Source organism: Arthrobacter sp. OV608 (assembly GCA_900110595.1).
Classification (GTDB): domain Bacteria; phylum Actinomycetota; class Actinomycetes; order Actinomycetales; family Micrococcaceae; genus Arthrobacter.
The window spans coordinates 1-227,868 of sequence record FOEZ01000003.1 but is presented as its reverse complement, the minus strand read 5'-3'; the positions used below and the strand labels follow the sequence as shown (position 1 = coordinate 227,868).

The 227,868-nt window shown below is 65.3% G+C and carries 208 protein-coding genes, 2 tRNA genes, 1 rRNA gene and 4 riboswitches (1 of these 215 only partly in view); of the genes, 92 read left to right on the top strand and 119 right to left on the bottom strand.

Annotated features, from left to right (window positions below):
• The 3 genes from BMX78_RS05870 to BMX78_RS05860 form a co-directional block, all read left to right on the top strand.
• A protein-coding gene (locus tag BMX78_RS05870) for a PEP/pyruvate-binding domain-containing protein (protein ID WP_091417569.1) crosses the window boundary here: on the top strand, window positions 1-1,143 show its final stretch. 1,605 nt of this gene lie to the left of the window's left edge; 1,143 of the gene's 2,748 nt are visible here — the last part of the coding sequence; its start codon lies beyond the left edge, outside the window; the stop codon is at window positions 1,141-1,143.
• Window positions 1,140-1,739 (top strand): DM13 domain-containing protein, encoded by a 600-nt coding sequence (locus BMX78_RS05865; RefSeq protein WP_170850699.1) that lies wholly within the window; start codon window positions 1,140-1,142, stop codon window positions 1,737-1,739. Before BMX78_RS05870 ends, BMX78_RS05865 begins: the two co-directional genes overlap by 4 nt.
• Before the next feature lie 147 nt (window positions 1,740-1,886).
• Window positions 1,887-3,125 (top strand): MFS transporter, encoded by a 1,239-nt coding sequence (locus tag BMX78_RS05860; RefSeq protein ID WP_091417566.1) that lies wholly within the window; start codon window positions 1,887-1,889, stop codon window positions 3,123-3,125.
• A gap of 749 nt (window positions 3,126-3,874) precedes the next feature.
• On the opposite strand, the gene BMX78_RS05855 is transcribed toward BMX78_RS05860, so the two are convergent.
• The gene (locus BMX78_RS05855) at window positions 3,875-6,025 is read right to left on the bottom strand and encodes an amylo-alpha-1,6-glucosidase (protein ID WP_091417563.1); all 2,151 of its coding nucleotides are present in this window, start codon (window positions 6,023-6,025) and stop codon (window positions 3,875-3,877) included.
• A gap of 216 nt (window positions 6,026-6,241) precedes the next feature.
• Between BMX78_RS05855 and BMX78_RS05850 the strand changes: the two genes are divergently transcribed.
• Both BMX78_RS05850 and BMX78_RS05845 read left to right on the top strand, forming a co-directional pair.
• The gene (locus BMX78_RS05850; RefSeq protein ID WP_091417561.1) at window positions 6,242-7,171 is read left to right on the top strand and encodes an SGNH/GDSL hydrolase family protein; all 930 of its coding nucleotides are present in this window, start codon (window positions 6,242-6,244) and stop codon (window positions 7,169-7,171) included.
• 72 nt (window positions 7,172-7,243) lie between these two features.
• On the top strand, window positions 7,244-7,609 hold the full coding sequence (locus tag BMX78_RS05845; protein WP_091417558.1) for a DUF488 domain-containing protein: 366 nt from the start codon (window positions 7,244-7,246) through the stop codon (window positions 7,607-7,609).
• A 9-nt stretch (window positions 7,610-7,618) separates the two neighbouring features.
• On the opposite strand, the gene BMX78_RS05840 is transcribed toward BMX78_RS05845, so the two are convergent.
• Complete coding sequence (locus tag BMX78_RS05840; RefSeq protein WP_091417556.1) at window positions 7,619-7,954, bottom strand: cupin domain-containing protein; 336 nt, start codon at window positions 7,952-7,954, stop codon at window positions 7,619-7,621.
• A gap of 122 nt (window positions 7,955-8,076) precedes the next feature.
• A complete protein-coding gene (locus BMX78_RS05835) occupies window positions 8,077-8,946 on the bottom strand; it encodes a DUF1295 domain-containing protein (RefSeq protein WP_091417554.1) in 870 nt (289 codons plus the stop codon).
• Between the two features lie 163 nt (window positions 8,947-9,109).
• Between BMX78_RS05835 and BMX78_RS05830 the strand changes: the two genes are divergently transcribed.
• The 3 genes from BMX78_RS05830 (at window position 9,110) to BMX78_RS05820 (ending at window position 13,092) form a co-directional block, all read left to right on the top strand.
• Complete coding sequence (locus tag BMX78_RS05830) at window positions 9,110-10,015, top strand: SAM-dependent methyltransferase (protein ID WP_091417551.1); 906 nt, start codon at window positions 9,110-9,112, stop codon at window positions 10,013-10,015.
• Between the two features lie 14 nt (window positions 10,016-10,029).
• Entirely contained in the window at window positions 10,030-11,706 is a 1,677-nt protein-coding gene (locus tag BMX78_RS05825; protein WP_091417548.1) for an FAD-binding dehydrogenase, read from the top strand.
• A gap of 87 nt (window positions 11,707-11,793) precedes the next feature.
• On the top strand, window positions 11,794-13,092 hold the full coding sequence (locus tag BMX78_RS05820; RefSeq protein WP_091417545.1) for a hemolysin family protein: 1,299 nt from the start codon (window positions 11,794-11,796) through the stop codon (window positions 13,090-13,092).
• Between the two features lies 1 nt (window position 13,093).
• Here BMX78_RS05820 and BMX78_RS05815 read toward each other — a convergent pair whose 3' ends face one another.
• Complete coding sequence (locus tag BMX78_RS05815; RefSeq protein WP_091417970.1) at window positions 13,094-13,528, bottom strand: SRPBCC family protein; 435 nt, start codon at window positions 13,526-13,528, stop codon at window positions 13,094-13,096.
• A gap of 92 nt (window positions 13,529-13,620) precedes the next feature.
• On the bottom strand, window positions 13,621-14,502 hold the full coding sequence (locus BMX78_RS05810) for a MurR/RpiR family transcriptional regulator (protein WP_286138813.1): 882 nt from the start codon (window positions 14,500-14,502) through the stop codon (window positions 13,621-13,623).
• A gap of 109 nt (window positions 14,503-14,611) precedes the next feature.
• Between BMX78_RS05810 and BMX78_RS05805 the strand changes: the two genes are divergently transcribed.
• The 3 genes from BMX78_RS05805 to BMX78_RS05795 are packed head-to-tail and all read left to right on the top strand — an operon-like array spanning window position 14,612 to window position 17,748.
• On the top strand, window positions 14,612-16,006 hold the full coding sequence (locus tag BMX78_RS05805) for an MFS transporter (RefSeq protein WP_091417542.1): 1,395 nt from the start codon (window positions 14,612-14,614) through the stop codon (window positions 16,004-16,006).
• On the top strand, window positions 16,003-16,494 hold the full coding sequence (locus BMX78_RS05800; protein WP_286138812.1) for a GAF domain-containing protein: 492 nt from the start codon (window positions 16,003-16,005) through the stop codon (window positions 16,492-16,494). Before BMX78_RS05805 ends, BMX78_RS05800 begins: the two co-directional genes overlap by 4 nt.
• On the top strand, window positions 16,495-17,748 hold the full coding sequence (locus BMX78_RS05795) for a metal-dependent hydrolase family protein (RefSeq protein WP_091417538.1): 1,254 nt from the start codon (window positions 16,495-16,497) through the stop codon (window positions 17,746-17,748). It abuts the gene before it with no gap.
• A gap of 16 nt (window positions 17,749-17,764) precedes the next feature.
• On the opposite strand, the gene BMX78_RS05790 is transcribed toward BMX78_RS05795, so the two are convergent.
• A complete protein-coding gene (locus BMX78_RS05790) occupies window positions 17,765-18,802 on the bottom strand; it encodes a helix-turn-helix transcriptional regulator (RefSeq protein ID WP_091417535.1) in 1,038 nt (345 codons plus the stop codon).
• A gap of 120 nt (window positions 18,803-18,922) precedes the next feature.
• Between BMX78_RS05790 and BMX78_RS05785 the strand changes: the two genes are divergently transcribed.
• Window positions 18,923-19,321 carry a DUF1304 domain-containing protein gene (locus BMX78_RS05785; RefSeq protein WP_091417532.1) on the top strand — a complete coding sequence of 133 codons (399 nt, stop codon included), beginning with the start codon at window positions 18,923-18,925 and terminating at the stop codon, window positions 19,319-19,321.
• Between the two features lie 130 nt (window positions 19,322-19,451).
• The gene (locus BMX78_RS05780) at window positions 19,452-19,886 is read left to right on the top strand and encodes a nuclear transport factor 2 family protein (protein WP_091417530.1); all 435 of its coding nucleotides are present in this window, start codon (window positions 19,452-19,454) and stop codon (window positions 19,884-19,886) included.
• A 112-nt stretch (window positions 19,887-19,998) separates the two neighbouring features.
• Here the strand turns inward: BMX78_RS05780 and BMX78_RS05775 are convergent, their stop codons facing one another.
• From BMX78_RS05775 to BMX78_RS05760, 4 genes are all read right to left on the bottom strand, one after another.
• Complete coding sequence (locus tag BMX78_RS05775) at window positions 19,999-20,694, bottom strand: excalibur calcium-binding domain-containing protein (protein WP_286138811.1); 696 nt, start codon at window positions 20,692-20,694, stop codon at window positions 19,999-20,001.
• 62 nt (window positions 20,695-20,756) lie between these two features.
• Window positions 20,757-21,818, bottom strand: a complete 1,062-nt coding sequence (locus BMX78_RS05770) for a GmrSD restriction endonuclease domain-containing protein (protein WP_353615426.1) — start codon at window positions 21,816-21,818, stop codon at window positions 20,757-20,759.
• 373 nt (window positions 21,819-22,191) lie between these two features.
• Window positions 22,192-22,572 (bottom strand): VOC family protein, encoded by a 381-nt coding sequence (locus tag BMX78_RS05765; protein ID WP_091417525.1) that lies wholly within the window; start codon window positions 22,570-22,572, stop codon window positions 22,192-22,194.
• 221 nt (window positions 22,573-22,793) lie between these two features.
• Window positions 22,794-23,306, bottom strand: a complete 513-nt coding sequence (locus BMX78_RS05760; RefSeq protein WP_091417522.1) for a mycothiol transferase — start codon at window positions 23,304-23,306, stop codon at window positions 22,794-22,796.
• Window positions 23,307-23,679: 373 nt separating this feature from the next.
• Between BMX78_RS05760 and BMX78_RS05750 the strand changes: the two genes are divergently transcribed.
• Window positions 23,680-24,864: a metallophosphoesterase family protein gene (locus BMX78_RS05750; RefSeq protein ID WP_091417518.1), complete on the top strand. Its 1,185-nt coding sequence runs from the start codon at window positions 23,680-23,682 to the stop codon at window positions 24,862-24,864.
• Between the two features lie 4 nt (window positions 24,865-24,868).
• On the opposite strand, the gene BMX78_RS05745 is transcribed toward BMX78_RS05750, so the two are convergent.
• A complete protein-coding gene (locus BMX78_RS05745) occupies window positions 24,869-25,213 on the bottom strand; it encodes an iron chaperone (RefSeq protein WP_091417515.1) in 345 nt (114 codons plus the stop codon).
• Between the two features lie 126 nt (window positions 25,214-25,339).
• On the opposite strand from BMX78_RS05745, the gene BMX78_RS05740 reads away from it, so the two are divergent.
• Entirely contained in the window at window positions 25,340-25,741 is a 402-nt protein-coding gene (locus tag BMX78_RS05740) for a DUF1801 domain-containing protein (protein ID WP_091417512.1), read from the top strand.
• Between the two features lie 171 nt (window positions 25,742-25,912).
• On the opposite strand, the gene BMX78_RS05735 is transcribed toward BMX78_RS05740, so the two are convergent.
• Window positions 25,913-27,598, bottom strand: coding sequence for an HNH endonuclease signature motif containing protein (locus BMX78_RS05735; protein ID WP_091417511.1), 1,686 nt, complete (start codon window positions 27,596-27,598; stop codon window positions 25,913-25,915).
• 99 nt (window positions 27,599-27,697) lie between these two features.
• Window positions 27,698-28,561, bottom strand: coding sequence for an alpha/beta fold hydrolase (locus tag BMX78_RS05730; RefSeq protein ID WP_091417508.1), 864 nt, complete (start codon window positions 28,559-28,561; stop codon window positions 27,698-27,700).
• 173 nt (window positions 28,562-28,734) lie between these two features.
• Here BMX78_RS05730 and BMX78_RS05725 point away from each other — a divergent pair, with 173 nt between their 5' ends.
• Window positions 28,735-30,069, top strand: coding sequence for an amidohydrolase family protein (locus BMX78_RS05725; RefSeq protein WP_091417505.1), 1,335 nt, complete (start codon window positions 28,735-28,737; stop codon window positions 30,067-30,069).
• A gap of 35 nt (window positions 30,070-30,104) precedes the next feature.
• Here the strand turns inward: BMX78_RS05725 and BMX78_RS05720 are convergent, their stop codons facing one another.
• Window positions 30,105-30,602, bottom strand: a complete 498-nt coding sequence (locus tag BMX78_RS05720) for a GNAT family N-acetyltransferase (protein WP_091417502.1) — start codon at window positions 30,600-30,602, stop codon at window positions 30,105-30,107.
• Window positions 30,603-30,810: 208 nt separating this feature from the next.
• Between BMX78_RS05720 and BMX78_RS05715 the strand changes: the two genes are divergently transcribed.
• Window positions 30,811-31,188, top strand: coding sequence for a MarR family winged helix-turn-helix transcriptional regulator (locus BMX78_RS05715; protein ID WP_373461652.1), 378 nt, complete (start codon window positions 30,811-30,813; stop codon window positions 31,186-31,188).
• Window positions 31,185-32,444 (top strand): MFS transporter, encoded by a 1,260-nt coding sequence (locus BMX78_RS05710; RefSeq protein ID WP_091417496.1) that lies wholly within the window; start codon window positions 31,185-31,187, stop codon window positions 32,442-32,444. The genes BMX78_RS05715 and BMX78_RS05710 overlap by 4 nt, the downstream gene beginning before the upstream one ends.
• A gap of 17 nt (window positions 32,445-32,461) precedes the next feature.
• Here BMX78_RS05710 and BMX78_RS05705 read toward each other — a convergent pair whose 3' ends face one another.
• The 4 genes from BMX78_RS05705 to BMX78_RS05690 all read right to left on the bottom strand — a co-directional run bounded on the left by BMX78_RS05705 (window position 32,462) and on the right by BMX78_RS05690 (window position 35,960).
• Window positions 32,462-32,929 (bottom strand): SRPBCC family protein, encoded by a 468-nt coding sequence (locus tag BMX78_RS05705; RefSeq protein WP_091417493.1) that lies wholly within the window; start codon window positions 32,927-32,929, stop codon window positions 32,462-32,464.
• Window positions 32,930-33,021: 92 nt separating this feature from the next.
• The gene (locus tag BMX78_RS05700) at window positions 33,022-33,969 is read right to left on the bottom strand and encodes a 2-hydroxyacid dehydrogenase (protein ID WP_091417490.1); all 948 of its coding nucleotides are present in this window, start codon (window positions 33,967-33,969) and stop codon (window positions 33,022-33,024) included.
• Complete coding sequence (locus BMX78_RS05695) at window positions 33,966-34,748, bottom strand: DeoR/GlpR family DNA-binding transcription regulator (RefSeq protein ID WP_091417964.1); 783 nt, start codon at window positions 34,746-34,748, stop codon at window positions 33,966-33,968. The genes BMX78_RS05700 and BMX78_RS05695 overlap by 4 nt, the downstream gene beginning before the upstream one ends.
• Before the next feature lie 69 nt (window positions 34,749-34,817).
• On the bottom strand, window positions 34,818-35,960 hold the full coding sequence (locus BMX78_RS05690; RefSeq protein WP_091417489.1) for a Gfo/Idh/MocA family protein: 1,143 nt from the start codon (window positions 35,958-35,960) through the stop codon (window positions 34,818-34,820).
• A gap of 136 nt (window positions 35,961-36,096) precedes the next feature.
• Here BMX78_RS05690 and BMX78_RS05685 point away from each other — a divergent pair, with 136 nt between their 5' ends.
• The 16 genes from BMX78_RS05685 (at window position 36,097) to BMX78_RS05610 (ending at window position 53,359) form a co-directional block, all read left to right on the top strand.
• Window positions 36,097-37,011 carry a PfkB family carbohydrate kinase gene (locus BMX78_RS05685; protein ID WP_091417486.1) on the top strand — a complete coding sequence of 305 codons (915 nt, stop codon included), beginning with the start codon at window positions 36,097-36,099 and terminating at the stop codon, window positions 37,009-37,011.
• A 12-nt stretch (window positions 37,012-37,023) separates the two neighbouring features.
• Window positions 37,024-37,908: an aldolase gene (locus tag BMX78_RS05680; protein WP_091417483.1), complete on the top strand. Its 885-nt coding sequence runs from the start codon at window positions 37,024-37,026 to the stop codon at window positions 37,906-37,908.
• A gap of 89 nt (window positions 37,909-37,997) precedes the next feature.
• Window positions 37,998-39,284: an ABC transporter substrate-binding protein gene (locus BMX78_RS05675; protein ID WP_091417480.1), complete on the top strand. Its 1,287-nt coding sequence runs from the start codon at window positions 37,998-38,000 to the stop codon at window positions 39,282-39,284.
• Window positions 39,281-40,240, top strand: coding sequence for a carbohydrate ABC transporter permease (locus tag BMX78_RS05670; RefSeq protein WP_091417478.1), 960 nt, complete (start codon window positions 39,281-39,283; stop codon window positions 40,238-40,240). The genes BMX78_RS05675 and BMX78_RS05670 overlap by 4 nt, the downstream gene beginning before the upstream one ends.
• Before the next feature lie 4 nt (window positions 40,241-40,244).
• Window positions 40,245-41,060 (top strand): carbohydrate ABC transporter permease, encoded by an 816-nt coding sequence (locus tag BMX78_RS05665; RefSeq protein WP_091417476.1) that lies wholly within the window; start codon window positions 40,245-40,247, stop codon window positions 41,058-41,060.
• Window positions 41,061-41,112: 52 nt separating this feature from the next.
• Window positions 41,113-42,552 (top strand): NAD-dependent succinate-semialdehyde dehydrogenase, encoded by a 1,440-nt coding sequence (locus BMX78_RS05660; RefSeq protein WP_091417473.1) that lies wholly within the window; start codon window positions 41,113-41,115, stop codon window positions 42,550-42,552.
• Window positions 42,553-43,296, top strand: a complete 744-nt coding sequence (locus BMX78_RS05655; protein WP_091417472.1) for a sulfite exporter TauE/SafE family protein — start codon at window positions 42,553-42,555, stop codon at window positions 43,294-43,296.
• Between the two features lie 61 nt (window positions 43,297-43,357).
• Window positions 43,358-44,632, top strand: coding sequence for an AGE family epimerase/isomerase (locus BMX78_RS05650; protein ID WP_091417469.1), 1,275 nt, complete (start codon window positions 43,358-43,360; stop codon window positions 44,630-44,632).
• Between the two features lie 77 nt (window positions 44,633-44,709).
• The gene (locus tag BMX78_RS05645; RefSeq protein ID WP_091417463.1) at window positions 44,710-44,901 is read left to right on the top strand and encodes a hypothetical protein; all 192 of its coding nucleotides are present in this window, start codon (window positions 44,710-44,712) and stop codon (window positions 44,899-44,901) included.
• A gap of 217 nt (window positions 44,902-45,118) precedes the next feature.
• Window positions 45,119-46,354: a mechanosensitive ion channel family protein gene (locus tag BMX78_RS05640; protein ID WP_286138807.1), complete on the top strand. Its 1,236-nt coding sequence runs from the start codon at window positions 45,119-45,121 to the stop codon at window positions 46,352-46,354.
• A 42-nt stretch (window positions 46,355-46,396) separates the two neighbouring features.
• Window positions 46,397-47,149, top strand: a complete 753-nt coding sequence (locus BMX78_RS05635) for an ArsR/SmtB family transcription factor (protein ID WP_091417458.1) — start codon at window positions 46,397-46,399, stop codon at window positions 47,147-47,149.
• 189 nt (window positions 47,150-47,338) lie between these two features.
• Window positions 47,339-48,337: a LacI family DNA-binding transcriptional regulator gene (locus BMX78_RS05630; protein WP_091417456.1), complete on the top strand. Its 999-nt coding sequence runs from the start codon at window positions 47,339-47,341 to the stop codon at window positions 48,335-48,337.
• Between the two features lie 117 nt (window positions 48,338-48,454).
• Window positions 48,455-49,771 carry an ABC transporter substrate-binding protein gene (locus tag BMX78_RS05625; RefSeq protein ID WP_091417453.1) on the top strand — a complete coding sequence of 439 codons (1,317 nt, stop codon included), beginning with the start codon at window positions 48,455-48,457 and terminating at the stop codon, window positions 49,769-49,771.
• Complete coding sequence (locus tag BMX78_RS05620; protein ID WP_286138806.1) at window positions 49,768-50,808, top strand: carbohydrate ABC transporter permease; 1,041 nt, start codon at window positions 49,768-49,770, stop codon at window positions 50,806-50,808. The genes BMX78_RS05625 and BMX78_RS05620 overlap by 4 nt, the downstream gene beginning before the upstream one ends.
• Window positions 50,805-51,716 (top strand): carbohydrate ABC transporter permease, encoded by a 912-nt coding sequence (locus tag BMX78_RS05615; protein WP_091417451.1) that lies wholly within the window; start codon window positions 50,805-50,807, stop codon window positions 51,714-51,716. Before BMX78_RS05620 ends, BMX78_RS05615 begins: the two co-directional genes overlap by 4 nt.
• The gene (locus BMX78_RS05610) at window positions 51,713-53,359 is read left to right on the top strand and encodes an alpha-amylase family glycosyl hydrolase (protein ID WP_091417449.1); all 1,647 of its coding nucleotides are present in this window, start codon (window positions 51,713-51,715) and stop codon (window positions 53,357-53,359) included. The genes BMX78_RS05615 and BMX78_RS05610 overlap by 4 nt, the downstream gene beginning before the upstream one ends.
• 37 nt (window positions 53,360-53,396) lie before the next feature.
• Here the strand turns inward: BMX78_RS05610 and BMX78_RS05605 are convergent, their stop codons facing one another.
• From BMX78_RS05605 to BMX78_RS05590, 4 genes are all read right to left on the bottom strand, one after another.
• Entirely contained in the window at window positions 53,397-53,603 is a 207-nt protein-coding gene (locus tag BMX78_RS05605; protein ID WP_091417447.1) for a hypothetical protein, read from the bottom strand.
• Between the two features lie 31 nt (window positions 53,604-53,634).
• Window positions 53,635-54,996: an MFS transporter gene (locus BMX78_RS05600; RefSeq protein WP_091417444.1), complete on the bottom strand. Its 1,362-nt coding sequence runs from the start codon at window positions 54,994-54,996 to the stop codon at window positions 53,635-53,637.
• Between the two features lie 47 nt (window positions 54,997-55,043).
• Complete coding sequence (locus tag BMX78_RS05595) at window positions 55,044-55,955, bottom strand: serine hydrolase (RefSeq protein ID WP_091417442.1); 912 nt, start codon at window positions 55,953-55,955, stop codon at window positions 55,044-55,046.
• A 178-nt stretch (window positions 55,956-56,133) separates the two neighbouring features.
• Window positions 56,134-56,484, bottom strand: coding sequence for a GNAT family N-acetyltransferase (locus BMX78_RS05590; protein ID WP_091417439.1), 351 nt, complete (start codon window positions 56,482-56,484; stop codon window positions 56,134-56,136).
• A 163-nt stretch (window positions 56,485-56,647) separates the two neighbouring features.
• On the opposite strand from BMX78_RS05590, the gene BMX78_RS05585 reads away from it, so the two are divergent.
• Window positions 56,648-56,977, top strand: a complete 330-nt coding sequence (locus BMX78_RS05585; protein WP_091417436.1) for a DUF6457 domain-containing protein — start codon at window positions 56,648-56,650, stop codon at window positions 56,975-56,977.
• A 190-nt stretch (window positions 56,978-57,167) separates the two neighbouring features.
• Here the strand turns inward: BMX78_RS05585 and BMX78_RS05580 are convergent, their stop codons facing one another.
• Window positions 57,168-59,495 carry an FdhF/YdeP family oxidoreductase gene (locus tag BMX78_RS05580; RefSeq protein ID WP_091417433.1) on the bottom strand — a complete coding sequence of 776 codons (2,328 nt, stop codon included), beginning with the start codon at window positions 59,493-59,495 and terminating at the stop codon, window positions 57,168-57,170.
• Between the two features lie 245 nt (window positions 59,496-59,740).
• On the opposite strand from BMX78_RS05580, the gene BMX78_RS05575 reads away from it, so the two are divergent.
• The 3 genes from BMX78_RS05575 (at window position 59,741) to BMX78_RS05565 (ending at window position 66,525) form a co-directional block, all read left to right on the top strand.
• The gene (locus tag BMX78_RS05575; RefSeq protein WP_091417431.1) at window positions 59,741-61,468 is read left to right on the top strand and encodes a RecQ family ATP-dependent DNA helicase; all 1,728 of its coding nucleotides are present in this window, start codon (window positions 59,741-59,743) and stop codon (window positions 61,466-61,468) included.
• 53 nt (window positions 61,469-61,521) lie between these two features.
• Window positions 61,522-62,727 (top strand): TerC family protein, encoded by a 1,206-nt coding sequence (locus BMX78_RS05570; protein WP_091417428.1) that lies wholly within the window; start codon window positions 61,522-61,524, stop codon window positions 62,725-62,727.
• Window positions 62,728-62,880: 153 nt separating this feature from the next.
• The gene (locus BMX78_RS05565; RefSeq protein ID WP_091417426.1) at window positions 62,881-66,525 is read left to right on the top strand and encodes a TM0106 family RecB-like putative nuclease; all 3,645 of its coding nucleotides are present in this window, start codon (window positions 62,881-62,883) and stop codon (window positions 66,523-66,525) included.
• A 49-nt stretch (window positions 66,526-66,574) separates the two neighbouring features.
• Here the strand turns inward: BMX78_RS05565 and BMX78_RS05560 are convergent, their stop codons facing one another.
• The 3 genes from BMX78_RS05560 to BMX78_RS05550 form a co-directional block, all read right to left on the bottom strand.
• Window positions 66,575-66,904, bottom strand: coding sequence for an acylphosphatase (locus BMX78_RS05560; protein ID WP_091417423.1), 330 nt, complete (start codon window positions 66,902-66,904; stop codon window positions 66,575-66,577).
• Window positions 66,905-67,011: 107 nt separating this feature from the next.
• Complete coding sequence (locus BMX78_RS05555) at window positions 67,012-67,929, bottom strand: pullulanase X25 domain-containing protein (RefSeq protein WP_091417420.1); 918 nt, start codon at window positions 67,927-67,929, stop codon at window positions 67,012-67,014.
• Between the two features lie 265 nt (window positions 67,930-68,194).
• On the bottom strand, window positions 68,195-69,256 hold the full coding sequence (locus BMX78_RS05550) for an adenosine deaminase (protein WP_139204883.1): 1,062 nt from the start codon (window positions 69,254-69,256) through the stop codon (window positions 68,195-68,197).
• A 288-nt stretch (window positions 69,257-69,544) separates the two neighbouring features.
• Between BMX78_RS05550 and BMX78_RS05545 the strand changes: the two genes are divergently transcribed.
• Window positions 69,545-70,201, top strand: a complete 657-nt coding sequence (locus BMX78_RS05545) for a transglycosylase family protein (RefSeq protein WP_091417417.1) — start codon at window positions 69,545-69,547, stop codon at window positions 70,199-70,201.
• Window positions 70,202-70,365: 164 nt separating this feature from the next.
• On the opposite strand, the gene BMX78_RS05540 is transcribed toward BMX78_RS05545, so the two are convergent.
• The gene (locus tag BMX78_RS05540; RefSeq protein WP_091417414.1) at window positions 70,366-70,956 is read right to left on the bottom strand and encodes a hypothetical protein; all 591 of its coding nucleotides are present in this window, start codon (window positions 70,954-70,956) and stop codon (window positions 70,366-70,368) included.
• A 155-nt stretch (window positions 70,957-71,111) separates the two neighbouring features.
• Between BMX78_RS05540 and BMX78_RS05535 the strand changes: the two genes are divergently transcribed.
• The 4 genes from BMX78_RS05535 (at window position 71,112) to BMX78_RS05520 (ending at window position 74,479) form a co-directional block, all read left to right on the top strand.
• On the top strand, window positions 71,112-72,032 hold the full coding sequence (locus BMX78_RS05535; protein ID WP_091417411.1) for an MSMEG_6728 family protein: 921 nt from the start codon (window positions 71,112-71,114) through the stop codon (window positions 72,030-72,032).
• Window positions 72,033-72,035: 3 nt separating this feature from the next.
• Window positions 72,036-72,896 (top strand): SDR family oxidoreductase, encoded by an 861-nt coding sequence (locus BMX78_RS05530; protein WP_091417409.1) that lies wholly within the window; start codon window positions 72,036-72,038, stop codon window positions 72,894-72,896.
• A gap of 122 nt (window positions 72,897-73,018) precedes the next feature.
• A complete protein-coding gene (locus tag BMX78_RS05525; protein WP_091417406.1) occupies window positions 73,019-73,405 on the top strand; it encodes a DUF1622 domain-containing protein in 387 nt (128 codons plus the stop codon).
• Between the two features lie 63 nt (window positions 73,406-73,468).
• Window positions 73,469-74,479 (top strand): glycoside hydrolase family 16 protein, encoded by a 1,011-nt coding sequence (locus tag BMX78_RS05520; protein ID WP_286138805.1) that lies wholly within the window; start codon window positions 73,469-73,471, stop codon window positions 74,477-74,479.
• Between the two features lie 47 nt (window positions 74,480-74,526).
• Here the strand turns inward: BMX78_RS05520 and BMX78_RS05515 are convergent, their stop codons facing one another.
• The 11 genes from BMX78_RS05515 to BMX78_RS05465 form a co-directional block, all read right to left on the bottom strand.
• Window positions 74,527-75,579, bottom strand: a complete 1,053-nt coding sequence (locus tag BMX78_RS05515) for a metallophosphoesterase family protein (RefSeq protein ID WP_091417403.1) — start codon at window positions 75,577-75,579, stop codon at window positions 74,527-74,529.
• On the bottom strand, window positions 75,576-75,779 hold the full coding sequence (locus tag BMX78_RS05510; RefSeq protein ID WP_091417400.1) for a hypothetical protein: 204 nt from the start codon (window positions 75,777-75,779) through the stop codon (window positions 75,576-75,578). The genes BMX78_RS05515 and BMX78_RS05510 overlap by 4 nt, the downstream gene beginning before the upstream one ends.
• The gene (locus BMX78_RS05505; RefSeq protein ID WP_091417953.1) at window positions 75,776-76,111 is read right to left on the bottom strand and encodes a hypothetical protein; all 336 of its coding nucleotides are present in this window, start codon (window positions 76,109-76,111) and stop codon (window positions 75,776-75,778) included. The genes BMX78_RS05510 and BMX78_RS05505 overlap by 4 nt, the downstream gene beginning before the upstream one ends.
• Before the next feature lie 5 nt (window positions 76,112-76,116).
• Window positions 76,117-77,895, bottom strand: a complete 1,779-nt coding sequence (locus tag BMX78_RS05500) for a glycosyltransferase (protein WP_091417397.1) — start codon at window positions 77,893-77,895, stop codon at window positions 76,117-76,119.
• Window positions 77,892-79,175 (bottom strand): lipopolysaccharide biosynthesis protein, encoded by a 1,284-nt coding sequence (locus tag BMX78_RS05495; RefSeq protein ID WP_091417395.1) that lies wholly within the window; start codon window positions 79,173-79,175, stop codon window positions 77,892-77,894. The genes BMX78_RS05500 and BMX78_RS05495 overlap by 4 nt, the downstream gene beginning before the upstream one ends.
• Window positions 79,172-79,984: a glycosyltransferase gene (locus tag BMX78_RS05490; protein WP_091417392.1), complete on the bottom strand. Its 813-nt coding sequence runs from the start codon at window positions 79,982-79,984 to the stop codon at window positions 79,172-79,174. Before BMX78_RS05490 ends, BMX78_RS05495 begins: the two co-directional genes overlap by 4 nt.
• A gap of 13 nt (window positions 79,985-79,997) precedes the next feature.
• A complete protein-coding gene (locus BMX78_RS05485) occupies window positions 79,998-81,089 on the bottom strand; it encodes a hypothetical protein (protein WP_091417390.1) in 1,092 nt (363 codons plus the stop codon).
• A 140-nt stretch (window positions 81,090-81,229) separates the two neighbouring features.
• Window positions 81,230-82,225, bottom strand: a complete 996-nt coding sequence (locus BMX78_RS05480) for a glycosyltransferase family 2 protein (protein WP_091417387.1) — start codon at window positions 82,223-82,225, stop codon at window positions 81,230-81,232.
• 1 nt (window position 82,226) lies between these two features.
• The gene (locus tag BMX78_RS05475) at window positions 82,227-83,087 is read right to left on the bottom strand and encodes a glycosyltransferase family 2 protein (RefSeq protein ID WP_255470681.1); all 861 of its coding nucleotides are present in this window, start codon (window positions 83,085-83,087) and stop codon (window positions 82,227-82,229) included.
• A gap of 374 nt (window positions 83,088-83,461) precedes the next feature.
• Window positions 83,462-83,782 (bottom strand): hypothetical protein, encoded by a 321-nt coding sequence (locus BMX78_RS05470; protein WP_091417948.1) that lies wholly within the window; start codon window positions 83,780-83,782, stop codon window positions 83,462-83,464.
• Window positions 83,783-83,849: 67 nt separating this feature from the next.
• Window positions 83,850-86,285, bottom strand: coding sequence for a Tex family protein (locus BMX78_RS05465; protein ID WP_286138803.1), 2,436 nt, complete (start codon window positions 86,283-86,285; stop codon window positions 83,850-83,852).
• A 142-nt stretch (window positions 86,286-86,427) separates the two neighbouring features.
• On the opposite strand from BMX78_RS05465, the gene BMX78_RS05460 reads away from it, so the two are divergent.
• On the top strand, window positions 86,428-86,724 hold the full coding sequence (locus BMX78_RS05460) for a hypothetical protein (protein ID WP_091417945.1): 297 nt from the start codon (window positions 86,428-86,430) through the stop codon (window positions 86,722-86,724).
• A 233-nt stretch (window positions 86,725-86,957) separates the two neighbouring features.
• Here BMX78_RS05460 and BMX78_RS05455 read toward each other — a convergent pair whose 3' ends face one another.
• Together BMX78_RS05455 and BMX78_RS05450 are read right to left on the bottom strand one after the other, a co-directional pair.
• Window positions 86,958-88,028 (bottom strand): alkene reductase, encoded by a 1,071-nt coding sequence (locus tag BMX78_RS05455; protein ID WP_091417382.1) that lies wholly within the window; start codon window positions 88,026-88,028, stop codon window positions 86,958-86,960.
• Window positions 88,029-88,168: 140 nt separating this feature from the next.
• A complete protein-coding gene (locus tag BMX78_RS05450) occupies window positions 88,169-88,933 on the bottom strand; it encodes a hypothetical protein (protein WP_286138802.1) in 765 nt (254 codons plus the stop codon).
• Here BMX78_RS05450 and BMX78_RS23355 point away from each other — a divergent pair, their 5' ends adjacent.
• On the top strand, window positions 88,934-89,056 hold the full coding sequence (locus BMX78_RS23355) for a hypothetical protein (RefSeq protein ID WP_286138801.1): 123 nt from the start codon (window positions 88,934-88,936) through the stop codon (window positions 89,054-89,056).
• Between the two features lie 41 nt (window positions 89,057-89,097).
• On the opposite strand, the gene BMX78_RS22705 is transcribed toward BMX78_RS23355, so the two are convergent.
• On the bottom strand, window positions 89,098-89,613 hold the full coding sequence (locus BMX78_RS22705; RefSeq protein ID WP_286138826.1) for a DUF6318 family protein: 516 nt from the start codon (window positions 89,611-89,613) through the stop codon (window positions 89,098-89,100).
• A gap of 338 nt (window positions 89,614-89,951) precedes the next feature.
• Complete coding sequence (locus BMX78_RS05445; protein ID WP_091417379.1) at window positions 89,952-91,667, bottom strand: purine-cytosine permease family protein; 1,716 nt, start codon at window positions 91,665-91,667, stop codon at window positions 89,952-89,954.
• A gap of 176 nt (window positions 91,668-91,843) precedes the next feature.
• On the opposite strand from BMX78_RS05445, the gene BMX78_RS05440 reads away from it, so the two are divergent.
• The 3 genes from BMX78_RS05440 to BMX78_RS05430 all read left to right on the top strand — a co-directional run bounded on the left by BMX78_RS05440 (window position 91,844) and on the right by BMX78_RS05430 (window position 93,470).
• Window positions 91,844-92,272: a pyridoxamine 5'-phosphate oxidase family protein gene (locus BMX78_RS05440; RefSeq protein ID WP_091417377.1), complete on the top strand. Its 429-nt coding sequence runs from the start codon at window positions 91,844-91,846 to the stop codon at window positions 92,270-92,272.
• Between the two features lie 23 nt (window positions 92,273-92,295).
• A complete protein-coding gene (locus tag BMX78_RS05435) occupies window positions 92,296-92,760 on the top strand; it encodes a very short patch repair endonuclease (RefSeq protein ID WP_091417373.1) in 465 nt (154 codons plus the stop codon).
• 299 nt (window positions 92,761-93,059) lie between these two features.
• Window positions 93,060-93,470 (top strand): Hpt domain-containing protein, encoded by a 411-nt coding sequence (locus BMX78_RS05430; protein ID WP_091417941.1) that lies wholly within the window; start codon window positions 93,060-93,062, stop codon window positions 93,468-93,470.
• On the opposite strand, the gene BMX78_RS05425 is transcribed toward BMX78_RS05430, so the two are convergent.
• Window positions 93,443-94,210 carry a response regulator transcription factor gene (locus BMX78_RS05425; protein WP_170850697.1) on the bottom strand — a complete coding sequence of 256 codons (768 nt, stop codon included), beginning with the start codon at window positions 94,208-94,210 and terminating at the stop codon, window positions 93,443-93,445. The two genes, BMX78_RS05430 and BMX78_RS05425, sit on opposite strands and share 28 nt — an antisense overlap.
• A gap of 94 nt (window positions 94,211-94,304) precedes the next feature.
• Between BMX78_RS05425 and BMX78_RS05420 the strand changes: the two genes are divergently transcribed.
• Window positions 94,305-95,960, top strand: coding sequence for a sensor histidine kinase (locus BMX78_RS05420; RefSeq protein WP_091417369.1), 1,656 nt, complete (start codon window positions 94,305-94,307; stop codon window positions 95,958-95,960).
• A gap of 89 nt (window positions 95,961-96,049) precedes the next feature.
• Here the strand turns inward: BMX78_RS05420 and BMX78_RS05415 are convergent, their stop codons facing one another.
• The 10 genes from BMX78_RS05415 to speB all read right to left on the bottom strand — a co-directional run bounded on the left by BMX78_RS05415 (window position 96,050) and on the right by speB (window position 109,953).
• Window positions 96,050-97,294 carry a 5-methylcytosine restriction system specificity protein McrC gene (locus BMX78_RS05415; RefSeq protein WP_286138800.1) on the bottom strand — a complete coding sequence of 415 codons (1,245 nt, stop codon included), beginning with the start codon at window positions 97,292-97,294 and terminating at the stop codon, window positions 96,050-96,052.
• The gene (locus BMX78_RS05410; protein WP_091417367.1) at window positions 97,281-99,512 is read right to left on the bottom strand and encodes an McrB family protein; all 2,232 of its coding nucleotides are present in this window, start codon (window positions 99,510-99,512) and stop codon (window positions 97,281-97,283) included. Before BMX78_RS05410 ends, BMX78_RS05415 begins: the two co-directional genes overlap by 14 nt.
• 69 nt (window positions 99,513-99,581) lie before the next feature.
• A complete protein-coding gene (locus BMX78_RS05405) occupies window positions 99,582-99,839 on the bottom strand; it encodes a PLDc N-terminal domain-containing protein (RefSeq protein ID WP_091417365.1) in 258 nt (85 codons plus the stop codon).
• 94 nt (window positions 99,840-99,933) lie between these two features.
• Window positions 99,934-100,350, bottom strand: coding sequence for an acyl-CoA thioesterase (locus tag BMX78_RS05400; RefSeq protein WP_091417935.1), 417 nt, complete (start codon window positions 100,348-100,350; stop codon window positions 99,934-99,936).
• A 98-nt stretch (window positions 100,351-100,448) separates the two neighbouring features.
• Window positions 100,449-102,521, bottom strand: a complete 2,073-nt coding sequence (locus BMX78_RS05395; RefSeq protein WP_091417363.1) for an ABC transporter ATP-binding protein — start codon at window positions 102,519-102,521, stop codon at window positions 100,449-100,451.
• On the bottom strand, window positions 102,518-104,251 hold the full coding sequence (locus tag BMX78_RS05390) for an ABC transporter ATP-binding protein (protein WP_091417360.1): 1,734 nt from the start codon (window positions 104,249-104,251) through the stop codon (window positions 102,518-102,520). The genes BMX78_RS05395 and BMX78_RS05390 overlap by 4 nt, the downstream gene beginning before the upstream one ends.
• A gap of 145 nt (window positions 104,252-104,396) precedes the next feature.
• The gene (locus BMX78_RS05385; RefSeq protein WP_091417358.1) at window positions 104,397-106,520 is read right to left on the bottom strand and encodes an MDR family MFS transporter; all 2,124 of its coding nucleotides are present in this window, start codon (window positions 106,518-106,520) and stop codon (window positions 104,397-104,399) included.
• Window positions 106,513-107,010 carry a MarR family winged helix-turn-helix transcriptional regulator gene (locus tag BMX78_RS05380; RefSeq protein ID WP_091417355.1) on the bottom strand — a complete coding sequence of 166 codons (498 nt, stop codon included), beginning with the start codon at window positions 107,008-107,010 and terminating at the stop codon, window positions 106,513-106,515. The genes BMX78_RS05385 and BMX78_RS05380 overlap by 8 nt, the downstream gene beginning before the upstream one ends.
• Before the next feature lie 170 nt (window positions 107,011-107,180).
• Entirely contained in the window at window positions 107,181-108,884 is a 1,704-nt protein-coding gene (locus BMX78_RS05375; protein WP_091417352.1) for a thiamine pyrophosphate-binding protein, read from the bottom strand.
• Window positions 108,885-108,888: 4 nt separating this feature from the next.
• Window positions 108,889-109,953, bottom strand: a complete 1,065-nt coding sequence (gene speB, locus BMX78_RS05370; RefSeq protein WP_091417350.1) for an agmatinase — start codon at window positions 109,951-109,953, stop codon at window positions 108,889-108,891.
• Between the two features lie 290 nt (window positions 109,954-110,243).
• Between speB and BMX78_RS05365 the strand changes: the two genes are divergently transcribed.
• A complete protein-coding gene (locus BMX78_RS05365) occupies window positions 110,244-111,002 on the top strand; it encodes a type IV toxin-antitoxin system AbiEi family antitoxin domain-containing protein (protein WP_211482547.1) in 759 nt (252 codons plus the stop codon).
• Between the two features lie 201 nt (window positions 111,003-111,203).
• Here the strand turns inward: BMX78_RS05365 and BMX78_RS05360 are convergent, their stop codons facing one another.
• On the bottom strand, window positions 111,204-111,779 hold the full coding sequence (locus BMX78_RS05360; protein WP_050056198.1) for a helix-turn-helix domain-containing protein: 576 nt from the start codon (window positions 111,777-111,779) through the stop codon (window positions 111,204-111,206).
• A gap of 283 nt (window positions 111,780-112,062) precedes the next feature.
• On the opposite strand from BMX78_RS05360, the gene BMX78_RS05355 reads away from it, so the two are divergent.
• Complete coding sequence (locus BMX78_RS05355) at window positions 112,063-113,583, top strand: sodium:solute symporter family protein (RefSeq protein ID WP_091417347.1); 1,521 nt, start codon at window positions 112,063-112,065, stop codon at window positions 113,581-113,583.
• A gap of 121 nt (window positions 113,584-113,704) precedes the next feature.
• Here BMX78_RS05355 and BMX78_RS05350 read toward each other — a convergent pair whose 3' ends face one another.
• Window positions 113,705-113,929, bottom strand: coding sequence for a hypothetical protein (locus BMX78_RS05350; RefSeq protein WP_091417344.1), 225 nt, complete (start codon window positions 113,927-113,929; stop codon window positions 113,705-113,707).
• A gap of 217 nt (window positions 113,930-114,146) precedes the next feature.
• On the opposite strand from BMX78_RS05350, the gene BMX78_RS05345 reads away from it, so the two are divergent.
• Window positions 114,147-115,319, top strand: coding sequence for a VIT1/CCC1 transporter family protein (locus tag BMX78_RS05345; protein WP_502686273.1), 1,173 nt, complete (start codon window positions 114,147-114,149; stop codon window positions 115,317-115,319).
• Window positions 115,320-115,454: 135 nt separating this feature from the next.
• On the top strand, window positions 115,455-116,297 hold the full coding sequence (locus BMX78_RS05340; RefSeq protein WP_091417340.1) for a matrixin family metalloprotease: 843 nt from the start codon (window positions 115,455-115,457) through the stop codon (window positions 116,295-116,297).
• A 37-nt stretch (window positions 116,298-116,334) separates the two neighbouring features.
• Here BMX78_RS05340 and BMX78_RS05335 read toward each other — a convergent pair whose 3' ends face one another.
• Both BMX78_RS05335 and BMX78_RS05330 read right to left on the bottom strand, forming a co-directional pair.
• Entirely contained in the window at window positions 116,335-117,468 is a 1,134-nt protein-coding gene (locus BMX78_RS05335) for an LOG family protein (protein WP_091417337.1), read from the bottom strand.
• 114 nt (window positions 117,469-117,582) lie between these two features.
• Window positions 117,583-118,998, bottom strand: a complete 1,416-nt coding sequence (locus tag BMX78_RS05330) for a sugar porter family MFS transporter (RefSeq protein WP_091417335.1) — start codon at window positions 118,996-118,998, stop codon at window positions 117,583-117,585.
• Between the two features lie 284 nt (window positions 118,999-119,282).
• Between BMX78_RS05330 and BMX78_RS05325 the strand changes: the two genes are divergently transcribed.
• The 3 genes from BMX78_RS05325 to BMX78_RS05315 are packed head-to-tail and all read left to right on the top strand — an operon-like array spanning window position 119,283 to window position 121,990.
• The gene (locus tag BMX78_RS05325; protein WP_091417333.1) at window positions 119,283-120,023 is read left to right on the top strand and encodes a GntR family transcriptional regulator; all 741 of its coding nucleotides are present in this window, start codon (window positions 119,283-119,285) and stop codon (window positions 120,021-120,023) included.
• 17 nt (window positions 120,024-120,040) lie between these two features.
• Entirely contained in the window at window positions 120,041-120,934 is an 894-nt protein-coding gene (iolB, locus tag BMX78_RS05320) for a 5-deoxy-glucuronate isomerase (protein ID WP_091417330.1), read from the top strand.
• A gap of 45 nt (window positions 120,935-120,979) precedes the next feature.
• On the top strand, window positions 120,980-121,990 hold the full coding sequence (locus BMX78_RS05315) for a LacI family DNA-binding transcriptional regulator (RefSeq protein ID WP_091417328.1): 1,011 nt from the start codon (window positions 120,980-120,982) through the stop codon (window positions 121,988-121,990).
• Here BMX78_RS05315 and BMX78_RS05310 read toward each other — a convergent pair.
• Window positions 121,925-123,145: an MFS transporter gene (locus BMX78_RS05310; RefSeq protein WP_091417326.1), complete on the bottom strand. Its 1,221-nt coding sequence runs from the start codon at window positions 123,143-123,145 to the stop codon at window positions 121,925-121,927. The genes BMX78_RS05315 and BMX78_RS05310 overlap by 66 nt on opposite strands.
• A 175-nt stretch (window positions 123,146-123,320) precedes the next feature.
• Here BMX78_RS05310 and BMX78_RS05305 point away from each other — a divergent pair, with 175 nt between their 5' ends.
• Window positions 123,321-123,770: a MarR family winged helix-turn-helix transcriptional regulator gene (locus BMX78_RS05305; RefSeq protein WP_091417323.1), complete on the top strand. Its 450-nt coding sequence runs from the start codon at window positions 123,321-123,323 to the stop codon at window positions 123,768-123,770.
• An 11-nt stretch (window positions 123,771-123,781) separates the two neighbouring features.
• Here BMX78_RS05305 and BMX78_RS05300 read toward each other — a convergent pair whose 3' ends face one another.
• From BMX78_RS05300 to BMX78_RS05220, 17 genes are all read right to left on the bottom strand, one after another.
• Window positions 123,782-124,825 (bottom strand): Gfo/Idh/MocA family protein, encoded by a 1,044-nt coding sequence (locus BMX78_RS05300; protein ID WP_091417321.1) that lies wholly within the window; start codon window positions 124,823-124,825, stop codon window positions 123,782-123,784.
• On the bottom strand, window positions 124,822-125,607 hold the full coding sequence (locus BMX78_RS05295) for a TIM barrel protein (protein WP_091417318.1): 786 nt from the start codon (window positions 125,605-125,607) through the stop codon (window positions 124,822-124,824). Before BMX78_RS05295 ends, BMX78_RS05300 begins: the two co-directional genes overlap by 4 nt.
• Window positions 125,607-126,695, bottom strand: coding sequence for a Gfo/Idh/MocA family oxidoreductase (locus BMX78_RS05290; protein ID WP_091417316.1), 1,089 nt, complete (start codon window positions 126,693-126,695; stop codon window positions 125,607-125,609). Before BMX78_RS05290 ends, BMX78_RS05295 begins: the two co-directional genes overlap by 1 nt.
• A 38-nt stretch (window positions 126,696-126,733) precedes the next feature.
• The gene (locus BMX78_RS05285; protein WP_170850713.1) at window positions 126,734-127,756 is read right to left on the bottom strand and encodes a Gfo/Idh/MocA family protein; all 1,023 of its coding nucleotides are present in this window, start codon (window positions 127,754-127,756) and stop codon (window positions 126,734-126,736) included.
• A gap of 17 nt (window positions 127,757-127,773) precedes the next feature.
• Window positions 127,774-128,772, bottom strand: coding sequence for a Gfo/Idh/MocA family oxidoreductase (locus BMX78_RS05280; RefSeq protein ID WP_091417311.1), 999 nt, complete (start codon window positions 128,770-128,772; stop codon window positions 127,774-127,776).
• 99 nt (window positions 128,773-128,871) lie between these two features.
• Window positions 128,872-129,807 (bottom strand): ATP-binding cassette domain-containing protein, encoded by a 936-nt coding sequence (locus tag BMX78_RS05275; protein WP_091417309.1) that lies wholly within the window; start codon window positions 129,805-129,807, stop codon window positions 128,872-128,874.
• A 9-nt stretch (window positions 129,808-129,816) separates the two neighbouring features.
• Complete coding sequence (locus BMX78_RS05270) at window positions 129,817-130,860, bottom strand: ABC transporter permease (RefSeq protein WP_091417307.1); 1,044 nt, start codon at window positions 130,858-130,860, stop codon at window positions 129,817-129,819.
• Between the two features lie 62 nt (window positions 130,861-130,922).
• Window positions 130,923-131,921: a substrate-binding domain-containing protein gene (locus tag BMX78_RS05265; RefSeq protein ID WP_170850696.1), complete on the bottom strand. Its 999-nt coding sequence runs from the start codon at window positions 131,919-131,921 to the stop codon at window positions 130,923-130,925.
• 295 nt (window positions 131,922-132,216) lie between these two features.
• Window positions 132,217-133,632: a sugar porter family MFS transporter gene (locus BMX78_RS05260; protein WP_091417302.1), complete on the bottom strand. Its 1,416-nt coding sequence runs from the start codon at window positions 133,630-133,632 to the stop codon at window positions 132,217-132,219.
• Window positions 133,629-134,504 carry a sugar phosphate isomerase/epimerase family protein gene (locus BMX78_RS05255; RefSeq protein WP_091417300.1) on the bottom strand — a complete coding sequence of 292 codons (876 nt, stop codon included), beginning with the start codon at window positions 134,502-134,504 and terminating at the stop codon, window positions 133,629-133,631. The genes BMX78_RS05260 and BMX78_RS05255 overlap by 4 nt, the downstream gene beginning before the upstream one ends.
• A gap of 105 nt (window positions 134,505-134,609) precedes the next feature.
• Window positions 134,610-135,623 (bottom strand): Gfo/Idh/MocA family protein, encoded by a 1,014-nt coding sequence (locus BMX78_RS05250; RefSeq protein ID WP_091417298.1) that lies wholly within the window; start codon window positions 135,621-135,623, stop codon window positions 134,610-134,612.
• Window positions 135,624-135,654: 31 nt separating this feature from the next.
• Entirely contained in the window at window positions 135,655-136,566 is a 912-nt protein-coding gene (locus BMX78_RS05245) for a sugar phosphate isomerase/epimerase family protein (RefSeq protein WP_091417295.1), read from the bottom strand.
• Window positions 136,567-136,633: 67 nt separating this feature from the next.
• Window positions 136,634-138,148, bottom strand: coding sequence for a CoA-acylating methylmalonate-semialdehyde dehydrogenase (locus BMX78_RS05240; RefSeq protein WP_091417292.1), 1,515 nt, complete (start codon window positions 138,146-138,148; stop codon window positions 136,634-136,636).
• A gap of 35 nt (window positions 138,149-138,183) precedes the next feature.
• A complete protein-coding gene (gene iolD / locus BMX78_RS05235) occupies window positions 138,184-140,133 on the bottom strand; it encodes a 3D-(3,5/4)-trihydroxycyclohexane-1,2-dione acylhydrolase (decyclizing) (protein ID WP_091417291.1) in 1,950 nt (649 codons plus the stop codon).
• A gap of 29 nt (window positions 140,134-140,162) precedes the next feature.
• Entirely contained in the window at window positions 140,163-141,101 is a 939-nt protein-coding gene (locus tag BMX78_RS05230; RefSeq protein WP_091417288.1) for a Cgl0159 family (beta/alpha)8-fold protein, read from the bottom strand.
• Complete coding sequence (gene iolC, locus BMX78_RS05225; RefSeq protein WP_091417286.1) at window positions 141,098-142,132, bottom strand: 5-dehydro-2-deoxygluconokinase; 1,035 nt, start codon at window positions 142,130-142,132, stop codon at window positions 141,098-141,100. The genes BMX78_RS05230 and iolC overlap by 4 nt, the downstream gene beginning before the upstream one ends.
• A gap of 190 nt (window positions 142,133-142,322) precedes the next feature.
• On the bottom strand, window positions 142,323-142,727 hold the full coding sequence (locus tag BMX78_RS05220) for a tautomerase family protein (protein ID WP_091417283.1): 405 nt from the start codon (window positions 142,725-142,727) through the stop codon (window positions 142,323-142,325).
• 152 nt (window positions 142,728-142,879) lie between these two features.
• Here BMX78_RS05220 and BMX78_RS05215 point away from each other — a divergent pair, with 152 nt between their 5' ends.
• Window positions 142,880-143,239: an ArsR/SmtB family transcription factor gene (locus tag BMX78_RS05215; RefSeq protein ID WP_091417280.1), complete on the top strand. Its 360-nt coding sequence runs from the start codon at window positions 142,880-142,882 to the stop codon at window positions 143,237-143,239.
• Complete coding sequence (locus BMX78_RS05210; RefSeq protein WP_091417278.1) at window positions 143,236-143,718, top strand: SRPBCC family protein; 483 nt, start codon at window positions 143,236-143,238, stop codon at window positions 143,716-143,718. The genes BMX78_RS05215 and BMX78_RS05210 overlap by 4 nt, the downstream gene beginning before the upstream one ends.
• Window positions 143,719-143,881: 163 nt before the next feature.
• On the opposite strand, the gene sucD is transcribed toward BMX78_RS05210, so the two are convergent.
• From sucD to pcrA, 5 genes are all read right to left on the bottom strand, one after another.
• A complete protein-coding gene (sucD, locus tag BMX78_RS05205; RefSeq protein WP_091417276.1) occupies window positions 143,882-144,784 on the bottom strand; it encodes a succinate--CoA ligase subunit alpha in 903 nt (300 codons plus the stop codon).
• Between the two features lie 11 nt (window positions 144,785-144,795).
• A complete protein-coding gene (gene sucC / locus BMX78_RS05200; protein ID WP_050056227.1) occupies window positions 144,796-145,965 on the bottom strand; it encodes an ADP-forming succinate--CoA ligase subunit beta in 1,170 nt (389 codons plus the stop codon).
• 222 nt (window positions 145,966-146,187) lie between these two features.
• A complete protein-coding gene (locus BMX78_RS05195) occupies window positions 146,188-146,895 on the bottom strand; it encodes a hypothetical protein (RefSeq protein WP_091417274.1) in 708 nt (235 codons plus the stop codon).
• Between the two features lie 19 nt (window positions 146,896-146,914).
• Entirely contained in the window at window positions 146,915-148,222 is a 1,308-nt protein-coding gene (locus BMX78_RS05190; protein WP_170850694.1) for a glycosyltransferase, read from the bottom strand.
• A gap of 105 nt (window positions 148,223-148,327) precedes the next feature.
• Window positions 148,328-150,820: a DNA helicase PcrA gene (gene pcrA, locus BMX78_RS05185; RefSeq protein ID WP_091417269.1), complete on the bottom strand. Its 2,493-nt coding sequence runs from the start codon at window positions 150,818-150,820 to the stop codon at window positions 148,328-148,330.
• Between the two features lie 120 nt (window positions 150,821-150,940).
• On the opposite strand from pcrA, the gene BMX78_RS05180 reads away from it, so the two are divergent.
• On the top strand, window positions 150,941-152,377 hold the full coding sequence (locus BMX78_RS05180) for an HNH endonuclease (RefSeq protein WP_502686272.1): 1,437 nt from the start codon (window positions 150,941-150,943) through the stop codon (window positions 152,375-152,377).
• Window positions 152,378-152,395: 18 nt separating this feature from the next.
• On the opposite strand, the gene BMX78_RS05175 is transcribed toward BMX78_RS05180, so the two are convergent.
• Complete coding sequence (locus tag BMX78_RS05175; RefSeq protein ID WP_091417264.1) at window positions 152,396-153,226, bottom strand: inositol monophosphatase family protein; 831 nt, start codon at window positions 153,224-153,226, stop codon at window positions 152,396-152,398.
• Between the two features lie 32 nt (window positions 153,227-153,258).
• Between BMX78_RS05175 and BMX78_RS05170 the strand changes: the two genes are divergently transcribed.
• From BMX78_RS05170 to BMX78_RS05155, 4 genes are all read left to right on the top strand, one after another.
• On the top strand, window positions 153,259-153,891 hold the full coding sequence (locus BMX78_RS05170; protein ID WP_091417263.1) for a hypothetical protein: 633 nt from the start codon (window positions 153,259-153,261) through the stop codon (window positions 153,889-153,891).
• A 107-nt stretch (window positions 153,892-153,998) separates the two neighbouring features.
• The gene (locus tag BMX78_RS05165) at window positions 153,999-154,811 is read left to right on the top strand and encodes a hypothetical protein (RefSeq protein WP_091417260.1); all 813 of its coding nucleotides are present in this window, start codon (window positions 153,999-154,001) and stop codon (window positions 154,809-154,811) included.
• A gap of 2 nt (window positions 154,812-154,813) precedes the next feature.
• The gene (locus tag BMX78_RS05160) at window positions 154,814-156,280 is read left to right on the top strand and encodes a PGAP1-like alpha/beta domain-containing protein (protein ID WP_091417256.1); all 1,467 of its coding nucleotides are present in this window, start codon (window positions 154,814-154,816) and stop codon (window positions 156,278-156,280) included.
• Between the two features lie 128 nt (window positions 156,281-156,408).
• Window positions 156,409-156,699 (top strand): hypothetical protein, encoded by a 291-nt coding sequence (locus BMX78_RS05155; RefSeq protein WP_255470787.1) that lies wholly within the window; start codon window positions 156,409-156,411, stop codon window positions 156,697-156,699.
• Here BMX78_RS05155 and BMX78_RS05150 read toward each other — a convergent pair.
• Window positions 156,661-157,449 (bottom strand): DUF998 domain-containing protein, encoded by a 789-nt coding sequence (locus BMX78_RS05150; protein ID WP_091417252.1) that lies wholly within the window; start codon window positions 157,447-157,449, stop codon window positions 156,661-156,663. The genes BMX78_RS05155 and BMX78_RS05150 overlap by 39 nt on opposite strands.
• Before the next feature lie 84 nt (window positions 157,450-157,533).
• Between BMX78_RS05150 and BMX78_RS05145 the strand changes: the two genes are divergently transcribed.
• The 3 genes from BMX78_RS05145 to BMX78_RS05135 all read left to right on the top strand — a co-directional run bounded on the left by BMX78_RS05145 (window position 157,534) and on the right by BMX78_RS05135 (window position 158,515).
• Window positions 157,534-157,606, top strand: a tRNA-Arg gene (locus BMX78_RS05145).
• A 1-nt stretch (window position 157,607) separates the two neighbouring features.
• Window positions 157,608-158,102: a DUF6314 family protein gene (locus BMX78_RS05140; RefSeq protein WP_170850693.1), complete on the top strand. Its 495-nt coding sequence runs from the start codon at window positions 157,608-157,610 to the stop codon at window positions 158,100-158,102.
• The gene (locus BMX78_RS05135) at window positions 158,099-158,515 is read left to right on the top strand and encodes an NUDIX hydrolase (protein ID WP_091417249.1); all 417 of its coding nucleotides are present in this window, start codon (window positions 158,099-158,101) and stop codon (window positions 158,513-158,515) included. Before BMX78_RS05140 ends, BMX78_RS05135 begins: the two co-directional genes overlap by 4 nt.
• A gap of 42 nt (window positions 158,516-158,557) precedes the next feature.
• On the opposite strand, the gene BMX78_RS05130 is transcribed toward BMX78_RS05135, so the two are convergent.
• Together BMX78_RS05130 and BMX78_RS05125 are read right to left on the bottom strand one after the other, a co-directional pair.
• Window positions 158,558-160,471 (bottom strand): ABC transporter ATP-binding protein, encoded by a 1,914-nt coding sequence (locus tag BMX78_RS05130; protein ID WP_091417247.1) that lies wholly within the window; start codon window positions 160,469-160,471, stop codon window positions 158,558-158,560.
• A complete protein-coding gene (locus BMX78_RS05125) occupies window positions 160,468-162,111 on the bottom strand; it encodes an ABC-F family ATP-binding cassette domain-containing protein (RefSeq protein ID WP_091417246.1) in 1,644 nt (547 codons plus the stop codon). Before BMX78_RS05125 ends, BMX78_RS05130 begins: the two co-directional genes overlap by 4 nt.
• A gap of 246 nt (window positions 162,112-162,357) precedes the next feature.
• Between BMX78_RS05125 and BMX78_RS05120 the strand changes: the two genes are divergently transcribed.
• Entirely contained in the window at window positions 162,358-163,095 is a 738-nt protein-coding gene (locus tag BMX78_RS05120; RefSeq protein ID WP_091417243.1) for a hypothetical protein, read from the top strand.
• Entirely contained in the window at window positions 163,092-163,829 is a 738-nt protein-coding gene (locus BMX78_RS05115) for a hypothetical protein (protein WP_091417241.1), read from the top strand. Before BMX78_RS05120 ends, BMX78_RS05115 begins: the two co-directional genes overlap by 4 nt.
• Before the next feature lie 255 nt (window positions 163,830-164,084).
• Here the strand turns inward: BMX78_RS05115 and BMX78_RS05110 are convergent, their stop codons facing one another.
• The 10 genes from BMX78_RS05110 to BMX78_RS05070 all read right to left on the bottom strand — a co-directional run bounded on the left by BMX78_RS05110 (window position 164,085) and on the right by BMX78_RS05070 (window position 175,250).
• The gene (locus BMX78_RS05110; RefSeq protein WP_091417238.1) at window positions 164,085-167,126 is read right to left on the bottom strand and encodes an alpha-mannosidase; all 3,042 of its coding nucleotides are present in this window, start codon (window positions 167,124-167,126) and stop codon (window positions 164,085-164,087) included.
• 144 nt (window positions 167,127-167,270) lie between these two features.
• Window positions 167,271-168,158 carry a formate dehydrogenase accessory sulfurtransferase FdhD gene (gene fdhD, locus BMX78_RS05105; protein WP_091417236.1) on the bottom strand — a complete coding sequence of 296 codons (888 nt, stop codon included), beginning with the start codon at window positions 168,156-168,158 and terminating at the stop codon, window positions 167,271-167,273.
• Window positions 168,159-168,233: 75 nt separating this feature from the next.
• Window positions 168,234-169,613 carry a molybdopterin molybdotransferase MoeA gene (locus BMX78_RS05100; protein ID WP_091417232.1) on the bottom strand — a complete coding sequence of 460 codons (1,380 nt, stop codon included), beginning with the start codon at window positions 169,611-169,613 and terminating at the stop codon, window positions 168,234-168,236.
• Window positions 169,610-169,903, bottom strand: coding sequence for a DUF6457 domain-containing protein (locus BMX78_RS23010; protein WP_170850692.1), 294 nt, complete (start codon window positions 169,901-169,903; stop codon window positions 169,610-169,612). Before BMX78_RS23010 ends, BMX78_RS05100 begins: the two co-directional genes overlap by 4 nt.
• Window positions 169,904-169,918: 15 nt before the next feature.
• Window positions 169,919-170,566 (bottom strand): molybdenum cofactor guanylyltransferase, encoded by a 648-nt coding sequence (mobA, locus tag BMX78_RS05095; protein WP_286138795.1) that lies wholly within the window; start codon window positions 170,564-170,566, stop codon window positions 169,919-169,921.
• A gap of 49 nt (window positions 170,567-170,615) precedes the next feature.
• Entirely contained in the window at window positions 170,616-171,116 is a 501-nt protein-coding gene (locus tag BMX78_RS05090; protein WP_091417229.1) for an HNH endonuclease, read from the bottom strand.
• Window positions 171,117-171,371: 255 nt separating this feature from the next.
• Window positions 171,372-172,148: an NlpC/P60 family protein gene (locus BMX78_RS05085; protein ID WP_091417228.1), complete on the bottom strand. Its 777-nt coding sequence runs from the start codon at window positions 172,146-172,148 to the stop codon at window positions 171,372-171,374.
• 162 nt (window positions 172,149-172,310) lie between these two features.
• Window positions 172,311-172,985, bottom strand: coding sequence for a C40 family peptidase (locus BMX78_RS05080; RefSeq protein ID WP_091417226.1), 675 nt, complete (start codon window positions 172,983-172,985; stop codon window positions 172,311-172,313).
• Between the two features lie 70 nt (window positions 172,986-173,055).
• Window positions 173,056-173,216: riboswitch (cyclic di-AMP (ydaO/yuaA leader) on the bottom strand.
• A 147-nt stretch (window positions 173,217-173,363) separates the two neighbouring features.
• Window positions 173,364-174,185 (bottom strand): M23 family metallopeptidase, encoded by an 822-nt coding sequence (locus tag BMX78_RS05075; protein WP_091417224.1) that lies wholly within the window; start codon window positions 174,183-174,185, stop codon window positions 173,364-173,366.
• A 10-nt stretch (window positions 174,186-174,195) separates the two neighbouring features.
• Window positions 174,196-174,407: riboswitch (cyclic di-AMP (ydaO/yuaA leader) on the bottom strand.
• Window positions 174,408-174,542: 135 nt separating this feature from the next.
• Window positions 174,543-175,250 carry an iron-dependent transcriptional repressor DtxR gene (locus tag BMX78_RS05070; RefSeq protein ID WP_091417222.1) on the bottom strand — a complete coding sequence of 236 codons (708 nt, stop codon included), beginning with the start codon at window positions 175,248-175,250 and terminating at the stop codon, window positions 174,543-174,545.
• 279 nt (window positions 175,251-175,529) lie between these two features.
• On the opposite strand from BMX78_RS05070, the gene serC reads away from it, so the two are divergent.
• Window positions 175,530-176,660 carry a phosphoserine transaminase gene (gene serC, locus BMX78_RS05065; RefSeq protein WP_091417221.1) on the top strand — a complete coding sequence of 377 codons (1,131 nt, stop codon included), beginning with the start codon at window positions 175,530-175,532 and terminating at the stop codon, window positions 176,658-176,660.
• Window positions 176,661-176,725: 65 nt separating this feature from the next.
• On the opposite strand, the gene BMX78_RS05060 is transcribed toward serC, so the two are convergent.
• Window positions 176,726-177,385: a DUF3027 domain-containing protein gene (locus BMX78_RS05060; RefSeq protein ID WP_091417219.1), complete on the bottom strand. Its 660-nt coding sequence runs from the start codon at window positions 177,383-177,385 to the stop codon at window positions 176,726-176,728.
• A gap of 6 nt (window positions 177,386-177,391) precedes the next feature.
• Window positions 177,392-177,775, bottom strand: coding sequence for a cold-shock protein (locus BMX78_RS05055; RefSeq protein WP_009358151.1), 384 nt, complete (start codon window positions 177,773-177,775; stop codon window positions 177,392-177,394).
• Window positions 177,776-177,981: 206 nt separating this feature from the next.
• Here BMX78_RS05055 and BMX78_RS05050 point away from each other — a divergent pair, with 206 nt between their 5' ends.
• The 7 genes from BMX78_RS05050 (at window position 177,982) to BMX78_RS05020 (ending at window position 185,597) form a co-directional block, all read left to right on the top strand.
• Window positions 177,982-178,215 (top strand): hypothetical protein, encoded by a 234-nt coding sequence (locus BMX78_RS05050; protein ID WP_091417931.1) that lies wholly within the window; start codon window positions 177,982-177,984, stop codon window positions 178,213-178,215.
• A gap of 10 nt (window positions 178,216-178,225) precedes the next feature.
• The gene (locus BMX78_RS05045) at window positions 178,226-180,706 is read left to right on the top strand and encodes a helicase-associated domain-containing protein (RefSeq protein WP_091417217.1); all 2,481 of its coding nucleotides are present in this window, start codon (window positions 178,226-178,228) and stop codon (window positions 180,704-180,706) included.
• Window positions 180,707-180,719: 13 nt separating this feature from the next.
• Window positions 180,720-182,366, top strand: coding sequence for a DNA repair helicase XPB (locus BMX78_RS05040; protein ID WP_091417216.1), 1,647 nt, complete (start codon window positions 180,720-180,722; stop codon window positions 182,364-182,366).
• 56 nt (window positions 182,367-182,422) lie between these two features.
• Window positions 182,423-182,923 carry a DUF427 domain-containing protein gene (locus tag BMX78_RS05035; protein WP_091417214.1) on the top strand — a complete coding sequence of 167 codons (501 nt, stop codon included), beginning with the start codon at window positions 182,423-182,425 and terminating at the stop codon, window positions 182,921-182,923.
• 87 nt (window positions 182,924-183,010) lie between these two features.
• Entirely contained in the window at window positions 183,011-183,721 is a 711-nt protein-coding gene (locus BMX78_RS05030) for a response regulator transcription factor (protein ID WP_091417212.1), read from the top strand.
• A 2-nt stretch (window positions 183,722-183,723) separates the two neighbouring features.
• Window positions 183,724-185,199 carry a sensor histidine kinase gene (locus BMX78_RS05025; protein WP_211482546.1) on the top strand — a complete coding sequence of 492 codons (1,476 nt, stop codon included), beginning with the start codon at window positions 183,724-183,726 and terminating at the stop codon, window positions 185,197-185,199.
• 110 nt (window positions 185,200-185,309) lie between these two features.
• Window positions 185,310-185,597: a WXG100 family type VII secretion target gene (locus BMX78_RS05020; protein WP_091417210.1), complete on the top strand. Its 288-nt coding sequence runs from the start codon at window positions 185,310-185,312 to the stop codon at window positions 185,595-185,597.
• A gap of 32 nt (window positions 185,598-185,629) precedes the next feature.
• Here BMX78_RS05020 and BMX78_RS05015 read toward each other — a convergent pair whose 3' ends face one another.
• Complete coding sequence (locus BMX78_RS05015; protein WP_091417209.1) at window positions 185,630-186,643, bottom strand: ribonuclease HI family protein; 1,014 nt, start codon at window positions 186,641-186,643, stop codon at window positions 185,630-185,632.
• A gap of 270 nt (window positions 186,644-186,913) precedes the next feature.
• Between BMX78_RS05015 and BMX78_RS05010 the strand changes: the two genes are divergently transcribed.
• On the top strand, window positions 186,914-188,224 hold the full coding sequence (locus BMX78_RS05010; protein ID WP_091417207.1) for an ABC transporter substrate-binding protein: 1,311 nt from the start codon (window positions 186,914-186,916) through the stop codon (window positions 188,222-188,224).
• Between the two features lie 87 nt (window positions 188,225-188,311).
• On the opposite strand, the gene groL is transcribed toward BMX78_RS05010, so the two are convergent.
• The 5 genes from groL to BMX78_RS04985 all read right to left on the bottom strand — a co-directional run bounded on the left by groL (window position 188,312) and on the right by BMX78_RS04985 (window position 192,916).
• Window positions 188,312-189,940, bottom strand: a complete 1,629-nt coding sequence (gene groL, locus BMX78_RS05005) for a chaperonin GroEL (RefSeq protein WP_091417205.1) — start codon at window positions 189,938-189,940, stop codon at window positions 188,312-188,314.
• A 280-nt stretch (window positions 189,941-190,220) separates the two neighbouring features.
• The gene (locus tag BMX78_RS05000; protein ID WP_286138794.1) at window positions 190,221-191,501 is read right to left on the bottom strand and encodes an ABC transporter substrate-binding protein; all 1,281 of its coding nucleotides are present in this window, start codon (window positions 191,499-191,501) and stop codon (window positions 190,221-190,223) included.
• Complete coding sequence (locus tag BMX78_RS04995; protein WP_091417924.1) at window positions 191,498-191,704, bottom strand: cold-shock protein; 207 nt, start codon at window positions 191,702-191,704, stop codon at window positions 191,498-191,500. Before BMX78_RS04995 ends, BMX78_RS05000 begins: the two co-directional genes overlap by 4 nt.
• Before the next feature lie 192 nt (window positions 191,705-191,896).
• On the bottom strand, window positions 191,897-192,535 hold the full coding sequence (locus BMX78_RS04990; protein ID WP_091417204.1) for a LytR C-terminal domain-containing protein: 639 nt from the start codon (window positions 192,533-192,535) through the stop codon (window positions 191,897-191,899).
• A gap of 51 nt (window positions 192,536-192,586) precedes the next feature.
• A complete protein-coding gene (locus BMX78_RS04985; RefSeq protein WP_091417202.1) occupies window positions 192,587-192,916 on the bottom strand; it encodes a DUF3263 domain-containing protein in 330 nt (109 codons plus the stop codon).
• A gap of 126 nt (window positions 192,917-193,042) precedes the next feature.
• On the opposite strand from BMX78_RS04985, the gene BMX78_RS04980 reads away from it, so the two are divergent.
• Together BMX78_RS04980 and BMX78_RS04975 are read left to right on the top strand one after the other, a co-directional pair.
• Entirely contained in the window at window positions 193,043-193,813 is a 771-nt protein-coding gene (locus BMX78_RS04980) for a uracil-DNA glycosylase (protein WP_091417200.1), read from the top strand.
• 14 nt (window positions 193,814-193,827) lie between these two features.
• A complete protein-coding gene (locus tag BMX78_RS04975; protein WP_091417198.1) occupies window positions 193,828-194,667 on the top strand; it encodes a siderophore-interacting protein in 840 nt (279 codons plus the stop codon).
• Here BMX78_RS04975 and BMX78_RS04970 read toward each other — a convergent pair whose 3' ends face one another.
• The 3 genes from BMX78_RS04970 to BMX78_RS04960 form a co-directional block, all read right to left on the bottom strand.
• Window positions 194,668-196,155 (bottom strand): threonine/serine exporter family protein, encoded by a 1,488-nt coding sequence (locus BMX78_RS04970; protein ID WP_091417196.1) that lies wholly within the window; start codon window positions 196,153-196,155, stop codon window positions 194,668-194,670.
• A gap of 55 nt (window positions 196,156-196,210) precedes the next feature.
• Window positions 196,211-197,527, bottom strand: coding sequence for a peptidoglycan bridge formation glycyltransferase FemA/FemB family protein (locus BMX78_RS04965; protein WP_091417194.1), 1,317 nt, complete (start codon window positions 197,525-197,527; stop codon window positions 196,211-196,213).
• Window positions 197,528-197,650: 123 nt separating this feature from the next.
• Entirely contained in the window at window positions 197,651-198,784 is a 1,134-nt protein-coding gene (locus BMX78_RS04960; protein WP_091417193.1) for a lipid II:glycine glycyltransferase FemX, read from the bottom strand.
• Between the two features lie 125 nt (window positions 198,785-198,909).
• Between BMX78_RS04960 and BMX78_RS04955 the strand changes: the two genes are divergently transcribed.
• On the top strand, window positions 198,910-199,443 hold the full coding sequence (locus BMX78_RS04955; protein ID WP_091417191.1) for a TspO/MBR family protein: 534 nt from the start codon (window positions 198,910-198,912) through the stop codon (window positions 199,441-199,443).
• Between the two features lie 30 nt (window positions 199,444-199,473).
• Here BMX78_RS04955 and BMX78_RS04950 read toward each other — a convergent pair whose 3' ends face one another.
• From BMX78_RS04950 to BMX78_RS04930, 5 genes are all read right to left on the bottom strand, one after another.
• Window positions 199,474-200,871, bottom strand: coding sequence for an L-serine ammonia-lyase (locus BMX78_RS04950; protein WP_091417189.1), 1,398 nt, complete (start codon window positions 200,869-200,871; stop codon window positions 199,474-199,476).
• A 43-nt stretch (window positions 200,872-200,914) separates the two neighbouring features.
• Window positions 200,915-201,298, bottom strand: a complete 384-nt coding sequence (gene gcvH, locus BMX78_RS04945; RefSeq protein ID WP_091417187.1) for a glycine cleavage system protein GcvH — start codon at window positions 201,296-201,298, stop codon at window positions 200,915-200,917.
• Window positions 201,299-201,804: 506 nt separating this feature from the next.
• Complete coding sequence (gene gcvT / locus BMX78_RS04940) at window positions 201,805-202,953, bottom strand: glycine cleavage system aminomethyltransferase GcvT (RefSeq protein WP_091417186.1); 1,149 nt, start codon at window positions 202,951-202,953, stop codon at window positions 201,805-201,807.
• A gap of 4 nt (window positions 202,954-202,957) precedes the next feature.
• A complete protein-coding gene (gene gcvP, locus BMX78_RS04935; RefSeq protein ID WP_286138793.1) occupies window positions 202,958-205,930 on the bottom strand; it encodes an aminomethyl-transferring glycine dehydrogenase in 2,973 nt (990 codons plus the stop codon).
• A gap of 38 nt (window positions 205,931-205,968) precedes the next feature.
• Window positions 205,969-206,106: riboswitch (glycine riboswitch) on the bottom strand.
• A 1-nt stretch (window position 206,107) separates the two neighbouring features.
• A riboswitch (glycine riboswitch) is annotated at window positions 206,108-206,206 on the bottom strand.
• Between the two features lie 94 nt (window positions 206,207-206,300).
• Complete coding sequence (locus BMX78_RS04930) at window positions 206,301-206,840, bottom strand: TetR/AcrR family transcriptional regulator (RefSeq protein WP_091417920.1); 540 nt, start codon at window positions 206,838-206,840, stop codon at window positions 206,301-206,303.
• Between the two features lie 66 nt (window positions 206,841-206,906).
• Between BMX78_RS04930 and BMX78_RS04925 the strand changes: the two genes are divergently transcribed.
• Window positions 206,907-208,487 (top strand): MFS transporter, encoded by a 1,581-nt coding sequence (locus tag BMX78_RS04925; RefSeq protein ID WP_091417185.1) that lies wholly within the window; start codon window positions 206,907-206,909, stop codon window positions 208,485-208,487.
• 99 nt (window positions 208,488-208,586) lie between these two features.
• On the opposite strand, the gene BMX78_RS04920 is transcribed toward BMX78_RS04925, so the two are convergent.
• Window positions 208,587-209,066: a Dps family protein gene (locus BMX78_RS04920; protein ID WP_091417183.1), complete on the bottom strand. Its 480-nt coding sequence runs from the start codon at window positions 209,064-209,066 to the stop codon at window positions 208,587-208,589.
• A gap of 216 nt (window positions 209,067-209,282) precedes the next feature.
• Between BMX78_RS04920 and BMX78_RS04915 the strand changes: the two genes are divergently transcribed.
• The 3 genes from BMX78_RS04915 to BMX78_RS04905 are packed head-to-tail and all read left to right on the top strand — an operon-like array spanning window position 209,283 to window position 212,931.
• Window positions 209,283-210,311, top strand: a complete 1,029-nt coding sequence (locus tag BMX78_RS04915) for a nitrilase-related carbon-nitrogen hydrolase (RefSeq protein WP_091417181.1) — start codon at window positions 209,283-209,285, stop codon at window positions 210,309-210,311.
• 44 nt (window positions 210,312-210,355) lie between these two features.
• Complete coding sequence (locus BMX78_RS04910) at window positions 210,356-211,381, top strand: agmatine deiminase family protein (protein WP_091417917.1); 1,026 nt, start codon at window positions 210,356-210,358, stop codon at window positions 211,379-211,381.
• On the top strand, window positions 211,378-212,931 hold the full coding sequence (locus BMX78_RS04905; RefSeq protein WP_091417180.1) for an APC family permease: 1,554 nt from the start codon (window positions 211,378-211,380) through the stop codon (window positions 212,929-212,931). The genes BMX78_RS04910 and BMX78_RS04905 overlap by 4 nt, the downstream gene beginning before the upstream one ends.
• Before the next feature lie 70 nt (window positions 212,932-213,001).
• Here BMX78_RS04905 and BMX78_RS04900 read toward each other — a convergent pair whose 3' ends face one another.
• The 3 genes from BMX78_RS04900 to BMX78_RS04890 form a co-directional block, all read right to left on the bottom strand.
• Window positions 213,002-213,550: an AMIN-like domain-containing (lipo)protein gene (locus tag BMX78_RS04900; RefSeq protein ID WP_091417178.1), complete on the bottom strand. Its 549-nt coding sequence runs from the start codon at window positions 213,548-213,550 to the stop codon at window positions 213,002-213,004.
• 284 nt (window positions 213,551-213,834) lie between these two features.
• Window positions 213,835-214,137 carry a DUF4193 domain-containing protein gene (locus BMX78_RS04895; protein ID WP_050056290.1) on the bottom strand — a complete coding sequence of 101 codons (303 nt, stop codon included), beginning with the start codon at window positions 214,135-214,137 and terminating at the stop codon, window positions 213,835-213,837.
• Window positions 214,138-214,229: 92 nt separating this feature from the next.
• A complete protein-coding gene (locus BMX78_RS04890; RefSeq protein ID WP_091417177.1) occupies window positions 214,230-214,433 on the bottom strand; it encodes a hypothetical protein in 204 nt (67 codons plus the stop codon).
• A gap of 192 nt (window positions 214,434-214,625) precedes the next feature.
• On the opposite strand from BMX78_RS04890, the gene BMX78_RS04885 reads away from it, so the two are divergent.
• Window positions 214,626-216,047 (top strand): FAD-binding oxidoreductase, encoded by a 1,422-nt coding sequence (locus tag BMX78_RS04885; protein WP_091417174.1) that lies wholly within the window; start codon window positions 214,626-214,628, stop codon window positions 216,045-216,047.
• Window positions 216,048-216,082: 35 nt separating this feature from the next.
• Here BMX78_RS04885 and BMX78_RS04880 read toward each other — a convergent pair.
• Together BMX78_RS04880 and BMX78_RS04875 are read right to left on the bottom strand one after the other, a co-directional pair.
• Window positions 216,083-216,156 (bottom strand) — tRNA-Thr (locus BMX78_RS04880).
• A 174-nt stretch (window positions 216,157-216,330) separates the two neighbouring features.
• Window positions 216,331-217,218: a DsbA family protein gene (locus tag BMX78_RS04875; RefSeq protein ID WP_091417172.1), complete on the bottom strand. Its 888-nt coding sequence runs from the start codon at window positions 217,216-217,218 to the stop codon at window positions 216,331-216,333.
• Between the two features lie 179 nt (window positions 217,219-217,397).
• Between BMX78_RS04875 and BMX78_RS04870 the strand changes: the two genes are divergently transcribed.
• The 4 genes from BMX78_RS04870 (at window position 217,398) to BMX78_RS04855 (ending at window position 222,551) form a co-directional block, all read left to right on the top strand.
• Window positions 217,398-218,897: an alpha,alpha-trehalose-phosphate synthase (UDP-forming) gene (locus BMX78_RS04870; RefSeq protein ID WP_091417169.1), complete on the top strand. Its 1,500-nt coding sequence runs from the start codon at window positions 217,398-217,400 to the stop codon at window positions 218,895-218,897.
• Complete coding sequence (gene otsB / locus BMX78_RS04865; RefSeq protein WP_091417168.1) at window positions 218,887-219,714, top strand: trehalose-phosphatase; 828 nt, start codon at window positions 218,887-218,889, stop codon at window positions 219,712-219,714. The genes BMX78_RS04870 and otsB overlap by 11 nt, the downstream gene beginning before the upstream one ends.
• A 217-nt stretch (window positions 219,715-219,931) precedes the next feature.
• Entirely contained in the window at window positions 219,932-221,014 is a 1,083-nt protein-coding gene (locus BMX78_RS04860) for an ABC transporter ATP-binding protein (protein ID WP_091417165.1), read from the top strand.
• Between the two features lie 118 nt (window positions 221,015-221,132).
• Complete coding sequence (locus tag BMX78_RS04855) at window positions 221,133-222,551, top strand: DUF4032 domain-containing protein (RefSeq protein ID WP_091417162.1); 1,419 nt, start codon at window positions 221,133-221,135, stop codon at window positions 222,549-222,551.
• Window positions 222,552-222,554: 3 nt separating this feature from the next.
• Here BMX78_RS04855 and BMX78_RS04850 read toward each other — a convergent pair whose 3' ends face one another.
• Window positions 222,555-223,928 (bottom strand): FAD-binding oxidoreductase, encoded by a 1,374-nt coding sequence (locus tag BMX78_RS04850; RefSeq protein ID WP_091417159.1) that lies wholly within the window; start codon window positions 223,926-223,928, stop codon window positions 222,555-222,557.
• A gap of 175 nt (window positions 223,929-224,103) precedes the next feature.
• Between BMX78_RS04850 and BMX78_RS04845 the strand changes: the two genes are divergently transcribed.
• Both BMX78_RS04845 and BMX78_RS04840 read left to right on the top strand, forming a co-directional pair.
• Window positions 224,104-225,813, top strand: a complete 1,710-nt coding sequence (locus BMX78_RS04845; protein WP_091417156.1) for a glycoside hydrolase family 13 protein — start codon at window positions 224,104-224,106, stop codon at window positions 225,811-225,813.
• Window positions 225,814-225,815: 2 nt separating this feature from the next.
• Complete coding sequence (locus BMX78_RS04840) at window positions 225,816-226,850, top strand: LacI family DNA-binding transcriptional regulator (RefSeq protein ID WP_091417154.1); 1,035 nt, start codon at window positions 225,816-225,818, stop codon at window positions 226,848-226,850.
• Here the strand turns inward: BMX78_RS04840 and BMX78_RS04835 are convergent.
• On the bottom strand, window positions 226,847-227,377 hold the full coding sequence (locus BMX78_RS04835; protein WP_091417914.1) for an SRPBCC family protein: 531 nt from the start codon (window positions 227,375-227,377) through the stop codon (window positions 226,847-226,849). The genes BMX78_RS04840 and BMX78_RS04835 overlap by 4 nt on opposite strands.
• A gap of 397 nt (window positions 227,378-227,774) precedes the next feature.
• Window positions 227,775-227,868, bottom strand: a 5S ribosomal RNA gene (rrf, locus tag BMX78_RS04830); the annotation flags it as partial.

Below are 227,868 nucleotides of genomic sequence, written 5' to 3'. Positions count from 1 at the left end.
GCCCTGCTGGACGAGCCGACGGCGGCGCTCGCCGAGTCCCACCACACCGGCACCCCGCCCGCAGGCGTGAACGATGGCCTGTGGCAGGAATGGCGTTTCGCGTTCAGGGAGCATCTGGCCCTCTACGGCCACGCAGTCTACAACCTGGATTTCGCCAGCCCGGTACCTGCCGACGATCCGTCCGCCCTGCTGGAAACCGTGAAATTCTATCTGGGCGGGCAGGGCACCGACCCGCATGAGCGGCAGCGGCTGCTGACCGAGCGCCGGGAATCGCTCACTGAGCAGATGGCCGCGCGGCTGGGGCCGCGCCGCCGGGCCGCCTTCCTCCGCCTGCTCCGGTGGGCGCAGGACACAGCACCGATCCGCGAGGACGCGCTGGCCGACGTCGGACTGGCCTGGCCTTTGCTGCGGCAGATGCTGCTGGAACTCGGGCAGCGGCTGGTGGGCTCCGGCGTCATCGCTGCGCCGGACGACGTGTTCTGGCTCCGGCACCAGGAGCTCCGGAGCGCGGTGGAGTTCGGCCTTGCCGCTCCCGGGGCGCAGGCCGCCGTCCTTATTGCCGGGGCCGAACGGCCCGTCCGCGCCGCCGCCGTCGAGGAACGCAGGATGCTGTGGCGGGGCCAGGTGAAGGCCGCCGCGCCGCAGATGCTTCCGGAAAGCCGCTGGATGGACAAGGCCTTCGGATCGATGATGCCGGCTGGCCCCCGGCAAAAGCCCGGCGGCGTGATCAAGGGTGTAGGAGCGAGTGCGGGCAAGGTCACTGCGCCCGCCCGCGTCCTGACGGGTCCCCAGGACTTCGGCACCATGCGGCCCGGCGACGTCCTGGTGGCCCGCATCACCACTCCGGCGTGGACGTCGCTGTTCGCGATGGCTTCCGCCGTGGTGACCGATGTGGGCGGTCCGCTGAGCCACAGCTCCATCGTGGCCCGCGAGTACGGCATTCCCGCCGTCCTTGGTACCGGCGTGGCCACCCAGCGGCTGGCCACCGGCCAGCGGATCCTCGTGGATGGCGACGCCGGGACGGTCACGATTGATGATGCTTCCCTGGATCGGAAGGCCGCCGGGGACACGCCGGGCAGTTCCTCGTCGAACGGTCTTCCAGGCCGGAACGGGGCCGCGAATCCGGACGTTGACGTTACATGAGAAAGCGCAGAATCCTTCCGGCTGCGCTGCTTCTTGCCGCCATCGTGGTGGCGGCAGGCCTCTACCTGTTCCAGCCCTGGCGGATCTTCACCAGCTCAACGGTCATCGAGGATCTTCCGGTTGCCCCCGCCCCGGCCTCGCAGTCGCAGGGATCCGCGGAAACGCCGTCCACGCCGTCCGCCGGCGCTGCGCCTTCGGCCGGTATCGCATCCTCCGCGGGCCCCGCACCCTCCGCCGTCGCCGCTCCGCGGGAACTGGCAACAGGCCAACTCATCTCCCACGAACACGCCAGCTCGGGAACGGTGAAGATCCTCGAGCTGCCTGACGGGAGCCGGATCCTCCGCTTCGAAGGCCTGGACACCTCAGACGGCCCCGATCTGCACGTATGGCTCAGTGATGCACCGGTGGTTGAGGGAACAGCAGGCTGGTACCTGTTCGACGACGGCCGCTACCTCGATCTGGGCTCCCTCAAGGCCAACAAAGGCAACCAGAACTATGAGATTCCGGCGGCGACGAACCTTGGCGACTACACCTCGGTCAGCATCTGGTGCGCCCGTTTCACTGTGTCTTTCGCCGCCGCCAAGCTGACCACATAGCCCGCCCCGGCACCAGTTGGATGTCCGCTGCGCCACGCCGGAACATGCACGGAAGCCCTTAGTTCACCGGGTAAACTTGTTAGAGGAACTGTTAGGCCAGAAGCGTCCGGTTCCACACTCCCTCCCCCTTGAATGGAACACCCCTTAATGTCCTCCGCGATTTCCGCGCCGGCGCCCCAGCGTTTCCCGCTGGCCGCCATGATGGTCCTGGCCACCATCGCCTTCACCGCCATCACCACCGAGCTGCTCCCGTCCGGCCTGCTCCCCCAGATCAGCACCGGGTTGAACGTGTCCGAACCGGTGGCCGGCTACCTCGCCGCGGCCTACGCCGCCGTCATTGTGGTCACCGTGGTGCCCGCCGCACGGCTGCTGGCCAACATCCCCAAGCGGCCCTTGCTGGTGGCGCTTGTCCTGACCTTCGCCCTGAGCAACGCCCTGGTGGGCCTGGCCCCGGACTTCACCTTCGCGATGGTGGCCCGGCTGGTGGGCGGCCTGGCGCACGGGCTCCTGTGGACCACCATGGCCCCGTACGTCGCCCGCGTGGTCCCGGCGGACAAGGTGGGCAAGGCGCTGGCCATTGTGTTCAGCGGCAACAGCCTGGGGCTGGCAATCGGTGCACCCATTGGCACTGCGCTGGGCACAGTCCTCGGCTGGCGCTCGGCGTTCCTTGCCCTCGCCGGATTCGGTGTGGCCCTTGCGGTCCTGGGCTTTTTCTTCCTCCCGTCCGTCAAGCGCGGCGCCGGCGAAGCCCGCCCCTCCATGCGCGCGGCCATCGTCCAGCCCGGCGTGAAGTCCGTGGCCATCGCGTGGCCATTGCTTGTCCTGGCGCACTTCGCGCTCTTCACCTATATCGCCCCGTACATCCGCGAAGCCGGCCTGCCGGACTACGCCATCAGCCTCTCCCTCACCGTCCTGGGCGTCTCCGGCCTGCTGGGCATCTGGATCGCGGGCATGACCGTTGATTCCCACCCGCGCCGTTCGCTGCTGATTACGACGGCGGCAATTGCAGCTTCGATGCTTACCTTGCCGTTTGTGGGTGGCAGCCTCTTCTTCGCCCTGGCTTTGATGACCGTGTGGGGCGCGGGGCTGGGGGCCATCGGCATCTACAACCAGTCCGCCATCCTCCGGGCCGGCCGTGAGAACAAGGACGCAGCCAACGGGCTGACGGTCCTGACCATCCAGCTGGGCATCACTGTCGGCGCCCTCTACGGCTCGGCCTCGCTGGTTATTGCCGGGCCTTTGCTGGTTCCCGCGGCGGCTGCGGTCCCGGTTCTTGCCGCGCTGGTGATCGCTTGGGCGGGGAAGACGGCGGCCTACCCGCCGGGCCCGCGCGAGTCCACGTGGAAGAGCCCGCGGCCTGTCGGCGAGCGCAAGAGCCTGCACTAGACCGTTGGAATGACTCCGAGCCGCTGCATCCCAGTACTGGTCCGGCCCGCTCCAGCCCAACTCAACCGCGGATTCCCCTGGCACCCATTCCGCGCCGCCGCCCCGGCGGGTGGTCCGTTGCGGGGTGGATGCGGCGCCAGGGCCTGTGAACGTGGCTGACGGTGGGGTCCGCAGGAGGGGATGCTGTTGCTACCAGCGACGATCCATGCCTGCGGCGCCGCAGCCTGAGGAGTACGAATACGGTCAAGCCCAGCCAGGCCAATGCCACACCAAAAATAAGAAACACCGCCGGGATCGCATCCATGGCTCAGTTTAGGCGCGGGACCCTGCACGGGGCTTACCCGTTTTCCGGCGTCCGGCTACGTGCTTTACGGCTATCCGGCGGCGGGTACCTGCTAACGCTTCTGCCTCTTGCGAACCCAAAGAAAGGAGCCGGCGACGGCTGGGGGGTGGTGCCCGTGGTCTCAGACGGACACTCTCGTCGCCGGCCCCGGCCTGGTACCTGAGAATGCCCTCAGGAAGTTCAACGGGCGGAGACCTCAGCGCCGTGAATCTCAACTGCGCTGTGCAGCAAGCTTATGCAACACCCTCCGGGTGCGGCACGAGTAGCCGGTACTCGTTTACAGGCCGGCGCCTTACCTGCCGGGCCTGGCGCAGCCGCACGACGCCGTCTCCCCCGTGTTCCGTGGCGAAGGCGTACGCGGCGAAGGGATAGCTTGTGACGGTTCCGCGCCAGGCCGGCGCCAGTCTTAGTCGGTGGCCAGGGCCGAACGCATCTTGACCAGTTCGTTCAGCGGCGGGCGCGGCTCACGACGCAGCCTGATGTTTTCGGGCAGGCCCCGGACGTTGACTGTTTCACCGTCGATGTGGATTGAGAGCCGGTTGTCATCGCCGGAAAAGGGGACATTCTCGAAGTGGAAGTACGTGTTGTGCGGGGGCAATGTGGGTGCAAGCCAGACCTCGTCCCAGGGCAGCCCGGGATCGAACCGCAGCAGGGTCCGGATGAGCTGGACGGGGGCGGCCGACGCCCAGGCCTGCGGGGAACAGGAGGCAGGGTACGGGACGGGGTCGGGGTAGGCTGCCCGGTCCAGTCCGCAGAAGAGTTCCGGCAGCCGCCCGCCGAAACGGTCCGCCGCCTCCAGCAGGGAGTACGCCACTTTCCGGGCCTCCTTGACGAAGCCGTGCCGCATGAGTCCTGCGGCGGCGATCGCATTGTCGTGGGGCCACACTGATCCGTTGTGGTAGCTGGCTGGATTGTAGGCGCCCATGTTCGATGCCAGTGTCCGTATCCCCCACCCGGTGAACATTTCGGGGGACATCAGGTGTTCCACCACTTGCGGCGCCTGGGAGTCATCAACGATTCCGGTCCACAGGCAATGGGCCATGTTCGAAGCCAGGGCGTCGACGGGTTTCTTGTCCCGGTCCAGGGCGATCGCGTAATAGCCGCGGTCCGGGAGCCAGAACTGGTCGTTGAATTTTCGTTTAAGTGTGGACGCTTTGGCCAGGCAGGCATCAGCCGTCGCTCCGTCACCCGCGGCGATCGCCATCAGCGCCCGGCCGAGGTAGGCGGCATAGGCATACCCCTGGACTTCGCAGAGGGCGATGGGCGGCTCCGCGAGGGACCCATCCGCGAAATTCACTCCGTCCGCGGAATCCTTCCAGCCTTGGTTGCGCAGGCCCTTCTCCGTTTTCCGCTGGTATTCGATGAAGCCGTCGCCGTCGCTGTCACCACAGTCCTCCATCCACCGGATGGCCCGGTCTGCCGCCGGAAGCAGCCGGCGGGTGGCGTCATCGTCAAGCCCCCACCTGCTCAGCTCGGCCAGGACGACGACGAACAGCGGGGTCGCGTCGACGCTCCCGTAGTACACGCCGCTGCCGCCCAGTGCGAGCCCGGCGCTGGCGCCGAGGCGTACTTCATGGAGGATTTTCCCCGGCTCCTCTTCGGAGGCTGCATCCACTTTTGTTCCCTGGTAATCCGCCAGGGTCAGGAGCGTCCCCTTCGCCAGGGAAGGATCCAGGAGCAGGGACATAAAAGAGGCAAGGAGGCTGTCCCTGCCAAACAGTGCCATAAACCAGGGTGCACCTGCAGCAACCACAGCCCGGTCAGGGTGCTCCGGGTTGAAAATGCGAAGGGACCCCAGGTCTTCCTGGCTGCGCCTGATGATCTTCTCCACCGAGCGGTTCCGCAGGTTGGCCGTCGGCATGGACTTGCGCCATTCCATGACACGGCGGACGGCATCCGCTGCGGGCACGCCTGTTTCGGCGTCCGGCTCCCCGGCAGTCCCTTCCAGCAGGGGTGTGGCCGAGATGGTGAATGACCAGTGCCCGTGGGCTTCGATGGTGGCGGCCAACACCAGCCTGTCCCCCTCGACCGTGGCACCAGGGCAGGCGACGGCGATGCGCCGGGTGTGGCCATCCCGCACTGACTCCAGCGTTACTCCGTCCTGAATGAATCGACGCGACCGGTGCCGGGGAACCCGCTTACCTTCCTTCACCTCGAACAGGCTGGCAAAGTCGGCGTCAACAAACAGCTCCACATGGCAGTGCTGCGGAATCCGGGAGTAGTTATGCACCGTGACTACCTCCGTCAGGCTTGTTCCCAGCTTTCGTTCCCGGTCAATGAGGAGGGAGGTATCGGCATGATCGGGCCTGCGGGCCCTTCCGACGAAGACTCCGTGGAAGGGGTCCGGCGTACTCGCCGACAACGCTTCAACCGGCAGGCCCTGGACTTTCAGGGCCCAATCACTGATGAAGCGGGTGTCCTGGAAGAACACTCCGTGAGGGAGGCCCGCTGCCATATCCCCGTTGGAGGACGAAATGCAGAAAGAAGTCCCCTGAATCAGGGTGACTGCTCCGGGACCAACGGAGCCGGCGTTATTCTCGACATCCCCGTTGGCCATCTTCGGCTTCTTCCACAGCACTTCACGGTCGAAACATCTCCCCTAACTATCGGAGATCCGGTTGCCTCCGGCAAGAGGCCACACGCCGGGTCATTGCCTGTGCACGGACCCCGCAGGAGATTGAGGGCGTTAGGCGGGAGGAACGGGAACATCATTGCGGGTCAGACGGTTATCACCATATAAGAACGTTCTTCCACACCGGAGGGAGGCACGGCGATGAGGTGGCGTGGCCCAGCCGCTGCCCGGAGTCTGGTTCAGGATGATGGACCAGCAGGCGCCCGGCCGTCCCGCACGGAGCGCCGGAACGTTGCCCGAAGCCTGCAGACTGACGACGGCGTGCACCCGTGGAGCCGGTACGTGGCACTGGGTGATTCCTTCACCGAGGGGGTCGGGGATCCGGAACCGGCCAGCGCAGGAGGACTGCGGGGGTGGGCTGACCGGGTTGCCGAAGAACTGGCTGCGGGCCGGGCCAATTTCGGCTACGCCAACCTGGCAGTACGGGGCCTGTTGCTGCAGCAGATCATGGACCAGCAGATCGGCACGGCACTGGCCCTTCAGCCGGACTTGGTCACCCTGTCAGCCGGCGGAAACGACATGGTGTTTCACGGCACTGATCCGGACAAGCTGGCCGCAAGACTCGAGGCCGGTGTGAGCCAACTGGCTCAGGCAGGCCCAACGATCGTGTTGTTCACCGGACCGGACTGGGGTTCCACCCTGGTCCTGGGCCGCAACCGTGCGAAGGTGGCCATCTTCAACGAAAACGTCCGCGCCCTCGCTGCCCGCCACGGCGCACTCATCGCAGATCTGTGGGCGCTGACCCAACTCAGGGAACCCCGGATGTGGGACCCTGACCGGCTTCACCTCTCGCCGCTGGGGCATCACACCGTGGCCATGGCGGTACTGGAAGCCCTCAACGTCCCGCACACCCTGCAGCCCCTGGAGCCCAAGAGCCTGCCGGCAAGCAGCTGGCGCCAGGCAAGGGCGGGCGACCTGTCCTGGGCCAGGGCATACCTTGTCCCCTGGGTGGTCAGGCAGGTCCGGCCCCACGGAACGGATGGGGAGCTGCGCGCCAAACGCCCGTTCGCCGGCCCGGTGTTCCCGGCCGGAAACCCGCCGGCACCAGCCCTGGCCCAAGTGAAGAGTTAGCGTTTGGGTGAGCGGGATTTCTCCACATTGGACCAACCGACACGGGGGGTGCCGCGCAAAGGAGGCCAGCCCATGGCGATGCAGCATCCAGTGAGGGTACGGCGGATCTATGACGATCCGCTTCCGGCAGACGGCACCCGCGTCCTTGTGGACCGGCTCTGGCCACGCGGATTGACCAAGGAAAAGGCGCATCTCGATGACTGGTGCAAAGGCGTAGCCCCGTCCACCGAACTGCGGAAGTGGTACGCCCACGATCCCCGGCTTTTCGATGAGTTCAGCCGGCGCTACCGGACGGAACTCCAGGAGCCTGCCGCAGCCACAGCCCTTGACCATCTCCGCACCCTTGCCGGGCAGGGTCCCCTGACGCTGCTGACTGCCACCAAGGAACCCGGGATCAGCGAAGCAGCGGTGTTGTGTGAGCTGATCACCGCGGGGTGAGGCGGTGGCTTACCGGTCCAGCTTCACCGCTGTGAACAGCACCGCCGAGTCCTCCTCGGCCTCCAGGCTGTGCATCCCGTCCGGGACAATCAAAAGGTCCCCGGCCTTGCCCTGCCACGCCTCGCCGCCGGACTTCAGCCACACGGATCCCTTGAGCACGAAGACTGTGGCTTCGCCGGGGTTCAGGTGTTCGCTGAGCTGGGTGCCGGCACGGAAGGCCATGACGGTCTGGCGCAGCCTCTTCTCGTGGCCGCCGAACACCGTGTCTGAAGCACGTCCACTGGATTCCGATACGGCCGCCTCGAGTTGCTGGCGGGCCAGGGCATCAATCGATATCTTCTGCATGAGGACACCGTACCCACGGGCCGCGCCCGGATCGAGCTAACGCTGCCAATTCCGGCCCACAAAAGAACCGCGACGGCGGCACCCGGCCGGGTGCCGCCGTCGTACGCCCTGATCCCAGCCCGCTACATGAGCTTCGGAACCAGGACGGGGGTGTCCTTTTTGTAGGCCTCATAGTCGGGCTGGCCGCCCCACTTCCTGTCCGCCTTCTCCTCGAGGGGCGGCACGCCGCTGCCCCGGACCAGCAGCAGCGCCACAAACACCGGCGACACCAGGGCAACCCACTGCCAGCCCTGCAGCACGGGCAGGGCGATGATGGCGATGCCCACCCAAAGCGTGATCTCGCCGAAGTAATTGGGGTGCCGGGACCTGGACCAGAGGCCGGTGTTGATGAAGCGGCCTTCGTTGGCGGGGTCGGCCTTGAAACGGGTCTTCTGGACGTCCGCCACCGTCTCCAGCGCGATACCCAGCGCCCACACCAGCAGCCCCACCCAGAAGAACCCATCCAGGCCCACCTTCTTGTCCGAGGTGATCGCCACCCACGCGAGGGCAGCCGTAAGCACCACCCACAGGCCCTGCAGGGTCCAGGTGTTCAGGAAGCGGGCGAAGTCAGTCTTGAGCTCATCGAAGCGGTCGTCCTTGCCGTGCTTCATCACCCGCCGGAACAGGTAACTGCCAAGCCGGACCGCCCACAGGACCACCATGGCCGCCAGCAGCAGTCCGCGCGCATCCACGCCCGGCGAGGCCAGCACCACGAACACCGTGATGGCGATATAGGTCAGGGCACCGGTGAGGTCGTAGAACTTTTCCGACTGCGCCTTGTAGGACGGAACGAACACCAGCCACTGGATCACAAACGCGGCAGCCACCCCCAGCGCGAACACCGGCAGTCCTCCCATCGTGGAGCCGCCCTGGCTTCCGGCCACGGCAATAAGCACCCCCGCCCCCACGGCGATGGGGACGCTGATGAGTGCCTTCCGGCTCTTCTCGTTCATGCGGTTGGTCCTTTCAACGGCGCTCGCTCACATAGTCTTCGGAGCGGGGAGCGTGGTGTATGGGTGGCGTGCGCCATGCTGTGAGCGAAGCAGGAGGAGAGTGTCAGTCCCCGGGGGTAGGCTCCGTGTCAGGAGAACTGACCACCCGCAGGAGGGGCAGCACATGACGGAGTTCGAGGACCAGGGCGTGTCTTTGACCGCCCTCGCCGTGGCTGCGGGCCGGGCCGTGGAAACCTCCCGGCCCGATGCCCTGGTGAAGGACCCGTTCGCTGCCGCCCTGGTAGAGGCGGCCCATTCCCATGTGGATTTCCCGACGGCGTGGCCTTCCGATCCCGGGGCCTTGTCGCCTTTGCAGCAGCCTCTCCTGCTCGCTTCGATCTACATCGGCGTGCGGACCAGGTTCATCGACGACTTCCTCCAGTCCGGGCCGGCCACGGGGCAGACTGTGGTTCTGGGGGCAGGGCTGGACACCCGCAGCCACCGGCTGGCCTGGCCCGAGGGCAGCAAGGTCTTCGAAATCGACCACGCCAACGTCCTGGACTTCAAAGCAGGCGTGCTCGCACGCCTGTCGCCGCCGCCGGCGTGCGAGCTCATCACCCTGGCCGCAGACTTGGCCGAGCCGTGGCGGGCACTCCTCCTGGCAGTCGGCTTCGACGCCGGCCAGCCCACCACCTGGGTCCTCGAAGGCCTGCTGCCCTACCTCGATTCCGCGGCCCAAAAAGCTGTGCTGGCGGAGGTGATGGAGCTGTCCGGTCCGGGATCACGAGCTGTGATCGAGCGTGCCGTACCGCTGCCCAAGACAGAGGACTTCGAAGCCAAGCTCCGCGACTTCAGCCTGCAGACCGGGCTGCCCATGAGCGAGCTCCTGGCCCGGGCCGACCCGCCGGACCCGGAGAAACTGTTGACAGGTGCAGGGTGGCGCTGCGAAGGGCACGCGGTCCAGGACCTCTGCGTAACCTACGGGCGCACGTTGTCGCTCAGTCCGGCTGACCCCGCCCACCGCGCCAAGCCCGAGCAGCCCCCACACGACCATTCCCGCGGCGGCTTCGTGACCGCCTGGCGGCCTTAACCGGAGGAACCACGATGGACGCGGACGTCATTATCATCGGCGGTGGACTTGCCGGGCTGGTGGCCAGCAACGAACTGGTCATGGCCGGCAAGCGCGTGGCCATCCTCGACCAGGAGAACGGCGCAAACCTGGGCGGCCAGGCGTACTGGTCCCTTGGCGGGCTCTTCCTGGTGGACACGCCCATGCAGCGCAGGCTTCGGGTGAAGGATTCCTTTGAGCTGGCGTGGCAGGACTGGCAGGGCTCGGCGCAGTGGGACCGGCTCGGCGGCGAGCATCCCGAAGACGAATGGGCGCAGCAGTGGGGCCGCGCCTACGTCGAGTTCGCGGCCGGCGAGAAGCGCCCCTGGCTGCAGGAACAGGGCATCAAATTCACCCCGCTGGTGGGCTGGGCCGAACGCGGCGATGGCAGGGCCGGCGGCCATGGCAACTCGGTCCCGAGATTCCACGTCCCGTGGGGAACGGGCACCGGCGTCTCCGAACCTTTTGCCGAAAAGGCGCGGGCTGCTGCGTTGACGGGGCGGGTGAAGTTCTATTTCCGCCGCCGCGTGGACGGTTTAACGTTCGACGGCGGCAGGGTCGCCGGAGTGCGGGGCAGCATCCTGGCACCCGATTCGTCGCCGCGCGGCGTCGCCTCCAACCGGGATGTTGCTGGCGAATTCGAGCTGCACGCCCAGGCTGTGGTCATTGCCAGCGGAGGCATTGGCGGCAACCACGATCAGGTGCGCAAATGGTGGCCGCAGCGCCTCGGCACTCCGCCAGCGAAGATGATCACGGGCGTGCCGCAGCATGTGGACGGGCGGATGCTGGACATCGCAGACCAGGCGGGAGTCCGGCTGGTCAACCGCGACCGCATGTGGCATTACACGGAAGGAATCCAGAACTGGAACCCCGTCTGGCCGGACCACGCCATCCGGATCCTGCCCGGGCCGTCGTCGCTCTGGTTCGATGCCCTGGGCCGCCGGCTCCCCGCACCCGGCCTGCCCGGCTATGACACGCTGGGCACTCTCAAGCTGCTGCGGACCACCCCGGATATCCGGCAGTACAGCCATTCCTGGTTCATCCTCACCCAGAAAATCATCGAAAAGGAGTTCGCCCTTTCCGGTTCAGAGCAGAACCCGGACATCACCAACCGGGACCTGAAGCTGTTGCTGAAGGCCCGGCTGGGCCGAGGCGCCCCTGCTCCCATCGAAGCGTTCAAGGACCATGGCGCGGATTTCGTGGTGGCGGACAACCTGATCGAACTGGTCAAGGGCATGAACGGCCTCACCGACGAACCGCTCCTGGACTACCAGCACCTGCGCCGCCAGATCGAGGAACGCGACGCGGAAGTCCAGAACCGCTATTCCAAGGACATCCAGGTCACGGGCATCCACAACAGCCGCCGCTACCTCGGGGACCGGCTGTTCCGCACCGTGAAGCCGCACCGCGTCCTGGACCCTGCGGCAGGGCCGCTGATTGCAGTGCGCCTGCACGTCGTCACCCGGAAAACGTTGGGCGGCATCCAGACTGACCTCACCGGCCAGGCCCTCGGCCAGGACGGCTCCCCCATCCCCGGCCTTTACGCCGCCGGCGAGGCCGCCGGGTTCGGCGGCGGTGGTGCCCACGGCTACAACGCGCTCGAAGGCACATTCCTGGGCGGCTGCCTCTTCACCGGAAGGACTGTGGGCCGGTCGCTGGCAGACAGGCTGTAGACGCGGCGATCTTAGATCCGACAGGCCGTGTGCCTGCGCACGGTCCGTCCGCACCCAACCCGCAGCGCGATTGGGTAGTGTCTGATCATGGACAGCGACACCCTGGCCAATTTCCTGTTGGTCCTCTTCTTTGTGCTGCTGGGCGGCGTCTTCTCCGGCACTGAAATGGCTCTGGTGTCCCTCCGCGAGAGCCAGGTGCGCCGGATGGAGAAGTCCGGAAAACGCGGCGCCCGGATTGCAGCACTGGCCGGGAACCCCAACCGTTTCCTCTCAACGGTGCAGATCGGCGTGACGCTGTCTGGCTTCTTCTCGGCGGCCTATGGCGCCTCGACCATCGCGCCCGACGTCGAACCCCTCCTGCGGGGCATCGGCTTCGGCGCCGCGGCAGAGCCCGCCTCGTTCATCGGCATGACGCTCCTCGTGGCATACCTCTCCCTGGTGCTGGGCGAACTGGTACCCAAGCGGCTCGCCATGCAGAGCGCCGTCGGCTTCACCAAGATCCTTGGTCCTCCCCTGCATGTCCTTTCCGAGATCATGCGGCCCGCCGTCTGGCTGCTCTCCGTGTCCACGGACGCCGTCGTGCGGCTCTTCGGCGGCGACCCTAACGCCAAACAGGAAAGCGTCACCTCGGAAGAACTCTGGGACATGGTGGCCCAGAGCGAGGCGCTGGAAGAACACAGCCGCATCATCCTTTCGGACGTCTTCGGGGCCGGGGAACGCTCGCTGCAGGAGGTGATGCGCCCGCGAACCGAGGTGACGTTCATCAACGGCAACCTCACCATCGCGGCAGCCCGCAACATGGTCCGGGACGGCCCGTACTCCCGCTATCCCGTCATCGACAAAACGCCCGACGACGTCCTCGGCTTCATCCATCTGCGCGACCTTATGCCCCGGGATGCAAACTACGACGACGGGCTGGTGCGGGACATCGTCCGGGAGATCCTCCCACTGCCGGGGACCAACAGGGTGCTGCCCTCCCTGTCACGTATGCGGAGGCTGGGCCAGCACATCGCACTCGTGGTGGACGAATATGGCGGCACGGACGGGATCGTCACCCTGGAGGACCTCGTTGAGGAGCTGGTGGGCGAAATTTACGACGAGTATGACGCCGGCGCGGACCCCGAGGACCAGGTCACCAGGGCCAACGGTTCAGTAGACGTCGACGGCGCGCTGATCCTTCAGGAGTTCGCTTCGGCTTCCGGGATTGAACTGCCTGAAGGGCACTATGAGACAGTGGCCGGGTTCGTTATCGATCGGCTGGGCCGACTGGCGCGGGTGGGCGACAGCGTGGAAGTGGCAGGACACCTGCTGACCGTCACCGCGATGGACAAGCTGCGGATTTCACGGATCCACGTCTCGCCCCTGGAAGGTCAGCCGGAGGCATGATTCACCGGGCCTCGAGGACAGCCTTGAGGTTGGCCAGTTGGAAGACTTCCTTTTCCATGGTGCGCTGGACCATTGGAGCGAGGACTTTCATGAGTCCTTTCGGCTGCAGGTCCAGGGTGAACCGGACCGCCGTCCCGCCCGGCACGGGGGTGAGGTGGTAAGCACCGGTTGGCCTGGCGGGACCGGCGACCACCTGGAAGCCGAGAAGCCTGGAGGGGTCCGCTGCAGTGATCTCGTAATCGCCGTCAATGGACCGCCCGCCTGGCCCTGCAAGGGTCTGCCGGTAGACAGCACCCAGGGCTCCGGCGTGGCCGCTCTTTAGTGAAATGGCCTGCACTCCGGAACGCCAGGCCGGGTTGTTCGACCCGTCGGCCAGGAAGGCGTAGACATCTTCCGGTGAACGGCTGATGGTGGTCTCGTTCTCGGCGTGGGTCATGTCCATACTGTATGCGCTGCCGGGGCGACGCCGCCTGAGGGCAGCCCTCAGCGCAATGCTGGTCCCTCCTGGCGGGTAGGCCGTTCCTGGTCCTAGGAGCTTGAGCGCGGATGCATGATCCGCATCTGGTCCCAGGTCCGTTCCGACGCGGCGATGTTTTTATTGGACCGCTCCCGGTCCAGCGAAGCGAGTTCGACGGCGATCGCCTGCACCGCAGCGACGGCCCCGGTCAGCGACGGGAAAAAGCCGGCGCCTTCAGTGGGAACGACAATCCTCTGCTCGGCGTGCTCCGCCACGGGAGACCCCGCGCTGTCCGTGATCGAAGCGATGGCGGCGCCCGCATTGTGGGCGATCTCCATGGCCCGCACAGTGCTGTCATAAACCCGCCACAGGCTGATCGCGATCACAAGGTCCTCCGAGGTCACCCGCGCGAGAGTATTTGTGAGTGCGGCGACGTCGGCGTCGAGCAGCCGGACGTTGTAGCCGGCAATGACAGTGTTGTGCTCCAGTGCCTTGCCCGGGATCGCGTAGCTGCCCGCGGCGACGATCAGGGTCTGCCGCGCCCCCGCGATCAATTCAGCGATGGAACGGACGGTGGCTGGATCCAGCGTGCGCTCCAGGTGGGCGAGGTTGGCCCGGTCCGTGGAGACGGCGGCCTGGGCAGGGCTGCTGATGTGGCCGTTGTGCTCGGCCGCGACTTCGAGGGCGCTCAGGGATGCCAGAAACCGCGAGCGGAGCTCGAACTGGAAGTCGGCCCAGCCTTTGAATTCCAGTGCCTGCGCCGTTCTGGTCACCGTGGAAGCGTTCGACGACGCCGCTGCCGCGATGTCGCTGACTGAACCGTAGGAGGCAAGCCGGGGCTGCGAGCGGAGGACGCCGATCACCTGCATCTGGCGGGCAGCGAGTTTCCTCCCCTGCACCCGGCTGTCCAGCCACTCAGTGACCGACGACGAGTTGGTTTCCTGTTGCACCACCTATTGACCTACCTCACACTCTGGCGTAATTTCGATTACATCACATCTGCACAGATCTGTGCATATTCCTCAAAATGTACAACTTGGCCCACTCTGGCAGGAATCCCCAATGTCACTTACAGCACGCTTGGACCGCCTGGCTCTCAGTCGCCCACACTACAAGCTTCTCCTCATTGGAGGCCTCGGTTACTCGTTCGACGGCATGGACGGTGCAGTGGTCGCCTTCCTGCTCCCGCGCATCCAGGAACTCTGGGGCCTTAGCAACGCAAGCCTGGGCCTGGTGGGGTCCGCTGCCCCGCTCGGCTTCTTCTTCGGAGCCATCCTCTCGGGATGGATGGGCGACCGTTTCGGCCGCAAGAAGGTGATGCTCTGGGCGCTTGCCTTCTACTGCCTCATGTCCGTAGTTGCCGCCACGGCCCCCAACTTCGAGGTCTTCCTGATTGCACGGATCTTTGCAGGATTGGGTGCCGGCGCAGAAAGCGTCATCATCGCGCCGTTCCTGTCCGAGTTCATTACGCCGAAGCGCCGCGGCTGGTTCATTGGAACACTGGCCGGATTCTTCTCCTTTGGCTTCGTGGGTGCAGCACTGATTGGCCGTTTCATCGTCCCGATGGGCGAGGACGGCTGGCGCTGGGCCCAGGTGGTCACCGCCGTCCCGATCCTCCTCCTGCTCTGGTGGCGCCGCAGCCTGCCCGAATCCCCCCGCTTCCTCATCAGCCGCGGCCGCATCGCCGAAGCGACCGAGGTGGTGGAGCGCTTTGAGCAGAGCGTGGTGAAGGCAACCGGCAAGAACCTTGCCGCGCTTCCGCCAGCCACCGAGGAAATCACCAAGCACGAGCAGAAGATCAGCATCTGGAATGCCCTGAAGTTCATGTGGTCCAGGGCTATGCGCCGCCGGACCGCCGTGATCTGGCTGATCTGGTTCGTGATCACGTTCTCCTACTACGGCTTCTTCTCCTGGATCCCAACCTTGCTGGTGGGCCGCGGCATCACCGTCACCAAGAGCTTCGAGTACTCGATCATCATTTACCTCGCACAAATTCCCGGTTACTTCTCCGCCGCCTGGCTGAACGACCGGATCGACCGGAAGAACACCATCGCCCTGTACCTGACCGGTTCCGCGCTCAGCGCCTTCTGGCTGAGCCAGTCCAACGATTCGGGCATGATCCTGGTAGCCGCGGCAACCCTGTCCTTCTTCCTGAACGGCACCTATGCCGGGGTTTACGCCTACACTCCCGAACTGTTCCCCACCTGGATGCGGGCCACCGGCGTCGGCCTGGCCAGTGCCGTGGGACGCATCGGCAGCATCCTGGCCCCGTCCATCATCGGCATCTTCTCCGTGGCGCTCGGCTTCGGCGGAGTATTCGTGATGACAACGGTAGTCCTGACCATCGGCGTCCTGGGCGTGGTCATCTTCGGCGCTTCCACCGCCGGCAAATCCCTCGAAGACATCAACGCCCGCGCCGAGCATGATCCGGCGCCCGCGGGAACGGGACAGAAATGACAGAAACATCAATGAAATCGGACGTCGTCTTCCAGCAGGTCTTCGACGCCATGCGGGAGGATCCCGGCGTCATCCTTTTCACGGTGCTGCAGTGGATCCCGGAGCGGTCCAGCCTGCGGCGGCTCTTCACCAGCCATCCGACGGAGTACCCGGTAGGCGGTGAGAAAACGGTGGAAATCTCCCCCGGCTGGCTCGGAACGGTGATCGAAGACAAGAAGCCGTTCTTGGCCCCGGATCTGGCCTCGCTCCGTGAGGTCTTCGCCGATTCCGAACTCATCCAGCGGCTCGGCTGCGGTGCCGTCATCAACGTTCCCGTGCTCGACGGCGGCAGCAACGTGGTGGGTGTCCTCGCCCTGCTGGACGCGGAAGGCAGCTACACGCAGCAAAGCGTGGAAGCCGCCGTCGCCGTCGTCAATAGGAACTTGACCGGCCTCACCGAAGCCTTTGCCGCCCATCCCCACGATGTCCATGGGAAGGACACCATCTAAATGAGCACCCCGAACACCCAGGCCCCGGCTGAAGAAACCGCCGTCCTGGTGATCCGCAACGCCAGCGTGCTGGACGTGGACGCAGGCACCTACTCGACTGCCGACGTCGTCAGCATGGACGGAAAAGTAAGCCACGTTGGTCCGGACGCCGAGGCACCCTCGGGTGCCCGGGTCATCGACGGCACCGGAAAGTTCGTCCTTCCGGGGCTCATTGACTGCCACGTCCACGTTGTGGCCTCCAGTGCCGACTTCCGGTCGCTGACCTACACGCCGGCGTCGTACGTATACGCGCAGACGGCCCGGATCATGGGCCAGATGCTGCGCCGCGGCTTCACCACAGTCCGCGATCTCTCCGGAGCGGACTTCGGCCTGGCGATGGCACAGCAGGAAGGCCTGCTGGAAGGTCCGAAACTCCACTTCTGCGGGCACGCGCTGAGCCAGACGGGCGGCCATGGCGACATGCGCCTGCCCGGTGAAGACCACGATCCGAACGGGCGGGGATGCTGCGGAATCGGCCGCGTGGCCGACGGGGTGGACGCCGTCCGTGCCGCCGCACGCGATGAAATCCGCAAGGGTGCGCACCACATCAAGATCATGGCCTCCGGCGGAGTTTCATCCCCCACGGACCGCATCGACTCTACCCAATACTCGATGGAGGAGATGCGTGCGGCCGTGGAGGAGGCCGAGGCAGCGAACCGCTATGTCGCCGCCCACGCCTACACGGCCCGGGCCATCAACCGCGCGCTGGAGGCCGGCGTCCGTTCCATTGAGCACGGCAACCTGCTCGACGACGAAAGCCTCCGCCTCTTCCTCGAAAAGGACGCCTTCCTGGTGCCCACCCTGGTGACGTACTGGGCGCTCAAGGAGGAAGGCAGGAGTTTCGGCCTTACCGAAGAGATGTGGGCCAAGGTGGACTCTGTCCTCAGCAGCGGCCTCGAAGCGATCGGCCGCGCCCACGAAGCGGGGGTCAAGATGGCGTTCGGAACCGACCTGCTCGGCGGCATGCACCGCCACCAGAACGAACAGTTCCGGCTGTTGGGGAAGGTTCAGCCCGCCATCGATGCCATCCGTTCGGCCACCACGACGGCGGCCCGGCTGCTGGAGCGCGAAGGCCAGCTAGGCGTCGTGGCACCGGGGGCGGACGCCGACATGCTGGTGCTGTCCGCGGACCCGCTTGAGGATATCGCCGTGCTGGCTGACATTGCCGACCACTTGGACGTACTGGTCCAGAACGGGCGGGTGGTCAGTCCCTAACTCTGGGATGCCCGCCTTATGCGACGAGCCTGGCCACCAGCTCTCCCCGGCTACGCACGCCCACCTTCCCGAAGAGCGACCTCAGGTGGTCGTGGACAGTGTGTGGGGAGATGAACAGATGGTGGGCGATGTCCGCCGTCGTACTCCCGGTCAGCACCTCCAGGCAGACCTCCCGCTCCCGGGCAGTGACGCCGTATGCCGCGAGCAGCAGGGTGGCCAGATCATCGGTGGTGGCCGGCTCCACGGTGACCACCATCTGTTCGGGGTCATCGCCGGCGATCAGGCGGCTGGCCTGGAGCACCACCCAGTTGTTTCCGGCGCCGCGCATCCTTGCCCTGGCCGTGCCCGATCTCGAGGCATGAGCATGTGCCACAACCGAGTGCAGGGTCATGGTGAAGCGGCCCGGTTCGGCGTCCTCCACCTCGGCCAGCCAGGCTGCCGCTGCCGCGGTGGCTGCCTTCAGCTCGCCGTGTGGTGCGGCGGTGACGATCACCGGCCCGGCTGTTGCCTGGCGGCCGGCATGTTCTGAACGCACGGCGATCCGGCTGGCGGCCGCCAGGGTGTCTGCGACGGCGGCGAGGAAGTCCACCTCCCGGTCGGAGAAATCAGGGCCCGGTTCCCGGAAGATGCTGCCCACTCCCCAGCACGCCTGGTCCACCCGGAATGCGGCGCGGAGTTCGTGCTCCAGGCCCAGCGGCTTGAGGATGTCGTTGATGCGGACGCTGCCCGTCACGTCCCGGTGCGGCGCGTCGGAAATCCGGGCGATGGGCCGCGGGCGCAGCGACAGTTCGGCGAACCGGTTCGGTTCCTGCCCGGCGTACTCGGTTTCGGCGAAGCGTGCCGCATACTCCTCCGTCACGCCCCAGTCACTCCAGTTGGTAACAGAGGTCATCACGAGGGACTCGGGGTCGACGCCGGCCCAGCAACCCTGCTCGAACGGAACCTCCCGCTGCACCACGGTGAGCGCAGCGGCATGTAGCTCAGCCAGGCCCAGTCCGCCGGCGGCCAGGGCGGCGATCTCCCGCCGCGCGCGTTCAGCGCGCTCCTCCCACATAGCTCCAGTATCTGCCCACCGGGCGGTGACGCAATCCCCTGCAGTGGGGATTCCGCACGCACCCCGGAACCCCGGTGCGGGGGATGTGGGCGGCGCGCACCGCCGTCGTACTCTTCCTCCATGAACGCCGTATCCCAGATTTTCGCGGTACTCGCCGCCGTGATCTACATCGTGGTGTTCCCGCTGGAGAGCTTCCTGATGCACCGGCCAGGGGCGCAGAAGTTCCTCAGCACCCCGCCGCAAAACGTTCCGGCCGTAATGATGTGGGCCATTCCCACCGGATTCCGGAATCTGGTGATCGGGCTGGGCGTCCTGGCCGGGGTGGTGGCCGTGAACATGGGCCACGTGGTGGTTGGTCATACCCTGGTGGTCTACTGCTGTTTGAACATGGTGCTGACCGCCCCGGCGATGTTCCTGGCGGACATGCAGGGCCACTATCCCAGGAGGGGCGACAGCATCCCAGGGACTTTGGGCGCCACGGTGCCGGCGCTGATCGCACTGGTTGCGCTGCCGTTCTGAACCGATAGCACGGCTCGTTGACAGCGATCCGGGCCTGGCGTGGAATGTAGTTGGCTCCGGCAAGCAGCCGAAGTCAATCCATGAAGCGGCCTCCGCTTCCGTGAGGCCGCCCAAAAATTGGAGGTCCACTATGGGACAGGCACGCGAAGTCATGGACCGCTTAAACCGGGCCATGGAATCAAAAGACAAAGAGACACTCGCCAGCAGCTACGCCGCCGACGCCGTGGCATACACCCCCGACCAGGGGGAGATCCGCGGGCGTGACGCCATCAGCAGCTACCTCTTTGACCTTTGGGAAGCAATGCCGGACGTCCGGTACAACCAGATGGGACGGTACGAGTCCGGGAACGTGGCGATCGATGAGGGCATCGTGATCGGAACCAACACCGGGCCCCTGCGGATGCCCTCCGGCGAAACCATGCAGCCCACCGGCAAGGAACTCAGGATCCGCAGTTGCGACGTGGCCACAGTGGAGAACGGCGAGATCACATCTCACCATTTCTACTTCGACCAGGTGGAGTTCCTGTCACAGCTCGGGCTGATGCGGGAGATGACCTCGCACTGAGGGGTTTAATCAAGAACAATAGACGAAAGTGCCGTGGACACCCATAAAGGGCGTCCACGGCATCTTGTCTAATAGGCAATCAGTGAACGATGAGTCAGTTCACTGGTGGCCCCTACTTTTCGCAACCGATGCCGTCGCCGTCCCTGTCGAGGTGCATGCCATAGCCCGGCATTCCGGCACGCACCGGTGCTGCCCCTGCCGCCTTGGCGGCGGCACAGTTAGCGTAGTAGGCCGCAGCCGGTGCCGGCACAGCGGGAGCGGGAGCGGGAACAACAGGAGCGGGTGCAGCGGGAGCCGGGGCGGGCTTGGCTGCTTGTGCAGCGGCCGCATCTGCCGCAGCCTTGTCCGCGGCCGCTTTGTCAGCGGAGGCTTTGTCGGCCGCTGCTTTCTCTGCCGCAATCTTTGCAGCGGCTGCCTGCTCGGCGGCAGCCTTCTCGGCAGCCGCTTTCTCCGCGGCAGCCTTTTCAGCGGCCAGCTTTTCAAGGGATGTGACCCCAAGGTGCACCGTGGAACCCTTTGCAGCCTGGGCACTCTCCGTGGGGTCCTGGGAAATCACCTGCCAGTTTTTCTTCACCATGATCGACTTGCCGTCAACGGTGTCCACAGCCTCAACCTTGAAGCCGAGATCTTCCAGCTGCTCCGTGGCCTTGTCCAAAGTCAGGCCTATTACGCCTGGAACCGCCACCGTTTCTGCAACGGCGGCAACGGCGGTTGCCGTTTCAGTTGCCTGCACGGCTGCCTGCTTGCCGCCGCCGCATCCGGTGAGCATTAGTCCGGTCAGGACAACTAATGTCAGTGTCTTTTTCACTTTTCCCCCTAGGAATGTTTGTGATGGTGAAACATGGGGCCTGAAAGCCCCAAGACTTTGAGTCAGCTTTCGCAGGCAACGCCGTCCAGGTCGCGGTCCAGTCCTGCCCGGTAACCGGGCTGGCCTGTGAGGATGGGCGCTGCACCGGCGGCTTTTGCCGCCGCGCAGTTCGCATAGAAGACGGCGGCAGGTGCAGGAACAACAGGTGCAGGAACAACAGGTGCAGGAACAACTGGCGCGGGGACAGCGGGAGCCGGCACCACTGCAACCGGAGCAGGCGCCGGAACAACGGGCGCCGGTTCCGCGGCAGACACAGGCGGTGCTGATGCAGGAGGTGCTGGAGCAGCAGCCGCCTGCTGTTCCGTGGGGGCCAACTGCCCCGTGCACGCGGCGAGAATGTTCGCCATAGCGTCATGCTCCGCCTGGGTCACCCAGAGGCTGTACGTCGCTTTCACCGAAATCTGCCGCGCGACGTACTCGCAGCGGAACGCCTTGTTTGGCGGCACCCAGGTGGCGGCGTCGCCGTCGCCCTTTTTCTGGTTGGTGGGACCGTCCGTCGCCTGGAGGTTCAGCGGGTCGTTGGCGAAGGCTGTCCGCTGCTCAGCGGTCAGCTGCTGCGCGCCTTTCTGCCAGGCATCGCTGAGGGCAACAACATGGTCGATCTGGACGACGGTGCTGGTCCCGCTCCCCCGCAGGAAGCTGATGCTGGCGCCCGTGTACGGGTCCGCCAGCGTGCCGGTCTGCACTTTGCAGGGCACGCTGTTGGTGTAGGTGACGTCCGTCAGGTCACGCCGAAGGATGTCGTTGCGGGTGTCGCAGCCGTTGCGGTCAACGTCCGCCCAGGCCTGCCCGAACAGCGCCCGGTCATAGCCCGTCTTGGGCGCCCGGCCCTTGATGGGCAGTGTCGCGAGCAGATCGATCGCCTTAGTGGTGAAGGCCGGCGTGTTCGGCGCAGCGGCACCCTGCGCCACAACGTTGGACGTTTCGCGGGCCAGCGGCTCCGCAGTCTCCCAGGCGGAGGGAACGGACGACGGCGCCGGCGCAGCTTCCGCAGTCGGGCTCGCCTCCGCCGGGGCCGCTGTTGCTGTGCTGGCTGAAGCTGCCGTCTCCAGATCCGCGGACAAAACACGAGGCAGGGCGATGGCGCCGGCGATAAAGAATGCCAGAGAAACCCCAAGGGCAACTGCCCCGGACTTCCGCGTCCGCCGCGGTCTCCGTGCAGGCCCCGGCACCTTCCCAAACTTTGACAATGTTTTCCCCCATGAAAAAAGGCCCGGCGATGAGCCGGGCCTTTTGCTTAAGCCGCGTTGGTTACAGCTGGGAGCCTATTCGCCAAAAAGCGGTGGAAGCCGGGATTTGCAAGAACCTGAGGCAAGTTTGAGCTTCTCTTGAGCCAACCTTGATATGCCCGTCGCACAGCAGGCTCTCCACTTAATAATCGGCGTCCGCAGTACCCAAAGCCCGCGCGGGCAGGAGGCTCGCGCGGGCTTTTGCAGGCTATGCGCGCTGGGTGATATTAAGGATGTTTCCCTCACTGTCCAGGAACCAGGCGGCCTTTCCCCAATCACTGGTGGCAACGCCGTTTTCCGTCTTCAGGCCGGGAAAATCGTAGTCTTCGAACGTCACGCCGCGGCTGCGCAGGTCCTCCATTTCCTTGTCAAGGTTGTCCGTTTCCCACCCCATCTGGGTGTTCTTGGCAGACCCCGCATTGTCCGTCTGGTAAACGAGGAAGCCTGTCCCTTTCCCGCAGGTATACATGAGGCTGTCCTCTTCCATGGAACCGGATGGTTCAATGCCCAACTTGTCCCGGTAAAAGTCCCTGGCCCTGTTGATGTCCTTGGCCGGAAGAACAGCAATGATTGCTGAATCTTTGAGCATAATAAATTCCTTTGTGCATTTTTATCGCGATGATGGCGCTGCTCTCCCCCGATTGCAGTCCCGGAACGTCCCTGTCCGCGGCTGCGTGGCCGTCCACTCCGCCCTGCTGTGGGCGGCTACCTGGGACTCTGCAACGCCCCGCCAGCCATACCGGCGCGAGGGTCCCCGAAGCCTATGTGGCCATTATGGAACTGAAATGTGGCCAGCGAAATAGGGAAAGTTTATTCTGCGGGTTTCCGCTGCAGGCCCTTTACATACGCGGCCTGCCCTACGTGTTGAAGGCAGTCCGCGACGGTGCTCACCAGCCGCACGCCGAGCGTGACGGGCGGGTCCCACCGGGTGTCAACCACACGGTCCAAGTCCTCGTCGCTGACTTTCTGCAGAAAATCAACCGTCTGCCGGTGGACCGCGTCATAGTACTCAAGCAGCACTTCCGCCGGAGCCCGCACAGCATCCACCTGATCGCTTGAGTGCCCGTAGCCCGTATCGGTAGGGCGAAGCGGCAGTCCGAAACGGCCCACGAAATCCCGGGTGAACCATACTTGTTCCAGCCCCGCAACATCCGAAACCTGAACATCTTCCACCCTGGCCAGATGCCAGATCAGCCATGCGATCGAGTTGCCCGTTCCCGACGGCCGGACGGTGAGGGACCCGTCGTCGAGCCCTTCAAGAGTTGCTTCCACCGTTTCCCGGATCCTGCCGAACGCATCCAGCAGCAGGTCGTTCGATTTCATTGCTGCTGCCCGTCGGCTTCCGTTTCCTTGCTCCGCGCGTCACGCAGATGCTGCTCCAATTTGGCTTCCGCATCCCGCCGGCGGTCACCAATGGACCGCCCCTGTTCGGCCGCGGGAGGCGGATTTCCCGGCTCCTGCACTTGGTCATTCACCCCGGCGCTGTCCAACTCTTCGCTGTTTTCACCCATACCGGATGGTCTCACAAGCGGTGGAAGGGGTCGAGGAACCTGCCGGGCCGGCCGCAGATTGAGACCGCGGCCCGCCGCCGCATGCGCTGTTTACCGTGCGTTAGGAACCCGGACGCCGAAGCTTCCTACTCTCACAGGGAAGGCGGCCGGAAGCGGAGGCGCCCACCATGTGCAGAGAGGCAACGATGACCACCAAAATTAACGAATCCAGCTTCAGCAGGCGGGCGGCGCTGGCCGCCGCCGGCACCCTTGGCGCACTGGGTGTCGCAGTCGCCGCTGGAACAGGGGCTAACGCGGCGCCGGGGGCTAAGGCGCCCAAGCCCAGCCTCGCCTTCCGCCCCGACGGCAAGTTCAAGGTAATCCAGTTCAACGACACCCAGGACGACGAACAGACGGACCGCCGGACCATCGAGCTGATGGACCGCACGCTGGACGCGGAGAAGCCGGACTTCGTGGTGATCAATGGGGACGTTATCAACGGCGGGTGCGATACCGAGCTGGAGGTCAAGCAGGCACTGAACCATGTGGTCCTGCCCATGGAAAGCCGGAAGATCCCCTGGGCTGTCACCTTCGGCAACCACGATGAAGATTCCGTTGCGAGGACCGGCATGACCGAGGACAAAATGCTGCAGTTCCTGCAAAGCTACTCTTTCAACATCAACGGCGACTCCATCGACGGCCTTACCGGCACCTCCAACTCGCTCCTGCTGGTCCAGTCCTCGAAGTCCAAGGACCCTGCTTTCGGCCTCTGGCTCATCGATACCGGCCGTTACGCCCCGGACAGCATTAACGGCCAGGATTTCGCTGGTTATCCGGACTGGGACTGGGTACGCATGGACCAGGTCACCTGGTACCGCAACCTCTCGATCGCCACGGAACAGAAGTATGGCAGGAAAATTCCGTCCCTGATGTGGGGGCACATCGCCCTGCACGAGCACCGCAACATGTGGTTCGCCAGCCTCGATTCCCGGACGGACGCAGACCACCAGCGTGCCGCGAAGAAGCACAACATCGTGGGCGAGCGGAACGAAGACGAGTGCCCGGGCCCCTTCAACTCCGGCCTGTTCAACGCCTTTCTGGAGCGCGGGGATGTCCGCGGCTACTTCGTGGGCCACGACCACGTCAACACCTACGCGGGCAACTACTACGGCGTCGAACTTGGCTACGGGCCCGGGACCGGCTTTGGCGCGTACGGGCTTCCGGGCGCCGACCGGAACAGGCTCCGCGGCGCCCGTGTCTTCGAACTCGATGAAAACCATGCGGGAATCTACAAGTTGACCCGGCTGGTCTTCGCCAAAGACCTGGGCATCGACCTGACGGCGAATGACCAGCCCATTACTCCGCTGCCGCTGGACCCGGCGCAACTCTAGGGAGCTACTTCCGGATCTCCGCCATCCGCAGCCGGACCATCTCCGCCACCACGTCATCGGGAACGGGATGGTCCGGCGTGAACCGGACCGTCCCCTTGGACAGGGAATAGCCTTCGAGACTCGGCGCGACGGCATCCACCACTGCAGGCGAGAACGGAAAAATGGACAGGTGCTTGGCCGCCGCTACCACGCCGATCAGCGGCTTGCCGTCCAGTTTCAGGGCGGGCATGCCGTAGCTCATCCCTTCGACGGCGTCTGGCGCGAGGCTCCGCGCAAGCTCGACAACGCGCTGCAGGCAGGCGCGGTCGGTCCCGGACATGGCGGCGAGGGAATCGTCAACGGCACCCATGCGGCAAGTTTAGACCCGAGAACGTACGACGCCGGGGCGCGGCTTCCCGCACGGCCACGTCTTCCCCTCTTCGATGGAACGGTGAACCATTGCCGTAGAGGCGCCGACATTCGAAGGAGTTCGCCGATGAGCTACGAGAAAGACCCCCGCGTTGACCAGTACATCGACCCCCTTCCACCGTGGCAGCAGGCGATCTGCCAGCAGGTGCGGGATCTGGTCCACGCCGCTGATCCAGCCGTCGAGGAGACCATCAAGCGCACCGTCCAGCCCTACTTCGTCCTGCAGGGCAACATCTGCGCGCTGCTCGCAGCGAAGGACCACGTCAACGTCTTCCTGTACGACGGCGGCCTTACCCCGGACCCGCACCACATCATCACCGGCGGCCACGGCAACAAGACGGGCCGGATGATTTCGTACTACGAAGGTGACCCCGTCCAGGAGGAGCCCCTGCTCGAGATCTTCCGCGGGATCATCGCCACCAACCGTTCCGGAGGCTGGCGGAAGGCCAAGGCAAGTTCCGGCGCTTGACCCTTCCACGTCGCGGTAGTTGAGCACTGTGCACTTCGGTGGCTGAGCGTGGGCCCACGGCCGCCGGATTCCCTGACCAAGCGGGCGAGATCAGGGAGCGGCTGGGAAGCGAAACCCGAAAGCCCGGTGCTTGAGCCTGTCGAAGCCCTGAACCCGAAACCCAGCGAAGAGTCAGGCGGGTGGGGCGTGCAGGAACCGTTCGAGTTCTTGTTCTCCTGGGGAGGGGCCGTAGACAAAGTCCGGGGGCAGGCAGGTCGGATTGATGCGGGCATGCCCCAGTTGTCCTGGCTTCAGTTGTTGTGGCCAGCGTGGTGGTTCCCAGTCGTGGTGTTCGGCTTTGTAGTGGCGGCCGGTGGGTGAGGTCCAGCCGGGGGGTTCGTTTTGGGTGGCCGCGGTGGGCGTCCATCCGGTGGAGTGTTTGAGGCGGTGATGTTTCGGGCAGAGCTGGGCCAGGTTACCGATCCCCGTCGTGCCGCCGTGCTGCCAGGCTTGAAGGTGGTCTGCCTCGTTGTCCATCGATGGGTTATTGCAGCCGGGGAAAGTACATCTTCCGTCCCGAAGCTGCAGAGCTTTTTTCATGGCTTTGGTGAGCCGGTAGCTGGTGCGGCCGATTTCCAGTGGCGCCCCGTCCCGTGGATCCACCAGCACACGGTAGAAGGAACTCGCACCGTTGGCGACGAGTGTGCGGGCCATCGACGCGGGGATCGGACCATAGCCGTCCAGGTTTGCCGGTTCGTCCGTGATGCCGAACAGGGCGAGTACCGGGACGGTGACTAGAACGTCCGCCCTGGGTACGGGGACGTCGCCCAAGCCGGCACCCGCGTGGGTTTCACCCGGCTTGCCTGCAGCCGGGGCGCTTTCTCCCGCGCCGCTCTGTTCCGTGCTGGCCTGTCCCGCGCCGCTCTGTTCCGTGCTGGCCTGTCCCGCGCCGCTCTGTTCCGTGCTGGCCTGTCCCGCGCCGCTCTGTTCCGTGCTGGCCTGTCCCGTGCTGCTTGGTTCTGTGCTGCTTTGTTCTGGGCTGGTTTCCGGGCCGGGGTGAAGTGCGGTTCCGGCGCCGAGCAGGATGCTGGCGACGATGTCGGGGCGGAGTTGTGTCATGGTCCGGGGTTCGTCGGGGCCTTGGAGTCCGCGGGCGAGGGCGGTGGTGCGGTTCCAGATGGCTGATGCCTGGTCCGCCGGCACGTAGAGGGAGACCCGGGCCATGCCGTCGCGGTCCGGGGTGTATTCCATCCGCCGGTCGGCGGCGCATTTGGCGTGGCGCTTTTCGATGGATTCCGGGTGGTGGCGTTCCCGCCACTTCCTGGCCTTGGCCCGGAACCGGTAGGCGGGCAACTCCCCGACCGGGGCGGCCGTAGACGGCCGGGACACCTCGGGGTCCAGAAAGTGGGACTCGAGTGCGGCGGCGCCGGCGGGGTCAAGGCCGGCGGTTTCTTCCGCCATGACCAGGGCGTGCGGCCAGGTGATCGTCCCTGCCTGCAAGGCCGAGAAGGTCAGCGGCCGTTCCTTCGTTATGGCGTGGGAGGCGGCCAGGAACGCACCCGCTGCCCTGGGACCGAGGGCCAGGAGGGCGCCGATTTCCGCGGCAACGGACATTTCCAGCGCCTGCACCGGGGCCTCGGGCCCCGCAATGAGCTGGGCAGTGTCCGCATACGTCACGGCAGCCCGGGCCTTCAAAGCGGCGAACCCGGCCTCCGCCGCCCGCGCCCCGGCGAGGATGTCCAGGCACCCATCTCCCAGCCCCGCCAGCGGATCAGCATCCGAGAACGGCTCCGAACAGCAGCCCTCCGCCTCCGCGTTGAGCACGGCAAGGGCGGCCTTGATGTCCTCAAACGCCTTCACCACCGCTGCTTTCCCCATAAACCCATCATGACAAGGGGGTCTGACAATCACCTTGGCACTGTGGGGTGACAGGGGTTTGGGGTGAAAACCTCTTCGACGGGCGCCCCAGCCGTGGTCCTAGTCCCGCACCCAGCCGACCTTCCTTAACCACGCCCCCAGGAGAGGCAGGACCACTGAACTGTGCATCGCGCCCAGGTGGTCCAGTCCGGGCAGGACCTGGACGTCCCAACCGGCGGCGACCAGCTCGTCGCGGTGCTTGGCGAGCGGCTCGCCAATGCTCACCCGGACACCGCCCCACTGCTCGCTGTAGTCGATCTGGTCGTTGGCCCCGGCGAACGCAAGACTGAACATGCCCGGCGGCACTGCAGCACCGGCGTCGTCGAAATCCTGCAACGCCTCATACAGGGTGACGAACTGGCGGGTTTGGGCCTCGGTGGTCTGAACGGCCACTGAGTCCCAGTCCCCCGGCTCCGCCTCAGCGACAGAAATTGCCGACGGGTCAGGACCTCGGGTGGATGCGGCATGCGCGGCCCGCGTGACTGCCAGCATGCTCCGGTAGGGCCCGTCCCGCGGCGGAAACCCGCCCATCGCGAGCACCCGCAGACGGTCAGTGCGGAGGGCCACTTGAAGCCCGGCAAGCGCGAGCCAGGAGTAGCCGTAGTAGCCAAAGGCCTTTGCCCCACCGGCGTCGCCGATAGCGAGGAGGTCCGCAACAAGGTTGTCCGGGGTAAGGGTCTCCGCAGCAGGATGGGCCATCCGGTGGCCCTCGTAATCGGCCACAACCAAACGGTTGGATCTGGAAAGCCCGTCAACCAGGGCTGGTCCCAGGTCCGCATCGCCGCCCCACTTCCGTATCGTCTCCGCCTGCTCCGGCGGATACTGCTCAAGCCGGACGGGCAGCAGCAGCGCGGGGCCATCGCCGTGAACGCTGACCGGAATGACGGAGCCGTCATGGAGGACAGCCTCAACAGTTGCAGCCATTGCCTACTCCTTCGATGAATGGTGTACCAGTTTCAGGATGGCAGCGGAGCGAAGAAGTCATCCCATTTCCTTTGGCTGGGATCCCAGAACGGCCATTCAATACCGGCCGGTAGCCACGTAGCATCATCGAAGCCCGCGCCCGGATCGGGTGATCCAGCCATAAGGAGACAACGATGTGCCTTCATGACCACACCTCTGCCCCCACACCCGGCGCCAGGCTTCCCCGCCGCGGAATCCTCGCCGGCGCCGCAGCCCTCGCCGGAATCTCAGTGGCAAGCATCGCATCCCAGCTTGGGGGTGCCCCGGCCGCGCATGCCGGGGACCGGCCCTCCGGTCCCAACTACCCCGGCAGCCCCCTCACCAACCCGCCTCTGATCATCGAAGGCGGCACCATCGTCGATCCCAAGACCGGAGACGCCGTCGAGGACGGCGTTGTGGTGCTCGACGGCGGCAAAGTCACCGCCGCCGGAACGCGCGACGAGACGCGGAAGGCCGTGGCCGCCGTCGCCGGGCGTGCGCAGGTCCTGAACGCCTCGGGCCGGTGGGTGCTCCCCGGTCTGGTGGATGTGCACGTCCACGCGAACGCGCTCGCCGACGCCCGCGCCATCCTGCAGGGCGGCGCCACCAGCGTGCGCAGCGGTTCGAGCAGTTTCTATCAGGACGTGGCGCTTGCCGCCCTCCCGGGGTGGGCGCCCGGCGTTTCCCCGCGGATGACGCCCGCCGGCCTGTTCATCTCGCCTGACCTCGGCGATTCACTCCTGGCCGATCCTGACCTTGCACCGCTGGCCACCCTCTCCGGCGGCGTCAAGGAAACCTCGGATCTGGCCTACCTCACCCGTGTGAACCTGAGCCGCGGCGCCAAGGTCATCAAGACCCGCGCCAACCCCCGTGCCGGTCTCCCCGAGCAGGATCCGCGCGAGCTGGTGTACAACCAGGAACAGCTGTCCGCCGTGGTCAAAGCAGCGAACGGGGCCGGCGTCCTGTGCCACGCCTACAGCGCAGAAGGTATCGACGGCGCAGTGCGCGCCGGGGTGCGCAGCGTGGAGCACGGTGTCTTCGTTTCCGAAAACACCATTGCCGAGATGGCCCGACGCGGCACCTTCTTCACGCCCACCATGGACGCGATCACCAGCATGGCAACTTCCACGAATCCCATCCTGGCCGCGCGGGGCAAGGAGTACACGCCCATCCTGCAGGCCGCGGTACGTGCAGCAAAGGAGGCGGGCGTGACAATCGTGGCCGGCACCGACTCCTTCGGCACCGACGTTACGCCCATCGGCACCGAGGCGCGCCTGCTCGCCGAGGCCGGGCTCTCGCCGCTCGAAGCGCTGCAGTCCGCCACCGTCCACGCGGCCCGCCTGCTTGGACAGGACGACGTCGGGCGGCTGGTCCGCGGATCACTCGCCGACGTGGTGGTGGTCGACGCCGATCCGCTCACCGACGCTTCCGCCTTGGAGAAGGTGCGCGTTGTGGTGGCGCAGGGCGCGGTGGTGCGGAACGAACTGTAGGTCCTTGACGCGGGCCAGTAGCGCAGCGTAACCGCCTATTGGCCCGCCCGGACCATCCGCATCTCCGGCAGGCCTTCCCACTCCGGCGGCAGCACTCCACGCCTGCCGTCGGGCCGGAAGCCGAGCCTGCGGTAGAAAGCCTGGGCTCTTACGTTGTCCTCGAGCACCCAAAGGTATGCCGGTGACTCCCCGATTGCCGCGCCCAGCAGGGCCGTCCCCAAACCCATCCCCTGCGCGCGGTCCAGGAGGTAGATCGAATACAGCTCCAGCGGAACGGGACCATCCTCGTCGCGGCCTGGTCCGGCGTCGGCAAATCCCACCACCTCGTTGTTGGCGTCCACAGCGAGGATGCGGGGGTCCTCCACGTCCAGGTGATTACGACGGCGGGCCACCCGCTCGGGAACTGCTTGCCGGCGGGCCGCAAAAAAGGCCGGGGACAGCAGGTGGGGATAACACTCCTCGTGCGCCAGTGTGTGCATCAGCACCACGGCTTCCGCATCGTCAGGAGTGGCCTGGCGCAGCACGTAATCCATGCCCCAGCCTAACCAGTGATGAACGTCAACCTTCAGAACCCTTGCCCTGAGTCCTGCGCAGAAGCATACTTATTAGCAGGACTAATTAGCAATGCTAAGCATTTTCGGGAGGCGCAACACCACAGTGACCACAACCAAAACCGACAACAGCAAGACCACGGAATCCTCTACCGCCGACACCCTCGCCATCGAGCTCCGCACAGCCGTAATGCGCACATCCCGCAGGCTCCGCGTCGAAGCCACCGGCGACGTCATCACCCCCGGGCAATACACAGTGCTGGCCCAACTGCACGGCAGCGGCCCGACGACGCTCCGTGAACTGGCCGAGCGGGAGCACGTGCAGGCCCCCTCCATGACCCGCATCGTCAACGCCCTCGCCGACCAGGGCTTCGTGTCCCGTGCTGCCAATCCCGACGACGGCCGCCAGGTCCGCGTGGATATCACCGACGGCGGCAGGGCAGTCCTGGCGGAAGCCCGAAACCAGCGCACGGCCTGGCTGGCCCAGCGCGTGGCCGGACTGAGCGAAGAGGACCGGCAGATCCTGAGCCGGGCTGCCCACATCATGCAGGAGATGAGCGGAAAATGAGCGCCATGTTCCGGGCCCTGGACAACCGCAACTACCGCATCTGGGCCGGCGGGGCCATTGTGTCCAACATCGGGACCTGGATGCAGCGGGTGGCGCAGGACTGGCTGGTGCTGACTGTCCTCACCGACCATTCGGGCGCCGCCCTCGGCATCACCACCGGCCTGCAGTTCCTGCCCATGCTGCTGCTCGGCCCCTATGGCGGAGTACTGGCGGACCGCTACCGCAAGCGTGTCATCCTGCTGTGGACGCAGGTGGCCATGGGTGTGACTGGGCTGGTGCTGGGACTCCTGGTGGTCACGGGCACCGCCCAGCTCTGGCATGCCTACCTGGCCGCTCTCTGCCTTGGCATCGCCGGCGCCATCGACGCGCCGTCGCGCCAGGCGTTCGTTTCCGAACTCGTGGGGCAGGACAACATCTCCAACGCGGTGGCCCTGAACTCCGCGTCCTTCAACACAGCACGGCTCACCGGGCCCGCCATCGCCGGTGTGCTCATCGCATGGGTAGGCACCGGACCGGTGTTCCTGCTCAACGCGGCCAGCTTTGCCGCCGTGATCATTTCGCTGTTCCGGATCCGGACTTCGGAACTGGTCCCTGCCGTCCGGCCGTCCCGCAGCAAACACCAGGTGGCGGAAGGCGTGCGCTACGTCCGCCAGAGGCCCGATCTGGTGCTGATCCTCTTCATGGTGGGCATTTTGGGTGCCTTCGGTATGAACTTCCCCATCACCAATGCCCTGATGACCACCATCGAGTTCGAGGTGGGACCCGGTGAATTCGGGCTCCTTGGCTCCATTATGGCGGTGGGCACACTGGCCGGGGCGCTGCTCGCGGCGCGCAGGGCCGGCCCGCGGCTGCGGTATCTCCTGGGCGGGGCGCTGGGATTAGGTGCCTTCACGCTCCTGGGCAGCGTATCGCCGTCGTTCTGGCTCTATGCCGCCGTGCTTATACCGGTTGGCCTGGCATCCATCACGTTCCTGAACAGCTGCAACACCAGCATCCAGCTCTCCGTGGAGCCACAGTTCCGCGGACGGGTGCTGGCCCTGTACCTTGCCATCCTCCAGGGCGGAACTGCCGTGGGTGCGCCGCTGATGGGCTGGATCGGCTCTGAGTTCGGCGCCCGCTGGTCGGTGGCCGCCGGCGGTGCCGTGGTCCTGGCAACGGCTCTGTTCGCTGTCATTGTGGTGAGCCGCCGGAACAGCCTCAGCTTCCGGGACAATCTCAGGATAGTGTTCCGCAGGCGGCGCGAGCCGGCCGTCTAACCGGCCGGCTGTGGGGATCAACTCTTCCGGGCCGCCACTGCTTCGGACAGCGATTTCAGCCCGCGTTCGAAGTCCGATCCCACCAGCTTGTCCATGTTCATAAGGAGCGCGAACAGCTTGGCAGCGCCTTTGTTTTCCCCGGTCATCACCCAGTTGACCTCGGTGCCGCCGGGTACGGGGGTGAAGGTAAAGGTGGTGGGGTTCAGGGCTTTGAACGGCTTGGTGAACTGCAGGCGGACGTGGATCCGGCTGGATGGCTCCGACTCGACGATCTCCATGGTTCCGCTGCCGGCTTTGCGGTTGCCGCTCCACTCGTAGCCTGCGCCCACACCGGCCTCATTGCCGAAGTAGCGCCGACTCATGCCCGGGTCCACGGTCTCCCAGGGCGACCACTTGGTCCACTCGTGGAAGCTGTTGACCAGCGGGAAAACGTCTTCGGCGGGAGCAGGGATGACCGCGCTGCGGCGGACTTCATAAGTGGACATGGCCCTAAGCATAGGAGCGGGGACCCCGCCTGGGTAGCTTCAAGCCAGTGGAGCCCCAACGCGGGGTCACTTTTGGCCCAAAAAATAGAGTTTTAAGGGCCGGAAGTGACCCCGCGTTGGGGAACATCCAGCACCACGTTCACCGGTTCCTTGCCCTCCAGCATCAGCCCAACCTGCCGCTTGACGAGGCGGACCATGCGCGGGAACATCGCCGAACTCGCCCCGCCCACATGCGGTGTGATCAGCACGCCTGGCGTGGTCCACAGCGGATGATCGGCCGGCAGGGGCTCAGGGTCCGTCACATCCAGGGCAGCCCGAAGCCGGCCGGAAGACGTCTCAGCCAGAAGCGCGTCGGTGTCCGCCACCGGGCCGCGGGCCACATTCACCAGCAGCGCCCCGTCCGGCATTGCCGCCAGAAACTTCGCGTCCACCAGCTGCCGGGTCTGCTCGCTGAGCGGAACGCTCACCACCACAATTTCGTGCAGCGGCAGCTGCTCATACAGGGAGTCGATCCCGTAGATTTTTCCGTCGGCGTCCTCGCGTTCTCGGCTGGCCATCCGGGTCACTTCGGTTTCGAACGGCAGCAGCCGTGCCTCGATGGCCTTGCCCACTCCCCCGTAACCCACCAGCAGCACGCGCCGGTCCGCAAGGCTGGGCCGCTGGTTGTTGTCCCATATTCCGCTGGCCTGGTTCCGGGCAAAATCAGCTAGGCCACGCTGGCTGGCGATCATCATGCCCAGGGCGAGTTCCGCCGTCGACGTCTCATGCACCCCCGCCGCGTTGGCGAAAAGGCACCCTTTGGGCAGCACGTCCGCCACGCCGTCGTACCCGATGGACTGGCTCTGGACCAGCCCAACGTCGACGCCCTCCAGGGCCGCCAGCGCGCCCGGCTTGCCCATGTAGGGCGGCACCAGCAGGTCGATCCGGCCCTCAGGGGCGGGACCGGTAAGGTCCCAGAGGAGAAGTTCGACGCCGGCAGTCGCCTCCAGCGCATCCATGAGTTTCTGATCGGGCAGGGCCACCCGCAGCGGCCCGGTCATGCAGCCACCACGAGCTTCACGTTGGCGGCGCCCAAGGCGTCCTCGATCTCCGGCGGCGGTGGTGCGTCGGTCACCAGCACGTCCGCGGCGTCAAATGCGGCCAGCCGGGCCAGTGCGTACCGGAGCATCTTCTGGTGCGTGGCCACTACGACCACCTGTTCCGCAGAGTTCATGAGGGCGATCTTAGTGGCGCGCTCCACGTCCCGCTCAATGTAAAACGCCTCGTCATGAATCCCGCTGACGCCGATAAAGGCCGTCTTGGCACGAAGGCCGGCAGCGGCGCTGACCGTCATGGGACCGTTGAACGCCTGGCTGTCCAGGAGCAGTTCACCGCCCAGGCAGATGGTCCGCGCCGCCGTCAGCTGCAGGCACCGCTGAATGGCGGGCGCCGAGTGCGTGATGATGGTGCCCGTGAAGGAGGCGGGGAGCTCCTGCGCGATCTGGTAGGTGGTGGTTCCGGCATCCAGGATGATGGCGTCCCGCTCCCCGATCATTTCAACGCAGGCCAGTGCCACCCGCTGCTTGGCGTCCGCATCCTCCCGGACCCGGGCCGCGAAATCCGCATTCTGGCCGCCGGTGTGGAGGGCGCTGACGCCGCCGTGGACCACCCGGACCAGGCCACGCTTGGACAGCACCCGGGTGTCCCGGCGCACCGTCATGTCAGAAACAGCAAAGGTCTCGGCCAGGTCGGTGGTGGAAATGAAGCCCCGCCGGCCCAGCTCGTCCAAAATAGTGCGCTGGCGGGGCGTCAGCGGGCCCTCTTCACGTGCGGTGCTCATTTCCCCTTCTTCCTGCCCCATGTGCCGGGCATCGACCCGGCACATGTTGCTATTCCAACACCAATCTACTTACTGACCTACCCCGGCGCCGGCATTCGCAAGCTCCACGGGGCGCCCCTCAACAATTGAACGCTCGGCGGCCAGGCCCATCCGGACCGACTGGAGGCCGTCGGCAACCGTCACGTCCACCGGTCCTTCACCCAGGATGGCCTTCCGGTAACCAAGGTGCTCGTAGTAGGTGGAACCATGGTGCGCGCCCGCTGCCAGGACCGCCTCATCCACCGGAACCTCGTGCTTTTCCGGGCCCAGCGGCGAGCGCGGGCTGAACTCCACCGTGGCTTCGGCTTCGTCTCCGGGAATCCAGTGGTTTGCCGCCACCGGGATGAGGGTCTCGATCTTGGCTGCGTCACCCACGATGGAGATCCGCTCCTGGAACTTGGATCCTTCGGCGAACATGGACAGCTCCAGCAGGGCGCGGCGGCCGCCCTTGAAGTCGACAATCACGTAGGCGTTGTCGATCATGTCCGGGACCCGGCCGTCGTATACCTCGTCCATGTGGTTCACGTCGTGGCCTCCGCTGGCGTAGACGCGCACGGGCTCGTCCTGCAGGATCAGCCGCATCAGGTCGAAGAAGTGGCAGCACTTCTCAACGAGGGTGCCCCCGGTCCGCTCCGCGAAGCGGTTCCAGGAGTCCACCTTATGAAGGAACGGGAACCGGTGCTCCACGATGGAGAGCATATAGATATTGCCGAGCTTGCCATTGTGCGCGGCCTGGATGACTTCCTGCACCGGCGGCATGTAGCGGTATTCCATCGCCACCCAGACCGGGGCCGGGTAGCTGGCGGCCAGCGCCTCGAGTTCATCCGCCTGCTCGGCGGTGGTGCATACGGGCTTCTCCACCAGCACCGGGAGATTGGTGCCGCTGGCGAAGATGTCCTTCAGGATGCCCAGATGGGTGTCGTTGGGACTGGCGATCACCAGCGCGTCCACCAGGCCGGATGCCAGCAACTCCTGGTGGGACGGAAAAGTCTGCACCTCGTAGCCAATCTCCGCAGCGGTTTCCGTTAGAGAGGACGGCTGCGGATCGGAGACTGCAGTGATCCGGCTTCCAGGGATCAGGGCAAGGTTCCTGACGTGTTCGCGGGCCATGTGGCCGGCCCCGATAAGGCCGTAACGAATTGTCCGGACCGGTTCCGCAGAAGGCAATGACATGAGTTGCTCCGTTTCTCTACGTTGAGGGGGGACCGCGGCGTTGCATCCCAAACACAACTATACAGAAAGTGTTGTTTTTCCAACATAGCGTGTGTATATTTCTTCAATACCAGCCGAAACTACAACGAGGTGGAACGTGCCCCAACCGTCAACCGGAACCCTGCTCTTCGTAGGCTGCGCCACTCTTGACTCCATCGCCCTGGTGCAGGATTACCCCGCCGCGGACAGCCGCACCGTTGCCTCAGACTTCGCGACGGCGGGCGGCGGCCCGGCTGCCACCGCAGCCGTTGCGGCAGCAAGGGCGGGTGCCAGCACAGCCTTCGCGGGGGTCCTCGGCACGGACGAGGAAGGCGAGCGCATTATTTTTGGCCTGCAGGCCGAAGGCGTGGACACGTCCGCCGTGATCCGTGATTCGACCGTCAAGACCGGCGCCAGCGTCATCGTGGTCAGCCAGGCCACCGAAAGCCGTGCCATCGTCACCCGCCCCGTGCCGCCCGTCAGTTTCCCCGCCGGCAGCCGCTTCCACGAATTGCTCGCATCCGCAGCCTGGGTCCACGTGGACCACCTGGGCTGGAACGCCGTCGCTTCCGCGCCCGGATTCACCCCGGATCGGCCGAACATCAGCGTGGACGCGGGCAACCCTATCCCGTCCTTCAGCCCGCAGGGCGTCGCCCTCTACGTCCCCACTATCGAGCGGCTCCGCGCAGACTACGGCGCGGACCACTCCGCCGGGGACCTGCTCCGGAAAGCCATCGACGACGGCGCCTCCGCCGTCGTCGCCACCGCCGGCTCTGACGGTGCCTGGGTCCTGGAACGGGGCGGCGAAGCCGTCCACGTTCCGGCCACGCCGGCCACCATCGTTTCCACCCTGGGTGCCGGCGATGTGTACCACGGCGCCCTGCTCGCCGCCGTCGCCGCCGGCCTCCCGCTGGTCGAAGCCGCCGCTTTCGCCGGCCGTACCGCGTCCGCATCGTGCGCCGGCCTCGACGGCCGCTCCGCCATCCCCCGCCAAACCATCAAACCCGTCCTAGCCTCCAACCTGCCTAGCTGAAAGAAGCAGCACATGACCGCCACTGACCTTTCCCCACTGCAACGCCCCTCCGGCGCCTTTGCGATGCTCGCCGTGGACCAGCGCGAAGCGATGCGCAACATGATCGCCGAACACCAGGAAGCCCCCGTCACGGACCAGGACCTGCAGGACTTCAAGCTGCAGGCCGCCAAAATCCTCACGCCGTACGCCTCAGGCGTCCTGATCGACCGCCAGTTCGCGCTGGACCAGGCCATCGCAGACAACGTGGTGGACCCCAGCTGCGGACTGATCGCCTCCGCTGACCACTTCGAATCGGCGCACGGCGAACTGGTGGGCGAGGTAACCATCGACCGCCTGGTGGACCCGCACAAATACAAGGCCCTGGGAGTGAAGGCCCTCAAGCTCCTGGTGCTGTACCGCCCGGACGAGCCCGCCGAAGGCCGCGTGGCCATGGTCCGCGAATTCGTTGAAATCTGCCGGTCCGCCGGACTCATCAGCATCATCGAACCCGTCTCGCGCAAACCCCTGGCCGGCGGCGACTTCGACTGGAACGCCGGCATTCTCGCCGCTGCCAAGGAACTCGGCAGCCTGGGCGCTGACCTCTACAAGGCTGAGGTACCTTTCCACGGCAAGGCACCCGAAACCGAAGTCCGCGCAGCCTGCGCCGAACTGACCAACGCCATCGACGGCCCGTGGGTGGTCCTGTCCTCAGGTGTCCCCGAGGACGTCTTCCCCGACGCCGTTCGGTGGGCCTGCCTGGAAGGCGCCAGCGGCTTCCTCTCCGGACGCGCCGTCTGGGCATCCTGCATCGGTGCGCCCGACGTCGTCGAATCCCTGTCCACTGACGCCGTCCGCCGGCTGCAGCGCCTCTGCGCCGTGGTTGACGACGTCGTCTCGTCGCAGAGGTCGAACGCCTAGCGCTCCCGGAGCGCCAGCGTCCTGGCAGTGCCCACCCGCTTTTCCACAGTCAAGTAACAAGGCATAGCAAACTCAACGAGGAGATTATTGTGAGTCAGATTTCACGCAGGCAGGCCATGGCCATTCTCGGGGCGCTGGGCTTCGGCGCCACCGCGGCAGCATGCGCCGGACCCGGTGGATCCACTGCACCCGGTGGTGCCACCGGACCGGCCGCACCCGCCACCGGCAACGTCACCGGCAGGGTGTCCTTCGCGCATTGGCGCGGCGAGGACAAAGCGGTGTTTGACGAACTCATCAAGCGCTTCGCAGCAATGCACGACGGCGTGGAGGTTGCCCAAGACATTTCCACTTCCAACGACTACAACGCCCAGGGCCTGCAGAAGGTCCGGGGTGCAGCCATCGGCGACGCCTTCGCCACTTTCCGCGGCGCCCAGTTCAAGAACTTCACCGAAGCCGGGATCTACACCGAGCTCAAGAACAGCAAGGCTGTTTCCAACTACCAGGAGGGCCTGCTGTCCGCCGGAAAGTCCGGCGAGAGCCAGCTGGGACTGCCGTACCAGGTGGTGTTCCCGATGCCGATGGCCAATGTGGACCTCTTCGACAAGGCCGGCGCCGACCTTGCGCCCAAGGACTGGGATGCGTTCCTGGGCATGTGCGAAAAGCTCGCTTCCTCCGGCGTGGTTCCCATCTCCTGGCCGGGCGGCGATGTGGGAAACGGCGGCCAGCTGTTCAACTGCATGGTCGCCAACAACGCACCGGTCGATGACATGTGCGCCCAGATCGAGCAGGGCAAGCTCAAGTGCACCGACGACTGGTTCATCAAGATGCTGAACCAGTACAAGCAGCTGGTCCCGTACCTGCAGCCCAACGCCACCGGCACGGCGGTGGAACCGGCGCAGAACCTGTTCTCGCAGGGCAAGGCCGCAATGCTGGCCACCGGTTCGTACCACATCGCCGCCGTCCGCGGGCTGGGCGCGACCTTCCCCATCGAGCTGGTGTTCCCCAACACTTCGGACGGCAACGGCAAGTATGAGGGCGCCTATAACGCCACGTTCATCCTGGGCGTCAACGCCGCCAGCAAGAACCAGGCAGCCGCCGCGGCCTGGATCGACTTCCTGTCCGAGCCGGAAAACGCCGGTTACTACGCCAACCAGACGGCCCAGCACGTGTCCGTCAAGGACGTGGAATACACCAACCCGGACCTCAAGCGCCTGAGCCCGTGGCTGGACAAGAAGACGGCCCTGGCCGCCCGGTTCCAGTTCCAGAACCTGGACGTCCGCAACGCCGTGGAAGCCAGCGCTACGGCGGTCATCTCCGGCACCAGCCCTGAGCAGGCAGCCGAAGCCGCCCAGAAGATTGTTGACGAACGGCTATGAGCATCCATCCCGGAACGGCGTCGGAGCGAAGGGCGCCGGACACATACACCGAAACCGGTGCGAAGAAGCGCCGCCGGTCCCCCACCCGGGTGAATCCGGCGCTGTACCTCTTTCCGCTTCCGGCCGTCGCCATCATCGCGTTCTTCCTGGTGATGCCCACCCTGCAGGCCTTCCAGTACGCCATCACGGACTGGAACGGGTTCTCGGCGGCCTTCAACTATGTGGGGCTGGACAACTTCATCCGGGCCTTCACCAAGGACTCGCTGTTTACCAACGCGCTGACCAACAACCTCAAGTTCGTGCTGCTGGTGGTGATCGCGCAGACGGCGTTCTCGCTGATCCTGGCCCTGCTGCTGACAAAGAACTCCCGCGGCAGCATCCTGCTCCGTGCCTTGTTCTTCTTCCCCACCATCCTGTCCTCTGTCTCCGTGGCCTTCATCTGGAAGTTCATCTACGACCCCAACTTCGGCCTGGCCAACGCGGCCCTGGGCACTGTTGGCCTGGACGCACTGCAGGGCTCCTACCTCGGCAACAACGCCCAGGCCCTGTACTGGGTGGCCGTCACCCAGGTGTGGTTCCACGCGGGCCAGATGATGGTGGTCTACATCGCCGGCCTGCAGTCCATTCCCCGCGAACTCTACGAGGCCGCGGAGATGGACGGCGCGGGCAAGTGGCAGCAGTTCAAATCCATCACCTGGCCGTTTGTGGCCCCCGCAACCTCCATCGTGGTTGCCTACACCACCGTCCAGTCGTTCAAGGCGTTCGACCTGATCCTGGGCATCGCGGGCAACCCGCCCAAGAGCTCCCTGGACATCCTTTCCACCCGCATCTACAGCACTTTTGCCAACTCGGAGTTCGGTTACGCCGCCGCCCAATCGATCATCTTCATGGCGATGATCGCCCTGGTCACCTGGCTGCAGCGCCGGCTCCTCCGCCTCACCCCGAAGGGGGAATGACAGCATGCTCGCGTCAATAACCCGCCGCGGAATCCTCGCAATCTACGCGGTCATCATCATCGTTCCGCTCACCGTGGTGGGGTTCGGCAGCTTCAAGTCCACGCAGGAACTCTTTGCCGGGCCGTTCACCCTGCCGCAGTCCCCCTCCCCCGCCAACTACGCCGAGGTGATCGGCGGCCAGGACCTGGGTTCCTCCTTCTGGAACAGCGTCATTGTCACCGCCGTCTCCGTGCCGCTCACCCTGTTCCTGGCCAGCCTCGCCGGCTACGCGGTGTCCAGGCTCAAGGGCTTCATTTCCTGGGCCATCTTCGGTTTCCTGGTCCTGGGCATGGCCATCCCGGCGCAGGCCAATATGGTGCCGCTGTACGTCCTGTTCGGCCGGTTAGGGCTGCTCGACAACCTCACTGGCCTGATCCTGGCCAACGTGGTGTCCACCCTGCCCATCGCCGTGTTTATCCTGGGCGGGTTCATGCGGACCCTGCCCCGCGAACTGTACGAAGCATCCTCCATTGACGGAACCGGTCCGTGGCGGACCTACGTCTCGATCGCCCTGCCGCTGTCCGCTCCGTCCATCGCCGCCGCTGCGATCTTCCTCTTCGTCATCCACTGGAACGAACTGCTGTATCCGCTGCTGTTCATCCAGTCCCCCGGAAACCGCACCCTTCCGCTGGCACTGCTCAGCTTCCAGGGCGAGTTCCAGACCAACTACCCGCTGCTGTTCGCCGGCGTCATCCTGGCCTCCCTGCCCGTGGTGGTGGCGTACATCTTCCTGCAGCGGTACTTCGTGGCCGGCATCACGGCCGGCGCAAGCAAAGGATGAGGCGCCGGCACGAGATGACCCGACCCCGCCTGGCCCAACGAAAGGCACATCAGTGAACCTCAAATCAGCCCGACACCTGGTGAACGGCACCTGGCATGCGGCCGGAACGTCGAAGGACGTCACGGATCCCGGAAACGGCGGCACCGTGGGCGAGGTCGCCTGGGGAACCGCCCAGGACGCCACCCTGGCGGCCGATGCGGCCGCCGAGGCCTTCGCCTCCTGGTCCCGCACCACGGTCCGCAACCGTGCGGACCTGCTCCGCAACGCCGCCGACCTCCTGGCCGAACGCCGGGACGAACTGGCCCACACCCTGGCACTGGAAGCCGGCAAACGGCTCCCCGAGGCGCAGGGCGAGGTGGACTTCTCCGTGGAATACTTCCGCTGGTTCGCCGAGCAGGTGCGCCGCTCCACGGGCACTGTCAGCCCGCCTGAGCTGCACGGCCGCCGCCACCTCAGCCTCCGCAAGCCCATCGGCGTAGCGCTCAGCCTCACGCCCTGGAACTTTCCCGTGTCCATCCAGGCCCGGAAACTGGCCGCCATGCTGGCCGCCGGCTGCACGGTGGTAGGCCGGGTTTCCGAGAAAGCGCCGCTCGCAGCCACCGGGCTGTTCGAGGTACTGCACGACGCCGGGTTCCCGGCGGGGGTGGTCAACCTGGTCCACGGCCCCTCCAGGGACGTCACCTCCGCACTGCTCCAGCACCCGGCCGTGCGGGCCGTCAGCTTCACCGGCTCCACCGGCGTGGGCCGCCAAATCATGGCCTCAGCTTCGGAGCGGGTGGTCCGGCCGCTGCTGGAACTCGGCGGCAACGCGCCCTTCATTGTGTTCGAGGACGCTGACCTGGACGCCGCCGTCGAGGGTGCGGTGCTGGGCCGGCTCCGCAACACCGGCCAGTCCTGCGTGGCGGCCAACCGCTTCCTGGTCCAGGACAGCATTGCCGAAGAGTTCGCCCGGAAGCTGGGCGCCCGCTTCGATGCAATGAGCATCGGGCACGGCGTTCCCGACGGCGGAGCACCCGTCCCGGACCTTGGCCCGATGATCGACGCCCACCGCGTCTCGGCCGTGCAATCCCTCGTTGACGATGCACTGGAGCGCGGTGCCCGCCGCGTCACGCAACGGACATCCGTCCCTGGGCAAGGCGCGTTTATGGCACCCACTCTGCTGATGGACGTCCCCGGGGACGCACCCCTGGTGAGTGAAGAAGTCTTCGGCCCGGCGGCCGGCATCGTCACCTTCTCCTCGGAGGAGGACGCGATCCGCAAGGCCAACGCCACCGAAATGGGACTCGCCGCCTACGTGTGGAGCGGCAATGCCAGACGCGCCTGGGACGTTCCGGAGCGGCTGGAAGCCGGCATTGTGGGGGTCAACGATCCCCTGCCGTCCGTGGCGTTTGCCCCGATGGGCGGGGTCAAGCAGTCCGGCCTGGGCCGCGAAGGATCGGACCTGGGCCTGGAAGAGTTCGAGGAGGTCCAGTACGTGGCCTGGCGGCCGTAAGTGCTGACCACGGGACTGGTGCTGGCCGCAGTTGTGATGGGCGCAGGGATGCAGCGCATCACGGGGATGGGCTTCGCGCTGGTCGCGGCTCCCTTCCTGGTCCTGCTGCTGGGGCCGGTGGAGGGAGTGGTCCTGGTCAATCTCTGCGGTGCCGTAACAGCGGGGGCCATCATCTTCCGGGTGGTGCGGGACATCGACTGGAAGCGGTACGCGGCGCTGGCGGCGTCGGCGCTGCTGGGGATTGTCCCCGCCGCTTTCCTGATCCGGCTGATCCCGGCGGCGGTCCTGGAAATCTCCATCGGCGTGATCCTGGCCGTGGGGCTGACGGTGCTGCTGGTCCTGAAATCCGCGGTGCTGCCTCCCCGCCGGCGCTACCTGTTGACGGCCGGCGGCCTGAGCGGTTTTATGAACACGGCGGCCGGTGTGGGCGGGCCGGCGGTCAGCATGTACTCCATCGCCACCCGCTGGCAGCACAAGTCCTTCGCGGCCACCATGCAGCCCTACTTCTTCACCATTGGCACGTTCTCCCTCGTGTCCAAAGCCCTCACGGCACCTGCCTCGTTTCCTGCCCTCCCGTTTGCCATGTGGGCAGCTGTTGCTGCGGCCTGCCTCGCCGGCCTGATCCTGGGAGACGTTGCCTCGAAGTTCGTTCCCGCCCGAGCCGCCCAGCTCCTGCTGATTGTCCTGGCCTACCTGGGAGCGGCCGCCACGATTGTCCGCGGGGTCCTGGACGCCGCCGGCTGACCTGATTTTCACTTGCACCAGCAACCTTGCACCAGCACTTGCACCAGAGAGAGGAAATAACATGACGTGGCTGAACAGTGCCGCTCACGCACGATGGCTTGAGGCGGAAACCGATCGGCTGATCAATTTCGCCGCGGCTTCAAAGGTTCCTACGGGATTCGGCTGGCTCGACAACAACGGCGTGGTATTTTCCGACAAGCCGACCCATCTCTGGATTACCGCGCGGATGGTGCACAGTTTCGCTGTCGCCGCTTTGATGGGACGCCCGGGTGCCGGCAAACTCGTCGACCACGGCATTGCCGCCCTCAACGGAGCCCTCCACGATGACGAGTTCGGTGGTTGGTACGCCGAGGTGGACCAGAACGGTCCAGTGAACGACACCAAGTCCGGCTACCAGCACTCTTTTGTGCTCCTCGCTGCTGCCAGCGCCGTTGCGGCGGAGCGCCCCGGAGCCCGGGAACTGCTCGACGAGGCGCTGCGGATAGCGGACTCGAAATTCTGGGACCACGAGGCCAATATGTGCTTCGACTCGTGGAACCGGGACTTCACGGAAACCGAGGCATACCGCGGCGGGAACGCGAGCATGCACTCGGTTGAGGCGTACCTCATCGTCGCTGATGTGACCGGGGAGGACCGCTGGCTGGAACGGGCCCTCCACATTGCCGAGGTGCTCATCCACAAATTCGCGCGCAACAACAACTACCGGGTCTTCGAGCACTTCGACCCGGAGTGGAACCCCATGCCCGAATACAACACCGATGACCGGGCCAGTCAGTTCCGGGCCTACGGCGGAACACCTGGTCACTGGGTTGAGTGGGCGCGGCTGCTGCTGCACCTCCGTGCCGGGCTCGAGGCCCGGGCACTGGACGTCCCGGAATGGCTCCTTGAGGACGCGCGGGGCCTGTTCGACGCTGCCATCCGCGACGCATGGGAGCCGGACGGCCATCCGGGATTTGTCTACACGGTCGACTGGGAGGGCAAGCCGGTTGTCACCACGCGCATCCGTTGGGTTCCCGCAGAGGCAATCGGGGGCGCGGCAGCCCTCTACATCGCCACCGGCGAGAAGAAGTACGCCGACTGGTACGAGCGGATCTGGGACCACGCCCGCGATTGGTTCATCGACTACGAGCACGGCTCCTGGAAGCAGGAACTCGACGAGAAGGGCAACGTCACCTCCACAGTGTGGTCCGGCAAAGCGGACATCTACCACCTCTGGCATTGCCTGGTGGTCCCGCGCCTCCCGCTGGCGCCAGGGCTTGCTCCGGCAGTCGCGGCAGGCTTGCTGGACTCACGGCTCGATGCACCGGTGCAAGCCAAGGAACCGGCCGCCCGCTGATTCCGGGGCCCGCCCGGGCCAGGGCCGCATCAGTCCCATACCCACTACGACGACTTCGCACCAACGAAAGGACAGCCATGTCTGCCATCTCCCCCGAAGAAACTGTCATCCGCGTTTCCAGCTCCACCAATGAGCCCATCAGCCTGCGGCTTGAAGCCGGACAGCCAGTGACGGTCCGCGTGGAAATTGAAAGCAACTGCAACTGCCGCCATGGATCAGCCGCCCGCCCGGGCTCCTACACGGACACCGATTTCGGTATCCGCGGATAGCTGGGCGTTCAACGACACCACGCCCGGGGCTGCGGCGTGCGTTCCAGGCCAGTTGGCCGCCCGGGTATCAGGCATTGGCCGGCAACAACCGCACGGATAACGGGGTTGCTAACCACCAGCGGGGGCAGCCAACGGAGTAACCGGGGAGGAGTGCACGCACCACGCCCAGTCCAAGTCAATTTCGACCCCTCCAGCCGAACTTGGTAGTGGTTAACGGATGCAAGACCTACTCAACCCCGCCATGCCGTTCATTGCCGTCACGCTTGCTGTGGCCGCAGGACTGGTCCTGTCCTGGCTGCTGCGCAAGCTCGTCCTGCGCCTCAACCGCAAGCGCCCCGAACTGCAGGCCACCTCCCGCGTTGCCCGCCAACCGCTGCGGCTGGCGCTGTGCCTCATCGGCGTCCGCACCGCGCTGGGGCTGACGGCCGGGGGCGAAAACTGGCTGCCCGGCGTCGACCATCTGCTGCTGATAGCCCTCATCGGCTCCCTCGCCTGGCTGGGCGTGGCTGTCCTGCTGATTATCGAAGCGGTGGTGCTCGGGCGGTACAGCGTTGACGTTGCGGACAACCGGCGTGCCCGGCGGCTCCGGACGCAGATGATCCTGGCCCGGCGGATCGGCGTTGCCCTGGTGGTGGTCCTGGCCGTGGGCTCGGTGATGCTCACGTTCCCGGCCATCCAGGCCCTCGGCGCCGGGCTGCTGGCGTCCGCCGGCGTGATCTCGATCGTGGCCGGCCTCGCCGCGCAGACCTCGCTGGTGAACGTCTTCGCGGGCATGCAGCTTGCTTTCACGGACGCCATCCGCGTGGATGACGTGGTGGTGGTCCAGAAGGAGTGGGGCCGGATCGAGGAGATCACGCTGACGTATGTGGTGGTCCACATCTGGGACGACCGGCGGCTGATCCTGCCGTCCACCTACTTCACCACCACACCGTTCGAAAACTGGACCCGCCGCCAGTCCGAGGTAATGGGCACCGTGGAGTTCGACCTCGACTGGCGCGCCCCCGTGGAGGACATGCGCGCCGAACTGCGCAGTGTCCTCGCCGGCACGGACCTGTGGGATGAGCGGGTAGGTGTCCTGCAGATCACCGACGCCACCGGCGGGTTCGTCCGCGTCCGCATCCTGGTCAGCGCCGCGGACAGCGCCGCGCTCTTCGACCTGCGCTGCCTCATTCGTGAGGCCATGGTCACCTTCCTCCAGCAGGGGCATCCGGAGGCACTCCCCCAGCAGCGCTGGACCGAGGCAGCGTCCGACGGCGGCGCCTCCCCGCGCCGTCAGCAGCCACTGCGGGGGCTGGGCACCTCCGCCCGGGATGGCTCGCGAACGCCGGCGGACCCGCAGGAGTCCCAACTGTTCACCGGCTCGATCGAGGCCGTCCAGCGTTCGCGCGCCTTCACCGGCCCCGGCGACGAGGTGTTCCAGGACCGGGACCAGACGCTGGCTTCCAGGAACTAAAACCCTTGATATGTGACCATATGGTCACCTATCATGGTTCCTATGGATGCCGTATTCAAGGCACTCGCAGACCCTACCCGCCGGGACCTGCTTGACGACCTTTTCCGGGAGGACGGCCAGACCCTCGGCGCCCTCGAGGGCCGCTTCGACATGACGCGTTTCGGGATCGCCAAGCACCTCAAGGTCCTGGAAGAGGCCGGACTCGTGGTGGTCCGCCGCCGGGGGCGGGAAAAGCTGCATTTCCTGAATCCGGTGCCCATCCGGCTCGTCCACGACCGCTGGGTGAGCAAGTACGCCGAACCATGGGCCGCTGGCCTCAGCGACCTCAAATCCAGATTGGAAAGTCCCATGGAAAAAATCTTCGAGATCTACATCAAGACCACGCCCGAGCGGCTCTGGGAAGCCATCACGGATAGTGACATCCGCAGCAAGTACCAGTTCGGGAACACCATCGAATCGGACTGGAGCCCGGGCGGCAGCTTCACCATGAACAACGTCAAAGCGGGCGCACCCTTGGGCGAGGGTGAAAATCTGGAGGTGGACCCGCCGCGCCGGCTGGTGCAGACCATGCGCGCGCTGTGGGGCGAGGACGTCAAGGCCGAGGGAACCTCGAAGGTCACCTGGGACATCGAGCCCGTGGGCGATTCCTGCCGCCTCACCGTCACCCACAGCGACCTCCGCGAAGGCGCCAACGAACAGCTCTACGGCGGCTGGCCCATGATCCTTTCCGGCCTGAAGACCTGGCTGGAAACCGGCGAGAAGCTCACCACACCGGGTTCGCTGATGTACACCTGAGTCCTGTTGAACGGCTGAGGAACAGACGACGGCGGGAGGCGGCTGGGTGCCGCCTCCCGCCGCTGTTTCGGAAACAGGCACGCCTCGGGCCTCTCCCCCTTTAGTGTTGTTGAGGCAGATCACGTAACCGTTTACGTAAACCGTTTGCGTTCTGCCGGCCCAGCAGCAGTAAAGCCTCAAGGAGAACCAGTGGTCACCATCAGGGACGTCGCCTTGCACGCCGGCGTATCTCCCGCCACCGTCTCCCGCGTGGTCAACGGGCTGGTGGGCTACTCGGAAGAGACCCGCGAGCGCGTGGAAGAGGCAGTCCGGAAGCTCAGCTACGAAACCGACTCCCTCGCCCGCGGCCTGAAAACGCGGCAGACTTCGGTGATCGGCCTGCTGGCGCCAATGGTGTCCGATGCCCTCGCCTCGCAGGTGATGCAGGGCGTGGAGGAGGAGGCGCAGGAACGCGGCTACGCCGTCATGCTGGGCCGCACCGGCGCGAAATCCGCCTACATCGCCAGCTACCTGCGGACCTTGCGCACCTACCGGGCGGCCGGCGTCATCCTGGTGTCCGCCGTGATCAAGCCCGAGATCCGGCAACTGCTGGGACCCACCATCCCGGTAATCTCGGTTGCCATCAGTGACAAGTCCGGCTCGCCCAGCGTGGCCATCGACGACGAAAAGGCAGCCTACGACGCAACCCGTCACCTGCTGAAGCTCGGCCACAGCCGCATCGGGCTGCTCGCCGGCAACCCGGAGTCGGTCTTTGTGGCCCAGCCCCGGCAGCGCGGCTACCTCCGCGCGATGGCCGAGGCGAAGTGCGAACCCGTCATTGCCGCCGGCACCTTTTTCTACGAAAGCGGCGCACCCGGCCTGGACCACCTGCTCCAGCAGGACCCCGGACTCACCGCCATTTTTGCCGTCAGCGATGAGATGGCCGCCGCCGTGGTGAACGAACTGCAAAAGCGCGGCCGCCAGGTCCCAGAGGACGTGTCCGTCCTGGGCTTCGACAACACTTCCACCGCGCTGCACGTCCACCCGCCGCTGAGCACCATGGCCCAGCCGCTTGAGGAGATGGGCCGGATGGCCGTCAAGAAACTCCTCCGCTCCCGCGACCTCGGACCGCGGATCATGCCGCACAAACTCATCGAACGGGGCTCCACGGCTCCGCCCGGACCACAGCCACCCTCCCAACAGAACTAAACCCCAACCAGCCCCAACAGAGGCGACAGCCGGCACATCCGAGTGCCGCCGTCGTCATGATCCCCTGCGCCCCAAAAACACCCGAAACAGGCAAGAACCCCACTGAAGGAGCAACACATGAGGCAGCGTCGCCACACCTGGCAGACACTTATCACCACCACCGCGCTGGTAACGGCCGCCGCCGTCGGCCTGACGGCATGCGGAGGGTCCTCCGCGGAGCCGAAGGCAGCCCAGAGCGCGCCCGCCTTCGAAGGCAAAGGCCCGATCAACTACGTGTCCTCCCGCGATGCCTCCGGCGCCGCCAACAAGAGCATCGAGGAGTGGAACGCGATACACCCGGACGAGAAGGTTACCTTCATCGAGCTGCCGGACTCCGCGGACCAGCAGCGGCAGCAGCTCATCCAGAACGCGCAGATCAAGTCGGATACCTTCAGCGTGCTGAACCTGGACGTGGTGTGGAACTCCGAGTTCGCCGCCAACAAGTGGGTCCTGCCGCTGCCGGAGGATGCTGTCCCTACGGACAAGATGATCCCGGCAACCGTGAACGCAGCCACGTACCGCGACACGCTCTTCGCAGCCCCGTACTACACCGACGGCGCGCTCTTCTACTTCCGCCAGGACCTGCTGACCGCAGCCGGGATCACCGCCCCGCCCAAGACCTGGGACGAGATGAAGTCCGCCTGCGAAAAAATCCTGGACCTCCCCGAAGCGGCCGGCATGTCCTGCTACACCGGCCAGTTCGACAAAAACGAAGCCCTCACCGTCAACTTTTCCGAGGCCGTTGCCTCCGCGGGCGGCTCCGTGGTGAACTCCGAAGGAAAGCCCACCGTTGACACCCCCGAGGCCAAAGAAGGCCTGAACCTGCTGGTGAACGGCTTCAAGGAAGGGCTCTTCCCGTCGGACGCCATCACCTACCTCGAAGAGCAGGGCCGGCGCGCATTCCAGGACGGCAAAGTGGTGTTCCTGCGCAACTGGCCGTTCCTCTACTCCTCGCTCAGCGCCACCGACGGCTCCAGCAAGGTGGCCGGCAAATTCGGCATCACCTCCATCCCGGGAACGGACGGCACCGGCGTCTCCACCCTGGGCGGGCGCAACCTCGCCGTCTCGCCGTTCACACCCAACAAGGCCACGGCCCTGGAATTCATCAAGTTCTTCACCAGCGAGGAGCAGGCCCGCAAACGCCTTGAGCTCAGCTCCCGCGCTCCGGCCTTCGCCGGCCTCTATGAGGACCCGGCCGTGGTGGCCAAGCGCCCCTTCTTCCCCACCCTGCTTGAGTCCCTCGAAAACGCCCAGCCCCGGCCCAAGGTGGTCCAGTACGGCGCCACCACCAAGGCCATCCAGGAAGAGGCCTATGCAGCATTGACCGGCGAAAAGAACACGGACACGGCGCTGAAGGACATGCAGGCCAAACTTGAGGAACTTTCCGCCAAATGAGCACCGACACCAACCTGTTGCACCAAGCTCCGCCGGGCCATCTTCCCGGCAAGCAGGGCTCTGCACCGAAAGCCTCCGCCAACCCGGGCCGCACGCCCGGTGAAGGCAGGATGGCGGCCCTGCTGCTCTCCCCCACCCTCCTGGTCCTGGCCCTGGTGATCGCCTACCCGCTCATTTCGGCCATCCACCAGTCCCTGTACCGGGCAGAATCGGGCCTGGACGCGGACGGCTTCGTTACGGAGGGCGAGGCGTTTGTGGGCCTGGCCAACTACCTGGACCTGTTCGCCGGTGAGTCCGGCCAGCGGTTCCTGAACGCGTTCGGCAACACCACGTTCTTCACCGTCACCACGGTGCTGCTGGAGACCGTGCTGGGCCTGGCCCTGGCACTGGCCATGAACCGGGCCTTCAAGGGCCGGTCCTTCCTCCGCGCCAGCATCCTGGTCCCCTGGGCCGTCCCCACTGCGGTCTCCGGCCTGCTGTGGCGCTGGATCTTCCAGTCGGACGGCATTGCCAACACCCTGCTGGGCAGCGAAATCCTCTGGACCGCCGAAGGTACGGCATCCAAGGTGGCGGTGATCGTGGCCGAGGTGTGGAAGACCGCTCCGTTCATCGGGTTGCTGGTCCTGGCCGGAATGCAGATCATCCCCGAGGAGGTTTACGAGGCCGCAAAGATCGACGGCGCGGGCTGGTGGCGGCAGCTCGGGTCCATCACCCTGCCGCTGGTGAAACCCACCCTGCTGGTGGCTGTCCTGTTCCGCATGCTCGACGCCCTGCGGATGTTCGACCTCCCCTTCGTCCTCATCGGCCCGGGCAAGGAATCAGTGGAAACCCTGTCCATGCTCGCCTGGGACGAATCCAACCAGCTCCGGTACGGCTCGGCGTCGGCCTTTGCCGTGGTCTTGTTCCTCTACGTTGCCGCCGTGGCCATCGTGTTCGTGAAGGTGCTCGGCGCCGACGTGACCGGAGCAAGGCAGCTGGGCGCCAAACGCCGGGAACGCAAAGCACACCGCATCCAGAAGGCAGAGGCCACCCGATGACCATCTCCGACCTCCGCGGCCTCGCCGCCAACCCTGCCAGCGGCACCGGCAACCCGTCGTCGAGCCCGCTGAACCCGAAGCAGAAGCGCACGTGGCGTTCCTATTCGGTTTATGTGGGCCTTGCGCTGATCATTGCCTACTGCCTGGCTCCCTTCTACTGGATGATCGTCTCCAGTCTCCGCCGCACCGCCGACATTTTCGACAACACCCTGCTCCCGGCGCCGTTCTCCCTCGAGAACTACGCCAAGGTGTTCGACGGCTCCACCATGTTCGGCCAGGCACTGCTGAACAGCCTGATCGTGGCGGGCGTGACCACGGTGGCCGCCCTGATCCTGGGCATCTTCGCGGCGTACGCCATTTCGAGGCTGAACTTCCGGTTCAAGTCCGTGATCCTCGGCGTTATCATTGCGACGTCGATGTTCCCCGGCATCTCCGTGGTGGTGCCCCTGCTGAGGTTCTTCACGGATCTTGGCTGGATCAACACCTACCAGGCCATGATCATCCCCAACCTGTCTTTCGCCATTCCGCTCGCCGTCTGGAACCTGACCACGTTTATGAAACAGCTGCCGTTCGACCTCGAAGAGGCCGCCATGATCGACGGCTGCACCAAGTGGCAGGCCTTCCGGAAGTTGCTGCTCCCGCTGGCCGCGCCGGGTGTGTTCACCACCGCGATCCTGACCTTCATCCACAGCTGGAATGAGTTCATCATCGCGCTGTCCATGATCAACGACCCCAAGATCCAGACCGCCACCGTGGCTATCTCCAAGTTCACCGGTGCGACAGAATTCCAGGCGCCGTTCGGTGAGCAGATGGCTGCCGGCGTCATCGTGACGGTCCCGCTGGTGATCATGGTGCTCGTCTTCCAGCGCCGGATAGTGGAAGGCCTCACCGCGGGGGCTGGCAAATGACGCACGACGGCGGCACCCACCCGGCGGGCAATGTCACCAATGTCTGGTGGGACTCCGCCGTGATTTACCAGGTGTATCCACGTTCCTTCGCGGACGGCGACGGGGACGGCGTGGGCGACCTAGCTGGGCTGACCGCCCGGCTGCCCTACATCGCATCACTGGGTGTAGACGGGATCTGGATGACGCCGTTCCAACCTTCCCCGCAGGTGGACCAAGGCTACGACGTCAGTGACTACTGCGGCGTTGACCCGCTGTTCGGCACCATGGCGGACTTCGACCGGTTCCTGGACCTGGCCCACTCGCTGGGTCTGCGCGTCCTGCTCGATGTGGTTCCCAACCACTGCTCGTCGGCACACCCGCTGTTCCAGCAGGCCCTGGCCGCCGGACCGGGCTCGAGGGAGCGGGAGCTGTTCCATTTCGTCGAGGGCCGCTCCTCGGCACCCGCACCGGACGGGGTGGCCCCCAGTGACCTGCCACCCAACAACTGGCAGAGCGTGTTCGGCGGCCGGGCCTGGTCCCGTGCCACCCCCGGTTCGGACACTGATACCGAGTGGTACCTGCACCTGTTTTCCGCGGGCCAACCGGACTGGAACTGGCGGAACCCCGCGGTGGGCGACTACTTCGAAAACGTCCTTCGCTTCTGGTTCGACAAGGGCGTGGACGGCCTCCGGATAGACGTCGCCCACGCACTGTTCAAGGCCGACGGGCTGCCTGACGCCCCCTCCGCCAGTCCGGTGGTGGACGGGCTGCGCTCCAACCCACTGGTCTCGGACCAGGAGGAAGTCCACGAGGTTTACCGTCGCTGGCGCCGGCTCGCCGAGAAGTACCAGCCGCACCGGCTGCTGGTGGGCGAGGTGAACCTGGAGCCCGCCCGCGCCGCGCGCTACACCCGCGGCGACGAGATGCACCAGGCCTTCGCGTTCGCCTTCGTCCGGCTGGGCTGGGACGCTGCTGGCTGGGCCGCCGTGGGATCCGAGTTGGAAACTGCCCGGAAACTGCATGGTGCAGCCCCCACCTGGGCCTTGGAGAACCACGACATCGTCCGCTCCACCACCCGCTTTGGCGGCGGCGAAACGGGCAGCCGGCGGGCACGTGCGGCGCTGGTGGCACTGCTCGGCCTGCCCGGCTCCGCCTACATCTACCAGGGCCAGGAACTGGGGCTCCCCGAAGTTGACGTCCCCGTGGAGGCCCGCGTGGATCCGATGTGGGCTCGCGGTGGCGTCACCCGCGACGGTGCCCGGGTCCCCCTCCCCTGGACGGAGGACCCCGCGCTGACTCACGGTTTTTCGCTGCAGGAGCCGACCACCGGCCCGTGGCTGCCGGTGCCCGCGGACTGGGGCGGCCACGCCATAGTCAGGCAGCAAGGGGACCCGGACTCCATGCTCCGGCTGGCAACACAGGCGATCGCCCTGCGCCGCCGGCTGTGGGACGAGGGCGTGTTCGGCACGGACGACGGCGGCGTCTGGCATGTGGAGGAAGGGAACCTGCTGCTCTGCGAGCGCAGCCGCGGCTACCTGGTGGCCGTGGCCATGGGGACCGAACCTGCGAAGCTGCCGGCCGGCGTCGTGCTTTTCAGTGCCTTCCCTCTGGAGGAGGATGGCTGGCTGCAGCCAGACAACGCCGTGTGGCTCCGGCGCGGCTGAGCACAATGGGCGGGACGGCACGTTGTTCAGATGAGCATCAGCTCCGCCGCTTGCCGTCCCATCCTCTGCGCCGCAGGTTGCGGGTGGCCATCAGCGACCCGCCGATGAACAACACTCCGAGCACCACCGTGGCCACGCCCACGTAGAACCAGGCACCGCGGCCGAAGATCATCATCGCCGCGCCGAGGATGCACAGGCCTTTTGCGGTGATATCCAGGTACAGCTGCGCCGTTGGAGAAGCCATATCTCCACGATAAACCCGGCTTTCAGGACGCTTAGTCCGTCCGCTGCCTCCACATCAGGAACACACCGAACGTCACCACGCACAGGACCAGCATGGCCAGGACCATCCGCGCCCAGTTTTCCTGGTGCACACCGTCGGCGGCGAAGACCCCGATCATTACGGTGGCGGTGATGGCGCCGACGTACCGGCAGGTCTGGTAGATGCCGGCCGCGACGCCGCGCTCCTGCGGCCGGGTGGAGACGAACATGCCCTGGTTGGTGGCGATACTGACCGTGCCATAGGGAACGCCCATCAGCGCCGTCAGGACCACCACCAGCGGAATCACGAGCGTGCCGGTGAGCAGCCACATCAGGGCGGCCACGGCCGTCAGCAGGACGACGCCGGCAATCAGCACCCGCCGCACACCGAACCTTCCGATGGCCTTGACAGCCCACGGGGTGGCCGCCACGGACATCGCGGCGAGCGGCAGCATCAGCAGGCCCACAACGCCGGGATCGTAGCCCCCGGCCTCCTGCAGCAGCTGCGGCAGGCCGAAGAACACGAAGTAGTACACGCTGCTGAACACCGCGAAGCCGAGGTACACCAGCATCAACGGCCGGTTCCGGCCAAGGAGCCGCAGGTCCAGGAACGGCCGGTTGAAACGCAGCTCCCGCCAGGCGAACAGGGCCGCGGTGACGGTACCGGCGGCCAGCATCCACCAGCGGTAGCCCGGCGCCACATTGAGCGCGGCCATCATCACCAGCAGCAGGGCTGAGACAAAAGCCAGGATGCCGGGGATGTCCGAGTCCCTGACGAGTTCTGCGACGCTGCCGCGCTCCCGGGCCTCGTCCCTTGGAGCAGCCTGCCGCACGATCAGCAGCGCGGCCAGCGCGAGCGGCACGTTGATCAGGAACAGCGCCTCCCAGCCCACCAGGCTCACCAGCAGGCCGCCGACCACCGGGCCCACGGCGGCGGCCGACGTGTTCGCCATTTGCAGCCGCCCCAGCGGCCGGGCCGAGTCAACGTTTGCCCGGTGGGCTATGGCGCCCACCATCACCACCGCGCTGGGATACGCCGTTGCCGTACCCAGCGCCATGAATGCCCGGGCCACGCACAGCAGGGCGAAGTTCGGCGCGAGCGGCGCCAGCGCGCAGGTGACGGCGACCAGTGCCATGCCGAGCATAAACATCCGCCGTGGCCCGAAACGGTCTGCCAGCCTGCCCATCACGGGCTGTCCGGCCGCCGAGGCGAGGTAGAACGAGGTGACCACCCAGGTGACGGCCGCGACGTCGAGGCCGAAGTCAGCGCGGAGCACCACCAATGCCACCGCGATCATGGAGGAGTTCAGGGGGTTCAGGGCCGTGCCCAGGCTGAGTCCGGCGACCGCCAGGCCAGTCCGGGGATTGTTGCTCACGGAAACAGTCTTACCCACCGGTGCGGGCGTTAGCGACTTTGATGGCCCTAGGGTGCCTTGTTGCCCGCCTGCACCGGCGGGAACAGGGCCCTTTCCACGACGCCGGTGAGGTCCCTGATGACCTTGGCCTGCCCTTCATCCTGGGTGCCGTCCTCGTTCTCGGTGTAGATGACCAGGACAAAGGTTGAGCCACGGTAGGCGAGGATTGCGGCGTCGTGGAGTTCGCCGTCGAACTCGCCGTATTTATGGAACACTTCGATTCCGGACTGGGAGCCGGCGGGAATCAGTTCCTCGTTGTTGGTGTCCTGCATGTAGCCCAGCAACTGTTTGGTGTTGTCCGGGTTCAGCAGGTCTCCGGCGTACAGCTGCTTCAGGACCAGGGCCATCGCGGCAGGGGTCAGGAGGTTCTTCTCCGGGTCGTAACTGATGCCGATGGAGGACGCGTAGTCGATCAACCGCGGATAACCCACCGCATCCATCAGCAGCAGCCAGGAATCGTTGTTGCTCTCGTTGACCATCGCCTCGAGCTGGAAAGCGGCGTCGTAGTCCCCCAGCGGGTCATCGAGGCTTGCTTCCCCGGTTTCCACCAGGTGGTAGTAGGCGGCGGCTGTGATGATCTTCGCGGTGCTGGCGGCCGTGAAATCCTCCTGGTCGCCGAAAGTGAGTGCGGCGTCCCCGGAGATGTCGGCCATCGCCAGCCCGATCCGGTAGTCCGGATTATCGTCAAGGATGGACTGGACGCTGTCCTCGAGGGAATCCGGGGCCACGGCCACAGGCGCTTCGCGAACAGCCCCCGGGACCGGGCCGGTTGCTGCCAAGGGCCCTGACCGAACTACGGCCAGAACAAAAATGGCCACGATCACCAGCGCCACGGCCGTGAACAGCAGCGCAAGCTTCTTCCGGTCCCGCCGGGGCGCAGCGACATCCCGCGCTGCAGCACGCCTCTCCTGGTCCCGCATTCGGGTTACCTCTTCCACCTCAACAAACCGATCCGTATCCTGCGGGCCCACAGGGCACGTGATGCGGTGTCGATTAGATCATCCGAGGTTGGGAGCCGGCTGTAAGGATTGCGGACGTGTCTTTAATCCGCACCCGTTTGTGGACTTTGCACCCCCGAAAGCGGGGGTGCAAAGTCAGTCAGCGGGTGCGGGCAGCCAGTGCAGAGTCCAGGAACTCCAGGTGTGCCGGTGCCACGCGGACAGTGCTGTCCGCGTATTCGGGGTGTTTGGTGAGGAACTTCTTGATGAAGGGGCACACCGGAACGATGCCCATCTCCGCGCTGACGGTTTCGTCCAGGGCCACCGTGGCGAGCTGGCCTGCCAGACCCTGGCCGCCGTATTCCTCGTTGATCACCGTGTGATAGAAAATCCGCTGCGGTGAGCCGCCGCCGTCGTACTCCTTGTACGCCGCCTTGCCGATCACGCTGCCTGCGTCCAGGATTTCGAAACGCTCGCGGCCGGCGTTGTGGCGGACGGTGATCTCACTCAAGGGGACTCCTTCGATGCGGTTGTGTTGCTGCCCTTGCCAAGCCTAACCCGGCCGGGGCCGCCCTTATTTCCGTTCCAGGCACCCGGTGACTTCCGTGGTGAAGCCTTGTAGTGTCAGCACCGGAACGGCCACCCGCACGGCAAAGTTGACGAAGGAGCAGACCATGGCAGTCAGTGACGAAGAAGCACAAGTGCTGGACCAGTGGAGCAACAGGCTTGCCCAGGCGCTGCAGATCCTGGACCTCAAGGTGGACAACGAACTGCTCCTGGACCTGGCCCGCAAGTCCGCCGACTCCATAATCCACCCCGCCGCCCCGGTCACCACGTTCCTGGTGGGCTACGCCGCCGGGCTGGAAGCCGGCACCGGCAGTGCCGGATCAAGGGAAGCATCCAGTGCGGCGGTGCAGCGGGCGGCCAGCGTTGCCTTTGGCCTTTGCGACGACGGGCACGACGGCGGCCCCGCCAGCCAGGGCTGGGCGGACACTGCCCAATAAGAGCCCGTGATTGAGCTCGTCTTAGGGCCCGCTGATTGCGCTTATCCTAGGGCCCGGTGATTGAGCCTGTCATGAGGGCCCGGTGATTGAGCCTGTCGTGAGCCCCCGGTGATTGAGCCAGTCGTAAGCCGGTGATTGAGCCTGTCGAAATCGGGCTGGTGAAGTGCCGTTTCGACAGGCTCAACCACCGCTACCCCGCCGCCGTCGGCTCCTCTTCGAGGACCAGAACCGGCTCGAGCTTCACGATCACTGCCTTGGACACGGGCGTCTGGCTGCCCTCGGCCACGCTTTCCAGCGGCACCAGGACGTTGGCCTCGGGGTAGTAGGCGGCGGCGCACCCGCGGGCCGTAGGGTAGGACACCACCCGGTAGTTCCGCAGGACCCGCTCAGTGTTGTCCGGGTAGACGCCCCAGATGTCCACGTGCTGCCCGTCCTCCAGCCCCAGTTCGGTGAGGTCTGCCGGGTTCACGAACACTACCTCGCGGCCCTTCTTGATGCCCCGGTAGCGGTCGTTATGGCCGTAGATGGTGGTGTTGAACTGGTCGTGCGAGCGCATGCTTTGCAGGATCAGGGTGCCGGCCGGCCGTTCCACGTGTTCGAGTTCATTGACGGTAAGAATGGCCTTGCCCGTGGGGGTGTTGAAGGTGCGCGAGTCCCGGGGCCCGTTGGGCAGGATGAAGCCGCCTTCCTGCCTGATCTTCCGGTTGTAGTCCTCGCAGCCCACCACCACGTGGGAGATGTGCTCCCGGATGAGGTCGTAGTTCTTTTCGAAGCCTGCCCAGTCGGCGGCGATCCGGTCGCCCAGAACCCGGCGCGCCAGCCGGCTGACGATCGCCACTTCGGAAAGCAGTCCCGGCGCCACGGGCTCCACGGTTCCGTGGGAGGCGTGGACCGCGCAAACAGTGTCCTCCACCGAAACAAACTGCGGGCCGGATTCCTGGCGGTCGATCTCGGTGCGCCCCAGCGTGGGCAGGATCAGGGCCTCGGCGCCGGTCACGGCGTGGGAGTGGTTGAGCTTGGTGGAGATCTGGACGGACAGTTCAGTGCTCTCCATCGCTGTTTCAGCAGCGTGGGTGTCCGACATGGCGCCCACGAAGTTGCCGCCCAGCCCCACAAAAACCTTGATGCCGCCGTCGCGCATCTGCCGGATGGTCTCCACGGCGTCCGCACCGTGCTCCCGGGGCGGTTCGAAGCTGAACTCCTTGCCGAGGGCGTCCAGGAATGCAGGCGGCATCTGCTCCCAGATGCCCATGGTGCGGTCCCCCTGAACGTTGCTGTGTCCACGGATGGGCGAGGCGCCGGCGCCGGGTTTGCCGATGTTGCCCCGGAGCAGCAGCAGGTTGATGATCTCCTTGATGGTGGCCACGGCTTTTTTGTGCTGGGTGATGCCCATGGCCCAGGTGATGATTACTTTGTCTGCCCGCAGGTAGCGGTCCGCCAGTTCGTCGATTTCGTCCGAACGCAGCCCTGTGGCCTCAAGGACGGTGGCTTCGTCCAAGGTGGCGAGGTGTGCCTTCAGCTCGTCAAGGCCCTGGCAGTGCTCCTCCAGGAACTGATGGTCCAGCACGGTGCCCGGTGCCGCGGCTTCGGCGGCCAGTATCCGCTTGGAGACCGCCTGCAGCAGCGCCATGTCCCCGCCGAGCCGGATCTGCAGGAACTGGTCAGCCAGGTCCGTGCCGTGGCCGATGATGCCCTTCACCCGCTGCGGATTCTTGTACCGCATCAGGCCCGCCTCCGGCAGCGGGTTGACGGCAACGATCTGCGCGCCGGCGTCCTTGGCTTCCTCCAGCGCCGTGAGCATCCGAGGATGGTTGGTCCCTGGGTTCTGCCCCAGGATGATGATCAGGTCAGCTTTTTCAAAGTCGTTGTAAGAGACCGTGGCTTTGCCCACGCCGATGGTCTGCCCCATGGCCCAGCCGGAGGATTCGTGGCACATGTTGGAGCAGTCCGGCAGGTTGTTGGTGCCGTACCCGCGGATGAACAGCTGGTACAGGAACGCTGCCTCGTTGGACGTGCGGCCGCTGGTGTAGAAGGCCGCTTGGTCAGGGCTTGGCAAGGAATTGAGCTTGTCTGCGAGGATGCCGAACGCCTCGTCCCAGCCCATGGGCCGGTAATGGTCCTCGCCGGCCGGTTTGTACACGGGCTCGGTCAGGCGCCCCTGCATCCCCAGCCAGTACTCTGACCTTTCCCGCAGCTCGCTGACAGGGTGCTCAGCCCAGAACTCCGAGGCGACCACTACCGGGGTGGCCTCCCAGGTAACTGCCTTGGCGCCGTTCTCGCAGAATTCGAACGTCTTGCGGTGGCCCGGGTCCGGCCAGGCGCAGCTCATGCAGTCGAAACCGTCCTTCTGGTTCAGCGCCAGCAGGGTTTTCCTGGACCGCTCCAGGCCCATGTGCTCCAGCGCAGGTTTCATGGAGTGGTAGACACCGGGGACTCCGGCGGCCCAGGTTTTGGGGTGTCCGGTCACCTCAAGTTCGGACTCGTCTGCCTCTTCAACCTTCGGATTCTTGCGCGCCACGCTGCATTCTCCTTACTTGGCCCGGTCCCGAAAATACCGTGCACCTGCCACGGGACCGGTTCCCTTCAACAGTTGTTCACAGGTGGCCGGGAAGTCAAGGATGCCGGGCCGGATGTGTACAACGGGAGCGCCGGACTTGTCCACATAGCCGCGAACACCGACGACGGCGTCCCCCGGCCGCGCTAGGCTGGTTATCTCGGCTGAAGCAACCGGCCGCAGGATCCACCGTTGCGGAGCCGCTCCCTATGCCCGACGATCGTGCCCTCGCCGCCCTGGCGGCCTCTTCCTTCTCCCTGCCCCGCCTCCGCGACGGTCAGCTGGCCGGAATGGCTGCCCTCGCAGCCGGCCGCGATGTCCTGGCGGTGATGCCCACCGGCTACGGCAAGTCTGCTGTCTACCAGGTCGCGGCACTGCACCTGAAAAACACGACGGGACGTCCCGCCGTTGTGGTTTCACCCCTCATTGCCCTGCAGGAAGACCAGCTGGACGGGCTGGCTGGGGATCTGGGTGCGGATGCCGCCGTCGCGATCAATTCCTCCCGTAGTGACGCTGAATTGGAGGCCTCGTGGCAGGCGGTTGAGAACGGCAGGGCTACCTTCCTGTTCCTCGCTCCCGAACAGCTCGCCAAGCAGGAGACCGTGGACCGGATCGCTGAGCTGGAGATTTCCATGTTCGTGGTGGACGAGGCGCACTGCGTGTCCTCCTGGGGCCACGATTTCCGCCCCGACTACCTCAACCTCGGCAGCGTCCGTGAGCGCCTGGGCAACCCGCCGGTGGCAGCGCTGACCGCAACTGCATCCCCTCCGGTGCGCGACGAGATCGCTGAACGCCTGCGTATGGAGGACCCGCTGATCCTGGTCCATGGCTTCGACCGGCCCAACATCAGCCTCGATGTGGTCCGGCACCAGGAGGACAAGGGCAAACGCAAGGCAGTGCTGGAACAGGTCGCGGCTCTGGCCAGGGACCAGGGGCAGGGCCTGCTGTACGCCGCTACCCGCAAGGACACCGAGAAGTACGCGGCCAAGCTGGCCAAGGAGGGGCTGCGGGCGGAGGCCTATCACGCCGGCCGTTCGGCGGCCGACCGGGAACGGATCCACGAGCTGTTCCTCGACGACCAACTGGACGTGGTGGTTGCCACCACCGCTTTTGGCATGGGTATTGACAAGCCGAATGTGCGGATTGTGGTGCATGCGGACATTCCGGAGTCGCTGGACGCGTACTACCAGGAGATCGGCCGGGCGGGACGCGACGGAGAGCCTGCCGTGGCCGTATTGCACTACCGCGCCGAGGACCTCGGCCTGCGCAAATTCTTCGGCACCAACTCCCCGGATCCGGACCGGCTGCAAGCCGTGCTGAAGGTCCTTAAGGCCGCGAAAGCGCCCGCTCCCAAGACGTCGGTGGCTGAACTGACCGGGTTTCCCGTGCGCCGCGTCACCGGCCTGGTCAACCAGCTGGAGGAGGCGGGGGCAGTCACCACAGGCAAGCGCGGCATCCGGCTCACGTCCAAAGCCAAACTGCCCGCGCTGGTGCAGCGCGCCGTCGAACTGGGCGAAGCCCGGCAGCGCGTGGACCAGTCGCGGCTCACCATGATGCGTGCCTATGCGGAAACGGACAGTTGCCGGCGACAGTTCCTGCTGGGCTACTTCGGCGAGGAACTGCCGGAGCCATGCGGCAACTGCGATACCTGCGCTGAAGCCGCCGCCCAAGCGGATGCCGCCGGCTTAAAGGACGTGCACGACGGCGGGCCCGGCCCCATGGGAAAGGGTTCGACCGGGAAGGGCTCATCCGGGCAGGCCTCCCCGAGTGCGGACGAGCAGTTCCCGCTGCAGTCGGCCGTCATCCATAAAGAGTGGGGTCCAGGGCTGGTGATGCGGCACGAGGACGACGTTATTACTGTCCTGTTCGAGCAGGAGGGGTACAAGACGTTGTCCCGTACCGCCGTCGTGGAGCATGAACTCCTGCGCCCTGCTTAGCTAAGCCTGCTTTCGGTAGGCTGGGAGGACACTGACGACGAAAGGGCCGCCGCGTGGAAGTACCTTCTTATGTCTGGACGCTGACCATCGCAGGGATCGTTGGCCTGCTGGCTTTCGATTTCTTTTTCCACGTGCGGAAGGCCCACACACCCTCACTGAAGGAATCAGCCACCTGGTCCGCGATTTACGTCGGCATCGCACTGCTTTTCGGGCTGGGCGTGCTGTTGTTCGGCGGGCCAACGATGGGCACCGAGTACTTCGCCGGCTACGTCACGGAAGAAGCGCTCTCGGTTGACAACCTCTTTGTGTTCCTCATCATCATGGCCAGTTTCAAGGTGCCGCGGGCTCACCAGCAGAAGGTACTCCTGTTCGGCATCGTCTTCTCCCTGATCGCCCGCACGGCCTTTATTTTCGTCGGCGCCACCTTGATCAACCGGTTCGCCTGGGTGTTCTATCTCTTCGGCCTGATCCTCCTGATCACCGCCGGAAACCTGCTGCGGCCCGAAAACCACGACGACGAGGACACGGACGGGCTGGTGGTGCGGCTCGCCAAGAAGTTCCTCCCGGCATCGCAACACTACGACGGAGACAAGCTCTTCACCGTTGAAAACGGCAAGCGCGTCCTCACCCCGATGCTCCTGGTGATGGTGGCCCTTGGCGGCACGGACCTTCTTTTCGCGCTGGACTCCATCCCTGCGATCTTCGGCCTCACGCAGAACGTCTACATCGTCTTCACCGCCACGGCCTTCTCCCTGATGGGCCTGCGCCAGTTGTTCTTCCTGATCGACGGACTGCTGGACCGGCTGATCTTCCTCTCGTACGGCCTGGCCGTCATCCTGGGCTTCATCGGTGTGAAGCTGATCCTTCACGCCCTGCACGAGAACACCCTGCCGTTCATCAATGACGGACAGCATGTAAATGTCGTGGAGGTCAGCACGGAGGTCTCCCTCGGCGTCATCCTTGGTGTGCTGCTGCTGACCATCCTGGCCTCCGTTTTCAGCTCCAAGGGCAAGGCCAAGAACGCCGTCTCCGGTGCCAAGCGGCATGCCAACGAGTATTTGGACCTGAACTACGAGACGGACATGGCCGAACGGGACAAAATCTTCGCTGCCATGTGCCGCGAGGAGGACCAGATCCGAAAGCTGCCGGAGAAGTACAAAAAGCTCGTCCGCAACGAGACCGAGTTCATGAACCTGCTGCGCAGCGCGCACGCGGAGCACGACAAGGCACAGGTCCGGGCGGCGGCCCACGGGAGCTGACACCTGTCCGCTTGCTGGTTGGTCGCGGTTTGCCCGCTGCCGGAACATCAGTCCCGCACCGGATTGTCGGTACCCCTTGCTAGGTTGGTTCTAAGGCCAGGGGAACCGTCCTTAGGCTAATGATCACAGCCCGGCTGTCGATGGGGAGGCCCCGTGTTTTTGCTCGAAGCTGCAGCTGCCGGTGCGCCGCCGGATCTGGTGTTTTCCGCCAGCGATCTGGTGGTGGCCAGCGAGTGTGAGTACCGAACGCTCCGGGTCCTGGATGAAAAACTGGGCCGTTTCCCGAAGGCCGAATTCGCAGCGGATGAGATGCAGGTCCGCGCCGGCGAACTCGGCGACAAGCACGAACAGACCGTCCTTGCCAGCCTGGTCGCCAAGTATGGCGAGTGGGATGCCAGCCGTGGTGCGGGGGTGTACTCGCTCGAACGTGGGCAAAACCTGCGCGGGGAGCTCCAGGCCAAGCACGCGGAAACCGAGCTCGCGCTGCGCTCCGGGGCCGACGTCGTTTTCCAGGCCACGTTCTTCGACGGCGAATTCCTGGGTTACGCGGACTTCCTCGTCAACGAGGCGGCCGGCACGGGCAGCCCCGGGCGTTACGAAGTCTGGGATACGAAACTGGCCAGGCATGCCAAAGTGGGCGCCCTGCTGCAACTGGCAGCGTATGGTGACCAGCTCCTTGGGATGGGCCTTGACCCCTCCCCCACCGTGACCCTGGTGCTCGGAACCCGTGTGGGAGATGACTGGCTTCGCAGCAGCCACTCCCTTCCGGACCTGCTGCCTGTGTTCCGGGAACGACGCCGGCGCTTCCGCCAGCTGACAGCGCAGCACCGCGCCGCTGATACCCCTGTGCAGTGGCAGCAGCCCGGGATCGTGCACTGCGGCCGCTGCGACTATTGCTCCGAGCAGGTGCAAGAGCATCGGGACCTGCTGATGGTGGCCGGGATGTCTGTGGTGCAGCGCCGGAAGCTTCATGCCGCCGGCATCACCACCATCGACCAGCTCGCGGCCATGCCTGCTGACGAGGCGAAGAACTCAGTGGTCCGGCTCCGGGCACAGGCGCGGATGCAGCTGGGCCTGGATGCAGCCGCCGGGTCCAGGACGTTCACTAAAGACGGCCAGCCGCACACAGTGTCATTCACGATCCTGCCGGAGAACCGCATCGGGGCGCTCCCCGCACCCAGCCCGGGAGACATCTTTTTCGACTTCGAGGGCGATCCTCTGTGGCAGGACCCGGCCACGGGAGCGTGGGGCATCGAGTACCTCTTCGGGGTGATCGAGGCACCTGTTGCCGGGAGTTCCGGTGATCCTGCTTTCCGCCCGTTCTGGGCCCACTCCCGATCCGAAGAACGCCGGGCCTTCCTGGATTTCCTGGCCTATGTAGAGGAACGCCGCGCACGGTATCCGGACATGCACGTCTACCATTACGCCGCCTACGAAAAGACAGCCCTGCGGAACCTTTCCCTTGCGCACCAGGCCGGTGAGGACACCGTTGACGCCTGGCTCCGCGAAGGCCTGCTCGTGGACCTCTACGCCACGGTGCGGCAATCACTGCGCATTTCCGAAGCGTCGTACTCCATCAAAAAGCTCGAACCGCTGTACATGGGGGACAACCTCCGTTCCGGGGACGTCAAGGACGCCGGTGCCTCCGTAGTTGCCTACGCCGCATACTGCGCGGCCCGTGATGCGGGGAACGAGGCGGAGGCGGCAACAATCCTGGCGTCCATCTCCGACTACAACCGGTACGACTGCCTTTCCACACTCCATTTGCGCGACTGGCTGCTGGAAATCGCCGGGCCAGCCGGGACGGAAGCTGCGTCCACGGCAGCCTCGAAAGCGCTGACTGGTTCATCCGCTGGGACTGAAGTGGATGAACGCAGGGAAGTGCCGGACGAGGCTGCCGGAACTCCTGAAACTCCCGAAGAGCGCCGGCTGCGCGAATACTTGGCCGGGCTGCCGGACACCCGCCCCTGGACCGATGATGAACGCGCCATCGCCATGGTTGCCGCGGCTACCGGCTACCACCGCCGCGAACGCAAGCAGTTCTGGTGGCAGCACTTCGACCGGGTGGAAGCACCCATCGAGAACTGGTCCGACCAGCGGAATGTCTTTGTGGTGTCATCGGCAGAAGTTACTTCCGACTGGGCGCTGGCCAAGCCGCGGGAGCGCATGCGGACCCGGGTCCTTCGGTTGGAGGGCACCATGACCGAGGGATCGGACTTCCGGGCTGGTTCAAACTGGTGCCGGCTCTATGATGCCCCGCCGCCGGATGGCATGGCAGATCCCGATGCCGCTCCGGGCGCCAGGGCTTTTACCTTCGGAACCAGGATCAGCGCGGTCTCACCGGCCCCGGACAACCCCGAACACACCGTCATCACCATTGCTGAGCGCGAAACCGGCAAGGTTGCGGCGTACCAGCACATTCCCGTTGCTCTGACCGAGGACCAGCCCCTCGCTACGTCCAGCATCGAAGCTGCGATCGCGGAAATCGCCGCCAGCGTCGGAACGTCAGTGCCTTCGCTGCCGGCACAACCGGGGCTGGACATCCTGCGCAAACAGCCCCCGCGATTCCGGACTATCCGGCAGCCGGTGGACGTCCCGCACGGGCCTGATGGTTCTGCCGATTACGCCGCGGCGATCACCGCGTCTGTCCGCGACCTCGACTGCTCCTACCTGGCTGTCCAGGGCCCTCCGGGCACCGGAAAGACGTATGTCGGTGCACACGTTATTGGCCGCCTGGTTGAAGAGGGTTGGAAGATCGGAGTGGTGGGCCAGTCGCACAATGTGGTCGAAAACCTGCTCTGCTGTGCCATCGCCACGGGCGGTGTGGATCCGGCCGTAGTGGCGAAGAAGCTCGCGTCCCCGCACGATGTTCCCTGGCCTGCCACCACCGAAGGCGACGTTGCACGGCTCCTGTCCTCGCCAGGCGGCTGCCTGGTGGGCGGCACCGCCTGGACCATGACGGGCAAGGAGGTACCGGCCGGTGCACTGGACCTGCTGGTCATCGATGAGGCCGGGCAATTCTCGCTGGCCAACACGCTTGCCGTTTCCAGGGCGGCAAAGCGGCTCCTGCTGCTCGGCGACCCCCAGCAACTGCCCCAGGTCACGCAGGGCGCGCACCCGGAACCCGTGGACGAATCAGCGCTGGGATGGCTCGCCGCCGGGCACGCCACCCTGCCGGCCAACCTGGGATACTTCCTCGCGGACAGCTGGCGGATGCACCCCGAATTGTGCCGCGCCGTCTCCCGGCTCAGCTACGAGGGAAAGCTCCAGTCCGCACCGGCAGCCTCCCAGCGCCAACTGGAACAGCTTCCTCCGGGTGTGGAAACGGCCTTCGTCAACCACAGCGGCAACGCCACCGCCTCCAAGGAGGAAGCGGCAGAGGTGGTTCGCCAGGTGCGCCGGCACCTCGGGCTGAAGTGGACGCCGGGTGCGGACAGCGAGTCCCGTCCGCTCGGCCAGGAAGACCTGCTGGTAGTGGCCGCCTACAACGCCCAGGTCCACCTCATCCGGAAGGCCCTGGCGGAGGATGGCCTGCCGGACGTGCGGGTAGGAACGGTGGACAAGTTCCAGGGCCAGGAGGCGCCCGTGGTGCTGGTCTCGATGACCTGCTCTGCAGTCAGTGAGGCACCGCGCGGCGCTGAGTTCCTGCTGAACAGGAACCGCATCAACGTGGCAGTCTCCCGGGGCCAGTGGCGGGCAGTCATCATCCGCTCCCCCGAGCTCACCAACTACATGCCGCGCCGGCCCGCAGCCCTGGAGGAACTGGGGGCCTTCATCGGGCTGAGTCCAAGGGAATGAAGTCCGCCGTGCTCAAGCACATGCGGGATCGAGCACGCGCGTAGTGGTCTTAGCGTGCATTGAAGCCGCGGAAGGTGCCGTCAGCTTCAGAGATGGAATCCTCCACCCGTTCCACCCGCCCGGGGGTCCGGTCCGAGTTCAGCCATTCCCGGAGTTCATGGACCTTCCACTGCGGCCCCTCGGCTACCAAGGCGACGGAACCGTCGTCGAGATTCCTCACCTCGCCGCTGAGGCCCAGCTCGTCCGCCTTGCCCATGGTCCAGTAGCGGAATCCAACACCCTGCACCACCCCAAAAACGCGGGCAGTAAGCCGCACGGCCCCGGCATCAGACGCAGCCGGATCAGGCTCTTCGGACGGTGAACCTGCGTGCCTCGCCATAGTGCCTGCCCTCCGCCAGCGCCGCCCCACCCAAGTAAGTAGCAGCAAGTGTCGTTTTGAACCTTCAAAACGACACTTGGCGCTACCCAGTTGGGAGGGCGGAACGGTTAGTTGATGGTGATGTCGCGGGTGCTGTGGTTGTAGCGGATGGTGACCGTGCCGCCGTCGTGGTACAGCTCGTGGTTCGGGCCATCGAAGGTGCCGAACGCGCCGTAGTTTTCGTCCCAGGACCGGTTCAGGGCGATCTTGAAGGTGTAGTGGCCGGCCGGCAGCTCCGCACTCTTCTTCCACAGCTGGTCCAGGAAGTCGAACTCCATCTGGGCTTCGTCGTACTGCGGGGCCCAGTTCTCGGGTGCACCAAGGATGGTGTTGAAATCGCCCGCAACAGCCACTGCCTCCGGCTGCGGGTGCGTCTCAACATCCGGGCCCTCGAACGGCTCCGCGGCAGCGGACTCATCGGCCTTGGCCGGAGCCTTGCCCTTGCGTACGGCCTTGACCACGGGCTCGACGGCGTCCTCGATCACCTTGGCAGCCTTGCCCACAGCCGCGGCAGCCTTCTTGGCAGGCGTTTTCCTGGTGGCCTTTTTGGGCTCAGCCTTGGCCGCGGCCGGCGCCGGGAGTTCAGCAACGGCAGTGGTCTTGCGGACGAACCCTGCGGGAGCCGCAGGAACCGGGACGTCGGCAGGGACCGGGGTGCCGGCGTCGAGCGCCGTGGCGAAGGACACGGCGTCCGGGTAGGCCACCGTGGCACGCATGCCGTCTTCGGTGATGGTCCAGCCGGAGCGGCCCTTGACCAGCCAGCCTGCCTTCACCAGCTTGGCTGTGGCCGAGGTCAGCGTCTTGTGCCCGCGGGGAATTCCGCCGCTGAGCAGTTCGGCTTCGTGCTCGTTGAACGGCACGCGTGCCGTAGCCTCCGCGAGGACCTGCCCCGCGTTCAGTGCATCACCGGACCACACGCCTTCGGCCAGGACATCCAAAACGGTCTTGAGTCGAAGGAAGGTGTTTTCTGCGGTGGACTTGGCCATGATTCCCCTTTTATAAAAGCGATCGGTCTTAGGCATCTTGCCAACTGCCGGTTACATCGCGCGACTTAAAATGGTTAACTCTGCGTGTCGTGACCGACTATGAAGCGGAGATTCCCGCAAGTGAGTCTGGAGTATCGGGTGTAGGGCCGGCTGCACAACCCTGGAGTGACTCCACAGGTACTCCGTTCTGCACCCCTCCGGACACGCCTGCGGCACCAAGTTTAGCGGCAAGTTGGCGCGGTTGTTGCCTGGCACACAGCTGGCGTCACTGCGGCGCTTCGAGACCGTTCAGTTCAGCCAGCAACTCTGACTTCCGTTCCTCGGTTGCAAAGGACGAATGGATGGAGTTCGCGGCCAGCCGGGCTTTGTCGAAATCGGAGAGTTCGAATACCGCGTCCAACTGGCTGAAGTTGTCGTCCACATAGCCGCCGAAGTAGGCGGGATCATCCGAATTGACGGAGACGTTCAGGCCCGCGGCGAGCATGGCGGGCAGCGGGTGGTCCGCCAGGGTGTCCACCGCACGCAGCCGGACATTCGATAGCGGGCAGACCGTCAGCGGGATGCGCGCGTCAACGAGCCGCTCCACCAAGTCAGGATCTTCCATGCAGCGGATGCCGTGGTCGATCCGCTCCACGCCCAGGATGTCCAGGGCTTCCAGAATGTACGACGGCGGCCCCTCCTCGCCCGCGTGCGCGGTGAGCCGCAGGCCCGCTTCGCGGGCTTTGGCATAGAGCCGCTCGAATTTCGACGGGGGGTTGCCCACCTCCGCCGAGTCCAGCCCCACCGCACCGATGGGTGCGTTCATCGCCAGGAGGCCGTCGAATACTTCAAGCGCAGATTCTTCGGAAAGATCCCGCAGGAAGGCTGCGATCAGCAGGGTGGAGATCCCGAACTCTTCCTGCGAAGTGGCCAGGACGGAGGCGACGCCGTTGACGCAGGTTTCCAGCGGGATGCCGCGGGACGTGTGCGCCTGCGGGTCCATCATGATTTCGGCATGCCGCACCCCGGCAGCGGCGGCGCGCTCCAGGTACGCGCGGGTCATGTCGGCAAAATCCTGCTCTGTCTGCAGCACGGCCATGTTGGCGTAGTACAGGTCCAGGAAGGACTGCAGGTCGGTGAACTCATAGCGCGCCCGCAGCTCATCCAGTCCCGAGTACGGCAAGCTGATGCCGTTCCGTTCTGCAAGCGCAAAAATAAGTTCCGGCTGGAGAGTCCCCTCGATATGAAGGTGCAGTTCGGCCACGGGCAGGGGCCTGGCAGAGACGTCCGGTTCAGCTGTTTCGGGTTCGGTTTCGGCCACGGCACTACCGCCCGCAAAGTTATCCATCCGGTCAGGATAGTGCCCCCGCCGGGTTCACGCCTCGCTGGTGGAAAGTCCATTCAGGAAACCACCAGCCTTTGCCCAGACAAGATCTCAGTTTGATAACGCACCTGGTATGTCCTAGCGTGAAACACATGCCCGGCCAGCGGGCGACATGAATGCCAGGTGCTGCCTCCACCAGAACTGCCCAGCAGGCAGCCACCGAAATTGACCTCTATTCGTCAGGGGCGGGCAGTGGCGCGATGATCTCCGGGGACGGAACCAGCGCCGGTGGCCTTCAGGAGCATAACCATCATGAACAACACCAGATTCCGTACTGCCGCACGCCGTGGAGCCACCGTGGCCGCCATTTCGGCCGCAGGTCTCGCACTTTCGGCAACGGCGGCAAACGCCGCTACCAGCACTTCCACCTGGGACGCACTGGCACAGTGCGAGAGCGGCGGCAACTGGGCCATTAACACCGGCAACGGCTTCAGCGGCGGCCTCCAGTTCACCCCGAGCACCTGGGCAGCTTACGGCGGCAGTGGTTCGGCCGCAGACGCCAGCCGTGAGCAGCAGATTGCCGTGGCCGAGCAGGTCCAGGCTGCACAGGGCTGGGGAGCCTGGCCCTCCTGCGCAGCACAGCTTGGCCTGAGCGGCGGAGCTACCGGCGTGGTTCAGCAGAGCGCGCCGGTGCAGAGCGTTCCAGTTCAGGCGGCACCCGTCCAGGCCGCACCGGTGCAGGCCGCACCCGTCCAAGTGGCCCCTGCCACGGCTCCGGCGGCCAAGCACGTGAAAGCAGTGGCCCTGAGCGGCGAGACGTACACACTGCAGGCCGGTGACACCTTGAGCATCGTGGCCGGAAAGCTGGGCATCAACGGCGGTTGGCAGCAGCTTGCCGACGCCAACCTGGACACCATTTCCGATCCGAACCTCGTCTTCGAGGGACAGGTCATCCAGCTTCCCGCATGAACCGCTGCCGCCTCATTGACGGCGCGGTAGTGAGTGAGGCCGGTACGGTCTCCCAAAACAGGTCGGCGATAGACAAATTCCGTTGACCAAAAACGACGCCGGCGTGCCCCCAGAAGGGGCGCGCCGGCGTCGTACTTTTTTAAGTGCCGCGGAAGGCAGAGGCCTTAGCTGCGGGCAGGAATTTCGCGGACGATCCGCACCTTCCAGGCGGACTCGTCGCTGGTGTCCAGCAGGGCAACGGTGCCGTGGGCCAGGTTGAGGGCGACCCGCTTGACCGCCAGGAGCTCCAGGTAGAGGTGCTCGTTCATGCGGCTGGGGGTGTCGATCATGTACTTCACGGCGTCGCGGACCTTGCGGTAATTGGCGCTCTTCTCCCGGTGCATGTGCAGCTCCAGCGCCGACTGCTGCTTAAGGCGCGGCTCGTGCCGGTTCAACAGCGTCACGGCGGTGTGCACAGCGACCACGAGAGCGAGGGAAACGCCGTAAATCCACCACCCGCTGGAAAGCAGGAACAGCGGAAGATTGCCGATTGCCACGATCGCGATGATTACCCGAAGGGCTGCGATACGGCGGACCGTCCGGGCGACGGCGGCGATGCCGTCGCGGAAACGGTGCTGGTCCTTCCGCGCAATCTCGGGGTCTAGGGTAAATTCGTCAAGGACCAGGATGCCCTTAGCTTCCGGACTCAGCATCTGCCCGTAGCGGGGCGCGAAGGAGTGGGGGATTCCGGCGGTTTTTTCAGGTGTTGATGTCATGAGTGGGCTTCCAAAATGGTGGGGTGTTGCGGAGATCTTAGTGGTTTTGACTCCGCGCTGTATGCATAGGTCCACTATGTGAACACTTCGGCGTTCTGCGTGTGGCGCCCGGCACTGCAATTGGCACATCCGCAGGCTGCCGTCAGACTGAAGGGATGCAAACCTTCCTCCCGTACCCCGATTTCCGGCAGAGCGCCGCCGCCCTGGATACCGCCCGGCTCGGCAAACAGCGCGTCGAAGCGCTCCAGACATTGCGCGCCCTGGTCATTCCCGGATACGGCTGGCAGACCCACCCGGCAATCCGGATGTGGATGGGGTACGTGCCGGCCCTGACCATGTACGGGCTGGCGATGGTGGACGAATGGACCAAGCGCGGGCACCCGGATAAGACGCGGGAGAACATCACCGAGTTCGCGCCGCAGGCGGCCCACCCGGACTACGCCGCGAAGATTCCGATGCCGCCCTGGCTTGGGGACCCCGATTTCCACCTCAGCCACCGCTCCAAGCTGGTGCGCAAGGAACCCAAGTTCTACACCTCCATATTTGAGGACGCGGTGCCGGACATGGACTACCTCTGGCCGGAGCCGAAACACGAGTTCCTGCCGCAGGAACCCGAGGGGGACATTCTGTGGATCCTCCGGTCCCCGCATCACGACGTCGACCCCCAGGCCCTGGACACGGTGGCGCTTCCCCCGGTGCATGGTTTTCCCGCTGCCGCGGCTGCCGTGGAAGAGCCGGATGACGGCTACTCCCCTGTCTACATCGACGACGGCTCCCGCCGCCCTTCCAAGCAGCCGCGAAAGGCGGCCCCCAAACCGCAGCAGAAGAAGCCCACCCGCAAGCGCCTGGCGCAGGAGGAGGCCTTCTCCACGCTTCCCGGGAAAACGCCGGTCGCTGTCCCCTTCGAACACGGCCACAAGTTTGCCGTGGGACAGGTGGTGGGCAGGCCCATCACACTGGAGGACGGACGCTTCGGCAGGAACTTCACGGTGACCGAGATCATCGACCGCTCAGCCTTCACCTACCCGGCGCTCCTGCAGGATCCCCGCGTATTCTTCCCGGTTGAGGCACCGTAGCGTATGACGATCCTCCTTGCCGGTTGCGGCGACCTGGGTACCGAAGCGGGCCTGCGGTTCGCTGCCCTGGGCCATCGCGTGGTGGGATGGCGCCGCTCCCCCTCGAAACTGCCGGCCGCCATCGAAGGTGTTGCCGCTGACTTGAGTGCGCCCAGCCTTCCGCCCGTCCCGGCGGACACTGCCGCCGTCGTCATTTCCGTAGCCGCAGATTCACCAACGGAAGCGGCCTACCGGGCCGCGTACGTGCAGGGAGTCGGCAACGTCCTGGACGCATTAGCGCGCGACGGCGTGACGCCGGGCAGAGTGCTTTTTGTCTCGTCCACGGCGGTATACGGCGATGCCGGCGGCGGCTGGGTGGACGAGGGAACACCGCCCGCTCCTGGCGGATTCTCCGGCCGGATCCTTGTAGAGGCTGAGGAACTTCTCCGGGAGCGGCTCGCCGGGACATCAACCGCCGCTGTATCCCTGCGGCTGGGCGGCATTTACGGGCCCGGCCGGACCAGGCTGATCGACCAGGTGCGCAGCGGTGCCGCCGTCGTCCCCCAGGACATCCGGTACACCAACCGCATCCACCGTGATGACGCAGCCGCAGCGATTGTCCATCTGGCCACCATGACTGCTGAACCGGCCCCCGTCTATGTTGGTGTGGACGATGACCCGGCCGACCTGGGCACCGTACTCCGGTTCCTTGCCGGCGAACTGGGCATGACGGAGCCGCCGGTGGGTGACGCCGGACCTGCCCGCGCTGGAAACAAGCGCTGCAGCAACAGCCTCCTTCGCGGCACTGGCTTTGGTTTCGCTTTTCCGTCCTTCAGGGATGGCTACAGGGACATCCTGGCCGGGAACGGCGTGCGCCACCCATAGCTTCCGCTGCGGCCGGGTTCCGGCGCGGACCGCGGCGCGGCGTTTAGGCTGGCTGCGCGGGAGTTCCGTGCCGGTGTTGGTGCAGGAGTCCGGACAGGCGTTCGGCAGGGTGAGGCGGGAACATGGATTTTCGGGAAGTTATTGAGGCTGCCGGGCAGGTTGTCGATTTCGCGGGCGTAGCTGTGATGGTGATCGGTGCCCTGGTGTCCATCCCTCTGGCGCTTCGAGGCCATCAGCCGCGAAGGCTCCCTGCCGGCACCGGGAAACTGAGCTTCTACCGCTTATACCGCCAACTCTTGGGCAGATCCATTCTGCTGGGGCTTGAGCTCTTGGTTGCCGCGGACATCATCCGCACTGTCGCCGTCACGCCCACCTTCGAGACCGTGGGAGTCCTGGCAATTATTGTGCTGATCAGGACATTCCTCAGTTTTTCCCTCGAGCTTGAAATCACCGGGCGCTGGCCGTGGCAGAAGCAGTCAGGTGACCCTGCGGAAGCAACGGCAGGTTAGAAACTCCTGGAGTGGCGCGGAGAGAGCAGCGCGCACTTACCGGGGCGCATATCCCGCCCCGTAATGACTGCGGTACAGTGCCTGTATCTTGCCGCCGGCCCGCAGAGGCAATTGAATGCAATGATCGGAACCAGAACCATCGAAGCGGCCCCTGCACGGGCTGACGGCGCGGAGAAATCCCGGCGTCGCATGCAGGTACGCCCCGTCGTGCTGACGGTCGTGTTGTCGGTTCTGGCCTTTGGCGCGCTGAGTTTCGTTTCCGATTCATCACCGGTCCAAAGCACCAGAGCGGGAGAGGCCCCTGGTTCTCCCGCTCTGGCAGCCAATCCGCCCAGCGGAGAAGCCATGCCTATCGGAAACCTGCCCGGTTGGAAGCAGGTCTTTGCCGAGGATTTTGTCAACGGAAATGTCCCTGTCGGCGAATTCCCAGGCGGGAAGTACGGCGCGAAGTGGAGCGAAAATTATGCTGACGGCACGCCGGATACAGCGGCCCAGCTGAATGAGGCGAAGTCCGGGTATTTCCCGTCCAAGGTCCTCAGCGTCAAAGACGGCGTCCTGGACATGTATCTGCACTCCGAAAACGGCACTTCAATGGGCGCAGCGCCGTCGCCCAAGTTCAGTGAGACCAGCGGGCGCCCCTACAACAGCCAACTCTACGGACGCTACTCTGTACGGTTTAAGGCCGATCCACTGCCGGGATACAAAACAGCCTGGTTGCTCTGGCCCGACAGCAAGCAGTGGCCGGAGGATGGCGAGATCGACTTTCCCGAAGGAGATTTAGCGTCATCGATTTTCGCTGCCATGCACGCTACCGGCAGCGCTGAGGGCGAGCACATTGACATGTTCCACACCACGGCAACATTCAGCTCCTGGCACACTGCCACCATCGAGTGGAACCCCGGAAGGGTTGAGTTTTTTCTTGATGGCAGGTCAATCGGCATCAGCGCGACATCGACTCCTGACACGCCCATGCATTACATCCTGCAGACTGAATCGTGCCTGCCGGTATGCCCGGCCCCTGAAACCAGCGGCCATCTGTACGTTGACTGGGTTGCTATCTGGGAGAAGGGCTAGGATGCACGGGCCGCAGCCCGCCTGCATGGGGCGGAAGTGAACCGGGCTTAGCCGGCATCCGGACGCCAATACTGCAGCCCGCCGCCGGTGGCGCCGTCCAGGCCGACGTCGACCACAGCATACGGAAAAGTCCGGCGGTCCGACTGGTCAGGTCCGCGGCCGCGGACATCCGAACACCATGTACCGGTGTTGACGTACCGGGTGGCGCCGCCCTCGAGCGTAGCCTCAAGGGCCCGGTGGGTGTGGCCCGAGACGTACCAGGCCACTGCTGATCCATGCGTCTCAAGGGTGCGTGCCACCTGGCCGGCAGCAGCAGGAGCTTCCTCGCTGGCGATGCTGCGGCCGGCCGCAGCGAGGACCATGCGGGTGGCGGTGCGCGGGAGCACCGACATCGTCCGAAAACGGGACAGGCGTGCGAGATCCCGAACGGCGGCTCCGCCGAGCTCCAGCCGAAGGGCTTCAGCCTCCAACAGCTCGCCGTAGGCGAGCTCCCGGACGCGGCGTTCTGCCCGTTCGGATGCCAGGAAGGCCCGGGCAACGGCCCCGGCACGGCTGAGGCGCGAGTTCGATGGCCGGGCGTGCCAGGCAGCCAGCGGTGGCAGGTCCAGTTCGTCGGTACCGCTGACCGCGGTCCGCAGCAGCTCGGGGATACGGTGCAGCGCGTGGTGCTGGTGCCCGTGCTCAGCCAAGAGGACACGGGGTACGTGCAGGAACCATGGGTGCACCCGGACCTGGGCGGGTTCGACGGGTGACAGCAGCGATGACAGCCGGGCGGCCACCGAGGGCCGGGCCAGCTCCACGTCGTGGTTCCCGCACACGAAGTGCAGTTGAACGCCGCGCGCCGCGCACCCTTCCAGCGCGTCCTGAATCTCAGGGTGGCGGGCCAGGATGGAATCAAGGCGGGCCAGGCTCTCGTCTTCGGTGAGCCCTGCCAATTCGAAGGTGTCACCGACGAAAACGATATGCTGCTGCGGACCCGACGCCTGGAGCACCTCGCGGCGGAGGAAATCGGGCAGGACTTTGCCGGGGCGCCTGGGGTCCTCGTCCCCCACGCCGAGGTGGAGGTCGCTGAGGAGCCACCACCGCGCCGAGCGGTTCACGTCAGTAGTTCCAGCAGGCGTGGCAGGAAGAGGAACAGGCATACCAGCCACATGACGGCGACGGCCGCCTGGCTCACTGCCCGCCCGAGGAACCTCGGGCGGGGGGTTTGCAGCGGGTCCGGTCCGGCGTGCCGGACCTCGAGGGTGACAAGGGTGGCGAGCAGGGCAGCAGCCACCACCAGTCCTGCCAGTTCAATCATGACGCAGCCTCCTGCCGTGCGCGTGCAATGCACGCAAGGATGGTGATGACACCCATCGAGATGACGCACGCCTGCCAGGACCACACGGCAAGGTAGAACATCGCTGTAGACACCGCGGTGAGCGTGGCCAGGCCAAGCGCCAGGACGAGCAGCGTTCCGAGCGCCAGGTCGGTAACCGGCGTCAGCTGGGCCAGTGCCCGCCCCGGCAGCAGGATGAGGACAGCCACCGCGGCGACCGTTTGCAGTGGTGTCGGCAGCCCCACAAGCGTGAGGAGCGCCAGTACGACGGCGGCGAGGCCGAGTATGATGGTGGGCCGCTTGGCTAAAGTCATGGCACTCATGGCGCCACCCGGTAGACGCGCGCGTCGGTGTTGCTGAATGCCAGTTGCACGCCATTCTGCATACTGATCCACTCCTCGAGTTCGGTGAATTCGCCCGGGCTGTTGTCGCCCTGGAGTACGACGCTTGCCTCCGTGGAGCGCATGAAGATCAAGTGGGCGCCGCCGGGGTTGTGCCGTGCGTAGTTATAGACGATGGGACCGCATGTCTGAGGCGACAGGTCCTCCCGGCACAGATCATCCATGGTCCGGTAACGGTGTTCGAGGTAGGACTGGCTGCGCCACGGCGTCGGGTGGGCAGCCGAGATGACCGAGGAGCCGGGGGGCGCCAACTGCTCCGCGGCGGCCACTGCGTCAATCTCACTGCGGGTGAAGACGTCATACTGTGCGTTTCCGAACCGGCCGGTCACGGTCAGCACGGCCAGCAGGAAACAGGTGAGCACAAGAGCACCCACGGCGCGGGCGGACGGTCGGACGCTGCCGTCTCCCGGCAGCAGCACCGATGACGCCAGGAGGGCTACGAAGGGCAATGCGAACAGCGAGACACGGATGAGCATTTCGCCGCCGTACGCCTGTGCGGGGAAGAGCAGCAGCGGGGTGGCGGCGAGGAGGACTATCCGGAGGTCGAGGCGCCGCTTGCGCCATTCGAGCACTGCGCCAAGGGCGGCGAGCGCCCACAGCAGGACGGTGAGGCCCACCCGGAGCTGCACCACGAGCAGGTGCCCGGCTGTCCCGTTCACGCGGTCCACGACGTTGGCCTCGGCCGCTATTTGCAGCCCTGCGTTCTCCAGGAGCGGGTGCCCGGCCAGGTACGTACTCGCTGGATAGAGGAGCCAAAGGACCAGCACAAGGCCGGCGATCAGGGGAAGCCGGCCCGGCCATACCCGCCCGCTCAGGGTGAGAACGGTGATCACAACGAGCAACATGAACGGCGTGAGCTGATGGCTGGCGGTGATGACCGGAATGAGCAGGAGGGTCACCACGAGGGCGGCCAGCCGGAATCCGGTCCGGGGCTCGGCCGGCGTCCGTTCCCGCCACCATTGCCCGAGGCCAGCCGGCCGGAAGCCGTGGAACGTGGCGGGCTTCGCCGCGAGCGGACCGAGAACCATCGCAAGCACAACGAGGTACAGGAAGAAACCGAAGGCTTGAGGCGACAGGTAGTCCTGGTCCTGCCAGTTGCCGAGGCAGAAGAGCCAGAGCACCAGCCAGCGCCGTCGCGGATCCCGGGTCAGGTAACCGGTGAGCACCGCGATGGCAACGAGCCACAGACTCACGTTGAGCACTGGAGCCCACAGGGCAAGGGTCACCGGGTCGAGCCCCGTTGCCCCGAGGACCGTTGCCAGCAGGGCGAAGAAGCCGGGCCAGTTGAAGTACGCGTCGATGTTCGGATCGATCTGCTGCATGCCCGAGAGGGCGTTGGCGATGCCGAGATGCCGGAACGCTACCTCCCCACGCGGTACGTCTGTCACGAAGGCTGCGGTCCCGAAGAGCACGAGCACGAGCACCGCGACGAGCCATATCATTACCGGGCGGCTCGCCGGGCCCTCTGTGTCCCCCCGCAGCGCCACGAAGAAGGCGGCATTAAGAATCAGGACGCCGGCCCAGAAGGGGAAGGGCAGGGCGGCGACGAGCCCAAGGTCGCTGGTCACGGGCAGTGCCACGGTGGAAGCGGCCCACACCACAAGCGCCAGCGATCCCGCGCCGGCGAGGGCACACCACAGGTCCCGGGGCTTCCAGCGAAGGTCCATGCGGCTGGGCGTATCAAGCGTGCTGGTCATCGTACCTCCTGTTTGACGCGCCGGAGGACTGCGATCAGCCGAAGGCCGACCGCCAGGGCTCCGACAGAGAGCACCACCAGCCAGGTAAGGGCCATGGCGCTGGGGCCGCTTCCGGCGGCCGACAATGCTGAGATGCAGAGGGCCGCGGCGAGCACCACGCCCACCGTGATGGCCTCCGCATAATGGCCCCGGGCCCGGCACACCGCGTTATAGGCCTGAAGTACCGCGTAGGCCACCACGCCGGCGGCCAACCACCGCAGGGCGCCGGCTGAGGCGTCGGCGTACCTGTCCCCCAGCAGATGGAGCAGGGGGCGGGCGAAGACGATGAGGACGAGGGCACCCAGGCCTCCGATGGCGAGCGACCACCGGAGAGTTGCCCACGTGGTGGACACCAGCCGGCCAGGTTCCCGGACCCCCTCGGAGAACTGAACGATGCCCATCAGCATCGGAGCGGTATAGGCTGCCCACGCCATCATCCAGGCGGGGTACCAGTAAGCAGCGGCCTCTGGCGACACCATATGCGCCAGCAGGAGCGGCAGCACCAGACCGGGGGCACGCTCGGTGAGGGTGAGGAGCTGGTTCGGGATACCCAGCATCAGCAGCGGACGGCCGCGTGCCGGGTGCAAGGATGGCCGCAGCCGGTAGCCCACAAGTCGTCGCAGCTGGATCACGCCCACGATGCATGTCACTGCGGTTCCGAGGGTCCAGCAGGCCATCAGCAGGTCTGACGCTGCGGGGCGCGCCAGCAAGGCCACGAGTGCTGCGGCCGCGAGTGAAACACCGCCACCCATCGTGTACCTCAAGGTCGCGCTGGCGCCGCGGCCCAGTGCCACAAGCGCCTGGTCCAGCACGGTGCCCATTGTTCCGGTGACGGCGGCTACGAGGAACATCAGCCAGAAGAGAACCGATGTCGAGGCCGTGTCCGGGGCTGCGGTCAGCTGCAGGATGAGGTACCCGAGGGCCAGCACCGTGCTGGCTACCCCGACGATGGCGAACGCCGCGTCCAGCACCCGAGCGGGCGGTTCCCCCCGCCCCACCGAGACGATCACGGCCGACCCGGCGCCCAGCACCGCGAGCTGCGCGCAGATCAAAACTGCCGAGACGGCGGCAGTGGTGAGCCCGACCTCACGGGTGGAGGCCGCATGCGCGGCCACCACCCAGAAAGCGAAACCCGAGCCGGTCTGGGCACCCTTGGCAATGATGAGGCCTATTGAGCTGCGCAGTGCGGAGTGCCGGACGGGCGGGCCGTCCACGGCGGATTTCCCCCTCACTGTAGTCACGATGCGAAACCCTTGACCAAACCCGTGTAGTTGTACCAGCAGAAGGCTATGTAGTAGCGAAGCCAGCGGGGCTGGCCCGCGGCGAGGCTCAAGGCGCTGCCCCGGACCGCCGCAGCGGCAGGCAGCAGCGCCAACCTCGCCCCACGCCAGCCGTGTTTGCGGATCATCCGTCCCAGTCCGGTTCCATCCATGAGGAACTGGTCGAGGGCGAAGTCGAAGTCGTCTGCGGCGAATCGATGTTCGACGAAGACGCGGCGTGACACCGCCGTTCGCAGCCCGGACTGCCGCATCCGCCAACGCAGCTCGATGTCCTCGCCCGACTTGAACGAGTCGTCAAAGCCCAGGCCCAGCATCAGGTCCCGGTTGACGATCGTCGCCACGAGTCCGAACCAGTTGCGGCTGCGGCCGGTGCGGTGGTGGTGTGCCAGCGCCTGCCCCCAGTAGCCCGGTCCGGCAACACTTTCCAGGCCGGCCTGGAGGGCATCGTGACCATCTTCCACCAGCTCTGTCAGCAGGTCAGCCACTCCCCTGGGGCCGAACACAACATCGGCATCAACAAGCAGGACCCACGGGGTATTGCTGCTCCGCACACCGAGTGTCCGGGCCCAAGGCAGGCCGCGGCCCTCGTCACTGAGGACCCTGGCACCGGCAGCGAGCGCGAGCTCGACGGTGCGGTCGGTGGACAATCCGTCCACCACAATGATCTCAGCAACGCCTTGTTGGCGAAGGGCCTCCAAGCATCCCGGGAGCAGGTTTTCAGCGTTGCGGGCCGGAACGACGGCAGTAACATCTGCAGGACTGTGGGTCATGGTGTCCCACCCCTCAGGCCTGGTCGTCCAGGACCGATGGCAGCAGTTCCTCAAGGTGCCGGACGATGTCGTCCGACGCCTCGTCCGCGGAGTACGCGGAAGGCACCTGCAGCAGGTGGCAGGGACGTCCGTCGAGCGCCTTGTTCAGTACGAGCCCCTTCGCCGCGAAGTGCTCGCGCCACGGGACGACCGACGTGGCCGCCAGACCGGTGACAACCTGCTGCGAGAAGCCCGCCATCTCGATGTGGAAGTTGCCGATCATACGGTCCACCATCCAATCGGTGGTCCGCTCGAGAATCCGGGTCTTGGTCCCCTCGAAGCGCTCAACGTAGATGGCGGCGGCGAGCGGGGCCGTGGTGGTCACTTCACGCCCGGGGAACGCAGTGGCCGCGTCAACCATGCGGTGCTCCGGCGACCACCGGCGGGAGAAGTCCGCGAGCCGAGGGTAACGGATGACGTATGGATGGACCACAGTGGTGAGGCGGCCTACGCTCTGGGAGAACCGTGGGGGGACGAGGGGCTTGCGGACGCCTTCGAACAAGTGCGGGTAGATGTTCCGGTGGTGGGGCTTGATGAACATCGGCTTCGCGTAGCCGAGCAGCGTGGCATCCTCGGCGAGGAAGGCCCAGTCATCACCCATGAAGGACCAGCCCTCGCGCCGCATCAGCTTGGCGGCGGTGCTCGTCTTACCGGTCCCTCCGGCCGCGGGAAGCGCGATCGCATGGCCCCGGTAGGCCATTGTTGCAGCATGGATCATGGCAGCGCCCCGGGCGATCATGGCCGCATCCAGCACGGGAACCACGGACGTCAACAGCTCGCCCGATCCGTGGACGCGCCACTGGTCGGCGTCCCGGACCACCTGGACCCGATCTGCGTTGAAGCGCACGCTGGTGTCCGTGTACGCCAGCTCGTGCTCGAGCAGGCCCGCATCCGGCATTGGTTCCGGCCGGTCGTCGACCACGATGTCGGCCGGCCGTTCGGTGTCCGTGGCGAAACACGCCAGCATGGTCCGGAGCTGGTGTGCTGCCGGCGCCTGTGCATCCACCCGGATGGTGAGCCGGCCGTGGATGTCGAAATTCAATGCCTTAGTCTCTCTGGTGCGCATAGTCGTCCCCTAACTAAATGGTGTCGCTTGGATCGTTGTGCTGGGATAGGTCGTGTCGCCCGGGCGGACGGTGTCCGCTGTGTCATTGCGGCGCGTGGTTGGTGGACCGGTGGCGACGGGATGGTGCACAGAGACCGCGGTCACTTGACTTCCCGCCACGGGCTGACGCCGGCCAGTACCGGTTGGCTCAAGGGGCGTCCAGGCACGTGCGCCAGCTGGCGTCCGCGGAGGTAGCCGGCCGCCGTACACCCCACGACGGCGACGTAGGCGGCTGCCCGGCCGAGTCCGGCGGGATCACCGCGGGTCCAGTCATACACCGCCGAGAAGACGGCCCGGGGCAGGATGCTGCGGACGTACCGGCGCTCGGGGCCGAGGGCCCGCTTGTGCCCGACGACGTGGCTGACCTGGGCTTTCGAAATGCCCTCCGACCAGGACCGCGAAAGCATGTAACGCACGGTTCCCCTGTTGGCGGGCACATGGTGGCGTACCAGCGCTGCCGGCTCGTAAACGATGCGGCATCCGGGGGCACCCATCGTCGACCTAATGCAGATCTCGGTTTCCTCGCAGCCCAAGGGAGTGGAACCCTGACGGCCCAAGGAGTGGTTGAAACCGCCCACGGTACGGATGACGTCAAGCCGAAACGACATGTTGGCACCGATCACGTTCCTGACTTCGGATGCCACACGTGGCAGGCCCCGGTGGCTGCAGCCGACGATCCAGTCGAGCTCTTCGCCGAAGTAGCCGGGCCGCCCGGCCTCCCAGAGGGGTTCCACCCGGCCGCCCACTCCGAGCACCTCAGGATCGTCATAGAGCGCCATGAGCCGTTCAAGCCAGTCCGGTGTGGCTATTGCATCATCGTCGAGGAAGGCCACAACGTCCGAGTCCGCCAGTCCCACGCCGGTGTTGCGGGCTCCGGAGAGTCCCCGCGGCCCGGTGTTTTTCACGACGGTGACGTCATCCACAGTGGCAGCCAAACGCTCGTAGAGTTCATCGTTGTGGTCAACCACCACCAGGACCTCCTTAGGGGCCCAGGTCTGCACGCGGAGGGATTCGATGACGTCCAGCAGCCAACTCCAGCGTTCGGTGGTGTAGGCGCAGACGATCACGCTGACGCTTGGGAAGGGTAGGTACGTCATGTCATGCCACGCTTATGACGGGAAGAACGCTGGTTGGATCGGTGGGAGTTCGCGGGAAGCTCACGTTGGCGTAGGCGTACTTCACCCGGCGCAGTGCCTCGGGACGGGCGCCGGCTGTGGGAGCCTCCCACAGGAGGCACTCATGGGCCATGGTCTTCAGCACCCGCCAGCCGTCCCGGAATGTCTGGAGGTTTGATGCCCCGGAGATGCGGTCCAGCTCCAGGCTGGGGACTTCGGCAATCCGCAGGCCGGCCTTCGCAGCCCTGACGATCAGTTCCGTCTCAATTTCAAAACCGTCGGATTCCAGCTGCAGGACTTCCAGGCACTCCCGCCGGAAAGCGATGTAGCCGTAGCAAAGGTCCGAGTAGTTGCTGTGCAGGACGGCGTTGGCCAGCCCGGTCAGCGCACGGTTTCCGTAACGGCGCAGCCGCGTCAGGTCTTCGGACCCTCCTCCGGTGACGTGGCGGGAACCTTTGACGAAGTCGAAGTTGTGCTGGAGCGGGGAAACAAACCAGCCGATTTCCTGGGGATCCATGCTTCCATCAGCGTCCAGCATGACGATGATGTCGCCTGTTGCTGCAGCAAACCCGGAGCGCAGGGCAACTCCCTTGCCCTTACGCTGCTCGTCCACCACCACGATGTCGTTGCGGACCGCCCGCGCCACTCCAACAGTGTTGTCTGTGGAACGGCCGTCAACAATCACCACCTCGTCGACGTAGAGGGGCATCCGCCGGAGGACCCAAGGAATGTTTTGGGCCTCGTTCAGCGTTGGGATCACGACGCTGATGGAGGCCCTCTCCGGCACTGCCGCCAGCTTGGAGAAGGAAATTGGGGGCTGAATGGAAATAGACAAATGCCTCACCACTTCATGGCGTGTGTAGAGTACTTTGGCCGATTGACGGCCCGGACTACTAATTCGTGAACTGAGCGTATGGGAGGCCGGACTACCTAAACATCAGTAGTGTGTACTTGCTTTTAGAACCTTTCCTACGTAGGGAATTTCCCTGTTCAGGGGGCTAGGGGCGAAGGGGCTGGGGCGTCTGATCCGTTAGGTACATAGGGGTTTATCGGCAGCGCGCGCGTAGCCCAACCGTTCATGAGGGGGCGCAAGAACCTGCGCCAAGAGAACCAGGATTTGGGCGCTTAAACAGCTCCGTCCCGGAGGAAACCAAAGGTTCCTCCGGGACGGAAAAGGCAACCCGCCGAAGCCGGTGTTGCGGGACGGGCGCAGGTGGCCTAGATGTCCTGCCAGCCGCGGCCGTCAGCGAAAGTGGCAACGAGGGTACCTACACCCGCAATGAGGGAGTTGGACGGGTCGAAGTACAGGGACGCCTCAGTGGCTCGGCTGTGTGTGATCAACTGCTCGGCTTCCAGCTTCGCCTCGGGAACGGTGGCGCCGATGATGCCCGTCCGCGCCGGCAGTTCCGGGGTGTGCACAACGTCGGCCTTCGTCTGGGTCAGCGGGATGGTAGTGCCGGGGCTGATCTCGTCGTGGGGGAACTCAAACTCGGCGTCGTTGGCGGGCGCAGGAATGGTGTACTCCAGGAAATAGGTCATGAAACCACCTTTGCAGAAACGCACCATCGAATCCACCAACCCCACGTGGCCAACCGCCGGCGCGTACCTACTTGCCGAGGCCCGCTTTCCGCAGCGCCTCAGCCATCGCGGTATCGGCCGGTGCCGGCGGGGGTGAAGGAGCGCGCCCGGGGGAAGGGGCATTGCGGTTCTGCCTGTTTGCGGACCGCCCTTGCTCCTGGCGCCCGCCCCGGTCGGATGCTGGGGCACGTCCGCGGTCAGCCGCGGGCCGGCCGCCCTGCCTGGCAGAGGCTGCCCCGCCCGGGGATGGTTCGTCGTCGAGCCGCAGGGTCAGGGAAATCCGCTTCCGCTCGGGGTCTGCCTCGAGGACTTTCACCCGTACTACCTGGCCGGACTTCACCACCTCGCGGGGATCAGACACAAAGCGGTTCGCGAGCGCAGATACGTGGACCAGGCCGTCCTGGTGGACGCCCACGTCAACAAAGGCGCCGAAGGCGGCCACGTTGGTCACGGTCCCCTCCAGGATCATGCCCGGCAAAAGGTCCGAGATCTTCTCGATCCCCTCCGAGAAGCTGGCCGCCGCGAACGCCGGGCGGGGGTCCCTCCCCGGCTTGTCCAGTTCCGCCAGGATGTCCTTGACGGTGGGCAGGCCGAAAGTTTCGTCCACGAAGTCGCGGGGATCCAGGGAGGAGGCCGGCGCCGGGCCCGCGGCGACCAGGATCTTGCGCGCCACTGAGTAGGACTCCGGGTGCACGCTTGAAGCATCCAGGGGTTCCGCTCCCCCGGTAATCCGGAGGAATCCGGCGCATTGTTCAAAAGCCTTTGCGCCGAGCCTCGGCACTTTTTTCAGGTCCGCGCGCTTGGCGAAGGGGCCATGTTCGTTGCGGTAGGCGACGATGTTCTCACTCAGCAATGGCCCCACGCCCGCCACCCGGCTGAGCAGTGCCGGCGACGCAGTGTTCACATCCACGCCGACGGCGTTGACGCAGTCCTCCACCACGGCGTCAAGGCTCCGGTCCAGCTTCGACGCCGTGACATCATGCTGGTACTGGCCCACGCCAATGGACTTCGGATCAATTTTCACCAATTCGGCCAGTGGGTCCTGCAGCCTGCGGGCGATGGACACGGCTCCGCGGAGCGATACATCCATGCCGGGCAGTTCCGCCGCGGCAAGAGCGGACGCTGAGTAAACGGATGCCCCGGCCTCGGAAACCACCAGTTTCTGCGGCTTCCGGTCCACGTCGGGCAGCCGCTTGATCAGCTCGGCGGCGAGTTTGTCGGTTTCCCGGGATGCAGTGCCGTTGCCAATGGCCACGAGTTCGACGCCGTGCTGCCGCGCCAGCCGCTCCAGCTTTGCCAGTGCTTCGTCCCACTTCCTGGCCGGAGCATGGGGGTAGACAGTATCGGTGGCCACCACCTTGCCGGTTCCATCCACCACAGCTACTTTGACGCCGGTTCGGAGGCCCGGGTCCAGGCCGAGCGTCGCCCGGTTTCCGGCCGGGGCAGCGAGCAGGACATCCCGAAGGTTCGCAGCGAAAACGCGCACGGCCTCGTCCTCGGCTGTTGCGAACATCTTGCCTCGCAGGTCTGCTGTGAGCCGGGCCAGCACGCGGGACCGCCACGCCACCTGCGCCGTTTCCACCAACCACGCATCGGCGGGCCGGCCGCGGTCGGCGACCCCGAGGCACCTGGCCACCGCAGACTCGTACCGGGAACGTGCGGCGGCGAGGGCGGCGTCGTCCGTGGGATCCGCTTCGGTGAGGTCCAGCTCGAGGACGCCGTCCTTCTCGCCGCGGAGCAGTGCGAGGACGCGGTGGGACGGCATGCCGGCAGGGGCCTGCGCGAACTCGAAGTAGTCGGCGAACTTCTGCCCGTCCGCTTCCTTGCCCTTCTTCACGCGCGACACCATGCGGCCCTGCGTCCACAGCCGCTCACGCAATGTGGCGGCGAGGTCAGGGTCCTGGGCGGCGCGTTCAACCAGGATGGCCCGGGCACCTGCGAGGGCCGCGGCGGCATCGTCCACGGCATGCTCGGTGTTCAAGTACTTGGCGGCTTCGCGTTCCGGATTGAGTTCGGGGCGTTTGAGCAATGCGTCAGCGAGCGGTTCCAGGCCGGCTTCGCGCGCGATCTGCGCCTTGGTCCGGCGCTTGGACTTGAACGGCAGGTAGATGTCCTCGAGGCGGGACTTGGTGTCGGCGGCAAGGATGGCTTTTTGCAGCTCCGGGGTCAGCTGGCCTTGGGCGGCAACCGAGTCGAGCACTGTACGACGGCGGTCCTCGAGTTCGCGGAGGTAGCGCAGCCGCTCGTCGAGCTCGCGCAGCTGGGTATCGTCGAGCGTCCCGGTGGCTTCCTTGCGGTAGCGGGCGATGAAGGGCACCGTTGATCCGCCGTCGAGCAGTTCCACTGCCGCCTTAACCTGCCAGGCTTTGACCCCCAGTTCCGTGGCAATCTGCGTGTAGATGCCGTCCTCCCGTTTCTGGGGCGTGGACGGAGTGGTGGAAGGGGCCTGCGGCTGTTGGGTCACCAGAACATCTTGCCCTAACCGGCTGCACGGCTCCACTGCCATACGGTGCGAGCCCTGCGGTAAGGGTATTCCGCTGCCGCCCGCAAAGTGCTGTAGTTGAAATGCCGTCTCAGGCAACCCAACGCTCGAGGAAGAGGGCATGATGCGGGAGCTGCTTATTGTGTTTCAGGAGGGGTTCGAGGAGGCAAACATCACCGTGACGGTGAACGGCAAGCAGGCGCGGCGCGACTTGGATGTGTCCACCAATCCCATCCTTGGCATTGCGAACGAGGTGTCAGTTGAGCTGCCGGCGAAGGGTGCGCATGTGGGAGTTGAGGTGACCAACCGCGGCCTCAAGGCGATCACGAAGGTCAGCGGAAAACCCAAAAGCGTCCTGGTTAATATTCAGGACGGGAAGCTTGTAATGACTGAGGGAACGGGCCGGGAGGCGGTCCTATAGCCCCTGGATACCATGGCCAAACCGGCCTATGGTAAAAATCCATTTGCTGGAGTAGCATCTGATCACCGCCGGCTTCCCCGAGGAGCCCGGCGGGCCAACTTCACTAGCCAAGGGCCGTCGGATGGCTTTTTGGCGTCTGCTGCCGGGCCAGCACACCGAGCAGCAAACGACGGCGGCACCCAAGCCGGGTGCCGCCGTCGTCTCTGTCAACAGGATGCTTTGGAGAGCGCCTTTTAGCCCGCGTACGCCGGGTAATCCGTGTAGCCCTCAGCGCCCTCCGCGTAGAAGGTGGACGGGTCCGGCTCGTTCAGCGGCAGGCTCTCGTTCCAGCGGCGGGCCAGGTCCGGGTTGGCGATGGCGGGACGGCCCACCACCACGGCATCGGCGTGACCGTCGGCTACCAGGGCCACGGCTTCCTCGCGCGTGGTCACAACACCAAAGCCGGTGTTGACCAGGAACGTTCCGCCGAACCGGGCACGGAGATCCTGGACCAGGTCGCCGGAGGGTTCGTGGTGCAGGATGCTCAGGTAGGCGAGGTTCAGCGGGGCGATGCTGTCCACCAGCACCTCGTAGGTGGCACGGACATCTGCTGCGTCCACTTCGGCGATGCCCTGCACATTGTGCTCGGGTGAGATGCGGATGCCAACCCGGCTGGCTCCGATGGCTGCCACAACAGCGTTGACCGTCTCGATGACGAACCGTGCCCGGTTTTCGGGGGAACCGCCGTAGCTGTCATCTCGGACGTTCGAGTTCGGTGCCAGGAACTCGTGGAGGAGGTAGCCGTTGGCCGAGTGCAGCTCCACGCCGTCGAAGCCGGCTTCGATGGCGTTCAGTGAGGCGTCGACGATTTCCTGCATGACCAGCGGCAGTTCGTCAGTGGTCAGCGCATGCGGCACCGGATACGGCTGCTTGCCGGCCGGGGTGCGGACCTCACCCTCGATGGCAACGGCGCTCGGGGCAACAATGGTGTGGCCGCCCGTGATGTCCGGGTGCGAAACCCTGCCGCCGTGCATGATCTGGGCGAACATGCGTCCGCCTTCGGCGTGGACGGCGTCGGTGACTTTTTTCCAGCCGGCGATTTGCTCTTCGGTGACGATGCCCGGCTGGCCGGGGTAGGACCGGCCGGCGGGGCTGGGGTAAGTACCTTCGCTGACGATCAGGCCCAGGGATGCCCGCTGGCGGTAGTGCTCTGCGAGGAGGGATCCCGGGATGCCTTCTTCGCCGGCGCGGAGCCGGGTCAGGGGCGCCATCACCAGGCGGTTCGGGAGTTCAAGTTCGCCAAGGGCCAGAGGGGAAAACAGCATGCGCGGTTCCTTTCGGGGGTTGCCAACGTTCTGTTAGGCCCAACTGGCAGGCGTATGCAACTATTCCGGATGCGGCGGGAATCACACAGTGACCGACGACGGACTTGTGTGGGTGCCGGGGGTTTGGCTGAATTCCGCCCCTACCGCGTTTCACCAATTCCGGGGCAGCCCTGGCCTTGCGGGTTCGCGTTGCAGTCATCGGCGTAGTTCCGGGTCAGGGACCGCCAAACGCTGATGGTTTGCGGCGGTGCGTTGAACTGCCCCTGGCCGGGGATGGGCAGCGGAGGGCCGGCGTTGACCGAGTACGTTCCCTGGAAGGATGTGGTCAGCACAACCTGGAAGTCGCCGGTTGCGCCGTAGGCATGGCTTGTCCTGGTCTTCTCGCCCCACCGGTCCTGCGGCAGCGGGCCCCCCATGGACGGCTGAGGTCCGAAGACGGTGCCGTCGCCGTAGTTCCAGGTGTACTGGACGGGGGTTGCCACAACGTGCACCGCCTGCCCGAACATGCTGATGTCGAACTGCTGCTCAGTTGCTTCTCCATAGAAGTTGGTCTCCGCACCCCGAAGTGTGTGCGGACTGGGCTGCGCCACCACAGTTCCGGCATTGACGGGAAGGTTCTGGAACTCCCGCTGGATGTCGGCGGCAATGCGCGGCAGCAGGTCCTCTGGCTTAGCGTCAAAGAGGCAGGTAGGTCCCGAGTGGATGGCCCACACGGCGCCAGGAACACCACGGGGCCTTGAATGCCAGATGACAGGAATCCCGTCTTCACCATCAGGGCCGTCTTTGCACTCCAACTGCCGGCCCAGGCAGGAAGTGTCGAAGTCTCCCCCACCGAGATGGCACTGAAGTTCGTACTTGTATTCGTTGGGGTCGGTGTTTACTGCTCCGGGTGCCGGTGGCGACATATGACCAGTCACTGGATCCATCGTCCAGCTATCAACGTCGATTCCTACATCACCGAAGTCAGCTTCAAGACCGTCGTCGGCAAGAGCGAGAACGGCTGGCGCGACGGTAAGAACGAACAATAGAACCAGTAACGTGACGATCCCTCGCCGCACTGACCCAAGCATCACCGAATTGGGTGCAGGTCGTTGACGCGCCAAGCGCCGTTTACGAAATTGGCTAGTAATACGTTGCCCGTGTTCGAGCCGTCACTTGCGGTTCTGAACTCCTTACCGCCAGTCTCATAGTAGATAACTGGACTTTGCAAGACCTGCAAAATGACCTGAAAGTTCCCGTCGCTGGATCTCTCAAACGATGTGGTGCTGACAGGAGTTGTTATCTTTCCGCCGGCAAGCCAACGCCCCCCTTGATAATTCGTGGTTAGAGAAGCAGTAAGTTTCGAGCAGTAGTCACAGTTCGGGGAAGTCACCGCGTCTAATCCCGCAACATCTCCGGTCTGATAGGCGTAATTGAGCTGCTCGAACCAGTAATGAGTAAACGCCTCGAGCCCCTCCTTCGTCTCCGTCTTTGCCACCTCGGGCAGCACTGGGACGGGGACGTTTTGGGCCGGGCCCGAAGCGTCCGCGGGTTTGTACACGGCACTGGGAGTCGGCGTCGGAGTGGGCGTGGCGCTGGGCGACATGGACTCTGCGGCGCTGGAGGATGGGCCCGGATCTGCAGGTGCTCCGCCCGAACACCCGGCCAGCACGAGCGAACCAAGAAGAATGAAGGCAATTGCGCCTGCGCGCATTCCACCGGACGTACAGCTGTTGTGCGATGTCATGGGCCGCTATTCCCCCAGTAGTTTTAGACGGCATTCTCCGGACAGTGACTTAAGGGTAGCCCAGATCACATTTCGGCGATAAGAGTTATCCACAGGCACTTCGCCCTTGGTTCTACCACTGCCGGAAACCGACACAAAGTCACAAAGGAGGCCGGAGCAGCAGATGCTCCGGCCTCCTCAACAACGAAATGCGGCACCTAAGGCTTCGCGGGCAGCACCAACTCCCCTGTCTTGTCCGTCGAAAGTGCCAGGGACGAAACGTACTGCGGGCCGCCGTCGGGAGCGTCCTGCGCGGACCGGACCATGTCCGGCCGCTCAAACTCAATCCCGGTCACGTGGCAAAGAAGCCTGGCGTCGCTGGGGTTGCCGTCGGGGTCGAACATGGGAAGGTCGATGCCGTCGTCGGTCCTCCGCAGGTAGTACCGCCCCTTCGTGAGAAGTGCCAGCACAGGCGGAAGAACCAGTGCCAGCCCCACCGCGAAGATCGGCGAGAAGGGCTGGATGGCCGGCCCAAAAGCCCCAAAGAACACAGCAATCGAAATTCCGGCAGAAACCAGCATCGAAACGAAGCCCACCGGATTTACCGGGTAAAGCATTCCGCGGCGGAATTCCGGCACTTTGGGGGAAATCTTTAGCAGGTACTTATTGATGGCAATATCCGAGGCTACTGTCACAACCCACGCCATGGCGCAGTTGGCATAGAAGCCAAGAATGGTGTTGAGGAAGTCGAACATGTTGGCTTCCATCAAAACAAGCGCGATGAGCAGGTTAACCACTACAAAAACCATCCGGCCAGGGTACGTCTTGGTAATCCGGGTAAAGGAGTTTGTCCAGGCCAAGGACCCGGAATAGGCATTGGTGACATTGATCTTGATCTGCGAAATAACCACCAGTACCACGGCAAGCGTCATGGCCAGCCACGCCGGCATCATCTCCCGGTAAACACCCAGGAACTGGTGCACCGGCTCGTTGGCAGTGGCAGACGCGGCGGGATCCAAGGACGCAATCAGGTAGATGGCAATAAACAACCCCACGATCTGCTTCAAGGCCCCAAAAATCACCCAGCCCGGTCCGGCCAGAATCACGGCCCGCCACCACGCACCCCTATTCGCCTCGGTGCGGGGCGGCATGAACCGGAGGTAGTCGATCTGCTCGGCGATCTGCGCCATCAGCGACAGGCAGACGCCCGCAGCGAGCATCACAGACGCCAGGTTCGGCCCGCCGTCGCCCGATTCTCCCGTGTATGCAAAGAAGCTGTTGATGCTCTCGGGGTGGGAAATCAGGAGGTACGCAACCGGCACCACCATCAGGAGCAGCCACAGCGGGGTGGTCCACACCTGCAGCTTGGCCAGGGTGTTCATCCCGTAAATCACCAGCGGAATGATGATGACAGTGGACGCCGCATACCCCAACCACTGCGGAACGCCCAGCCCCACCTCCAGCCCCTGCGCCATGATGGAGCCCTCCAGCGCAAAGAAGATGAACGTGAAGGTCGCGAAAATAACGTTGGTGACCACGGAGCCGTAGTAGCCAAAGCCGGAACCCCTGGTAATCAGGTCCAGATCGATGTTGTACCGGGCAGCGTAGTAGGCCAGCGGGAAACCGGTGGCAAAGATGATCACGGCGGCCACGAGGATGCCGAAGATCGCGTTCACGGTTCCGTAGGCGATGCCAATGTTTGCGCCGATCGAGAAGTCGGCCAGGTAGGCGATGCCGCCCAACGCACTGGTGGCCACCACTCCCGCACTCCACTTCCGGTACGATCGCGGCGCAAACCGGAGTGTGTAATCCTCCAGGCTTTCCTTGGTGGCGTTCAGTGCAGCGGCATTACCCGTGGGAGAACTGCCGACGACGGCGACAGGCGGCTGCGATGCCGGCTCCAGTAATTTGGTGGTTTCCATGTCATTACTCATCTATGTGCGTCGCTTTCGTTGCAGGAGTTTCCTGCGCTGACGCTATCCAGCGCGGACGACAGTCCCGTCACAGCCTTGTTTCCACGGGGTTAATCCTTGACAGCCCCTGTCAATAAGAAGCCCCGCAACGGATTCTCCCCTAGCGGATTTCTACCTAACGTAGAAGAATAGGCACCATGATGTTCGAACACGCAGATGGAAACCCTGTCCTGGAACTCAATGACGAACAGTCCTGGCGCCTGCTGGAAGGGACAAGGCATGGACGCCTTGTTGTCTCCGTTGCCGGTGAACCGGACATCTTTCCCGTGAACTACGTCAGTTCCAAAGGCAAGCTCTACTTGAGGACCGCACCGGGCAACAAGCTCGCCCAGCTGACCATCAACCCGGCAGTGCTCTTGGAGGCTGACGGGATCCTCTCGGACGAGGCATGGTCGGTGGTCCTTCGGGGTAAGGCGCGGGTGCTGAACACCTCAGCCGAACTGGCGGAGGTGGAGGGGCTGGGCCTGAAATCGTGGGTGCCCACGCTCAAGGACTTCTTTGTCGAGATCGAACCCACCTCCCTCAGCGGACGCCATTTCCAGTTTGGGGAGCAGCCGGAGCGCTGAGTCCCGGCTTCTAGACTGGAAGCATGGCGGATAAGCTCACGCCGGAGCGGCGCAGCTGGAACATGTCCCGGATCCGGGGTAAGCACACCAAGCCTGAGCTGCTGGTGCGCCGGCTCCTCCACGCCAAGGGATACCGGTACCGCCTGCACGGGCGCGCCGGCGGAAGCCGGCTGCCGGGCAGCCCCGACCTTGTGTTCGCTGGCCGGCGGAAGGTCATTTTCGTCAACGGCTGCTTCTGGCATTTCCATGACTGCCGCGTCGGCCAGCATGCGCCCAAAGCCAATGCCGACTTCTGGGCCGCGAAGCGCGAACGCACCAAGGAGCGCGATGCAAGCCAGCGCCGTTTGCTGGAGGACGCCGGCTGGCAGGTACTCACCCTGTGGGAGTGCGAGCTCAAGGACAGCTCAGCACTCGAATCCCAGCTGGTGCAGTTTCTGGGATCCACCAGCCCAGCGCATCGTCCCGGCACAGAGAAACGCCATTCTTGAGCCAATCTTTAGGCTTTATCCGAGCCGATCTTGATGCGGTTCCAGAAAGATGGGGGCATTGTCCCCATAAGGGACTCTAGGCCATTTCCATCTCGGCATGCGGCCGCGGCCGGCGTTTATTGGCCGACAATTCCCTGACTTAAGTATTAGGGACAGAAACCCGCAGTCCCATCAAGAAACCCACAATTATCCTGCGAAACCATTATTAGGAAAAGGAACACCCCTAATCTGAAGAAGACGAAATTCCGCCAATGAGCGCCCCGTTTCCCAGGTGGAAAACCCCAGCCGAGAGGACCGTAATGACGCTGTCTGGTGATGCCGGGAGGCCGCTCGTGGACAGGTCAGTCCTGGACAGGCTGCGTGCGGAACTTGAGGAGGACGAGGGTTACTGCAGGATCTTCGTGGGGAACTTCATCGACTATCTCCCGCACCGGATCGGACGGCTGCAGCAGGCTTTGACCACCGGGGACCTGGACGGGTCAGTGGACGCGGTCCTGAGTTTGAAGACATCAAGCCAGATGGTGGGGGCCGAACGGCTGGCGGGCCTGGCCATGGCCCTGGAAGGTGAAATCCGGAGGGAAGCCTACAAGGCCGACGTCGCGGTCGTCCTGCCCAGGCTTGCGGCGTCCTTCCTGCGGCCCATCAGCCAGTGCAGCCGGCAGACAATGCACCGGCTGCAGTCTCAGTGCTCGCTTGGAGCCAGCCGGTAGCCGACGCCGCGCACCGTCTGGAGCCATCGCGGCTTTTGCGGCGAATCACCCAGTTTCTTGCGCAGGTTGCCCATGTGCACCTCGACGGACCGTTCGTCCGCCTCACTGATGTAGCCCCCGACGTCGTAATCCTCGTCCCGCAGCCGGCGCACCAGGTCCGCTTTGGTCCGGACAGTCCGGCCTGCTTCGAGCAGGGCGTGCAGGAGTTCGAACTCCGTGCGGGTCAGGTTCATTTCCGTGCCGTCCACGGTCACCGTGCGGGATGCGTAGCTCAGCTCCAGCCCGTTGTGGCTGTAGTTCCCCCGCTCGGGATGCGCGGCGGCATCGGCGGAGGCCTCCACACCCGAGGCTTCGGCGGATTCGGGCCCGGAACGGGGGCGCCGCATCATGGCGGCGATCCGGGCGCGGAGTTCGCGGGGGCGGAACGGCTTGGTGAGGTAATCATCGGCGCCGGACTCGAGCCCAATCAGCGTGTCCAGCTCTTCCGTGCGGGCCGTCAGCATCACGATGTAGGCGTCAGAGAACTCGCGGATTTGCCGTGACACTTCAAAGCCGTCGATGTCCGGCAGGCCAAGATCCAGGGTGATGACGTCCGGGTTCAGCGTCTTCGCAGTCAGGACACCCTCGGCGCCGCTGCTGGCCACGGTTACGTCAAAGCCGGCCTGGGTCAGGACAGTACGGACCAGTTCGCGGATGTCGTGGTCATCCTCGATGACCAGTCCCACACGTGCATCACTCATAGCGCCCCCTCAGCAGCCGACGTCAGAAGTATAGCTGCCTGCGGATATCCTGCTGCTATGGCTCTGCACACCCCACCCCGTAAGCTGCCGCGCAATGACTGACCCCATCGCATGGTCCACGGGGAAGCTGAGGTTTTTCCGGCGCCCTTTCCATGAGTACACACTGACTGAGCGCGTGGCATTGAGCCAGATGCCGCTGTTCGTGACCACCTTGCTGACGGCGTTCCTGATCTGGGCGTTCTTCCCCTCCACCATGGGCAACCCCCTGTTTGTCACCTTCCTGGTGTCACAAATCGCCATCATGGCCATGTGCTACCTGGTGCCCTGGGGCCGGCTGCCCTACACCAGCTTCCTGGTTATACCGCTGCTGGACTTCGTCTCCATTGCGCTGGGCCGGGAGGGCGGGCAGGAAAGCCTGACCGGGATCAGCCTGCTTGCCGTGTTCCCGGTGATCTGGTTGTGCGCGTCCGGCTACTATCCCCGGGCCGCTTTGTGGCTGTCCTTCCTCGGGCCGCTGGCAATCATCTGGGTCCCCTTGCTGATCAAGGGCGCCCTGACCGGGCAGGACTTTGCCCGGTCGTTGCTCCTGCCAGTGATGATGCTCGGCATTGGCGTCTCGGTCAGCGTCCTGACGCTCAGCATGATGCGCCAGCAGCGCGAACTGGAGGAAAAGGACGCCCAGCTGCAGGCCAACCTGCGCAGCAGCCAGCGCCAGGAGTCATTGCTCAACACCGTCCTGGACACCGTCCACCTGGGCGTCCTCGCCGTTGACGCCGACGGGCATGACGTGCTGATGAACCGGAAGCAGCGGGTTAACCACGAGCTGGCCCGGCCCAAGGACATTGCGGATCCGAATGAGTCCCAGCTCCTGGTCTTCGGCCCGGACCGGAAAACCCTTGTTCCGGTGGAGGAGCGTCCAGTCCGGCGGGCAGTGCTGGGCGAAACATTTACCGACTACCTGGTTTGGCTGGGTTCCGGCAACGAACAGCGCGCTTTTGTGACCACCGCGCGCGCCATGAAGGACAACGACGGCACATTCGCCGGCTCAGTGATCGCGTTCAGCGACGTGACCGACCTCGTCAACGCGCTGACCGCCAAGGACGACTTCGTCTCCAGCGTCTCGCACGAATTCCGGACGCCGCTGACGTCCATCCTCGGATACGTGGAGATTCTCCTGGGTGACGAACCCGACGAATCGCAGGTGGACATGCTGGAGATCATCCGCAGGAACTCGGAACGCCTGCTGACGCTGGTGTCCGACCTGCTGTCCAGCCGCAACGGCCAGCTCATCGTGACACCGCACGCCGTGGATGTGGCGGAACTGGTGCGCACCAGTGTTTCCTCCGCCATGCCAAGGGCGGCTGCCTCGGGTGTGGAGCTCACCGCCGAGACGCCGGACCGTCTCGAAGCCCACGTCGACGGGCCCCGGATCTCCCAGGTACTGGACAACCTGGTCTCCAACGCCATCAAGTACTCCCCCGGTGGCGGCAACGTGCTGGTGACGCTGGCCCAGGAGGATGGGCACCTCGCCTGCCGGGTAACCGACACCGGCATGGGTATGACCCCGGAGGACGCGTCCGAAGTCTTTGCCAAGTTCTTCCGCACCAGCAACGTCCGCAGGACCGCCATTCCCGGAGTTGGCCTGGGCCTTCCCATTAGCAAGGCTATTGTGGAAGCGCACGGCGGGACCATCGGAGTGGAAAGCACACTCGGCGAAGGAACAACGTTTATCTTCCGGGTCCCCGTCTAGCCACATCCGGTGGTTGAGCTTGCCGAAACCAGGATTTCGACAAGCTCAATCACCGGAGGTTGCGCACTCAAGCACCGGCGATTGCCCGCTCAAGCACCGGCGGTTGCACGCGCCTGCCGGACAACTTCGCCCCAGGACTGCCGGGCGAGTTCCTGGATGGCGGCGAGGATTTCCGACGGCGGCCGGGACAGGTCCAGCGGAAACTCGACAATATCGATGTCCGTATTCAGGATGCGCCGCAGTTTTACCTCCCCCGCGCCGGCGTAAACCAGCCAGGCGGTGGGCACCGCCAGCGCGGTGCAGTGCGCCAGCATCTGGTAATGGTCGGCGGTCAGGGAGGCTCCGAGGTCCGAGGCAGCCTTGTACTTGGTGTTGTACACCACCACGGGCCGTCCGCCCAGCAGGTGCACGGCGTCCGGCCGCACGGACAACCGGTCCGCGTCCCGCACGGCCTCGCTCAGGAGCGCGTTGTACTGGAGCCGGAGCTCCCCGGGATAGGAAGCCATCGCCTCGCGCAGCGCCTTGCCCACGAAGTCCTCGAACACCTGGGCCATGTCCACCACAAAGGACGCGGTCTGCTGGTGACCTTCGCCGGCTTCCGCGGAGGCGTTGCGCAGGATGAGCTCCGACAGGCGGAGGACGGCGTGGTAGCGGACATTCATGCGGGTGGCTGTCCACGGCGGCAGCGGAGCGCCGGCTGGAAGGCGGGTGACGGCGTCGAGCTTTCCCTTGAGTTGGCGCAGCCGGCTCAGGACGTCGGGGCGGACCCGCGGTACCTGGCCCATCCGCTCCAGTGCCGCCCGCAGGATGCGGTTTTCGGCGATGTCCTCGCTGAACTCGTCATAGGACACCTCCAGCGGCACCAGCATGCCGGGCCGCCGGGAGATCTGGTCCGAGATCCGGATGCGGCCCTTGACCGTGCGCAAAGACTCATCCACCGTGCGGTAGCCCTGCAGCACGCCGCGGCCCAGCGCCCGCTCCGCCAGCTGGGCCATGGATTCAGCCAGGGCGCTCCACAGTTCCCGCTCCTCCACGGCGGCCACGGAGTCGGGACGGAAACCCTGTTCACCCGCGTAGCTGAGCAGGAACAGGAGCCGGCTGAGCCCCAGCCGGTCCTTGGGCCGGACATCCAGCTGCACCGTGGTAGTCCGCACCGAGCCCACCTTGCCTACCGGCTCAATCCGGTAGAGCCCCATTCCCATCGGCGATGCCTTGGCCAGGCCGCTGGAGTTCAGGAAGGAGGCGCTGGCCGGGTCCAGCCGTTCCACGATGCCGCGGGACAGTTCGTCCAGCACCAGGTGCCGGACGGAAGCACGTGGATCAGCGGCCTGCAAGGCGTTCCAGCAGCCGGTCCAGTCCGAAGCGCTCCTCGAGCTGCGCCCGGGTCAGCTGTCCGTGGTAGTGCTCCTCGAGCAGTGGCATCAGCTCGTACTTCCAGATCCGGCGCAAACCGGCGGGCGTCCGGGCGGCCTGCTTCATGAAGTACGAGGGGCCGATCATCAGGTCCCGGTCCCACTCGTCGATGGCCCCGTTCAGGGCATCCAGCAGCAGCGCCGGGGTGGTGTCCAGCTGGCGGGCTTCAAGGAACCGCAGCAGGGACCCCTTCACCGGTTCGGTCTGCGGGTGCAGCTCGATGAAGGCAAAGCGGCGGCGGATCGCGGCGTCCATCATGGCAATGGACCGGTCCGCTGTGTTCATGGTGCCGATGATGTACAGGTTGTCCGGCAGCGTAAACGGCTCGTTGGGGCTGTACTGCAGGTAGATCCGGTCGTCGCGGTACTCCAGCAGGAAGTACAGCTCGCCGAACACCTTGGCGAGGTTGGCGCGGTTCATTTCGTCGATGATGAGGAAGTACGGCTTTTTCTCATTGCCGGGTTTGGCCGCCTCCTCCGCCAGCCGGCGCAGCGGTCCGGCGACGAGCTTGAAGGACACCTGGCCCTCGTCCGTTTTATCCGGCCGGTAGCCTTCGAAGAAATCCTCGTAAGCGTAGGACGGGTGGAACTGCACGAGTTTGACCCGCTCGTCAGTGGTGTCGTCCGCGAGCTCGGCCGCGAGGTGCTTGGCCAGGTAGGTCTTCCCGGTGCCTGGCGGGCCGTACAGGACCAGCTGCCGGTTTTCCTCCAGCAGTTCCGCGATCTCCTGCAGCGGCTCAAGTTCCATGTGCAGCGAGTCAGCGAACTCGCGGGTCAGCGGGCGGAAGCCTTCCTGGACGGGAGGGACGACGGCGGCATCTTCAGCGTCGCCGTCGGGCTCGGTTTCCGCTTCGGCGGGCAGCAGGCCCTGCAGGGCCTGGACCACGCGGGTCACGTCAACGACGATGCCCGGGGTGGCGAGCTGGCGCTGGACGTGCCGGGGAAGGCTGGTGGTGGTGTGCCCTTCGTCGAACCAGCGCACCTTCCGCCGCAGCCGCCGGTTGTCCTCATTGTGTTCAGGCTCGCCGAGCACCCCGCCCAGCCGAACCTTTCCGGCGTGCTGGTACAGCACCAGGTCCCCGGGTTTCATCACGGTCAAGAAGGCAAAAACGGCGGTTTTGGTGTCCTCGCGTTCAACGTAGCCGAGGTGCTTGTAGTCCTCGTCCACGGCGTGCTGCACCACCCCTGCGGTGACGCCGGGGCCCAGCAGGCGGAGATGTTCGACGTCGAGCGTCACCTTCTCCTCGCCCGACCAGGCCGTGAGCAGCTCGGTGTTGTCGCTGTGCGTGCGGAGCAGCCACGCGCGCCGGCCGGGGTCGCCCACCTTGCGCCACTGGCTGATCAGCTGCCGGGCGTACCAGTCGATCCGCTGCCCGGCCTGTTCATCCAGGTGGAGGCGGATGCGGTGGATGTCCGCGGTGATGTCCTCTTCGCTGTCGCCTTTGGCCCCGCCCACCAGCGAGGCGAACGCGTCCCGGATTTCCTGCCGCTCCACGTCCGCCACGACCGGCTCGAAGTAGCTGGGCCAGGCGAGGAACTCGATGCTGCGGCGGATGGCGGGCTGATCGTCCGGCGTGGATGCGGCGAGCCGGTGGAACTGCAGGGGGTCCTTGATGGCTGCCTGCACCACGCTTGCCGGCCGCTGGGCCACGTTCTGCACAAAGCGGCACAGCCATTTGAGGTGGTCCCAGATGGTCCAGTTGAATTCGGCGGTCCGGTCGCGGATCACGCCGTGGTCCGTCATGCCCGCGTACAGCTCGACCGGGAGTTCCAGCGGCGGCTCCAGCCAGCCCGCGGCCTCGGCCACGCGGGCGCGCTTGACCTTCAAGGATTTCACCTCGTGGGCCAGCGGAAGTGACTGCAGGAACAGCAGTTCCACGGCCAGCTGCTTGGCCCCTCGGGTGGCGCCCTCCAGGTTCTCACGGAGGTTTGTCATCATGGGGGCCTTGGAGTCAGCGATGCCCCGGTCCAGGCGATCAAGCAACTCCGCGGCGGCCGGAACGGACCACGTCCTGGTGCGGCCGTCCAGGGGTGAAGCCTTTCCCTGCAGACCCGGCCCCAGTACGAACCACGCCGCATCCTCAATCTCCTTGGAGATGCCGAGGGCGCGGGTCATGGCAACAGTGGCAGTGGGGGTCATGGACTCAAATTTACAGGGTGAAGCTGGACGGGCGCTCAGAGCGGCCTGGCGCCCGTCCGGTTTCAGCGGCTACATCGCTGTTATGGGCCGCTTCCGGCCGAAGGTGAAGTACCCCACCGGGCCAATGAAATTGATGAATGATGCCGCCCGCCAGGCAGCTTTAGGACCGTTGATCTGGGCCGCCGGGCGCTGGGAAATGTCCCGCTGCGCTGCAATCAGCAGGGACAGGTTGACGAGTCCCGCCAGAATGGTGCCGGCCTTCGCGGCCGGGGACATTTCCTTCCAGGTCTTCTTCTTCCTGGCGACTCGGGTCTTGTTCTTGGCCATGATGATCTGCTCCTTGGTTCGGGTTATCAGTTTCTGACGGGGTGCTTTTCTGTGCAATCTTTTCTGTAAGCGCCAGTGGAACCAGGTCCGCCCGTTACGCCGTGAACGGTGCCATCCGTTCCTTCTGCTCGGGCGTCAGTCGCTGCACCCGCCCCGTTTTCTCGTCCACAAAAGCCAGGTGGCTGCTGGCCTTCACGCAGTCTTCCCGGGTGACGGGGTCCTGGAGCAGGTAGTGGATATCGAAACTGGCGCCTTTGACCGCGCCGATCCACACCTGCACCACGGCAGGGACGTTCCGGTACTCCAACGTCCGCACGTACCGGATCTTGTGGTCCACCACCAGCGCCATGATGCCCTCGGGAACATCGTTGAACAGGGAGACGTGCGGTTCCACGCCCGGCAGTCCTGCCCCCCGGGGCGGCCCGAAGGCAGCGATCCGGGCTTCCTCCAGCATCCGCACGATCTGGACATTGTTGATGTGGCCGTAGGCGTCCATATCGCCCCAGCGCATGGGGACCAGCACCTCGATGCGGCTGGCCTCCTGCGCCGTGGCCTCCCGGGCCGTGTCCTCCCGCTCCGTGTCCACCTGCAACCCGGCCTCCTGCGCGCTCAGCTGTGCACCGCCGTCGAGTCATCCACTGGCGCTTCCCCTGCGTCCGCGCCCGCGAACTGGGACATGTAGAGCCGGTAGTAGGCGCCCTGGGCCGCGAGGAGGACTTTGTGGTTGCCCTGTTCCACGATCCTGCCGTTTTCCATCACCAGGATGGTGTCGGCGTCGCGGATGGTGGAGAGCCGGTGGGCGATCACAAAGCTGGTACGGTCCGTCCGCAGCGCTGCCATGGCCTTCTGCACCAGCAGTTCGGTGCGGGTATCAACGGAGCTGGTGGCCTCATCGAGGATCAGCAGTGACGGGTTGGCCACGAACGCGCGGGCGATGGTGATGAGCTGCTTTTCGCCCGCGCTGACGTTGTTGCCTTCCTCGTCGATGACCGTGTTGTAACCCTCGGGCAGGGCACGGACGAAGCGGTCCACGAATGTGGCTTTGGCTGCGGCCATCACCTGCTCTTCGGTGGCGTCGAGGTTGCCGTAGCGGATGTTGTCGTAAATGGAACCGCCGAACAGCCAGGCGTCCTGGAGCACCATGCCCACCTTGGAGCGGAGCTCGGACCGGCTGAGGTGGGTGATGTCCACCCCGTCCAGGGTGATGGATCCGGAGTTGAGCTCGTAGAAGCGCATCACCAGGTTCACCAGGGTGGTCTTGCCCGCGCCTGTGGGCCCCACGATCGCCACGGTGTTTCCCGGTTCGGCCGTGAAGGACAGGTTCTCGATGAGCTTCTTGTCCTCGGTGTAGCTGAAGGTGACGTCCTTGAAGTCCACGTGCCCGTCGGTCTTGGGCGGAAGGTGCTCGGTGGCGGTTTCAGTGTCCTGTTCGTCGGCGTCGAGGAACTCGAAGACCCGCTCGGAGGACGCCACGCCGGACTGGAGCATGTTGGCCATACCTGCCATCTGGCCCAGCGGCTGGGTGAATTCGCGCGAGTACTGGATGAACGCTGTCGCATCTCCCAGTGACATGGAGCCCGAAGCGACCCGCAGGCCGCCCACCACGGCGATGCCGACGTAGCTGAGGTAGGACACGAACTGCATCACCGGGAAGATGATGCCGGAGACGAACTGGGCACCGAAGCTTGCCTTGTACAGTGCCTCGTTGCGTTCCTCGAACCGTTCCAGCATGTCGGCATCCCGGCCGAAGACCTTCACGAGGTCGTGCCCGGAGAAGGATTCCTCGATCTGCCCATTCAGGGAACCGGTGTTCTTCCACTGGGCGGCGAACAATTTCTGGCTGCGCACGCCGATCATGCCGGCAGCCACACCGGAGAGCGGCAGGGCGACCAGGGCGATGAGCGCCAGCTGCCAGGACACGATGAACATCATGACCACGATGCCCAACACCGTCAGGACGGAGTTGATCAGCTGGGCGAAGGCCTGCTGGAGCGCCTGCTGGATATTGTCGACGTCGTTGGTCACCCGGGACAGGACGTCGCCGCGCTGGCGGGTGTCGAAGTAGTTCAGCGGCAGCCGGTTGAGCTTCTTCTCGGTATCGTCGCGGAGCCGGCGGATCACCTTCATCACGATGCGGTTCAGTACATACCCCTGCAGCCACAGGAAGATGTTGGCCACGAAGTACATCAGCAGCACCACGGCGATGAGTGTGGTGAGCTTGTCGAAGTTGATGCCCGTGCCGGGCACCAGCTCCATCCGCGACACCATGTCCGCGAAGTTGTCCTGGCCCTGCTGGCGCAAGCCGTCCACGAACTGGTCCTTGCTCACCCCGGCGGGAAGCTGTTTGCCCACCACCCCGGCGAAGATGACGTCCATGGCCTGGCCCAGGATCTTCGGCGCAATCACGTTCAGGACCACGGCGATGACCACCATGGCCACCACCACGTAGATCCCCAGCGCCTCAGGCTTCAGCAGCCCCATCAGCCGCTTGGCAGAGGGCCAGAAGTGTTCGGCCTTCTTCGCGGGCATGCCGCCGAACATGTCGCCGTCAGCTTCGGAGGGCTTGTACTCCTCCTCGACGAATTCGTCGTCCTCCAGGACGTCCGCCGCCGGTCCGGCGTTGAGCTGCTCCTCGGCAGCGGTGTCTTTCACCCCGGTGGAGTCCTTCTTGCGGGCGCTCATGCCATTTCCTCCACGCTCAGCTGGGATTCAACAATTTCCTGGTAGGTAGGTGAGGTTTCCAGGAGTTCCTCGTGTGTTCCGCGGTCCACGATCCGGCCGTTGTCCAGCACCAGGATCTGGTCCGCCTCGGTAATGGTGGAAATCCGCTGGGCCACGATGATGACGGTCGCGTCCGCGGTTGTGCGTTTGAGCGCGGTCCGGAGGCGCGCATCCGTGGCGACATCCAGGGCGGAGAAGGAGTCATCAAAGAGGTAGACCCGCGGCTTGGTCACCAGGGCACGTGCGATACAGAGGCGCTGCCGCTGCCCGCCGGAAACGTTGGTGCCGCCCTGGGAGATGCGGGAGTTCAACCCGTTCTTTTTCTCCCGGACGAAGTCGGCCCCCTGCGCCACCTCGAGCGCGTCCCAGAGTTCGTGGTCCGTGGCCTCGGTCTTGCCGAAGCGCAGGTTGTGCTCGATGGTCCCGGAAAAGAGGTACGGCCGCTGCGGGACGAGCGCCACCCGCTTGGTGATCTCGGCGCGGTCCAGCCTGCTGACGGGAACCCCGTCCAGCAGCACTTCGCCTTCAACGGTGTCGTACAGGCGCGGCAGGAGCGAGAGCAGGGACGTCTTGCCGGCACCCGTGGAGCCGATGATCGCGATGGTCTGGCCCGGCCGGGCAGTAAAGCTGACGTTGCTCAGGACCGGCGCTTCGGCGCCCGGGTAGGCGAACGTGACATTGCGGTACTCGACGACGCCAGCAAGGGACGCGGGCGCCTCCGGCCGCTCAGGGTCATGGATGGAGGGCTCGACGTCGAGAACCTCGCCGATGCGGTCGGCACAGACCGAGGCGCGCGGAATCATCATGGCCATAAAGGTGCCCATCATGACGGCCACCAGGATCTGCAGCAGGTATTGCAGGAACGCCGTCAGGGCGCCCACCTGCATGTCTCCGGAGTCCACGCGCTGCCCGCCAAACCAGAGCACTGCGGCGGTGGACAGGTGCAGGATCATGCCGATGGCCGGGAACATCAGAACAAACAGGGAGCCGATCTTCAGCGAGACGTCGGTCAGCTCCTTGTTGGCCTCACCAAACCGCTCGGTTTCGTACGGCTCACGGACGAATGCCCGCACCACGCGGATGCCAATGATCTGCTCGCGCAGCACCGCGTTGATGCGGTCGATCTTTTTCTGCATGGACCGGAACAGCGGCATCAGCCGGACCACGAGGTACCCCACCACAACGGTCAGCAGGGGCACGGAGACCCAGACGAGCCAGGACAGGCTGATGTCCTCACGCAGCGCCATGATGATGCCGCCGACGCACATGATGGGGGTGGCCACCATGAAGTTCAATCCCATCAGCACCAGCATCTGCACCTGCTGGACGTCGTTGGTGCCGCGAGTGATCAGCGTAGGCGCACCAAAGGCATTGACGTCCTTGGCCGAGAAGCTGGTGACTTTGCGGAACACTGCGCGCCGCAGGTCCCGGCCGAGGGCCATCGCGGTCTTGGAGCCAAAGTAGACACCGGCAATCGCAGTGCCCACCTGGACGAACGCCACCAGCAGCATCACGGCACCCGTGCGCCAGATGAAATCGGTATCCCCGCGGGACACGCCTTCGTCGATGATCCGGGCGTTCAGGCTGGGCAGGTAGAGGGCCGCGATGGTGGAAGCCAGCTGGAAGAAAATGACAGCCAGAATGTACGGCGCATACGGTTTTGAGTAGCGCCGGATGAGGGTGAGGAGCATGATTCCAACTCTAGTGTTGACCACCGACAACACGCCGCCCGGGAAGCATATTTTCCGTGGAATTGATTAATACGGGTCCGGGAAGCACAGAGCCGCCGCCGGGCACCGGGAGATTCCGGTGCCCGGCGGCGGCTCCATGAGGCCTTCAGTCCTGTGGCGCGCCGGCGCTGTGCTTGCCATGGCTGGCGATGTAGAGTGCTGCGGCAGCCTGCGACTTCCGTTCTTTAAGGAGCCTGCGCTTCAGCCGGCTGAGCTCGGCCGCCGTCGCTGCCTGCTGGGCCGCCACTTCGCGTTGGGAGCGGAGCTGTTCCTGGATGTCCAGCACCAGCTTCCCCAGCTCCACCTGCTGCCGGGCCAGCAAATGCTGGGTGTCCTGCAGCTTCTGCACTGTCTCGGCAGTTGTTGCAGCGGCACTGGCCTTGGAGTCCTCTGCGTCGTAGTTCAGGGCAAAGGCCTTCTCGAGGTCGTCAGCGGTGAGCACCGCAGAACCCGCAGCCCGCACTGCGGAGGTGCCGCCGTCGTACGCCTTGCTGCCTGGGCTGCCGGAATCAAGGCTGCCGGCGCTGGCACGCCCAGCACCTGCATCACTGCCGGTCACAGCGCCCGCTGCCTGCGGCAGCTGCCCGGTGACGGCGGTCATCCCCGCTTCTCCGGCAGCGTTGGCCTGGATAGTGGCTTCCGGGGTGATGTCCACGGTGCGGCGGAGCGGCTTTTCCTTGATGAACAGGACCGCGAGCAGGGCCACCACGCTGACCGCGGCGGAGATCATAAAGATCCCGGCCGTGGCGTCACCGTAGGCGGCGCGCATGACCTCAGCCACGGGGGCGGGCAGGTCCTTCAGGTCCAGCGTGGCGCCGCTGTTCCCCGAGGCCTGGATCCCGAGCTTGGTGAGGCCGTCGGTGGCCAAATCCTTGACGTGGTTGGCCATGACGGCACCCAGGACGGAGACGCCGATGGCGCCGCCAACCGATCGGAAGAAGGCAACGGACGCACTGGCCGAACCGATGTCAGACGCCTTCACAGTGTTCTGCACGGCGAGGACCAGGTTCTGCATCAGCATGCCCAGGCCGATACCAAAGATGGCGGTGTACAGGCCGGTCAGCCAAAGTTCGGTGGTGTGGTCCATGGTCCCCGCAAGCGCCAGGCCGCCAATCAAGAAGACGGTGCCGCCGATCAGGAAGCGCTTCCACTTGCCATAGCGGCTGATGAGCTGGCCGGAGGCCACCGAGCCCACCAGGTTGCCCGCGATCATGGGAAGAGTCAGCAGGCCGGCTTCAGTGGGTGTGGCGCCGCGGGCCACCTGGTAGTACTGGCCCAGGAAGGTGGAGGAACCGAACATGGCCACACCGACGGCCACGGAGGCGAGGATGGCCAAGGCCGTGGTGCGCTCGGAGATGGTCTTCAGCGGGATGATTGGCTGGGAGACCTTGGATTCAACCAGCACCAGCAGAGCGAGCAGGAGGACGCCGCCGCCCACCATCAGTGCGGACTGCCAGGACCACCAGTCGTAGTATTCTGCCTTGCCGGCGAAGGACACCCAGACCAGGAGCAGGCTCACGCCGCTGGTCAGCAGGATGGCACCGAGCCAGTCGATCTTGGCCGGCCGCTTGATGTGCGGAACCTTCAGTGTGACCTGGAGCAGGATCAGGGCCACGACGGCGAGCGGGACGCAGACGAAGAAGGTCCAGCGCCAGCCTAGCGGGCTGTCCACAATGAAGCCGCCCAGCAGCGGGCCGCCGGCGGTGCCCACCGCCATGACCGCGCCCATGTAGCCGGAGTACTTGCCGCGTTCACGCGGCGGGATGATGGAGCCGATGATGGCCTGGGCCAGGGCCGTCAGGCCACCCATGGCGATGCCCTGGATCACGCGGGCGGTCAGCAGGAACGGGATGTTCTCGGAGAAACCGGCCATCACGGAGCCGGCCACGAAGATCACGATGCTGAGTTGGACCAGGACCTTCTTGTCGAAGAGGTCCGCAAGTTTGCCCCAGATGGGCGTGGTGGCCGCGTTGGCGAGCAGGGCAGCCGTGATCACCCAGGCGAAGTCAGTCTGCGTGCCTTTGAGTTCGGACATGATGGTGGGCAGGGCGTTGGCCACGATGGTGCTGCTGAGGATCGCAGTGAAGAAGGCTGCCAGCAGGCCGGTGAGGGCCTCCATGATCTGCCGGTGGTTCATGGGGGCGCCGGGTTCGTGGCGTTTGGACTGCCGCGATTCCTGCTTCCCGGTCCGGGCGCGCTCGTGCTGCGCGGTGGCGGTGACGTTAGCCATTAAGTGACTCCTCCAAGGTTTTCTGTTCATTGGTGGCGCCGGCCGCCGTTGCCCGGGCTGATTTCTTCAGTGATTCTGTGAGCCTGCGGAGGGATTTCGCCGTGTCTCCGGCGTCCTCCTCGCTCCAGTCGCGCAGGTAGTCCTGCAGGACTGCGGTGCGCTGCTCCTCGATATGCCGGAGCTTCTCGGCTCCCAACGGCGTGAGGGCAACCAGCTGGGCCCGGCCGTCGTCGGGATCCTGCCTGCGGACCACCAGGCCATGCTCCTCAAGGTCGGCAATGTGGCGGCTGAGGACGGGAGCGCTGACGCCCAGCCGCTCTGCCAGCCGGGTGGCCCGGGTTTCCCCCTCCCCCACGAACCGCAATACCCCCTGCAGAGCCACTCCGGTGTCCTGCCCGCGGACGTTCGCGGTGGAGATGCACCGCACCGCGCGCTGGAGATCGAAGATTTGGTAGACGAGATCCGCTGCCGTATCCGGTGCTACTGCCATTGCTTCAGCACTCCTTACTTGTTTGCCTGAAGCAACTATATCCTAATCTGGTTGCTTTGGGAAACTAAAGGAGCGGAAGCGCCAAACGCAAAAGGTCCCGGCTCCACTTGGGAGCCGGGACCTTTTTAGGCTATTCAGTAAGCGGCGGATTCTTCAGCGCCGGCGTCGTGTCATTCGGGGAGGTGGGTCGGGGCGAACATTTTCAGCAGCGTTTCCACCACGACGACGTTGGGCCCGTCCGCGGCAAATCCCGCCTTGAGTGCCTCCCCCACGTCTTCCGGGGCCACTCTTGTGGCCGGCACGCCGAAGGCTTCGGCGAGTTTAACGAAGTCCGGACGCGCCAGTTCCGTGGCCGTTGCCTTGCCGAACGCACCCACCATGTATTCGCGCAGGATGCCGTAGCCGCCGTCGTCCACGATGAGCCAGGTGACCGGCACGTTGTGCTGCTTGGCAGTGGCAAGTTCGGAGATGGAGTACATGGACGAGCCGTCGCCGGAGACCGCGAGGACCCGCCCCGGCTTGCCCACCGTTTCCAGGCCGACTGCTCCGCCGATCGCCGCCGGGAAGCCGTAGCCCAGCCCGCCGGCACCCTGGGCCGAGTGGAACTGGCCCTCCCGGGCGTCCCAGCAGCTCCAGGCCCAGTACGCGGAGATGGTCATGTCCCAGAAGGTCTGCATGTCCGCCGGCACTGCTTCGCGGATGTCGGCCATGAACTTCAGTTCCTTGGCCAGGTCCTGTGATTCCAGGCGCGCGCGCACTTTGGCCAGCGATTCCTGCACCAGGTCTTCGGGGGATGTACCGTGCCAGCTGGGCGTGGCGCGGCCGGCCTCGAGTGCTTCGTCCATGGCAGCGAGGGCCTGGCCGGCGTCGGCGCGGATGCCCAGGCCGGGACGATTGGATTCGAGGACCCGGGGTTCGGCGTCGATCTGGATGATCCGGCCGCGCGGGGCAAAGGTGAAGTAGTTGGAGGTGACTTCCCCGAGGGACGAACCGATGACCACCAGCACGTCCGCGTCCTCCAGCAGATCGGTCATATGGCGGTCCTCGATCCAGGACTGCAGCGACAACTCGTGGTTCCAGGGGAAGGCACCGTTGCCGCCGGGGGTGCAGATCACCGGGGCGCGGAGTTTCTCCGCAATGGACAACAGGGACTTCTCAGCGCGGCCCCGGCGGGTTCCGCCACCGGCGATGATGGCCGGCCGTTCTGCCGCCTGCAGCCATTTGACCGCTTCGCGGACCAGCTCGACGCGCGGCGGGTTGTCCGCCGCTTCCGCGAGCGCGTCCTCCACCGGCGGCACCATGATCGGATCGAGCAGGACGTTCTGCGGGATCTCGATCCACACCGGTCCCTGGGGTGAGGAGATCGCTTCGGTCCAGGCGTCCTGGATGGCGGACGGAATGCCGGAGGCGTGCTGGATCAGCCGCTGGCTTTTGGTGACGTTCGCTGCGGATGCCTTCTGGTCATCAAGCTGATGCAGCATGCCCTTGCGCCGGGCGCCGAGGCCTTCCAGCGGGATCTGGCTGGCCACCACCACCATGGGCACACCCGTGGCATAGGCTTCCTGCAGCCCGGCCAGGGACGTCAGGGCGCCGGGACCTGTGGAGAGGAAAAGGACACCCACCTCACCCGTGGCGCGCGAGTAGCCGTCCGCCGCGAAGGCGGAGTTGTTCTCCACCCGGGAAGACACAAACTGCAGGTTCCCCCGGCCCATCGCATCAAACAGTCCCAGGGCGTGCTGGCCGGGAATGCCAAAGACAGTCTTGGCGCCCAGCGCTTCCAGGGTCTCGACGACGAGGTCCCCGCCGTTGCGTTCCCCCGTGCGGGCGTTTTCTCCTGCGGTCGCAGCTGCCGTCACCGGATCGAAATCGATCATCCGGCTATTCCTTGCCGGCGGCGGCGAAGCCCGCCGGTCGGCGGACCTCCTGGCCGAGGGCCTGTGCCGCGTAGCCCGTTGCCGCGCCGAAACGGTCACCGGGTACTGCGTTGTCCGACATGAGGGTTACCAGTTCGTAGGCGACGTGGCTGGCGGCGACGCCGGTGATTTCAGCGTGATCGTAAGCGGGGGCAACTTCGACGACGTCGGCGCCCACCAGGTTCATGCCGCGGAAGCCCCGGATGATTTCCAGCAGTTCCCGACTGGTGATGCCGCCGGCTTCAGGGGTGCCGGTGCCCGGAGCGTGGGCCGGGTCCAGGACGTCGATGTCCACGGAGATGTACAGGGGGCGGTTGCCGATCCGGTCGCGGACCTTGGCCACCGTTTCCAGGACGCCCTGGTAGTAGACGTCCGCGGAGGTGACGATGCCGAAGCCGAAGCGGTGGTCGTCGTCGAGATCCTTTTTGCCGTACAGGGGGCCGCGGGTGCCGATGTGGCTGATGGCCTCGGTGTCGAGGATGCCCTCCTCGACGGCCCGGCGGAAGGGGGTGCCGTGGGTGTACTCGGCGCCGAAGTAGGTGTCCCAGGTGTCCAGGTGTGCGTCGAAGTGAAGCATGGCAATGGGTTCACCGGCACGTTCCGCGGCCGCCCTCAGCAGGGGCAGCGCGATGGTGTGGTCTCCGCCGAGGGTGACCAGCTTGCTGCCGGCGGCCGTGAGGTCCAAGGCATTCTGCTGGATGGTCTCAATTGCTTCGTTGATGTTGAAGGGGTTGACCGCCATATCCCCGGCATCCGCCACCTGGACGTTCTCGAACGGGCTGACGTCCCACGCCGGGTTGTAGGGACGCAGCAGGCGGCTGGCTTCGCGGACATGGTTGGCGCCGAACCGGGCGCCCGGCCGGTAGGAGACTCCGGAATCGAAGGGCACGCCCACCACCGTGACATCGGCTTTCTCCACCTGGTCAAGGCGCGGAAGCCGGGCGTAGGTGGCAGCCCCGGCGTAGCGGGGAATACGGGATGAATCGATGGGGCCAAGGTTGCCGTTGGCTTCGATGCGCAGCTCTTCCAATGGAGGCCTCTCCTTCGAGGAGTTGAGGGACTGATGTGACTGCCATCATACACCTCGGTTTTCTAATGCGCATCAAGTGTTTACCTATCGTCCCGGAGGGCGTGTGCGTTCCCGCCCGGTTACTGCCGCAAAGAGCACGCCGGCCAACCCGGAATCCCGGCGCTTTCGCCGCGATCAACGCGGCGGGCCGCCAGGCAACCGGGCAGGAATGCCCACCCTTGCCCCGGAATTTACCCACATACAACTGCGCGCAGGTTCCCACAGGGCAGCCTCCAGCGTCAGATGGCGGTATGGAAGTTCTCGACTACCTCAAGCGGGCCGGCGGGGTGGCCCGTTCAGCGCAACTCCTGGAGGCCGGATTCTCACGCCGGGATCTGCTGCGACTCAAGGAGTCCGGCGTAACCCAGCCCAGGCGCGGGGTTTTTGCCCTGGCGGACTGCGACGAGGCCCTCCATGCTGCAATCCGGCACAACGCCCGGATCAGCTGCGCCAGCGCGGCCACGCATTACGGACTCTGGCTAAGGCAACCACCCGAACGGCCGCACTTGGCCTGCAACCATGGCCACGGCCACGGATTCGTCCGGCACCGCACCGTCAGGTTCCCAGGGCATCCGCTCATGCCGGTCGCAGCGGTGGAAGATGTAGCCCTGCACGCACTCGGCTGCCTGGCACCTCCGGCATCCACTGCAATGGCCACCTCCGCGATCCGCCTGCAAGGTGTGCCGCGGGAACTGTTGGCGGACCAGTTACGGGCGGACCGCTCGGGAACAGCGCTGCGGGCCTTGCGGGACATCGATCTGCGGGCAGAATCGATTGTGGAAGTCGATGCACAGCACCTGTTCCGGACGAACGGCATTGCCTATCAGGCCCAGGTGTTTCTCCCGGGCATCGGCAGGGTGGATTTCCTCCTGGACGGCTTCCTCATTGTCGAGATCGACGGCTTCGCGTTCCACTCACAACGGGCTGACATGCTCCGCGACAGGGACCGGAACAACGCGTCAGCGGTCAAGGGCTTCGCCGTCCTGCGCTACATGCCCGAACATATCTGATTCAGCCCTGACCGGGTGGCAGCGGAAATCAAGGCGGTTCTGGCAGCCCACCGGCCGCCGGTCCGCTAAAGCCCGTGCGGCCCAGCCCAGTTACTCCGGGACAGCGGACCCGGGCAGGGCTGACTTACGCCCGGACAAGCGGCAGCCGGTGCGGAGTGCCGGAAGTAACCGGGCAGGAACGCACGCAGCCAAAGGGGGAGGCTACCGGCTGGCGGCGGGAACCAGGACCCAGAGAACCTCGACAGGTTTGTCGGTGGGGTTGACCCACGTGTGCGGTTCCCGGCCGGGGAAGGTGACAGTGTCCCCAGTGTTCAGGTCGTACTGCTCATTGGTGAGGATCAGCCGGATGCTGCCCTTGATCACGTGGAGCACGTCAACATCGCAGTCCACGGCGTAGAGTTCGGACTCGCCGCGGCCGTGCGGCTCGATGCAGGCCTGGATGATCTGGATCCGCCGCTCGGAGCGGGCGGTCAGCAGGCGCTCCACGATCCCTTGGCCGCCGAGCGAGATCCGGGGCCCGTCGTTGCGCTTGGTCAGGTGGGTTTCCGGCGCCGCAAAAAGGTCGCCGATGGAAATTGACAGGACCTGGCAGAGCGTGACGAGCGAGGCCACGGACGGGGACGTGAGGTCGCGTTCCACCCGGCTGAGGAACCCCTTGGTGAGCCCGGTGGCGTCGGCAACCTGCTCGATAGTGAGCCGCTGCGACTGCCGGGCGGCCCGGATCCTGGAACCGATAGCAACCGGCACGTTGCTCGGCTCAACTGGCAGTGCCTTCATCTGCATACCTTTCATGGCCGGCGGCCCGGCCCCGGCTCTGGAGCAATACTAATGGCCAGCCGCTTCTGTGACGCTCCCATGGCGGACGCGCCCCGGCGAGCAGCAGCGCGTGCGCCAGTGCGCCCTTGACTGTTACCACGGTCACAGCCTACTCTTTGGAAAACATCTGTTGCCTATCGGGCAATAATCGAGAACCTGCTCCCACCCCACCCCGTGCAGCGGTTTCCTCCCGTTCCCCCTTCCGGAAGCCACCCCGGCTGCCGCACAGTCCAAGGAGTCCAACGTGGATTCAAGTGTCATCAACATCGCCATTGTCGTGGTGTATCTTCTCGCAATGCTGGCCTTCGGCTGGTGGGGCAAGTCCCGCACCAGGAACAACAGTGACTTCCTGGTGGCCGGCCGCCGCCTCGGCCCCTTCCTCTACACGGGCACCATGGCCGCCGTCGTCCTGGGCGGAGCCTCAACCGTCGGCGGCGTCGGCCTCGGGTACAAGTTCGGCATCTCGGGCATGTGGCTGGTGGTGGCCATCGGAGCCGGCGTCCTGCTCCTCAGCCTGCTCTTCGCCGGAACAATCCAGAAGCTGAAGATCTACACCGTCTCGCAAATGCTCACCCTGCGGTACGGCAGCAGGGCCACGGAGGCCTCCGGCATCGTGATGCTCGCATACACGCTGATGCTGTGCGCCACGTCCACCGGCGCCTACGCCACCATCTTTGTGGTGCTCTTCGACTGGAACCGGGCCATGGCCATCGCCGTCGGCGGTGCAATTGTGCTGGTCTACTCAACCATCGGCGGGATGTGGTCCATCACCCTGGCGGACCAGGTGCAGTTCGTCATCAAGACCGTGGGCATCTTCTTCCTGATGCTCCCCTTCACCCTGAACGCTGCCGGCGGCTTCGACGGCATCCGCAGCCGCGTGGACGAGAGCTTCTTCCAGATCGACGGCATCGGCCTGCAGACCATCATCACCTACTTCGTGGTGTACACCCTGGGCCTGCTCATCGGCCAGGACATCTGGCAGCGGGTCTTCACGGCCAAAACCCCGGGTGTGGCCCGCTGGGGCGGCGCCACCGCCGGCATCTACTGCATCCTCTACGGTGTGGCCGGTGCCTTGATCGGCATGGCCGCCAGCGTTGCCCTGTCCGACATCAAGATCGCCGCCAAGGACGACGTCTACGCCGAGGTAGCCCAGAACCTGCTGCCCCTGGGCATCGGCGGGCTGGTGCTCGCGGCAGCCGTGGCCGCCATGATGTCCACGGCATCGGGCGCCCTGATCGCCGCCGCAACCGTGGCCCGCGCCGACGTCCTGCCGTTCGTGGCCAGCTGGTTCGGCAAGGACATCAGCACCGAGGACAGCGACAACCCCGAGCACGACGTCAAAGCCAACCGCATCTGGGTCCTGGTCCTCGGCGTCATCGCCATAGTCATCGCCATCATCACCAAGGATGTGGTGGCCGCCCTGACCATTGCCTATGACATCCTGGTGGGCGGCCTCCTGGTGGCCATTCTCGGCGGCCTGGTGTGGAAGCGCGGCACCGGCATCGCCGCAGCAGCCTCCATGGCCGTGGGTTCCGTGGTGACGCTGGGCACCATGATCATCCTGGAAATCAACGCCAAAGCCCCCTTGGACGGCATCTACGCCAACGAGCCCATCTACTACGGCCTGCTGGCCTCCGGGGTGGTATACGTCGCGGTTTCCCTGCTGACCAAGCCCACCGATCCCCAGGTGATGCGGAACTGGCAGCGCCGCGTTTCCGGCCAGGCGGCCGAAGAGGCGTCACCGGAAGCGGTCCCCACCGCGTAGCCGCACCAACCCTTAAAAACGCGCCCGACGGCGGCACCTCCTTTCGCTTTCCAGCGAAGGGAAGTGCCGCCGTCGTCCGTTTATGTTCTGTTCCGCGTGCCCTGTCCCGTCCGTATCCGGGCTATTCGGTTTCGCGGACCTCGTCATCATCCAGCGGGACCACCCGGTCCTCGGCATCTATCACCACAGGGGGCGCCTGGACCACGGGTTCTTCCGCATCCAGGAATTCATCCTCGGTGTCCCAGTCCTCTTCGCTGACGGGGACATCCTCGGCGTAGTCGTACGCGGGATCGGCTTCTACGGAATCAAGGTGGGGCATGTCCGGGTGCTGTCCGGTGGTGTTCATTGTGCAACCTCCGTTTGTTCGTACCTGACGTGCTCTTTTGGCGGGTGCCGGCAGGGCGCCACACTTTCATCACAGCACCGCCCGGTGCCATGGTCAAGGGTGTGTTGCCGGCCGCCCGAACCCCCAAAAACCAGCCAAAATTTAAGGGACGCCGAAACTCCGGAGTGAGGGATGCCAGCCGAAAAACCGCGGAATTCCGCGGTAAGCTGGCGTGTCAATGGGGCCACATCATGCCCGTCCAGCCCAGGAGTTTTCCGTGTCGCAGCACGCCCGTCCCAACCACCCGAACGCCCCTACCAGGGAAGAGTCGCGGCCGTCGCCGTCGGACATCCGCCGCTGGCGCCAGTACCTTGCCGACGAACGCGCCGAGGCTGCCGTCTACCGGGACCTGGCCCAAAACCGGCAGGGCGAGGAGCGGGAAATCCTGCTGGCCCTTGCCGAAGCCGAGGGCCGGCACGAGGACCACTGGCTCCGCCTCCTGGGTGAGCACGCGGGCAAACCGCGTCCGGCGTCCATCCGCAGCCAATTGCTGGGTTTCCTGGCCCGGCACTTCGGCTCGGTCTTCGTCCTTGCCCTGGCCCAGCGGGCAGAAGGCCGCTCCCCCTACGCCAAGGACCCCAACGCCACCGAGGCAATGGCCGCCGACGAGCAAATCCACGAAGAAGTGGTCCGCGGCCTTGCCACGCGCGGGCGCAACCGCCTGGCAGGCACCTTCCGCGCCGCCGTCTTCGGTGCAAACGACGGCCTGGTCAGCAACCTTTCCCTGGTGATGGGCATGGCGGCGTCCGGTGTGGCCAGCACCGTGGTCCTCCTCAGCGGCATCGCCGGCCTTCTTGCCGGCGCCATGTCGATGGGCGCCGGAGAATTCATCTCCGTCCGCTCCCAGCGCGAGCTCCTCGCAGCCACCCGCCCCACCCAAATCACGCTGGCAGCGGCGCCGAAGCTGGACCTTGAGCACAACGAACTGCTCCTCGTTTACCTGGCCAGGGGTATGTCCCAGGAAGCCGCGCAGCACCGGGTAGCCGAACGCATGGGCCTGCTGTCCTGCGACTGCGACCCCAGCCTCTCCCTCCAGCCGGAGCTGCCCGAGGCCGAGGACGAGCACGAGGCCGTGGGCACAGCCTGGGGAGCAGCACTGTCCAGCTTCTGCTTCTTTGCCTCCGGCGCCATCGTGCCCATCCTGCCGTTCCTGTTCGGCCTGACCGGACTCCCGGCGCTGGTGGTTGCCGGCGTACTGGTGGGCCTTGCCCTCCTGGTCACCGGCGGCATTGTCGGTTTGCTCTCCGGCACCTCACCCTTGACCCGGGGCCTGCGGCAACTCGCGATCGGCCTGGGCGCCGCCGCGGTTACCTATCTTCTGGGCCTCGTCTTCGGCACAGTTGTTGGCTAGCACCCCGGCCCGTTGGCAGTAGGCTCCATACACGATAGGGCTCACTGAGCAGATGGGGGTGCAGTAGTGGAGGACCAGCCGCGACATGGCGGGAGGCGGGCGCGTACGGGAAGTACCCATGCAGCCGCCCGGTTCGTGCTGACGGGTGCATTGTTCTCCGCAGCACTCTTCGGCACCGCACTGGTGCTGGACAATCCGCGGTTCAGGGACCTCCTTGATATCCGTCTGGGACAGGGAGGCCAGCAGGAGGGGCCACGGGCGCCATCTGCCGGCGAGGCCGAAGCGAATGCACCGGCCGAGGCGCGGACGCAGGCTCCGCCCCCGGGATTCGAGGAAGCGGACGCGCCCTTGGCTGAGCCCGTGCCCCCACAGAGAGGGAGCGATTCCTACAAGTTCCTCGCCGTCAACGGCGACGGCAGTCCGGTGGGCTACTCACCCTGCCGGCCGCTGCACTATGTGGTCAACGATGACCTGGCCCCGGCCGGCGCACAGCAGCTGGTATCCGATGCCATCAACGCTATCTCCGCAGCCACGGGCATCACGTTTGTTTATGACGGCACCACCAGCGAGCAGCCGTCGCCGCAGCGTCCCCCGTACCAGCCGGATGCCTATGGCCAGCGCTGGGCGCCGCTGCTCATCGCGTGGACCACCCCGGACGTTGCACCGCAGCTCAAGGGAAAGGTCATCGGAACCGGCGGCAGCACGCACTACAGCTACGACGACGGTGCCAAGACTTTTGTGACCGGCGGCCTGGACCTGGATGCACCCCAAATCGGTACCGAGCTCCTGAACCCCGACGGCCATCTGTACGCGACGGCCGTGATCCTGCACGAACTCAGCCACGTGATGGGGCTGGACCATGTGGAGGATCCCACCCAGCTGATGTATCCGGAGATCGGCACTCCCGAGGGGCTGTCCGCCGGGGACCTCAACGGCCTGTACGAGTTGAGCAAGGCGCAGTGCCGGAAGGACCTGTAACCGGTCCGGGCCGGTCTGCTGGCAGCCGGTGAACTGGTCAGCGGCGCAGGACGGCCGCCGCCTCCTCCACTGAGTCCACCAGGAAGATCTGCTCTTCCATGCACCGTCCCGCTGCCAGGCTGCGCAGCATGGGCCATGCCGGGTACTCATGCTCCCAGTGATGCTTGCCCACGAGCACCATCGGGGTAACCTTCGCGTCCGCGGCGTAGTAGTTCTCGCACGCATCCTGGAAGATCTCCTGGATTGTTCCGGCCGCGCCGGGCAGGAACACGATGCCGCCGTGGCACAGCTCCAGCAGGATGGCCTCCCGGATGGCGTTCGCGAAGTACTTGGCGATGTGCGTGGCGAAATAGTTGGGCGGCTCGTGGCCGTAGAACCAGGTGGGGATTCCCAGGGACGGAGTGCCTTCCGGAAAGAGTTCGACGACGGCGGCCGCCGCACGCGCCCACGCGGACACGGAGGGACGGAAGCCAGGGACGGAGGCGAGCGTCCGCAGCGCACCATGCAGCGCGCCGTCGTCGGCCTGGCTGAGGTAGGCGCCCAGGTTGGCAGCCTCCATGGCACCGGGCCCGCCGCCCGTCGCCACCACGTGGCCATCCCGTGCCAGCAGCCTGCCCAGCAGCGCCGCCTGCGCGTAGTCGGTGCTGCCCCGCTGGGCGGCGTGCCCGCCCATCACACCCACCATTTTCCGGCCGGCCCACGCATCCGAGCGGTGAAGCTCGTCCAGCGCATCGCCGATGGCGTGGTCGTGGAGGGCCGAGGCCAGGGTGGCATCGAGCCGGTGCCGCAGCCCGGGCTGGATGCTCCACTGGTAGATCCGTGCGTCGGGCAGTTCCTCGTAGGGAGAATTTTCCAGGCCTGCGTACAGCTCCTGCGGCGAGTAGAGCCCTGCCCGGTACGGGTTGAAGGGTACGCCTTCGAGGCGCGGAAAGATCAGGGCGCCCCGGCGGCGGAGCGCGTCTTCCATCCCCTCATCAAATAGGCAGCCCAGGAAGATGGCGCCTTCAACGCGGATCCGGTCCAGCGCCGTGGACCGTCCCCGGAGATCAAGGGACTGGGCGTGCCAGCCGTCCATCTCTTCGGCTCCGGCACTGACCAGCCGGTCGAAGCTGGCCAGATCCTCCACGTCGAGGCTGCGGGGACTGGGCCCGAGTTTTCCGGACAGATTCACGGCCGGCCCTTCATGGTGCTCATCCACCAAGCGTAGGTCAACTGCGCATGCAACGCGGGGTCAGTCCGCGCCCATCCGGAGCTCCCGGATGGGCTGGAACTGACCCCGCGTTGCTTATGCCGGCAGGCGGACCGGCTCGTCAGTTCCGCGGAAGTGGGCCTCGAGCTCTTCGAGGGAACGGCCCTTGGTTTCGGGAACGCACTTGATAACAAAGGCGAGCGAGGCCAGGTTGACAAGGACAAACAATCCGAAGGTGCCTGTGGACCCCAGCGCGCCCACCACGATCGGGAACAGGAAGGAGATGGCCGCGTTGACCGTCCAGAGTGCAAAGACCGCGATTCCCATGGCGAAGCCGCGGATGGCCAGCGGGAACATTTCGGAGAGGAGCAGCCACACGCAGGTGCCGATGAAGCACTGGACGAACGCAACGAACAACATCATGGCGGCGAGGATGGTGTAGCTGGCAAGGTCGGACTGGGGCAGCAGGAAGACGAGCGCCAGCAGGGCCTGCGAGGCCACCACGCCGGAGAAACCGATGACCAGCATCCTGCGCCGGCCAATGAAACCCAGCAGCCAGATGCCCAGGACGGTCATCAAGACTGAGGTCACCCCGACGCCGATGGTGGCCACGAGCGAAGCGCTGACTCCGAGGCCGCTCTTTTCCAGGATGGTGGGGGCGTAGTAGTTGACGGTGTTGATGCCGGTGGCCTGCTGGACGGTGGCGAGGCCGATGCCGATCCACAGCAGCCGGCGCATCCACGGGTTGTTGCGGAGGTCGCGCCAGGCGTGGCCGCGCTCTCTTTGGGCCGTCTGTGCGGCTTGGGCGATCTCTTCGAACTCCCGGGCTGCTTCCTCCGGGTTCCGGCTCAGGTTGAGCACGCGGCGGCTGTCCTCGAGCCGGCCGCGGATGGCGTACCAGCGCGGTGACTCGGGGAGCATCAGCATGCCTGCGAGCAGGGCCAGCGCCGGGAGCGATGCGATGCCCAGCATGGTGCGCCAGACTTCAGTGTCGTGGATCAGGGCGTCCAGGAGGGCGTTGATGGCGAAGGCCAGCATTTGGCCGGTCACGATCATCAGTTCGTTGATGGTCACCATCCGGCCGCGGAGGTGGGCCGGTGCCATCTCCGCCAGGTAAAGGGGGCAGGTGACGGCGGCCGCGCCAACGCCCAGGCCCAGCAGGACCCGGGCGGCAATCATAAAGGAAACGTTGGGTGCGGTGGCGCAGCCGATGGCTCCGAGCAGGAACAGCAGGGCGCACACCAGCAGGGAACCGCGCCTGCCGAGCTTGTCAGCCATCCGGCCGCCCGCGAGGGCGCCTGCTGCCGCACCGGGAAACAGCAGCGCGCTCACCACTGTTGCTTCCTCGACGGCGTTCATGTTCAGGGAGTCGTTCATGTACAGCAGCGCGCCGGAGATAACACCGGTGTCGTAGCCAAACAGCAGGCCGCCGAGGGTGGAAATGACAGTGAGCCGGGCGAGGTACCCGCGGTGTTGGCCGGGGACGCCTTGGGACGGTTTTTGCAACAGCATTGTTGCCTCTCAGGTTCTCAGGGGGACCGGAAGGACGACCGGTGAATGTGATGTGTGCACTAACGTTAGAGCGCTCTAACAGCATCGTCAATAGAAAGACTTAATGTCAGAACATTCGCCTTCGGGGCGCTCCTGCCCCTTGAGGGTGCGCCAAGGCCTTTGACCGGCAATTCCAGCCTGCTACGATCGAGGAAGAACTATGTCCTATCAAGAGAACATATAGTGGCAAAGCAGCCGGCGCTCACAGGCCCGAACGGACTGCCACCAGGAACAGGAACGTAAAAGTGGCGAACAACCTGGGTCTCAGCATCGATCGCTCCTCCCCCGTCCCGCTTTACCACCAAGTGGTGCAGGGCATCGAGGCCGCCATTTACAGTGGAGTCCTGGAACCTGGAAGCCGGCTGGACAACGAGATTGACCTTGCAGCCCAGCTGAACCTGTCCCGCCCCACCATGCGCAAGGCTATGGACGAGCTGGTTCGGTCCGGCCTGCTGGTGCGCAAACGCGGGGTGGGAACCCAGGTGGTGTCCAGCCAGGTGCGGCGTCCCCTGGAGCTCTCCAGCCTCTATGACGACCTCACCAACAACGGCAAGAAACCCACCACGGAAGTCCTGAGCTTCTCCCATATCGAAGCCGACGACGCCATCCTTGCCACACTCCAGCTCCCCGCAGGCTCGAAGGTGTACCACTTCACCAGGCTTCGGAAAGTGGGGGGCAAACCGCTCGCCCTGATGGAGAACTGGGTGCGCGACGATATTACGGAGATGGATCAGGCCACGCTCACCGCGGAAGGCCTCTACGCGATCCTCCGCCGAGGCGGCGTCAATTTCCGGCTCGCCAACCAGCGGATCGGGGCCATGACGGCCAATGAGTACCAGGCGTCCATGCTGGAGACCGGCGAAGGGTCGGCCCTGGTCACGATGGAGCGTACCGCCACGGATGACACCGGCCGCCGCGTGGAGACAGGCCACCACGTGTACCGCGCCGATTCCTACAGCTTTGAAATGACTCTCGTACAGCGATAATCAAAGGAGCCTACTCCATGACCAACTGGGTCTACCCCCTGGGCGCCGCCGCCGACGGCAAGTGGGATGTCTCGATCGGAACGTCCGACTCCACCCTTACCGTCGACGGCTGGGCGCATACCGGACTGAAGGTCGCCACACTCACCGCCGGGGCCGCCGTCGAACTTCCCGCCGCGGATGAGGAACGAATCGTAGTCCCCCTCAACGGATCCTTCACCGCCACGGTGGACGGGGCGGAATACCAGCTGACCGGCCGCGCGTCAGTGTTCAACGGCCCCACGGATGTCCTCTACTCCGGCACCGGGAGGGCTATGACCATCAGTTCAGCCGACGGAGGCCGGGTGGCTGTTGCCACCGCCCCGGCCCATGCCTCCTACCCCACCCGGCTGGTGACGGCGGGCGAAACCCCGGTGGAGCTCCGCGGAGCCGGCAACTGCTCCCGGCAGGTGCACAACTTCGGCACGCCGGCCGCACTCGAGGCCGACCGGTTCATCGTCTGCGAGGTCCTGACCCCGGCCGGCAACTGGTCCTCCTATCCCCCGCACAAGCATGACGAGGAGAAGGACGGCGAGACGCACCTCGAGGAGATCTACTACTTCGAGACGCAGGTGGCCGCCGGCTCGCCGGCGCCCGCAGACGCCGACGCCATCGGCTACCAGCGCGTCTACGCCTCCGACGAGCGTCCCATCGATGTCTCCGCCGAGGTCCGCACGGGTGACGTGGTCCTTGTCCCTTACGGCTGGCACGGCCCCGCAATGGCGGCGCCCGGCTACGACCTGTACTACCTGAACGTCATGGCCGGCCCGGGGCCTGTCCGCGAGTGGCTGATCAGCGACGACCCCCACCACGGTTGGGTCCGCCAAAGCTGGGATGGCCAGGAGATCGACCCGCGGCTGCCGTTCGGCGTCTGAGCCCCGCCCCCGCGCGGCAGCGGCAGACTGGCATAGTGGAGTCTTGTGAAACAGAGCCCCGTTGCGAACCGCTCCGTCACCATGGAGGATGTGGCGCGTGAAGCCGGGGTGAGCCGCGCCCTGGTGTCCCTGGTGATGCGGGACTCCCCCAAAGTCTCATCCGCCAAGCGGACGGCGGTCCTGGAAAGCGCCGCCGCCCTGGGCTACTCGCCGAACCGGCTCGCCAGCCGCCTCGCTAGCCGGCGCACGAACACCCTGGGCGTGCTGTTCCTGGACCTGCACAACTCGGTCTTCGCAGACATCTACGACGGCATCACCGAAGGACTCGCGGGCAGCGGCAACCAGGTGATGGTCGCCGTCGGCTCCGCCGACCCCGGCACCGAGCTGGAAGCTGTGAGGTCGTTCGTGGACCTGCGTGTGGACGGCGTCATCCTGGCCGGCTGCACCGGCTCCTCCGCCGAACTGGCGGCGGCACTTCGCGGGACTCCCGCCGTCGTCATCACGCGGGAACTGGAGGTCGACGGCGTTGATTCAGTCCTGTGCGACGACTTCCGATCCGGGGTGCTGGCGGTGGAGCACCTCCACGAGCTGGGGCACCGGCGCATCGCGCACGTGGACATCTCGGACTGGCTGCCTTACACCGCCCGCCGGGAAGGCTACCTGGCGGCGATGAAAAAATTCGGCCTGGAACCGCTGCTGGTGCACAGCGATATGACGGAGCGGGGCGGCCGGGCGGTGATGGAGAACTTCCTGGCCTCTGGCGCCACCCTTCCCACGGCGATTTTCGCCCACAATGACCTCACCGCCATTGGCATCATGGAAGCGCTGGCCGCCCATGGCCTGCTGGTCCCGGACGATGTGGCCATCGTGGGCTGCGACAACATTGAGGTGGCGGCATCCCCGCTGATAGGGCTGACCTCCATCGACCAGCACGCAGGAGAACTGGGCAGGATGGCGGCGGGGCTCATGCTGGAACGGGTGGCCGGAACGTCAGGACCGGCCGTGACCCGCAAGCTCGAGCCCACCCTGATGGTCCGCCGTTCCTCCGGCGCCTAGCGTGTTTTTGCGCTTGGCAGCAGCTGCCGCGAACGCCATCACCGCCAGGCCCAGCAGCGTGATGCCGGCGCCGGCCCAAATGGGTGAGGTGTAGCCCAGGCCTGCGGAAATGGTGACGCCGCCGAGCCATGCGCCCAGTGCATTGCCCACGTTGAAGGCCCCAATGTTGGCGCCGGAAGCCAGGGTGGGGGCGCTGCTCGCGTAGGTCATCACCCGCATTTGCAGGCCCGGAACAGTGGCGAAGCCGAAGCCGCCCATCAACACCAGGGATGCCACCGTGAGCACCTGGCTAGTTGCGGTGAGGGCAAAGAGGACGAGGATAGCGGACAGGACGGCGAGCACCACCAGCAGGGTGCGGTCGATGTTCCGGTCTGCGGCCTTCCCGCCAAGAGTGTTACCCGCGAAGAGGCCCACACCGAAGACGATCAGCAGCCATGGCACCGTGGTGGGGGCGAAGCCGGTGACCTCGGTCAGGGTGTAGGCGATGTAGGTGAAGGCGCCGAACATTCCACCGAATCCCAGGATGGTGACCGCAATGGAGAGCCATACCTGGCCCGATCTGAAGGCCCGGAGTTCGCGGCGCAGTCCCCCGGCTTCGGCTTTGCCGCCGGCCGCCCTGGGGACGAGTGCCAGGATCCCGGCGAGCGCGGCCACGCCGATGACCGTAATTGCCCAGAAGGTGGCCCGCCAGCCGGCGGCCTGGCCAAGGAGGGTGCCGAACGGGACGCCCAGGACGTTGGCTGCGGTGAGGCCGGTGAACATCAGTGCGATGGCTCCTGCTCTTTTGTTGGGCGGGACCATGCCTGCGGCCACGACGGAGCCGATGCCGAAGAACGCTCCGTGTGCGAGCGCGGCGATAACGCGCCCGGCCATCATGGGCCAGTAGCCGGCCGCAGTGGCGGAGAGCAGGTTTCCGGCAATAAACAGGACAAGCAGCGCGGCCAGCACGGGCTTGCGGTCAAGCCGGGTCACAGCTGCCGTGAGCCCGAGGGCGCCGGCCACTACGGCCAAGGCGTAGCCGGAGATGAACCAGCCCGCCTGCGCCTCGGTGACCTGGAAGTTGGCAGCCACTTCGGGCAGGAGGCCCATGATGACGAATTCGGTGAGTCCGATGCCAAACCCGCCAAGGGCGAGGGCTATCAGTCCGACGGGCATGCCGGTGCTCCTTTGGGTTGTGTGGGGTGCGGTGGGCGCCTAAAATAGTTGCAGACGCGGTATTTATTGTTGCACATGCAAATATCCCGCGCAAGCAACTATCTCGTGTGCACTCTCGGGCAGGTTGGCTGCCGTACCCCACGGCCGCCCGGCTGTCCCCCTTAAGGAGCAATGTATGGGCATCAAGGACGACGCCGTTGAGGTCCGCGCGCAAGGCTGGCGCACTTTGGCCGCCCTCCACGGGCTGATCGAAACCGAGCTGGAGCGCGCGCTCCAGGCGGAATCAAAGCTGTCCGTGGTGGAGTACACCGTCCTGGATGCCCTCAGCCGCCAGGACGGGTGGCACATGCGGATGCAGCAGCTCGCCCGCGCTTCGGCACTGAGCCCCAGCGCCACCACGCGCCTGGTGAACCGGCTGGAGGACCGCGGCCTCCTGACCAGGATCCTGTGCGCCGATGACCGCCGCGGCATCTACACCGAACTGACACCCGCCGGCCTCAGCCTCCTGGCGGAAGCCAGGCCGGTGCACAACGCCACCCTCGAACGTGCCTTGGGAGAGGCGCGCGACATTCCGGAACTGGCTCCCCTGGTGGACGCGCTCCCCAGGCTGCACGCAGTGTCCTGACCTGCTGTGGCCTAAGACGCCGGGCTGGCCACAGCTCCTGCCACCCGAACCGGAAGGCCGCTGGCCAGGGACTCCTGCGCGGCGTCGGCCACCCGGGACGCGGCCACGGCGTCCTCGGGCGTGCACGGGTTATCCCGCTGGCCAAGGACAAGCTCAACAAAAGCGGCCATCTCGGAACGGTATGCCTGGTCGAAACGCTCAGCAAACGTCCTGTGCGCCTGACCCGAGGGAAAAACGACTGCCGGCTCCGCCGATGCCATGGCGGTCTTATCGTCAAGGCCCACCATGAGCGACCGGAAGGAACCCTGGATTTCCAGCCGCACATCGTGGCCGGCCCCGTTGTACCGCGTCGCCGAGACTGTTCCGACCGTGCCGTCGTCGAACGTCACCAGCGCCAGCGCGGTGTCCACATCCCCCGCAGCGCCGATCGCCGGATCCCCGTTGTTGGATCCCCTGGCATAGACTTCCACGATTTCACGGCCGGTCAGCCAGCGCAGGATGTCAAAGTCGTGGACCGAGCAATCGCGGAAGAGCCCGCCGGAGGTTGCCAGGAATTCCACGGGCGGCGGGGCCATGTCGCAGGTGACCGCACGCAGGGAGTGGATCCATCCCAACTCGCCGGCCTGGTAAGCCCTCCTGGCTTCCAGGTACCCGGCATCAAATCGGCGCTGGTGGCCTATCTGGACCACGCCGTTCTTGTCCCTGATGTAGTCCAGGACGGGCAGGGCGTCTGCAACGTTCAAGGCCACGGGCTTTTCGCAGAAGACCGGGATGCCCGCGTCCACCCCCGCCCTGATCAACTCCGGATGAGTGGCAGTCCCCGTGGCTACCACCAGGCCGTCGATTCCGGAGGCCAGAAGCGCGTCAACGGACGGCTGGTACCCGGCACCGAGGCCGGCGGCCACGTTCCGGGCATGCTCTTCGGCCACATCCGTGAGCCGGAGCCGGACGTTGATGTTCTTCGGGTTCAACACATCATTGAGGGCCGCAATATTATTGGCGTGCATCACGCCGATCCTGCCGACGCCCACCAGGCCAAGCGTTACATCTTTCATCGTTTTTCCCCTGCATAGACGGTAAAGGCGGTGCGGAAGGCCTCGAGGGCTGCATTGCTGTCGTCCTTGGCCCACGCCTCCAGGCCCACTGTGCCCTCATATCCGGCGTCAGCAAGGGCCCGTGCAACAGCTGCGTAGTTGATTTCCCCTGTACCCGGCTCGCAGCGTCCAGGAACGTCGGCCACCTGGATTTCACCGATGTACGGCAGGGCCGCCCTCACAAGTTCAATAAGGTTCCCCTCCCCCAGCTGTGCATGGTAGAGATCCAGCATCAGTTTGGCGTTCGGATGGCCTGCCGCTTCCACGAGCATGAGCGTGTCCTTGGCCCGGGCCAAAGGGATGCCGGGGTGGTCCAGGACGGTGTTCAGGTTCTCCAGGCAGAATGTCACGCCATGCTTTTCGCCCAACCTCCCGAGCTTTTCCAGGGTCCGCGCGCCTGTCGCCCACATGCGGCCTGAGGAACGGTAGACGGGTCGTGCGGCTTGGCCCTGCACCAGTTCCGCGGGGTGCACCACCATCCGGCTCACGCCCAGTTCCAGTGCTGTGGGGATCAGCGCTTCAGCCGTCCGGACCACGTCATCGGCCGTATTCGGGTCCACGAGGCTGCCGGACGAATAACCAGTCATGGATGAGAAAACGGCTCCCGTTGCCTTCAGCGCCTGGATGTCCTTGTCCCGGGCATCCCACAGTTCCACGTCGAATCCCGCCTCGTTAATCCGGCGTACCCGTTCCACAAACGGAAGGTCCGTAAAGACCATCTCCGCGCAGACGGCAAGCCGCATCAGACGCCTGCCCTCTCTGCTACCGCTACAGGAGCGCCGCTTTTGGCCGATTCGATGCAGGCCAGGGCCACCGCCAGGGCGCGTCGGGCGTCGGCGCCCACGGGAGTCAAGGTGAAAGCGGACGACGGCGGGGGGCCGCCGTCGCGCTTTGCCCGCACGGCCGCGGCAAAGTCGGCGAGTTCGTCCGTGTAGGCCTGGCTGAACAGCTCGACATTGAGCCGCGGGGTGTCCGCGGCGAGCCCCTCCGCCGTGTACCTGAGGGCCGCAGTTTCCGTGGAACGGCCGGCCTGCACCATACCTTTGGAACCGAAGACTTCGCCGCGGACGTCGTACCCGTACAGGGCGCTGAAGTTCGCTTCCGCCACCGCGATGGCACCGTTGCTGTACCTGATGGTCACTACCGCTGTATCCAGAAATCCCTGTTCGCGCAGGGAAGGCTCCACCAGCGCATCCGCCACGGCGTACACCTCGACGGGCTCGGCCCCCTCATTGAACCAGTTGAGGGTGTCGAAGTCATGGATGAGGGTTTCCAGGAAGATGGTCCAAGCCGGCACCTTGGCGGCGTTGGGGATGCTTCCCGTCCCGGGATCGCGCGTCAGCGAGCGCAGGAGCTGCGGCGTTCCGGCAACACCGGCGGACAGGTCCCTCTTGGCCGCCTGGAAGTCTTCGGCGTACCGGCGGTTGAAGCCGACCTGGAAGTGCACGCCCGCTTGCTCTGCGGCGGTGAGCGCGGCGCCGAGTTCCTCCAGCCCCTGCGCGGCCGGCTTCTCACAGAAGACGTGCTTCCCGGCGGCCGCGGCCTGGGCGACCAGCGACGCATGGAAGCGGGCCGGGCTGGCGATGATCACGGCGTCGATTTCCGGGTCCGCGAGGATATCCTCAGCGCTGGCCGTCACTTTCGCGGCACCCAGTTTCCCAGCCAGGGTCTTGGCGGATTCCACGTTGGGGTCTGCGATGGCCGCCAGGGATGCGCCGGGGACCCGCCGGGCGATGCTCTCAGCATGGAAGGCTCCCATCCAGCCGGAGCCGATGAGACCAATCCGCACCGGTGCGGGATCTGGTGTTGGATCTTGGGTGATGTAGGCCATGTGGCATGTCCTTTCAAGAGTCGGAAATAAAATTGGATTCAGGCGGGCTGGTTGCCTTCGCCTGGAAACTCGATGGAAAGCTGACGTCTGATGTCGTCGGCTACTTCCAGGGTCTGGATGGAGGAAGCGAGCAGGCGCTGAGGGCTTTCTGTCTCTCCAGCCGCGATGGAGCGGGCCACAGCAGCCGCTTCATAATGCAGGCCTTCGAAATGGCCACCCGGCGGTTCCTCATACCGCAGCCGTTCCCCATGGGGGAACCGAAGCTCGAAGCCTCCCGGCATATTGAAGGGACCGTCCACGCTCAACGTCGCCTCGGAGCCGGCGATCACTGCGCAGGTGGGTGTGAAGTTGTGGAGATGGGTGTTCACCACGGCCTGGGCACCGCCCTCGAACTGCATCACCGCGGAAAGCTGGGCGTTGACACCGGAGGGGTGGGGCTGGCCCATTGCGTGCAGCCGTTGGGGCCTGCCCAGGACCTCAGTGACCAGGGCAAGCGGGTACGTGCCCAGGTCCAGTAATGGGCCACCAGCCAGGGCCGGATCGAAGATGCGGTGGGCGGGTTCAAAGTGTTCGCCGTATTCCGCAAGCACCGTGGTAATCGTGCCCAGGGTTCCGGCATCCAGGACCTGCCGGATCACATCGAACTTTGGCAGGAAGAAGCTCCACATGGCCTCGGCGGCGAAAACTCCCGCAGTTTCAGCGCGCCTGGCAATGTCGCGCGCCTGCTCCGCGTTGAGCGCGAGGGGCTTCTCGATCAGCACATGCTTGCCGGCGCCGATGGCCAGGACCGCCGCCGCGTGGTGGGCGGTGTGGGGCGTACACACGTAGACGATATCGATGCCCGGATCGGCCACCAGTTCCTCATAGCTGCCGAAGGCTGCGGGGATGCCGAAGGACTCGGCGAACGCCTTGGAACGATCGAATGAACGGGACCCGACGGCGGCGATCACCTGGCCGGTGTGGGCTTGGACGGATTCAGTGAAGCGCTGCGCGATCCAGCCGGGCCCCAGGATTCCCCAGCGCAGCACGGGGGCATCGCGTGAATCAGGGATGCTGGACATCGGCAGTGTCAGGCTGCTCACGAGTAGTTGACCTTGGTGAAGGCACCATCGCTGTGCATCGATTGGATCATCGCGTGTGCCACCAGCGAGGCGTGCAGACCGTCCATCGCAGCGGCGAGCGGTGGCTGGTCGCCATGGCGGAGTGCCGTGACCCAGGCCTGCAGCTGCAGCCTGTAGGCATCCGCAAAGCGGGGGCGCCAGTCCGCGGGCACGGCGGTGCGCCGGGTTCCGTCCTCTTCCATGCCTAAGAGGGCAGGGTCCCTTAGCCCGGTGACCCCGCGTTCGGAAACAACTTCGCAGCGGGTCGTGTAGCCGTACTGTGCGTTCAGGAACAGTTCCAGCGTGGCCAAGGTACCGTCGGCGGTGCGGAGCAGCATAAACGCGGGGTCCTGCAGTCCGCCTCCAGCGTGGCGCGTGGTCCTCCCTGCCTGCCAGGAGACTTCTGTAATGGGCGAGCCGAGCAACCACGGAATGATGTCCAGTTCGTGGATGGCAGAGTTGGTGACGGCGGATTCCGCGGTTGACCCCGGGCCTGCGGTGGCATTACGGCTGGTGCAATGGATCATCAGCGGCTCGCCCTGGATGCGGTCCTGGACTGCACCCCGGAGGGCGGCATAGCCAGGGTCAAAGCGCCGCATGAAGCCCAGCGACAGCAGCGATGCCCCGGTTGCCGCGACGATGTCGGCGTCGGCTGCCACCACCTCACGGCTTTCAAGCAGGGTAGGTGCCAGCGGCTTTTCGCACAGCACCGGCGTCATGGCTTCGAAGCACTCCAGCACCAGGCCGGCGTGGGTGGAGTCGTGCGAGGCAACAACGACGGCGTCAACCTCGCTGGAGTTGATCAGTTCGGAAGGGTCCGTGGTGGTGCGGGCCGATGGTGGCGCTGCCGCAGCGGCGCGGCCGCCGTCGAGGTCTGCCACGAAGGTGACTTCAGCCCCGCTGATAGTGGTGGAGAGGTTTTTGATATGGTCTGCGCCCATAACACCGGCGCCGATAACGCCAACCCGGATCGGCATGCTGTCTTCCCGTCTGCTGTTCGTTTGTTTCGCCGCGGCAGGCGGCCGGGCCGGCCCGTCTTTCGGGCGGGTCAGTCCCGGTCCTGCTGCACCGCCCTGCTACACGTGCCGCGGGCTGCTGTTCCCTGGCGTTTCTGCGCTGTAGGCAACATCGGCCACCTCGGCCTGAACCTCCTTGATCACATCGCTGTGTCCGCCGAGCTGCTCCAGTTCATGGGCCAGTTCTGCCAGCTCGGCACCGCCGGCCATCTGGGCCGTGAGCTCGTCCAGGGAAATGTCCTTTTTGTCGTAGTAGCCGATGGACTTGCCGCGCTTGAGCAGGAGGAACCGGTCCCCGACAGGGAACGCGTGGTGCGGGTTGTGGGTGATGAAGATGACCCCGAGTCCGCGGTCCCTGGCCTGCAGGATGTAACGCAACACCACACCTGACTGCTTGACGCCGAGGGCCGCCGTCGGCTCGTCCAGAATGAGGACCTTGGCGCCGAAGTACACGGCCCTTGCGATGGCGACGCATTGGCGTTCGCCGCCCGAGAGCTGGCCGATGGGCTGTTCCACGTCCCGAAGGTCGATCCCCATTTCGGCGAGTTCTTTTTTGGTGATGTCCTTCATCTTCTGGACATCCATGCTCTTGAAGGGACCAAAGCCGCTGGTGAGCTCAGAACCGAGGAAGAAGTTCCGCCAGATGGGCATCAACGGGACCACGGCCAGGTCCTGGTAAACGGTGGCGATTCCGGCGTCGAGTGCATCGCGGGGGGAATTGAATTTCCGTTCCTCGCCCATGATGTTCAGCGTGCCTTCGTCGTGCTGGTGGAGGCCGGCGATGATCTTGATCAGGGTGGACTTGCCTGCCCCGTTGTCCCCGAGGACGCAGGTGACGCGTCCGTTGTCCACTGCCATGGTGACATCCCGCAGCGCCACGATGTTTCCGTAGTGCTTGCCCACCCCTTCGAGGGAGAGCAGGTGCACAGGGGTGTGGGTCAGCGGGTCCTTTTCATTCTTGAGCAGGGTTTGTTGGTCGATCGCTTCGCTGTTCATTTCCGGCCCTTACTTCAGTTCCGCACGGCGCTTGACGATGAGGTTGACGATGGTGGCCAGCAGCAGCATGAGGCCAAGGAAGAACTTGAACCAGTCCGGGTTCCACTGTGCGTACACAATGCCCTTGTTGGCCATACCGAAAATGAAGGCACCAATTGCTCCGCCAACGGCCGATCCGTAGCCGCCCGTCAGGAGGCATCCTCCGATGACGGCGGCGATGATGTAGAGGAATTCATTGCCCACGCCTTCGCCGGACTGGACCGCGTCGAAAGCGAACAGGTTGTGCATGCCCAGCACCCAGCCGCAGAAGCCGACGGCCATAAAGAGTCCGATCTTGGTTGCCTTGACGGGAACGCCCACAGCGCGGGCCGCATTGGCGTCACCGCCCACGGCGAAGATCCAGTTGCCCACCTTGGTCCGCAGCAGGACCCACGAGGCCAGGGCCACCAGGGCGATCCAGATGAAGACGGTGTTGTTTACCGCCACACCGCCGATGGTGACGGAGGAGGAAAAGACTGCCTGGGCCGACTTGTACCCGTCCATGTTCGAAATTGACGGCGAAGAGACACCGCCGCCGATCATGCGGGTCAGGCCCAGGTTCAGGCCTGTCAGCATCAGGAAGGTCGCCAGCGTGACGATGAAGCTGGGCAATTTGGTCTTCATCAGGATCCAGCCGTTGATGAATCCGATGCCGAGCGATACGAGCAGGGCAAGCACCACGCCTACCCACACGTTCATGCTGAAGTACCAGCTGAACATGGAGGCAGTCAGTGCCGAACTGATGACGGCAACACCGGTGGAGAGATCGAACTCGCCGCCGATCATCAGCAGCGACACCCCTACGGCCATGATTCCGATGGTCGAGCTGCCGTACAGGACGGTGGCGAAGGAGGCCGGCTGGATAAACGTCTGGGATACGGACGCGAAGAAGATAAAGAGGACAATGGCGCCCACCAGGGCACCTACCTCGGGCCTGCCGAGAAGTTTCTGGAAGGGGTTCTGCCGGGCGATTCGTTCGTCCACCGGCTTGAGTTGTACCGCTACTTGAGTCATGTGGGTTTCTCCTGCTTGGTGCAGGTTCCGGGGCCGGGGCCCCGGAACCTGCAGCGGCGTCCTTAGCGGACGCCTTCCTGGGCGAACTTGAGGACATCGGGAGCGGCAGTCTTGTCGACGATCGAGGGGCCGGTCAGCACGGGCTGCCCGCCACCGACGTGGATGCCTGCGCGCTTGGCCTGCCAGAGGGCATCGATTGCACCATAGCCCTGCAGCCACGGCTGCTGGTCCACGGTGAAGGCCACCTTGCCGTCGATAATTGCCTGGGCCAGTTCACCATTCATGTCGAATGAGGCCACTTTGACCTTGTCCTGCAGGTTCAGGGACTGCACCGCTTTGTTGATGGTCAGGGTGAACGGTGCCCCCAGCCCGATGATGGCGTCGGCTTCGGGCGTAGCCTGCAGCTTGGCGGTGACGGTCGAGGAAACCTGCGTCATGTCTGTTCCCTGCACGAAGAGGTTCTCCGTGGCGGGAATCTTGGACTTGACGCCTGCACAGCGGGAGTCAAGGGCAACGTTTCCCTGCTCCATGATGACGCAGATGGGTCGTTTTACGCCCATGGACGTCAGCTTCTCGCCTACGGCCGCACCCGCAAGGTTCTCGTCTGAACCGAAGTGGGTGAACGCACCCAGGCCCTGCCAGACGTCGGCGCCGGAGTTGAGGCTCACCACGGGGATTCCCGCTTCCGTCGCCTTCTTCAGCACGTCCTTGAGGGCATCCGGCTTGGCGAGGGTCACCGCAATCCCGTCAACCTTCTGGTCAATGGCTTGCTGGATCAGCTGCGACTGGCGTCCGCCTTCCGGGTCGGAGGTGTAGAGCAGCTCCACATTGTCTTTTGCTGCTGCTTCCTCGGCACCCTTGCGCAGGATGTCCCAGAAGGTGTCGCCCGGAGCCGCGTGGGTGACAAGCGCAATCTTCATCCGCGCAGTGGTTGCAACCTGCCCCCCGCCGGAAGTACCGCCCTGCTCGGTCTTGCCGCCTGTGCTGGAGCAGGCGCTCAAGGCCATCATGGGGACAACGGCTGCTACGAGCGCCGCCTTCCGCCAGGAAAACTTCTTCACGATAAATCTCCTTTGATTTTCGGGCTGTTCCGCGCGTTTCGTTACGCACTGCCGAATGCCTTCTCCTAGATCATGGTGACCCCACTCACAAAAGTCAATACTTTGTCCTGTCATTAGCATGTTCTTACGTAAGCAAGTTTCAGTCCTGCGCCTCGCGGCCCGCAGATCGGGGGAACGAGGTGCTTCGGCTATGCCCCGGACACAGGAAATGCCCCGTTGAGACAATCTCAACGGGGCATTGGCCCTCAATTAGCGCTGACCGAAGTGGGGCCAACCGGCTGGTCCCACGGGCAGGCTATGCTTTCCCGGCTGCCGCGTTCTTAAAGTAGTGCTCCAGGTCTTCGAGGCTCTTGTCCTTGGTTTCCGGCACGTATTTCGCGGCAAACGCGATGGCGCCCACCCCCAGCACCGCAAACACGAAGAACGTATTGGAGATGCCGATGGCGGCCAGGAGCTGCGGGAAGCCGAACCCAATCAGGAAGTTGACGATCCAAAGCAGGAAGGCGGAGGCGCCCATGCCCAGGCCGCGGATCTTCAAGGGAAAGATCTCGGAGAGCATCAGCCAGGTGACCGGCGAAATGGCACCCTGCTGGAACGCCAGGAACGTGACGGTCAGCGACAGGATAACGAAACCGCGGACGGAACCTTCCGGCAGGATCAGCGAGAAGAGCCCAATCAGCAGCAGGGCCGACGTCGTGCCCACCTGTCCGGTGATCAGCATCCTGCGGCGCCCCACCTTGCCCAGCAGCCAGATGCCCACAAACGTGGCGAGCACCGAGATCACTCCGTTGGCAATGTTGGCGGTCAGGGCCGCCTCCCGGCCAAAGCCGGACTGGGACAGGATCTGGGTGCCGTAGTACATGATGGAGTTCACGCCGGTGATCTGTTGGATCACTGCCAGGCCCAGGCCCACCACGAAAATCCTTCGGAGCCACGGGATGCCCAGGTCCTTCCAGGAACCCATCTTCGACTTGTAGTCCTCCACGGCCATGGCCTTGACTTCTTCGAATTCCGCCCGGGCATCAGCCTGGGAACGGATGCGTTGCAGGACGCTGAGCGTTTCGCCGAAACTGCCCATCGAGGCGAGCCAGCGGGGGCTCTCGGGCATAAAGTTCATCCCGATCCACAGCGCGATGGCGGGGAGGGTGGCGATCACCAGCATCCAGCGCCAGATGCCGCCGGCTTCGCCAAAGGTGTTGCCAAGGTAGGCGTTGAAGATGAAGGCCAGCAGCTGCCCGGTGACGATCATCAGTTCGTTTTGCGTGACGATCCGTCCGCGCCGCGCGCTGGGCGAGACCTCGGCCAGGTACACGGGGACGGTCACGGACGCGCCGCCCACCGCCAGGCCCAGCACGAAGCGGGCCGCGATCATCACTTCGGTGCTTGGCGCGAAAGTACATGCCAGGGTGCCGACGAGGAAGATGACCGCCAGGACCATGATCATCTTCCGGCGCCCGTTCCGGTCCGCCAGGCGTCCCCCGAACAGGGCGCCGAAAGCGGCGCCGAACAGCAGGGAAGAAGTGACCAGGCCTTCGGTCAGCGGCGTGAGCCCCAGGTCTTCCTGCATGTACGGCAGCGCACCGTTGATCACGCCGGTGTCGTAACCGAAGAGCAACCCGCCGAAGGTGGAGACGATGGTTACAGTGCGCAGTGCCCGTTTGTGGTTCGCGGGCTGCCCCGTCTGGATGGAGGCCGGAGCAGGGCCACTCATAGGCTGACCTTCTGCACGTACTGCTTCATGGCGTCCAGCTGGTACCGCGAAACGTCCTCGGCATTTTCATCCTCGGCGAAGACGCTGGACACCATCACAGTGTTGTCCCGGTCCAGGAAGCCGATCTCCTTCAGGCCGCCGAAGAACTCGTCCCAGTTCACATCGCCGTCGCCGATTTTCAGGTGCTGGTGGACGCGGACGGGGTTGCCCGGCGGGTTGGTGATGTAGCGCAATCCGTGCGAGGCGTGGTGGTTCATGGTGTCCGCCACGTGGACCAGGCGCAGCTTGTCCCCCGCTGCCCGCATGATGTCCAACGGGGAGTTCTTCATGTGGAAGCTGTGCGATGCCACGTAGACCATTCCCACGTTCTTTGAGTTGAGCCCCCGGATCACTCGGATGGCGGCGAGGCCTTCCTCGACAAAGTCGTCAGGGTGGGGGTCTATGAGGAGGTCGATGCCCTCGCGTTCAATGATGGGCAGCAGTTCCTCCATGGAACGGTAGAAGGCGCGCTCGGACTCCTCCGCTTTTTCCGGGCGTCCGCTGAACTCAGTGTTCATGGTGCTGACGCCCAGGTCCACCGTGATCTGGATGGCACGCTTCCAGTAACGGACTGCGGCCTCGCGGGCGTCCTCGTCCGGCCCGGACCAGCGCAGGACCGGCAGGACGGATGCGATTTCGATCCCCGCATCCCGGCAGGCCTTGTTCAACTGGCCCACCAGGTCGTCGTCCGCTTTGGGGTGGTTGTAGAAGGGGATGAGGTCCGCGTGCGGGGTCATCTGCATGTACTTGTATCCGAGGTCCGCAACCACCTTGGGGAACTCGAGCAGGCTGTGCGAGTGGTGGAACGGTGTGGGGTCAAGTGCGATTTTCACGAAAAACACTCCATTGTGGATCAGTCAAGGGTGGGAGTTCTTGTCCATGTATGCAGGGCTAAAGGGCCTGGAAGTCTGCCTATCCGGACAAAAAGCTCCTAGGGGCTATCTGTAGAGGTCGGGCTTTGCCGAGAGCTTGACCGTCACCTTTTCGCCGTTCTTCTGGGCTTCGACGCCGGCTTCGCAGCAGGCTGCCGTGGCGTATCCGTCCCAGGCGGAGGGCCCGCCGATTTCGCCCTTCAGTGCCGCGTCCACCCAGGACTGGATCTCGACGTCGTAGGCGGCGCCGAAGCGCTCCTCGAAGCCGGGAGTGACGTTGCCGCCCCAACGGCCGGCGCTGCGGGTGTAGGGTCCCTTGTCGCCGCCGATGCTGATGATGCCCTCTTCGAAGGAGGCCTGGGTGGCCACCTCGTAGCCGAATTTGGCGTTGACGTAGATTTCCACGTCGGCCAGGACGCCGGACTCGGTCTCGAGCAGGACGTGCTGGGGGTCGTGCTGGCCGGAGGGCGCGTTCTTCGTGGCCTTGCCCAACCGGACCTGCACGGAAGTGATTTCCTCGCCGGTGAAGAAGCGGATGGCGTCGAACTCGTGGACCACGGAGTCGTTGATGAGCATCTCATTCGTGAAGCCCTCAGGCGTGCTCGGGTTGCGGTGCTGGTGGTGCAGCATCAGCAGTTCGCCCAGTTCGTGGTCACGGATGATCTTGCCCAGCGACGCGTATTCGGCGTCGAAGCGGCGCATGAACCCGACCTGGATGCGCTTGTGGCCCAGCTCAACCTCAGCCTGGACAATCTTCCAGGAGGATTCGGCATCGGGGGTCAGGGGCTTTTCGCAAAGGATCGGGATGTCTTTGGCGATCGCCTTGAGCAGGATGTCCTCGTGCAGGAAGCCGGGCGTGGCAATCAGGACCGCGTTGACGTCGCCGTTGTTCAGGGCCTCGTCAGCATCGGCCAGGGCCACGGCACCCGGGATGCCTTCGATGGCAGCTTGCGCACGGGCCAGGTCAACGTCTACGACGGCGGCAACTTCAGCTCCGTGAATGCGCTTGTGGAGGCGCTGGATGTGGTCGGCACCCATGCGGCCTGCGCCGATGACGGCGACGCGGAGGGTTTCAGTCATTGTTTTCGTCCTTTTGGTGTCTGTGGCGGGGTTAGCTGACGGCGGTGCGGGAACCGCAGGACAGCAAGTAGTTGCGCGTGCGCTTGGCGATGGGCATGGGCACGTCGAAGGCGATGGGATACATGTCCTGCTCCACAATGCCGAAGATGGGGCGGTTCAGTGCTTCCACGGCCTCGATAACCGCGCGAAGGTCCGGCAGCCCGTTCGGCGGTTCGGTCATCACGCCGGCCAGGTTGGCGGCAGCCCAGGTCATGTTTTCCTCGTTGACCTTTTTCAGAATCTCCGGGTTGATCTGCTTCAGGTGCAGGTATCCGATCCGGTCCGGGTAGTTCTTGATCAGTTCCAGGCTTGAGGCGCCGCAGTATTCAGCGTGGCCGGTGTCCAGGCACAGGTTCAGGTATTGCGGGTCCGTTGCGCCGAGCAGCGTTTCAATGTCCTCCTGCGCGCCCACGTGGGAGTCGGCGTGGGAGTGGAACTGCTGCTTCAGGCCGAAGTCCTCCAGCAGGGTTTTGCCCAGCCGGTTGTGTCCGGTGAACAGGTCGCTCCAGGCCTTGTCGCTGAGCGTGCCGCTTTCCACGGCTTCGCCGGTAACGTCGTCGCGCCACATGGCCGGAATGACCACGATGTGCTCGCCGCCCATCGCGGCCGTCAGTTCGGCAACCTTGCGGGCTGGCTCCCAGGCCGTTTCCCACTGGTCCAGGCCGCGGTGGAAGGCGGTGAACACGGTCCCGGCCGAGATCTGCAGATCGCGGGCCTTGAGCTCTTCAGCCAGGCGGGTGGGATCCGTGGGGAGGTAACCGTATGGGCCCAGTTCAATCCACTTGTAGCCGGACTCGGCCACTTCGTCCAGGAAGCGTTCCCAGGGGGTCTGCTTGGGGTCATCCGGGAACCAGACGCCCCAGGAGTCCGGGGCAGTGCCGATGATCAGCTTGTTCTCAGTCATTGTCACTCCTTGTGGGTTTCGACAGGCTCTACCAGCGGCGGTTGAGCCCGTTGAAACGGGTAACGGGCTAGTTGGAGGGGAAGTTGTACGACGCGCCGGAGGCGTGGTGGGTTTCGGGCCAGCGGGACGTGATGACCTTGCCGCGGGTGTAGAAGCTTACGCCTTCGGGACCGTAGATGTGCTTGTCGCCGAAGAGGGACGCCTTCCAGCCGCCGAAGGAGTGGTAGGCCACCGGGACGGGCAGGGGCACGTTGATGCCGATCATGCCCACAGTGACGGAGCGCTGGAACTTCCGGGCGGCCGCGCCGGAGGACGTGAAGATGGCGGTGCCGTTGCCATAGGGGTTGGCGTTGATGAGCTTAATGCCGTCTTCGAGGGTGTCGACGCGGACCACCACGAGGACCGGCCCGAAGATTTCCTCGGTGTAGGCGGTCATTTCGGTCTTGACGTGGTCGATGACGGTGGGGCCAACCCAGAAGCCGTCTTCGTGGCCAGGAACCACCAGGTCGCGGCCGTCCACTACCATCGCTGCCCCGGCGGCTTCGGCTTCGGTGACGATCCTGACGATGCGTTCCTTGGAGGCGGGGGTGATGACCGGGCCCATTTCGGCGTCGGGGGCGGTGCCGTTCTTGACCTTCACCGCGAGGGCTCGTTCTTCGACCTTCTTGACAATGAGGTCGGCGGCGTCCCCGACGGCGACAGCGACTGAGATGGCCATGCAGCGTTCGCCGGCGGAGCCGAAAGCGGCAGCGGCCAGGTGGTCGGCTGCGTTGTCCAGGTCCGCGTCGGGCATCACGATGGCGTGGTTCTTTGCCCCGCCCAGGGCCTGGACGCGCTTGCCGTGCCTGGTGGCAGTTTCGTGGACGTACTGGGCGATCGGAGTGGAACCGACGAAGGAGATGCCATCCACATCCGGGTGGGTCAGCAGGCCGTCGACGGTTTCCTTGTCGCCATGCAGGACCTGGAACACGCCGTCGGGCAGGCCGGCCTGCTTCCAGAGCCTGGCCAGCAGGAGTGAGGCGGACGGGTCGCGTTCGGAGGGCTTGAGGATGAAGGCGTTGCCGGTGGCGATGGCCATCGGAGCCATCCACAGCGGCACCATCACGGGGAAGTTGAACGGCGTGATACCGGCGACCACGCCGAGGGGTTCGCGGAAGTTGAACACGTCGATGCCGGTGGAGACCTGGTCGGAGTAGTCACCCTTGAGCAGGGTGGGGATGCCGCAGGCATATTCGATGACTTCCAGGCCGCGGCCGATCTCGCCCTTGGCGTCGGAGATGACCTTGCCGTGCTCGGCGGTGACCAGCTGCGCCAGCTCCTCGACGTGGGCGGCGACGAGTTCCCGGAACTTGAACAGGACCGCGGTGCGCTTCGCCAGGGAGATGTCCCCCCAGGAGTCGGCGGCCTTGCGGGCGGCCGCGACAGTGGCCTCCAGGTCGGCACGGTTTGCCAGGCGCAGGGTGGCGGACACAGCACCGGTGGCCGGGTTGTAGACCGGGGTGGTGCGGACACCCTCGCCTGCGGTTTCGGCGCCGTTGATGAAGTGGTTGATGACGGTGGTCTCAGTGGTCGTGGCAGTCATGAAGGACTCTTCCTTGAGTGGGTCAGGAGGGGGTGTCAGCCAAGCAGTTTGCGCTGGCGGTTCTTGTGGTCGGTGTACGTCTGGAAAGCCTGTCGGGTGGATTCCAGTTCGGAGACCTGGGAGACGGGGACGTCCCACCAGGACTCGGAGGACGGTGCGTCCAGGAGCGGATCGGACTCGACGTGGATCAGGATCGGCCCCGTTCCTTCCGGAGCAGCCTTCGCGTCGCGGACGGCCTGTTCGAGTTCGGCGATGACCTTCTCGCCCGGTTCGATCCGGATCACCTTTACACCCAGCGACTCGGCGTTCAGGGCAAGGTCAACGGGGAGGGTCTCGCCGTCGTCGAAGCTGTGCTGTTCCTCGTTCAGGGCCCGGTACTGGGTGCCGAAACGCTGCGAGCCGAGCATCTCGGAGAGCGAACCAATGGAGGCGTAGCCATGGTTCTGGATCAGGACCACAATCAGCTTGATGCGTTCGGCGACGGCGGTGACCAGTTCGGTGTGCATCATCAGGTAGGAGCCGTCCCCTACCATCACGACGACGTCCCGCACCTCCGCGACCGGCGTGCCTGCCGCCGTCGTACTTGCCGCTTCGGCGAGGGCTGCGCGCTTGACGCCCAGGCCCCCGGGGATTTCGTAACCCATGCAGGAGTAGGCATATTCGACGTGGTAGCCGAACGGATCCCGGACCCGCCACATCTTGTGCAGGTCACCGGGCAGGGACCCGGCCGCGCAGATCACCACGTCGCGGGCGTCCATGGCCCGGTTGGTGGCGCCGATGATCTCGTTCTGTGCCGGCAGGGGCGTGTAGCGGGTATCGAAAGCGGCATCCACGGTGGCGTCCCAGCGCTCCTTCTCGGAAGCGATTTTCTGCTCCAGGTCGGCACCCACACGGTAGCCGCCCAGCGCTGCGTTGAGCTTCACCAGTGCCTTGCGGGCGTCGGCCACGATCGGGAGCGTGGTGCCGTGTTTGTACGCATCGATCGCAGCCACGTTGATATTGATGAACTTCACGTCCGGGTTCTGGAACGCGGTCCGCGACGCGGTGGTGAAGTCCTCGTACCGGGTGCCGATGCCGATGATCAGGTCCGCCTCGGCTGCGATGGCGTTAGCCGCCGTCGTGCCGGTGGAGCCGATGGCTCCGAGGGAGAACTTGTGGTCCCAGGGCAGGACGCCGACGCCGGCCTGGGTGTTCCCCACCGGGATGCCGGTCAGTTCCACGAACTTCGCCAGTTCGTCGTTGGCGTAGGCGTACAGGACGCCGCCGCCGGCAATGATCAGCGGCCGCTTCGCGGCACGGATGGCAGCGGCGGCGCGGGCTATGTCGTCGTCGTCCGCGTCCGGGCGGCGGATCCGCCACTCCCGTTCGACCAGGAATTCCTCGGGAACGTCGAACGCCTCGGCCTGGACGTCCTGCGGCAGCGAGATGGTGACGGCACCGGTCTCGGCCGGGTCCGTCAGGACGCGCAGGCCGTGGTGGAATGCCGAGAACAGCTGCTCGGGCCGGTTGACCCGGTCGAAGAATTTGGACAGCGGCCGGAACGCGTCGTTGACGGTGATGTCATAGGCGTAGGGCTGTTCCAGTTGCTGGAGCACCGGGTCCGCAGCGCGGGTGGCGAACGTGTCGGAGGGCAGCAGCAGCACCGGAAGCCGGTTGGTGGTGGCAAGCGCGGCACCGGTCAGCAGGTTCGATGAGCCCGGGCCGATCGAGGTGCTGACCGCGTAGGTCTGCCGGCGGCGGGTGTGCCGGGCGTATCCCACGGCCTGGTGGACCTGGGCCTGCTCGTTCCGGCCCTGATAGTACGGCATGATGGCCGGATCCAGCTGCTGGTACTGCTTCAACGCCTGGCCAACGCCTGCAACGTTGCCGTGTCCAAAAATACCGAACGTGCCGGGAATGAGCCGCTCGCGGTAATCAACACCGTTGACCGAGTCCACGGTGTACTGCCCGGAAAGGTACTCGACGACGGCCTGTGCCACCGTCATTCTGCGCGTTCCTGTTGCTGTGCCCATTGCTAGTTCTCCGGGATTTCGGTGGTGTGGTGCAGGAGCGAGGCGGCGCTGGCGACGGCGCCTGCGACGTCCCCGTCGGCAGGGTAGAGCAGGGTGCGGCCCACGGTGAGGCCCTGGACGCCGGGCAGCGCCAGTGCGGACTGCCAGGTGGCGAAGATTTCGTCCTGGCTGCCGTCCGGGTCCCCGCCCAGCAGAACGGTGGGCATGGTGGTAGCAGCCATGACGCGTTCCATGTCGGCCACCACGGGAAGCTTCATCCAGGTGTAGGCACTGGTGGAGCCCAGGCCCTCGGCGATGGCGATGGACTTGATCACCGCGTTGGTAGACAGGTCGTTGCGGACCTTTCCGTTTTCGCGGACGGACAGGAATGGTTCCACCATCGCGATCAGCTTCCGCTCCGCCAGTGAATCAATGGCCTTCGCGGTCGCCTCCAGGGTGGCGACGGTGTCCGGATCGCCCAGGCAGATGCGGGTGAGCATTTTGCCGCCGTCCGCACGCAGGGCCTCAAGAGCTGCGGCGGTGTGGCCGGTAAAACGGTCGTCGAACTCGTTGACCAGCCCGGACAGGCCGCCGCGGTTCATCGAACCAAACACGAGTTTGCCGTCAAGTGCACCCAGCAGCAGAAGGTCGTCCATGATATCCGGGGACGCCAGGACTCCGTCGACGGCGGGGTTGGCGAGCGCGATCTGCAACCGGTCCAGCAACTGCCGCCGGTCGGCCATTGCCACCGGGTCGCTGCCGACGGCGAGGGCACCGCGGGCGGGGTGGTCGGCGGCGACGATGAAGTTTTGCCGGCCCGCCTTGAGGCCGGGGTGGCGGCGGCGGGACTTCGCGGCGCGGGCCACGGCTTCCGGGTCTTCGAGCCGGATGGTACTGAGGTGCTCGTAGCGGCGCGGATCGTCATTGAGCGCCTGATTGGCGGCGATCGGGGTGAGTGTCACAGTGCTGCTCCTTCGGCGGCGAACTGGGCATTTGCCTCGGAACCAGCAGCACCTGAGCCGTGAACCGGCCGGCCGCGTTCGGCCAGCAGCGAGGTGACCTCATCCGGCGTCGGCATCGCGTCGGCGCACGAGAGACGGGAGGCAACGATGGCACCCGCGGCGTTGGCGTAGTCCAGGACCTGGGCCAGCGGCCAACCGGAGAGCAGCCCATGGCAGAAGGCGCCGCCGAAGGAGTCACCGGCACCGAGGCCGTTGAGGGTCTCCACGGGGACAGGGGCGGAAACCACACGCTCGGAACGGGTCTTCGCCATCACGCCTTCAGGGCCGAGCTTGACGACGGCGATCTCCACACCGGCTGCCAGGAGCCGGTCTGCCTGCTCATCAGGAGTGCCTTCACCTACTGCCACGGCGCATTCCTTGTCATTGCCGATAGCAACGGTGACATGCGGCAGGATCCTGGCGACCTCGGCACGGGCCTCCCCTTCCGAAGCCCAGAACATGGGCCGGTAGTCGAGGTCCAGGATGGTGAACTGCCCCTCGGCCAGGCCGGTGCGGGGGCGGGCCTCGTGGGCGGCGATGTGGGCGCTGCGGCTGGGCTCCTGGCACAGCCCGGTCACGGTGGACCAGAAGATGCCGGATTCGCGGATGGCGTCCAAGTCCAGTTCCCCGGTCTTGATCTGCAGGTCAGGTGCAGTGGGGAAGCGGCCGTAGAAGTACAGCGGGAATTCGTCCGTCGCCGGCTTGATCGCGCAGAAGGTCACCGCTGTGGGCCAGTCCTTGACCGGTGTGACATAGGTGTCATCGACGTTGAACTTGCGCAGCTCACGGTGCAGGTATTCACCGAACGGGTCATCGCCGGTACGGGTAATGACGCCGGTGCGGCGCCCGTGGCGGGCGGCGGCAACGGCAACATTCGACGGCGAACCGCCCAGGTACTTGCCGAAGGAATTGACATCCTCCAGGCCAACCCCGATGTCGTTCGGGTAGATATCAACGCTGATGCGCCCGATCGTAAGAAGCTCGTGGGTCACGGTGATCGTGGACCTTTCTGGTGTGGAACTCGGATCCTTTGAAGCGACAGGATTTCCTGGACTGGCAGGCCGTGGTGTGGGCCACAGGCACTACTTTGCCCTAGATCGCATGTCCTGTCAAAGGTTTGTACTGACATACTTACAACATTGCTTTCCCCTCGCCGCCTTGCCACAGGAAGGGGTGCAGGAGCTACTTTTTGGGGACCGATAGCTCGCCGGTGACGTACTGCGCACGGCCGAATCCGAACGACCAGTCGCCGGCGCTGTTTTCTACGTAACCGATGAACACATCCTCACCAGCCACCCCCACCCCGGCGAGCTTGTCGGCAACAGCGGCAAAGAGGCGCTGCTTCGCCTCCTGTGAACGCCCACCCTGGGTAAAAATCTGGATCATCACTACTCCCCCGGTCCGTTCAAAGCCCAGCCCAGCGTCCTGGGCGAAAATTTGCCCCTGCGGGTGCTCGGTAAGGATGTGGAAGTAGTCGCGTTCCGGAATGCCGTACTCAGCAAGGATCGCATCGTGGATCCCGCGGCTAAGCCGCTGCAGGTCCTCGGCGGAACGGCCTTCATTGACATCAATACGGACGAGGGGCATCAACCTTCTCCTTCAATAATTTGTCCTGACATACTAACAAAGCTTGCGAGTTGAAGACAAGGCCTACGGGTCTTGAAGCGTCGACCTGCCAGGAGTACGGTTAAACAACCGAAAGATTGATAAACAAGAAGATTGACTAAGAGAGGCCCGTCATGATCTCCGAGAGCGCGGCACTGGACTCGGCCTTTATGGCCCTGGCCGACCCCGTGCGGCGGAGCATCATCGCCCGGCTCAGCCGGGGCCCGGCCACTGTTAATGAATTGGCTGAACCGTTCGCGATCTCCAAACAGGCGGTCTCGAAACATATCCAGGTACTCGAGCAGGCGGAACTGGTGACCCGGACCAGGGATGCGCAGCGCCGGCCCGTCCACCTGAACCCGGCACCGCTTGAGGCCCTCACCGCCTGGATCGACCAGTACAGGCTGGTCCGCGAAGGGCAGTTCCGCAGCCTCGACGCCGTACTTAGATCAAAAGCTGCGGCCAGCAGCGACAAACCCAAGGAGTCATCATGAGCAATTCCCTGAAACTCAGCGTTCCTGAGGGCGTCCCCTTCATCGATTACGAGCGCGAGTTTGATTTCCCGGTCGCGGACGTGTTCCGCGCCCACAAGGAACCGGACCTGATCGTCCAGTGGCTGGGCCCCCGGGGCTACAAAATGGACATCGACCACTACGATTTCCGCACCGGCGGCAGCTACAGCTACCTGCACACCGGGCCCGAGGGCGTGCCCTACGAGTTCAAGGGCATCTTCCACACCGTCCGCGAAAACGAGTTCGCCATCCAGACCTTTGAGTTCGGCGGGTACCCGGACGTGGTCAGCCTGGAATTCATGACGTTCGAGGACCTCGGCAACGGCCGGACCCGGCTGCGGGGCCACTCCGTCTACCCCAGCCAGGAGGCACGCGACGGCATGGCGCAGTCCGGAATGGAGGGCGGCATGAGCGAAGGCTACGAGCGGCTGGAAGAGCTGCTCAGTGGCGCCAAGGTCTAAACAAAAAAGTACGACGACGGCAGGTCGCCTTTCATGGAAAGGTGACCTGCCGTCGTCGTACTTCAACAACTAACTCGTTAAGCAGCAACGCGGGGTCACTTCCCGCCCATCCCACTGTGTGGAACGGGCGTTAAGTGATCCCGCGTTGTTCTAAACGGAACTTCTAGAGGGCTGCGTAGACTTCGCGCAGCAGCTTGGCGGTCTCGGACGGCGTCTTGCCAACCTTCACGCCTGCAGCCTCGAGGGCTTCCTTCTTGGCCTGTGCGGTACCGGCGGAACCGGAGACGATGGCGCCGGCGTGGCCCATGGTCTTGCCTTCGGGAGCGGTGAAGCCTGCCACGTAGCCGACAACCGGCTTGGTGACGTTGGCCTTGATGAAGTCGGCTGCGCGCTCTTCGGCGTCGCCTCCGATTTCGCCGATCATCACGATCGCCTTGGTCTCGGGGTCAGCCTCGAACGCGGCGAGGGCGTCGATGTGGGTGGTGCCGATGACGGGGTCGCCGCCGATGCCGATGGCGGTGGAGAAGCCCAGGTCGCGCAGTTCGTACATCATCTGGTAGGTCAGGGTGCCTGACTTGGAGACCAGGCCGATGGGGCCCTTGCCAGTGATGTTGGCCGGGGTGATGCCCACCAGGGCTTCGCCCGGGGTGATGATGCCGGGGCAGTTCGGGCCGATGATGCGGGTAACCTGGTTGCCGTCGGCGTCCAGCTTGGACTGGGCCAGGGCCCAGAATTCGGCGGAGTCCTGGACCGGCACGCCTTCGGTGATGACCACAACGAGGCCGATGCCGGCTTCGATGGCTTCCACAACAGCGTTCTTGGTGAATGCCGGGGGTACGAAGACGATGGATACGTCAGCGCCGGTTTCGGCGATGGCTTCCTTGACGGTGCCGTAGACGTTGATTTCGTTGTCGCCGTGCAGGACGGTGGTGCCGGCCTTGCGGGCGTTGACGCCGCCCACGATGTTAGTGCCGGCCTTCAGCATCAGGGCGGTGTGCTTGGTGCCTTCGCCGCCGGTGATGCCCTGGACGATGACCTTGGAGTCCTTGTTCAGATAGATAGACATGGTGCGTCCCTTTACTTCGCTGCGTTGGCGAGCTCGGCGGCCTTGTCGGCGCCCTCGTCCATGGTGGCGGCCAGGGTAACCAGCGGGTGGTTGGCCTCGTTCAGGATGCGGCGGCCTTCTTCGACGTTGTTGCCGTCGAGGCGGACCACCAGCGGCTTGTTGGCAGTGTGGCCGAGCTCGGCGAGCGCACCGACGATGCCCTTGGCAACCGCGTCACAGGCAGTGATGCCGCCGAAGACGTTCACGAACACGGACTTGACCTGCTCGTCGCCGAGGATGACGTCCAGGCCTGCAGCCATGACCTCGGCGGAGGCTCCGCCGCCGATGTCCAGGAAGTTTGCGGGCTTGACGTTGCCGTGGTTTTCGCCGGCGTAGGCAACGACGTCGAGGGTGGACATAACCAGGCCTGCACCGTTGCCGATGATGCCTACTTCGCCGTCCAGCTTGACGTAGTTGAGGTCCTGCGCCTTTGCCTTGGCCTCAAGGGGGTCAGCTGCGTCCTTGTCCTCAAGGAGGGCGTGCTTGGCGTGGCGGAAGTCGGCGTTCTCGTCGAGGGAGACCTTGCCGTCCAGTGCCACGATCTCGCCGGCGCCGGTCTTGACGAGGGGGTTGACCTCCACGAGGGTGGCGTCTTCCTTCTTGAAGACGTCCCAGAGCTTGAGGATCACGTCGGCTACTTTGCCGCGGAGTTCCTCAGCGAAGCCTGCGGCGGCGACGATTTCGTCTGCCTTGGCCTGGTCGATGCCCACGGCGGGGTCGATGGCGATCTTGGCCAGCGCTTCGGGGCGTTCGACGGCGAGCTGTTCGATTTCCATGCCGCCTTCAACCGAGCACATGGCCAGGTAGTTGCGGTTGGCCCGGTCCAGCAGGACGGAGAAGTAGTATTCCTCGGCGATGTCAGCACCCTGGGCGATCATCACCTTGTTGACGGTGTGGCCCTTGATGTCCATGCCCAGGATGTTGGTGGCGTGCTCAAGTGCCTCGTCAGCGGACTTTGCGACCTTGACGCCGCCGGCCTTGCCGCGGCCGCCAACCTTGACCTGGGCTTTGACGACAGTTACGCCGCCGATCTTCTCGGCAGCTGCCTTTGCTTCTTCTGGGGTGTGCGCCACGATGCCGGCAAGCACGGGTACACCGTGCGCCTCGAACATATCGCGCGCCTGGTATTCAAACAGGTCCACGGTTTAGTGTCCTTCTACGTCGAAGTAGTTTCTGTACAGTCGGACACCATCGAAGACGATGACCGGGCTGCGGAATTGCACGCACCGGCGGCCTGTTGGAAACGAGCCACGCGGCGTGATGCTCCACTGGGAACTCTAGTCCTTTGGAGGGACCGGCCCGTCCCAGAGTACCGCTTATGTGAGTAAGGACACTATTCTATGGGGCGTAGAAAAACCGCGGAATTACGGGGTTTTTGAGGGCTCCTGAGGGACCGTGGAGGCAGTCTCGTCCGGCTTGTAAATCAGTTCGTAATGGTCCGGGGAAACAAAGAATCCGACGCCGGCGGAGACGTTTCCGCACGCCACCCCGCCGTTGTAAGCCGAACAGCGCAGCCCGTTCCCTTCGAGGTTCTGCCCCTCCCCCAGCACCTGCAGTTCGCTTATGTCGCCGGTCTTGCTTCCCCCGGGTCCGTACGATGCCTCCATTTGTGTGACGCCGGAACGGCATTCGCCGTACCGCGCGCTGTCCGGCGTGAGCAGGGCAACGCCGCCCAGATAGCCCAGGTTGGTTCCCGCACAGTCGTCCTTGGCGTCCTCGGCCTTTGGCTTGGGGTACCTGGCAAGTTCGCAGTGTGCCACGGGCACCGTCGCCAGTTTGTTGTTGGCCGAATCACTGAAGTTGTTTTGCTCGTAGGGCAGATTCACATGCTCTCCCCTGGCGGCGGTCAGGGAACAGGCAACAGTACGGTCTGCAGTGATGAAGGAGACAACCCCTTCACCGTTGGAGAAGCCTTTGGCATCCACCAAAGGGGTCTGTTCCAGCTGTTCCAAAGGCGGCAGCGGGGGCGGAGGGACGTAGCCGGGATCCTGCGTGGTGATGGTGCAGGCCGTGGCCGCCGCCAGGATGAGGGCGGCGAAGATCCCCAGAACAGTCCGTCGCATGCGCCCCATTATGCTTTACGCCGGTGCTTTACCTGTTGCTGAAGACGGCTTCCACCACTTCGGCGGCAGCCCTGGCAGGATTGTCGGAGCCAAAATCGCGGCGCATCTGCTGGGCCCGTTCCTTCCATGCCGGATCGGCCAAAATGCTGTTTACGGCCTTGCCGATGCTCTCCGCCGAGGGGTTGTCCGTCCGCAGGTTGATGCCCGCCCCGGCGTACTCCACCCTGGCGTTGACATCGTTCTTTCCCTCGTTGATCCCGGACACCACCAGGGGGACTCCCTTGGAAAGCGCGAGCTGCACGCCGCCAAATCCGCCGTTGGTGACAAAGACGTCCGTATGGTCGAAGACGGCGGCAAAGTCGATGTAGTCGTGGATCTGGATGTTCGCTTGCGGATAGCGTTCACGGAGTTCCGCCGTTCCGCGGCCTGCGGTCGCCACCATCACTATGGTGTCCGTGTCCTTCAGTGCCTCTATTGCGGGAATGATGAGTTTGTTCGGGTCCAGGTTGTCCACCGTGCCCTGGGTGACCACTACTGTCCTGGCAAAACCTGTTCCGGCGGAACCTTGCGGATCCATGTGCGGCTCCAGTCGCAGTCCGGACGTATCCGTTAGCCGGTAGGGCAGGAGCGCCCCGACGTAGTGGACTTTGGGGTTGTCCCTTCTTCGCGGGAAATCGAGGGACCTGGAGCCCGTTTGGATGACGGCGTCCGAGCAGCGGTAGGGCTCGTCGGTGAGCCGGCCTCTCTTGGGCACCTCCTGGCCATAGAACGCATGCTGCCGCCGGTAGCTTTGGCTGGCGGGGCGAAGTATGACCTTGTCGGAAAGAAGCCCGGCCGCGGCCTGCAGGACCTTTTCCCGGGCGTTGCGCGCGGGGAGGAAACCGAAAAAGAGCGGGGGCACCAGTGGATCGCTTTCCATATTGGGAATCGCAACAAAGGCCACCACCCGCTTTCCCATCAGGTGCACGACGAGCCGGTGGATGAACATGGAACTGTCTGCCACCAGGACATCAAAAGAGAAGGCCCGGTCCAGTTCCCGGATGTCCTCGAAGAAGCTGCTGATGTTGCTGGCGAAGATTTTCTCCCCGTCAAAGCCGATGGCGCGGGGACCTTTCAGCTTGGCGCGTTCAGGGTAGAGCTCGCTGAGGTTGTCTGCGCGGTGCTCGATGGCGCGCTTGAAAGGGAGCAGCGGAATCCCAAGTTCGCGGAGCTTGCCGGCGAGGACCGGGCCTGTGTACCACCGGACATCATGGCCGCGTTCTTGAAGCTCGTTTGCCACCCCGGTCATGGGGTTGAAATGACCGTCGATTGCCTGGCTGGCGAACAGAATGTTCATGGCCCGCTCCGTCATGTTGGTACGGCTCTGGGGAAACGTTCCTGAACTGTAGACCCGCGCGGGGAGTCGGACAAGGGCCGGGCGTTGTGTCCGGCTCCGCCGCTCTTAGGCGTCCAGCTTGGTCAGCGGCGCGTAGCGCAGCAGCAACCGTTTCTCGCCGACGTCGAACTTCACCTTTGCCACGGTCTTGTCCCCGGCGCCTTCGAGGGCAAGCACCGTTCCGTTGCCGAAACTCGTGTGGTTGACCTTGTCCCCCACACTGACCGCCACGATCTCTTTTTGCGGCTGCACGCGGTTGCGGGCGATCACAGCGGGGACATCGGCGTTGAAGCCGGCCGAGGGGTCGGCGGCAGCACCGCGGGAGGTCCCGGCGCCCCAGAAGGATCCGCTGTAGCGGCCCGAACTGATGGATCCGCCGCCCCAGTTGGACTGCCTGCTGGTTCCTTCACGCTTCCATTCCAGGAGATCAGCCGGGATCTCCTCCAGGAACTGGCTGGCAGGGTTGTACTGGCTCTGCCCCCACATGTTGCGGACCTCGGAACGGGTCACGTAGAGCCGCTTCCGGGCGCGGGTGAGCCCTACGTAGGCGAGGCGGCGTTCTTCCGCCAGTTCCTTCGGATCGGTTGCTGAACGCTGGTGCGGGAACAGGCCATGTTCCATGCCGGTCAGGAACACCACCGGGAATTCGAGCCCCTTGGCGGTGTGCAGGGTCATGAGGGTGACCACACCCAGCCGTTTTGCCTCCGCGACGGCGGCATCAATGTCCGCGCCCGGGGCGTCGGGGATCTGGTCGGCATCCGCCACCAGGGACACCTGCTCCAGGAACGCTTCCAGTGACCCTTCCGGGTTCTCCTGTTCGTATTCACGGACGACGGCGACGAGTTCGGCGAGGTTTTCCACGCGGGATTCGTCCTGCGGATCCGTGCTGGAGCGCAGCGCGGCCAGATAGCCGGTCTGCTCCAGGACCGCTTCCAGTGCTGCCGCCGCGCCCGATCCGGCGGCCACTTCTGCCAGGTCATCCAGCAACTTCACGAACCCGAGCACGGCATTCACGGACCGGGTTGCCATACCCGGAGCCTGCTCGGCCCGGCGTGCGGCGGCCATAAACGAGGTCCGTTCGCGCTGGGCAAGCGCGGCCACGGCGCCCTCGGCGCGGTCACCGATGCCGCGCTTTGGTTCGTTGAGCACCCGCCGCAGGTTGACGTCGTCGTCCGGATTAACCAGCACACGCAGGTAGGCGAGGGCGTCCTTGATTTCCTTGCGCTCGTAAAAGCGCGTGCCGCCCACCACCTTGTAGGGCAGGCCGACCCGGACCAGCACGTCTTCAATGGAGCGCGACTGGGCATTGGTCCGGTAGAAGATGGCGACGTCGCCGGGACGGAGGTTCTCCTCGTCCTGGAGCCGGTCAATTTCCTTGGCGATGAACTGGGCTTCGTCGTGCTCGTTTTCGCCCACGTAGCCGATGATCTTGTGACCTTCGCCCTCGGCGGTCCACAGACGCTTTTCCGGACGGTTCGGGTTCCGCGAGATCACCGAATTGGCCGCGCTGAGGATGTTCTGGGTGGAGCGGTAGTTCTGCTCCAGCTTGATGGTCCGCGCCTCGGGGTAGTCCTTCTCGAACTCCACGATGTTGCGGATGTCGGCACCGCGGAAGGCGTAGATGGACTGGTCCGAATCTCCCACTACGGTCAGCTCGGAAGCCCCTGGGCCCTCCCCCACAATTTCGCGGACCAGGGCGTACTGGGCGTGGTTGGTGTCCTGGTATTCGTCCACCAGCACGTGCCGGAACCGCCGGCGGTACGACTCGGCGAGGGCCGGGAAGGCACGGAACATGTACACGGTTTCGGCGATGAGATCGTCGAAGTCCATCGCATTCGCCTGCCGCAGCCGCTGCGTGTAGCCCTTGAAGACATCAGCGACAGCCTGCTCGAAAGGATCACTGTAGTTCGCGGCGGAGGCGTAGGAATCGGCATCGATGAGCTCGTTCTTCAGGGCCGAGATCTTGTGCTGAATGGCTTTGGGCGCGAACTTCTTGGGGTCCAGGTCAAGTGTTTTGGACACCTGGGTGACCAGGCGCAGGGAGTCGGCGGAGTCGTAGATGGAGAAGTTCGATTTCAGCCCCACGTTGGCTGCCTCCTGCCGGAGGATGCGGACGCAGGATGAGTGGAAGGTGGAGATCCACATGATCTTGGCGCGTCCGCCCACCAGTTTTTCGATGCGTTCCCGCATTTCCGCGGCGGCCTTGTTCGTGAAGGTGATCGCCAGGATTTCCCCATGGTGGGCCCGTCCTGTGGCGATCAGGTAGGCAATCCTGTTGCTGAGCACGCGGGTCTTTCCCGAACCGGCACCGGCCACGATGAGCAGGGCGCCGCCTGCATGTTTGACGGCTTCCTCCTGCTCGGGATTGAGCCCCTCCAGCAGCTTGGCCGGGTCCATGCCGTGGCTTCGGTGGGCCTTCGCTTCCGGGACGCCAGCGCGGACGCTTCCGCCCGTCCCCGGAGCCGCAGCTGCGCCCTCGGAAGGCGATTTGGTGCGGGCAGCGGCGGTGGGAGCGGCTTTGAAGGGTCCGTCAGAGTACGGGTCAAACAACATATCCATGGTGCCTACAAGTCTAGGCGGTGGGGCAGACACCCAGCTCCAGCCTGTGGATGACGGGACGTTATCCACATAGGGACTGGGGTTAGCGCCGTTGACTGGGGCGGCTGGAAGACTTTGCTTATGGAACCGATCACGACGGTGGTGCAGCAGGGGGCGGTAAACCGCCCTGGGCCTGCTGTTGGGGATGTCCTGCACACGTTGTCTTTGATCCGTCCCGCTGCTGACCGGCAAAGAATGATTGACCAGCTGCGGGAGCTGGAGGATGTGAAGTCCGCGGCCGCTGCGAAGCAGGCACGGATCGCCGTGGCCTACGAGCTTGCCGCCCGGCAGGAACAGGCCGAAGCGGGAGTCCCTGCGGATGAACTCGGAGCCGGGGTGGGCGCGGAAATCGCGCTGGCCCGTCGGGAGTCACCGTCCCGTGGCGCCCGGTTGCTGGGTCTGGGGAAAGCCCTGGTTGAGATGCCCCACACCTTCGCGGCGCTGGAATCAGGCCAGTTGAACGAGTGGCGGGCCACCTTGGTGGTGAAGGAAACAGCATGCCTGGCGGTCGAGGACCGGGCCGCGGTAGACGAGGAACTCGCCGCGGACAGCGGCTCCCTGGCTGGCCGTGGGGACCGGGCCATCATCGCCGCGGTCCGGGCTGCTGCGTACCGGCGCGACCCGCACTCAGTCGCCAGGCGGGCCAGCCACGCTGTGAATGAGCGGACTATCACGCTGCGTCCGGCGCCGGACACGATGACCCGCCTGACCGCCCTCCTGCCCGTGGCCGAGGGCGTGGCCGCGTATGCGGCACTGACCCGCCACGCCGACGCGCTCAAGTCCTCCGGGGAGGAGCGGTCCAAGGGCGCGATCATGGCCGACGAATTGGTCGAACGCGTCACCGGCACCCCGGGCGGCTACACAGGCATCGACCTCCAACTCGTCATGACCGACCGCACCCTCTTCCAAGGCGACAGCGAACCCGCCCGCCTCACCGGCTACGGCATCGTCCCCGGCGAATGGGCTCGAAAGGCCATCCGCGGCGAGCTCATGGCAGACGCGGGACCCCCGCCCTCTGCGGATGATACCGGGCTTCAAGTCTGGCTTCGCCGGCTCTACACAGCCCCCGCCAGCGGCGAACTCGTCGGGATGGACTCCAAAGCCCGGCTCTTCCCGGCAGGACTACGCCGATTCATCCAGGTCAGGGATGACACCTGCCGCGCCCCTTACTGCGACGCGCCCATCCGCCACCTGGACCACATCATCCCCTGGCACCATGACGGGCCAACCACCAGCACCAACGGCCAAGGCCTCTGCGAAGCCTGCAACCACACCAAAGAAACACCAGGCTGGGCCGCAAAGACGGTTACTCGACCAGGACAAAGGCATTCAGTCGAAACAAGGACACCCACCGGCCACACTTACCGCTCCACTGCACCACCCCTACCGGGGACTGCTTCGCAGTTGATAAATCGCGTGGCTATAGCGGCGGAAGACTGGCAGCGCGATCATCACCTACGGCGGCGTCGGACCAAAGCGGAGCGACGACTTCAATTCCAACAAGCCGTGCTGTGGTGATCTTCAATGCGTGTGTTGTTATGCCACCGAGCCGGACTCGAGGGCGGCACGCAACTCACGAACCGCCGTCGTTCCGCCGGCCATGAACCATTCGAGGCCGTTTACGTGAACGGTGTCCACTGCTCCGCCCGCAGCCCGGACGATCGCTTTGCCCGGCAGCCAGTCCCACTCAGGGCAGCTGTGCTGGAACCAGCATCCAAGCTGCCCGTCAGCCACCCGGCCCAGGTCGCAGGAACCGGAGCCCAGCATGCGTAGTGCGGCGGCGGACGTAGCGGCGGCGTGCCACGGCATCGCGCACAGGGGATCCATCAGCCAGCTCGGGTGGATGTAGGTGGCGGCGCCCAGTTCGGCAACGGCTGTACTGTTGCGCGCGCCCCGGTCCTGGTGGAACACCGTGAGCGGTTCACCATTCAGCGTTGCCGGGTGGGCCTTGCCCCCGAGCCAAAGCTTGTCCTCCTCCGGCTGGAAGATGGCTCCGAGCATCACATCGGAGGAATCCTTCAGGGCAATCGCGGAGCACCAGTAGGTTGAGCCATGCAGGAAGTTGTAGGTGCCATCCACTGGGTCAATCACCCAGGTCCGGCCACTTGTCCCCTGGACCGAAGCGCCCTCCTCCCCCAGGATGCCGTCCTCCGGCCGGCACCGCCGCAGCTGCTCAAGCACGTAGGCCTCGGCGGCATGGTCGGCAGCTGTCACCACATCGGAAACCGACGTCTTCTGTTCGGATTGCAGGCCCGCCATCCGCATCAGCAATGCAAGCTGCCCTGCTTCGCGGACCAAAGCCGCCGCCAGCTCGTAGTCGTCCAGGGAGGGGTCAAGTTCAACAGCGCTGTGCCGGCCAATGGTCATGGCTTCAGTTTATGGGGCGGGATAATGGTCCCATGGCCAAAACCCCTGCCCAGCGGATCAAGAAGCACGGCTCCAAGGCGGCGGTGCCGCAGCACCACCTTCCGCCGGTGGTGAACCCCAGCACGAACCGCACGCCGCGGAAGGCCGAGAACAACAGCAACCTGATCCTGATCGCCGGAGTGGTGGCCAGCCTGTTCCTGTTCTGGTACCTGCACCTGCTCACACTGGACCAGCTGCGGCAACTCACCACGGGCGGCCTGGCCATGCCGGACTCCCTCATCGGCGGGTTCGATGCCAACTACATCGGCCAGCTGCACACCGCCATGGATGACGACGCCCGCGGCCAGCTCAACTACGTCCACAAAACCGCCGGCACCCTGTTCCCGCTGATCTTCGGGTTCACCTGGCTGCTGCTGATCGGGACAAGTGTTGCCAGGAAGGCAATGCGCTGGGCGCTGTGGGCCCTTCCGCTGCTTTTTGTTGTGGTCCGGCTCTGGGCCAACGTGGCCATCGACGGCGTGCTGGCGTCAGCAACCCCTGACGCCGGCCAGGTGGCACTGGCGTCCGGCCTTACCGTGGCCGGCTGGCTCCTGCTGGTCCTGAGCCTGCTCGCCGGCGCCGCCGCTGTGCTCCTGCGGAAAAGGCCGCAGCGGCAAGTGGCCTGATAGAACTCCCCGTTCCGTTTCCTAAGAGGGCCCGGATAGGGTATTGGCTACGGGCGCTGGATGCGTGTTGCGGACACTTCATTGGGGGATCCTTGGGGGAATCACAGATGGACGTTGCCCTCAACGTCTTTAAAATCACCGGCGTAGCCTGGGCCTTGACAGTCCATAAGGCGGCCGAGGCACTCGCGCACGGGTCGGAGGCGGACCTGTCCGCCTATCTTGACTCCATCGACGCCCAGGCGTTCGTTGCGCTGGATTCGGAAGCACTGGAGATGGCCGAGGCCGAACTCCGCCAGACGGGAATAGTTGACGGGGACGGTGCCATCAGCCGGCATTGGGTGTTGGCAGTCTGGATTTCGGCATTCGGTCCCCTACGGGCGGCAGCCGTGGTCCAAACACATGAAACGTCCGTTCACACCGAGCTCGCCTTGTCAGGCGGCCGGGGCGTCGGACTCACTTACTTGCGGCGTATCCGGCATGGCGGCAGTGGCATAGACGTGACTGCGACCAGCAACGCCGTCGAAATAGCCTTCTTCGCTGAGGAAAATGCCTGGGCAGCGCTCAGGCGCCACCTCCCGGACCTCGCGGAAGTCCCCGAGGCCACAGGACTGGCCAGTCCGCCGGCCGCCGGGCTCAGTGAAATAGTCGCCCGTGCCAGATACACGATTCATCTCGACGTGTCGGCCCACCCAAGTGGTTCCCGCCCAAGTGGACCCGGGGCAGCCCCGGTCCAGGCCCCGGACTATCTAAGCCGGGATGTTTGGGCACTGGCGGAGCGCCTCTATTCAGTCAACGCCAGTCCATCCGGTGAGGGCTTCGCCCTGACTCCCGTTGCGTCCGATGCCATCGGCCACGGGTTGGCCTGGCGCATGCTGGGCGCCAGGGAATACCTGGCAAGCGTGGCGGGACAGGTGGCCTGATAATGACCCTCTACGGGATGGACGTCGAGAGCGGGCGGCGCCTCAGCGAAGAGCTGGCACGCGCCAGCGACCGGCTGGTTGCCCTGGGCCGGAACCTCACACCCCTAATCCAGGGCTCGCACTGGAAGGGTGCCGACGCGCAGAAGTTCAGTGCCGAATGGACCGGCCACAGGGCAATGCTGCTAGGCACAGCTGATGCGCTCGCTGCCGCCTCGGATACCGTCAAGCGCAATGTCCAGGAGCAGATTGCGGCCAGCACCGAGGGGCCGGGTGGAACGTCTGCTCCGCAGGCCCCGTCATTTCCCGACTCGCTGCTTGACTCCATTGCCGGCACCGCGGGCGACCTGTGGGACACCGCCGGAAAAGTATCTACTACTGTCCAGGACGCAGTCGGTACCGCATGGAACTTTGTCCAGGACTCAGCTCCGCTTCCCATCCGCAACGTGATGGACGCCCAAGGAAATGTCCTGGACCAAACCGGCAATGTGACGGACATGGGCTGGCGGTGGCTGACATCCGGCGAGCCGCCATCGATAACAGAGCTCTTCTCTAACGGCGTGTTGCTGGCGGTCGCCGTAGACAACCTGCGGGCAACCACCTTCAATCTGGGCTTATCCAACCCCCAATTGCTGGATGACGGCCGGCCGGTGGCCGGGGAGCCTATTCCTGTTGGCGTTGGAGATCCCACGAAGGTGGATACCAACGGCAGGGGCAATACGCCTGTCCCGTCCAGCATCAGCGCTGTACTGGCCACAACCAACATGGCCTACGGGGACCAGGGAAAGCCCGGTACGGAGGACACCGGTGTCCGCATCAACAGGATCGAGAAGCCGGGTGAGCCGCCGGCCTACATCATCAACATTCCCGGCACCACGCGGTGGATGCCTGACGGCGCGGCAAATCCCACCGACCTTACTGGAAACCTCCAGTTGGCCGGCGGCAACCTGTCCACCGCGGCGGAGGCGGTCCGGCTCGCCATGGAGCAGGCAGGCATTCCGGAAGGTGCACCGGTGATGCTGTCCGGTCACTCCCAAGGCGGAATGATTGCTACGGCACTTGCATCCGATGCGGGGTTTACTGACCGCTTCAATGTCACCAACGTGGTCACGTTCGGTTCACCCGTGGATTCCACGCAGATCCCGTCGTCCATCGATGTTTTGGCACTTCAGCACGCCGGAGATCCGGTACCGAAGGTGGACTTGGCCGACGCCACGGCATGGCCGGGCGGGATGGTTTCCGCTTCCCGCGACAATGGGGCCACCATCGTGGAACTGCCAAACCCCGGCGGAGATCCCGGGATTGCCGGCATCAACTACCACGACGGCTCCGCCTATGTGGAGTCAGTCCGGAACCACGAAGCCGGCGGCCCGATTGCCCAGTACAGCCAGCAGCAATCGACCCAGCGATTCCTGACCTCGGATGCCAGCCAAGTAACCTCGACAGTGTCCAACATTTCCCGAAAGCAGTGATGATGCGCCGATTTAGAACCGTTTCCGGGATGCTCGCGCCGGCGCTGGCATTCCTTGCTCTCACTGGGTGCGGCCCCGGCCCCGCATCATCGGCTGAAAGCCTGAAAGCTTCCATCGAGGACGCCGCCATGTCAGTTCAGGGAATTGCATCGGCGCAGGTCCACGTGAACATGAACACGTCCGGAAACTTCATCACCGCGAAGCTCGTGGGAACCGGCAACGACGAGGCAACGCTCACCCGGGCTCTGGAAGGAGCCCTCCCTGCAATGCTCGAGAAAACCGAAAACCTTCAGTCCGGGACCTTCTCCACCACCATCTTTTCACCCGATGATGCCGTATCGGTGGGAGCGGATGCCCTTGGCTATACAGGCGGCACCGGTTTAACGGACTTCAGGGAATTCTTCCTTAACCGGCCCTGATCCCTGTGCGGCTGCGGCCCGGACCTGCTTCCGGTGCCGGTGGACGCGCTGGGCGATGACCAGTCCGGCCGCGGCCATCCCAACGGTGACCGGGTAGCCCATGAGCCGTTCCAGCGTGCCGGGTTCCGGCACAGCCATCCGGGTCAGTCCGCCGGTGACCAGGGCAGCGAGCGAAACAGCACCGCAGGCCAGGATGAACCACGCCATGGCGGTTTTCCGCAGCCAGAGGAATCCCAGCACCAGCAGGGCGGCCGCCCCGGAAATGAAGTACATCACGGCACCCGTATAGTGCCACCCGGAGCCGGCATCCTCCGGCACCAGTCCCACAATCACCGTCCCGGCCCCGGCCGTTCCGGTCAGCAGCCGCACCCAGACAGCCGCGAGCCAGGGCCGCCGCCGCTGTACACGCGCCCCGGCCAAGGCGGCCACGCACAGCAGTCCCGAGCTCAGCAGCAGCGCACCGAGCAGCATCCCGAGTCCCTGAACCACAAAGGAGGCGTTCATCAGCCAGTTCAACGGAGAACACACCGAGCGCCCGTCAAAGACACCACAGCGGAGGGCTCCGAGGTCGCTGATGTAGCCCGTGCGCAGGTCGTAGGGCTGCGGGCCTGCCCAGGCCAGGATCACCGCAGCCTCCGCCGCGAAATACTGCAGCACGCTGAGCACTGACCAGGCTCCGATGTACTGCCGGGTGGAGGTGGTGTCCGGAATTACGGCAGCGGCTGACGATGTGGACGGCGCTGAACTCATGCATTGAGCGTAGTACGGCTCCACACCTTGTATGCTTGTATCCGTGTCCGACGCGGACCGGCTCTGCCGATCCAATGGATGCCCGCCCTCGTAGCTCAGTGGATAGAGCACGGCTCTCCTAAAGCCGGTGTCGTTGGTTCGATTCCAATCGAGGGCACTTGGACTTTCCTCCCCCGGAGTTCGACCTCCGCGCCTACCTGCTGGGCCCCGCCGCGGCCATTGGGGACACTGCTCCGGGAACCGGACTGTGGACCGTCCAGCGGGACCTGCTGGACCGGGCCCAGGGCACCGCCGGAACCTTCTCCGGCGTCGTCCATTTTGCTTCCAGGGACGACGGCGGCCTGGACCTCCGCGAGGAAGGCACCATGCACTGGCCCACTTTCACCGGCCCCGCCACCCGCGAATATGTCCTGGCAACCACCCCGCGCGCAGACACCATGGATGTCTTCTTCCCGGACGGCCGCCCCTTCCACAGCATGAGCTTCACTCCCCGCGAAAATTTGGACCAGCACTGGTGCGATCCGGACACCTACCACGTCACCTACACCTACGATGGCGCGGACAGCTTCGGTTACAGCTGGGACGTCGCCGGGCCACGGAAGGATCTCCTGCTGACGTCACGGCTGGTCCGGCTGCAGAAAGAGGAAGCATGAAAAACCGCATCGTCGTCTCGGCAGTCTGCGTCTTTGACAACACCGGACGGCTCCTGACCGTCAGGAAGCGCGGCACTGCCATGTTTATGCATCCGGGAGGTAAGCCCGAAGCGGGCGAAAGCGCCGTCCAGGCCGCTGCCCGTGAGCTCGCCGAAGAGGTGGGCATTGTCCTGGACCCGGGCGAACTGCAGCTGATGGGCGTCTGGATCGCCGATGCCGCCAACGAAGCCGCCACGGATATCGAGGCAACGGTGTTTATGGCACCGGGGACGTGGGAGGCCCATCCTTCCGCCGAGATTGCGGAGATCCGGTGGCTTGACCTGGCAGCTCTGGGGAACGGATCCGACCTGCCCGCGGACCTTGCCCCGCTGTTGACGGACCACATCCTGCCGGAGCTCGCCCGCCAGGCCTGAACCGCCGGGCCTGGAGCCGTCAGTCCGGCAGCCGCAGGACATCTAGAACTCGGGGACCGCTTCCTGTGCCACTGCGGTGGCTTCGGCGAATTGCGTCCTGTACAGCTCGGCATACCGGCCTTCGGCGGCCAGCAGTTCGGTGTGCGTGCCGCGCTCCACAATCCGGCCGTCCTCCACCACCAGGATTGCGTCGGCGGCGCGGATGGTGGAAAGCCGGTGGGCGATCACGACGGCGGTGCGCCCCTCGAGTGCAGCGCCCAGGGCAGCCTGGACGGCGGCTTCGTTGGTGGAGTCCAGCGCCGCCGTCGCCTCGTCGAGGATGACAACGCGGGGCTGGGAGATGAGGAGCCGGGCGATGGTCAGCCGCTGGCGTTCCCCGCCGGAAAGCCGGTAGCCGCGTTCACCCACCACCGTGTCCAGCCCGTCAGGCAGTGACCGGATCATTGTTTCGAGCCGGGCTTGGCGGACGGCCTCCCACATGTCCTCCTCGGTGGCGTCCGGCTTGGCGAGCCGGAGGTTGGAGGCGATGGTTTCGTGGAAAAGGTGGCCGTCCTGCGTCACCATGCCCAAAGTGTCCCGGAGGGAATCCAAGGTGGCGTCGCGGACATCGAGTCCGGTTCCCGGGACGGTGCCACCGAGGCGTACGGCGCCGGAATCGACGTCGTACAGCCGGGCAAGCAACTGCGCGACCGTCGACTTTCCTGCGCCGGAGGATCCCACCAGCGCCACGGTCTGCCCGGGCTCAACCCGGAAGCTGATGCCGTGCAGCACCTCCTCGCCGCCGCGGGTGTCCAGCGTGGACACTTCCTCCAGCGAGGCAAGCGACACTTTTTCCGCTGAAGGGTAGGCGAAGCGGACGTCGTCGAACTCCACGGATACCGGGCCCGGCGGAACCGCCACGGCGTCCGGCTTCTGCTGGATCAGCGGCTTCAGGTCCAGGATTTCAAACACGCGCTCGAAGCTGACCAGTGCGCTCATGATTTCCACCCGGGCGTTGGACAGTGCAGTGAGCGGGGCGTAGAGCCGGGTAAGCAGCAGTGCCAGCACCACGACGTCGCCGGCTGCCAGCTGGCCGGTGATGGCGAGCCAGCCGCCCAGCCCGTAGACGAGGGCCAGCGCGAGCGCGGAGACCAGTGTCAGGGCGGTCACGAAGGTGAACTGCAGCATGGCTGTGCGGACGCCGATGTCGCGGACGCGGCCGGCGCGGACGGCGAATTCGCGGGATTCCTCATCCGGCCGGCCGAAGAGCTTAACCAAGGTGGCCCCCGGGGCGGAGAAGCGCTCGGTCATCTGGGTGCCCATGGCGGCGTTGTGTTCGGCAGCTTCGCGGCGCAGGTCCGCAAGCCTTGAACCCATCCGCCGGGCGGGAATGAGGAACACGGGCAGCAGGATCATGGCCAGGACAGTCACCTGCCAGGATGTCCCCAGCATCACCACGAGCGTGAGGATCAGGGCCACCACGTTGCTGACAACTCCGGACAGGGTGCCGGCGAAAGCGGACTGGGCGCCGATGACGTCGTTGTTGAGCCTGCTGACCAAGGCGCCGGTACGGGTGCGGGTGAAGAAGGCGATGGGCATCTTCTGCACATGGTCGAAGACCCGGGTGCGCAGGTCCACGATCACGCCTTCGCCAATGGTGGAGGAGAGCCAGCGGCTCACCAGTCCCAGGCCCGCTTCGGCTACTGCCACGACGGCGATCAGCACCGCGAGGCGGACCACCTCCTCCGTGGCGGCCTTGGCGACGATCGCGTCCACCACTTGCCCTGCCAGGACGGGGGTTGCCACAGCCAGGAATGCCATCACAACGGACAACGCCACGAACGCCACGAGTTTGCCCTGATGCGGGCGGGCGAAGCCAAGGACGCGCTTCAGCGTGGCCTTGGAGAAGGGTTGGGAACCGCTTTTGGCCCGGGTGATCTTGTACAGCGAGCTCCAGGCCACCCCTTCCATGCTCATTGCTGCTGCTCCTCTACCGTTCCGTTCTCCACATTCCAACGTACATCCAGCCGGACGTTTTCCAGCAGCCGCCGGTCGTGCGTCACCAGCAGCAGGGCGCCGTCGTAGCTTTCGAGGGCCTCCTCCAGCTGCTCGATGGCCGGCAGGTCGAGGTGGTTGGTGGGCTCGTCCAGGACAAGGAGGTTCACGCCGCGCGCCTGCAGCAGGGCCAAGGCGGCCCTGGTGCGTTCCCCCGGAGACAGCGAATCGATGGTCCGGGCGGTGTGGTCCGCTTTGAGGCCGAACTTTGCCAGCAGCGTCCGGACCTCCGCGGGGGTCAGGTCCACCAGGACCGCTTCGACGGCGTCAGCCAGCGCAAGGTGGCCGGCCAGCAGTCCGCGGGCCTGGTCGATCTCCCCGACGGCCACCGAAGCACCCATGGCAGCGCTGCCGGACTCCGGGAGGATGTCGCCCAGCAGAAGGCGGAGCAGGGTGGACTTGCCGGCGCCGTTGGGGCCTGTGATGCCGATCCGCTCCCCCGCGTTGAGCTGGAGATTGACCGGACCCAGGGTGAAGGTGCCCTGCCGCACCACGGCGTCGCGGAGGGTGGCCACTACTGAGCTGGAGCGGGGCGCCTGGCCGATGGAGAACTGGAGCTGCCATTCCTTGCGCGGCTCTTCCACGACATCCAGCCGGGCAATCCGCGATTCCATCTGCCGCACTTTCTGGGCCTGCTTTTCCGAGGACTCGGTGCTCGCGGCGCGGCGGATCTTGTCGTTGTCGGGACTCTTCTTCATGGCGTTACGCACGCCCTGGGAGCTCCATTCGCGCTGGGTCCGGGCCCGCGACACCAGGTCCGCCTTTGTGGCAGCAAAGTCCTCGTATTTCTCGCGTGCGTGCCGCCGTGCAACGGCGCGTTCTTCGAGGAAGGCATCGTAGCCGCCGTCGTAAACTGCCACCGAATTCTGCGCCAGATCAAGCTCCACCACGGTAGTGACGCAGCGGGCCAGGAACTCCCGGTCGTGGCTGACCAGCACAACACCGCCGCGCAGGCCGCGGACAAAATCCTCCAGCTTCGCCAGGCCGGCCAGATCCAGGTCATTCGTGGGTTCGTCCAGGAGCACCACGTCGAACCTGCTGAGCAGCAGGGCCGCGAGCGCCACCCGGGCTGCCTGCCCGCCGGACAGGCCGGTCATCACGGCATCGGCACCTGTGTCGAGGCCCAGTTCGGCCAGGACGGCAGGGATACGCTCATCAAGGTCCGCGGCGCCTGAGGCCATCCAGCGGTCGAAGGCCCGGGAATAGTCGTCATCGGCACCGGGCGCGCCTGAACCAAGGGCTTCGGCGGTGGACTCCATCTCCGCTGTCGCAACCGCACAACCGGTCCGCCGGGCGATGTATCCGGCCACGGTTTCACCAGGAATGCGCTCGTGTTCCTGGGGCAGCCAGCCCACGAATGCGTCTGCCGGGGCAAGGCTGACCGTTCCGTCCTGCGGCTGGTCAACGCCCGCCAGGAGCCGCAGCAGGGTGGACTTGCCGGCACCGTTGGCACCCACCACGCCCACCACGTCGCCCGGGGCGACAGTCAGGGAGAGCCTGGAGAAAAGCTGCCGGTGGTCATGGCCGCCGGAAACATCCTTGGCAACAAGGGTCGCAGTCATGATCCATCCTTTCGCCGGCGCATCCGCAGCCGGTCTTCCCCGTTGCCGTGCGCACGTGGCTTGCTGATCCGCAGGAGGAAGGGCGCCAGAGCCGGCGGACATAAAAGAACCCGCTGGTCCGGACTTGGGGGGTGTACGGACCAACGGGCTCGACCATCAAGCATAGTCGAAACCCGGGCGCGGGTAAAACCGGGGGCAAATTGGCAGCTAAAATCGACACACCACCCGTTCAGCAGAGAGCCCCTTATGACCCTCCCCGCCAAGGCGTTCCAGCGCTGGCTGCAAGGCGTTGCGCCGGAGGCCAGCACGGCCGACGTCTGCAGGATCTCCGGGATCAAGCGGACAACACTCGCCCAGCAGCTGGTGCGCGGGAAAGTATCAGTCTCCACCGTTGTCAGCATCAGCCGCGCCTACGGCATCAACCCGGTTGCTGCCCTGGCCGATTTCGACGCTTACCGGGAGCTGGCAGATCCCCAGCCTGGTCCCACGCGCTGTGAACTGGTGAGCCAGATTTCCACTGCGGACCTGCTGCACACTATGCTGGCCCGTCCCGCGATGGACCCGGGACGAAAAGCCGGCCCCGAGCCGCCCGCTCTATCGCCGGCGCCGCACCCCACCTCGGTGAAGAACTGGGTTGATGCAATTGACGACGGCGAGGTGCGGCACCGGGTGTCTGCCGCCACGGGCATCGCCCCGCAAAACTATTCAGCGCAGCTGACTGCCAACCGCCTTACGGCCGAGCTGGCCGTGGCCACGGCCCGGGCCGCCGGCGTTGGCCTGGCCAACGGCCTGGTGGCCACCGGACTGGTCACCGAGGAAGAGGCCGGCTGGGCCCCCGGCGCACGCCGGGCCGCATTGGACAGCCTGTCCGACGGCGACCTTGCCGTTCTCGCCGGTGACAGGCTGCAGGCATTGGGCAAGGTGTTGCGACGCCAGGAGCAGGACCAGGCGCAAACGGAAAAGATCTGGGAGAACCTGGGATGATCGAAATACTTCAATGGTCAACGTTGGCCACGTGCGGCCTCATCGCGGCAGCCCGCGTGCCCAGCGCCATCCGCGGCGAGAACAGGTCCCTCTTCTACATTTTTGCGTTGATGACCGCCGCCATCCTGTTGAGCATCGAGGCGCCGTACGTCGCCGTGGACACCGCACTGGGTGGCATCAACCTTGCCAACCTGCTGTTGCGCTTCATCATTTTCGCTGCCATCTACTTCGTGGGCATCCGGGTGACCCGCGGTTTCGGCGCCGACCATGCTTACCGGCTCATCACCGGCAAAACAGGGATGACCGTCCTGCTGGTGATTTCCCTGGTGCTGATCGGGGTGTTCTTCCTGATGGACACTGCGGGATCGTCCGCAGGTTTGAGTGCGGTGGCGGGAAAGGACCCGTGGCATGCCGCCCTGGTGGAGTACTACGGGGCTGCCGGCCGCGCCTATCCCTCCTATGTGTCCCTGGTGCTGTTGCCGGCAATGGTCCGCGCCGTGGGCAGCAGGTTGCCGGTGCTGGTGCGGCTTGCCGCCGGGCTCCTGGCAGTAGGTGGGGTAGCCATAGCGCTGACCCTGCTGTTTCCAGTGGTGCCACCGGAGCTGGGCGCGATTGAGTTCATCGTCAACTACACGGCAGTGCTCTGCTTTGTGGTTGGCCTGGCGCTGATCTGGGCTGCACGGGTGAGGAACAAGAGGGCCGCAGGCGCCAGAAGGACATCTACCGAAAAGTAACCTTACTGGCTTTCACATATTCATTAGAATGTGGAATAATCATGGATGTGTGAAGGTGGGGGTTGCGGGGCGTTTACGAACGGGGATAATTTCTTGAACGTGGCAGCTCCCGGGGACCTTTGCACGCTTTGGGGGGATGAGTGGTGGCGGCCGTTGGGGACCGCCCCCACTCAGCCATTTAAGGCCACTTTTCACCTTCATCCGAAGCTTTTCCGCCTCTAGAGGCCGTCTCCCCGCAGGGCCGGAAGCTTCGACCTAACTCCCGGCCGCAGCGCGGACAAACCGAAGCGTCACCAGCTGGAACGGGCGCAGGAGCAGCTCGGCACCGCCGGAACCGGCCTCCACTCCTGCGGACTCGATGGGCCGCTCCAGCAGGTCTACTGAAGCGACGTGGTGGACCGGGAAATTGGCGGTGATACTGCCGGCCGAACGCTGGCCCAATGACTCGTACAACCTAACGATCACGTCTCCGGAGCCATCCTCGGCAAGCTTCACTGCTTCGATGACAGCGGCCGGGTTGGACACGGCAAACAGTGGCTCTGCTGGTGAACCGCCCCTGACCAGGCGGGGCGCCAGATTGGTCCGGTAACCCTCCTGGACGGCATCGGCGATATCGGCTCCCGGGCGGATGGTCATCGTCAGTTCGTGGTGCCCGCGGTCCGATTCCGGGTCAGGGAACTTCGGGGCACGCAACAGTGACAAACGCACTGTGGTGGTGGTGCCGCCGTCGGCCTCCCTGATGCTCCTGGTGACATCGTGCCCGTACGTGGACGAGTTGGACACGGCGACGCCGTAACCTGGTTCGGCCACGTGGATCCAGCGGTGCGCACAGATTTCGAACTTCGCTGCTTCCCAGGATGTGTTGGTATGGGTGGCGCGGAAGACGTGCCCGAACTGCGTCTCGGCAGCGGACCGGTCAGCCCGCACATCGAGGGCAAAGCCGAGCTTCAGCAGCTTTTCGCGCTCCTGCCAGTCCACAGAGGTGGTGATGGACAGTGATGGGCTGCCTGCGGCAAGGCTGATCCGCTGGGTGATGGCCGAGGATCCTGACAGCCGCTCCACCACCACGGCGGCTTCGTCCCCGTCCTCATCCAGCCGGACACACTCCGCGCTTGTCAACGGCGTGACGTTCCGCCGGTAGAACTCGTCGATGTCCCAGGCATCCCACTCGTTAGGCGTGTCCCGGTGCAGCTCCAGCAGGTTGCCGCGCTCCCCCGGGGCAATCGCTTCGCGGCCGCTCGCATAGTCCCTCAGGGAGCTGATCAGGCCGTCGGCATCCACCACAGCACGGATGATGCCGTTGTCCAGGACGTAGCCGCCCTCCTGTGCAGTAGCGCGGACTGGAAGCGCCGGGACAGCTGGTTCCGCCGCTCCGAGCGCCTCAACTCCCGCCCGCGGGTGCGGCGCGGCATTGAGCAGGAAAGTACGCTCCCCACTGCCAAGCACGGCCGCGGCCGCCTCGGCGATGAGGGCTTCGAGGGCAGCCGCAATGGCCTGGTAATTGCCTTCGGCATCCTGGTGCACCCAGGCGATGGAACTGCCCGGCAGAATGTCATGGAACTGCTGCATCAGCACCAGCCGCCACAACCGCTTGAGTTCCGCCGCCGGATAAACGAACGAGTCTGTCCGGACAGCGGCAGTGGCACACCACAATTCCGCTTCGCGGAGGAGGTGCTCGCTGCGCCGGTTGCCCTTCTTGGTCCGCGCCTGGCTGGTGTACGTGCCGCGGTGCAGTTCGAGGTACATCTCACCCACCCAGACCGGCAGGGTCGGATATTCTGCCTCGGCCTGCTCAAAGAAGCTCTTGGCCGATCCGATCCGCACCTTTGGCGAGCCCTCCAGGTCTGCAGTCCTGGCAGCGGCGGCAAGCATTTCCCGGGTAGGCCCGCCACCGCCGTCGCCATAACCGAAAGGCACCAGCGACACCGTGCCGCGGCCGTGGTCACGGAAGTTGCGCTCTGCGTGGGCCAGCTCGCGTCCGCTGAGCTGGGAATTGTAGGTGTCCACCGGCGGGAAGTGCGTAAAGAGCCTGGTGCCGTCGATGCCCTCCCAGTTGAAAGTGTGGTGCGGCATCCTGTTGGTCTGGTTCCAGGAGATCTTTTGCGTGAGGAACCACCTGCTGCCGGCAGCTTTCACGATCTGCGGCAGGGCAGCGGAGTACCCGAAGGAGTCCGGCAGCCAGGCTTCCTGGCAGTCCACTCCGAATTCGGCCAGGAAGAAGCTCTTGCCCTCAACAAACTGCCGGGCCATGGCTTCCCCGCCGGGCATATTCGTATCGGATTCCACCCACATCCCGCCGACGGGAACAAACTGGCCTGCCCGCACCTTTTCCCGGATCCGGCCGAAAAGTTCGGGGTAGTACTCCTTGATCCAGGCGAGCTGCTGTGCCGAGGAGCACGAGAAGACGAAATCCGGATATTCATCCATCAGGGCCACCACGTTGGAGAACGTCCTGGCACACTTGCGGATGGTCTCCCGGACCGGCCACAGCCAGGCGGAGTCGATATGGGCGTGACCGGTGGCCACGAGCTGGTGTGCCGACGCATAGGCTGGCCGGGCCAGGACTTCGGCGAGCGCTTCGCGTCCGGCTGCTGCCGTTCCTGCGACGTCGTCAGGGTCCATCGCATCCATCATGCGCTCGAGGGCGCGGAGGATCTCATGCCGCCGCGGCTGCTCCCACGGCAGTTCCGCCATCAGCCCGGACAGCGTCCAGATGTCCTGCTGGAGCTCCCACACTGTCTGGTTCAGTTCAGCAATGGCAATGGTTCCCAGGCGGTACTGCGGGGCCGTTCCCGCCGTGGACTTGTCGCCGTACGGTGTGGCCGCGAAGGTCCAGCCCTGGGCGACGTCGGGGTTGGCAGCTGCCTCCACGTAAAAGTCCACCGCCATGCCGCCGCCAAGCAGCTTCAGCGGGATGTACTGGTTGCGGGGCGAGAGCGCTTTGATAATGGTGCCGTCGGCCCGCCAGGCTATCCCTTCGCACTGGAAACCCGGGACTTCAGTGGTGAAGCCCAGGTCCACCACCACTTCAACCGTGGTGTCCGGCCCGGCACCCCAGAATTCCGGCACCTCGCCTTGAAGGCGGAGCCATTTGGTGCCCCATGGCTTCCCCCAGGGCGCACCGTGGTCCTGCGGGTAAAAGTCCTGCCGCATGGCTTCGAGGGCCGGGACCGGCTCGTCGGGAACATCCCAGCTGCTCAAGGCCAGAGGCAGGCTCCGGCTGTAGACGGCTGGGACGATGCGTTCGCGGACGAACCTTTCGAGGCGGACTTCCGTGATCCGGCGGTCGTCATGCAATGTTGGCCCTCTTCAGCGCTGGAAATGTGGACCAAGGTGTCCATTCGGTGGATTAACTACCCACTGGTAGCTTACTAGCCATCGACTATCCGGGGAACAATTCCGCAGCGGTTTGTGGACAGATTCGCAGGGTGGCCCGTTGCATCAGGGAAGTGCGGCGGCAGGAACCTGTACAGCCGGCCTGATGATGCGCTGGTCCCCGGTGTAGATATTCAGGCTGGTTCCCCGGCTGAATCCGGCCAGGGTCATGCCGCTTGCTTCGGCGAGTTCCACGGCAAGGCTGGACGGTGCGCTGACGGCTGCCAGCACGGGGATTCCTGCCAGCGCCGCTTTCTGCACCAGCTCGAAGGAGGCCCGGCCGGACACCTGGAGAACGGTCCCGCGCAGCGGGAGCAGTCCTTCACGCAAAGCCCAGCCCACCACCTTGTCCACGGCGTTATGGCGCCCTACATCCTCGCGGAGGCACATAAGCTCCGCACCGCCGTCGTCCGTGATCTTGAACAGACCGGCAGCGTGCACTCCCCCGGTGTCCTCAAAAACGCGCTGGGATTTCCGCAGCAGCCCCGGCAGCGATGCCAGGAGTCCGGCGTCGAGGTTCAGGGAATCCTCATCCAGGCTGTAGCGCGATGACTTCCGCACGGACTCCACTGAATCGGTCCCGCAAATGCCACAGGAACTGGACGTGTAGATGTGGCGCCCGATGGAGGGAATGGTGACGTCCGGCCGCAGTTGCACCTCCACCACATTGAAGGTCTGCACGCCGTTCTCGTCTTCGCCGGCGCAGAAACGCAGAGATACAAGCTGCTCGGCGCTCCAGATGATGCCCTCCGACACCAGGAACCCGGCCACGAGGTCAAAATCGTCACCCGGGGTACGCATGGTCACCGAGAAGGACAGCTGGCCCAGCCGGATTTCCAGCGGCTCCTCCACCGCGAGGACATCCTCGCGGTGCCGTACCGGAAATTCGAGAGCCTTTGGAGAGCCATCGAGGACATATTTGTGCACCTTGCGGCGCTGGGTCACTCGGCCCATGGCCACCCCTGTGTGTTCATAGGTCCATCATGACAACTGCCGGTGCGGGATGCCAGCGCGCTTGCCCGGCGATGGTCAGCCAAGCAGCGCGCTCCAGTCTACGGGGCCACTGGCTGCCGGCTTGGCGGGGGTCCGTCCGGGCCGCGCAGCGTTCCGGGGCTTCGCCTTCGAACCTGGCTCTGGAAGGGCCGGAATGGGCGGTCCCCAGGGCAGGGCGAAGGCGGGCACCAGTTCACCGAGCTGGACACCGTGCGGCGGCACCACCAGCACACCGTCTGCCGAAGCCAGGCCCCGCATCATGCCGGGGCCCGTATGCTGCGCCGGCGACGCCATTCCGTACAGCAGGCGGAACGGCATCAGGCGGGTACGCCCCGGGTCGGGTTCGATGATGCTTCCACAGGGTACCTCCTGGGTGTCCGGCAGTTTGCCGTGGCCCAGTGCGGCGAGCAGCGGCGCCCCCACGGTGGACAGCGCCATCATCGCGGCAAGGGGATTCCCCGGCAGGCCCAGCACAAAGCGCCCGTCCGGCAGTTCCGCGAGGACGGCCGGATGCCCAGGCCGCATGGCTATGCCATCGATGATGAGCCGTCCGCCCAGTTCGGCAACCGCCTGGCGGAGGTGGTCCGTGCCTGACCGTCCGGTCCCTCCCGTGGTGATGACGACGTCGGCCGGCAGGTCCGGTGCGCCCGGCGCCTCCGGGACCACATCTTCGAGTGCTGCGAGCCACTCGGCGTACGAGTCGCCGATCCGCTGCTGTTCGCCCGCGATCCCGCCGAGCATGTTCACGACGGCCGGCAGTTGCGGACCGAAAGTGTCCCGCACCTTGCCGGGAACCGGGACGCCCTTTCCGATCACTTCGGAGCCCGTCAGCAGCAGGCGCACCATGGGCTTGCCCTGGACAGGCAATTCGTCATATCCGGCCAAGGCAGCCAGGGCCAGATGTGCGGGGTTGAGCTGCACGCCAGCCTTCACCAACACGTCCCCCGCCAGCGCTTCTTCCCCCGCTTTCCGGATGTGCTGGCCGGTGCGCGGCTCACCGGGCCTGGCGCTGCCGCCGGTCAGCAGGACCGGCAGTCCGTCCTCATCTTGGCCCAGCAGTGCACTCTCGCTGCGAAGTATTGCTTTCCCGCCCGGGGGAATGAGACCGCCGGTCACAATGGGACTTGCCTGGTGCGGCGCAAGGCGCGTGCCCGGTTCCACCAGGATCCACGGCCCCGTCCCGTTGACCGCCCAGCCGTCCATGGCCGACGACGCGTAGTGCGGCATGTCCTGCAGTGCCACGATATCCCGGTCCAACGTGCGGCCCAGGGCCAGGTGCAACGGCACCGGTCCGGCTGGAATTGGGGTTGCCGCCTCGAAGGCAGCCTGCCGCGCCTCCTCCCAGGTATGGGCCAGGTGCCGCGTCTCCTCCGGCTGGTCTGTTGAACTCCGTTCTTCCCCGGGTTCTTCAGTCATTCGCCGGAAGCCCCGGCGGCTTCAGCGTCGTAATCGGCAGCCAGTGAACGTGCAACAGCCAAGGCGTCCTCCATGGACGAAGCCTCGGTGCTTTGCCCGGAGCCCGAGGCAAGGCCGGCGGCGTAGCCGGCAATGAAGGTGGTCAGGGGTGCCGCCGGCCGCACAACGGAGTGCGCAGCAACGCCCGCGAGGGCAAGGATGGCGTTAACGTCCACCTGGACGTCCTCAAGCTCATAGGCCTGGAGGAGGGACCTGCACCATTCCTCCAGTGTTTCATCCTGGCTTTTCACTCTTTGCCTCCCAATTCAACTGCTGCCGCGCCGGTCCTGGCGCACGTCCGGCTGCCCGGCGTCAACTCCTAATGCGGCGGCATCATCCCAGGTATCCACATCATCTGTGGTGCCGGCGAGGACGGTGACAAGCTGCACGTCCAGACTAGCAAGGAGGGACCGCATGGAACCGTTGATTAAGCCGCCCCGCGAAGACAGCGCCTGAACTGCCCTTTTTAACCCGCTTGTGCGGTAAAAACCCAGCAGCATTTGGGCCGTTCCGTCGTCAGAACACGCCATCACTCCGTCCCCGGCGCCAGCCGGGGACGCAAGGCATTGCGCCAAGGTTTCCACGGCGCCCGCGGCCCTGGGCATATCGCAGGCCAGCACCAGGGTGAAGTCCCGTCCGCCGCCTGCACGGCCCAGCGCTTCCAGCCCGGCGGCGACCGCCGCAGCCGGTCCTGCGAACTCCGGCTGCTCGCGGCAGGCGAGGACCCCCGCAGGCAACGGACCGGAATCCGGGCCCACCACGGCGATGAGGGACGCCGCGGAACAGGCCGCAAGCGAATGCTGCAGCAGGGTGGCGCCTTCAAAGACGAGTCCCTGCTTGGGTACCCCGCCCAGGCGGGAGGAACGGCCGCCCGCAAGGATCAGGGCGTCGAAGTCCAGCCTGTCTGATTCCACTCCACCAGCTTAATCCGGAACGGGGCCCGGCCGGGCCGGTGAGGCACCGTCAGGCAGCACGCTCCGGCAGCAGGAACGGATCCCAGGCAGGAGTGGGCTTCTCCAGTTCCTTGATCTGCCAGATGGTGCCGTGCGGAGGCTCGGGCACGAACCGCAGCTTCCAGCCCATCTCCGCCGGAGTGTGATCGCCTTTAACGTTGTTGCACCGCAGGCATGCCGCCACGAGGTTCTCCCACGAATCCGCACCGCCGCGGGACTTGGGCTGGACATGGTCGATGGTGTGCGCAGCTTTTCCGCAGTAGGCGCATTTGTGCCCGTCGCGCCGGAGCACTCCGCGTCTGCTCACCGCCGTGGACTGGTTGTATCTGGGGCGGATGTAGCGGTTCAGGAGGATCACGGACGGGCGGCCCAGGATCTCCTGGGGACCCACCACAGGATCGTCCCCTTCAGCCACAACGCTCGCCTTGTTCGTCAGCACAAGCACCAGCGCCCGGCGGAAAGAAATAACCGCCAGCGGTTCATATCCAGCATTCAGAACGAGAGTGCGCATGCACGTACCTCTTCACGGCCGCACCCGTCAGGGGCACGAGGGCCGGCTGCCCTCGGCATGTCCGGGCTATGGATCGACACCACAAGAGTAAACAAAGAAGTGTGCTATCGGCTAATTCCGAGGAAGGGACAGGCCGTGTCCGTTCGCGACGGCAGCCGCGACCCGACTGCTTAAACGAACACAGCCCCTGCCTTGCGGCTGGGGCTGTGTTCGTTGCTGACGCGTCCGACTAAACGGACTGCGATGTCAGAAATATCAGTTGACGCGGATGAAGACGGGGCCGGAGCCAACGTTTGCGCTGAAAACAACGGTCTGGTTGCCGTTGTAGCCGCCGTGTACCGCCTGGCCGTTACCGGCGTAGACAGCGATGTGGGCCATGCCGGCGCCGCCATCGGCGTAGTAGATCAGGTCGCCCGGCTGCGCTTCAGCAGCGCTCACGGTACGCCCCAGGGAGAGGTAGCCGGCGGGCCAGTCGTGGAAGTTGATTCCGACGGCGGCCAGGGAGTTGGTGACCAGCATGGTGCAGTCCTGCATCACGCCGAGCTGGGCGTAGGCGGCGGAAAGGATGGCTGCACCCTTGCCGGACGCGGAAGCCTGGGCTGCGGGAGCGGCAGGAGCAGCGGCGGAAGCAACCTTGGCGGTGACCTTGGGAGCAGCAACGGGCTGGGCGGCAGGAGCGGGAGCGGCTTCCTGGACCTCAACCTCGGGTTCCGGAGCTTCCACCACGGGAGCCGGAGTGGTGGTCACTGCGGGCTTCTCGAAGGAAATGGCGATGGTGGACTCAGCCGAAATCGGAGCCTCAACCGTCGATTCAACTTCCAGGTTGGAAGCCGGAGCGGAGTCACGCTGGACGTTGGTGTCTGCGGCGTTGGCTGCCAGGCCGCTGGTCAGGACCAGGCCGGAAGCGGCAGCGATCACTGCTGCCTGGCGGCCGACGCCGCCTGCGTTGTCGCCGACAGCCTTGGCAATGATAGCGAGCGAGTTGGTTTTAGTGACCTCGGCGCGATGCCGTGCGGTTGCACGAGTAGTCATCAGTTCTCTCTTTCGTATTCCCCCGTCGCCTTGTAGGCAGACAGGGGGTTTGGACGTGCCGGCATCTTGGGGGTACGCCGGCACGTCCCGAACGGGGATGTGTGATTTAGCGAAAAAAGCTTGGGGGCAAAGAAAAAGCCCTTGGACCCGGAGGTCGAAGAACTAGTTCATTGTGAAGAACGCGGAGGAGCCGGTGGCGGCTACCGCGTGCAGCAGCGTTCCCTGGGAGGGGTTCAGTGCGCTGATCATCATGCCGTTGCCAACGTAGATGCCAACGTGGGCGCCACCGTTCTGCATAACGAGGTCACCGGGCTGCGGAGTGGAGGTCGGCTTCATGGCCGTCCACGCGTTGGTGCGGGGGATGCTGATGCCGGCCTGGGCATAGACCCACTGCGTGAAGCCCGAGCAGTCCCAGCCCGTGACGGGGCTGGTGCCGCCCCATACGTACGAGTGGCCGATTCCGGTGTAGGCGATTGCGGCGATGCCCGAGGTGGAAGCAGAGGAAACAGTCTCGGCCAGCTTCTCCGTAGCGGAGGCAGCAGTACCGGTGGCAGCGTTTCCAGTAGCGGAGGCGGTGGACTGGGTGCGTACGGTCTGCACCTTGGGAGCAGCTGTGGTCTTGACCACCGGGCGCTCGAAGGACACGGTGGCCGTGGGGGCGGCAGTAACGGCAAGCGCGCTCTGGGCCGACCCGGACTCGGTGGAAGCGGAAACACCAGCGGTGTTGTCCGCGGCAGTGGCCGGCAGGCCCATGCTCAGGATCAGGCCGGAGGCAGCTGCGATGACTGCAGCCTGGCGACCAACTGTCCCGGCATTGGCACTAACGGCCTTGGACACAGTATCCAAGGGGTTGGTACGAACCGTTTGCGCACGGTGGCGCGCAGAATTATGGCGTGAAGACACGAAGGTAGCCTCTCCCAATGCCTGCGAGGTGAGCTGTCGGATTCGGATGGGAGTCACCCGGCCGCGCTGCTTCCTGGGAAGCTTTGCGACTTAACCCCAAGGCCCTTCCATGGAAAGGCCAAAATTGGTTCCCCCGCCCCTGCCAGACGATGTCATGCGAACGGACCTTGAGCGGTGGCAGAGCTAGGCAATCCGCACAAGAGCGTCAACTTCGGAAAAGTTGACGCGAGTTAGACGGTACAGCAGTTTTGAATGAATGTCACATTCAGGTCACGGCAAGTCAAGATCATCTGATAGTTCACCGTCACTTGACTAGAGCCAGCCAGTGGGATCAACCACTTCGCCGTTGACCTGGACCTCGAAGTGCAGGTGGCAGCCCGTGGAGGCTCCCGTGGTGCCGCTGAGCGCGATAACTTCCCCGCGCGACACGGTCTGCCCTTCCTTCACACTGGAGGACGACAGGTGGTTGTAGGTGGTTTCCAGCCCGTTCCCGTGGTCGATCACAACGCGGTTCCCGCCACCGAACTGGTGCCAGCCCACAAAGGTCACGGTTCCGGTGGCGGCGGCCATAACGGAGGTGCCGCACTGCGCCACATAGTCCTGTCCGCGGTGGAAGTCGCCGGTGCCGCCGGTGATGGGGCTGACGCGGTAGCCAAAGGGCGATGCGGTGGTCATCACGGCGAGCGGAGCGCCGAGGCTGCCGGCCGAGGCGGCGCGGCTGATGGCGCCCGCCGATTGTGCACTGAGCAGCTGCTTCAGCTTGCCGTCCGGATCAGCCTGGGTCACCACGGCGGAGCGGCTGAAGTCGATCTGCGCTCCGGCTTCGGCTGAAATCTGCGGCTGGGGCGCCACGGCGGAGGCGGCAACAGGCGTAGCGCCCGAAGCATCAGTGGCCATAACGGGACTGGTGGCCGGAACCGTGACCGTAAGGACCAGGCCGGTGGCGGCAAGGGCAACGCCGGCCTTTTGGCCGATGCCGCTGGCGGACGCGAACTCGGTAATCTGGCGGAGGGGACCCCGACGGCGGCGCGCATCACGGTGGAGATCGCGGGGGCGCTCCGAGGTGATGACTTCGACAACACGCGGTGTCGAAGCGGGGCCCGCCGCGCGGCGGCGTCCCCTGGAATTCTGCATGGTCAAGAAGGGTTCCTCTCTGGAAAGCCTGCGAAGTTAGCTGTCGGATTCGGGTCAGAGAGTTCAAAGACCCGGTCCGCCGTAAGCAAGCTTCGGCACAGAGATATCCCGGGAGGGATCCTTCACTGGAAGAGGCTTGCTGCTGACGGACTTCACCCCAAGGCAGTCCCCCGCTGCCGCTTGTGGTTCCCCCGCCTCTGCCAGTTACGACTCGTGCTCCTGATCCGCTGGCAGAGCTCGGCTCCAGATCAGGTAACGCTTTAATATCAACGCTTGGTTCAACTATAGGGGCTTAAGGCCCTTAGTAACAATTCCGTTATCTTTGGGTATATGCCCCGTGATGGGGTAGTCAGCCTCTTAAGCTGCAGGCTGGCGAATGGCGACAAAAACGTGCGCGGCCACCTCGGGCGGCAGTTCCAGCGCCCCTTCAATACCCGGAACCCGTACCGAAATGTAATCGCCCACCCGCTCCAGGGCCACTGCGGCGCCCGGCCGGATACCGCCCTCGTCGAGCTGGGACAGCAGTTCCGGTTCCACTTGAATGGGTTCTGCAAGCCGGCTCACAGTCACCTCTGATGCCGGACCATAGGACTTCATCGCATCCAGGAGGCTGATGGCGCCGTCGGCAAAACCCAGGGACGGCGTGCCGCCCAGGGCTGCCAGGCCGGGAATCGGATTTCCGTACGGTGATTCGGTGGGGTGGTTGAGCAACTCGTAGATGCGCCGCTCCACCCGTTCGCTCATCACATGTTCCCAGCGGCAGGCTTCGTCATGGACGTAGGCCCAGTCCAGTCCGATCACATCGGCAAGCAGGCGCTCGGCGAGCCGGTGCTTGCGCATAACCTCCGTTGCGCGCTTGCGGCCCGTTTCCGTGAGTTCCAGATGCCGGTCTCCGGAGACAACCACCAGCCCGTCCCGCTCCATCCTGCCGATGGTCTGGGAGACGGTGGGCCCGGAGTGGCGGAGCCGTTCGGCGATGCGCGCACGAAGAGCAACGATGTTCTCTTCCTCAAGCTCCAAAATGGTCCGAAGGTACATCTCCGTAGTGTCGATCAGATCCGTCATCCAGCTCAGCTCCTCGAGCGCAGTACCTTGCGTTGTCCCACCGTATCGCCTTACACCGCGACGTAGTCCGTGGAAAAGCTTAGCCTATTTTGACTTTGTCCGAATAGTTCGCACGTGTGCTATGGGGGCGTCTCATTGACTGGACTATGACGGTCCGGGTTCCCGCGGAATCAGCGCTTCAGGCAGAATGAGGAAGGCCCTGGTTGCAGTCACCGCAGACTGCCGGCCGCCAACACCCGTCCGGACCACAGTTATGTCCATGCCGAAATTGGAGCACCCGTGAGCGAAACCAGCATCACTATTCCCGCCGATCTCCTCCCCAAGGACGGACGGTTCGGCGCTGGGCCTTCCAAGGTCCGGCAGGAGCAGATTGATGCCCTGTCAGCCGCGTCAAAGGACATCCTCGGCACCTCCCACCGCCAGGCCCCGGTCAAGAACCTCGTGGGCTCCGTCCGCGAGGGACTGAGCCAGTTCTTCCGGGCACCTGAAGGGTACGAGGTAGTTCTTGGCGTGGGCGGTTCCACGGCATTCTGGGACATCGCCAGCTTCGGCCTGGTCGAGAAGAAGGCGCAGCATCTTTCCTTTGGTGAGTTCGGCTCCAAGTTTGCCGCAGCCACCAACAACGCACCCTTCCTTGAGGCGTCCTCCATCATCAAGTCCGAGCCCGGCACCCGCCCCTCCGCGCAGGCTGAAGCCGGCGTGGACGTTTACGCCTGGCCGCAGAACGAGACCAGTACCGGCGTCTCCGCTCCCGTACAGCGCGTCTCCGGCGCGGACGAGGGCTCGCTTGTCCTGGTGGACGCCACCTCTGCTGCCGGCGGCCTGGACGTCGACGTGGCACAGAGTGACGTTTACTACTTTGCCCCGCAGAAGAACTTTGCCTCCGACGGCGGGCTGTGGCTTGGCCTGTTCTCCCCTGCCGCCCTGGAACGCGCCGCCCGGATCAAGGCCGGCGACCGCTGGATCCCCGACTTCCTGGACCTGCAGACCGCCATCGACAACTCCCGCCTGAACCAGACGTACAACACCCCCTCGCTGTCCACCCTGGTGACGCTGGATGCACAGGTGCAGTGGCTGAACTCCAACGGCGGCCTGGACTTCGCGTCCAAGCGCACCGCCGATTCCGCCGGCCGCATCTACAGCTGGGCCGAGGCTTCCGGGTTCGCCACTCCCTTCGTCACCAACCCGGACGAGCGCTCAAACGTCATCGCCACCATCGACTTCGACGAGTCCGTGGACGCAGCCGCAGTGGCCAAGGTCCTGCGCGCCAACGGCATCGTGGACACGGAACCCTACCGCAAGCTGGGCCGCAACCAGCTCCGCATCGCAACGTTCGTGGCCATCGAGCCGGCCGATGTTTCGGCCCTGCTGGAAAGCATCGACTACGTCGTGGGCGAGCTGCGCAAGTAGCCAGGACGCTTTAACGTACGACGGCGCCGCCCGGGTTCATCCCGGACGGCGCCGTTCGTTCGTGGTCAGGAAGTCCTTGCTTCGTCGCCGGGCTGCCCGCCGTCGTCGTCAGGCTCCCCGTCCCCGGACTCCTGGTCCTGCTCCTGTTCCCCTGCGGCCGGCCCAGCTGCTGCGTCGTCCGCCGCAGCTGGTTCCGCCGAAGCTGGCTCCTGGACGCCAGGCTCAACTTCAGCAGTTTCCTGCTCCGGTTCCTGCTCATCTTCGGGCCGGACCCGCTCCGCCCACGGAACCCATTCCGGGGCAAGGATGGAGTCCTCGGACGGCAGCAGACCCAACTCGTTGACGGTGACCACCTTGGAGCGTGAGTTCCGGGTCAGGACCGCGAACCATTGCCAGCCACCGTAGCCGGGCAGCCGGGACTCAAAAAGATGCGTCACCAGGCGGTCGCCTTCGCTCCTGGCTGCCAGGTGCCGACCAATATCCTTTGCCGCCGTAATGCCTTCGATCGCAGTCCGGGCAGTGTCCACCGCGGCGGCAAGGAAGGCGTCGGGCTTGCCGGTCCGCCATACGGGCACACCTGCACGCGGCTTGGGGCTCCGCACCGGCGCAGGCGCGGCGGCCCGTGATGCGGCGGTGGCGGTAACCGGCTCATCCTGCTCCGGTTCCCGGGACGCGAACTCCCGGGAGTCAACTGCCGGCTGCGGCTGATCAGCTTCCGAACTCATCTGGGCCTAAACGTCCAGCTCGTCGGCAACCTTACGCAGGGCGGCGGCGATGGCCTTGCCCTTGTTGCCTTCCGGGTATTTGCCTTTGGAGAGCGTTCCGGACAGGTTGTCCAGCACGCTCACCAGGTCCTGGACCAGCGGGGCAAGATCGCGGGCGCTGGGCCGTTTCGCCTTGGCGATGGACGGCGTCTTATCCAGCACGCGCAGTCCCAGGGCCTGGGCACCCTTGCGTCCGTCGGCGACCCCGAACTCAACGCGGGTGCCGGCCTTCAGCTCCGTGACACCCTCGGGCAGCGAGGATTTGGGCAGGAACACTTCCTGGCCGTCTTCGCCCGCAAGGAATCCGAAGCCTTTGTCCTTGTCATACCACTTGACCTTGCCGGTAGGCACGTAATCAACCTTCTTCGTTCTGACGTCTTGAGACACGGCCAGCCGTCACCGCATCCGCATTGTTGTGCGGGTTCAGGGTATGGCGGCTGAAGACCGTGTTGGTCTATATCCCTCAAGGTTATCCTGCCCGATGCCCTAATCCTGCTTTCATCGGCGCCCGGAGACGCATGCCCGCACTGTCGGACCGGGCTGTTAGCGTTACGTCCATGACTCCCTCGCGTTACCGGCGGCCCCTGACGATTTTCGCCGCGGTTATTGCCGTGCTCTCGCTGGCGGCGGTGGCTGCCGTCATGGCGTTTGCGTTCGCCGGTGCGGTAGCCCCCGCCTGGGTCACTTACACCGCGCTGTACGGGCTGCCGCTGGCGTTCCTCCTGATGCTGTTCCTTGTCCTGGACAGCGTCGCCGGGCGCCGCCGGGCAGGAAAACCGGACGGGCGGTAACGTTGGACTGATGTCCCTTATTCGCGCGCTCAGCAAGGACCTGGAGGCCCGCAGCGACGATTCGTTGCGGTCCCTGTTCGACGCGCGGCCGGACCTCATCTCCCCCGCCGTTCCCGATTTCGCCGCCCTCGCTGCCAGGGCCAGCGGAAGGGTCAGCGTCCAGCGCGCCCTGGAGCGCCTTAACCGGCCCCAGATGCAGGTCCTGGAAACCCTCCATCTGTGTACAAACACCGATACCAAGCACAGCGCGTCAGCCGCGGGCCTGCGCACCCTTATTTCGGGGTCCACCCTTGCTGCCGTGGAACGCATCCTGGCGTCGCTGCAGGAACTGGCGCTGGTACACCGTGCCGAACCGCCGCACGGAACTCCGGCCGGCAAGCAGCGCTACTACCTTCCGGTGGGCAGCCTCAAGGACGTGGTGGGGATATACCCGGCCGGGCTGGGACGGAGCTACACCGAACTGGTGCGCCTCCAGCCCGCGTTCGCGCAGCGGGCCGTCCAGCTTGTTTCCGAACTCCACCGCAGCGGCGTCGCCATCCATGGCGCCACAACGCCCATGGAGGCGGCGCTGGCGCTGCAGCACTGGACGTCCTCCCCAGAGGCCTTGCACAGCATCCTGTCCACGGCCCCCGAACGGACCACCACGCTGCTCGCCAAATTCCGTAACTGGGCCATGGGTGCCGTCCCCCAGGCCCAGCGCAAGGCATCCATCGCCACTGAGGGATCCGACGTCGGGCCTGTCGACTGGCTCCTGGCCCGCGGCCTGCTGGTGCCGCTGGACGCCGCCCACGTGGAACTGCCGCACAGCGTGGGACTTTCCCTGCGCGGTGGGGCCATTATCAATGACTTCACGTTGTCGCCGCCGGTCCCTGAACTGGGCCGCACCAGCGCCGCCCTGCGCCGCAACGCCGCGCTGGGCGCCATCGCGGAAACCCTGCGGCTGGTGGGCGAAATGCTCCATGCCGTGAAGGAACAGCCGCTGGCCACGCTCCGCAGCGGGGGCGTGGGCGTCCGGGAGATGAGGCGGCTGGCTGACGTCCTCCGGATCGACCAGCCACGCGTCGGGCTGCTCCTGGAGCTCTGCGGGCTTGCCGGCCTGATCCGTCTTGACGTCGACTCGTCCTCGTGGATGCAGCCGCCCGAATTGGAGTGGCTGGTCCTGCCCCGGCAGGAACAATGGCTCTGGCTGGTAAACGCCTGGCTGGCCAGCGAGCGCGTACCGTCCATGGTGGGCCAACCCATCAGCGGGACACCCGGAGCAGCGGCAGGGCACCGGGCTGCATCGGGGAGCACGGTCATAGCGTTATCGGCCGAAGCACAGCGGCCTGACGCCCCCGTGGTGCGCAAGCGGATCCTGGAAATCCTCAACGAACTCACCCAGGAGGCGGCGGCACCGGACGGAACCGCGCCGGTCCTTGATGCTGCCGCAGTCCTGCAGCGCGCCGAGTGGGCGCAGCCGCGGATGGCGCGGCGCTTCAGCTCCCTGATCCGGGGTGTGCTGGCCGAAGCGGAAATCCTCGGTTTGCTGGGTTCCGGAGCGCTCAGCCAGCTGGGAAGCGCCATCGCCGGCGACGACCCCGACGCCGCACTCACCATCCTTGGTGAGCACCTGCCGGCAGAGCTGAACCACGTGCTGCTCCAGGCGGATCTTACTGCGGTGGCGCCCGGCTACCTTGCTCCGGCGCTCAGCGAAAAACTGCTGCTGATGGCGGACGCGGAAGGCCAGGGGCCGGCCACCATCTACCGGTTCTCACCGGAGTCCATCCGCCGCGCCTTGGACGCCGGGCACGATGCCGCGTTCTTGCTGGACTTTCTGCGGGAGCACTCGGCCACAGCCGTTCCCCAACCGCTGCAGTACCTCGTGGAGGATACGGCGGCACGCCACGGCAGGCTGCGGGTGGGTGTGGCGGCCAGCTTCATCCAGAGCGAGGATGAGGCGGGCCTGCTTGAACTGCTGCGGGGGCCCAAAGCCGAGGGGCTCGGCCTGGTCCGGATTGCTCCCACCGTCCTGATTTCTTCGGCTCCCCCGCGCGAAACAGCGCAGGTGTTGCGCAGCCTGGGTCTCTCCCCGTCGCTGGATGAATCGGAACAGCCCGTACTCCGGCTCCGGCGTGTTCCCGCCCCGCATGCCCCTTCCCGGCCCGTCTACACCGCCCCGCGGACAGCACCGGAACCTGAGGAAATACAAGCCCAGCTGGACGTGCTCCGCCACCGCCCGGCCGCCGTCGTAAGCCCTGCCGGGCAGGCGGATTTCGGCTCCGAGGCGGCCACCCAGCTGGGGCTCGAGGCCCTGCAGCGCGCCATCCGGCTGAAGCAGCGGATCAGCATGAACGTGGTGGACGGCATGGGGAATGCCAACCTGGAGATCGTTGTTCCACTCTCAGTGAGCGGCGGGCGCGTCCGGGTCTTCGACCCCGCCAAGGACACCGAACGGGTTCTTTCCATCCACCGCATCATCGACATTGAGGCTGCAGAGGAACTGCACCAGTGAAGGACTTCCCCGCGTGAACGACGGACCCCTGATTGTCCAGAGCGACAAAACCATCCTCCTTGAGGTGGACCATGAGCTCGCCACTGAAGCCAGGCACGCCATCGCGCCGTTTGCTGAACTGGAACGCGCACCGGAGCATGTCCACAGCTACCGGCTGACGCCGCTGGGACTGTGGAATGCCCGCGCCGCCGGACTGGACGCCGAAAAGGTCCTGGACACGTTGCTGAAGTATTCGCGCTTTCCGGTGCCGCACTCGCTGCTGATCGATGTCGAGGAAACCATGTCGCGGTACGGCCGGCTGCGCCTGGAAAAGGACCCGCAGCATGGGCTGGTCATGCGCACGGACGATTACCCCGTGCTCGAAGAAGTGATCCGGTCCAAAAAGATCCAGCCCCTCCTGGGTCCGCGGATCGACGGCGAAACGGTAGTCGTTCACGCTTCCCAGCGCGGGCAGCTCAAGCAGCTGCTGCTCAAGATCGGCTGGCCGGCGGAGGACCTGGCCGGCTACGTGGACGGCACCCCGCACCTGATCGCCCTCAACGAGGACGGCTGGAAACTGCGGCCCTACCAGCAGATGGCCAGCGACAATTTCTGGGCCGGCGGCAGTGGCGTGGTGGTGCTTCCCTGCGGGGCGGGCAAAACCCTGGTGGGCGCGGCGGCGATGGCCACCGGCTCCACCACCACCCTGATCCTGGTCACCAACACCGTGGCCGCCCGGCAGTGGAAGGACGAACTGCTTAAGCGCACGTCCCTCACCGAGGACGAGATCGGCGAATACTCGGGGGCCCTGAAGGAAGTCCGCCCTGTCACCATTGCCACATACCAGGTGCTCACCACCAAGCGCGGCGGGCTGTATCCGCACCTGGAACTGGTGGACGGGCATGACTGGGGCCTGATCATCTACGACGAGGTCCATTTGCTGCCTGCCCCGATCTTCCGGATGACGGCGGACCTGCAGGCCCGGCGCCGCCTGGGCCTGACCGCAACACTGGTGCGTGAAGACGGCCGCGAGGGCGAGGTCTTCAGCCTGATCGGCCCGAAACGGTACGACGCGCCGTGGAAGGACATCGAGTCCCAGGGCTACATCGCCCCTGCCGACTGTGTGGAGGTCCGCGTGGACCTGCCGCGGGACGAGCGCGTCGCCTACGCGATGGCCGAGGACGCCGACAAGTACCGGCTCTGCGCCACGTCCGAATCAAAGACGCAGGTGGTGGAGCAGCTCGTGGCGCGGCACAGCGGGGAGCAGCTGCTGGTCATCGGCCAGTACATTGACCAGTTGGACGAGCTCGGCGAGCGCCTCCAGGCGCCCGTCATCAAGGGTGATACCTCGGTCAAGGTGCGCCAGAAGCTCTTTGATGCCTTCCGGGCCGGGGAGCTCCAGACGCTGGTGGTGTCCAAAGTGGCCAACTTCTCCATCGACCTGCCCGAGGCGTCGGTGGCAATCCAGGTCTCCGGTTCCTTCGGGTCGCGGCAGGAGGAAGCACAGCGGCTGGGCCGGCTGCTGCGGCCCAAGAAGGACGGCCGGGCTGCAAGGTTCTACTCGCTGGTGGCCCGGGACACCCTGGACCAGGACTTCGCCGCCAAGCGCCAGCGGTTCCTCGCCGAACAGGGTTATGCCTACCGGATCATGGACGCGAAGGACGTGGAAAAAGCGGAGTAGTCCTCTCCGGCGGCTTCCCTCCCCGGGCTCACTGCGGTACAGCGCATACTGAAAGGATGAGACGTCCTGTGGAACCCTTTGTACCGCAACCCGGCCAGGAATCCGTTTGGGACTATCCGCGGCCACCGCGCGTTGAGCCCAGTGAAGAACGGATCCAGATCGTCTTGGGCGGTGAGCTCATCCTTGACGCCTCTCAGTCACTGCGCGTTCTGGAGACCAGCCACCCGCCGGTCTACTACTTCCCGCGGCAAGCCTTCGGGGCCGGCACGCTTGAGCCGGCAACGGGAAGCAGCTATTGCGAGTTCAAGGGGACGGCACGGTACCTCGATGTTATTGGCGGCGGCACGGTGGCCCCTGCGGCGGCGTGGTTCTACCCTGAACCGTCGCCGGGCTTCACCGCACTGGCCGGTTACGTGGCCCTGTACCCCGGCCGGATGGACCACTGCGAGGTGGACGGCGAGCGTGTCCGTCCCCAGGGCGGCTCGTTCTATGGCGGGTGGATCACCAGCAGGGTGGTGGGCCCGTTCAAGGGCGAACCGGCAACGGCGTTCTGGTGAATCGCTGCTCCTGCCGGCACTCCTTCTCACAACGGCCTTCCAACAAATATCCAGACAACTCCCAGAGTCTGGGAGCATGATGGGAACATGAACAAGAACGGCCCTGAAGCGAAGCTCCTTGTGGTGGACGATGAACCCAACATCCGCGAGCTGCTGTCCACCTCCCTGCGGTTCGCCGGATTCGACGTCGTCTCCGCAGCCAACGGACGCGACGCCCTTGCCGCCGCCGACCTGCATTCACCGGACCTCGCCGTCCTGGACGTGATGCTCCCGGACATGGACGGGTTCACCGTCACCCGGCGGCTCCGCGCTTCAGGCAAGCACTTCCCCGTCCTGTTCCTGACCGCCAAGGACGACACCGAGGACAAAGTCACCGGCCTCACCGTCGGCGGCGACGATTACGTCACCAAGCCCTTCAGCCTGGACGAGGTAGTGGCCAGGATCCGCGCCGTCCTGCGCCGGACGCAGCCCTTGCTCGACGACGACGCCGTGATCCGGGTGGATGACCTGGAACTCGACGACGACGCCCACGAAGTCCGCCGCGGGGGCACCGTCATCGAACTCTCCCCCACCGAGTTCAAGCTGCTCCGCTACCTCATGCTCAACCCCAACCGGGTGCTGTCCAAGTCGCAGATCCTGGACCACGTGTGGGAATACAACTTCAACGGTGACGCCTCCATCGTGGAGTCCTACATCTCCTACCTCCGCCGGAAGGTGGATCTCGACCCTGAAGCTCCAGCCCTGATCCAGACCAAGCGTGGCGTGGGGTACGTGCTTCGGACGGCAGAAAAGCGCTGACCTTGCTCCAGCGTTGGAAGTCGGCCTCCCTCAGGACGCAGCTCGTGGCCATGATCATGGCCCTGCTGATCGTTGCACTGACCGTGACCGGCGCGGGAACCCTGACCCTGCTTCACAGCTACCTGCAAGGCCAGGTGGATGACAAGCTGTATGCCGCCGTCGAGCTGGCCGGGAAGCAGCGCTCCTTCACGCAGCTGCAGACCCCCAATCCTCCGGTTCCCACCGACTACTCCTTGATACTTTTTGTCCCGGGACAGGAACCCTATCCGTTTGGTGGTGACGCCGAGAAGCATCCGGACATCAATTCCATCAGCGTTGAGCAAGCCCAGGCCCGCGGAGTGGTCCCGTACCAGGTGAGGGGTACCGACGGGCAGAACTGGCGGGTTGTTGCGGTGACCGTCCAGACTAACCAGACCACGGCGGTTGTTGTCATCGGGCTGCCGCTGCAGAGCGTCGATGATGTGCTGAAGCACGCCACGCTCGTGGTCACAGGCGTTGGCCTCCTGACCCTGCTGCTGGCGTCCCTGATCGCAAGCTGGACCGTGTCGCGGTCCTTCCGGCCGCTGGCCAGGGTGGAGAAGACGGCAGCCGCGATTGCGGCCGGTGACCTTTCCCGCCGTGTGGAAGTGGAGAACCCGGGCACCGAGCTGGGCCGGCTGAGCAGTTCGCTGAATGCGATGCTCGCCCACATCGAAACGGCGTTCGCCGCCCGGACGGCCTCGGAGGCGAGGATGCGCAGGTTCGCTGCCGACGCCTCACACGAACTTCGGACCCCGCTGGTGACCATCCGCGGTTTTTCCGAGCTGTACCGGCACGGTGCGTTAACCACTGACGAGGACGTTGCCACCGCCATGGGAAGGATCGAGAGCGAAGCCAAGCGCATGGGCTCCATGGTGGAGGACTTGTTGCTGCTGGCCCGCCTTGACGAGCAGCGCCCGTTGCAGCGCAAGCCGGTGGACCTGCAACTGATCGCCCACGATGCGGTGGTGGATACGCAGGCCAGCTCGCGTTCGCGGGTGATCTCCCTGGTGGGGCTCAACGGCGGCTCCGCGGCGCCTGCGCCCGTGCTGGGCGACGAGGCCAAGCTCCGGCAGGTGGTGGGCAACCTGGTGGGCAACGCCCTGCGGTACACCCCTGACGACACCCCCATTGAACTGGCTGTTGGTGTCCACCTTTCAGGGGACGGGCAGGAGCGGTCCGTTATCGAAGTCCGCGACCATGGACCGGGTATCTCCGAGGAGGATGCGTCCAAGGTTTTTGAACGCTTCTACCGTGCCGACACGTCCCGCACCCGTGAGACCGGCGGCAGCGGCCTGGGCCTGGCCATTGTGGCCGCTATTGTCGGATCCCACGGCGGTTCGGTGCGGGTTGCCACTACCGACGGCGGCGGGGCCACCCTGGTGGTCAGCCTTCCCAAGCGCGAAGACGCGCCGATGGAGGCCAAAGCCGAGGGCAGCGACGAGGTTATCCACATATAGCTTTCCGCCATGGCACCGTTAGCCGGCGCATCCCTAGGCTCATTGCAGACGTCCGGAGAAGCCGGGCACGGGAGCATATACTGCTGCCCGCTACAGCGAAAGGCACTGCCATGAGCATCATCTCTGTCGATACCGAACTCCTGCAGCTCAAGTCGGCCAACGTCCAGGCAACGGTGGAGCGGATCAGCGCCGACGTCCAGGCCATGAAACGGGGACTGGACGAGCTTCAGGGCTCCTGGCGCGGCTCCGCAGCCACCAACTTCCAGGCGCTGGTCACCGAATGGACCATCACGCAGGGCCGGGTGGAGTCTTCGCTGGCGTCCATCAACATGGCACTTGCCTCGGCGGCTGCCACGTACGCGCAGGCAGAGCAGGGGAATACCCAGCGGTTCAGCTAGGCCCGCCGCCGGACACCCGATCGTAGCCTTCGTCAGGCCTCGGGCGTGCCCTGGTGGAACCGCAGCCGCCAGCGCTCACCGTCAAGAACCCACAGGGAGCTCCGGAGGGTTGTGCCTGAGCGCGCGAAGCTCCGGTAGGTCAGCAGCACCGCGCCGGGGCCCACACGGTCCGCGCCGATGATCTCGATGTCGGTCCGCTCACCCGGGTCCTCTTCCAGCGCCATCATCATGGCATCCCGGGTCCAGACCCGGCCGGAGCTGCCGATTTCCAGGAAGTCAGGGTGCAGGAGGACGGCTGTCCTGCCAATATCACCGCGCACCAGGGGGCCCAGCAGTTCCCGCTCCAGCTGCTCCACGAGCGCTTCGGGCGGCGCCGCTTCAGCCGGGCCGGTTCCGGCGAGGTCGAAAGCCCCGTCACCAAGCTGGGCGAAATCCAGCTGGGCGTAGTCCTGGCTGGTGTCCTGCCGGGTCGGCTCCTGCTGGTTGAACAGGTCAGGCTCCCGGACGGCCGCCGCCGGAGTGTGGACCGGGCTTGCAGCCGTCCCCGCAGCACGTGCTCCCGACGCGGGAAGGTGGTGTGCACCGGGGAAGCCGGGCCCTGAGCGGGCGGCCACACCCTGCTGGTAGGCAGTGGCAGCAGCCCGGGCACGCTCGTCGGCGGCTTCGTTCAGGTCGTGCCCGGCGTGGCCCTTGACCCATTCGAACCGGTATTTGCGCCCCGCCAGTTCCCGGTCCAGTTCCTTGAGCAGGTCAACGTTCAGCACGGGCTTGCCGTCCGCCTTACGCCAGCCCTTCCGCTTCCAACCTGGCATCCACTTGGTGATGGAGTTGATGACGTACTGGCTGTCGCAGAGGATGTGCAGGTCCTCTTCGGGAAGATGGGCAGTGGCCCGCAGCAGATCCAGGACAGCCATCAGCTCGCCCTGGTTGTTGGTCCCGTGCGGCCATCCGCCGGCGCGCCAGCAGTCGTCGTCCACATACCAGGCCCAGCCTGCCGGGCCGGGATTTCCCAAAGCCGAACCGTCGGCCGCTGCTGTAATCGTCACCGGTCCATCCTGCCAGAAGACACCGACAAACAGAGGGTGGGGCCCCGCTTCCGGCCACTGCTGCCTGCTGTCACCGCTGCCTGCCCTCGCCGGACGAAGGAACACCACTTGGCAGGAAAGCGTTTACCGAAACTCCTTGACGGCGGCATCGGCGCCCGGCACAATCGGATGTCATACGAGAAAACGCTTTCTCTGACCCAGGCCAGGCGGGTGAGTACCCGTGGCCAACAAGGGAGAAAGCGTCTCCACAAGAACAAGGAAGGCACATCGATGACGATTCCAACCGGCAGGCGGAGGAAATTCCAGCTGGGCGCAGTAGCAGTGGCCCTCTCCCTCCTGGCAACAGGATGCGGCGCGTCCGGCGGTTCCGGCAACAGCGAGGAAGTGACGCTGCGGTTTGCCTGGTGGGGCAATGAGTACCTCAACGCACAGACCGAAAAGGTCATTGACGCTTTCGAAGCCGAGCACCCGAATATCAAGATCGAATCCGAGCCCGGTGAGTGGGCCAGCTACTGGGACAAGCTCGCCACCAAGACTGCTGCGAACGACGCGCCGGACGTCATCCAGATGGACCAGAAGTACATCGCCGAATACGGCGGACGCGGTGCCCTCCTGGATCTGTCCAAGCAGAAAGGCATCGACACCTCCAAGCTGGACAAGGAAGCGCTGGCATCAGGGCAGTACGACGACGCCCAGTATGGCCTGAGCACAGGCCAAAATGCCTACGTGGTCATGGCCAACACCAAAGTCTTTGAGGCGGCCAATGTTCCCCTCCCGGATGACACGAAGTGGACCTGGGATGACTTCATGGCCACGGCCGCCAAGATCAGCGCATCAGGTGACGGCAAGAACTACGGCGCGGCTTACGGCACCAACGAAGCGGACCTGATCATCTGGCTGCGGCAGCACGGCGAGAACCTCTATTCAGAGGACGGCAAGCTGGATTTCGATACCTCGACGGCCGCCTCCTTTTGGGAGCGCCTGAAGGAACAGCGTGATTCGAAGGCCAGCCCGCCCGCCACTGTCGCCACCGAAGACGCCGGCGCGGGGCTGGAAGAAAGCCTCTTCGGCACCAACAGGGTGGGCATGGCCTGGTGGTGGACAAACCAGCTCGGTTCCCTTGAGGCGACCACCGGCAGCAGCATCAAGATGCTCCGCGCGCCCAGCACGGACGGCTCCGCTGCAGGGAACGGCATGTACTACAAGCCCACCATGTTCTGGTCCGCCTCCTCCCGCTCAAAGCATCCGGAAGAGGCAGCCACCTTCATCAACTACCTGGCCAACAGCCCTGAAGCCGGGGCGATCCTGATGACGGACCGGGGCGTACCCACCAACCCGGACATCGTGGAGGGCATCACGCCCTCGCTGAAGCCTGCGGACACCACGGTGGTCAGCTTCCTGAAGGACATCGCCGCGGATATCAAGGAAGCACCGCCGGTTCCGCCGGTGGGTGCCGGCAGCGTGCAGAACGTCATCAAGCGGTACACCGATGAAGTCTTTTACGACCGACTCACGCCGCAGGCAGCTGCTGACGCATTCAAAAAGGAAGTTGAAGGAATGCTGGCCAGCGCCAGGAAGTAAAACTCCTGCTGGACAAAACAAATGCGGCCCCCTCGCAAGAGGGGGCCGCATTTATGTATCCGCGGGACCAGGCCCGGCAGGGAAGGCTTAGAAGCCGCCCATGCCGCCCATGTCGTCGCCGCCGCCAACCGGGGCAGCGTTCTTCTCGGGCTTGTCGGCCACAACTGCCTCGGTGGTGAGGAAGAGACCGGCAATGGAGGCCGCGTTCTGCAGGGCAGAGCGGGTCACCTTGACGGGGTCGTTCACGCCGGCAGCCAGCAGGTCGACGTACTCGCCGGTTGCGGCGTTCAGGCCGTGGCCTGCGGGCAGGCCGCGGACCTTGTCGACCACAACGCCCGGCTCCAGGCCGGCGTTGAAGGCGATCTGCTTCAGCGGGGCATCGATGGCAACGCGGACGATGTTCGCACCGGTTGCTTCGTCGCCGGACAGCTGCAGGTTGGCGAATGCCTTGGCACCGGCCTGGATGAGGGCCACGCCGCCACCGGCAACGATGCCTTCTTCAACAGCTGCCTTGGCGTTGCGCACAGCGTCTTCGATGCGGTGCTTGCGCTCCTTGAGCTCAACCTCGGTTGCGGCACCGGCCTTGATGACTGCAACGCCGCCGGCCAGCTTGGCCAGGCGCTCCTGCAGCTTCTCGCGGTCGTAGTCCGAATCGGAGTTCTCGATCTCGGCGCGGATCTGGGCCACGCGGCCGGCGATCTGGTCGGCGTCGCCGGCACCTTCGACAATGGTGGTCTCGTCCTTGGTGACAACAACCTTGCGTGCCTTGCCCAGGAGCTCCAGGCCTGCGTTCTCCAGCTTGAGGCCAACTTCTTCGGAGATGACCTGGCCGCCGGTGAGGACGGCGATGTCGGCAAGCTGTGCCTTGCGGCGGTCACCGAAGCCCGGAGCCTTGACGGCGACGGACTTGAAGGTGCCGCGGATCTTGTTGACGATCAGGGTGGCCAGGGCCTCGCCCTCGATGTCCTCTGCGATGATCAGCAGCGGCTTGTTGGACTGCATGACCTTTTCGAGGACAGCAACCAGTTCCTTGACGTTGGAGATCTTGGAGTTGACGATCAGGATGTACGGATCCTCGAGGACCGTTTCCTGGCGCTCGGCGTCCGTGACGAAGTAGGCGGAGATGTAGCCCTTGTCGAAGCGCATGCCTTCGGTGAGCTCAAGCTCCAGGCCGAAGGTGTTGGACTCCTCGACCGTGATGACGCCTTCCTTGCCCACCTTGTCCAGGGCTTCGGCGATGAGGGCACCAATTTCCTCGTCACCGGCGGAGATGGACGCCGTTGCGGCGATCTCTTCCTTGGTTTCGATTTCCTTGGCGGAGTTCAGCAGTTCGGCGGTGACGGCCTCAACGGCCTTCTCGATGCCGCGCTTGAGGGACAGCGGGTCGGCGCCGGCAGCAACGTTGCGCAGGCCTTCCTTCACCAGTGCCTGTGCCAGCACGGTTGCCGTGGTGGTACCGTCGCCGGCGACGTCGTCCGTCTTCTTGGCAACTTCCTTGACCAGCTCGGCGCCGATCTTCTCGTAAGGATCGTCCAGCTCGATCTCCTTGGCGATGGAAACACCATCGTTGGTGATCGTGGGGGCGCCCCACTTCTTCTCGAGGACGACGTTGCGTCCACGCGGGCCGAGGGTGACCTTAACGGCGTCGGCGAGGATGTTCAGGCCCCGCTCAAGGCCGCGGCGTGCCTCTTCATCAAATGCAATGATCTTGGCCATAACGGCAGTAGTCCTTTCGGGACAGTCGTTAAGAATGAACCTTCGCTGCAGTGCCCGCGACGGACGATCCTTCACCATCGGCCTCTGTATGCCTCCGGCTGCGGATCTCACTCCAGTTAGGTGTTTCTTCGCTCCTCGACCGGTGCAGCGCGCCGCGGGCCGGAACCAGCTTTGCTTTAGCAGTCGGTACGTCAGAGTGCTAACTCAATAATTAGCACTCCCCACGTTAGAGTGCAAGCGAATAAGACCCTGCTTTGCCCCGTTTAGCCGACGGCGAAGCTCAGCCCGCTGCCCGTCCGGCGGTCTCCCGGCCGCTGGGCACAGGATCGTTGTCGGCCGCGTACGTGTAGACGGTGAAGGTGGCGGTGGTGATGTCCCCGTTGGCGTCGAAGGCAATCGGGCCCGATTCGCCGTCGTAATTAATATCGGGGCGGGTCATGAGCCCTGCCCGGCAGTCTTTATATGTCTGGCAGGCATCGGCCTCCGGTTTCCCGGAGGATCCTTCCACCGCTCCTCCGGAGGCAGAGATCAGGTTGGCGGCGATGGAGCGGCCAGAGTCATCCTGCGCCCTGGCGGCAGCCAAGGCGGCAACGGTCACAGCGTCGTAGGCCTCGGCGGCGAACGAAACATCCTTCAGTCCTGGGTCCACCGTGAGCAGCCTGGCCTGGAAGTCGGCGTCGGGAAGCTGCCCTGCAACCACCGCGCGGGCGCCGTCGAGGAACGTGGCGGGCAGCCGGGAGCTGTAGCGGGCAAAGGCACCGTCGCTGAGGATGATCCGCTTCCCGTCCACACCGGCCTTGGCGAGTTCGGCCAGGACACCCTGGGCACCGTCCCGGGCGATGACAATCACAGCATCCGCTCCGGCCTTGCCGACCTCCGCGGCAGCAGGGCCAGCCTCGCCCGGTTTGAAGTCTTTGGTGGCTGCCACGTTCATTCCGGCCTGTTCCGCAGCGGTGGCGACGGCGGCTGACACGTCCGTGCCGTAGGAACCGTCCTGGTGCATCACGGCCACAGTTGTGGCGCCAGCGTCCTTGGCGAGCTTCACGAGGACGGGGCCCTGTGCGACGTCGGCAGCTGCGGTCCGGAAGTAATAGCCGCCGCTGTTGGAGGTGCTGAGGCCGGCGGCCGTGTTGGCGGGCGAGATGAGGGGTGTCCGGGCGCGGGACAGGATGTCGATGGCAGCGGCGGCGTGGCTCGAATCGGTGGGGCCGATCACAACGTCAGCTTTTGCGGAAACGAGTGCCTGGGCCTGCCCGGCGGCATCCTGGCCCGTTTCGGTAGGCAGCAGCTCCACCGGCTTGCCTTTGTGGCCGCCCGCGGCGTTGATCTCCTGCACGGCGAGCCTGGCGGCAGCGAGCTGGGGTGCGTTCAGGAAGGCGTTCTCGCCGGTGCTGTCCAGGATCAGCCCGATCCGCAGGGTGCCGTCCCCGGACGCCTCCGCCGGTTCCACCCTCGCGTTGCCGGTGGCACCGGAGCAGGCGGTCAGGGCGAGGGTTGAGCAGGCGGCAGCTGTGATGAGTGTCCGGCGGATGCCCGCGGGACGGAGGAAAGCGCTGTTCACTCGGCCGGCCGGACGCTTTCGGCCTGCGGGCCCTTCTCGCCTTCGCCGACTTCGAGCTCCACGCGCTGGCCTTCGTCGAGGGCCCGGTAGCCTTCGCCCTGGATGGCGGACCAATGGACAAAGATGTCATCACCCGTGCCGTCCACGGTGATGAAGCCGTAGCCCTTTTCCGCGTTGAACCATTTGACGGTCCCCAGTGCCATGTCCGACCACTCTTTCCATTGTGTCCGTTTGTCCACGCCGCGGTGTTCCGGCTGGCCCGAACCGAACCTGAAAATCACTCTAGCCAACTCCGTGCCCCCGGGGCGGGACGGCTCCGGGACAGCCGGCAATAGTTATTCAGGCGTAACAGCCGGGCAGGCAGGCAGGTGCGTGGCCGCCAGGACGGACGCTGTCTACCGGTAGCCGGGCCCCAGCACCACAACCAGGGGCACCTGGAATTCCGTGCTGTTCACCAGCGTGGGGATACCAAGGAGCTCTGCCAGCGCCTGGGCGCTGGCCAGCTGGCCTGCTCCCGAGTAGAAAATGGTGGACCTTTGCTGTGGCGAACCGGCCCAGTTGCCCACCTGCCCCAGCGTCCAGCCGTCAGCCTGGACCGTGCCGCCAACCCGGCTTGCCAGCCCTGCGGTGCCCGCGGCGTTGTAGATGGCCACAGCCTGGGCTTTGTTGATCAGTGCAGGGGCCTCGGCAGATGCGATCGGTGCGGATTTGGCCTCGGCGCTTGCTTCGGGTTCAGCCGTCGCGGAAGGCTGGGCATCAGCGGACGGAGAAGCGTCCGGAGTTGCCGAGGGCGTGGATCCGGTGCCGGCCAGCGGCGCTGCCTCCTGGCTGACGGAGGCCTGGTCACCGGCTGTGGCGAAACCCAGCTTGGGAAGGATCAGGAAAGACACCAGCCCAATGGCCAGTGCTGCCACGCCCACGGCGAGGATAGACCACAGCCGCACCCTGGCGGGGGCGGAAGCCGTGCGGTGGACACCTTGTCGCGAAGCAGTCTCCGGGACCTTGTCGAATTCATCGCGGGCATATCTGGTCATGGTGGATGACATCCTTGTTGGTTTGCTGCTGGAGGGCACAGCGGGAGCGTCTTACGCGTCGGACCCCAGGCGCCGTCCGGTACGTGCACGGTGACGCGACGTACGTAGTCTACGCAATCGCTTGACCAGCATGGGATCGTGGGCCAGCGCATCCTCGGTATCGATGAGCGCATTGAGCAGCTGGTAATAGTGGGTCGCGGAGAGGTCAAAGAGCTCCCGGATGGCCTGCTCCTTGGCACCGGCGTACTTCCACCACTGCCGTTCGAGGGCGAGCATCTGCTGCTCCCGCTCGCTCAGCGGCGAGTCACGGAGCGAGAAATCCGCCAGGAGTGAATGCCGTGGTTCCTGCTCCGGCAGGTGCTCCCGGGCTGGCTCCGCCACTGCATACTCCTTTGCTGGTTTACAAAAATGTCTGCCCCCCATGCTACGGGCGAATAACACCAATGTCATTTGCACACGGCCTGGCTGCCGGCCCCTCACCCTGGGCGTCCCTGCAAGAATGGGACGGTGTTTGAATCAGATGCTTTGTTCGAACTGGCGCAGCAACCGGCGGATGCAGTGGGTTTCGCGGAGCTGGCGCTGCTCCCCCTGGATGAGCTTATGGCACCTGACTGGGCTGCTGCTCTGGCGGGAGTGGAAAGCGAACTCCGCCACGTGCTCACCTTCCTTGCCGGCGAAGTGGCAGCGGGGCACCAGGTCCTGCCGGCGCCGTCGAACGTCCTGCGGGCCTTCCGGCAGCCGCTCGCGGACGTGAAGGTGCTCATTGTTGGCCAGGACCCCTACCCCACGCCGGGGCATGCGGTGGGGCTTTCCTTTTCGGTTGACCCGCGCACGCGGCCAATCCCACGGAGCCTGGCAAATATCTACCGCGAGCTGGAAGCGGATCTCGGTGTGCCCGCCCGGGTGCACGGGGACTTGTCCGCCTGGGCTGACCAGGGCGTGCTGCTCCTGAACCGGGTGATGACGGTGCGGGCGGGCTCCCCCGGCTCGCACCGCGGCAAAGGCTGGGAGAAGATCACGACGGCGGCCGTCACCGCCGTCGCAGGCCGGCGCCGTCCGGACGGGTCACGGCAGCCCCTCGTTGCAGTGCTGTGGGGCAAGGACGCGGACAGCGTCCGCCCCCTGTTGGACGGGGCGCCCGCGGTGGCGAGCGCCCACCCCAGCCCGTTGTCCGCGTCCCGCGGCTTCTTTGGTTCCCGCCCCTTCAGCCGGGTGAACGAACTCCTGCGCAGCCAGGGTGCGCCGGACGTAACCTGGGAGCTCCCGCCAGTCCCCTAGCTTAGGCTTGCCTTATGAGCACCGTGCCCGCCGCCACCAGCGCCACCAAAAAAAGCCGTCCGCAGATCAATCTCACTGTAATCCGGAGGGAAGAACTGTCCCCGCACATGGTCCGGATTGTTGCCGGCGGGGACGGCTTCGCAGACTTCTCCAACAACGAATTCGTTGACCGCTACGTCAAGATTGTTTTCCCGCAGCCGGGCATCGAGTACCCCTCCCCCCTGGACCTGTGGAGCATCCGCGAAACCATGCCGCGGGAACAGTGGCCCTACACCCGCACCTATACCGTCCGCTGGGTGGACGAGGCAGCCCGCGAACTGGCCATCGACTTTGTGGTGCACGGCGACGAGGGCTTGGCGGGTCCGTGGGCCGCGCAGGCGCAGCCGGGCCACACCCTGACGTTCACCGGCCCGGGTGGTGCCTACAACCCAGCACCCGACGCGGACTGGTACCTTTTCGCCGGTGATGAGGCTGCACTGCCGGCCATCGCGGCAGTCATCGAGTCGCTGCCGGCCGAAGCCACAGGCCTGGCCTTCCTTGAGGTGGATTCCGACGCCGACATCCAGCCCGTCGCTGCCCCGACGGGATTGGAACTGCGCTGGCTCACCCGCAACGGCGTTCCCGCCGGCGAGAGCAACCTCCTGGTCCAGGCCGTGGCGGACGCCGCGTGGCCTGCCGGCCGCGTGGACGTGTTCGCCCATGGCGAGCGTGGCTACATGAAGGCCCTGCGCGACGTCTTTTTCAAGCAGCGCGGCCTCGACCGCAGGCAGGTCTCGCTCTCGGGCTACTGGGCCAAGGGCCGGGTGGAGGACGTGTTCCAGGCGGAGAAGAAGCTGCCGGTCGGCCAGATCTAATCAGCGGCGGCGGGCCCGGCGCCGCTCGTTGCTCGCCAGGCTACGGGTCAGCGGCCGGGCGAGGGTGTCGCCGAGGACGATCCCGCCCGCCGTTCCCAGGACGATCGCACCGGCATTGAGCATCCCGCCGGCGCCGAGGAGGATCTCGGCTTCCTCGATGGTGAGCACATACATGGACCGGAAGATGGTCAGGCCCGGCAGCAGGATCAAGGCTGCCGGCACGGCCACCACAAGCTGCGGTGCCCCCATCCGCAGGGCAACCACGCGGGCCAGCAGGCCGATCACCACGGCGGCCAGCGCAGGCGAGAACCGGTCCCCGACTCCCAGCTGGCCGGCGGCGAGCAGCACGAAGTAGCCCGCCACTCCCACTCCCGCCGTGGGCAGCAGCAGCTTCCAGGTGGTCTGCTCCGTAATCCCGATGGCCATCACGGCCACCGCGACGAAGATCACCAGGACCCAGAGGTCGTAGGCCGGCGGGAACGTCTCCGTGACATCGATCCGCTGCATGCCTGTCAGCTCGCCCACCATGAAGGCGACGGCGATGCCCGCAACGATGGCGCCGAACGTCAGCAGCGTTGACAGGAACCGTCCCGCAGCCGTAACGGGGAAGCCGTTGATCGCATCCTGCACCGAGGAGACGAGGCGTCCCGTGGGCAGGAGCAGCAGGATTCCGCCCACCACCACGATGGCCGGCGATGTTGTCAGCCCGAACTGCCACAGCACCAGCGCCAGCTGTGTCACCACAAACGAACAACTGGCGGTGATGAAGAAGTCCGGCACCCGCCACCGGCCCAGTTGGCGGGCCAGCAGGCTGATGCCGATGTTGGCCACAAAGGCGATGGCCGAGGACACCGGCCCGCCGCCCAGGACGCCCACGAAGACCGCTGCGAAGGTCCCGAACGCCACCGTGACCAGCCACCGCGGGAACGGTTTAGGGCTGGTGATGGCCTCATCCAGCCGGCGGATGGCCTCGTCACGGCCCACTCCGCCAGCCACGATGTCCGTGACGAGCTGGTGGACCTTGGCCAGGCCCGCGTAGTTATTGGTCCAGGAGCGCACCACGCGCAGCAGCGCGATGGGTGTCTGGTCCTTGGGAGCGTAGTTGATGCCGACGGACTGGTTGGTGATGTCCACTTCGATGTTCTTCAGCCCCAGCGCCGCGGTGACGGCGATGATGCTGGTTTCCACCTCCAGCGCACCGGCGCCGTAGCGGAACATCGTCTCGGCCAGGTGCAGGACGAAGTCGAGGGTCTTGCGGGCAGAGGTGTCGACGCCGCCCACCTGGATCATCGGGTTGGCGTAGGGGCTGCCGGTGAGCCGGTCCACGATGCTCAAAGGAGCGGTGGGCGGGCTTTCGCCCTGGACCAGGCGCCGCAGCATTCTTTTCGCGGCGGCGTTCTGGCGCGCCTGGGAGGCTGTCAGTGGTTCCGTTTTGGGCAGGCCGTCCGTCTGCGGCCTGTGCCCGGGGTACTCGGGCCGGTCAGTCATGGTTGCCTCCTCCCAGTGCGGTGCAGGGTCCCGGTGCGGTGTTGTGACCAGTCTTTCAGGCCGTACGCCTCAGGGGCAGCTTGCCCAGCACCGTGCGGGCTGCGGCCACGGCGGCCCGGGCCAGGCGGTTGGCGTGGAAGACGGCGGGCCGGACCGGCATCACGAAGTCACCCACCAGCTGGACCACTTCTCCGCCGAAACCCTTTTTGAACTCGTAGCCGCCGTGGCCTTCCTCGTCCTGCCCGGAAATGCCGAACGTTCCGTAGAAGTTGTACCGCGGGTATCCCTTTTCCAGCGCGTGCAGCATCATTCCCCAGTAGAGCGAGGTGGCCCCGTTGAAGTAGATGTAGTCCTGCACGGTGCCGCCGATCACGCACACCACTTCGTCCCCGTAGCAGACGAAGTGGATGGCGGCCACGGTGGCAACACCCACGGAGTCGGGGAACCGCTCGATGTCCGTGAGGCTCCGCTCGTAGCTGTCCACAAGATCCTGGACCACTTTGAGCCGGTTCGCCTTTTTCTTGCTGCCGGTCTCTTCCACCTCGCGGCGCAACTCCGCCGCGGTGGCTGATTCGGCCGCCATCCGCTCGGTGATGGATTTCCGGTAGGCCGGGATGTCGATCTTCGCCATCATGAGCTTGGTGAATTCCGGGGACGTGGTCCGGAGCAGGTGCTCGTAGTAGGCGCGCTCGCGGTAGACGAATCCCTTTTCGTCCCCGGCCTTACTCAGCGCACCGTAGAACTCGTCCAGGGTTTCCAGCGTGGCCTGTTCCAGGAAGACGCCGTTTTTCTCCGCTTTCCGGATGGCCTTGCGGGTCCGGTAGCTGGTGCCCATGATGAGCTCTTCGGCGTCCTTGATTCCGGTCAGGTCCTTGATGAACATCCAGTTCACGTTGACGAAGTTCATCTCCAGTCCCTGGTGCTGGAAGCCCAGTCCGGACAGCCGTGACACCAGCGGACGGTTGTCCTCAACCTCCGGGTGCTCTGCACCGTCCTCGTCGCGGGCGATGTACTTCAGGTTGGGGGAAATCCGCAGTTCCGCGGCTTTGCGCTCCGCAGCCCGCCGGCGGAGGAGTCCGACGACGTCCCGCACCAGTTCAAGGTCCGTGTAGTCCATCAGGGGACCCTTGGCGCATTCACACACCGTGTACCCCAGCCGCGTAGTGGTGTAGTTCAGCTTCCCGGCCGCCACCAGTTCGCCGCCGCGCCGGATGCCAAAGAGCTCCACCTGCTGGCCGCGGGCGCGCTGGAATCGGGCGAAGTCGACGGACTGGAGGAAGCTGTTTTGCGGGTGCTTGACCGCAAAGGCCTCGAACTCTGAGTCGCTGAGGAGGGCAAATTCAAGATCGGTGCCGGTGGTGACTGGATTCAAGGGATTTCCTTATTCACGGTGTGCGGCTAACAGGAAAGCCGCTGGATCAGGGACGGGTATGCGGGCGGCCTTGTTTACAGTCCGGGGTTCAGCCTGCGGACTAAGCCTGCGCCGGGGCTGCGGTCAGTAGAACTGCTGGCCGGTCCGCGCCGTTTCAATCCGGCGGAAGACCTTTTCTGCGCCGTTGACCCAGAGGCGGTGGCGGAGCGGGGCAAGGATGTAGTCGTGGCAGCCCACAAAATCCGTGACGGTTTTGGTGAAGCTGGTCTTGAACATCCCCATGCCGTACAGGTTGTGGCTCTTGTCCTTGATCCGGGAGGCAGGCGGTGTTCCACAGAAGTCGTATTCAGTGCAGCCAAGTTCCTGCATCCGCCGGATGGCTGCCCACTGGACCAGGTGCGAATCGCCGTACTGTTTGCGGTTCTGGGTGGAACCGCCGTCCTTGTACGTTGCTTTGGCGCCGTAATTGATCACGAAGGCGCCCACGCTGGGTTTGCCGTCCTCGTAGACGAAGAAGAAGTTGCCCTGGCCGCGGCTGCAGAACTCGTCCCAGAACGCCGCGTAGTACTCGTAGCTGCGCAGGGGCATGGAGCCCTTGGCGTTCACAGTGTCCGCCATGAGGTCATAAAGCGCACGGTAGGTTGCGGGCCCGGGTTCTTCCCGCAGCACCTCGCAGCCTTCCCGTTCAGCGCGGCGGATGGCGTTGCGGGCCCGGGAGGAGATTGCTTTGAAGACTGTTTCTTCGGCGCCGGAGATGTCCAGCAGCGCGGTGGAGTCGTTGGACTGGATGTTGGGGGCCTTCACCAGGCCGGCGGCGGCCAAGTGCGCCTGGGCATCGGCGGAGTCCACGATGTCCGGTTCGATCTTGATGGTGAAGACGTTGAGTTTCCTGTCGCGGACAAAGGCTGCGCAGGCTTCCATCGCTGCCTCGAGGTCCCCGGCAGCTGCCAGGTCAGGGCCCTTGATGAGGTACCAGAGCCGGCCCATGACCGGAAACTTTTTCTCCAGCACGAGGTTGTAGCTGGCAGAGCCAGGGCTTTCCAGGACCAGGAACCGGACTTTCCAGCCAGCGCCGTTTTTTACCGTCGCGTACGCGGCGGACTGCAGCATGTTGCCGCCGTTCGGGTTGGCCGTGACGTGCTTGTCCCAGTTTTCAATTTCCTCGGCTGTGGCAAAACGTGCGGTGAATTCTCGCAAAGGGGCCGTGTCCAATCGGGGGTTGTGCGCGGTTCTGTACTCGTGGCTGCGTGCGGACATGCAGCCTCAAGTCTAAAGCCTGGCGGCACGGCGGCTTTTCAGTCGAGCGGACTCGAGCCGCATCTCAAAGCTGGAGCCGGCCCTGTTGCCTTGACTCCAGCAAGGCTCTTGGCAAGGGTTGGGGCATGCAGCAGGTGGAACCATCCCCGCGGAAAAATCAGGAACCGCCGGGCATCAGCAGGCAGGTCCTGGTGTTGGTTGCCTTCGTGGCTGCATCGTTCCTTGTGGCGGGTCTCGGCTCGCTCGCCACCTTCAACAACGTGAGCGGCTGGTACGCCGCCGCGGACAAGGCGCCCTGGTCACCGCCGAACTGGGTGTTCGGCCCGGTCTGGACTTTTCTCTATACCGGGATGGCCGTGGCCGCCTGGCTGGTGTGGCGCAAGCAGGAGTTCGGCACCCCCCGCGCCTTGCGGCTATATGGCCTCCAGCTTGCCTTGAACCTCGCGTGGACGCCCGTGTTCTTCGGCCTCTACCCCGCCATCGGCGGAGCCGCCCTGTGGCTGGCTCTGGCCATCATCTTGGCCCTGATCGCCGCCGTCGCGGTTACTGTGCTGGCGTTCGGCCCCATCAGCCGCACGGCTGGCGTGCTCCTCCTGCCCTACGTGACCTGGCTGGTGTTCGCTGCGACGCTGAACTTGTGGGCCGCCCTCAACAACTAAGGGCGGTCCACCTGTCGCTTTCAGGCCCTGCTAACACACGGCCACGTTGACGGCGAGGCCGCCCATGGCCGTTTCCTTGTATTTGGAGCTCATGTCCTTGCCGGTCTCGCGCATGGTGACGATGACCTCATCCAGGGAGACCCGGTGGGAGCCGTCACCCCAGAGCGCCATCTTCGCGGCGTTGATCGCCTTGGCCGCGGCGATCGCGTTCCGTTCGATGCACGGCACCTGCACCAGCCCACCGATCGGATCGCAGGTCAGGCCCAAGTTGTGCTCCATTGCGATCTCGGCAGCGTTCTCCACCTGCGCCGGGGTTCCGCCCATCACCTCGGCCAGTCCCGCCGCCGCCATGGACGACGCCGATCCCACCTCGCCCTGGCAGCCCACCTCGGCCCCTGAGATGGACGCCTGCTCCTTGTACAGCACCCCGACGGCGCCCGCTGTGAGCAGGAACTTGACCACAACGTCATCGCGGTCCTCCTTGGTGGCATTCTCCATCCCGGGGGCGTAATGCAGGGCGTAGTACAGGACCGCCGGGATGATCCCCGCCGCACCGTTCGTGGGGGCGGTAACCACCCTGCCGCCGGAGGCGTTTTCCTCATTGACCGCCAGGGCGATCAAGTTAACCCACTCCTGCCAATACTTCGGGTCCCGGTCCTTGTCTTCCTTCAGCAGGCGGTCATGCCAGTCGGGGGCACGACGGCGGACCTTCAGTCCCCCGGGCAGCAGCCCTTCACGCTTCAGGGACACCTGCACGCAGTCCTCCATCACCGACCAGATGTGCAGCAGGCCCTCACGGATGTCCTCTTCGGAGCGGGAGGCCTTCTCGTTGACCAGCATGATGTCGGCAATGGAAAGTCCTTTGGACTGGCTGCGGCCCAAAAGTTCCGCGGCGGTGCGGAAGGGCAGCGGAAGTTCTTTCTTGGACTCCTCCAGCTGTTGCCGTGCAGCGTCCTCCTCGCCTTCCCGGACGATGAAGCCGCCGCCCACCGAGAAGAAAGTGGCGGTGTGCAGGATCTCGTCCTCGGCGTCGAAGATGGTGAAGGTCATGCCGTTGGTGTGCCGCGGCAGGATGGTCAGCGGCCGCAGCACCATGTCCTGCACGCCGTACGGCAGGGGCACTGCACCGGCGAGTTGCAGGGTCCCGGTCTCGGCAATGGCCGCGAGCCGTTCCTCCACCTCGTCCGGCAGGATCAGCTCCGGATGGAAGCCCTCCAGTCCCAGCAGGATCGCGGTCATGGTGCCGTGCCCGTGGCCGGTCGCTGCGAGGGAACCGTAAAGGTCCACCCGCAGCGATGCCACACGGTCCAGCGCTCCGGAGGACTTCAGCTCCTCGGCGAAGACGGCGGCAGCCCGCATCGGCCCGACGGTGTGCGAACTCGAAGGCCCGATCCCGATGGAGAAGAGATCAAAGACACCAACAGCCATGTGCGTAAATCCTTAATAGTGGTTTGGTGCTGCTTGACGGGGATTACAGGTCCCCGCCATTTTTGGACGCGTACTCCTGCGCAGACAGCAGGGGTCCTTCGGACTCGGCAGCTACCTTGAAGAGCCAGCCGGCTCCATAGGGATCGTTGTTGATCAGCGCGGGATCATCCACAACTCCAGTATTGATCTCCACCACCTCACCCGTCACTGGCGAGTACAAATCGGAGACCGACTTCGTAGACTCCACTTCACCACAGGTCTCCCCCGCCGTCACCGTGGCACCCACCTCGGGCAGGTCCACGTAGACGATGTCGCCGAGGGCATCCGTAGCGACAGCGGAAATCCCGATCGACACAAGGTTCCCACCCTCCCGGGCCACCCACTCGTGCTCGTCGGAGTACTGCAGGTCAGCGGCAACTTTTGCCATGTGTTCTTTTTCCTTTGTTTGTTGTTTGAAAACTCTTCGTGGCTGGGTTGGGTGCGGCTGTGCGGATTCCTCCGCGTACTGGCTCGTTCCTCGCCTCTGACGTACGCTTCCGGAATCCTCACAGCCGCCAAAGCAGGTTCAGTTTTCGAGGCCAACAGTTCCCGGAAAACAAACACGTCGCCAGAGTGCCGCGGCTCCGGACTCCAAGAACCGCAACCACCGCCCCGACGTCCCACCCCTCAGCCTCGCGGGATTTAACCGCCTAGGTTGGTGAGCAGACCGCGAGGGCACGGCGGAGCCGGGCTTTTCGAAAGCGTGCGTCAAAGCGAGGAACGAGCAGCACGCGTGAAAAGTCCGGTCCGGCGCGCCCGGACGCAACCCGCAGCCCACGGAATCGGTGACCTGCCGGACCCGACGGGCCAAAGGCGACCACATCCAGGCACCCAAGTAAGCACGCGTGAAAAGTCCGGTCTGCCGGGACCGGACGCAACCAGGAGCCGCGGAACCTAGTTGGCGCGCTTGTAGAACGGGAGGTCGACGACTTCGAAGGGCTCTGCCTTGCCGCGCAGATCGATGTCCAGTGGCGTGCCTGGCTGGGTGAACCCGACGTCGACGTATGCCATGGCGATGGGGTAGCCGAGGGTGGGCGAGGGCTGGCCGGAGGTGACTTCGCCGACGACGCTGCCGTCCTTGAGGACCGGGTAGTGGGCGCGGCCGGCCCGGCGGCCCAATCCCTTGAGCCCGACGAGCCTGCGCCCGGCAGTGGAACCGGCGCCCGCTTCCTTTTTGGCTGCCAGGGCGGCCTTGCCCACGAAGTCACCTTCTTTGGACAACGCGACGACGGGCCCCAGGCCTGCTGCGAACGGGTCGCCCTGCAGCGACAGCTCGTTGCCGTAGAGGGGCATCCCCGCTTCGAGCCGGAGGGAGTCGCGGGAGGCCAGGCCCGCGGGCGTCAGCTCGCCGTCGTCGGCGATGGCGGCGAGCGCCTGCCAAAGCCCGGGGGCGTCGTCGTTGGACACAAAGATCTCGAAACCGTCCTCGCCGGTGTAGCCGGTCCGGGCGAGCAGCAGGTCCAGTCCTGCGCCGCCCACCAGGAACGGGACTTCGACGGCGGCGTAGTACTTCAGGTCCGTCACGAGGCTGTGCTGCGCGGCAGGGACCAGGCGGAGCAGCAGTTCCTGCGCCTTGGGGCCCTGCACCGCGATCAGGGAAGTGGCATCGGAAGCGTCGTCCACCTGCACGTCGAACCCGGCAGCCCTCTTGGCCAGTTCAGCGGCCACCACGGCGGCGTTGCCGGCGTTGGGGACCACCAGGAAGACGTCGGTGCCGTCAGCGGCCGGCGGCCGCCGGTAGGTGATGAGGTCGTCGATGATGCCGCCGTCCTCGTTGCAAATCAGCGAGTATTTGGCTTTGCCCACGGGCATCGCCAAAATTTTTCCCACCAGGGCGTAGTCCAGGAAGGCGGCGGCGTCCGGCCCGGCCACCCAGACCTCACCCATGTGGGAGAGGTCGAACAGCCCGGCACTCTTGCGGACGGCGTGGTGCTCGGCGAGCTCGGAGCTGTACTTCAGGGGCATCTGCCAGCCGCCGAAGTCGGTAAAGGAGGCACCGAGCTTCTTGTGCTCCTCATAAAGGGCGGTGTACTTCTCACTCATGCGGTCAGCCTTCCGAGCCGGTGGTTGAGCTTGTCGAATCCTCGAACTCGGACAGCGGCGGGCAGGAGCAGATCAGGTTGCGGTCGCCGGCCGCGCCGTCGATGCGGCCCACCGGAGGGAAGTACTTGTCCTGCTTGAGCGACTTCACCGGGAACACCGCCTGTTCGCGCGGGTAGGCACGGTCCCAGTCGCTGCTGATGGCGGCGGCCGCGGTGTGCGGGGCGTTGCGCAGCGGGCTGTCCGCCACGGAGAACTCGCCGTTCGCCACCTGGTCGATTTCGGCGCGGATGGAGATCATGGCCTCGATGAAGCGGTCAATCTCGCCAAGATCCTCGGATTCCGTGGGCTCCACCATGAGGGTGCCCGCCACGGGGAAGGCCAGGGTGGGGGCGTGGAAGCCGTAGTCGATGAGGCGCTTGGCCACGTCCTCCGCGGTGACGCCGGTCTTGGCGGTCAACTCGCGCAGGTCCAGGATGCACTCGTGGGCTACCAGTCCCCCTTCACCGGTGTACAAGACCGGGAAGAAGTCGTTCAGCCGGGCGGCGACATAGTTTGCTGCCAGCAGCGCGGACTTGGTGGCTTCGGTGAGCCCCTGTCCGCCCATCAGCTTCACGTAGGCCCAGGAGATGGGCAGCACGCCCGCGGAGCCGTACTTGGACGCGGAGATCGGCACGCCGTTTCCTTCGGTCCAGGTGACCGCGTTGCCGGGCATAAACGGTGCCAGGTGCGCCTTGGCAGCAACAGGTCCGACGCCGGGTCCCCCACCGCCGTGCGGGATGCAGAATGTCTTGTGCAGGTTCAGGTGGGACACGTCGCCGCCGAACTTGCCCGGCTGGGCCAGGCCCACCAGGGCGTTGAGGTTGGCGCCGTCGATGTACACCTGGCCGCCGGCCGCGTGGATGGCGTCGCAGACTTCGCGGACGTCGGCGTCGTACACACCGTGGGTGGACGGGTAGGTGATCATGATGGCCGACAGGGCGTCCTTGTGGGCCTCGATCTTGGCGTACAGGTCGGCGTGATCGATGGTGCCGTCGGCAGCAGTAGCGACGACAACAACCTTCATGCCCGCGAGCACAGCGGAAGCGGCGTTGGTGCCGTGGGCGGAAGCCGGGATCAGGCAGATGTTGCGCTGCTGATCACCACGGGAGTGGTGGTACCCGCGGATCGCCAACAGGCCCGCGAGCTCGCCCTGCGACCCGGCGTTCGGCTGGATGGATACCTGGTCATACCCGGTGATCTCTGTCAGCTGTGCTTCCAGGTCCGCAATGAGTTCGCGCCAGCCCTCGGTCTGGGAGTCCGGGGCGAACGGGTGGATTGAAGCGAACTCGGGCCAGGAAATGGCTTCCATCTCGGCGGTGGCGTTCAACTTCATGGTGCAGGAGCCCAGCGGAATCATGGTGCGGTCCAGCGCCAGGTCCCGGTCAGAAAGCTTCCGGATGTAGCGCAGCAGCTGGGTCTCCGAGCGGTGGGTGTTGAACACCGGGTGCTGCAGGAAGTCGGAGGAACGCTCGACGGCGGCGTCCAGGGCAAAATCGTCTGTCGTCTGAACCGGCCCGGCGCCAAAGGCGGCCACTCCAAAAGCTTCAAGCACGCCGTCGACGATTGCCGCCGTCGTCGTTTCATCGGTTGAGAAGCCCACCGTGTCCGCGTCGATGCTGCGCAGGTTGATGCCCGCAGCCTCAGCGGCGGCGACGATGCCCGCGGCCTTCCCGGGGACGGAGACCGTCACGGTGTCGAAGAAGCTGGTGTGCAGCACGTCGAAGCCGGCGGCTTTGAGGGACGCTGCGAGGGTCTTGGCGTGGGTGTGCGCGGACCGGGCGATCGCCTTCAGGCCCTCCGGGCCGTGGTACACCGCGTACATCGAGGCAACGATCGCCAACAGCGCCTGGGCGGTGCAGATGTTGGAGGTGGCCTTCTCGCGGCGGATGTGCTGCTCGCGGGTCTGGAGGGCCAGACGGTAGGCGGGCACTCCGGCGTTGTCCTTGGAAACTCCCACCAGGCGGCCGGGCATGGAGCGTTCCAGGCCCTTCTGCACCGCCATGTATGCGGCGTGCGGACCGCCGTAGAACAGCGGGACGCCAAAACGCTGGGCTGAGCCGACGGCGATGTCGGCGCCCTGCTCGCCGGGAGGCGTAATGAGGGTGAGGGCCAGGAGGTCGGCGGCAACAGTCACCAGGGCTCCGCGTTCCTTCGCCTCGGCGATGACCGCGGTGTGGTCAAAGACCCGGCCGGAGGCGCCGGGCTGCTGGAGGACAACGCCGTTGATGGCGCCGTCGGGCAGTCCCTGTGCGAGGTCGGCGACCTCCACCTCGAAGCCGAGCGCCTCGGCGCGGCCCTTGACGATGGCGATGGTCTGCGGCAGGCAGTCCGCATCCAGCACCGTCTTGCCGTCCCGGGCGGCTGCGTTCTTGTTGGCCCGGCGCATCATCAGCACGGCCTCGGCGACGGCGGTGGCTTCGTCCAGCAGGGAAGCATTGGCGATCGGCAGCCCCACCAGGTCCTCGACCATGGACTGGAAATTCAGCAGTGCTTCGAGGCGGCCCTGGGAAATCTCGGGCTGGTAGGGCGTGTACGCGGTGTACCAGGCCGGGCCCTCAAGGATGTTGCGGCGGATCACCGGCGGGGTCACGGTGTCGTAGTAGCCCTGGCCGATCATCTGCACAGCAGTCTTGTTCTTCGCCGCCAGCCGGCGCAGCTCAGCGAGCGCCTCGACTTCGCTCAGGGCGCCGGCCAGCTCCAGTGCCGAATCCTGGCGGATGTCCTTGGGCACGGCGGTATCAACCAGTGCGTCCACGGTGTCGTAGCCCACGGCTTTAAGCATGGTGTCGACGTCGGCCTGGCGGCGGGCGCCGATGTGCCGGTCAACGAAGGTGGCAGCCGGAGCAGTGGCTGGGTTGGCGGAGGCTGGAATGGCGGAGGCTGGAATGGCGGAGGCTGGGGAGGCGGAGGCCGAAATAGCAGTCACGAGGAACTCCATACATAAGGCGGCGCAGGGTACGCCACATCGATTCGGGTCCTCCCCGCTCTGTAACTGGACCTGAGAGTTTCCGCGGTCCCTGCTTGCGCCGGTCCCGCTTGCACCGTCGGTGAGCACAGCAGTCCAGGAACCGGGACGGTTTCCCGGGGCGGACAGCGTGCTGCTTTCCAGAGGTGCCTCGCCGCGGCGGTACATGGGCCTGTGAGATTCCTGGGGAGGTATTGCTCCTACGGCGCCTGCTTGTACCTTCTGGCAGAACTCTCCCGCCGCAGATCAAAGGCTATTCAATTAGGTTGTTTTTGCTGGCTGCCGGAACGGCCGGCACATGGACCAATTCTCCTACGCCGCCGTCCCCCGGGCAAATGAACGGCTAGCCCCGCAGCCGGTCGACGGCGGCCAGCAGTTCCTTCACATCCGCCTCCCGGCTTCCGGGCTTTCCGGACGGCCCGCTCTCCCACATGGCATTGAAGTACAGCCCGTCCCCCATGTAGAGGACAGCTTTTGCCATGGCCGGGCCCACATCCTTGCCGATGAGCTCCAGCCACTGGTGCTGGATCGCAGCGAAGCGGCGGCGTGCTTCCTCGTGGGCCACTTCAGCCAGGCGCGTGGCGGCGACGAAGGACCGGTCCATGGGGGTGTCGGACCAGAGCGATGACCGGATGAAATAGGCGGCCGCCCCTTCCGGTGCCGCCGCCATGGCGTCAAGGTCCTCCCCCGCCAGGCGGTCCAGCCGTTCAAGGGTGGCCGCGATCAGCGTTTCCTTGTTGGGGAAGTGGTACAGCAGCCCGCCCTTGGAGACGCCTGCCCGCTTCGCCACGGCGTCCAGGGTGGCGGCACGCTCCCCCACATCGATCAGGAGTTCTTCAAAGGCATCGAGGACTGCGTCCCGCGCCACGGGTTTTCTGGCCATGGTTCCAATCATGCATTGACGGGAACGGGTTTCTTAACTGTACCGTCCGGACGGTATATTTAAACGATGACCGCTTCCTCCGCATCGCAGCAAAACCACACCCGCCTGAACGCCACAGCGGGTCAGGCACCTGTTTCACCCCGGAGGGCGGGGCGCGACTGGCTCGCGCTGGCGCTGCTGATGTTCCCGGTCCTCCTCGTCGCGGTCGACAACACGGCACTGACGTTCGCGCTGCCCGCGATAGCGCGGGCACTGGACACCTCCGGCGTCGAACTGCTGTGGATCGTGGATGCCTACCCGCTCGTGCTGGCCGGGCTGCTGGTTGCCATGGGCAGCCTGGGTGACCGGATCGGGCGGCGCCGGCTGCTGATCATCGGCAGCATCGGCTTCGCCGCAGTGTCAGCCGCAACGGCTTTCGCTCCCAGCGCCGGATGGCTGATCGCAGGCCGCGCCGCGCTCGGGTTCTTCGGAGCGATGCTGATGCCCTCCACGCTGTCGCTGATCCGCAACATCTTCCCGGACCCCAACCGCCGCCGGCTGGCCATCGCCATCTGGGCCGCCGGGTTTTCCGGCGGTGCCGCCCTGGGGCCGATCTTCGGCGGCTGGCTGGTGGAACAGTTCTGGTGGGGAGCAGTCCTCCTGGTGGCAGTGCCCATCATGCTTCCGCTGCTGGCATTTGGCCCGGCGTTTATTCCGGAGTCCCGCGACCCCAACCCGGGCAGGGTGGATGCGCCGAGCATCCTGCTTTCGCTGTTGACCATGGTGCCGGTGGTCTACGGCATCAAGGAGTACGCCACCGAGGGACCAAACCCTGTGGCCCTGGGAAGCATCGCCTTCGGGCTGGCCATGGGCGCCGCCTTTGTCCGCCGCCAACACCGGCTGGACAGCCCCCTGCTGGACATGTCCCTCTTCCGGAACCGGGTATTCAGCATGGCCATCACGGCGAACATCCTGGCCCTGTTCTCCTTCAACGGCTTTATCCTCTTCCTGGCCCAGCACCTTCAACTCCTTGAAGGCATGTCCCCCTCGGCCGCAGGAGTGGCCATGATTCCGGCCCTGCTGGCAACCGTGGCGGCGGGCCTCGCGGTGGTGCCCCTGGTCCGGAAGATCCGCCCTGGCTTCGTGGTGGGCGCCGGTCTCGCCATGAGCGCTGCCGGGTACAGCCTGGTGGCGTTCGGCAGCCACGAGAACGGCCCGGCGCTCCTGCTGGCAGCCCTGCTGGTCCTGGCACTGGGCGTGGGGACGGCGGAGACTATCTCCAACGACCTCATCCTCGGCAGTGTTCCGTCGGAGAAGTCCGGAGCCGCGTCGGCCATTTCCGAGACCGGATACGAGGTTGGTGCGCTGCTCGGCACGGCGGTGCTGGGCTCGATCCTCACGGCCTCCTACCAGCACAACCTGCGGCTGCCGGCCGGCGTTGCGGAGGCCGCCAGCGGCCAGGGCGCTGCGCATGCCGGGCAGACCCTTGCCGGAGCCATGGAACTGGCGGCGGGGCTTCCCGCTCCGATGGCCGACGCCCTCCGGCAGGCTGCCGGCGCCGCCTTCGACTCAGGAGTGCACGTCACCGCGGCGATCGGGCTGGTACTGATGGCGACGGCGGCAGTACTTGCCGCCGTCGTCCTGCGGAAAGTGCCCAAGGCCGGCTAAGGGGAAGCATTCCGGCAGGCGGACGAGACAAAACAGCGCCCGGTGCCGGACTTTCGAAGTCCGGCACCGGGCGCTGAATGCTTAGTGAGCCGCGGTGGGCTACTTTGAGTCGGGCGCCGTAACGCTGGCTGTGGCCTTCATAGTCTCGGCGTTGACCATCCATGCGAACTGCTCGAGCTTGGCAATGAATTCGTGCAGGAGGTCGGCGGACGTGGGGTCTTCCTCGTCCACTTCGTCATGGACCTTGCGCATGGTGCCCACGGCTGCCTCCAGGGCGGCCACGATGCGCTCGATCGCATCCTTGGTGTTGATGAGCCCCTCAGGGAAGGGGGCAAGGCTGGTGGATTCCGCCACCGTGGAGCTCCGCCCGTCCGGCAGGGCGTGCAGCGCGCGCATCCGCTCGGCCGCATCGTCGGCGAACTGGCGGGCGGCGTCCACGATTTCATCCAGCTGCAGGTGGAGGTCGCGGAAGTTGGTTCCCACGATGTTCCAGTGGGCCTGCTTGCCCTGGATGTGCAGTTCAATCAGGTCCACGAGCACAGCCTGAAGGTTGTTGGTCAGTGTCGGTGAAGCTTTCATGCGTCCTCCTCGATTGGTCCAGTAATTCCCGACGCTATCAGCCCGCCATCCTGCAGGCGGTAACCCCTGCAGCAATTTCTCAGTGAGCTTACTAACCCTGCCCGCAGTGACATAAAAGAACGTGATTCATATTTTCCCTTGCATCTGCGGCCGTCGCACCGCATACTAAATGAACGTCATTCATTTAGTGACCGTCGTCTCACTGGAGTAGCAAACATGATTGAAATTTCCTGCCTCGGCGCACCCGCTTCCCTGGCCCGGACAACGCAGTCCGCCCGGCCCGCCCTGCGCGTCGGCGTGGTCCAGCACCGGTGGCACCCGGACAGCGCCGTCCTCCAAGCCGAACTGGACGAGGGGATTGGCCGGGCCGCCCGCCTGGGAGCCTCCGTGGTCTTCCTCCCCGAGCTGACGCTTTCGCGCTACCCTGCGGATACCCGCCCGCACAATGACCCCTCCGAAGGACCCGCCAGGACCCGGCCCTCGGACATCGCCGAGGACCTGCTGACCGGCCCCACCTTCCGCTTCGCCGCGGAAGCTGCCCGCCGCCACGGGGTATCCGTCCACGCGTCCCTGTACCAGCGTGCGGAGAACCCGGACGGCCAGGACGACGGCCTGGGACTGAACACCGCCATTCTGGTCTCCCCGGCCGGCGAGCTCCTGGCAAGGACACACAAGCTCCACATCCCCGTCACCGCCGGATACTACGAGGACAAGTTCTTCCGCCAGGGACCGGCCGCCGCCGACGCCTACGAAGTCCACACTCCCGCCGAACTTGGCGGCGCGAAGCTGGGAATGCCCACCTGTTGGGACGAATGGTTCCCCGAGGTTGCCCGGCTGTACTCCCTGGGCGGGGCGGACATAGTGGTGTACCCCACCGCCATCGGCTCCGAACCGGACCACCCCGATTTCGATACCCAGCCGCTGTGGCAGCAGGTCATTGTGGGCAACGGCATCGCCAACGGCCTGTTTATGATCGCCCCGAACCGCTGGGGCAGCGAAGGCACCCTGAACTTCTACGGTTCGTCCTTCATCTCCGACCCCTACGGCCGCATCCTGGCCCAAGCTCCGCGGGATGAGTCCGCTGTGCTCGTGGCGGACCTGGACCTGGACCAGCGGAAGGACTGGCTGACCCTGTTCCCCTTCCTCGCAACGCGCCGGCCGGACACCTATGGCCGCCTCACCGAGCCGGTCCGCCAGAATGAACTCCTGGGCGGCGAACGCGGTTTCGCCGAGGTCTGCTCGTGACCGCCGCCGCGCACCTGGACGCCGCCACCTCTCCGCAGTGGCGGATGCCTGCAGAGACTGCCCGCCAGGAGCGGCTGTGGATGGCATTCCCTGCCGGCGGCTACACGCTCGGCGAGTCCACTGAGGCCGCCCATGCGGCCAGGACCACCTGGGCAGCTGTGGCGAACGCCGCCGTCGAGTTCGAGCCGGTCACCATGGTGGTGCACCCCGACGACGTCGAAAGGGCCGCAGCGTACCTGCACCCCGACGTCGAGGTGCTTGCCGCCCCGCTCAATGACGCCTGGATGCGGGACATCGGCCCCACCTTCGTCCTGGACGGTGACGGGCAGCTCGGTGCCGTGGACTGGGTATTCAACGGCTGGGGCGGCCAGGACTGGGCGCAGTGGGACAAGGACGCCCTGATCGCCGGCGAGGTGGCCGGCCGGTCCCGCGCCCGCCACATCGTGTCAGCACTGGTCAATGAGGGCGGCGGCATCCAGGTGGACGGCCAGGGAACAGTGCTCGTCACGGAGACCGTGCAGCTGGATCCCGGCCGCAATCCCGGCCTCAACCGGGCCGACGTCGAGCAGGAACTGGCCCGTACCATCGGTGCCACGCATGTTGTGTGGCTGCCGCGCGGCCTGACCAGGGACTCCGAGAGGTTCGGTACCCGCGGCCACGTGGACATCGTGGCCGCCATCCCCTCCCCCGGGACGCTGCTGGTCCACTCGCAGGAAAACCCGGAACACCCGGACTTCGAGGTCTCCCGGGAAATCATCGACTTCCTCCGGGGCACCACCGATGCCGCCGGCCGGCAGTGGAACATCATCGAAGTCCCCGCCCCGGAAACCCTGCGGGACGACGACGGCTTCGTGGACTACAGCTACATCAACCACGTGGTGGTCAACGGCGGCGTTATCGCCTGCAGCTTCAATGACCCCCAGGACGACAAGGCCCTGCAGATCCTGGCAGAGGCCTACCCCGGACGGCGTATTGTCGCCATCGACGCACGTGAGCTTTTTGCCCGCGGCGGGGGGATCCACTGCATCACCCAACAGCAGCCTGCTGCCTCCCAGAAAGTGGTGTTATGACAGAAACCATCCGCACCGGCGCCTCCGCCGGCGGAGCCGGACAGCCGGCAACCCCCTCCGGAGTCTCCCCTAAGGGCCTGAAGGGCGGGCAGCTGGGGCTCCTCGCCGTCGTTGTCCTGGGCATCTCCACCATCGCCCCGGCGTACACGCTCACCAGCGCACTGGGACCCACCGTCAACGAAGCCGGTCTGCAGCTGCCCGTCATCTTCCTCATCGGGTTTATCCCCATGATCCTGGTGTCACTGGCGTACCGGGAACTCAATGCCGACTCCCCGGACAGCGGCACAACCTTCACCTGGGTGACCAAAGCCTTCGGCCCCTGGATCGGCTGGATGGGCGGCTGGGGCCTTCTGGCAGCCAACATCATTGTGCTGTCCAACCTGGCCGGGGTCGCCGTCGACTTCTTCTACCTCTTCCTGTCCCAGCTCACGGGTTCCCCGGAACTGGCGGACCTGGCTGACAACAAGCCGCTGAACGTACTCACCTGCTTTGTGTTCGTAGCCCTGGCCGTGTGGGTCAGCTACCGCGGCCTGCACACCACCAAGGTGGTGCAGTACAGCCTGGTGGGCTTCCAGCTGCTGGTCCTGGGACTGTTCGTCGCCATGGCCTTCGCCAACTGGTCCACCTCCGAAACGGCCATCCCGTTCAGCTGGGACTGGTTCGATGTCACGAAGATCGAGACGTTCGGCCAGATTGCCGCCGGCATCTCCCTGTCAATCTTCGTGTACTGGGGCTGGGACGTCTGCCTGACCGTCAACGAGGAAACGGCCAACGGCAAGAAGACCGCCGGAGTGGCCGGCACCCTGACCGCCGTCATCGTCCTGGCCATCTACCTCCTGGTCAGCATCGCCACCATGATGTTCGCCGGCGTCGGGGATACCGGCAACGGCCTGAACAACGCCGAAAACCACGAAAACATCTTCACGGCCCTGGCCTCCCCCATCATGGGTCCCTTCGCCATCCTGATGTCCCTCGCCGTGCTGTCCAGCTCCGCCGCGTCGCTGCAGTCCACGTTTATGTCGCCGTCGCGCAGCCTGCTGGCCATGGCCCACTATGAGGCATTGCCGGAGCCCTTCAGCCGGGTGAGCAGGAAGTTTGCGACGCCGGGCTACGCCACCGTTGCCGCCGGCATCCTGTCTGCGGGGTTCTATGCAGTGATGCACGTGCTCAGCGAAAACGTCCTGAACGACACCATCCTGGCGCTGGGCCTGATGATCTGCTTCTACTACGGGCTGACGGCGATCGCCTGTGCCTGGTACTTCCGCAACAGCGTCTTCAGCAGCCTCCGCAACTTCGTGCTGCGGTTCCTCTGCCCTGTGCTGGGTGGCGTGGGCCTGTTCGTGGTGTTCTTCCAGACGGCCGTGGACAGCCTGGCACCGGAGTTCGGCAGTGGCTCGGAAGTGTTCGGGGTGGGCCTGGTGTTCGTCCTCGGAGTGGGCATCCTGGCCCTTGGCGCAGTGTTCATGCTGGTGATGTCCCGGCTGCGGCCCCGGTTCTTCCGCGGTGAGACCCTGAAGCAGGACACCCCGGCCCTGGTGGTCCCGGAATAGGAAAACCCAAGCGTACGCAAAAAGGTGCCGCAACCCGGATCAACGGGGTGCGGCACCTTTTTTGTTTCCATCACCAGAAGTGGGCGACGTCCACGATCAGGCGGGAACCGGAACCGGGGCCGTCCAGCGTCAGGACCCGGTAGGGCAGCCGGGCACGGACGCCCAGGCCAACGCTGGTGTAGCCTTCGAAGCTTCCGGCATAAACCACTTGCCGGAAGGTCTGGTAGCCGGACACGTTGGACAGCTCAGCCTTGGCGGCGGGAGCGTAGGTGACGTTGCCCTTCTGGTCGTACGAAGGTGCGTTCACGGTGACCTGCAGGCGTGCCCTGCCCTGCACCGGAATGGTGAAGCCCGAGCCGTCCTGGATGATCTCCGGGACGTACCGGACCGTGTAGCCCTTGACGGGGCCATTGAGGTCAACCACCATCCGGTCGAAGCAGTAATGCTGCCCGGTCCGGACGTTGGTGACGGAGGCGGTGCTCAAATCTGGCCCGGTCTTGGCCAGGGATCCCCATGCGAGACCGCAATATGAGGTGGCTGCCGAGGCGGGCCCCGGTGCCAGGATTCCCAGCCCGGCGGCTGCGAGGAGCGCCGTGAGCCAGAGGAGGAGTTTCTTCATTGTGTGTGCCATCCAGAGGGAAGTGGTGCGGTTGGATAGCTCAAGCGTAGGAGTGCCGGGAGCCCGAAACGAGGGTTGTGGCCGCTTCGGCGTGCAACCGTAAGGAACCCCGGATCCGTATCACGCCGCTGTAAATCCCGCGGGCTTTTGCCGCTCTCCTTAACCGTTCCGGTGCCGTTTCTGGACCCGGCCGTTATGCCGGATAACGGTGCCGGAACCACGAAACAGCGCCGGCCACCCAAGGGGCGGCCGGCGCTGTTTTTACGCTGTTGTGTGTCGCGGTTCTAGCCTTCGCACTCGCGGCAATACTTCATGCCGTTCTTTTCGCGGGCCACCTGGGAACGGTGACGGACCAGGAAGCACGATGAGCAGGTGAATTCGTCCGACTGCTCGGGAACAACGATGACGGTCAGTTCCTCGTTGGAAAGATCGGCGCCGGGCAGGTCGATGCCTTCGGCGGTGTCGTTTTCGTCAACGTCGATCACCGCGGTCTGGGCGTTGCCGCCGCGGGATGCCTGCAGGGCCTCCAGGGAATCGGCCGGAGACTCTTCCTCTTGCTTGCGTGGAGCATCGTAATCGGTAGCCATAGCGAGTTCACTTTCGTTGCTGCACAGCGCCATTTCAGGCACCTCAGTGAAGCAGTTTAGGTCATAATGCCCTCACCCGCGCAATAGTGTGTTCAGGCAGACAATTCAGTGGGTTCCCGGATGGTTTCTGAATGGGTTCGGCGGACCTGGTCCGCCCCTGCCGCCACACCGCTCAGGGCCGGCAGCCACCCCCATCTCGTGGCATCGGCCATCGCATCGGCAGCCTGTCCCGGGGTGTCAAAGTAGAAGGCATCCGCAAGCCAGGCCCGGACACGGGCGGGAAATGGTGTTGTCATGACGGCGACGCTACGCAGGCATTGTTGTGAGTGCGTTTCGTCCCGGTCTCGCGCACATTAAAAACGCCAGGCGAAGACGGCGGCAGGCAGTCCTCAAAAGAAATTGTTGACCCGCCCAACGGCCGATCCTAAAATCACGGCATCGGTATTCCTGCTGGATTCTTACCGCCTTTTGATCTGGAAGTATCAGCGATGGCCATAGTTCATGAAAACCTTCCGGAGCCGGACGTCCAGCAGTCGCTGCACGAGTTGCGCGGGCAACTGCAGGGATCGTTGATCGAACCGCAGGATCCCCTGTACGACGAAGCCCGCGCGGTGTGGAACGGCATGGTCGATCTGCGTCCGCGGGCCATCGCCAGGGCAGGAGCGGCCTCCGATATTGACCTGGTCCTGGCCAGTGCGCGGCGCAGCGGCCTCGCACTGGCCGTCCGCGGCGGCGGGCACAACATCGCGGGCCACGGCACGGTCGACGGCGGCCTGGTCCTGGATCTGGGAGCCCTCCGGGAGGTACGGATCGATGCGCAAAGCAGGCGGGTCGTCGTCGGGCCCGGAGCGACCCTTGGGGACGTGGACCGGGCCACAGCCGCGCATGGCCTTGCGGTACCCCTGGGGGTTATCAGCGGAACGGGAGTGGCAGGACTTACCCTGGGCGGCGGCGTAGGCTGGCTGACCCGGACCGGCGGGCTCAGCCTGGACAACCTGGACTCCGTGGATGTGGTCACCCCTGCCGGAGAGCACGTGCACGCCAGCGCGGAAGAGAACCCGGAGTTGTTCTGGGGAGTGCGTGGCGGCGGCGGGAACTTCGGTGTGGTGTCCTCCTTCACGTTCCGCGCTCTCGCCCTCCCGGCCGCACCGCTGGGCGGCAACCTCTTTTACCGGCCGGAGCATTGGCGAAATGCCCTCCTCGCCTTCGATGCCTGGACCAGGGCACTGCCGGACGAGATGAATCCGATCGTCTCGTTCCTGGTGCTCCCGGCCGAGTTCGGCATGGGCAGTGAGCCCTGGATGGCTATCGGATTCGCCTGGGTCGCCGAGGACCAGCAGGCCGGCCTGGGGCTGGTGGACCAGCTTCGCGCCGCTGCCCCGCCCGACGGCGAGGAGGTGGGACCGACGTCGTGGCCTGAATGGCAAAGCGCCATGGACGCCGTCTTCCCCAAGGGGTCGCGCGGCTATTGGAAGAACGTCTCGTTTTCCCGCCTGGACGAGGAGGTGGTGGACGCCGTGCTGGGCTTCGCTTCCGAGCTGGCCTGGGAGGGAACGGGCATCGATATCCATCACCTGGAGGGTGCGTTCGGGCGCGTGCCCGAAGACGACACGGCGTTCCCCAATCGGTCCGCGCGGTACTGGCTGAACGTTTACGGGTTCTGGCATGACGCGGCCGAGGACGAACGGTTGACAGCGTTCGCCCGCAAGGCCTACTCCACAATGCAGCCGTTCGCGGAGCAGGGCGAATACGTCAACTTCCTGGGAGCGGAAGTGGGAGTGCAGGCGCCGGACGCCGCCCGCAGCGCCTACGGACAGGACAAGTACCAGCGCCTCGTGGCCCTCAAGGACCGATATGACCCGCAGAATCTCCTGCGCCTGAACCACAACATTCCACCATCGGGCGGCTAGCAGGCCGGCGCGGCCGGCAGCGGGCAAAAAAATAGAGCCCCCTGTCGGATTCGAACCGACGACCCCCGCTTTACAAGAGCGGTGCTCTGGCCAACTGAGCTAAGGAGGCATGCCCTGGCGGGCGGGCGCCTCAACGGCGCTACATAAGGTTAGCCCAAGTCCTCCCGGTGGTAAAAATGCCGGGCTTGTCCAAGGCCGTCAGAACCGCCGGTTGCAGGAAAGGGGGCAACAAAAGGGCCCACCTTCCGGAACAGATCCGGAAAGCGGGCCCTTTTGAAAACCCTTAGGCCTTCGCGTCGATCGCGGCCTGGAGGAAATCGGGGAACGGGGTCTGGGCGCTTTCACCCTTGCCCCACTGCTTGCCTTCCACGAAAACGGTGGGCGTGCCGGTGATGCCAATGGCCGAGGCTTCCTTCGTGGTGAACTTCACGAACGGCCGGTAGGTCTTCTCGTCCACGCAGCTGCTGATGTCAACACCGATGTCCGAGGCCATGCTCTTGAGCTTGTCGTCCGAGAGCCCGGCGCCGCCTTCAGCAGGCTGGTTGGCGAAGAGCGCATCCACAAATTCCGCGTACTTCTCCGGCGATTCGTTCACAACACAGGCGGCGGCGTTGGCAGCCCGGGACGAGTAATTCGTGGTGGAGCGGCTGTCGAGGAACCCGAGCGCGCGGTATTCCACCGTAACCTTGCCCTCGTTGCGCAGGGACGTGAGCTGCTCGTTGTACTGGGCCTCAAAGTTTTTGCAGACCGGGCAGATGAAGTCGATGTACAGCACAACCTTCACCGGCTTGCCCGCCTCGGCCTCGGCCCCGGGAGCCACCACTTCGGCCGGAGCAGCCTGCGGCGGCGCGCCAACAGCGGCCGCGTCAACAGTGGCGGAGTCCAGCTTGGCCACTTCAGTGTTCGCCAGCAGCGTGACGCCGCCGTGCACATTCCCGTTGGCCGGCGTGGGTCCCTGGTCGGCTATGGGCGCATTCTGCTTCATCGACGTGGTCACCACCAGTGCCACCACCACCAGGATGGCCACCACGGCGGCCACAATCCCCCACCCGATCAGCAGCTTGTTGCGCTTGTCCTTTTTCAGCTGCGCTTCGCGGATCAGGCGCGCTTTCTCGCGGGCCTCCGCGGTGCGCTCAGCCTTGGACTTACGTACTTCGTTTGCGGGGCTCATGTGTTCCTTGGGTCGATCGACGAGGGGGACCAGTTCGTGGCAACCCCCTCATTTTAGGGGAGAAAGCTGAGAGCTTGCTGTTTCAAGTATTCCTCCGGGTTGACCAACGGACGAATAGCATGGAAGATTCCGTCCCGTTAGGGTGGGCTAAGAGGCACAAGCAACCCCAGGGGGCAGCAATGCAAACACCCGTCCAGGAAAAACCCGCCACCGCAGCCGCATCCGGCGCCGCCGGCGCGGGCCACAGCGCCGAGACAAAGTACGACTTTATGGTGGTCTCGAACAGGCTGCCCGTGGACCGGGTCGCCCCCGGCGAAGGCGACGACGACTCCGGCTGGCGGCGCTCCCCCGGCGGACTCGTGACGGCGCTGGCACCCATGATGACAAAAACCGACGGCGCGTGGGTCGGCTGGCACGGCGCCCCAGACGAGACCGTGGACCCGTTCAGCCACGGCGGCATGGACCTGGTGCCCGTCCAGCTCAGCGCCGATGATGTCGAGCTCTACTACGAAGGCTTCTCCAACGCCACGCTGTGGCCGCTCTACCATGACGTCATCGCCCCGCCGGAATTCCACCGGACCTGGTGGGACGCCTACCGCTCGGTGAACAAAAGGTTCGCCGACGCCGTCGTTCGCCATGCCGACGACGGCGCCACCGTCTGGATCCAGGACTACCAGCTGCAGCTGGTGCCGCGGATGCTCCGTGAAGCGCGGCCCGACCTCAAAATCGGGTTCTTCAACCACATCCCGTTCCCGCCGCCGGAGATCTTCGCCCAGCTGCCCTGGCGCCAGGCCATTATCGACGGACTCCTCGGCGCCGACCTGGTGGGCTTCCAGCGGCCCAGCGACGCCGGCAACTTCATGCGTTCCGCCCGTCGCTTCCTGGGCGCGAGCGTCAAGCAGCAGCAGGTCCACGTCAAGGGCAAGGACGGGGAAATCACCCACATCGCCAGGGCCCAGGCGTTCCCCATCTCCATTGACGTCCAGCAGATCAGCGAGCTGGCCGCGAAGCCGGAGATCATCGAGCGCGCGCGGCAGATCCGCCAGGACCTCGGCAACCCGAAAACCATCCTGCTGGGTGTGGACCGGCTGGACTACACCAAGGGCATCCGGCACCGGCTCAAGGCCTTCGAGGAGCTCCTGGCCGACGGCAGGCTGTCCGTCAGCGACGCCACCCTGATCCAGGTGGCCAGCCCCAGCCGGGAACGCGTTGAGCAGTACCGGCTCCTGCGCGAGGAGGTGGAGGGCACTGTGGGCCACATCAACGGCACTTACGACACACTCGAGAACACCGCTGTCCGCTACCTGCACCACAGCTACCCCGTGGAGGAGATGGTGGCGCTGTACCTGGCCGCCGACGTCATGCTGGTCACGGCCCTGCGGGACGGCATGAACCTGGTGGCCAAGGAGTATGTGACGGCCCGCACCAACAACGACGGCGCGCTGGTGCTCAGCGAGTTCGCCGGCGCAGCCGACCAGCTCAAGCAGGCCCTGCTGATGAATCCGCACGATATCGACGGGCTGAAGAACGCGATCATGCGCGCCGTGGAGATGTCCCCCCGGGACGCGTCGCGGCGGATGCGGGCCATGCGCAAGCAGATCCTTGAGCACGACGTGGACTACTGGTCTGCCGATTTCCTGCAGGCCCTGAAGGAGAAAGTGGTCCGTGATGACACCTGATAGCCGGGCCGGCAACGGCAAGCTGGCGCTGACGCCGGAGCTCCGCGAAGCCATCCGCACCATCGCCGGGACAGAGCACCTGCTGGTGGCCATGGACTTCGACGGAACCATGGCGCCCATCGTGGGGCATGCCGACGACGCGCGGCCGCTTCCCCGGGCCGCCACGGCTTTCGCCGGGCTCGCCGTGCTGCCGCGTACGACGACGGCACTCATCTCCGGGCGTGCCCTCGCCAGCCTGCGCAAGGTCGCCTCGCCACCGGTGGACACACTGCTGATCGGCAGCCACGGGGCAGAAGCGTGGCTGGGCCCGGGGTCAGCGGGACTGGAACTGGACGATGAGCAGAAAGCACTCCTCGCCGAGGTGCGCAGCATCCTCGCCGGCATCGTTGCGGAGGCACCCGGCACCATGCTGGAGGACAAGCCGGCCGGGGTTGTACTGCACACCCGCCAGGCGCCCGACGACGTGGCAGAGGACGCCGTGGCCGCAGCACGCTCGCTGCTGCAGGACCGCAAAGGCGTTTTCCTCAAGGACGGAAAGCGGGTCCTGGAAACCTCCGTGGTGAACGCGTCCAAGGGCGAGGGCGTCACATTCCTGCGGCAGATCAGCGGCGCCAGCGCCGTCCTGTTCGCCGGCGACGACACCACGGACGAGGACGCACTCGCGCGGCTGGAGTCCGGTGATGTCGGGGTCAAAGTGGGCCTTGATTTCACCCAGGCGCAGTACCGGGTAGAGGCTCCTGTCCATGTGGCGGAACTGCTCGAAGTGCTGCTCCAGGAACGGAGCCTTGCCGTGGCAGAGGAAGATCCGGAAGGGTGAGGGTTATCAACGTCACTTGTGACGTTCGTAACATTTGCACCAATTCGAACACTATCTGACATACTCTTCTCTGTGATGTGGCGCACAAGAACCGTGCGGCGTCACTCGGTGTCTTCTGGCCTCAGCCGGGAAGCATCTGCAGCACAAAACTGAACAAACATGAACCATTCACAACGGATCGTCCGGCACGTACCTGCCGGTGAAGGGATTGATAACTGTGGCTACAGTTACTTTTGATAACGCTACGCGTCTGTACCCGGGCACAGAAAAGCCCGCCGTCGATAAGCTCAACATCGACATCGCCGATGGCGAATTCCTGGTCCTCGTTGGACCCTCCGGTTGCGGTAAGTCCACCTCCCTGCGCATGCTCGCAGGCCTCGAGGACGTCAACGCAGGCCGGATCCTCATTGGCGACCGCGACGTCACCGACGTTCCCCCGAAGGACCGCGACATCGCAATGGTCTTCCAGAACTACGCGTTGTACCCGCACATGACTGTGGCTGACAACATGGGCTTCGCCCTGAAGATTGCAGGCGTTTCCAAGGAAGAGCGTGCCGAGCGCGTCCGTGAAGCCGCCAAGCTCCTTGACCTAGAGCCCTACCTGGACCGTAAGCCGAAGGCACTCTCCGGCGGCCAGCGCCAGCGTGTTGCCATGGGCCGCGCAATCGTCCGTAACCCGCAGGTCTTCCTCATGGATGAGCCGCTGTCCAACCTTGACGCCAAGCTCCGTGTGCAGACCCGCACCCAGATCGCATCCCTGACCCGCCGCCTGGGCGTCACCACCGTTTACGTGACGCACGACCAGGTCGAGGCCATGACCATGGGCGACCGCGTAGCCGTGCTGAAGGATGGCCTCCTGCAGCAGGTGGACACCCCGCGCAACCTCTACGACCGCCCGAAGAACGTCTTCGTCGCCGGCTTCATCGGCTCCCCCGCCATGAACCTGCTGGAACTGCCCGTTGTCGACGGCGGCGTCCAGTTCGGCGGCACCGTTTACCCCGTGCCGCGTGACGTCCTCGAAGAGGCACACGGCTCCACCGTGACCCTGGGTTCCCGTCCCGAGGACCTCGAGACTGCTCCGCACGGAGAAGGCCTGAAGGTAGAGGTCGACGTCGTCGAAGAGCTGGGTGCCGACGCTTACGTCTACGGCCACACCACGCTTGACGGCAAGGACCACGACATCGTGGCACGCGTCGACGGCCGCCGCCCTCCGATGAAGGGCGAGTCCATCTACGTCCGTCCCCAGTCGGGCCACGTGCACCTGTTCGACACCAAGACCGGCCTGCGCCTGGGCGACTAACCAATCATCAAACCGACGGCGGCCCGCACCTTTTCGCAATGGTGCGGGCCGCCGTCGGCCTTTAACCGTGCCCGCAGAAGAATTAGCTGGCCGCGCCTATCTACGGAAGAATTGACGCATGACCGAGGAATACAGCGCCCAGTGGCACGACGAACCCACCGACTATGCGCAGGTGGGCAAACTGCCGCGGTTTGTGGCCGCGAGTGCCGACGACGGCAAGGTCGCCTCGGCAGCCAGCTCCCTGAACATCACGGCAGCAGCGGCCGACCCCGAGCTGCTGGACCTGCCCTGGCACATCGCGCTGGAGGACTGGCCGGCTGAAAACCTGGCCGCCCTTCCCCGCGGCATCTCCCGGCACATCGTCCGCTTCGCCCACCTGGGCGGTTCGGTCATCGCCATCAAGGAAACCTCCGAGCACGTTGCCCGGCACGAGTACCACATGCTCCGCAAGCTGGCCCGGCTGGATGTTCCGTGCGTGGAGCCGGTGGCCGTGATCACCGGCCGCACCACGCTGGACGGAAAGCCGCTGAACCCCGTCCTGGTCACGCGGCACCTGAAGTTCTCCATGCCCTACCGGGCCCTCTTCTCCCAGATGCTCCGCAAGGACACCCTCACCAGGCTCATCGACGCGCAGGCGCTTCTGCTGGTACGGCTGCACCTGATTGGCTTCTACTGGGGCGACGTTTCCTTGTCCAACACCCTGTTCCGCCGCGACGCAGGCGCGTTTGCCGCCTACCTGGTGGATGCAGAAACCGGCGAGCTGTATCCGGACCTTTCCACCGGCCAGCGCGAGTACGATCTCGAAATCGCCCGCGTGAACATCGCCGGTGAACTGATGGACCTGCTGGACGGCGGCTTGATCGAGGAGAAGGTGGATCCCGTGGCCACCAGCGAGCTGATCATGGACAGCTACCGGCGCCTGTGGGCTGAGCTGACGGAGAAGGAATCCTTTGAACTGGGCGAACGCTGGCGGGTGGGTGCCCGCATCCGCCGGCTCAACGAACTCGGCTTCGACGTCGAAGAGTACGCCATCAAGACCACCCAGAACGGGTCCACCATCCAACTGCAGCCCAAGGTGGTCGACGCCGGGCACCACATGCGGCGCCTGCTGCGGCTGACCGGCCTGGACGCCCAGGAGAACCAGGCGCGCCGCCTCCTCAACGACATGGATACCTTCCGGGCGGACAACAACCCGGACATGGACGAGGAATACAGCGCCCACCTGTGGGTCAGCCAGGTCTTCGAGCCCATCGTGAGGTCCATTCCGCGGGACCTGTCCGGCAAGCTGGAGCCGGCCGAAGTGGTGCACGAGGTCCTCGAACACCGCTGGTATATGTCCGAAAAACAGGAGCGGCACATCCCCCTCGCCGAGGCCGTGCAGAGCTACATCGACTCCATCTTGCGGCACCGCCGGGACGAGGCGGCCATTATGCTGAACCCGCCCACCGGGCTGCTGAAGATCCTCGAGGTGGAGACGGAAGAATCCCGCTACGGCGACGAGGAATCCATCGACGAATACCCCGACGTGGACGATTAATACCTAAATCGCCTTTCCCGGGTTCAGGATGCCGGCGGGATCGAACAGGTCCTTGATCCGGCGCTGGAGTTCCCGCAGCGGTTCCGGCTGCTCCTGGCCCAGCCACCGCAGTTTGTACTGCCCCACGCCGTGCTCGCCGGTGATGGTGCCGCCCATGCCCAGCGCGGCCGTAATGGACTCATCCAGGGCCCGGTGGAGCCGCTCCAGTGCTCCCTCGTCCACCGCTTTGTCCTTCCGGTCGATCCAAAATGTGGGATGGAGGTTCCCGTCGCCGGCGTGCGCCACCACCTTGAGGTGCACGGCGTGCTCCACGGCCATGGCCTCCAGGGCGGCCACGTAATCCACCAGGCGGGACCGGGGAACGGCCACGTCCTCCCCCACCCGGTACTCGTCGTCCACTTCCACGCCGCGGCTGTGACGCCTTAGTTCCACGAGCCGTTCCGCTTCGGCGCTGGCTTCGGTGGTGACGGTTGCCCCGCCCGCTGCCAGGACCTCCCGGACCATCCGGGCCTCGGCGGCGGCGCCGAAGCCGTCGGTCTGGATCAGCAGCAGGGAGCGGCCGCGTGCGGCGAGGTCTGACCCGTGGATGTCGTCCAGCTGTGCCAGCGTGCCGCCGTCGAGCAGTTCCATGATGGCGGGCTGGACCCGCGCCCTGCCCACGGCCAGGACGCCGGCTGCGGCCTGTCGGAAGTCCGGGTAGAAGGCCGCGATGGTGTGTACTTCCCGGGGGAGGTATTTGAGGCGCACCGTTACGCCCACCACGATGCCCAGCGTTCCTTCCGACCCCACGAAGAGGCCCGTGAGATCATACCCGGCCACGCCCTTGAACGTCTGGTGGCCCGTGTGCAGGAGTGATCCGTCCGCCAGGACCACGTCCAGCGCAAGCACTGAGTCGCGGGTGACGCCGTATTTTGCGCACCGGAGCCCGCCGGCGTTCGTCGCCACGTTTCCGCCAATGGTGGAACTGCGGAAACTGGCGGGGTCCGGCGCATACATCAGTCCATGTTCGGCTGCTGCTTCGTTCAGGACGGCGTTGATGACCCCCGGCTCCACCACGCCTGTTTCATCATCCGGGTTCAGCGCAAGGATCCTGTCCATCCGCTCGAGGGAGAGGATGATGCAGTCCTTCGTCGCGTGGGCTCCGCCGGAAACTCCAGTTCCCGCCCCGCGGGGCACGATTGCCACCTTGCCGGCGGCACAGATCCGCACCACTGCCTGGACGTCTTCCACCGACTCCGGAAACACCACGGCCAACGGGAGCTGGTAGTCAAGGATCGGCGCCTGGTCCACCGCATACCGGATGAGCGTGGTCTCTTCCCGGTCCACCTGACCACTCGCCAGGCTCGCCTCCAGCTCCTCAACTGCCACGCTTCCCACGAAGCCTCCATCCGCCGTCGCACGTTTTCCATCAGTTTATGGGTCTCTATCCCGTAACACTTCTGCAAGCGCTTCCAGTCCTGACCAGCGGAAACGCTAATTTGCGTGCATAAGGGCCCTAATATAATGATGGAAGCGTTTCCATGAAGGCCGCCGACCGCCTAGGCTTGGGCCTATGTCTGTCGAAACTTTGACACCCGCCGCGGGTCCGCTGACCCTGATCCACGCTTCCGACAACCAGCCGGGCTGGTGGCGGTCTGCCGTGATCTACCAGGTGTACCCCCGCTCGTTCCGGGACCTCAATGGCGACGGCGTGGGCGACCTCGCGGGTATCACCGAGGAGCTCCCCCACCTCGCGGACCTGGGTGTGGATGCCGTGTGGCTGTCCCCCTTCTATCGGTCCCCGCAGCGCGACGCCGGGTACGACGTCAGCGACTACTGCGACGTGGACCCGATCTTCGGCACCCTGGGGCATTTCGACGTGATGATGGCCGAATCCCACCGGCTGGGCCTGCGGGTGATCGTGGACCTCGTTCCCAACCACTGCTCCGACCAGCACGCGCTGTTCCAGGCAGCCTTGGCTGCGCCTGCGGGCAGCCCCGAGCGGGACATGTTTATCTTCCGGGACGGCACCGGCCCCGAGGGACACGAGCCGCCCAACAACTGGCAGTCCCACTTCGGCGGCCCCTCCTGGACCCGGGTGACCGGTCCCGACGGCCAGCCGGACCAGTGGTACCTGCACCTCTTCGATTCCTCCCAGCCGGACTTCAACTGGGACAACCCTGCCGTGCACAGCGAGTTCGAACGGATCCTGCGGTTCTGGCTGGACCGCGGTGTTTCCGGTTTCCGGGTGGATGTGGCGCACGCGCTGGTCAAGGCGCCCGGTCTCCCCGCCTGGGGCGGACGGCCCGACGGCGGAAGCTCAGACGGCTTCCCGGGCCACGAAGCGCCGATGTTCGGGCAGCCGGCCATCCACGACATCTACCGCACGTGGCGTCAGATCCTGGACGGCTACGGTCCTGACCGGATCCTGTGCGCGGAAGCTAGCGTTGACCTTCCCCGGCTGGCGCACTGGGTCAGGCCGGACGAAATGCATCAGGCCTTCAATTTCCCGTACCTGCACGCCGGGCTGGACGTGTACCGGCTGCGTTCGGTGATCACTGACTCCCTGACCGTTCTTGACGGCGTTGGGGCTCCCAGCACCTGGGTGCTTTCCAATCACGACGTCGTCCGGCACGCCAGCCGCTTCGGGTACAACGGGCAGGGGCCGCGCGACGGCGACGGCATCGGCCCTGCGGATCCGCAGCCGGACATCGCACTGGGACGGCAGCGCGCTGCCGCCGCATCGCTGTTTATGCTCGGGCTGCCCGGCGCGGCGTATGTCTACCAGGGTGAAGAGCTCGGCCTGCCCGACGGCGTCGACATTCCGGAACACCTCCGCCAGGACCCCACATTCGCCCGTACCGGCGGGGAACGGCTGGGACGGGACGGCTGCCGCGTTCCGCTGCCGTGGCGCGCCGGCGAGCCCCACCTTGGCTTCGGCCACGGTGAGGACCCCTGGCTGCCCCTTCCTGCCTCGTTTGGGGACTTGGCGCGGGACGTACAGGCCGGGTCACCGTCGTCGCACCTTGCTCTTTACCGGAACATGCTGGCGGTGCGCCGCGAGCTGGACCTGGGGCGGGGATCCCTGGCCTGGGCCGAGGATTGGTGCACCGGCTCATCCTTGGGGTATGTCAACGGCACTACGCTGGTGCTTATGAACCTCAACCACGAACCGCTGGAAATGCCTGCCGGACAGGTCCTGGTCCGGAGCATTCCGTCCGGGCCGGAGGGCCTGCTGGCGTCTGGCGAGACCGCCTGGATCAGCCTCACTTCCGCTCCCTGAGTATGGCGGGTATCAAGGACGTCGCCGACAGGGCAGGGCTGTCCATTGCCACCGTCTCGCGGGCGTTGAGCGGCAAGCCCAATGTCTCTGCGAAGAGCCGGAAGCTGGCGATGGAAGCGGCGGGGGAACTGGGGTTCGTCCCGTCCTATCACGCGGCCAGCCTTGCCTCCGGCCGGAACCACAACATCGGTCTGGTGGTCCCGTCCATTCACCGGTGGTACTTCTCCTCAGTGCTGGAAGGCGTCTCTGAGACCCTGCTTGATGCCGGCTATGACCTCACTCTGTACAACGTGGGCGACCAACCCGAGCGCCGGCACAGTGTGCTCAACGATTTCCTGCTCAGGAAGCGCCTCGACGCGGTCATTGCGGTAGCACTGGTGCTGACGGACGCCGAAATCCAGCAACTGTTGGCTGTGCACCGCCCCATTGTGGGTATCGGTGGCACCTTGCCGGGGGCTTCCACCATCAGGATCGACGACGAACGGCTGGCGTGGATGGCCACTGATCATTTGATCCGGCTTGGCCACACCAGGATAGGCCATGTCACCGGCGACGCAGCGCTGAACCAGGACTTCAAGCTGCCCGGCATCCGCCAGGGCGGATACCAAAAGGCAATGGCGGCAGCTGGCTTGGAAGTCCGGCCGGAGTGGCAGATCACCGCCGACTTCACTGTTCAGGGCGCCTACGCGGCGGCACGCCGGCTGCTGGGCGGTGCCACGGATCGGCCCACGGCGATTTTTGCAGCTTCCGACGAAATGGCGGTGGGTACCATTCTCGCCGCCCGGGACTTTGGATTGCAGGTTCCGCGGGATCTTTCAGTAGTTGGGATGGACGGCCACGAGCTGGGCGAGACGTTCGGCCTGACCACCGTGGACCAGGATCCCCGCAGGCAAGGAGTCCTGGCGGCCGCCACTGCACTGCAATTGCTTGAGGCTGGACCGAATGGCTCCGATGATGGATCGGTGCCAGCTGATCAGGAGTTCCCCACCGAGTTTGTCATCAGGACGAGTACAGCTGTGCCCCCGGCCGGCCCTTAGCGCTCCTGGTTCCCGCTGGTGTTCTTGGCGTCTTCTTCCGGAGCGCCCATAAAGCGGCCATACCTGGCCAGGATGTCCGGCCACGCCTCCACGTACCGTTGACGCTCGGCGGCGGGATCCTCGGCCCCTTCCCAGCCTTCGTGGAACACCCGCACCTCGGTGCCCTCCCCTACGGCCCGGAAGGCCACCCGAAGCTCGGTGGACCAGAGCGCTGTGGATCCCGGGTGCCAGGTGGCATGGAAGGACAGGGGCGGCTGCCAATCGTCGAGGGTTCCCCAGATGCTGGTCCGACCGTCGTCAGCCGTTTCGAGGATGAGGTTCTCCTCAAACTCAACGTAGGACGCGGCACCATAGACGCCGAACGATTCCAACGGCCACCAGAGGTGCGTATGGTCAGTAAAGCCGGCGAAGGCGTGGGCCACGGTGCCCGGAACGGTGATGGTGTTGACCACCGGTTCCAGGAGCTCAAGGGCCCGCTGGTCATCACTTCCAAACGGCTCGGCGCCGTGGCTGAAGAGGCTGTTCATGGTGCCCAACTCTACCGTCCAGCCCTCCCCCGGACGCTCTCTCACTTGATGCGCCTTTTCGAGTGACGCTCTATCACCTGATGCGGGATTTCTGGTGACGCTCTCTCAGTTGATGCGGGTTTTGGAGGGACGCTCAATCACTTGACGCGGCCGATGGCCCGACGGGGTCTTACCTCGGCCGAAACCACATCAAATGAGAGAACGTTGGGGCGGACAGGCACATCAAGTGAGAGAGGATTCGTGGAAAACCCGCGTTAGGTGAGAGAGGATTCGTGGGAAGGCCGCGTTAGGTGAGAGAGGGATCGGGTATTTGGCGCGTTGAGTGAGAGGTGGTTTGGGTGGTTAAAGCACAGTAGGGCCCTGACGTCTCTTGTCAGGGCCCAACTGTTTAATTTATGTCCGGCGGTGACCTACTCTCCCACACCCTCCCGGGTGCAGTACCATCGGCGCTGTGGGTCTTAGCTTCCGGGTTCGGAATGGGACCGGGCGTT

Coding starts and splice junctions, on each gene's coding strand:
- BMX78_RS05865 (WP_170850699.1), top strand. CDS start 1,140: ATGAGAAAGCGCAGAATCCTTCCGGCTGCGCTGCTTCTTGCCGCCATC.
- BMX78_RS05860 (WP_091417566.1), top strand. CDS start 1,887: ATGTCCTCCGCGATTTCCGCGCCGGCGCCCCAGCGTTTCCCGCTGGCC.
- BMX78_RS05855 (WP_091417563.1), bottom strand. CDS start 6,025: ATGGCCAACGGGGATGTCGAGAATAACGCCGGCTCCGTTGGTCCCGGA.
- BMX78_RS05850 (WP_091417561.1), top strand. CDS start 6,242: ATGAGGTGGCGTGGCCCAGCCGCTGCCCGGAGTCTGGTTCAGGATGAT.
- BMX78_RS05845 (WP_091417558.1), top strand. CDS start 7,244: ATGGCGATGCAGCATCCAGTGAGGGTACGGCGGATCTATGACGATCCG.
- BMX78_RS05840 (WP_091417556.1), bottom strand. CDS start 7,954: ATGCAGAAGATATCGATTGATGCCCTGGCCCGCCAGCAACTCGAGGCG.
- BMX78_RS05835 (WP_091417554.1), bottom strand. CDS start 8,946: ATGAACGAGAAGAGCCGGAAGGCACTCATCAGCGTCCCCATCGCCGTG.
- BMX78_RS05830 (WP_091417551.1), top strand. CDS start 9,110: ATGACGGAGTTCGAGGACCAGGGCGTGTCTTTGACCGCCCTCGCCGTG.
- BMX78_RS05825 (WP_091417548.1), top strand. CDS start 10,030: ATGGACGCGGACGTCATTATCATCGGCGGTGGACTTGCCGGGCTGGTG.
- BMX78_RS05820 (WP_091417545.1), top strand. CDS start 11,794: ATGGACAGCGACACCCTGGCCAATTTCCTGTTGGTCCTCTTCTTTGTG.
- BMX78_RS05815 (WP_091417970.1), bottom strand. CDS start 13,528: ATGACCCACGCCGAGAACGAGACCACCATCAGCCGTTCACCGGAAGAT.
- BMX78_RS05805 (WP_091417542.1), top strand. CDS start 14,612: ATGTCACTTACAGCACGCTTGGACCGCCTGGCTCTCAGTCGCCCACAC.
- BMX78_RS05800 (WP_286138812.1), top strand. CDS start 16,003: ATGACAGAAACATCAATGAAATCGGACGTCGTCTTCCAGCAGGTCTTC.
- BMX78_RS05795 (WP_091417538.1), top strand. CDS start 16,495: ATGAGCACCCCGAACACCCAGGCCCCGGCTGAAGAAACCGCCGTCCTG.
- BMX78_RS05790 (WP_091417535.1), bottom strand. CDS start 18,802: ATGTGGGAGGAGCGCGCTGAACGCGCGCGGCGGGAGATCGCCGCCCTG.
- BMX78_RS05785 (WP_091417532.1), top strand. CDS start 18,923: ATGAACGCCGTATCCCAGATTTTCGCGGTACTCGCCGCCGTGATCTAC.
- BMX78_RS05780 (WP_091417530.1), top strand. CDS start 19,452: ATGGGACAGGCACGCGAAGTCATGGACCGCTTAAACCGGGCCATGGAA.
- BMX78_RS05765 (WP_091417525.1), bottom strand. CDS start 22,572: ATGCTCAAAGATTCAGCAATCATTGCTGTTCTTCCGGCCAAGGACATC.
- BMX78_RS05760 (WP_091417522.1), bottom strand. CDS start 23,306: ATGAAATCGAACGACCTGCTGCTGGATGCGTTCGGCAGGATCCGGGAA.
- BMX78_RS05750 (WP_091417518.1), top strand. CDS start 23,680: ATGACCACCAAAATTAACGAATCCAGCTTCAGCAGGCGGGCGGCGCTG.
- BMX78_RS05745 (WP_091417515.1), bottom strand. CDS start 25,213: ATGGGTGCCGTTGACGATTCCCTCGCCGCCATGTCCGGGACCGACCGC.
- BMX78_RS05740 (WP_091417512.1), top strand. CDS start 25,340: ATGAGCTACGAGAAAGACCCCCGCGTTGACCAGTACATCGACCCCCTT.
- BMX78_RS05735 (WP_091417511.1), bottom strand. CDS start 27,598: ATGGGGAAAGCAGCGGTGGTGAAGGCGTTTGAGGACATCAAGGCCGCC.
- BMX78_RS05730 (WP_091417508.1), bottom strand. CDS start 28,561: ATGGCTGCAACTGTTGAGGCTGTCCTCCATGACGGCTCCGTCATTCCG.
- BMX78_RS05725 (WP_091417505.1), top strand. CDS start 28,735: ATGTGCCTTCATGACCACACCTCTGCCCCCACACCCGGCGCCAGGCTT.
- BMX78_RS05720 (WP_091417502.1), bottom strand. CDS start 30,602: ATGGATTACGTGCTGCGCCAGGCCACTCCTGACGATGCGGAAGCCGTG.
- BMX78_RS05715 (WP_373461652.1), top strand. CDS start 30,811: ATGCGCACATCCCGCAGGCTCCGCGTCGAAGCCACCGGCGACGTCATC.
- BMX78_RS05710 (WP_091417496.1), top strand. CDS start 31,185: ATGAGCGCCATGTTCCGGGCCCTGGACAACCGCAACTACCGCATCTGG.
- BMX78_RS05705 (WP_091417493.1), bottom strand. CDS start 32,929: ATGTCCACTTATGAAGTCCGCCGCAGCGCGGTCATCCCTGCTCCCGCC.
- BMX78_RS05700 (WP_091417490.1), bottom strand. CDS start 33,969: ATGACCGGGCCGCTGCGGGTGGCCCTGCCCGATCAGAAACTCATGGAT.
- BMX78_RS05695 (WP_091417964.1), bottom strand. CDS start 34,748: ATGAGCACCGCACGTGAAGAGGGCCCGCTGACGCCCCGCCAGCGCACT.
- BMX78_RS05690 (WP_091417489.1), bottom strand. CDS start 35,960: ATGTCATTGCCTTCTGCGGAACCGGTCCGGACAATTCGTTACGGCCTT.
- BMX78_RS05680 (WP_091417483.1), top strand. CDS start 37,024: ATGACCGCCACTGACCTTTCCCCACTGCAACGCCCCTCCGGCGCCTTT.
- BMX78_RS05670 (WP_091417478.1), top strand. CDS start 39,281: ATGAGCATCCATCCCGGAACGGCGTCGGAGCGAAGGGCGCCGGACACA.
- BMX78_RS05665 (WP_091417476.1), top strand. CDS start 40,245: ATGCTCGCGTCAATAACCCGCCGCGGAATCCTCGCAATCTACGCGGTC.
- BMX78_RS05650 (WP_091417469.1), top strand. CDS start 43,358: ATGACGTGGCTGAACAGTGCCGCTCACGCACGATGGCTTGAGGCGGAA.
- BMX78_RS05645 (WP_091417463.1), top strand. CDS start 44,710: ATGTCTGCCATCTCCCCCGAAGAAACTGTCATCCGCGTTTCCAGCTCC.
- BMX78_RS05640 (WP_286138807.1), top strand. CDS start 45,119: ATGCAAGACCTACTCAACCCCGCCATGCCGTTCATTGCCGTCACGCTT.
- BMX78_RS05635 (WP_091417458.1), top strand. CDS start 46,397: ATGGATGCCGTATTCAAGGCACTCGCAGACCCTACCCGCCGGGACCTG.
- BMX78_RS05625 (WP_091417453.1), top strand. CDS start 48,455: ATGAGGCAGCGTCGCCACACCTGGCAGACACTTATCACCACCACCGCG.
- BMX78_RS05620 (WP_286138806.1), top strand. CDS start 49,768: ATGAGCACCGACACCAACCTGTTGCACCAAGCTCCGCCGGGCCATCTT.
- BMX78_RS05615 (WP_091417451.1), top strand. CDS start 50,805: ATGACCATCTCCGACCTCCGCGGCCTCGCCGCCAACCCTGCCAGCGGC.
- BMX78_RS05610 (WP_091417449.1), top strand. CDS start 51,713: ATGACGCACGACGGCGGCACCCACCCGGCGGGCAATGTCACCAATGTC.
- BMX78_RS05605 (WP_091417447.1), bottom strand. CDS start 53,603: ATGGCTTCTCCAACGGCGCAGCTGTACCTGGATATCACCGCAAAAGGC.
- BMX78_RS05595 (WP_091417442.1), bottom strand. CDS start 55,955: ATGCGGGACCAGGAGAGGCGTGCTGCAGCGCGGGATGTCGCTGCGCCC.
- BMX78_RS05585 (WP_091417436.1), top strand. CDS start 56,648: ATGGCAGTCAGTGACGAAGAAGCACAAGTGCTGGACCAGTGGAGCAAC.
- BMX78_RS05575 (WP_091417431.1), top strand. CDS start 59,741: ATGCCCGACGATCGTGCCCTCGCCGCCCTGGCGGCCTCTTCCTTCTCC.
- BMX78_RS05560 (WP_091417423.1), bottom strand. CDS start 66,904: ATGGCGAGGCACGCAGGTTCACCGTCCGAAGAGCCTGATCCGGCTGCG.
- BMX78_RS05555 (WP_091417420.1), bottom strand. CDS start 67,929: ATGGCCAAGTCCACCGCAGAAAACACCTTCCTTCGACTCAAGACCGTT.
- BMX78_RS05550 (WP_139204883.1), bottom strand. CDS start 69,256: ATGGATAACTTTGCGGGCGGTAGTGCCGTGGCCGAAACCGAACCCGAA.
- BMX78_RS05545 (WP_091417417.1), top strand. CDS start 69,545: ATGAACAACACCAGATTCCGTACTGCCGCACGCCGTGGAGCCACCGTG.
- BMX78_RS05540 (WP_091417414.1), bottom strand. CDS start 70,956: ATGACATCAACACCTGAAAAAACCGCCGGAATCCCCCACTCCTTCGCG.
- BMX78_RS05535 (WP_091417411.1), top strand. CDS start 71,112: ATGCAAACCTTCCTCCCGTACCCCGATTTCCGGCAGAGCGCCGCCGCC.
- BMX78_RS05530 (WP_091417409.1), top strand. CDS start 72,036: ATGACGATCCTCCTTGCCGGTTGCGGCGACCTGGGTACCGAAGCGGGC.
- BMX78_RS05525 (WP_091417406.1), top strand. CDS start 73,019: ATGGATTTTCGGGAAGTTATTGAGGCTGCCGGGCAGGTTGTCGATTTC.
- BMX78_RS05520 (WP_286138805.1), top strand. CDS start 73,469: ATGACTGCGGTACAGTGCCTGTATCTTGCCGCCGGCCCGCAGAGGCAA.
- BMX78_RS05510 (WP_091417400.1), bottom strand. CDS start 75,779: ATGATTGAACTGGCAGGACTGGTGGTGGCTGCTGCCCTGCTCGCCACC.
- BMX78_RS05505 (WP_091417953.1), bottom strand. CDS start 76,111: ATGACTTTAGCCAAGCGGCCCACCATCATACTCGGCCTCGCCGCCGTC.
- BMX78_RS05500 (WP_091417397.1), bottom strand. CDS start 77,895: ATGACCAGCACGCTTGATACGCCCAGCCGCATGGACCTTCGCTGGAAG.
- BMX78_RS05490 (WP_091417392.1), bottom strand. CDS start 79,984: ATGACCCACAGTCCTGCAGATGTTACTGCCGTCGTTCCGGCCCGCAAC.
- BMX78_RS05485 (WP_091417390.1), bottom strand. CDS start 81,089: ATGCGCACCAGAGAGACTAAGGCATTGAATTTCGACATCCACGGCCGG.
- BMX78_RS05480 (WP_091417387.1), bottom strand. CDS start 82,225: ATGACGTACCTACCCTTCCCAAGCGTCAGCGTGATCGTCTGCGCCTAC.
- BMX78_RS05470 (WP_091417948.1), bottom strand. CDS start 83,782: ATGACCTATTTCCTGGAGTACACCATTCCTGCGCCCGCCAACGACGCC.
- BMX78_RS05460 (WP_091417945.1), top strand. CDS start 86,428: ATGCGGGAGCTGCTTATTGTGTTTCAGGAGGGGTTCGAGGAGGCAAAC.
- BMX78_RS05455 (WP_091417382.1), bottom strand. CDS start 88,028: ATGCTGTTTTCCCCTCTGGCCCTTGGCGAACTTGAACTCCCGAACCGC.
- BMX78_RS05450 (WP_286138802.1), bottom strand. CDS start 88,933: ATGTCGCCACCGGCACCCGGAGCAGTAAACACCGACCCCAACGAATAC.
- BMX78_RS23355 (WP_286138801.1), top strand. CDS start 88,934: ATGACCAGTCACTGGATCCATCGTCCAGCTATCAACGTCGATTCCTAC.
- BMX78_RS22705 (WP_286138826.1), bottom strand. CDS start 89,613: ATGTCGCCCAGCGCCACGCCCACTCCGACGCCGACTCCCAGTGCCGTG.
- BMX78_RS05445 (WP_091417379.1), bottom strand. CDS start 91,667: ATGAGTAATGACATGGAAACCACCAAATTACTGGAGCCGGCATCGCAG.
- BMX78_RS05440 (WP_091417377.1), top strand. CDS start 91,844: ATGATGTTCGAACACGCAGATGGAAACCCTGTCCTGGAACTCAATGAC.
- BMX78_RS05435 (WP_091417373.1), top strand. CDS start 92,296: ATGGCGGATAAGCTCACGCCGGAGCGGCGCAGCTGGAACATGTCCCGG.
- BMX78_RS05430 (WP_091417941.1), top strand. CDS start 93,060: ATGACGCTGTCTGGTGATGCCGGGAGGCCGCTCGTGGACAGGTCAGTC.
- BMX78_RS05425 (WP_170850697.1), bottom strand. CDS start 94,210: ATGAGTGATGCACGTGTGGGACTGGTCATCGAGGATGACCACGACATC.
- BMX78_RS05420 (WP_091417369.1), top strand. CDS start 94,305: ATGACTGACCCCATCGCATGGTCCACGGGGAAGCTGAGGTTTTTCCGG.
- BMX78_RS05410 (WP_091417367.1), bottom strand. CDS start 99,512: ATGACCCCCACTGCCACTGTTGCCATGACCCGCGCCCTCGGCATCTCC.
- BMX78_RS05405 (WP_091417365.1), bottom strand. CDS start 99,839: ATGGCCAAGAACAAGACCCGAGTCGCCAGGAAGAAGAAGACCTGGAAG.
- BMX78_RS05400 (WP_091417935.1), bottom strand. CDS start 100,350: ATGCGCTGGGGCGATATGGACGCCTACGGCCACATCAACAATGTCCAG.
- BMX78_RS05395 (WP_091417363.1), bottom strand. CDS start 102,521: ATGAGCGCCCGCAAGAAGGACTCCACCGGGGTGAAAGACACCGCTGCC.
- BMX78_RS05390 (WP_091417360.1), bottom strand. CDS start 104,251: ATGCTCCTCACCCTCATCCGGCGCTACTCAAAACCGTATGCGCCGTAC.
- BMX78_RS05385 (WP_091417358.1), bottom strand. CDS start 106,520: ATGGCTAACGTCACCGCCACCGCGCAGCACGAGCGCGCCCGGACCGGG.
- BMX78_RS05380 (WP_091417355.1), bottom strand. CDS start 107,010: ATGGCAGTAGCACCGGATACGGCAGCGGATCTCGTCTACCAAATCTTC.
- BMX78_RS05375 (WP_091417352.1), bottom strand. CDS start 108,884: ATGATCGATTTCGATCCGGTGACGGCAGCTGCGACCGCAGGAGAAAAC.
- BMX78_RS05365 (WP_211482547.1), top strand. CDS start 110,244: ATGGAAGTTCTCGACTACCTCAAGCGGGCCGGCGGGGTGGCCCGTTCA.
- BMX78_RS05360 (WP_050056198.1), bottom strand. CDS start 111,779: ATGAAGGCACTGCCAGTTGAGCCGAGCAACGTGCCGGTTGCTATCGGT.
- BMX78_RS05350 (WP_091417344.1), bottom strand. CDS start 113,929: ATGAACACCACCGGACAGCACCCGGACATGCCCCACCTTGATTCCGTA.
- BMX78_RS05345 (WP_502686273.1), top strand. CDS start 114,147: ATGGGGCCACATCATGCCCGTCCAGCCCAGGAGTTTTCCGTGTCGCAG.
- BMX78_RS05330 (WP_091417335.1), bottom strand. CDS start 118,998: ATGCTGTTGCAAAAACCGTCCCAAGGCGTCCCCGGCCAACACCGCGGG.
- iolB (WP_091417330.1), top strand. CDS start 120,041: ATGACCAACTGGGTCTACCCCCTGGGCGCCGCCGCCGACGGCAAGTGG.
- BMX78_RS05310 (WP_091417326.1), bottom strand. CDS start 123,145: ATGCCCGTCGGACTGATAGCCCTCGCCCTTGGCGGGTTTGGCATCGGA.
- BMX78_RS05305 (WP_091417323.1), top strand. CDS start 123,321: ATGGGCATCAAGGACGACGCCGTTGAGGTCCGCGCGCAAGGCTGGCGC.
- BMX78_RS05300 (WP_091417321.1), bottom strand. CDS start 124,825: ATGAAAGATGTAACGCTTGGCCTGGTGGGCGTCGGCAGGATCGGCGTG.
- BMX78_RS05295 (WP_091417318.1), bottom strand. CDS start 125,607: ATGCGGCTTGCCGTCTGCGCGGAGATGGTCTTTACGGACCTTCCGTTT.
- BMX78_RS05290 (WP_091417316.1), bottom strand. CDS start 126,695: ATGGCCTACATCACCCAAGATCCAACACCAGATCCCGCACCGGTGCGG.
- BMX78_RS05285 (WP_170850713.1), bottom strand. CDS start 127,756: ATGTCCAGCATCCCTGATTCACGCGATGCCCCCGTGCTGCGCTGGGGA.
- BMX78_RS05280 (WP_091417311.1), bottom strand. CDS start 128,772: ATGCCGATCCGGGTTGGCGTTATCGGCGCCGGTGTTATGGGCGCAGAC.
- BMX78_RS05275 (WP_091417309.1), bottom strand. CDS start 129,807: ATGAACAGCGAAGCGATCGACCAACAAACCCTGCTCAAGAATGAAAAG.
- BMX78_RS05270 (WP_091417307.1), bottom strand. CDS start 130,860: ATGACTCAAGTAGCGGTACAACTCAAGCCGGTGGACGAACGAATCGCC.
- BMX78_RS05260 (WP_091417302.1), bottom strand. CDS start 133,632: ATGAGTGGCCCTGCTCCGGCCTCCATCCAGACGGGGCAGCCCGCGAAC.
- BMX78_RS05250 (WP_091417298.1), bottom strand. CDS start 135,623: ATGACTGAAACCCTCCGCGTCGCCGTCATCGGCGCAGGCCGCATGGGT.
- BMX78_RS05245 (WP_091417295.1), bottom strand. CDS start 136,566: ATGACTGAGAACAAGCTGATCATCGGCACTGCCCCGGACTCCTGGGGC.
- BMX78_RS05240 (WP_091417292.1), bottom strand. CDS start 138,148: ATGACTGCCACGACCACTGAGACCACCGTCATCAACCACTTCATCAAC.
- iolD (WP_091417291.1), bottom strand. CDS start 140,133: ATGACGGTGGCACAGGCCGTCGTCGAGTACCTTTCCGGGCAGTACACC.
- BMX78_RS05220 (WP_091417283.1), bottom strand. CDS start 142,727: ATGCCCCTCGTCCGTATTGATGTCAATGAAGGCCGTTCCGCCGAGGAC.
- BMX78_RS05215 (WP_091417280.1), top strand. CDS start 142,880: ATGATCTCCGAGAGCGCGGCACTGGACTCGGCCTTTATGGCCCTGGCC.
- BMX78_RS05210 (WP_091417278.1), top strand. CDS start 143,236: ATGAGCAATTCCCTGAAACTCAGCGTTCCTGAGGGCGTCCCCTTCATC.
- sucD (WP_091417276.1), bottom strand. CDS start 144,784: ATGTCTATCTATCTGAACAAGGACTCCAAGGTCATCGTCCAGGGCATC.
- BMX78_RS05195 (WP_091417274.1), bottom strand. CDS start 146,895: ATGGGGCGCATGCGACGGACTGTTCTGGGGATCTTCGCCGCCCTCATC.
- BMX78_RS05190 (WP_170850694.1), bottom strand. CDS start 148,222: ATGAACATTCTGTTCGCCAGCCAGGCAATCGACGGTCATTTCAACCCC.
- pcrA (WP_091417269.1), bottom strand. CDS start 150,820: ATGGATATGTTGTTTGACCCGTACTCTGACGGACCCTTCAAAGCCGCT.
- BMX78_RS05180 (WP_502686272.1), top strand. CDS start 150,941: ATGGAACCGATCACGACGGTGGTGCAGCAGGGGGCGGTAAACCGCCCT.
- BMX78_RS05175 (WP_091417264.1), bottom strand. CDS start 153,226: ATGACCATTGGCCGGCACAGCGCTGTTGAACTTGACCCCTCCCTGGAC.
- BMX78_RS05170 (WP_091417263.1), top strand. CDS start 153,259: ATGGCCAAAACCCCTGCCCAGCGGATCAAGAAGCACGGCTCCAAGGCG.
- BMX78_RS05165 (WP_091417260.1), top strand. CDS start 153,999: ATGGACGTTGCCCTCAACGTCTTTAAAATCACCGGCGTAGCCTGGGCC.
- BMX78_RS05160 (WP_091417256.1), top strand. CDS start 154,814: ATGACCCTCTACGGGATGGACGTCGAGAGCGGGCGGCGCCTCAGCGAA.
- BMX78_RS05155 (WP_255470787.1), top strand. CDS start 156,409: ATGTCAGTTCAGGGAATTGCATCGGCGCAGGTCCACGTGAACATGAAC.
- BMX78_RS05150 (WP_091417252.1), bottom strand. CDS start 157,449: ATGAGTTCAGCGCCGTCCACATCGTCAGCCGCTGCCGTAATTCCGGAC.
- BMX78_RS05135 (WP_091417249.1), top strand. CDS start 158,099: ATGAAAAACCGCATCGTCGTCTCGGCAGTCTGCGTCTTTGACAACACC.
- BMX78_RS05130 (WP_091417247.1), bottom strand. CDS start 160,471: ATGAGCATGGAAGGGGTGGCCTGGAGCTCGCTGTACAAGATCACCCGG.
- BMX78_RS05125 (WP_091417246.1), bottom strand. CDS start 162,111: ATGACTGCGACCCTTGTTGCCAAGGATGTTTCCGGCGGCCATGACCAC.
- BMX78_RS05120 (WP_091417243.1), top strand. CDS start 162,358: ATGACCCTCCCCGCCAAGGCGTTCCAGCGCTGGCTGCAAGGCGTTGCG.
- BMX78_RS05115 (WP_091417241.1), top strand. CDS start 163,092: ATGATCGAAATACTTCAATGGTCAACGTTGGCCACGTGCGGCCTCATC.
- fdhD (WP_091417236.1), bottom strand. CDS start 168,158: ATGGGCCGAGTGACCCAGCGCCGCAAGGTGCACAAATATGTCCTCGAT.
- BMX78_RS05100 (WP_091417232.1), bottom strand. CDS start 169,613: ATGACTGAAGAACCCGGGGAAGAACGGAGTTCAACAGACCAGCCGGAG.
- BMX78_RS05090 (WP_091417229.1), bottom strand. CDS start 171,116: ATGCGCACTCTCGTTCTGAATGCTGGATATGAACCGCTGGCGGTTATT.
- BMX78_RS05085 (WP_091417228.1), bottom strand. CDS start 172,148: ATGACTACTCGTGCAACCGCACGGCATCGCGCCGAGGTCACTAAAACC.
- BMX78_RS05075 (WP_091417224.1), bottom strand. CDS start 174,185: ATGCAGAATTCCAGGGGACGCCGCCGCGCGGCGGGCCCCGCTTCGACA.
- BMX78_RS05070 (WP_091417222.1), bottom strand. CDS start 175,250: ATGACGGATCTGATCGACACTACGGAGATGTACCTTCGGACCATTTTG.
- BMX78_RS05060 (WP_091417219.1), bottom strand. CDS start 177,385: ATGAGTTCGGAAGCTGATCAGCCGCAGCCGGCAGTTGACTCCCGGGAG.
- BMX78_RS05050 (WP_091417931.1), top strand. CDS start 177,982: ATGACTCCCTCGCGTTACCGGCGGCCCCTGACGATTTTCGCCGCGGTT.
- BMX78_RS05045 (WP_091417217.1), top strand. CDS start 178,226: ATGTCCCTTATTCGCGCGCTCAGCAAGGACCTGGAGGCCCGCAGCGAC.
- BMX78_RS05035 (WP_091417214.1), top strand. CDS start 182,423: ATGAGACGTCCTGTGGAACCCTTTGTACCGCAACCCGGCCAGGAATCC.
- BMX78_RS05030 (WP_091417212.1), top strand. CDS start 183,011: ATGAACAAGAACGGCCCTGAAGCGAAGCTCCTTGTGGTGGACGATGAA.
- BMX78_RS05020 (WP_091417210.1), top strand. CDS start 185,310: ATGAGCATCATCTCTGTCGATACCGAACTCCTGCAGCTCAAGTCGGCC.
- BMX78_RS05010 (WP_091417207.1), top strand. CDS start 186,914: ATGACGATTCCAACCGGCAGGCGGAGGAAATTCCAGCTGGGCGCAGTA.
- groL (WP_091417205.1), bottom strand. CDS start 189,940: ATGGCCAAGATCATTGCATTTGATGAAGAGGCACGCCGCGGCCTTGAG.
- BMX78_RS04995 (WP_091417924.1), bottom strand. CDS start 191,704: ATGGCACTGGGGACCGTCAAATGGTTCAACGCGGAAAAGGGCTACGGC.
- BMX78_RS04990 (WP_091417204.1), bottom strand. CDS start 192,535: ATGACCAGATATGCCCGCGATGAATTCGACAAGGTCCCGGAGACTGCT.
- BMX78_RS04975 (WP_091417198.1), top strand. CDS start 193,828: ATGAGCACCGTGCCCGCCGCCACCAGCGCCACCAAAAAAAGCCGTCCG.
- BMX78_RS04970 (WP_091417196.1), bottom strand. CDS start 196,155: ATGACTGACCGGCCCGAGTACCCCGGGCACAGGCCGCAGACGGACGGC.
- BMX78_RS04960 (WP_091417193.1), bottom strand. CDS start 198,784: ATGTCCGCACGCAGCCACGAGTACAGAACCGCGCACAACCCCCGATTG.
- BMX78_RS04955 (WP_091417191.1), top strand. CDS start 198,910: ATGCAGCAGGTGGAACCATCCCCGCGGAAAAATCAGGAACCGCCGGGC.
- BMX78_RS04950 (WP_091417189.1), bottom strand. CDS start 200,871: ATGGCTGTTGGTGTCTTTGATCTCTTCTCCATCGGGATCGGGCCTTCG.
- gcvH (WP_091417187.1), bottom strand. CDS start 201,298: ATGGCAAAAGTTGCCGCTGACCTGCAGTACTCCGACGAGCACGAGTGG.
- gcvT (WP_091417186.1), bottom strand. CDS start 202,953: ATGAGTGAGAAGTACACCGCCCTTTATGAGGAGCACAAGAAGCTCGGT.
- gcvP (WP_286138793.1), bottom strand. CDS start 205,930: ATGGAGTTCCTCGTGACTGCTATTTCGGCCTCCGCCTCCCCAGCCTCC.
- BMX78_RS04930 (WP_091417920.1), bottom strand. CDS start 206,840: ATGGCCAGAAAACCCGTGGCGCGGGACGCAGTCCTCGATGCCTTTGAA.
- BMX78_RS04925 (WP_091417185.1), top strand. CDS start 206,907: ATGACCGCTTCCTCCGCATCGCAGCAAAACCACACCCGCCTGAACGCC.
- BMX78_RS04920 (WP_091417183.1), bottom strand. CDS start 209,066: ATGAAAGCTTCACCGACACTGACCAACAACCTTCAGGCTGTGCTCGTG.
- BMX78_RS04915 (WP_091417181.1), top strand. CDS start 209,283: ATGATTGAAATTTCCTGCCTCGGCGCACCCGCTTCCCTGGCCCGGACA.
- BMX78_RS04910 (WP_091417917.1), top strand. CDS start 210,356: ATGCCTGCAGAGACTGCCCGCCAGGAGCGGCTGTGGATGGCATTCCCT.
- BMX78_RS04905 (WP_091417180.1), top strand. CDS start 211,378: ATGACAGAAACCATCCGCACCGGCGCCTCCGCCGGCGGAGCCGGACAG.
- BMX78_RS04900 (WP_091417178.1), bottom strand. CDS start 213,550: ATGAAGAAACTCCTCCTCTGGCTCACGGCGCTCCTCGCAGCCGCCGGG.
- BMX78_RS04895 (WP_050056290.1), bottom strand. CDS start 214,137: ATGGCTACCGATTACGATGCTCCACGCAAGCAAGAGGAAGAGTCTCCG.
- BMX78_RS04890 (WP_091417177.1), bottom strand. CDS start 214,433: ATGACAACACCATTTCCCGCCCGTGTCCGGGCCTGGCTTGCGGATGCC.
- BMX78_RS04885 (WP_091417174.1), top strand. CDS start 214,626: ATGGCCATAGTTCATGAAAACCTTCCGGAGCCGGACGTCCAGCAGTCG.
- BMX78_RS04875 (WP_091417172.1), bottom strand. CDS start 217,218: ATGAGCCCCGCAAACGAAGTACGTAAGTCCAAGGCTGAGCGCACCGCG.
- BMX78_RS04870 (WP_091417169.1), top strand. CDS start 217,398: ATGCAAACACCCGTCCAGGAAAAACCCGCCACCGCAGCCGCATCCGGC.
- otsB (WP_091417168.1), top strand. CDS start 218,887: ATGACACCTGATAGCCGGGCCGGCAACGGCAAGCTGGCGCTGACGCCG.
- BMX78_RS04855 (WP_091417162.1), top strand. CDS start 221,133: ATGACCGAGGAATACAGCGCCCAGTGGCACGACGAACCCACCGACTAT.
- BMX78_RS04845 (WP_091417156.1), top strand. CDS start 224,104: ATGTCTGTCGAAACTTTGACACCCGCCGCGGGTCCGCTGACCCTGATC.
- BMX78_RS04840 (WP_091417154.1), top strand. CDS start 225,816: ATGGCGGGTATCAAGGACGTCGCCGACAGGGCAGGGCTGTCCATTGCC.
- BMX78_RS04835 (WP_091417914.1), bottom strand. CDS start 227,377: ATGAACAGCCTCTTCAGCCACGGCGCCGAGCCGTTTGGAAGTGATGAC.